Origin of the sequence: Mycolicibacterium alvei (genome assembly GCF_010727325.1) — a bacterium.
Lineage (GTDB): Bacteria > Actinomycetota > Actinomycetes > Mycobacteriales > Mycobacteriaceae > Mycobacterium > Mycobacterium alvei.
This window is the reverse complement of sequence record NZ_AP022565.1, coordinates 3,252,924-3,483,609: the sequence shown is the minus strand read 5'-3', so window position 1 is coordinate 3,483,609 and position 230,686 is coordinate 3,252,924. Positions and strand designations below refer to the sequence as shown.

Below are 230,686 nucleotides of genomic sequence, written 5' to 3'. Positions count from 1 at the left end.
CCAGCCGCGGGTGCGCATGGCGCGCTTGGGTTCCAGCGTCTTGCCGAACCTGCTGGCCACCGAGATGATGGCTGAACCGAGGGTGAGCGCGACGAGCACCACCGTGACCATGCCGATGGCCAGGGGGATACCCAGCGATTGGAAATAAGGCAGACGGGTGAAGTGCAGGCAGAACGTGGCGCCGGCGATGGTCAGGCCCGAACCCAGGATGACGTGGGCCGTCCCGCGAAACATGGTGTAGTAGGCCTGTTCTCGGTCTTCGCCGACACTTCGGGCCTCTTGATATCGACCTATCAGGAAGATCGCGTAGTCCGTCGAGGCGGCGATGGCCAGCATCACCAACAGGTTGGTGGCGAATGTCGAGAGCCCGATGATGTTGTAGTAGCCCAGGAAGGCGACCAGACCGCGGGCGGCCGACAGCGACAGCACCACCATCACCAGCGTGAGGAGCACCGTGATGATGGAGCGGTAGACCGTGAGCAACATGATGATGATGACCACGAAGGTCAGAGCGGTGATCATCTCGAGGCTGCGGTTACCGGCGATCTCCTGATCGGCGGCCATCGCGGCCGGGCCGGTCACGTAGGCCTTGACGCCGGGGGGTGCCGTGACGCTCTGGACGATGCGTTCGGCGGTTTCCACCGATTCGTTGGCCAGCGCCTCGCCCTGGTTACCGGCGGTGTAGACCTGCACATAGGCGGCCAAGCCGTCGGAGCTCTGGGCGCCCGACGCGGTCAGCGGGTCGCCCCAGAAGTCCTGGACGTGCTCGATGTGCTTTGTGTCGGCCTCGAGCTTGGCGACGATCTCGTCGTAGTACTTGTGCGCTTCGTCGCCCAGCGGCTTGTCGCCCTCGAGCACGACCATGACCGAGCTGTTGGACTTGAACTCCTGGAACACCTCGCCGACACGCTTCATCGCGATCATCGACGGCGCGTCGTCCGGTGTCATGGACACCGAGCGCATCTTCCCCACCTCTTCGAGCTGGGGAACGATCACGTTGAGGACGGCGATGATGGCGACCCAGCCGATGATGACCGGGATGGCCAGCCGCCGGATCCACTTGGCGATCCCGTCGTGCGTGGCGGGCTGGGCGTGCTGTGGACCGCCGGCCGGGATCGAGTCGGTGGGGGCGTCGTAATTGCTCATGCAGATTTCACCAAGCAGAAGGTCTGGGCGTTCACGCCGTTGGAGGTTCTCTCGTCCTTGAGCTCGTCATCGACGGTGATGCGGCAGCTGATCGTGTCGCCGTTGCCCTGCGCGACGATGTTGGGGAACACCGACGGCGCGGTGGACTCCAGGCGCAGCGACCACGGCAGGGTGACCCCGTCGATGCGCTGGGGCTGTGCGTCGAGATCGAGGTAGTTCACGTCTGCCGTCGCCCCGGGGACGCCGTAGATCTCGTAGACCACGACCTTGGGGTCGAAGGGTTTGGTGTCATCGACCTTCGCGCTGGTGATTCCGGTGCCGCCGCCGGCGCCGAAGAACGTGCGTACCCGCATGACTGTGAACCCGCCGACCAATACCACCACGGCGATGATCAACGGAATCCAGAACCGTCTCAACAGCTTCATATTCGCTGGTCGGCCTTTCGGAGGTCAGGTACGCAGTGACGTACTGGCTAGCTGCGAAGCTCCACTGCCAGGTGGTGAGCATGTCGGTATCGGCGGCGACGTCCCCGTCGGAATCGTCCCGGAACGGGCTGACCGAAATCTCCGAGATCAGCCGGCTGCCCGGTGCGCTCAGGACGGTGATGTCGCCGACGAGTCGACGCTGCTCATCCGATGGAATGAAGGGTAATACGCCTTCCACGCTCCACAGGGTGCTCCGGTCGGCGTGGAATCCCGCCCGGGACAGCGCGTCGGGCCAGTTGCCGCTGATGTCGGCGGGGACGCCGCGCACGGCGGTCGTGGGTGCGGTGTCGGCCATGGCGTCGGTTTTGACGTCGAGGATCGCCGGATGGTCGACGACGTACACGCGGGTTCCGGCCGGCCAGGGCAGTTGATAGGGACGGGGGTCCAGGTCGGAGGCCAGGAACACCACCTGCTCGAAGCCGGATTCGACAGCAGTGATCAGGAAGGTGTCGAGTGGATCGAGGAGGTCTGCCGGATGGGAGACGAACGAACGTGGCATCAACACTCCTCCCCCGCGGGATCCCTTGCCGGATGTAAAGTGAAACCTATACAGTCGGCTAACTTCAATCAAGTTAGTTTGGCTATTGACGCTGTGATCTAGACCGCGCTCGGTAACGCTCGGCGCGACGAAGGGACGGGTGTGGCGAAGGCTGTTGCTCCGCGTGGCTTTGCGCGCGAGCGGGTGCTGGAGGCGGCTCTGAGCCTGTTCGCCGAGCACGGCGTCAACGGCACATCGCTGCAGATGATCGCCGACCGCCTTGGAGTCAGTAAGGCGGCTGTCTACTACCAGTTCCATTCCAAGGACGAGATCGTGCTGGCGGTCATCCAGCCGGTCTTCGACGACATGGTGCGCCTGGTCCGCATCGCCGAGGCGATGTCCACGCCCGAGGCCCAGCAGGAGGCTGCCGTCAGCGGCATGGTCGAGATGGCCGTGCGGCACCGCCGGGTCACCGCGGTGTTCCACGGCGACCCCGTTATCGACGGTCTGGTGCAGGGTCGGGCCGAACTCCAGGACACGATCGAGCGGTTGACCGGGATCCTCCTGGGCCCCGAGCCCGGGGCCGCCGACCGGATCTGCATGTCGGTGCTCGCCGCGGGCATCTACGGCAGCGCCACCGACCCCGCCCTCAATGACGTCTCCGACGGGGAACTGCACCGGGTGCTGCTCGACTGCGCGCAGCGACTACTGCGTGCGCCCGCCACGCCCGTCGTCTCCGGCTGACCCGTACTCAACCCCGCAGCGCCGACGCGAAGATCGCGGGCAGCTTGCCCCAGCCGGGTGCTCCGGCGAAGTCCACCAACAGCCGTCCCGTCGTGGCCGCGGTGTGGTTGTTGACGAACCACGGCGGCTTCGGCGACAGCGACCACTCGCCGCCGAAGACCGAACGCGGCGCGGGCCGGAAGGGGCCGCGGACCACCGTGCGTTCCGGGCGGTCGAGCAGAAAAGCGTTGTGCACCACGCCGGTTCCGCTCTGGATGTCATTGCGCCTGTGCCCGGGGAAGGCCCCCCAGGTGGCCGTCGGCGTCAGGTAGCCGACAGCGGTCCAGGCGTTGATCGCGATGGTGCCGTAGCGCAACCGCTCGACGAGATGGTCGAACTTGTCACCGAGGCTCCCGAGGGTGCTCGGGTGAGCGATGATGTTGACCCCGAGGGTGCCGACGAACTCGTCGTTCGCGACGCGCACGGCCTCCTCGAGGAATCTTTCGGCCGAACTGTCGTCTGCTGTGTCGAGTTCGATCACGCCGAGGACCGGACCGAAATACTCGGTGTGCAACAACGCTTCGCGGTCGGCCGGATCGACCACCAGGACCCTGGCACCTCGCGAGCCCAGGTGCTGTGCATCCGGATACGACGTGTCCGCGCTCGCCACCCTGACATCGGAACCGGGGTAGTAGGCGGCCCGTTCGGGGGCGTCGTCGACGGCCTTGCGGATGGCGTCGATGAACTCCTCGCGCTGCGCCCATCGCTTGGGCAGGACCACCACCTGCGCGGCCACACAGTTGTAGCCGTTGTTGTGTAACCGTTGTGTGGCAACGTGATTGGCCTGGAACTCGATGTCGGCCCTACTCCAGTTGCCGGGCAGCACGATCGTCGGCGACACCCCGCCGAGTTCGGCGGTCATCTCCTTGTCGAGCACCGGCTCGTCGGCGGCCTTGCGCCGGGCACCCTCGTCGCCGGTGCCGAACACGATGGCGTCGTAGGTCAGGGCGCTACCGGTCATGTGTACATGGTCAACGAGCTTGTGCCGCACCAGGTATGTGCCGGTCTCGGCCCCGCCGGTCAGGATGCGTACCGCGCCGAGGGCGATGAACGGAGCCAGCACCTTGGTCAGCGCGGGTAGCAGTGGGTCGGTGATCGGGTTGAGCTTGAGGGCCACCACCCGGTTGTTGGCGTACAACTCGTAGATGGTGTCCAGTGGGGCGATCGAGAAGATGTTGCCCGCACCCAGAACCGCGCCGACACCGTTGGTGCGGGACGGGTCGCGTTGGGCCAGACCGGCCGACCGGATTGCCTCGGCCTTCTCGATTCCGGGTTGCAGCCACACCTCGGCGCTGAACCCGGACAGCAGCAGCTGGTCGAAGGTGTTGAGCGGCAGGGCTTTTACCGTCGTGCGGCCGCCGGGGGCGTAACCGAACCCGGCGCCGTCGAGCGGGCTGCGGCCCGTTTCGAGCTTGGCCAGGCTCTCCGACAGCGCGCCCAGCCCGGCCGCCAGTGAGTACGGGCCGGACATCCATTCCTCGCCGACCAGCGGCGAGGACGGGTCGAGTTGTTTGATCCCGACGGCGGCGTCCACCCATTCGGCGGCGTGACGCACCGTCAGTGCGCGCACTTCGTCGAGCAGCCCGCGCCGGGCCGCCAATGACAGCGAAGCCCAGGTCTTTTCACCTTCGACGAGTTCCGCGAGGGCCTCGTCGATCTGTGTTTCGGTCATGTCAGCTCACGCTCTTGTCGAATCGGACCAATTCGTGGCCAGCGTACTGCTCGAGCGGGGCTTGTTTGCCCGACTTCGTGCGAGCCTCGGCGTCACCAGCGGCAGATGTCGGGGCCCCAGCCCGAGTCGATGGCGCGGAAGGCGAGCAGATGCCCTTGCCACCACGGCAGTGGCGCCGCGAGCACGGGATCTTTGGTCGCGTCATCCACCACGCGCGGCGACCCGTCGCGCAGATAGGCGAGCCGGACGCCGCTGATACCGGCGTCCTGCCACAACATCACGCTGCGCCGCAGCTCGAGCCAGGGGATACGGACCGGGGGGTCTTCCGACATCCAGCGGACCTGTCGGCGAAGGTGTGTCAGGTCGGCCGATTGGGGTGGAAACTCCATTCCGACGATCGTGACGGTGTCGCGCTGATAGTCGGCGAGTTGGAGTGCGGTGACGCCGGGCAACAGATGATTGGAGGTGCCTTCCTCGGTATGCAGGTTGCTGAACATCGAATAGTTCGACACGGTCTTGAGCCCCACATACGGCGTCACCCCGTTGGCGAACGCCAGCAGCGGTGCGACGAGCAGCACCAGGGGGCGAAAGCTCCAGTTCGGGGCGCGGACCCCGGCCGCCTGTGCGGAGCGGTACGCCCGCAGCAGCGCGACCATGAACGGCACCACCGCGACGAACCAGGTGAGTACGAGCAGGGTGTGCCAGTGGAGGCCGACCGGGCTGCTCGGGGAGTCGGCCGAACTCGACAGCACACTGATCAGCACATGGGCCGCGAAGCCCGCGAGCGCGACTCGGCGCAGTGCGGTGCCCCGGGTTGCCAGGGCGGTGAACACCTCGGTCGGGACGAGCAGTACGTACACCGCGAACACAACCGTGGCGAAGTCGTAGAACGAGGCCATCGCCAGGATCGAGTGGAAGCCCACCCCGAGCAGCACGCCCCAGAAACGTAGCTTCGGCACCGCCAGCAATCCGAGAATGGCGGCCTCGATCACCACCGCGGCGATGCCGACGAACTCGCCGACGGCCTGGCTCGGTGTGACGCCGTCGACGCCGTTGAGCCAGATGAGCTGGCCGAACAGCTCGCCGCCACACGATGTCGCCGGGGTGAAGTAAGCGGTATTCAGCTTGTCGAAGACCGTGAACAGGTAGACCACGAGCAACACGAGGCCGATCGGGCTGCGCGCGGCATCCAGCCAGCGCTCGACAAAGTTGTCCGCCGCATCCGGCCGGCTTCGGGTGGCCCATGCCCACAACGCCGCGGTGCCGAGGCCGACGGCGATCAGCAGGCTCAGCACCAGGTGGTTTGCCGCCGCGGGCAGGTTCAGCGCGGCCACTCCTGCGCCGGCTGCGACGGCCAGACCGGCGGCGGCCACCGAGCCGGGAAATACCAGGGCAGGCAGGCCGGCCAGTAGTGCCGGCAGCACCGCAAGGGGCTGGCTGTCGGAGTAGTGAAACACCAACGCCATCGCGAACAGCGTTGCGAACCAACCGAGTTGCTGATGTGCGCCGGTGGGGTCGTCCGTCCGGACGTTGCTGCGCCACCGCATTGCGAACACCTTACTTGGCGGGCCTCTGTGAGGGTGGGCAGCCGGCGCCAAACGGGCCTGTTGTGGCGTAATCTGAGAAGTGATGGATGGGGGTGGGAAGGCCGAAATGCCTTGCCCGGTAACGGAAAGGATAAGAAATGAGTACGGTCCATTCATCAATCGATCTACATCCGGACATTCTGGCCCTGAGGGCGAGCTATGACCGTGTTGCAGAGTCGATGGCCGCGCAGGTCACCTTTGGCCTGACGTTGCTGACGGCGATGTACGTCGCGCTGTCACCGTGGATCGTCGGCTACGACGCCTTCAACAGGCTGACGGTCAACGATCTGATCGTCGGAGGGGCGATCGCGTTCCTGTCAATGTGTTTCAGCTTCGCGCTGGATCGCGCGCACGGTATGACCTGGACACTGCCGGTATTCGGAGTGTGGTTGATCATCTCGCCGTGGGTGTTTGTCAGCGGACCGAGCGCCGGCATGATCTGGTCGCACGTGATCAGTGGTGCGCTCGTGATGGTGCTCGGCTTCAACGCGATGTACTTCGGGATGCGGGTGCGCAATTCCGAAGCACGGCACGGCTGACCGGCAGACCGACCGGTAGGCGTACCTGGTAGACCAGCCGAACCCCGGCTGGAGGGGAATCTGCGCGCCCGGGCGACCCGGGCCTCGGCCGATGCGTCAATTTTCTCCCCGCCGGCGCGTTTGACGCCATATCCTGGTCAAATAGCAGGACTTCCGATGACGGCGATGGCGGGTACGAACTGCTGAGATGAAACTGGCGGGGCGGGAAGACGAACTGGCGACGATCCGTCGCTGCCTTGGTGGGTCGGGAACCCACCACGGTGTGGTGATCGTCGGCACTGCCGGCGTCGGCAAGACCCGGCTGGCCCGGGAGGCCCTCGGTCACGCCGCGTCATCCGGGTACCGGACCAGCTGGTTCGTCGGAACCGAATCCGCGCGGGCCATCCCACTCGGGGCCTTTACCGGATCGATCAGCCAGAGCATGTGCGACTCGTTGCCGGACGTCCGGCGTGTGATCGATTCCTTTGTCGCCCAACAACGCACGGGCAAGGTCGTCATCGGCATCGACGACGCCCACCTGCTCGACGGGCTGTCCGCGCACGTCGTACACCAACTGGCGCAGACCCAGGGAGTGCGACTCGTCGTCACCGCTCGTTCCGGGGGACCCGAACCCGATGCGGTGACCGCGCTGTGGAAGGACAGCCTGCTCGACCGGATCGACCTTGAGCCGCTGTCCGCCGCGGCGGCTGCCACCCTGATCGAATCGGCGGTCGAAGGCCCGGTGGACAGTCGCAGCACACGCCGGTTTTGGAAACTGACCGGAGGCAATGCGCTGTACCTGCTGCAACTGGTCAAGGATCAGATCGCGGCCGGGCGGATGCGCAAATCCGCCGGGGTGTGGATGTGGGACGGCGATGTCGCCGTCTCCCAGAGCATCACCGATATGGTCGGTCGGCGCCTCGGTGGACTCGAAGCCGGCATGGCGCTGGTGCTCGACACACTCTCGCAGTGCGAGCCGCTCAGCGTCGACGTCCTGGCTGACCTGGTGGAATCTGCCGACCTGGAGGCTGCCGAGCAGATGCATCTGGTCAGGGTCGACCGCGGCGGACGCGGCCTGGTGGCAACCCTCGCGCATCCGCTGTACGGCGAATTGCGAAGGGCCACCGCGGGTGAGATGCACCTGTCGAGGATCCGGGGGCGGCTCGCGCGGCGGTTGGAGTCGGAGGCCAACGGGGACATGCGGGCGACCGTGCGCCGGGCATTGCTGGTGCTGCACTCCGACCTGCCACCGGATCCGGAGCTGTATCTCACGGCGGCTCGGTGCGCCGCGGTCCTGCTCGATCCCGATGCCGCCGACCGATTCGCCGCTGCCGCAGCCGAATGCGGTGCGCCCGAGGCCGCGCCGCTGCGGGCCATGACACTGATCCTGCTGAGCCGAGGTGAGGAAGCTGAGGCCGTCCTGCGCGACATCAGCGCCGACGGCCGTCCCGACAGCCATCACTGGGCGACGGTTCGCGCGGCTAACCTGGCCTGGCTGCTCAGCCGGCCGCGCGATGCCGGCGAGATTTTGGAGAAGCTTTCCACCACCGACGAATCCGACGAGCAGAGGATGGAACGCCTGGCCATGGAGGCCTGTGTCGACGCGGTGGTCGGCCAGTGTGTGAGCGCGGAGGAAAAAGCCAGGACCGCTCTGGATTCGGACGGCCTCCCCGATCTGCACGCGATGATGGCCTCGATCGCACTGATGATGGCCTGTGGTGCGCTCGGACATATCGACGAGATCAACGACATCGCAGAGCAGGCCATCGAGCGGGCCACCTCGTCGTTCGAATCCTCGCCCATGCGGTTCTGGCTCGGGGCAGTTCACGGCCGTGCCTGCCGGTTGACCGGCCGTATCGACGACATCACGGCCATGGCGGCGCGGCTGGACGAGTCGGCGCGCGACATGCCCGGTCTGGTGTATGCCAACCTCGCTCACCTGCTCGGCCACGCCGAACTGGTTCGGGCCGATCTCGGTGCCGCCGTCAAACACTTGCACGAGGCGTATGCCGGTGCCGAAACGCACGAGATTACAACGGGTTTGAGGGTTGCGAGCTGCTTCTCCCTGGCCGAGGCGTACGCCAAACTCGGGCAGGCCGAAGCGGCATCCGAGGCGCTGGCCCGGGCCGAGCAGCGGGTGCCCGACGATTACGTGTTCATGAACACCGCGATGTCGGTGGCCACCGGGTGGACACTGGCCGCCGGTGGTGCGCTGAGCGATGCGATCGACGTGATGCGCACGGCGGGTCGCGACGCTGCGCAACGCGAACAGCCGACCCATGAACTGCTGTGCCTGCAGACGGCCGCGCAGTGGGGCGACACCTCGGGCGCGGCGCGCGCACGGGAGCTCGCCGAGAGTCTGAAACTGCCGCTGGCCGAGACGGTGGCCTGCCATATCGAGGCGCTGGCCGCCGATGACGGCGCCGGGCTACTCGCTGCGGCCGAGGAATACCGGGCGCTCGGCGACCGGGCCACCGCTACTGACGCCCTGGCGCAGGCCGCGGTCGCGTTCGGCCACCACGGTCAGGGCAAGCGCAGTGCCTATGCGGCCGCGTTGGCGCAGGAGAACGCCGACGAATGCGGCGGGCTGTGCACCCCGGCGCTGCGCAACCCGGCCGGACAACCGCTGACCGGACGACAGCGCGAGATCGTCGAACTCGTCGTCGCAGGGCTGAGCAACAAGCAGATCGCCGAGCGGCTGGTGATGTCGGTGCGCAGCGTGGAAGGGCATCTGTACCGGGCCTGCCAGCGGGTGGGCGCCAGCTCACGCGAGCAACTCGCCGCCATCATCCGGAGGGGTCCGAAGGGGTAGGTGGGTCGCCGCCACTCTAGTTGCAGACGGCGCCGACGGCGGCTGACTGAACCAGCTTGGTGTACTTGGCCAGCACGCCGGTCGTGTAGCGCGGCGGCAGCGGTTCGAAACCGGCCTTGCGGGCCTCGAACTCAGCCTCGTCGACGAGGACGTCCAACGTTCCGTCGGCCACGTTGAGGCGGATCCGGTCACCGTCGCGGACGAACGCGATGGGCCCGCCGTCGACAGCCTCCGGGGCGATGTGCCCGACGCACAGGCCTGTCGTCCCGCCGGAGAACCGGCCGTCGGTCATCAGCAGGACGTCCTTGCCCAGCCCGGCGCCCTTGATGGCGCCGGTGATGGCCAGCATCTCGCGCATGCCGGGGCCGCCCTTGGGACCCTCGTAGCGGATCACCACGACGTCGCCGTGGGTGATGGTGCCGTCCTCCAATGCGTCCAGGGCCGACCGCTCGCGCTCGAAAACCCTTGCGGTGCCCTCGAACACGTCTGACTCGAACCCTGCGGACTTCACCACGGCCCCCTCGGGAGCCAGTGATCCGTGCAGGATCGTGATGCCGCCGGTCGGGTGGATCGGGTTGTTCATCGCCCGCAGCACCTTGCCGTCCGGATCGGGCGGCGCGATGTGGGCCAGGTTCTCGGCCATGGTCTTACCGGTGACGGTCAAGCAGTCACCGTGCAGCAGGCCGGCATCCAGCAGTGCGCGCATGACGACGGGCACGCCGCCGATCTCGTCGACGTCCTTCATCACATGGCGGCCGAAGGGCTTCACGTCGGCCAGGTGCGGGACCTTGGCCCCGATGCGGGTGAAGTCGGCCAGCGTCAAATCGACCTCGGCCTCGCGGGCGATTGCCAGCAGGTGCAGCACCGCGTTGGTGGACCCGCCGAAGGCCATCACGACGGCGATCGCGTTCTCGAAGGCGTCCTTGGTGAGGATGTCGCGGGCGGTGATTCCGCGGCGCAGCATCTCGACGACGGCCTCGCCCGACTTGCGGGCGTACTCGCCGCGCCGCTTGTCGATGGCGACCGGCGACGCGCTGCCGGGCAGCGACATGCCCAGTGCCTCGGCAGCCGACGCCATGGTGTTGGCGGTGTACATGCCGCCGCACGCTCCCTCGCCCGGACAGATCGCACGCTCGATGATGTCGACGTCCGCACGTGACATCAGCCCGCGCGCGCACGCGCCGACCGCCTCGAAGGCGTCGATGATCGTGACTTCCTTCTCGGTGCCGTCGGTCAGCTTGGCAACACCCGGCATGATCGAGCCGTTGTAGAAGAACACGCTGGCCAGGTCCAGCCGCGCCGCAGCCATCAGCATGCCGGGGATCGACTTGTCGCAACCGGCCAGCAGCACACTGCCGTCCAGGCGCTCGGCCTGCATCACGGTCTCGACGCTGTCGGCGATCACCTCGCGGGAGACCAGCGAGAAGTGCATCCCCTCGTGGCCCATCGAGATGCCGTCGGACACCGAGATGGTGCCGAACTCCAGCGGGAACCCGCCGGCCTCGTGGACTCCGGCCTTGACGTCCTGCGCGAGTCGCTGCAGCGACATGTTGCACGGGGTGATCTCGTTCCATGACGACCCGACGCCGATCTGCGGTTTGACCCAGTCGTCGTCACCCATCCCTACCGCGCGCAGCATTCCCCGGGCCGCGGCCTTCTCCAGGCCGTCGGTGACGTCGCGGCTGCGGGGCTTGATGTCGGGCTCCGGCTTGGACATGGAGCCGCTTGCGCGAAGAGAAGTGTCAGGGGTCTCGGCAGACATGCCGGTAAGTATGCCCCTCGATTAGTTAGCCGCCCAAATTCTTTCTCAGAGATATGCATACCCCGGTGGGGTACCCGTATACTGGATCCATGGACGCGGCTGATCACTCGGGTGCACATGGCTACTCGGCGCAGAAGGACAACTACGCCAAGCGGCTGCGCCGGGTCGAAGGCCAGGTCCGGGGCATCGCCAAGATGATCGACGAGGACAAGTACTGCATCGACGTCCTCACCCAGATCAGCGCCGTCAACAGTGCGCTGCAGTCCGTGGCGCTCGGTCTGCTCGACGAGCACCTCGGACATTGCGTGACACAGGCCGTCTCCGAGGGTGGGGAGCAGGCCGAGGCCAAGCTGGCCGAGGCATCGGCGGCCATCGCCCGCCTGGTCCGCTCCTAGCCGCCCAGCGCCTGCTCGATCCGCTCGACCTTCGCGTTGAGCTGTCCGGTGTAGCCGGGCCGGATGTCAGCCTTCAACACCAGGCTGACCCGCGGGGATACCGCCGCCACGACCTCCACGGCCTGTTTCACCACGGCCATGACGTCGTCCCATTCGCCTTCGATGTTGGTGAACATGGCGTTGGTCTCGTTGGGCAGGCCCGAGGCCCGCACCACCCGTACGGCCTCGGCCACCGCGGCGCTGACACTTCCGGTTTCATCCCCGCCCGTCGGGCTGATGCTGAACGCGACAATCACAGCATCGATTGTGCGCCCGCGTTCGTCACACCGCGGCGGCACCGCTTCGGATCGGCAACCACGTACGGCCACGTAGGCGCGCTACCGTGGCAACCCAGCATGATCTTCAGCGTCACCGGCGAATCGCTCCCCGCCCACGCCAGCCCGTGGACGCCGCGCGTGGCCGCGCAGCTCGCCGTCCTCGCGGCGGCGGCGTTCATCTATGTCACCGCCGAGATGCTCCCGGTCGGTGCCCTGCCGGCGATCGCCACCGATCTTCAGGTCAGTGCGGGCCTGGTCGCCACGCTGATGGCCAGCTACGCCCTGGTCGCCGCGCTCACCACGGTCGCGCTGGTCGGGCTGACGGCACGCTGGCCCCGACGCCGGACCCTGGTCGCAACGCTGGTGTGTCTGACGATCTCGCAGGTGATCTCGGCACTGGCACCCAACTTCGCGGTGCTGGCCGGTGGGCGGGTGCTGTGCGCATTGGCCCACGGGCTGATGTGGTCGGTGATCGCCCCGATCGGTGCACGACTGGTCCCGGCCAGCCACGCCGGCCGCGCCACCGCAGCGGTCTATGTCGGTACCGGCCTGGCCCTGGTGGTGGGCAACCCGCTTGCCGCGGCAATGAGTGAAATGTGGGGCTGGCGTTCCGCGGTTGCGGTGATTGCCGTGACCGCGGCAGTGGTGGCCCTGGCCGCGTGGACGATGCTTCCGCCGCTCGCATCCGCGTCCGCCCTCACACCGACGCCGCGCAGGCACCGGCGCAATCGTCGGCTGCGCACCTTGTCGATACTCACGCTGATCGGTGTCACCGGGCATTTCATCGCCTTCACCTTCATCGTGGTGATCATCCGGGACGTGGTCGGGATACACGGCCCGCACCTGGCCTGGCTGCTGGCCGGTTTCGGGATCGCCGGCCTGGCCGGGATGGCGGCCATGGCCCGGCCCTTGGACCTGTGGCCGAAGGCCTCGGTACTGGGGTGTCTGGCCGTGCTGGCCGCCGCACTGCTGACCCTGTCGGTCCTCGCCCTCGAATCGTGGTCCGGGCCGGGTGCGGTGGTGCTCGGCGTGGCGGCGGTGGTGATCTGGGGCGCGGCGTCCACGGCGTTGCCGCCGATGCTGCAGGCCTCGGCGATGCGCACCTCCCCGGACGACCCCGACGGCGCTTCCGGGCGGTACGTCGCGGCGTTCCAGGTGGGCATCATGGGCGGTGCGCTGATCGGTGGTGGCCTCTACGACCACGGCGGTGCCGTCCCGACCGTGGGCGCCGCGGCCGCCCTGATCTTGGCCGCGATGGGGGGTGTCATGTTGTCGCGCGGCGTGTTCACAGTTTCCTGCGTGCCCTGCGAGAAGTAACGCAACCAAGCTCACAGTCGATAAACATCGCAGTTCAGCGCCGTGGGGTCGGCCGCTGCCGGGGGGTGGCGGCTTCTCGCGGCAGTAGCTGGTCATCGCGCTGTGAGACACTGGAGCAAGTTGTGCTGTCTGGAGGTTACCTATGCCGAAATCGGCAAAAAGTCGACTGATCACTGCTTTCATGGCCGCGGGACTCGCGGGTGCAATGGTGTTCAGCCCATCCGCCTACGCAGATCCCGAGGTGCCGCCGGCACCCGTCGACCCTGCGGCCCCGGCGCCCGTGCCGGACCCGTTCGCACCGCCCGCCGACGCCGCGGCGCCCGCGCCGATCATCAACTACGGCTCCCCGACGGTGCCGTTCGAGGGGACCGCGCCCGGGCAGAACTCCACACCGTTCACCGGTGAGGCACCGTTCCTGCCGCCGTCCTTCAACCCGGTCAACGGCTCCATGGTGGGCGTCGCCAAACCGATCTACATCAACTTCCAGCGGCCGATCGCCGACCGGCAGATGGCCCAGGATGCCATCCGGATCACCTCCAACCCGCCGGTGGCCGGCCGCTTCTACTGGGTCACCGACACCCAGCTGCGCTGGCGTCCCCAGGACTTCTGGCCGTCCAACACCGTGGTGAACATCGATGCGGCAGGCACCAAGTCCAGCTTCCGGGTTGGTGACTACCTGGTGGCCACCATCGATGACAAGAGCAAGAAGATGGAGGTCATGCGCAACGGGAAGTTGGAGAAGACCTTCCCGGTGTCGATGGGCAAGCCCGACGGCAAGCATGAGACCAAGAACGGCACGTACTACGTGCTGGAGAAGTTCGCCGACATCGTGATGGATTCGTCGACCTACGGTGTCCCGGTGGACTCCAAGGAGGGCTACAAGCTCAAGGTGAAGGATGCCGTCCGGATCGACAACAGCGGCATCTTCGTGCACAGCGCGCCGTGGTCGGTGGCCTCACAGGGCAACTCCAACGTGAGCCACGGGTGCATCAACCTGAGCCCGGAGAATGCCAAGTGGTTCTACGACAACTTCGGCAGCGGTGACCCGGTGGTGATCAAGAACACCGGTGGTGGCTGGTACAACACGCCTGACGGTGCATCCGACTGGCAGATGTTCTAACACCGAGGCATACGACAAAACCCCCGCGTCGCCGCGGGGGTTTTGTGGTATCCGGCTAGTTCCAGATGCGCACGCGCTGAGCCGGTTCCAGGTACAGCTCGTCGGAATCGGCCACCTCGAACGCCTCGTAGAACGAGTCGATGTTGCGGATGACGCCATTGCAACGGAACTCCGGGGGTGAGTGGGGATCGACCGCCAGACGCCGGATCGCCTCGGCGTCGCGGGATTTGGTCCGCCACACCTGAGCCCAGCCGAAGTAGACGCGCTGCACGCCGGTCAGCCCGTCGATCACCGGGGCCTCCTGGCCTTTCAGTGACAGCTGATAGGCCAGCAGGGCGATGGACAGCCCGCCGAGGTCCCCGATGTTCTCGCCGACCGTGAACGCTCCATTGACGTGGTGCGAGCCGTCCAGCCCGCGCGGGCTGAACTGTTCGTACTGATCAATCAAAGCCTTTGTGCGGAGCCCGAATTCGGCGCGATCGGCATCGGTCCACCAGTCGACAAGGTTGCCGTCGCCGTCGTACTTGGCGCCCTGGTCGTCGAAACCGTGACCGATCTCGTGCCCGATCACCGCGCCGATACCGCCGTAGTTGGCGGCGTCGTCGGCTTGGGCGTCGAAGAACGGTGGCTGCAGAATCGCTGCGGGAAAGACGATTTCGTTCATCCCCGGGTTGTAGTAGGCATTGACCGTCTGCGGTGTCATGAACCATTCATCGCGATCCACCGGGCCACCCAGCTTGGCCAGCTCGCGATCGGAGTTCACCACATGGCCACGGCGGTAGTTGCCGTACAGGTCGTCGCGCTCGACGACCAGCGCCGAATAGTCCCGCCAGCGGGCTGGATAGCCGATCTTGGGGGTGAACTTGTCCAGCTTCACCAGCGCCTTGGCCCTGGTCTCCGGGGTCATCCAGTCCAGCTCGTTGATGCTGACCCGGTACGCCTCGCGCAGATTGGCCACCAACTCGTCCATCCGGGCCTTGGCCTCGGGCGGGAAATACTGCGCCACGTAGAGCTTGCCCAGGGCATCGCCCATCAGGCCCTCGACCAGCGAGACGCCGCGCTTCCAGCGATCGCGATTCTGCTCGGTGCCGCTCAGGGTGCGGCCGTAGAAGTCGAAGTTCTCGGCCACGAGCTCGTCGGTCAGCAGGCCGGCGCGCGAATGGATGAGGCGCCAGCGGGTCCAGGCCTTCCAGTCGTCGAGATCTTCGCCGGCCCAGAGGGCGGCGAATGCCGTCACGTAATCGGGCTGACGCAGCACCAGCTCGGCCACCGCTTCCGGTGTGCTGCCGAGCGCCCCCAGCCAGCCGGTCCAGTCGAATCCGGGGGCATCGGCCGCCAGGTCGGCGAACGTGCGCAGGTTGTAGGTCAGGTCGGCGTCGCGCCGCTTGACCACATCCCAGTGCGCGGCGGCCAGCTTGGATTCCAGCGCCACGATCCGGGCCGCCGTCTCGGTCTGAGCGGCCGCGGTGTCCGCCCCGAAGACGATGGTGAACATCCGGGCGATGTGGCCCGGATAGGCCGCCAGGATCTCGGCGTGCTGTTCGTCGCGGTAGTAGGACTCGTCGGGCAGCCCGAGGCCGGACTGGCTCATGTGCAGCAGGTAGCGCGTCGAATCCTTGGAATCGGTGTCCACGTACACGCTGGCCCCACCGGACACCCCGGTACGTTCCAGGCCGCCCAGCACCGCGGCCAGCGCGTCACTGTCGGCAGCTGCGTCGATCAGGGCGAGCTCCTCGAGCAGCGGCGTCAGGCCACGCTCGGCGATGGTCTGCTCGTCCATGAAGCTGGCGTACAGATCACCGATGCGCTGCTCGTCGGTGTCTGCCGCAGCGCCGGACGCGGCGGCCGCGGTGATCAGATCGCGGATCTGTTCCTCGGCACGGTCGTGCAGCAGCCGGAATGCGCCGTCGGTGGCGCGGTCGGCTGGAATCTCGTAGTCGGTCAGCCAACTGCCGTTGACGTGGCCGAACAAATCGTCTTGCGGGCGGGCCTGCGGGTCGACATGGCTCAGATCGATACCCGACTTGATCGCTTCTACCGTCACCCCGACATTCTTCCAGAAGGCCGCGGGTGCGCCGGGAGGGTTTGGCTGGCGGTACCCTCACGGCCATGCCCGAGGCGCCGAGCAAGGACAGCAAGGACAGCAAGGACAGCAAGGACAGCAAGGACAGCAAGGACAGCACCGACGATCACTCCGGCGGTGCCCTCACCGGCTTCGGCTTCGCATCGGCGGTGGCGGGACTCATCGCGGTCGTAGCGGTGGTCCTGGCCGTCATGGTGTGGTCCGGCCACCGCAGCGAGTCCGACGAGCGCACGTACCAGACCAGGGTCCTGCGCACTGCGGCCGACTGGACCAGTGTCCTGATCAACATCAACAAGGACTCCGTCGAGGCCGGTATGCAGAAGCTGCGCGAGGGCACGGTCGGACAGCTCAATGCCGACTTCGACGCCGCCGTGCAGCCCTACCGAGACCTGGTACAGCGGCTGCAGGCCCGCACCACCGGGCAGATCGACTCGGTAGCCATCGAATCGCTGTACCACCCGCCGCCGGGCCCCGATGGCCGTCCGATGCCTGCGCCCAAGAAGGAGCTGACGGGGATGGTGTCGCGGACCGACACCGTGCTCGTGGTGGCGACCTCGGTCAGCGAGAACGCGGGCACGGACAAGCCTCAGACCGTGCGCTGGACCCTGCGTCTGGACGTCTCCGACGTCGACGGCACCCTGATGGTCTCGCGGTTGGAGCCGATCCGATGAGAAACCGGTTGCGTGTGCTGGCTTTCGACATCGCCGCCCCGCTGGCCGCCATCGCGGCGGTGCTCTACATCGGACTGGCGCTGTCCTGGCCGCTGTGGTGGGTCTCGCTGTGCTCGGTGCTGTGCCTGCTGATCGTGCAGGGCGTCATCGTCAACATCGCGCTGGCCCGTCGCGACGGCGTGACATTGGGCACCGACGACGATGCCCCCGGACTGCGGCTCGCTGTCGCCGGAGTGGCGGCCGCCGCCGTGGTGGCCGCGGTGGCAGTGGGTTACCTGCGCTGGACCGTGCCCGACCGCAGTTTCAACAACGACCGCGACGAGGTGGTGCGCATTGCCAGCAGCGTCTCGGAGGCCACCGCCACGTTCAGTCCGCAGAGCCCGACCAGCTCGATCGACCGCGCGACGGCCATGATGTCGCCGGGTCAGGCTCAGCAGTTCAAGAACGAATTTGCCAATGTGGCAAAGGAATTGGCAAGCAAGAACGTGTCCGCCACGGCGAGCACCATCTCGGCCGGTGTGGAGGCACTGGGTCCGCAGGTGGCCAGTGTGGCCGTGGTCCTGCGCGGAACTCAGAGTGCGCCGGGCAAACCCACCGACAATGCGGTCATGGCGCTACGGGTCGCCCTGAGCAAGAACGACGGGCGTTGGCTCGTCGACAATGTGACGCCGTTGCACTCGCGCTGATGCGGTAGCGACGATTCTGGACTACTTCGCCGAACGCTGCGCGGACAGCTTCGCGAAGCGTTCGGAGAGACGCTGCATACGCAGCAGGAGCGAGGCCGGCGGGCTGACGGTGCCTTCCAGGTAATCGGCGAAGGACTCGTTGGATACCCCGATGCGCGAGGCGAACTCGGGCGCCTGCAGCTCGGAGCGACGCAGCATGGCTTGGATCTGGTGGGCCACCTCGGCGCGTTCGGTGGCTTCCAGGTGCTCACGGGTGCGCACCAGCACTTCTGACAGCGCCTTGGATACCCCGTACGGCCGGGCGGTCTGCAGAACCTCTTCGACCTGTCGGGAGGTCCGGCCGTAGGGGTCACGCTTGATGGCGGCGACGATGCGCTGCCAGACCGTCATGTCGTCGGTCTCCAGGGCGGCACGGATCGCCGCGGTCGGCCAGTACTCGACCGGCCGCTCGTCGAAGGTGGGTTGACGCTGCGGCGGCGCGGCCTGGCCCTGACGCGGTTGTCGTGGCTGTGCCGGCTGCTTCGAGCGCTGGACCGGTGTGCGTGGTGTTTGCGTTGCCTGCCCCTGTGTGCGCTGTCCCTTGGTGTCCTGCTTGGGAGCACGTTGCTCCTGTGTCCGTTGTACCTGGTTGGGCGTGCTCGGGGAGCGTTGTGCCGAACTGCGCTGCCCGGTCGTGCGTGACGTCGTGTCGCGCGGTGCCGACGTGGGCTGAGCCGAGGCGGGCCGCGGCGCGTTGGTCCGCTGCGCAGTCGTTCGTTGGGCTGCGGTTCGTTGGGTCGATGAGCGCTGCCCGGAGGTGCGTTGAGCCGGCGGCGCCTGGGGGCGTCGAGCAGACGATTGAGCCGGCTGAATCTCGTCACGACGCGCAATCCGCGCATCCCTCGGTTCCCGGACGTCGGGGGCCAACGTCACTTCGCCTCCTCAAGCATTGCTACCGCAACTGACAGGCAGCGCTGCCTGACCTTCTCCCATTCGGCAGCTGCATCCGGGTCCGACATCGCGAACTCGCGCTCGTCGGACGGCTGCGGGTCGGCCAGCCGCCGCACCAGCTGCGTGGCCACCCATCTGCTCGTCGGGTTCTGCCCACAGTAATACCGGTCCATGCCCGACAACACCAGGGCTGCGGTCTCGGTTTCCATCGACTCGACAAGATCAGCAAACTCTTCAAAGTCTTTGGTGCTGTTGCGGCACATGACCAGATAACTCTTCATCCGCAGCGTTTCGGCGCCGGTCGGGATCTGCAGCCGATCACCGGTCGGCAGCTGCACATTGGTGGTCTCGACCGGGCCGAGCCGTTTCATCGGAGCCCGCTGGGCCTCGGCCTCGGCCTCAAGCGCGTCCACGGCTACCGAGAGCCTGCCCCGCCACATCGTTACCGGATGCACACCAGGGCAGCGTTTCGGCCCGCCCGGCCGCTGCGCCGCCAGCCATGCGGACGGTTTGCCGCAGCCGCTGAACGCCAGCGGATCGGTGACGATGATCGTCTGCGGGGCAAGATGTTTCATCCGGGCGGCGGTCCGCACCATCATGCGCAGGTCTGATCCGCTGGGACCCAGCGCCGAGATGCCGTCGGGGATGATCACCAGATCGGTGACCTCGACCTTGGGCAAAGGCTTCTCGAAGTCCACCTCGGGCAACAGCCGGTCCAACCAGTGCGGCAGCCACCAGTTCCATTCGTCGAACATGGCCATCAGGGCGGGCACGAGGATCAGCCGGACCACGGTCGCGTCGACCGCGATGGCCACCGCGCAGGCCACACCGAGCTGGGCCACCAGGGGCATGCCGGCAAAAGCGAACCCGATGAACACCGCGATCATGATCAACGCGGCGCTGGTGATGGTGCGCGCGCTGGTGCTGACGCCGTAGGCAACCGCGTCGCGGGTGTCGGCGGTCTGGAGGAACCGCTCCCGAATCCGGGTGAGCAAAAAGATCTCGTAGTCCATCGACAGGCCGAAGGTCATCGCCAGAACCAACGGCGGAACGGTGCTGTCGAGCGAGCTGATCTTCTCGAAGCCCAGATCCTCGAACCAGCCCCATTGGAAGACGACCACCAGGCTGCCGTAGGCCGCGGCCACCGACAGCACCGTCATCACCACGCCCTTGAGCGCCAGCAGTACCGACCGGATCGACACCAACAGCATCACGAAGGCAATCAGCGCGACGAACAGGAACACCAGCGGCTGGGTGCTGGAGACCCGATCGTCGAAATCCTTGATCAGGGCGGTCGGGCCGCCGACATCGATCCGTGCGTCCGCCCCCGCGGCCACGGGCAGGTGGTCCCGCATCCAGTCGATGGCCTCGCGGGCGGCCAGGTCTTCCGGGTCCACCGACAGCACGGCAGACAGCAGCGCGCTGCTGTTGTTGTCGGCGAACACGGGCGGCTGCACGTTCACCACATGGGGTGTTCTGGCCATCTCCTGGCGTACCGCGTCGATGGTGGCGGTGCCCTTGGGTCCGGATGCGGTGCCACCCGGGAACGTCACGAGCACCCGCACCGGGCCCAGCGCGCCGGGGCCCAATGCGTCGGCGGCGGCGTTGACGCCGCCGCGGATCTCGTGGGTGGGCTCGAACTGGCGCTGCATGCTGTTGCCCAGGACCATGCCGAACGCCGGGGCCGCCAGGATCAACAACAGGACTGCCGCGCTCGCGGCAGAGGCCCAGGGACGGCGCATGACCGCGCCGGTCCACCGGGTCCAGAACCGCGACTGACTCGCCTCGACGCGCCGTGACCAGTGCAGGTAGGACGAGCGTTTGGCGGCGGCGTTGCCGAACGTCGCCAGCACCGCCGGGGTCAATGTGATGGAGGTCAGTACCGCGACCGCGACGGCCAGGATCGCGCCGGTGGCCATAGACACCAGGACGGGGGTGTTGATGAGGTAGATGCCGGTGACCGAGGCGATCACCGTGAGTCCCGACAGCGTCACCGCCAGTCCGGAGGTGGCCATGGCGGCGTCGACCGCATCGGTCGGATCGCGGCCGGCCCGCAACTCCTCGCGGTACCGCATCAGGATGAACAGGGAATAGTCGATGGCCAGGGCGATACCGAACATCGACACCGTCGAGGTGGCGAACACGCTCATCTGCGTGTACATGGACAGCAGATAGACCAGGCCCATGGTCACCACGACCGTGCAGATGCCGAGCACCAGCGGCAGTGCCGCCGCGGCCAGCGAGCCGAACACCGCCAGCAGCACGATCAACACGATCGGCAGGTTCCACTTCTCGGCCGCGGCGACGTCGTGCTTGGTGGCCTGGGTGGCGGCCGCGCCGAGGGCACCCTGCCCGATGACATAGAACTTGACCTTGCCGTTCTCGCTCTCACCCGGGTTTTCGCCGTGTATCCCGACCTTCTGGCGCAGCTGTTTGGCCACGTCCACCGCGCCGGTGTTGTTGAAGTCCAGCTGCAAGGTGATGACGTACGGGCGGTCCGGCTGCGGGGCGCGCTGTTGCGGATTCGGCACGATCTTGACGCTGGGCACCTGGCCCGCGATCTTCTCCAACCACGCCACCGCAGAGTTCATGTCCTCGAACGAGGCGTCCGCGCGGGGAGCCGCGATCAGGGCAAGTGGGGACGCGCCCTGATCCGGGAAATTCTCCTCGAGTTGTCGCTGGACGTGGAGCGACTGTGAACCTTCGACGTCGAAACCGCCGCCGGTCAGATTGGACGACTGGTTGATCGCGAGGTAGATCGAGGGCACCAGAAGCAACAACCAAGTCGCGAAAACCGCCCAGCGGAATCTGCGCAGATAGCTGCTCAAGCGCATCATGAACTGCTGGATGCGAGGTCCCCGCTTTCTCCCCCAACATGGCTGGGCGTGTCCTGGCTTGTGTCAGCGAGAGCGTACCTCCACGGGTGTAGTGTGGCCCGCTCTCTTCCGGTTCTGAGATCGCCCCGAGACGTTCACAGCAATATCCACAGCTGCCATCCGTAGCGTTACGTGACCGCCGCCGCCGCGCTCGGCTAACGGATCGGCGCCGTCGCGCGACATAGCTGAGGACGACCCCGGCTGACGTGTGCGCAGGGGCCCACGCTGAAGGAGTTCTCCATGCAACCGACCAACGGTGGATTGCGCCGGCCGCTGGCCGCCGTCCTCGCGGCAATCGCGGCCGGCGGTGCGACGGTGGCCGTGCTCGCGGTCCCCTCCGCCACGGCGGCGACCGATCCGTGTGCGGCCAGCGAGGTCGCCCGCACCGCAGGCGGGGTGGCCACCAACATCGGCAACTACCTGGACACCCATCCGAAGACCAACCAGGCCCTGACCACGATCAGTCAGCAGCAGGGGGGCGCCACGTCGATCGCGGCCCTCAAGGCCTACTTCGACACCGACCCTCAGGCCGCCAAGGACATCCAGCAGCTGCAGCAGCCGCTGACCGTCCTCGGGACGCGTTGCAAGCTGCCCGTCACCATGCCGCAGCTGATGGGGCTGGTCCAGGCCACCCAGATCCCGGCGACGGGTCCGCTTCCGGGTCCCGCGACCGCCGCGGCGCGCTAGGTCCGCCGCCGTCGCGGCGTGGCGGTGCCACCGCTGAACTGCGGGTTCACCACCCAGCGCAGCGGTTTTACGCACAAGATAGGCAAGTAGTCACGGATTCTGCTTAGCTTTCTTCAACCGATGACCGATTGGGGTCACGGCCTTCCCGATCCGATGAAGGAGCTTGACCATGTTGCTCTCGGCCCGAAATGCGCGGCGCGTGGTAGCTGGCGTGGCCGGCGCCGGCGCGGTAGCCGGTGCGATGCTGCTCGGCGCCATCCCGTCGGCACTTGCCGACGACCCGGCGGCCAACCCCCCCAACTGCAGCGCAGCCGATCTGGCCGGCGTGGCTTCGGGCGTCTCTGCATCGACCTCGGCGTACCTGTTCACCCATCCCGATGTGAACTACTTCTTCACCAGCCTGGAAGGCCTGCCTCGTGAAGAGGTCAGGACCAAGGTGCACGACTACATGGAAGCGAACCCGCAGACCAAGGCCGAGCTCTCCGGTATCCGCCAGCCACTGGTAGACCTGAAGAACCGCTGCGGCGAAGCTCCGGCTCCCTCCATCCCGTAACCGATGCGGGTGGAAGCTACCCCCGCAGCGTCGAAGGACACGTGACACCCGAAAGCGTGAACCGCACGGTGCTGATGGTGGACGACGACCCGGATGTACGTACGTCGGTTGCCCGCGGATTGCGGCATTCGGGGTTCGACGTCCGGGTCGCTGCGTCCGGCAAGGAGGCACTGCGCCTGTTGTCGAATGAGTCTCACGACGCGCTCGTTCTCGACGTCCAGATGCCGGAACTCGACGGCGTCGCGGTGGTCACTGCTCTGCGGGCACTGGGCAACGAGATCCCGATCTGTGTGCTGTCGGCGCGTGACACGGTCAACGACCGCATCGCCGGGCTGGAAGCCGGCGCGGACGACTACCTGACGAAACCGTTCGACCTGGGTGAACTCGTGGCACGGCTCAACGCCTTGTTGCGCCGGGCCAGCCATGCCGATCGGCCGTCGGACATCATGACCGTCGGGGTGCTGACCATCGACACCGCCCGTCGGCTGGTGTTCGTCGCCGGTGACCGGGTCGACCTGACCAAGCGCGAGTTCGACCTGCTGGCCGTGCTGGCCGAGAACGCCGGTGTGGTGTTGTCGCGGCAACGGCTCCTCGAGCTGGTCTGGGGATACGACTTCGACGTGGACACCAACGTGGCTGACGTGTTCATCTCGTATCTGCGGCGCAAGCTCGAGTCACCCGACTTACCCAGGGTGATCCACACCGTGCGGGGAATCGGGTACGTCCTGCGGGAAGATGTGTGATGGATTCCGTGAGGAACAAACGCTAGGTGCGGGCTTTCGGCTTGATCCGTTCCGCGTCGTTGCGCACCAGGGTCGCGGTGGCTTCGGCGCTGGCGGCTGCGGCCGTGGTCGCGGCGTTCACCCTCCTGACCTCGGTGGTGTTGGCCAACAACGACTCTGCGCAGCTGGATCGCAGGCTCGATTCGATCGTCGATGCCAGCATCAACCCCGAGCATCTGCAGGATCCGACGCGCGGTGTGTTGACCACCGGGAGGTCGGGCGCCACCGGTCAAGTGGTGTTCCAGCGTGGCTTCCAGCTGCCCGCGCTCCCTCCGGGCACCGAGACCGTCGAGGTCAACGGGGTGGATTACCGCGTACGCACCGTCCAACTGCACCAGCAGGGCGGGGTATTGATGTCCATCGGTATCCGGACCGACGGTATCTTGTTGAGCCCCAATAGGATTCCTTTGTTCACCGCGATCGGTGTGGCGACGGTGCTGGTGGCGGGCGGTCTGGGGTGGCTGTTGGCTGGGCCGGCCATCCGGCCGCTGCGCAAGCTCACCGAGCACACCTCGAAACTGGACAGCGGTACCGACGCGATGCCGAAGGTGCGTGGCGTGCGGGAGGCCGAGGAGTTGTCGGAGGCAATGGCAGGGATGCTCACCCGCCTGGCTGCCGCGCAGCGTGCCACCACGAATTCCCTTCAGGCTGCGCAGGATTTCGCCGCCAATGCCGCACACGAACTGCGCACCCCGCTCACCGCGATGCGCGCCGACCTGGACACCCTGCGAATCCACAACCTGCCGGAATCCGAGCGGGACGAGGTGGTCGCCGACCTGTCCCGGGCGCAGCGCCGGGTGGAGGCGATCATCACCGCGTTGGGACAGCTCGCCTCGGGAGAACTCGCCCAGGACGAGGACCGCGAACTGATCGACGTCGCCGATCTGCTCGACCGGGTGGTCCGGGAGAACGCCCGGGTCCGTGAGAACGTCGGGATCGAGGTGCAGGTGGCCGACGATGTCGGTCCGGTACTGGGCTGGCCGGGTGGGTTGCGCATCGCGGTGGACAACCTGGTGCGCAACGCCATCGTCCACGGTGAGGCCACCCGGATCGTGGTGACTGCCCACCGCAGCGGCGAGTTTCTCGTCATCACCGTCGACGACAACGGGCGCGGACTACCGGCCGAGGAGCACCAGACCGTGCTGGGCCGGTTCCGTCGCGGCAGCACCGCGATGGCGGGCGGCACCGGGTTGGGCCTGGCCTTGGTGGCGCAGCAGGCCCAGCTGCACGGCGGTGAGATCACGTTGTCCGACGGGCCACTCGGCGGTGTGCGGGCCACCTTGACGGTCGCCGTGGCGGCCTCGTCGACCGAGGATGTGCCTCAGACAGATTGACGGCGCTGTACCGCTGCCAGCACAGCGCGCCAGCCCAACAGCAGCACCGCGGTCGACACCGTGGCGACCACGATGAAGGCGCCAGCCGCTCCCGCTGAGGTCAGTTTCCTCAGCACCATGCCGACCACCACGGTGCTGATCCACACCACGACCCCGGTGGGCGCCAACGACGTCGGTCGCTGCCAGCCGCGGGACAGCAGCCATCCCACCACCGTTCCGGTCAGGAACGGCCATGCGGTCTCGGCGATCCCGGCCACCGACAGCACCTCGGCGTGGCTGCGTCGCCCCATGGTGCTGAAGGCCACCACGCAGATCAGATCGGCCAGGAAGGCTGCACCGCTAGCCCGTCGCATATGTCATCACATCCAATACCAGTGGACTGACGTCGGTTTGGTCGCGCTCGGCGAAGCCCGGTTGCCGTGCGGCCGGCTTGCCGTCGAACAGCGTATCGGCGGCGGTCAGCGAGGTCAGCCGCGAATCGAGCCGGAACGATTTGAAGGTAAAGGGCAAGCCATTGGATGCCAACGGATCCGGGCCGTCCATCACGTGGAAGTGCAGATGCGGTGCATCGGAGTTGCCGGAGTTCCCCAGGGCGCCGATGACCTGTCCGGTGCTGAGTGTGTCGCCGGGCTTGACCTTGAGGCTGTTCGGTTGCAGATGCGCGTAGAAGGCGTAGTTGCCGTCACCGATGTCCTGCACGATGTGGTTACCGCCGAACTGCTGCAGGGTCAGGCCGTTGGGCGTGACACCGGGAACCTGCTCGTTCAGTCCGTCGAGCACCGCCACGACTGGTCCATCGGCCACCGCGTGGATCTCCGAGCCGAAATACGGGTAGCTCGTGACCTTGGCCCGATCGCCTGTGAGTATCCGGCCGTCGGTGCCGAGCTGCACGTAGTCGATCGCGAATCGTTCTGCTGCCCAGACCTTTCCGTTGATCGGGTTGAGCGCCATGCGGTGCGGTGTCATATCGCAGCAACTGTTGGCGTCGACCCAGTTGTCGCCGGTCAGGGGCGGGGAGATGGACACCGGTTTGCGGGTCTGGACCGATACCGGTGCCACGGACTGGGTCAGGGTCGGTGGGACGAGGGGCGGCATCGGCTTGGCCACGGTGATCCCGAGCTCGTGGGTGAGTTCGTCTGGCACCTGTGCCGGCTCGTCGGCGATCACGTCCAGCCACACGTAGGCGCTCTGTCCGGGGCCGATCACGTTGGTTCCGACGGCGGAATTACCCACGGCCCTGGTCCAGTATTTGAGGCTGTCGCCGGACAGGGTGAGCAACTTGCGGTCACCGGCCACGGTGCTCAGCGAGTTGAGGGTGACGACGGACGGTGAGGTGTTGGTGAGCATCAACTCGTATGCCAGGTGCGTACGGCCATCGGTGGCCGCCACCGGGACCGGTTCGGCCAGAACCGATCCCACCACCGGCGTGACGATCGGCGGCGGGGCGGTGGTGGTGGTCGTGGACTCCGATTGCGGGGTCTGCGCCGACGAACAGCCCGCCAAGATCAGGGCGAGCACTGCCATCGGATATCGGATTCGCATGGATGCTCCTAGTGCTCGGATTCGGGAGGGGCCTCGGCCCCGGGTTGAATTGCCGGCCCGCCGGTCCCGGGTTGAATTGCCGGCCCGCCGGCGTCGGGGTCGATGTCCTTCTCCGTGCGGAACATGAAGAAGAACACCACCCACCCGATCGCCGAGATGAAGATCCAGCTCACCAGCCGGTAGATGAGCATCGCCGAGATGGCCGAGGCCAGCGTCATTCCCGAGGAGACCAGCCCGGGCACCAACACCGCCTCCACCACCAGCAGACCGCCCGGCATCAGCGGGATCGACCCCACCGCCCTGGCCGCGGCGTAGGCGACCGTGACCCCGGCCAGCGAAGGATGGCCGCCTGCGGCATAGCAGGCGAAGGCCAGGCAGGCGACGTCGGCGACCCAGTTGAACATCGACCAGCTGAACGCCGCCCCCAGGTCTCGACGACCCAGACTCACCGACTCCAACTGCTGCAGGATCTCGCGCCACTTGGCCAGCCCGGTATCGGAGGGTTTGCCGCGCAACGAGTTCACCCACGACAGCACCCTGGCTCCGATGCCGTCGATCAATTCCGGTCTGGTGGCCACGGCCTGGGCCAACAGGATGATCGCCAGGAATGCGCCGATCGAGAAGATCAGCGACAGGGGGTTCTTGGTGGCGCCGAGCATGAGGGCACCGCCGAGGCCGAGCAATGCCAGGCCCACGATCTGCAGCACACCGGACATCACCAGCTGCCACGAGGCCACCAGCGGTGAGGCCCCCCAGATGCGTTGTTGTCGATACACGAACGTCGCCGAGAGCACCGGGCCACCTGGCATGGTCGTCGACAGAGCGTTGCCTGCGTAGAACGCGGCCTCCGAACGCCATTGCTTGACGCGCACGCCCGCCGAGCGCAGCAGTGTCCGTTGGATCTGGGCGAAGCTGTGCATCGAGGCCATCGCGGCGCCCACCGCCGCCAGGACCCACCATCCATCGGCGGTGAGCAGGCTGCGCCACGCTTTCGCGAGCTGATCCCAAACCAGCGTCAGCTCGACCGCGAGCACGGTGACGGCGAGTGCGATGACGACCCAACGCACCCACCAGTACTTGCCGCGCGCGGAGCCGGCTCGGTACGGGGCTGTGTCGGCCGGCGCGTCCTGTGACACGCCCTACAGGGTAACCGTGCAGGTCGTGTCAAGATCGCTGCTTGCTGGGCGCGCCGCATTAGGCTACCGAGATGGCTCTGGATCCTGTTGCTGATGAGGCCGTCACGCCGTTCGTCCGCAAGGTAGCCGCCTGGTCTTGGCGCCTGCTGGTCATCCTGGCGGCAGTCGTGGCCCTGCTATGGCTGATCAAACACCTCGAGGTGATCGTGGTGCCGATTGCACTGGCGACGATGGTCGCCGCCCTGCTGCTGCCGGCCGTCGACTTCATGGACCGCCGCGGCGCGCCGCGCGGAGCCGCTGTGGCCCTGGTATTGCTCGCCAGTTTCGCGGTGGTGGGCGGAATCCTGAGCTTCGTCATCTCCCAATTCATCGAGGGCGCACCGCAACTCGTCGAGCAGGTGACGCGAAGCATCGACGGGCTGCGCAACTGGCTGATCAGCGGCCCGCTGCAGCTGAGCAAGGAGCAGATCGACCAGGCCGGCAACACCGCGATCGAAGCTCTGCAGCGCAACCAGGAGAAGCTCACCACCGGGGCGTTGTCCACCGCGGGGACCCTCACCGAACTGCTCACCGGGGCGCTGTTGGTGTTGTTCACGCTGATCTTCCTGCTGCAGGGCGGGCGCAGCATCTTCGCGTTCGTCACCAAGGTGTTCCCGTCGCATGTGCGCGAACGGGTCCAGGACGCCGGGCGCGCCGGGTTCCACTCGTTGGGCGGCTACATGCGAGCGACGTTCCTCGTCGCGCTCGTCGATGCGCTCGGAATCGGTACCGGCCTGGCGATCATGGGCATCCCACTGGCGCTGCCGCTGGCCTCGCTGGTGTTCATGGGCGCCTTCATCCCACTGGTCGGTGCGGTGGTCGCCGGATTCCTGGCGGTGGTGGTGGCACTGCTGGCCAAGGGGTTCGTCTACGCGCTGATCACCCTCGGCCTGATCATCGCCGTGCAGCAGTTGGAAGGCCATGTGCTGCAACCGCTGGTGATGGGACGCGCGGTGTCGATCCACCCGCTGGCGGTCGTGCTCGCCATCGCAGGCGGTGGCGTGTTGGCAGGCATCGTCGGCGCCCTGCTCGCGGTGCCCACCGTGGCATTCATCAACAGCGCGACCCGCGTCCTGCTGGCGGAGGACCCGGACGCCGAGGAGGTCCGACAGCAGGACACGGAGGGCGTTCTCATCGAAGCCGCCTCCGACGACCTGCCGCCGGAGGCGGGACGTTAACCCGGGATCAGAGCCGGCCTTCGCGACGCAGCAGATCCTGCGCGCTCATACCGCCCCCGCGACGCGGAGGTTCGTCGTCGTTGGGGTTGAACTTCTGGGTCGACGGATCCTGATCGCGTTGGCGTGACGGTGGATTCGGGCCGGGGCCCGGTCCCGGACGCTGCGCGTTGAATGCCGTGGTCGGCGCACCCTCCGCACCGGCCGGTGGACGGTGCTGTTGTTGCGGCATCGCACGGGTCGCGTCGGCCGAGGGCCGCGGAGCCGGAGCCGGTGCCGGGGGCGGAGGCGGAGACGGAGGCGGATTGCCGTTGGCCGGGCCGCCGCGCAACGCACCGAGCCACGACTCGATCTCACGTTCTTCACGCGGTGGGGGCCCCGCGGGGGCTCCACCGGGACGCGCGGTCGTCCGCGCTGTGCGCTCCGTACCGGCGTTGGTGTTGCCGGTGGCGGTGTTGACCGTGTTGACCGCCGTGTTCACCGCGTTGCGCACGGCATTGCGCGCCATGGCGAACCGCGTGGTGGCCGGTTCCTGATCGGGCCGCTGCGGGGGCGTTTGCGGCGGGCGATCCGCGCGGTGCCCGCGGCCGAGGGGGCGTTGGCCCGTGGCATCAGCGGGCGCATGGGCTCGGGCCCGGGATGCGTCGGATCGTGTGGCCGAGGTGCGGGCAGGGCGCCGGCGCCGGCCAGCGCGCGGGGGTCCTCACCGGACTCCTGGGTCATCGGACGCTTACGCTCGTCGGGCAGCTCGGTCTCACCGAGGCCGAGCTTCTCCTGAATGCGCTTCATCCAGAGCGGAGCCCACCAGCAATCATCGCCGAGCAGCTTCATGATGGCGGGCACCAGGAACATCCGGATGACCGTGGCGTCCAGCAGCAGGGCGATGAGCAGGCCGAACGCCAGGTACTTCATCATCACCAGGTCAGAGAACGCGAACGCGCCCACCACCACGGCCAGCACCAGCGCGGCGCCGGTGATGAGCCGGCCGGTGGTCGCGGTGCCGATCCGGATGGATTCGGCGGTAGACATCCCGCGCGCGCGGGCCTCCACCATGCGGGACACCAGGAAGACCTCGTAGTCGGTGGACAGACCCCAGATCACCGCGATGATCAGACCGATCATCGGTGCCATCAGGGGTTGTGGGGTGTAGTTCAGCAGTCCGGCCCCGTGGCCGTCCTCAACGAACATCCACGTCAGGATGCCCATCGTCGAGCCGAGCGTAAGCGCGCTCATCAACGCCGCCTTGATCGGCAGCACGATCGAGCCGAATGCCAGGAACATCAGCACCGTGGTGGTGAGCACCAGGATCACCACCAGCAGCGGCAGATTGTCGAGGAGGCTCTGAATGCTGTCCTGCGCCAGCGCCGTGGTTCCACCCACGAAAAGTGAGGTGCCGTGTGGCGGGGACAGGTCGCGCAGTGCGTGGATCTTCGCGGGTGCGTCGGCACTGTTGACCAGACCGTTCTGGATGACCCGCACCGAAGGATCCTTGGTCCCGCCCTCCTGGACCGACCGTTCCTGCCACATCGTCGACGGGTCATTGGTGCCGATGAAGCCCGACACGGTCTGCGCCTTGGCGCGCAGGTCGTCAAGTTGCTGATCGGTCACCGGGTCGCCGCTGTCGTTGCGGATCACGAGTGTCAGCGGTTCGGTACGGAAGCTGGGGAACAGCTGGTCGAAATTCTGCTGGGCCATGCGCACGGAGTTGTCCGGCGGCAGGTATTTCTCGCTGTACCCGCCGAGTGCGAGCTGACCCAATGGGATGACCAGCAGCGTCATGACGATCAGGATGGGTGCGGCGAAGGCGATCGGCCGCTTCATCACCACATTGACCAGCCGGCCCCAGAAACCCTTCTCGACCTCTTCGCGGGTCATGGTCTTCTGGGTCTTCTCGGCGAACCAATCGATGATCTTGCGCGAGAACGGCCAGTTGGCCAGGAACGGGATCTTCAGCAGGGTGCGCACACCGAGCGCATCGACGTTCGGTCCGAGGATGCCCAGCACTGCCGGCAGCACCGTGATCGACAGGAATGCCGCGAGCAGGACCGACGCGATGATCGCGTAGGTGATCGATTTCAGGAATCCGAGCGGGATCAGCAACAGCGGTAGAGAGGAGGCGACGATGATCACTGCGGAGAAGGCCACGGTTCGGCCCGAGGTCATGACGGAGCGGCGAACTGCGGCATCGACCTCATACCCCTCGGCGAGCTCCTCCCGGAACCGGCTCACCATGAACAGGCCGTAGTCGATCGCGATACCGAAGCCCATCATCGTCACGACCGGTTGGGCGAAGAAGTGGACGGGCATGAACTCAGCCGTAAACCGCAGAATGCCCAGCGCGCCGCCGATCGTCAGACCGCCGATAATGGCGGGCAGGGCCGCTGCCACCGCGCCACCGAACACAAAGAACAACACCACGGCGACCAGCGGAACGATCGCGAGTTCGGCGCGTTTCTGGTCGGTGGCGATGGTGCCGGTGAGCTCGCTGGCGATCGGGTTGAGGCCGGCGAGTTGGATGTTGCCGTCGTTGATCGCCCGCATGGCGGGTTCCGCGGCCTGGTAGTTCTTCAGAATGGTGTCGTCGTCATCGCCCTTGAGCGGGATGCTGACGAAGGTGTTTCGCAGATCTTCGGTCTTCATCTGCTGGACGGTTTCCAGGTCGCTGTCCGGGGCGCGCAACCAGCCGACCCAGCTGACCACCTGATCCGGATAGTCCTTGACCAACTCGTCGAGTTCGCCGGAGACCTTCTTCTGCCAGGCCTTATCGGTGATCTTCTTGTCATCCGGCGGTGTCAGGATTGCCACGACATGGCTGGTTCGGTCTCGGCCGTAGACCTCGTCGCCCATCAACGAGGCCTTGACCGACTGGCTGCCCTCGTCGAAGAAACCACTCTGGGTGACGTGCTCTCCGAGACTGGCGCCGAAGACGCCGCCACCTAGGCACAGCGCCACCATGACACCGATGACGATGTACCTGAACTGGTACACCGTTCGACCCCACCAGGCGAACACTTAGGCTCCTAACGCTTTTGAAACTTTGTGGTGACCCGCGCGAACGAAGGTCTTCAGTTGTCACACACGCGAGGTCAGTAGCGCCGACAGCGGCCGGAACGGCTGCAGCCATGCGCCCTGCTCGGGCAGCGAGTCCAGGCCGATCCGTGGCAACGGTTCCCGGAACACACCGGGAATGTCCTCCAGATCGACAAACTCCAAGGTATCCGACGCTAACGCCCAGCTCGCATGTTCGCGAAATCCGAGCACCTGCACGGGAGTGCCCTCACGGGCTATTTCTTCCAGCGGTTGCCGGAATGCCTGTCCGTCGGCCGAGGCGACCAGGACCGCTGCCAGGCCTTCGCTGCGACGCAGGGCAATGTGATCGAGCATGTCGCTGTCGACATCGCTGTCGTCGTCGATCTTCGGCTTGGCGAAGACGGCGAAGCCCACGTTACGCAAAGCTTCCACCCACGGGCGCACCACATCGGCGCTACCTGGGGCGATGTTGGTGAATACGGTGGCCTCGGGCTCCAGTGAGAGGCCTGTGTCGTCTCCGGTGGACTCGCCCGATTCGGTGGCCAGCTCCGCGGTGTATCCCAACAGCCAACGGCCCAGCGCATCGAAGCGGGGACGGTGCGCGGCGGTCGGGCGACCACCCAGGATCGCGCCCAGTCCCATATCCAGATTCGGGGCATCCCACACGAGCAGCACCCGACGGGCAGACGTGCCCGAACCCGCACCGGATCGGGCGTCTACCTGCGCGGTCTCGTCCTGCATGTCTTCGGTCACACTCATGGCAGTTTCTCCCACACCAACTCGGTGACGTCGGGGCCGGCCAGGGCCTTGCGCTCGTACTTGGTGACCGGACGTTCGACCGAGACGGGTAGAGCGGCACCGGGCTCGACCCGGCGCAGCCGCGGCTCGGCGTCACCCACCTCAGCGATGTGCTCGGCATATCCGCCGTGGTCGGTGGCCGCATGCAGGATTCCGCCGGGACGCAACCGGTCGGCGATCAGTGCCACCGTGGCGGGCTGCAGCAGGCGGCGCTTGTGATGGCGGGCCTTGGGCCAGGGATCCGGGAAGTACACCCGCACGCCGGTCAGGGACTCCGGGGCGAACATGTACTCGAGGACGTCGACGCCGTCTCCCCGAACCATGCGGATATTGGTCACCGGCGATGAGGTCTGGGCGGAGCGGTCGATCGCGCTGAGCAGTTGGGCAAGGCCCTTGCGGTAGACCTCGACCGCGACCACGTCGAGCTCTGGTTCGGCCTGGGCCATCGCCAGGGTGGACGTGCCGGTGCCGGAGCCGATCTCCAGGATCAGCGGGGCTGAGCGGCCGAACCAGGCCGTGGTGTCGAGGTCGGTAACCGGTTGGGAGTCCTCATCGCGGGCCTGCATGCCGAGTTCGGGCCACAACCGGTCCCAGGTCTGTTGCTGGGCGGTCGACAGCGTCGACCGCCGGGTGCGGAAGCTGGTCACCCGTGGAAAACGGTGTGGTTGGGTGGGCGACACGCCAGCCGCCTCATCTGCCGACGCCGGCCCACCGACATCGGACCTAGACGGGTGCATCCGTCCATGGTCTCTTATCGGGGGCGGTGTGCCCGCATCGTGGTAGAGATTGATACCCAACAGTTGCCTCCAGCTGCCGGGCGTAAACATCTGTTCGCGAGTCAGTCCGGGCCGTGTCACGATTTTTCGTGAGGCACCGGGGTTACGCCCGTCATCACGCAGGGAAGGCCGCCAGATTTTCGCAGACGAGCTCACACGCCTTGCCGACCGCGACGGCGATGCGCGGTTGGCGGCGATCGGTGCGCGCGTTTCGGCTCCGCTCACCGTCGGTGTGCGCGGGCGTCGCGGCGTCGGCGTGAGCACGGTGCAAGCCGCGGTGGTGGGCTCCGGTCTGGGGCTCGCGGATGTCGGCGATGTGACGGTGGTCGTGATCGCCGAGGTGCTCAAACCCGAGGATCGGGCTGTGCTGGCCGAGCTGAGCCGGGCGGGTCGGCCGACGATCGTCGTCCTCAACAAAGCGGATCTGGCCGGGTCCGGGCCCGGAGGTCCGGTCGCCACCGCCCGCCGCCGGGCCGACTGCCTGCAGGAGTTGGCCGGGGTACCGGTGGTGCCGATGGTCGCTTTGTTGAGCCGGACGGTTCTCGGCGAGCATCTGGTCGAGGATCTCCGGTTGTTGGTCGCCGAGCCGGCCGATCTGACCTCGGCGGACGCGTTCGTGGCGGGTCCGCACCGGGTGCCGCGTGCCGTGCGCGCCGAGTTGCTGCAACGTCTCGACCGGTTCGGGATCGCCCATGCCACGTTGGCGTTGAGCCGGGGTACGGATCCCGGGAGCCTGCCCGGGCTGTTGCGAGCTCTCAGTGAGGTCGACCGGGTGGTGGCGGCCATCGACACCGCGGCCGCGTCGGTGCGGTATCGGCGGGTGCGGTGGGCGCTGGCTGAGCTGCGAGCGGTCGGCGGCCCGATGGTGGGTCGCTTTCTGGCCGCCGACGAGACGGTCGTCGCGGTGATGGCCGCGGCCGTCGATGTGGTGCAGGCGGCCGGGCTGAGGGTGGACCCCGGAGCTGACCGTGATGCCCATCTGCGTCGGGCCCGCTACTGGCGGCGCTACCGTGACGGTCCGGTGAGTACCTTGCACCGCAGTTGTGGCGACGACATCATGCGAGGGTCACTGAGACTGTTGGGCGCGGCGAGTAAGGGACGATGACCGAGGTGGATACGGCCAGGGATGAGGCCGTGGCGGATGCGGTGGCGGCGGCTGACGCCGTGGTGGCGGCGGTCGATCCGGGCCTGAACTCGCCGGGCGTGGAGGTTCGCAACGCGGTACTGGTGGCCGGCCCCTGGTTGGCCGGATCGACGAGTGTCATGGCGGCGTTGCGGGAGCTGATGCCACAGACCACGTTCGTCGAATCCACCGAACTGGTGGCCGGTGAGGCGCCGGCGGCCGTGGTGTTCGTGGTGTCGGCGGCTTCCCCGATCACCGAATCTGATTGCGCCCTGGTTGATTTGGCTTCGCGATACACCGACCTGGTGGTGGGTGTGGTGTCCAAGATCGATGCGTACCGCGACTGGCGCGAGGTGCGCGACGCCGACGCGGAGATTCTGCGTGGACGCGACGAACGTTACGAGCGCATGCCCTGGGTGGGGGTGTCGGCCGCGCCCGACCTGGGTGAGCCGCAGCTCGATGAACTCGTCGAACTGTTGACCGGTCAGTTGGCCGACCCTGACATTGCGCGTCGGAACAGGTTGCGCGCCTGGGAAACTCGACTGGAAGCGGTGATCGGCAGGTATGAGGCCGACGGGTCCGGTGCCGACCGTCAGGCGCGGGTGGATGTGTTGCGGGAGCGTCGCGCCGAGCTGGTCAGGGCCCGCAGGCTGACCCGCACCGAGCGCAGCATCGGGCTGCGCAGTCAAATGCAGCAGGCTCGGGTTCAGCTCGGCTATTTCGCCCGCAACCGGTGTAATTCGGTGCGCACCGAACTGCAGGAGGACGTCGCCGGTATCAGCCGTCGCCGGATTGCCACGTTCGAGGAGTACGCCCGTCAGCGCGCCGGTGAGGTCGTCGGCGAGGTCGACGAGGGCGTGACCGCACACCTGCGTGGCGTCGCGACAGAGCTCGACCTGCCCGTGCCTGCGCCGTCGGCGGCCGGGGCGGTGGTACCCGACCTGCTGTCTCCGCCGCTCAGATCCCGCACGCTCGAAACCCGGCTGATGCTGGTTCTGGGTACGGGCTTCGGGCTGGGTGTCGCGGTCGCGGTCAGTCGCCTGCTGGTCGGTGCGGCGCCACGCCTGGCCGTGGCCGGTCTCGTGGTCGGCGCGGTGGTGGGTCTGCTGCTGGCGGTATGGGTGGTCGGCACCCGTGCGCTGTTACACGACCGGGCGGTACTGGACCGCTGGGTCGGTGAGATCACCGCGACCCTGCGTTCGGCGGTGGAGGAACTCGTCGCGACGCGGGTGCTCGCCGCCGAAACGGCACTCACCACTGAACTGGCGGCCCGAGAGGAAACGGAGACCGCCGCCGCGACCGAGAAGACTGCCGCCATGGATGCCGAACTGCGCGAACACGCCATCGCCACCGCGCGGGCGGCCGCTCAACGGGACCGCCGGATTCCGCCGTTACAGCGGGCGCTGGACGCGGTCCGGGCGGATTTGTACGGCAACAGAGAAGCTACCGACGAGTAACATGCGGATAACGTCGATCTGAATCGTTCCTGTGAGTGATCGGACATACCACTGGTTCACAGCGGGTATGTCACCCGCGTTAACCTCTATCCAAGGGGTAGCCGTGACCGCGGCATGACGCGGCTTGGGTTACACAAACCTACGCAGGAGAATTTGATGACCTCAGCGACCATTCCGGGTCTCGACACCGCACCGACGAAACATCAGGGACTGCTGGCCTGGGTCCAGGAGGTCGCAGAGCTGACACAGCCTGACCGGGTGGTTTTCGCCGACGGGTCTGCCGAGGAGTATGACCGACTGGCCGCCCGCCTGGTCGAGGCCGGCACGTTCCAGAAGCTGAACGAGGAAAAGCAGCCGAACTCCTACCTGGCGCTCTCGGACCCCTCGGATGTCGCCCGAGTGGAATCGCGCACCTTCATCTGCTCCGAACGCGAGCTCGACGCCGGTCCCACCAACAATTGGATGGATCCCGCCAAGATGCGCGGGATCATGACCGATCTGTACCGCGGTTCCATGCGTGGCCGCACCATGTACGTGGTGCCGTTCTGCATGGGGCCGTTGGACGCCGAGGATCCCAAGCTCGGTGTGGAGATCACCGACTCCGAGTACGTCGTGGTCTCGATGCGCACCATGACCCGGATGGGCCAGGCCGCGCTCGACAAGATGGGTGACGACGGCTTCTTCGTCAAGGCACTGCACTCGATCGGCGCACCGCTTGAGCCCGGTCAGCAAGACGTGCCGTGGCCGTGCAACGACACGAAGTACATCACCCACTTCCCGGAGACCCGCGAGATCATGAGCTACGGCTCGGGCTACGGCGGTAACGCGCTGCTGGGCAAGAAGTGCTACTCGCTGCGGATCGCCTCGGCGATGGCCCACGACGAGGGCTGGCTCGCCGAGCACATGCTGATCGTCAAGCTGATCTCCCCGGAGAACAAGTCCTACTTCGTCGCCGCAGCGTTCCCGTCGGCCTGCGGCAAAACCAACCTGGCGATGCTGCAGCCCACCATTCCGGGCTGGCGCGCCGAGACCGTCGGTGACGACATCGCCTGGATGCGCTTCGGCAAGGACGGCCGCCTCTACGCCGTCAACCCCGAGTTCGGCTTCTTCGGCGTCGCGCCCGGCACCAACTGGGATTCCAACCCGAACGCGATGAAGACCATCGCCGCGGGCAACACCGTCTTCACCAACGTCGCCAAGACTGACGACAACGACGTGTGGTGGGAAGGCCTGGAGGGCGAGCCCGACCACCTGATCGACTGGAAGGGTCAGGACTGGAACCTGCGCGAGGCGGAAACCAAGGCGGCGCACCCGAACTCGCGCTACTGCACGCCGATCGCCCAGTGCCCGACGCTGGCGCCGGAGTGGAATGACCCGCAGGGAGTGCCGATCTCGGCGATCCTGTTCGGCGGTCGTCGCAAGACCACGGTGCCGCTGGTGACCCAGGCTCGCGACTGGCAGCACGGCGTCTTCATCGGCGCCACCCTCGGCTCCGAGCAGACTGCCGCCGCCGAGGGCAAGGTCGGCACCGTGCGCCGCGACCCGATGGCCATGCTGCCGTTCCTCGGCTACAACGTCGGCGACTACTTCCAGCACTGGATGAACATCGGCAAGAACGCCGACGAGTCCAAGCTGCCCGCGGTGTTCTTCGTCAACTGGTTCCGCCGCGGCGACGACGGCCGCTTCCTGTGGCCGGGCTTCGGCGAGAACAGCCGCGTGCTGAAGTGGGCCATCGAGCGCATCGAGCACAAGGCCGACGGCAAGAGCACCCCGATCGGCATCGTGCCGACGGCGGCCGACCTGGATCTGTCCGGGCTCGACGTGGACCCCGCCGACGTGGACGAGGCTCTCGCCGTCAACACCGAGGAGTGGAAGGCCGAACTCCCGCTGATCGAGGAGTGGTTCGAGTTCGTCGGGGAGAAGCTGCCCACCGGCATCAAGGACGAGTTCGACGCCCTCAAGCACCGCCTTTCCGAGGCCTAGCACCGCGAGCGTGCGTGTCTGCTGGTAGACGCGCCGCGCAACATCAGCATGACGCGCACCCTCGTGCCTCACGAGGGTGCGCGTTTGCGTGTGAAAGGCATTGCGCACCTCCTACGTAGCCCACGCATCCGTTTGAGTTCAGGTAGGCGATCGGGAAACCTGGAACCACCCGCGGTATCACGATGGAGACGTGACGTCAGTGCGCGCGCGGTCGATCTGTGCGAGCGCATAGTTCGCGATCTCAGTGGCGGACATGCTCGCGCCTGCCTGGGCGAGCCTGTCGTATGCGGCGTCGCCGAGGACCTCGCATAGGTGAGTGATCGCCGCGGCGATCTCCGGAAAGCTGGTGTACGCGAGGGCAGTTGTGGCGAATCCGCTGATTGTGGCTGCGGATTCGTGGTGGCCCAGTCGGTCGAGCAACGCGGCCAGCAGCCCGATCGCGTTGCGCATCAGCTCGACACTGCCGGAATCGAAGTAGTGTCGGATCATCTGGCTGATGTAGTCGAAGGCCTCGGTGAATTCCCCACGATCGGCGGCGAGTTTCGTCAGAAGCCCGGCGACGATGGACGTCTGCTGTCGGTCGCCGCTTTCCTCAGCGATAACCCAGGCCCGCCGAAGCGATTCATAGGCCGCTGTGGGATCGGACTCCCGGCGTGCCCAGCCATGTGCGAGGAATGCGGCACCGGCCAGGGCGGGATTGTCGGTATCGGCGGCGGCCGCAGGCAAATGTTCTGACGCCTCCATCGCGTCGGCGGTGGCCCCGGCGATGGCCAGCGACACTGCCATCACCGATCGGCTGCCGATATGGCGACCCGGATTGCGGGCGATCGTCGCCCGGCACCACTCGACGGCCCGCCCGGGCTGGCCGATGGTGCTGTAGCCGGCCGCGATCACACAGGCGAATTCGTCGGTGACGGCGGCGAATTGGCCATCTTCAATGGCTTCTCGGGCGGCCTCGGCATACGCGTCGAAGCTTCGCACCTGCCCCAGTGCTGAGCAGTTGGCGGCGCCGACGTAGAGCTGGGCCAGCCGGGGATGTTGTGCGGCCACCGCATCCGGGATGAGCTCCTCGAGCCACGCGATCGGCTCCCACTGCTCCACGAAGTACCCGAGGAATATGGCGGTTACCGCGATGGTTGCCGCCGTATCGAGGTCTCCACGATCGGCCGACCAGTGAAATGCCGTGCGCAGGTTGGCCAGTTCGCGGTTGAGCCACTGGTAGGCCTCATGTTGACGCGGGCTGTCCCACAGCGCAAGGACTTCGGTCTCCAGGCCGGCGAAGTAACGCGCATGTGCGGTGCGTATGGCTGCCGGATCGTCGGAGCCGACGAGTTGGTCCTCCGCGAACTGGCGGATCGTCTCCAGCATCGAGAATCGGGTCCGTGCTGATGTGCGGTCGGCCACCAGCAGTGATTTGCGGACCAGTGCGTCGAGCACATCCATGGTGGTCAGTTCATTGCCGGCGTCTGCCACCGCGGATGCAGCGGCCAGGCTGAACCCGCCACTGAACACCGAACACCTTGCCAATAAGACCTTTTCGTCCGGGCTCAGCAGTTCATAGGACCACCGCACAGCGTGACGCAGAGTCTGATGACGTTCCAATCCCCGTCGCGAACCGACCAGCAGTCGGAACCGGTCATCCAGCCGATCACGTATCTCGGTGGTGGTCATCGAGACCAGTCGGGAAGCCGCTAATTCGATCGCCAGCGGAATCCCGTCCAGGCGCCGGCAGATCTCCACGACTGCGGCGGACTCGGCCGGTGCGGTGAACGAGGCATGGGGTGACACCGCGTGTGCCCGATCGATGAACAATGCCGTGGCCGCGGAATCGTTACCGGCGCCGATATCCAACGATGGCACGGGCCAGAGATGTTCATTGTTGAGCCTTAGTCCTTCTCGGCTGGTCGCCAGGATTGCCACGGTTGACGAGTGGGTGAAGATCACCTCGATCAGATCGGCTGCGGCGTCGAGAACGTGTTCGCAGTTGTCGAGGATTAGGAGCCGGGCTCGGCCCTCCAAGGCCGCGGCCACGCTGTCCACGACACTGAGTCCGGGTTGCTGGGTGATCCCGAGTACGGCCGCTACGGCCTCGGGGACGGCTGCCGGGTCGCCGACCGGGGCGAGTTCGATCACAAACACGCCGTCCGGATAGGCGTCCGCACAGCGGGCCGCGACCTCTACCGCGAGTCGGGTCTTGCCCACCCCGCCGACCCCGGTCAACGTCACCAGCCGATGTGATTTCAGGGCGGTTTGCAGTTCAACCATTTCTGTCTCCCGCCCGATGAAGCTCGTATCGGGCGGGTGGAGATGTCCCGGAGTCGGGTCGACAGTCGTCAACTCCGGGAAGTCGCCTTGTAGGCCAGGAGCGCCGACCTGGAAGACGTCGACGGGTCTGGTGATATCGCGTAACCGCTTGGGTCCCAAAGCCTTCAGATCGACGCCGGTGAGCAGACCCGCCGTCGCCCCGTCGAGCAGGATCTGGCCGCCGTGTCCGGCGGCCATGACCCGGGCCGCCCGGTTGAGTGCGACGCCGAAATAGTCGCCGTCACGCAACTCGGCTTCACCGGTGGCGATGCCCATCCGCACCGGCAGTTCCAGCCGCCGTTGCGCGGCTATGGCTGCCTCCACAGCGGCTCGGGGTGAAGTGAACACCGCACACACTCCGTCGCCGGTGTGTTTGAAGACCTGCCCGCCGTGGGCTGCGATGGCTTCGCGCAGCGCCGTGTCATGCAGTGCGAGGGCGGTCCGCATGGCGTCAGCGTCGGATTCCCACCGTCGCGTGGAACCTTCGATGTCGGTGAACAGGAACGTGAGGACTTGCGACGCCATGTCTGGGCCGTCCTCAGCGCCGTTGGGTGAATCGCATCGGCGCTCCCCACGCTCGATCCGCTGGGTTCTGACATCGTAGGTCCGACGCAAGCGACCGGGGCCGTGATTAGCGGCGCGCGCACCGTCGGTGCTTCTGCAGTCAAGTACCTGATCACGCTGATTTCGGAGGGTGTAGCCCCGCCCTAGTTGACACCTGTCAAGTGGCGCCGGTTACAGTGCCCTCATGCAGATCCGCGAGCATGCCGAGGCCAACCCTGAAAAGCCGGCGATCATCCTCCACCCCTCGGGCACCGTCGTCACGTTCGGTGAGCTCGAAGCCCGCGCGAATCGCCTGGCCCATTACTTCCGCCGGCAAGGCCTGCATGAGGGCGACGTCGTCGCGATCCTCATGGAGAACAACGAGCACATCCACGCCGTGATGTGGGCCGCGCGCCGCAGCGGTCTCTACTACGTGCCGATCAACACCCATCTGACCGCCGCCGAGGCGGCCTACATCATCGACAACAGCGGGGCCAAGGCCATCGTCGGCTCCGCCGTGCTCAAGGACATCCTCAGCGGCCTGGACAAGGAGTTGCCGAACGGACTGCCGGGCACCCTGCTGATCTCCGATGGTGAGTTGGACGGCTGGCAGCGTTATCCGGAAGCTGTCGCGGATGAGCCGGCCACCCCGATCGACGACGAGCTGGACGGCGATCTGCTGCAGTACTCGTCGGGGACCACGGGGCGGCCCAAGGGCATCAAGCGGGACCTGCCGCATGTGCCGCCATCGGAAACCCCCGGCATGATGGCCCCGCTGGTGGGCTTCTGGATGCAGCCGGATTCGGTGTACCTGAGCCCCGCCCCGCTGTACCACACGGCACCGTCGGTGTGGTCGATGCAGATTCAGGCTGCCGGTATCACCACCGTGGTGCTGGAGAAGTTCGACGCCGAAGGCTGCCTGGACGCGATTCAGAAGCACAAGGTCACCCAGGGGCAGTTCGTCCCGGTGATGTTCACCCGGATGCTGAAACTCCCTGAGGATGTGCGTAACTCGTACGATCTGTCGAGTCTGCGGCGGGTCATGCATGCGGCCGCACCGTGTCCGGTCGAGATCAAGAAGCAGATGATGGACTGGTGGGGGCCGATCGTCGACGAGTACTACGCGTCCTCGGAGGCCATCGGTGCGACGGTGATCTTCGCCGAAGACTGGCTGACGCACCCGGGTTCGGTGGGCAAGCCGATGAACGGCGTCGTGCACATCCTCGACGAGGACGGCAAAGAACTTCCGCCGGGCGAGTCCGGTGAGATCTTCTTCGAGGGCGGCGCCGATTTCGAATATCTCAACGATGCCGAGAAGACCGCGTCCTCGCGGGACTCTCACGGCTGGAAGACGGTGGGAGACATCGGATATGTCGATGAAGACGGCTACCTCTACCTCACCGACCGGCGCCACCACATGATCATCTCGGGTGGGGTGAACATCTACCCGCAGGAAGCCGAGAACATGCTTGTCGTCCATCCGAAGGTGATGGACGCCGCGGTGTTCGGCATCCCCGACGACGAGATGGGCCAGAGCGTCAAGGGTGTGGTTCAGACCGTGGATCCGGCGGATGCCACACCGGAATTCGAGCGTGAGCTCCTGGATTGGCTGCGTCAGCGCCTCACGCATTACAAGTGCCCGCGGACCATCTCGTTCGAGGTTGACCTGCCCCGCACCGACACCGGCAAGCTGTACAAGCAGGAGCTGATAAACAAGTACTCGTGACCGTCCTGGAACTGCCCGCCGGAATCTGCGTCGGGGTCGACACCCCGACCGATGCCGCGACGTTCACGCTGACCGAACGTCCCGCTGATGACCGCCGGATGGTCACCGTGGACTCCATCGAGCAGGCCCTGGACGAGCTCACCGACCGGTGCCGGACGTGGCCGCAGGCGACCGCGGTGTGTGATGACGTGCTGCGCAGCGTTGATCGCAACGCTGCCGCGTTCGGTGGGGTGATCACCGAGTCCCTGGCGTATTCGACGTTGCAGTCCGGGCCGGAATTCGCCCGGTGGCTGGCCGAACGGGGACCGGCAACGGTGCCGCAGCTGCCCGAACCCGTACAGGCCTACCGGGACGGCAACACTCTGCACGTCCGGTTCAACCGGCCACAACGCCACAACGCGTTCTCCACCGATGCCCGCGCCGCTCTGCTGGAGGCCCTCGAGGTGGCGCGCCTTGACCGCTCGGTCGACGAGGTGGTGCTCGGCGGCAACGGCCGGTCATTCTGCAGCGGCGGCGATCTGGCCGAGTTCGGCTCGTTCGCCGACCCGGCCAGCGCCCACCTGGCCCGTACCCGGCACAGCCCTGCCCTGGTGCTCGATGAGATCACCGCAAGACTCGGCCGCCGTTGCCGCGCCGAGGTGCACGGCCAGGTGCTGGGCAGCGGCCTGGAGATGGCATCGTTCTGCGGCTGGGTCAGTTGTGATCCGGACGCCACGATCGGCCTGCCGGAGCTGGCCCTGGGGCTGATCCCCGGCGCGGGTGGCACCGTCAGCATCACCCGCCGCATCGGGCGGTGGCGCACGGCCTACCTCGTGCTCTCAGGGTGCACCATCGACGCGGCCACGGCGCTCGCGTGGGGCCTGGTCGATGAGGTGCGCCCGGTACCGGTAACTCTGCCGTGAGGGAGTGACTGGCATAGTGCGAGATGTGAAACAGGGTGGCCCATACTTCGACGACCTGGTGGTCGGCCAGATCTTCGACACCGCGCCGTCGATGACGCTGTCCGCCGGTGCGGCCGCGACACATCAGGCGATTCTCGGCGACCGACTGCGCCTGGCGCTCGACGCAGAACTCGCCGCCGCGGTGACGGGGGAGCCCGGGCCGCTGGCGCATCCGGCGCTGGTCTGCGATGTCGCGATCGGTCAGAGCACGTTGGTGACGCAACGGGTGAAGGCCAACCTGTTCTACCGCGGCCTGGCGTTCCACCGCTGCCCCGTGATCGGGGACACCCTGTATACGCGCACCGAAGTGGTTGGCCTGAAGCAGAATTCAACGAAACCGGGGCGGGCCGCCACCGGCCTGGCCGCCCTACGGATGACCACTGTCGACCAGTTGGACCGCAAGGTTCTCGACTTCTACCGCTGCGCGATGCTGCCGCTCTCCGGAGATGACGTGGACACCGGGCACGCCGACGATCTGTCGACGATTGGTGCCGATTCGGCGACACCGAACCCCACCGACGGCTGGGATGCCGACGCCTTCCGGACCCGGGTGCCCGGACCGCATTTCGACCCGACGGTGGCCGGAGCGGTGCTGCACAGTACCGCCGACGTGGTCAGCAGTGCTCCGGAACTGGCCCGGCTGAGTCTGAATATCGCTGCCACCCACCATGATTGGCGGTCCGGTGGTCAGCGCCTGGTGTACGGCGGGCATACCATCGGGCTGGCTCTGGCCCAGGTCAACCGGTTGTTGCCGAACCTGGTCACCATCCTGGGCTGGGAATCCTGTGACCACACCGGTCCGGTGCACGAAGGCGACACACTGTTCAGCGAGTTGCATGTGGAATCGGCCGATGCCGGCGTGCTGCAACTGCGCTCGCTGGTGTACGCCGCCGGCGGACCCGACAGCGACGACCGCCAGGTGCTGGACTGGCGGTTCAGCGCGTTGCAGTTCTGATGACACCGTTGGCGATCCCGAGGGTCCTGCTGAGGCAGGCCCAGGGGGTCGCCGACGAATTCACGGCGCACACCGCCGTCGCGGTCGACGCCACCGAGCTACTCACCGGGCGTGCCGCGCTGCTGGACATCGCGCCGCACGGACAGTCCTCGGCGGGCGGGGCGACGCTACTGCTGGCCACCCAGGACCGATGGTGCGCCCTCACGCTGTCACGGGCCGATGACATCGACATGATTCCCGCGCTGCTGCAGCAGGATCCGGCGGAAGGCGACGTATGGCCGGCGATCCGATCCTGGGCCGCCCAGCGCACCGCTGCCGAGGTCGCCGAACGGACCCGCCTCCTGGGACTGCCGGTGGCAGTGCTCGGAGAAACCGCACCCAAACCGCCCGAGGTGAAGCACCTCGCACCCCGGCAGGCGGGCCCGCTGGCCGGGATGTTGGTGGCCGACCTGTCGTCGATGTGGGCCGGGCCGCTGTGTGGACAGCTGCTGGCCCGGGCCGGTGCCACCGTGGTCAAGGTGGAGAGCCGCAACCGGCCGGATGGTACCCGCGCCGGATCGGCGGAGTTCTTCGCCTGGATGAACGGTGAAAAGCTCTGCTATGCCACCGATTTCGACCGGCCACACGACGTGGCTGCGCTGCTCGACGTTGCCGATGTGGTGATCGAGGCGTCGCGCCCGGCGGCTCTGGCCCGGCGCGGATTGGGTCCGGGCGCCGTCACGGTCCGGCCCGGCCGGATCTGGTTGCGAATCACCGGGCATGGAACAGACGGGGAGAAGGCCGATTGGGTGGCATTCGGTGACGACGCTGCCGTATCGGGTGGTCTTGTCGGATACCGCGAGGGCACACCGGTATTCGTGGGTGACGCCATCGCCGACCCCCTCACCGGGTTGCACGCCGCGGCCGCCGTGGCCGCATCGCGGGAACGCGGCGGCGGTGAGCTGATCGAGTTCTCGATGGCGGCCGTGGCGGCCGGCTATCCCCCCGGGGGCGGCGACGACGTAGAGGTGATCCCGGTGCGCCCCGCTGCTCGCCCGGCCGGCAGCGAGCTCGGAGCCGACAACGAGGCGGTGCGCCGGCTCGTGGCGGAACGGGCTGCTGCCCCATGCTGATTCGACGTGCAACGCTTCTCGACGACACCGTCGTAGACATCCGGCTCGGCGAGACTATCGAGCAGGTCGCCGCGTCGTTGCCGTCGCAGCCCGGGGAGCAGGTGATCGACGCCGGGTACGGCACCGTGATCCCCGGCCTCCACGATCATCACCTGCACGTGTACTCGGCTGCGGCCGAACAGGATTCGATTCGGATCGGGCCCGCTGAGGTTGCCGATCAGACTGGGCTGGCCGCGGCCTTGACGGGCGCGGCGGCCGGCGTCGACGGCTGGATCCGGGCGGTTGGTTACCACGAGGCGGTGGCCGGTCCGCTGGACCGGCGGCTGCTCGACCGGCTGATCCCCGGTGTCCCGGTGCGTGTGCAGCATCGCAGTGGGGTGTTGTGGACCGTGAACTCGGCAGGACTTGCCGCGCTCGGTCTGGCCGACCATCCCGACGGGATACTGCGCAGCGCGGACCCGACCTGGTCGGATGCGCTGCAGCGTCGGCCCGCGGAGGTGGCCGAGCTCAGTGCCCGGCTGGCCGGCTACGGGGTCACCGGCGTCACCGATGCCACCCCTGACCTGCAGCCCGGGGATCGGCCGGTCGGTCTCCTGCAGCGCGTGCACTGCCTGGCCCCCGGGAAACGAATCCTGCATGACGACGGACTCGATCTGGATGCGCTGACGGCATGGATCTCCGAGCAGCATCGGGACGGTGTACCGGTGGCGGTGCACTGCGTGACCTCGGCCCAACTCGTTGTCACCATCGCCGCGCTGCGGGAGGCGGGCAGCAGCCATCCGGCCGACCGGATCGAGCACGCCGCGATGGTGCCCACGGACTGCGTCGGCGACCTCGTCGCACTCGGGGTCACCGTGGTGACCCAGCCCAATTTCGTGGCGGAGCGAGGCGATCAATACCGCACGGATGTGCCTGCCGCCGAGCAGGATCAGCTCTGGCGGCTGGCGACGTTGCTGTCCGCGGGTGTGCCGGTGGCGTTGTCCACCGATGCGCCGTTCGGTGCCCCCGATCCGTGGGCCGCCATGCGTGCGGCGGTGCATCGCCGCACGCCGCGTGGTGCGGTGCTGAACCCGGTCGAACGGGTTTCGGGCGGTCGCGCGTTGACGTTGTTCCTGGGCGGCGCGACCGAACCGGCCCGGCCGCGGCGCGTCGCTCCCGGTGAACCCGGAGACCTGTGCCTGCTGGCGGCCTCCCCGCAGCGCGTGGTCGAGGAGCTCGACGCCGAACTGGTGGCCGCCACGATCGTCGGCGGAGTGGTGGTGTTCGAGCGGGGTTTCTAGAGTTCCGTGATCGCCAGGTGGGATTCGGGCAGAACCTGTCCGCCATCCACGACCAGCGATTGTCCGGTGATGTAGGCGGCCTCGTCGGTGGCGAAGAACAACGCCGCATTACCGATGTCGGCCACCGATCCGAGGCGACCCGCAGGCACTGCCGAGGCCATCTGGGCGAGGTAGTCCTGGCCCAGTTCGCCCAGGCCCTCGGTGATGATGTTGCCGGGCAGTACCGCGTTCACGGTGATGTTCTTGGACGCCAGTTCCAGTGCCGCGGTGCGCACGAACCCCAGCTGAGCTGCTTTGGACGCGCCGTAGTGCGACCAACCGGGGTAGCCGGTGATCGGGCCGGTGATCGAGGACGTGATGACGACGCGGCCGTGACCGCTCGCGGTCAGTGCTTCGAGGGCGGCCTGCACGATGTAGACGGTGCCCTTGAAATTCACCGCAAGAACCTGGTCGATGTCGTCGGGTGTGAGGTCCTCCAGACGGCCCGAGGGAAAAATGCCTGCGTTGGCGCAGACGATGTCCAGTCCGCCGTGCCGTTCGACGGCGGTATCGACGGCCCGCCGGGAATCTTCTGGGCTGGTGACGTCCGCGCGCAGGGCGCTGACCCGCCCGGGGGCGTCGGCGAGCGCCTCGACCGTCTCGTCGAGGTGGGTCTGGTGGCGGCCGGTGATCAGTACGTTCACACCGGCTTTGGCGAAGGTCTGGGCGATACCGCGGCCGATACCCCTGCTGCCGCCGGTGACGATGGCCGAGCGACCCTGAAGTGAAGCGAACATGGATGGGCAGTCCCCTGGGGCGTGGATCAGGCGAACGCAGCTCGTAGGCTCGCACATTGACTGGCCATGAAGGCTTGGGCCACAGGTGTTTTCGCTGCGATCTGGTCGAACCCGTGGAATGCCCCGTAGACCTGCTCGACCTGACATTCGACCCCCGCGGCCCGTAACCGCTCGGCGTACGCCATGTCCTCGTCGTGGAACAGGTCCAACGTCCCGACGCCGATCCAGGCGGGTGGCAACCCGGCCAGATCTTCGCGACGTCCGGGCACCGCGGTCGCCGGGTCGGCTCCGCCGAGGTAGGCCGACCAGCCGAATTTGTTGCTGCCCTGCGTCCACAGCCGGTGGCCGGGATTCTCCAACTCCGGGCCCACCGAGCGGTCATCGAGCATCGGGTACACGAGTATCTGTGCGGCGAGGGCAACCTCACCGCGGTCACGGGCGAGCAGCGCAAGGGCGGCAGCCAATCCGCCGCCTGCGCTGGCTCCGGCGATCGCGACCCGTGAGGCGTCGACCGCGGGAAGTCCCGCGAGCCATTTCAGCGCCTCGTAGCAGTCCTCCAACCCGGCCGGGTAGGGGTTCTGCGGCGCGAGGCGATACTTGACGGCCGCCACCGTGATGCCGAGTTCCCTGGCGAAGCGCCGGCACAGGGCGTCGTCCTGGGCCGGGCTGCCGAGGACGTAGCCGCCGCCGTGGATCCACAGCAGCGCCGGCGTCGGTTCGGTGACCCCGGTCGGCCGGATCAACCGCACGCTCACACCCGAGCTCAAGGTGAGCACCTCGACGTCGTCGGGCGTCTGCCGGTTCTGCAATCCCGTCAACCGCTGGAGCAACGGCAGGGAACGCCTGGTCACCAGTTGGCGGGGGATGAATCGGGCGATGCGTTCGAGGTCGGGGTGGAAGCTGGGCCGGCCGTCTGTGGTCGCAGTCACAGTGTCCGTTCTACCCGGTGATCTCGGCGGCATGTCAAGCAGGCCCTCCGTCGTCGTCGGCGAGCGTGCCGCGCATGAATACGCGCCATTTCCTACGCCGGGGTCGTGGGTCGCGTCGCGCCGCGACCCAGAGGTAGAAATCGGTGGGCCAGCGGCGCGCGGGTGTTACTTCAGCAGCGGGTCGCGGGGCAGGCCGAGGATGCGCTCGGCGATGGTGTTGCGAGTGATCTCGGAGGTCCCGCCGGCAATCGTCATGGCCCGGTTGCCCAGGTAGGCGCGGGTCAGTTTCGGCGTCTGGCCGGTCACCCCGGCCGAGCCGACCAGATCCATGCCCAACTCGGTCAGATGCTGGGAATGCTCGGCGACCAGCAGCTTGGTGACGTTGCCCTCGGGTCCGGGCTCGGTTCCGGCGATGGCCCGGCTGACCCGGCGCAGGTTCAGCAACCGCAGCGTGTGGCCCACGGCGATCACCTCGCCGGCGCGGCGCAGGTAGCGGGCCCCGTCGGGATCTGCGTCGATCAGCGCCACCAGTTCGTCGGCGTCGAATCCGGTCGGCGCCGCCGACCCGCCGCCGATCGAGATGCGCTCATTGCCCAAGGTGGCACGCGCCACCAGCCAGCCCTTGTTCACATCGCCGACGACATCGGCGTCGGGGACGAACACGTCGTCGAAGAACACCTCGTTGAAGTGTGCGTCGCCGGTCAGCCCGCGCAACGGATTCACCGTCACCCCGGGGGACTTCATGTCGATCGCCATCATGGTGACGCCGGCGTGTTTGGGTGCGTCGGGATCGGTGCGCACCGTGGCCAGGCCCCACTGGCAGTGCTGGGCCAGGCTGGTCCACACTTTCTGGCCCGTCACCCGCCAGCCGCCGTCGACCTTCTTGGCCGCGGTACGCACGGCGGCCGCGTCCGAGCCGGCGCCCGGCTCGGAGAACAGCTGGCACCACATGACCTGCCCGCGCAGCACCGGCTCCACCCAGCGCTCGCGCTGATCGTCGGTGCCGGCCTGGGCGATGGTCAGGGTCACCCACCCGGTGATCCCCATGTCCGCCCGCTCGACTGGGCCTGATTCCCCGGTCGCTCCGCTCCTGCCCGCCGAGCCGAATTCCTCCTCGATCACCAACTGCTCCAACACATTCGCGGCCCGGCCATACGGCTTGGGCCAGTGCGGCACCAGGTAGCCGGAATCCACCAGGTAGTCGCGGCGCTTGTCCTCGGGCAGCGCCTTCACCGCCGCTGCCGCGGCCTGCGCGTCCTGGCGGTACTGCTCGGCATCTTCGGGCAGCGTGAAGGACGCCCCGTGTGCCTGCCCGCCGCGCTGGCCGTCGACGACGTCGACCAGCGGATCGGCGCCGTCGCCGAGCACTGCGGCCAGGGTCCGGGCGCGGCGCAGGTACAGGTGGGCGTCGTGTTCCCAGGTGAAGGCGATGCCGCCGTGGAGTTGCACGTTGGTCTGTGCACAGAAGATCTGGGCCCGGATGGCGTGGGCGGCGGCCACCGCGGCGGCGAACCACGCGCCGTCGAGATCGTCGGCGCGGGCGGCGTCCCATACCGCTGCGGTGGTCTGTTCGGCGTCGACGAGCATGTTGGCGGCGTGGTGTTTGACGGCCTGGAAGGTGCCGATGGTGCGACCGAACTGTTCGCGCACCTTGGCGTACTCGACGGCCATGTCGAGTGCGGCCCAGGACACGCCGACCGCCTCTGCCGCGCCGAGGATGCGGAACACCGTGCGGGCCGCACGTGCGGCGCCGCGCAGGATGCGGCTCTCGTCGACCGCGACCGCGCGCAGATCCACTGCACCGATGCTGCGGGTGGTGTCCAGGGAATCCTGGGCGGTGACGGTGATTCCGTCGGCCGTGGCGTCCAGGATCACGACGTCGTCGCCGACGGCCAGTACGAATACGTGCGCGTCGGGCGCGCCCAGTACCGCGCGGGCCTGCCCGCCGAGGAGGCCGTCGGCGCCGATGCTCACCGAACCCGCCAGCCCGAGTGCCGCCACCGTCGTACCGTCGGCGAGGCCCGGAAGGAGTTCGGCCCTTACGGAATCCGGTGCGTAGCGGTCGATCACCGCCGAGGCGGAAACGGTCGGCAGGAAGGGTCCCGGGCTCAGTTCGCGCCCGGCGACCTCGGCCACCACCGCGAGTTCGGACAGGCCGAATCCCGATCCGCCGTACTCCTCGGAGATGGCGAGTCCGTTCCAGCCGAGTCCGGCACCGGCCGACCAGATCTCGTCGGGGTAGGTGCCGGCCTTTTCCAGGGTGGCGCGGGCGGCTGCGCGACTGTCGAGCCGGTTCAGCTGCCCCAGTGCAGACTCGGCGAGGTCCAGGTGCTCTTCGGTGATGGCCAGCGCAGACTTAGTCATGATTAGCGAAGCTAACGGGGGTGGCACGGATAAGTCGATGTGATGCAGGTCACAATTCGATGCCCGGTGGACAAGTCGGCGAAGTTGTCGCCTGAGCCGATATGCCGCGGGGTACGCTCGCGCAATGACGGCACGTCCGGATAACCGGTACCCCGCACCCACGCTCGCCGATCGGGCACGATGGTTGCTACATGCCAAGCCGGCCGACCATATGCTGGCGCTCAGCGTGGCATCGGCTTCGCTACCAGTGGTGGGCAAGCGCCTGGAACCGCTCGGCGCACTTGCTGCCATGAGCGTGTGGGGTTTCCGTCACCTGCCCGAGTTCGTCACGTCCTCGGCGAAGTCCTGGTTCGCCCCGGACGACAGCGAGCTCCGCCGGTCGGAGCGGGAGCAGACCAACGCCGTCGTCCAGGAAGCGCTGCGCGGCGTGGTCTCGCCCGCTGACCTGGCCATCGACTGGCCGGCCCCGGACAACATGCCGCCGTTGTGGCACACGTACGAATACCGCCGCAACGTGCACCGGACCTCGGTGCGCTACGGCGACGACCCGGCCCAGCTGCTCGATGTGTGGCGGCCCAAGCATCTGCCCACCGAGCCCGCACCGGTGCTGCTGTTCGTGCCGGGTGGCGCCTGGGTGCACGGCGGCCGGATTCTGCAGGGCTACGCGCTGTTGTCGCACTTGGCCCAGCAGGGCTGGGTGTGTCTGTCGATCGACTACCGGGTGGCCCCGCATCACCGCTGGCCGAGGCACCTCGACGACGTCAAAGCCGCGATCGCCTGGGCGCGGGCCAACGTCGACAAGTTCGGCGGCGACCGCAATTTCGTCGCCATCGCCGGCGGCTCGGCCGGCGGCCACCTGGCCGCACTGGCCGGCCTCACCCCGAACGACCCGGACATGCAGGGCGATCTGCCCGACGGGGCCGACACATCAGTCGATGCCGTGGTGGGCATCTACGGACGTTATGACTGGGAGGATCGCTCCACCGAGGAGCGGGTCCGATTCGTCGACTTCTTGGAGCGGATCGTGGTGGGTCGCAAGATCGACCGCCATCCCGAGGTCTTCAGGCAGGCTTCACCGATCGCGCAGATCCATCCCGATGCGCCGCCGTTCCTGATCATCCACGGCACCGGTGACAGTGTCATTCCGGTGGCGCAGGCCCGCAGCTTCGTCGACAAGCTCAAGGCCGTCTCACGGGCCGTGGTCAGCTACATTGAGCTGCCCGGCGCCGGGCATGCCTTCGACATGACGGACGGAGCCAGGACCGGAGCGATGGCCACCGCAATCGGCTTGTTCCTCAACCAAATTCACCGAAACCGGGCGATGGGCGAGGCCAAAGCAGTCATCTAGACGTTTCCACACCTGGGGAGGACACCGTGAAGCGGTTGAGTGGGTGGGACGCGTTCCTGCTTTATACAGAGACACCCAATGTGCACATGCACACGTTGAAGATTGCGGTCATCGCGCTCGACGACGTTGGGGACCGGACATTCGGGATCGACGAGTTCCGGGAGGTCATCCGCGGACGGCTGCACAAGCTCGACCCGTTCCGGTATCAGCTCGTCGACATCCCGTTCAAGTTCCACCACCCGATGTGGCGGGAGAACTGCGACGTCGACCTGGAGTACCACGTCCGGCCCTGGCGGGTGCGCGCCCCGGGTGGGCGCCGCGAACTCGACGAGGCCATTGGCGAGATCGGCAGTACCCCGCTGGACCGTGGCCGTCCGCTGTGGGAGATGTACTTCGTGGAAGGCCTGGCCAACGGTCGTATTGCGGTGGTCGGCAAGATTCACCACGCGCTGGCCGATGGGGTCGCCTCGGCGAATCTCCTGGCCCGGGGGATGGACCTGAGCGACAGTCCGGACCGTGACGACGAATCGTATGCCACCGATCCGGCGCCCACCAAGACCGAACTGGTGCGCTCGGCGTTCGCCGATCACATGCGCCAGCTCGGCCGGTTACCCGGGACCGTGCGTTACACCACCAAGGGTCTCGGACGGGTTCGGCGCAGCAGCCGCAAGCTGTCGCCGGAGTTGACCCGGCCGTTCACCCCGCCGCCCAGCTTCATGAACCACATCCTCGACGAGAAACGGCTGTTCGCCACGGCCACACTGGCATTGGCTGAAGTCAAGGAGACGAGTAAAAAGCTCGGGGTGACGATCAACGATCTGGTGCTGGCCATGTCGTCGGGAGCGCTGCGCGCGCTGTCACTCAAGTACGACGGCCATGCCGACCACCCGCTGCTGGCCTCGGTGCCGATGAGTTTCGACTTCTCGCCGGACCGCATCTCGGGTAACCGCTTCAGCGGTGTGTTGGTGGAGTTGCCGGTGGATGTCGCCGATACCGCCGAGCGGGTGCAGCGTGCCCACGATGCGGCGGTCCTGGCCAAGGAAAGCCATCAACTGATCGGCCCGGAACTGATCGCGCGCTGGGCCGCGTACATGCCGCCGGCGCCGGTCGAGGCGGCGTTCAAGTGGCTGTCCAATCAGGACGGTCAGAACAAGGTGCTCAACCTCAACATCTCGAACGTTCCCGGACCGCGGGAACGCGCCAAGGTCGGTGGTGCCACGGTCACCGAGATCTACTCGGTGGGACCGATCACCACGGGCAGCGGGCTGAACATCACGGTGTGGAGCTATGTCGACCAGCTCAACATCTCGGTGCTCTCCGACGATGCCACGGTGGATGATCCGCACGAGGTCACCGACGGCATGCTCGAGGAGTTCCGCGAAATCCGCAGGATTGCAGGGCTTTCGGACAGGTTGACCGTGGTCGAGTCTGCGATGCCGCAATAGTCCCCTTGCGCTCGCCGACCGAGGAGTACCATTTATACAAGAAGAACTTGGATAAACTCCTCCGGAGGTTACAGTGCGCGTTGAAGTCGATCTGGATCGATGTGAAGGCAATGCCATCTGCGTGAAGCTCGCCCCGCAGCTGTTCCAACTCGATGAGAACGACTATTCGGTGGTCCAACTGGATCCGGTGCCGCCCGAAATGGAAGAGCTTGCCGCCCAGGCGATCGAGGAATGCCCGCGGGCGGCTCTGCGACGCGCGTAGCCTCCCTTCGGTGGGAGACCGTTCATCCGACGCCGTGCCAGACGGAGACGTCGCTGATTTCATCGTCGTCGGGGCGGGTTCGGCCGGGTCGATCGTGGCGTCACGGTTGGCCGCGGCAGGTGCGGACGTAGCGTTGGTCGAGGCCGGCGGCACGGATCGTCGACCCGACGTTCGGATACCGGCTGGGATTGCCTCGCTGTACATGACCGCGAACTGGAAACACCAGTGCGCGCCGGACCCGAGCAAGGGCGACATCGTCGAGCACTTCCCCGGCGGGCGCATCATCGGCGGCAGCGGGTCGATCAACGCCATGGTCTACGTGCGGGGACGCGCCGCGGACTACGACGGGTGGGCCGAGGCCGGATGCGATGGCTGGTCGTTCGACCGGGTTCTGCCGCATTTCAAGGCAATCGAGAACTGGGTCGGTGGCTCCGACGAGTATCGCGGTGACGCCGGACCGATTCCGGTGTCGTGGTGCGGACACCGCCACGAGGTCGACGAGGCGTTCATCGCCGCCGCCACCGAGGCCGGACATGATCCCAACCCGGACCAGAACGGTCGGTCACAACTGGGCGTGTCCCGGACTCAGGTCAACCAGCGTCGGGGCCTGCGGGTCTCCTCGGCGCGTGGCTTTCTGCGGTCGTTACCACGAGATCGACGGCCGCGGCTGCTCGCCAGGACGACGGTGTCGAAGGTCCTCATCGAGAACGGTCGAGCCGTCGGCGTCGACTGCGGGGGCCGCAAACTGCTTGCCCGCCAAGAAGTTATCGTGAGCGCAGGTGCCATCGGCTCGCCGACTCTGCTGTTGCGCTCGGGAATCGGGCCGTCGGGCACCGCACTCGACCTTCCCGGCGTCGGCGAGAATTTCCAAGACCACCTGGTCGGTAGTCAATTCTGGGAATCGAAGGTGCCCACGGCAAATACGCTCGGCCCGGTCAGGGCGCTCAAGGGCATTCGGTCATTGCTGATGCACGGCGACGGCATCCTCACCATGTCGCCGTTCGAAGCTCAGATCTTCACCGAAGACTTCCAAATCGCGGTCAGCCCTATACATTACGAACTCAACGGGACCACCGGCCGGACGGCGATCGAACGGGTGGACGGGTTCACGGTCTACACCGTTCTCATGCATCCGCAGACCCGGGGCCGCGTCGGACTGCACAACGGGAAAGCCCGGATCGAATTCCAGCGTTTGGGTGACGGCGACGACGTCGACCGGCTCCGCACGGGGATGAGCCTCGCCCGCGACGTCGTCGAGGGAGCCTCGGCGATGAGAGGTGTCGCCGGCGCCTACCTGAACACCGGCGATCAGGATCATGCGTGGCTGGCCCGCCGGGAGAGCAGCATCGGTCACGCCGTGGGAACCTGCCGCATGGGTACCGATGACGGGTCGGTCGTGGACCCCGAATTGCGGGTACACGGCATCGACGGCCTCCGCGTCATCGACGCATCCGTCATGCCGACGTTGACTTCGGGCAACACCAACGCGCCCACGATGATGATCGCCCACCGCGCCGCCGATCTCGTGCTGCGCAGCTGAGCCTTGCGTTCCAGCCTGCGGGGAATGGAGCGGACTATGGTCCGGTTGATTTGAAGCGGCAACTTCGACCCTGCAGTCACGACAAGCTGCGGGGGACGATCAGCAGAAAGGTGGGTACATCATGATGCATCCCGACGTCACCGCGGCCATGACATCACCTGGCGGGGAGGCCGACATCATCAAGGGAGTGGTGCGCCGCAACACCGAGCAGGTTCAGGGTCAAGGCGATTTCGTGCTCTTCGAGGAACTGTTCGCCGACGATTTCGTGGACCACACGCCGCAACCGGGCACCACCGCGGACAAGGCCGGCGTGCTGGTGCTCTACAAGCGGTTGCGCGGTGCCTTCAGCGACTTTCATCCTGAGATTCACTGGCAGACCGCCGACGGTGACATCGTCACCACCTACAAGGTCTATCACGGCACCCACGACGGTGATTTTCTCGGAATCGCCCCTACCGGTAGGCGCATTCAGTTCGAGACAGTCGACGCGATGCGCGTGCGCGATGGCAAGATCACGGATCATTGGGGTGTCGCGAATCTGTATTCGGTCCTGCGACAGTTGGGCCAGCTACCGGCTTGATCAGGCTACTGGATCGGTTCGTCGCCGAGCACCGTGGTGCGCAGCATATGGCGCGGGGAGTTGGGCTCATAGGGCGCCGCGCGGTGCAGGACGCCCTGGTTGTCCCAGATGACGGTGTCGCCGACCGACCACCTGTGGCTGTACACCTTGTCGGCGGTGGTGGCGTGGGCGAGGAGTTCGGCGAGTAGGGCCCGACCTTCGTCGCGATCCATACCGACGACGTAGTCCGCCGAAGCGCCCAGTACCAACGACTTTCGTCCGTTGCGGTGCGTCCACACCAGCGGGTTCTCGTGGGTCGGCCGGGCCTTCCAACGGCTCAGCTGATCGGCGGTGGGATCCGGATAGACCCGTCGCTGTGAGGCTTCCAGGGAATGGATCACCTGCAACGCGCGGTAGCGCTCCTTCTCGGCCTCATCGAGCGAGTCGTAGGCCGCATAGGTGTTGGCGAACTCGGTCTCACCGCCCCGCGCGGCGACTTCCAGAGCGGACAGCACCGTTGCTTTTTGTGGGCATTCGTCGTGCACGGGAGTGCAGCCGTCGATATGCCAGTCGAAGGTGGCCTTGAGGTATTCGGCTGCCTTGTTCTTCGTCTTGTCCAAGGTGATCGGGTAGATGCCCGACACCGGGTGGTGGCCGTCGGCCGAGCGGTCGATCTCACCCAGGCGCTGCGAGAAAGCCACTTGGGCTTCGGGATTCAGGTGCAGGCCGTGGAACACCAGCACTCCGTTGTCCTCCAGGGCGTCCAGAACCGCGGCTCCCAGGTTGTCGTCGGCGCCCAGGCGTTCCGGGTCGACGCCGACAACCTCGGCGCCCACCGAGGCGGTCAGCTTGTTGATGGTCAACACACTCATCGGTGCGTCCTTTCGGTGTTCGGTGGTGGCTACGGCCGTGGTTCTCCGGTGCGGATCATGACGGCATCGGCTGAGTCGGAGGGGGCCGGTTGGTGCATGATCTCCACCGACATGGCCACAATGATCAGCGAATAGATCAGGTGCAGCAGGTTGAGCGCATCGTCGGGAATGTCGTCGAGCGGGAACTTGTCGCAGTACTCGATCGCCTCCTCGACGCGTGGGAAGAAGGCGTCGTAGAACTGGTGCATCTCCGGCATGGTGCTGGCCAGGCGACGATCCCACCGCTCGGTCTCCGTCGGCAGACACCAGAATTCGGCATACGGCTCCAACTCGGCGAAGGCGCTGGGCAGTCGGGTGGAGGTCATCGTCACGCTCCTGCCGGCGCGCGCTCGCGCTGATAGGCCTCGACCCAGTCGACTGCCATCTTGTGCAGATGCCGCACCAGGATCTCCTGATCGTTGAGCGGGTATTCGTCGATGACGTCGTACTCGAGCGCGGCCTGGGTGCCGCCGAGCATGCCGGCGTCCTGCAGGGCGAATTCCTTGAGCACGACGGCGGCCACCTCGTGTTCGATGCGTTCCCGGACGGTGCGGGCCGGATGGAAATACGTGAACGCCTCGTACCGGTGGGTGTTGTGCGAGGTCGGCCAGTAGCGGTAGAGCAGGTACCAGCCGCCGTAGATCAGGATCTCCAGGTTGGGGAAGATCTGGAAGTTGCTGATACCCCATGGCTCGATGTTGCCCGGGTTGAGTCCCGCCGGGAGCTCACCGATGTCGGGGGTCCGCCACGGACCCACCAGGCCGCTCTGGGTGGCCCGCTCGATCGGGTACATGTACTCCGGCGCCAACAGCCAGCGGCGGGTGCCCGCTGTCGAGACGAGTCGGTGCGGACCGTCGAGTTGAAAGTGTCCACAGGTGAAGCCGGCGTTGGGATCCCGTACCTCCGGCGGCACCTGCTGGGTGTGCAGCGACGGTACGTGGTAGTACTCCTGGAAGGCGTCGGCGAAGATCTTCCAGTTGCTGTTGTTGTGCGCGACCCAGTCGTAGCGCTCGGTGAGTTTGCCGAACGGGTAGTCGCCGAGTGCGGTGACCATGGGTCCGAGGAAGTCGCGCAGGCTTTGGCGCGGTTCGCGGTCGAAGTTGACGAACACGAAACCGGCCCACACGTCGCAGTGCACGGGGACCAGACCGTAGTCTGCGGTGTCCAGACCGGCGAAGCCGTCCGTATCGGGTAGCGATATCAGTTTTCCGTCGAGCCCGTAACACCACCCGCAGCGCCGGCATTCGAACTCATTTCCGGTGCTGCGCAATTCGGTCGCACGGAAGTCTGCCGGTACCAGTGTGTGTCCGCGTCTGCGGCACAGGTTGTGGAAGGCGCGGATACCGCCGTCGTGGTCTCTCACCAGGAGCAGCGACGCATCGGCGGCCTCGATCTGGCGGGTGATGTAACTGCCGGCGTCGGGCGTTTCCTCGACCCGGCTGATGTTGAGCCACGCCCGCTTGAAGATCGCCTCGCGCTCCAGGGTGTAGAAATCCGGAGAGATGGAATCCCGGAACGGGATCGGCCCGGTACCCAGATCGGGATGGTGCTCGGTCCAGGATCCCTCAGCCGGCTTGGGCCACTTGGTTGCCATGTGAACCTCCGTGTGACTAGTGGGTGTGGGGACGTCGGGCTCGAACTACATCACCGCGCCGCCGTTGACCCCAAGGGTCTGCCCGGTGATGAAACTGGCCTCCTCAGAGCACAGGAACCCCACGGCGGCAGCGATATCCGCTCCGGTACCGAGCCGGCCGAGGGGGATGTTGGCGGCGATCGTCTCATTGGGCGGCAGGTAGCCCGCGGCCTGTGACTGGTGCTGCATGGGGGTTTCGATACCCGATGGCGGAATGTTGTTGACGGTGATGCCGTGCGCGGCGTACTCGCGGGCCAGCGATTTCGTCAGGGTCAACAGGGCACCTTTCGACGCGGCATAGTGGGCCGCGAACGGGGTGCCGCGCTGGGCGCTCGACGAGGAGATCATCACGATGCGACCCCATCCGGCGTCGACCATGTCCGGCACGGCCACCTGGCAACAACGGAATGTCCCGCTCAGGTTCACCTCGAGCATCTGTGCCCAGGACTGCTCGGTGATCTCGGCGAATGATGCGTACCCGAACATCCCCGCGCTGGTCACCAAGATGCCGACCGGCCCGAGTTCACTACGGACCTTGCCGAAGGCCTCTTCCACCGCGGCACGATCGGTGATGTCGGCGCCGACCGCGAAGGCGGTGACGCCGGCTGACCGCAGGTCATCGGTGACACGTTGAGCGGCATCGGCATTCATGTCGAGCACGGCGACCTTGTGGCCTCGCCGCCCCAACTCGTGGCATGTCGCCTCACCCATGCCCGATGCCCCGCCGGTCACCACGGCCACTCTGTTCGTCACGTCAGTCACCTGTTCTCACTCGTAGACCACTCGCGCTGTGCGGCTGGTGGGCAGCGCCTGGCACGTCACCACCCAGCCTTCGGAAACTTCGTCGTCGTCGAGGGCATCGTTGTTGAGCATGCGTGCGCTGCCCTCGACCACATGAGCCATACATGTTCCGCACGAACCTGTTTCGCAGGAAAACGGAGCCTTCAGACCGGCCAGCCGCGCGGTCTGCAACAGGGTATTGCCGGCGCGGTAGGGCGCGGTGACGGTGCGGTGGCCGAGTTCGATCGTCACCTCTTCGGTGACCACGGGTTCGGCCGGGTCGGGAGGCGGGATCGCGGCGAAACTGAACCGCTCCAGGTGCACCTGCTGTTTGGGGATCCCGGCGTCGAGCAGAGCCCGTTCGACGGTGTCCATGAAAGGGGCGGGACCGCAGACGTAGTAGTCGGTGTGGGAGCGCGGGCCCCCGCCTTCAAGTTCGGTATCGCCGATGAAGTCGGCGATGTGTTGCGGCGAGACGACACCGTCGAGGTCGTCGAGATGATGGTGCACCTGAAGGCGCCCGCTGTGGGTGTCGATCATGTCGGCCAGCGCCGCCCGGAAGATCACGGAGTCCAGATTGCGGTTGGCGTAGAACAGCCGGGCCTTGCGGGTGGTGGCGGCCAGTGTCGAATGCACCAACGAAAACACCGGGGTGATACCGCTGCCGCCGGCGAACGTGACGACGTTGCGCTCGGTAGCGGTGAGGACGAAGCGCCCCTCGGGCGGTGCGACGCGCAGTGCGTCGCCGACGGTCGCGGTGTCGTTGATCCAGTTGGAGACCAGGCCGTCGCGATCACGCTTGACGGTGATCCGCAGATCGGGATCGACGGCCGGCGACGACGACATCGAATAGCACCGACAGTGTTCGGCCCCATCGATTCTTGCCCGAATGGTGATGAATTGACCTGCCGCATAACGGAACCGGTCCCTGCTCGGTTCGGGGATGCCGAGAACCAGTGAGACCGCGTCGGAGGTCTCCCGGATCACCTGCTTGATCCGCACCGGGGTGAACCCGTCGGCGTCGATCACGTCGGCGGATTCCATGCGGGGCGTCGTCGATGTCTCCATCGCGGGTAACAGTATCAAGTACTTGTCATTAATCTCAAGTGGTACATACTGGCCACGGTGTGGGGCATGTCGAACTCCGGTAGAGGTGCGCAGACCATACGTCTGCGCCGCCATTTCGCCTGGTCGCCGCAGCTCGATTACCCGTCGGTAAGTCTGAGGCTCTAGGCTGCGGGCTGACGCTCGCGGTGATTGCGCCGCTCTACCTGCCGCACCACCCCGAGGACACCTTGATGGCGATCGCCGATGTTCCCGCCTACCTGCATCTCAGTAGGGAGGACGTCGAAGAGATCGCCTACGAACTCGACGTGATCCGCCGGGACGTCGAGGAGTCGCTCGGGGCGGAGGACGCGGCCTACATCCGGCGGGTGATCCGCTTCCAGCGGGCGCTCGATGTAGCGGCGCGACTGATGATCGCCGGCAGTCGGTCGAAGGCCGGTTGGTTGGCGGGAACGTGCGCGCTGGCATACGCGAAGTCCATCGAGAACATGGAACTCGGCCACAACATCTCCCATGGTCAGTGGGATTGGATGAACGACCCCGAAATCCACTCCAACACCTGGGAGTGGGACATGGTCGGGCATTCCGCGCAGTGGCGGTACTCGCACAATTACCGGCACCACGTCTACAGCAATGTGCTCGGCATGGACGAGGACATCGGCTACCGCCTGCATCGGGTCACGACAGACCAGCCGTGGCGCTGGGTCCACCTGGCGACTCCGGTGCGAAACTTGGTGCTGGCGGCGATGTTCGAGTGGGGTATCGCCCTGCATGGCCTGCACTCCGAGCGTCTGCGGCACGAAACGCCAGACGGCCTCGCCGTGGAGAAGCGGAACTTTCGCGACAAGATCGTTCGGCAGCTCGCCAAGGATTATGTCTTCTTCCCGGCTCTGAGTCTGCGGCGGTGGCGACGGACGTTCGCGGCGAATTTCACCGCGAATACGATCCGGAACCTGTGGGTGTACGTGAACATCATTTGCGGGCACATCCCCGGCGGCACCGAGACGTTCGACCCGGCGGTGGTCAAGGACGAGACCAAGGGCGAGTGGTACCTCCGGCAAATGGTCGGGACCGCAAACTTTAACGCGAGCCCGCTGCTGGCGATCTCGGGCGGTCACCTGTGCTACCAGATCGAGCATCACCTGTTCCCCGACCTGCCGAGCAATCGCCTCCCGCAGGTCAGCGTTCGGGTACGGGAACTGTGCGACAAGTACGACCTGCCCTACAACACGGCATCGCTCCCGCGGCAGCTCTTCAGGACGCAACGGATCATCCACGGGTTGGGGTTTCCCGACTGGGTGTTGAGCATCGCCGGGCGACGCCACAAGTAGGCCTGGCTGCTCGCCCCATCGGGAGACGGAGATTTCATGGGTCGATGTGATCGGAGTGCGGCGTGTGGCCCGTACCTTGTTCGATCACCCGGCGGAGGAGTGCCTTCAACTGCTCCTGCTCCTCGTCACTGAGTACGCCGAACACCCGGTCATGGGCCGTGACGGCATCGGCGACGACGGCGGAGGCCACCGCCCGGCCTTCATCGGTGAGGAAGACCTGCAGAATGCGCCCGTGCTGGGGATCCTGTTTACGCTCGACCAGGCCCCGCTTCTCCAACGCGGTGAGTGCTAGTTGCACGCCCTGCGGGGTGATCAGCAGTCGGCGGGCCAACTCGGCGCCGGACAGGCCCGGCTGATTGGTCAACTGGCGCAGGACGCCGATCTGGGCGGTGGTGACCCCGTGCTCTTTGACCGACTCGTTGACCTCGGTGAGCGAGAAGTAGAACGCCTGCTTGAGCCACCACAAGGTGTTCTCGGTGAGGTCCATGTTTCTCGTCTCCTGCCGTGCCCGTCAGTTTCGACGCTAGCGCACCGCTTTCTTGTAGATGACTCCGTCCTTCATCACGAACCGGACATCGAGTGTCGTTGCGATGTCCACGCCGGGATCGCCCGCAACGGCGATGACGTCGGCCAGGTACCCCGGGGCCAGCTGCCCGAGGTCGTCGGCGGCGTCAACCAGCTGCGCGGCCACCACCGTCGCGGCCTGCAGAGCCTGCATCGGGGTCATGCCTCGGTCGACGAGCGCGCACAGTTCCCTGGCGTTCTCGCCGTGCGGGACAGCTGGGGCGTCGGTGCCGCAGGCGATGCGCACTCCGGCGGCAATGGCCTTGGGTAGCATGGCTTTTGCTCGCGGGAAGACTTCGAGTGCCTTCTTGCGCAGTTCGGGTGCGATGCGGTCGATCGCCATCGCATCGGTCAGATATGTGGTGGACACCAGGAATGTGCCGTGGTCGACCATCATTTGGATCGTCTCGTCGCTGGCCAGGAACCCGTGCTCGATACAATCGATGCCGGCGCGGATGCAGGCCTGGATCGCGGTGTCACCGACGGCATGCGCGGCGACCTTGACGCCCGCGCGGTGCGCCTCGTCGGCGATCGCGGCGAATTCGGCATCGGAGTACTGCTGGGCGCCCGGTGCGGTGCTGTGTGACATCACGCCACCGGAGGCCGACACCTTGATCAGCTTGGCTCCGTGGCGGATCTGGTAGCGCACGCACGCGATGACGTCGGGTACCCCGTTCGCGATGCCCTCGGCGACCGACAGCGGCATGATGCCGGGTGCCAACCGCTGGAACACCGTGGGATCGAGGTGGCCGCCGTAGGGGGTGACGGCGTGGCCGGCCGGATAGATGCGTGGCCCTTGATGCCAGCCCTGGTCGATCGCCCGCTGTAGCGCGACGTCGAGCAGGTAACCACCGGTCTTGACCATCAGGCCCAGGTTGCGGACGGTGGTGAACCCGGCGTCCAGTGTGGTGCGGGCGTTGACCGCGCCGCGCAGCGTGCGGTACGCAGGGTCGTCCTGCACGCCGTGCATCGGGGTTGGTAGGCCGCCGGGATTACCCGGACCGCCGATCAGCAGGTTGAGCTCCATGTCCATCAGCCCGGGCAACAGGGTGGCATCGCCCAGGTCGATGACGGTGGCCGAATCCGGCAACGGCCCTTCGGGGTTGACCGCGGTGATCCGGTTGCCCTCGACGACCACAACCGCCGGGGACCGGACCTGACCGCCGGTCACGTCTACCCAACGGGCGGCGCGAAGGACTGTCTTCGGGACTTCGGCCGCGGTGTCAGCCTGGGTCACGGAACCGGCTCGACGACGCAGTCCAACGATGTCGCACCGGAATCGGGCACCCGTGGCTGCTTCCAGCACTCCACCGGGAAGGACACCGTCACCATCGAATACAGCAGGTGCATCAGGTTGAGTACGTCCTCGGGCATATCGTCGAGACTGAACTTGTCGCAGAAGCTGATCGCTTCCTCCGCGCGGGGCGCGATCGCGTCGTAGAAGGCCTGCATCTCGGTCATCGTGCTGTCCAACCGCTTGCCGTAACGCTGTGGCTCACTGGACAGACACCAGTCCGAAAACTGTTCGAGGTCGGCGAATTCGGCCGGCAGTTTCGTACTCATCGGTTCACACCCCCGCGGTCTTGCTCTGGTAGTCGTCGATCCATGCCGCGGTCTCCTTGTGCAGGTGCCGAAGCAGGATCTCCTGATCGCAGAGCAGGAACTCGTCGACCACGCGGGTCTCGATCGAGCTCTGGGTCGCCTCCAGGGTGTTGGCGTCCTGCAGGCCGTACTCCTTGAACGAGACCGCAGCCAACTCCTGGGCCAACCGCTCCCGCGGTGTTCGCGGCTGCGGAAAGTACAGCGTGCATTCGAAGGTGTGCGTGTTGAAGGAGGTCGGCCAGTAGTGGTAGGTCAGATACCAGCCCTGGCCCCAGAACAACACGACGAAGTTGGGGAACAACTGGAAGGAGTCCAACCCCCACGGATCGCATTTGGCGGGGTTGAGGCCGGCCGGCATCTCGCCGAGGTCCGGTTTGTCCCATGGGCCGAAAAGCCCGCTCTGACAGATGTCTTCGATGGGCTTACGCATCTCGTCGGCCATTTCCCAGGCGCGCACCCCCGAGGTGCTGACCAGGCGGTGTGGACCTTCGATCCGGTAGTGCGGTGCTTCGAAGCCCGATTCGGCGGCAGCCTTCGAGTAGGCGGTGGGGGATTGGTTCGCGTGCAAGATGGGCGCGTGGTAGAACTCCTGGAAGGCATCCATGTAGAGCTTCCAATTCGCCTTCACCTCAGAGCGATAGGTGAACCGCGAGGTCATCTTGTCGAATGGGTAGCCCTCCAGATCGGTGATCATGGGGCCCAGGAATTCGCGCAGAGACTGCTCGGGTGCTTCAGCATTGCTGGCAAAGTTGACGAAGATGAACCCTTCCCACAGTTCGCAGTGGACGGGAACCAGGCCGTAGCGGCTCTTGTCCAGGTCGAAGAACTCAGCCTCCTGCTGGACGAAGCTGAGCTCACCGTCGAGGTCGTAACGCCAGGCGTGGTACTTGCAGGTGAACTGCCGGCACACCCCGCTGGTCTCCTCCAGGGGCATGTCGTCCCACACCAGCTTGTTGCCCCGGTGACGGCAGACGTTGTGGAAGGCCTTGACCTCGCCGGACTTGGTGCGCACCACGATGATCGAAGTGTTGGCGGCCTTCATCTCCCGGGTGAAATAGCTGCCTTTTCGTGAAAGCTGTTCGACCCGACCGACATTCAACCAGGCGCGTTTGAAGATCGCCTTGCGCTCCAGTTCGTAGATCTCCGGGCTGATCGAGTCTTCATACGACACCGGGCCGGTGCCGAGCTCTGGGTAGTGCTGAGTCCAGCTGCCTTCAGCCGGCTTGGGAAACCGAGCCATGCCCGCTCCTCTGAGATGTGATTCGACCGATGATGCCGACATGGGGCTGCAATGCCGGCCAGGGGCTTCAAGCTCGACGGTAGACGGCTGTTTCATCAATAACAAGTAGTTGATACTCTGAATTCGACTGAGGCGGGAGAGTCTGGATGGATCAGCATCTTGGGGAGTACCTCGGAATCGAGGCCGACTGGTCGCTTGACGGCGACCGTGCCGAAACCGTGGAGGTGATCTCTCCGCACACCGAGCAACCCATCGCTCGTGTGGCGGCGGCCGGGCCGGCCGAGGTGGACGCTGCCGTCGCGGCCGCTCGCGCCGCCATCGACCAGGGGCCGTGGCCACGGCTCGACCCGGCGGAACGCATCGCGGCGGTGCGACGCCTCGCCGAGATCTACGCCGGGCGACGCGGTGAGATGGCCCAACTCATCTCGGCCGAGATGGGTGCGCCGATCACTTTCGCCCACCGCGCGCAGGTCGGGCTTCCGACGATGATGATGTCCGCGTTCTGCGACCTCGCCGAGACCTACGCGTGGCACGAGACCCGCGCCGGTTTCTTCGGATCGGACGTACGTATCCAGAAACAACCGGTGGGCGTCGTCGCAGCCGTCGTGCCGTGGAACATGCCGCAGTTCCTGATCGTCACCAAGCTGGTGCCCGCGTTGCTGGCCGGTTGCGCGGTGGTGCTCAAGCCCGCACCTGAATCCCCGCTGGACGCACTGCTTTTAAGCGACATGCTCAAGGAGATCGGTCTGCCCGACGGCGTCGTCTCCGTCGTTCAGGGGGATGCCGGCGTCGGTGCCCACTTGGTGGGCCACGCGAGTGTCGACAAGGTCTCGTTCACCGGCTCGAGTGCCGCAGGCAGGGCCGTCGCAGCAGCGGCCGCGGCCAACCTGACCAAGGTGAGCCTCGAGCTCGGCGGCAAGTCGGCGGCCATCATTCTCGATGACGCCGACCCGGAAACCGTTGCGGCCGGAGTGCGGTCGGCCAGCCTGTCCAACAGCGGCCAGATCTGCAATGCACTGACCCGCATCGTCGTCCCGGCTTCGCGGGAGCACGAGTTCGTCGACGCCCTGGCCGCCCGGATGACCGCACTCGTCGTAGGCGATCCCGCCGACCCCGCCACCGAACTGGGACCACTCGTGTCCCGACGGCAGCAGCAGCGCGTACGCGACTACATCGAGCTCGGGCAGCGCGAGGGCGCCCGGCTGGCCTGTGGCGGCACCGAGTTGCCCGACGGCGTGGACGCCGGCTGGTATGTCCGGCCCACCCTGTTCGCCGGCGCTGACAACTCGATGCGTGTTGCCCGCGAGGAGATCTTCGGTCCCGTCCTCACCGTGATCGGGTACCGGGACGAGGACGAGGCGGTCGCGATTGCCAACGACTCCGACTACGGCCTGGCCGGCTCGGTGTGGACGGCCGATCCCGAGCGGGGAATCGGGATCGCCGAGCGTGTACAAACCGGCACTTTCGGGGTAAACCAGGGGTACACGATGGATCCGTTCGCACCGTTCGGCGGTATCAAGGACAGCGGCTACGGCCGGGAACTCGGCCGTGAAGGGCTCGACGGGTATCTCGAGACCAAGTCCATCGCCGTCGCGGCCAGCCGGTGATCGAGAGGGAATGACGATGACCACCACCACCTCGCCCAGGATTCCTGCGGCGGAGCGCATCGCGGTGCGGTGCGTCGATTCCGACGTGCATCCCGTGCCTCGCCGGGGCGATCTCGGCCAGTACATCCCCGAGCCGTGGCGGTCCAGATACTTCAACACCCACGATGTCGGCGATCTGATCTACTACGACGCCCCCGACTACGCGCACGCCTACGCAATGCGCACCGATTCCTTCCCGTCCGACGGCGAATTTGCCGGCAGCGACCCCGATCTCGCGTTCCGTCAGCTGATCATGGAGGCCGGCGCGGACATCGCGGTGCTGGAACCAGCGGCATATTCGGCCCACATTCCCGAGGCCAACCATGTGATGAACTGCGCGCTGAACGATTGGCAGGCCAATCACTGGCTCGACAGTCACAACAACTGGCACGAGCGCTGGCGCGGATCCATCTGCCTGGCGGTCGAAGCGCCGGAGTTGGGGGCGCAGGAGATCGAGCGGTGGGCCGGTCATCCCTACATGGCGCAGATCCTGATCAAGGCCGAGCCGCGCCCGTCCTGGGGTGACCCGAAGTATGACCCGATCTGGGCTGCGGCGACCAAGCACGACATCACCGTGAGCTGCCACCTGTCCCGCGGCGAGTACGACGAACTCCCGCTCCCGCCGGTCGGATTACCCAGCTACAACCACGACTTCATGGTCACGTACTCGCTGCTGGCGGCCAATCAGGTGATGAGCCTGATCTTCGACGGGGTTTTCGACCGGTTCCCGACGCTGCGGGTGGTGTTCGTCGAACATGCGTTCACCTGGATCCTGCCGCTGATGTGGCGGATGGATGCCATCTACGCGGCACGCAAGGGTTGGATGGATATCAAGCGCAAGCCATCCGAGTACGTCAAGGACCACATCAAGTTCACCACCCAGCCGCTGGACTACCCCGAGGACAAGACCGAGCTGTCGCGGGCCTTCGAGTGGATGGAATGTGACAAGATCCTGCTGTTCTCCAGCGACTACCCGCACTGGACGTTCGATGACCCCCGCTGGCTGGTCAAACACCTCCCCGAGCATGCGCGGGAGAACATCATGTTCCGCAACGGGATTCAGACCTACAAGCTGCCCGACACCGTTCCGGTGCTCGAAGGTCAGGTTCGGGTCTTCTGAGACTGCCTCAGGGCAGCTTGATGGCGGAAATGTACATGTCGACGATCGGCCGGTAGAGGTCGACGTCATCGAGTTCGCTGCCAAGGACCACGGCATCGCTGGTTGCGATGAGGACCTGGGCGAAGGTCTTCGGCGGAATACTCAGCGTCGCGCCCCAGCGTTCCATGCCGGTGGCGATGAACTTGCCCAGCGCCTCGACGACCTCGGCCCGCTTGGCTGACACCCGTTCCCGCGCATCGGGGTTGCGGCGCAGGTAGAGGGTGAATTCGTGGCCGAGTGCCGCGTGTTCCGCTCCGCGGTCACGGCTCAGCTGACGCCACCGCTTGGCGATCTCGTCGAGTTCGGCCGCCCCGATCTGTGTCGCAGAGGACATCACCTCGGCGAAGTTGTCGAAGTAGCGCCGCCAGTAGCGGTCACTCACGGCCAGGAACAGGTCTTCTTTGGTCGCGAAGTGCTTGTAGATGGCGCCCTTCGTGTAACCGGCGGCTCGCGCGATGTCGTCGAGTGTGGCTGGTGCAAAACCTTTCTCGGCGAACACCTCCTCGGCGGCATCGAGCAGCACCGAGCGTGTGTGCTCAAGTCTGCGTTCCCGGGTCCAGCGCTCCGCCATGGCAAAAAGTCTGCCACAGAATCTGAGTGACCTATTGGAATCTGAGATACCCATGAGTATATTTGCACCCGTTGGCCGGCCTCACGCCGCCGGCCGCTTCCACGATCGCCAAGGGGAAACCGATCATGAGTGATCTGTCCAAGAATCCCGTCGTCACCGAATCGGTCAGCGGGATCGCTGACCTCGGAAAGTCGGGTCCGTCGTCATCGAATGCGTTCAAGATCTGGGCGACCGTCGGCGGCTTGGTTCTCGCGCTGACGGTGTATCTGTTCATCCGCTGGGTCACCGGGCCCTATTTCGAGCCGGTGTCGGGTGGCCCGAGCGAGCCCCCCCTCTATATGAAGATCCCGTTGATCGCCAACGCTGTCGTGCTCTGGGTCGGCGCGCCAGTCGCCCTGTGGTTCTTCATCATTCGACCCTGGGTGCGGGAGAGGCGCATCACCCTCGACGGCATGCTGCTGGTGTCGATGGGCCTGATGATGTTCCAGGATCCGATGCTCAACTACTACAGCACCTGGTGTACGTACAACGCATGGCTGTGGAACCGGGGCTCCTGGGCGCCGCACATTCCGGGCTGGGTGGCGCACGAGGAACCGGGTCACACGGTGCCAGAGCCACTGCTGACCAACATTCCCGGCTACGCGTACGGCGTCTTGCTGCTCACCATCGTCGGATGCGTGCTCATGCGCAAGATCAAGAACCGGTGGCCCGGCATCAGTAACCTGCGACTGGTCCTGGTCACCTATGCGATCGCCATCGTCTTCGACTTCGTCATGGAAGCCCTGATCATGCTGCCGATCGGGTTCTACTCGTATCCCGGCGCCATTCAAGCTTTGTCCTTCAACGCCGGCACGTACTACCAGTGGCCGATCTACGAGGGCTTCATGTGGGGCGGTGTCATGACGGCGCTGTGTTGTCTGCGGTTTTTCACCGATGATCGCGGGCGCACCGTGGTCGAACGCGGAATCGACGGGCTCCGAGGCGGTTTCGTCAAACAGCAGTTCGTCCGGTTCCTGGCGATCTTCGGGGCTGTTAGCGCATGCTTCTTCCTCTTCTACAACGTTCCCGCGACCTGGCTCGGCATGCACGCTGATCCGTGGCCCGAGGATGTGCAGGAGCGCTCCTACTTCAACCCCGGCATCTGCGGCGAGGGCACCGACCGACCGTGCCCGAATCCTGATCTGCCGCTACCGACCAAGCACTCGGGATTTGTCAATCACGAAGGCGAACTGGTGCTGCCGGATGGGGTCAGTATCCCGCCTGTCGTGCCGATCCTTCAGGGCGAACGGCGGTGACGGTCGGTAAAGTCCGACCGATCACCGATTCGGATTCACCACCGCCGTTCTACCGTGCCGCGGGTCGGGAGGTCGAGACCTTCCGGGCGGCAGCCCGCCGCGGGGCACCGGTGCTGCTCAAAGGCCCCACCGGGTGCGGAAAGACGCGGTTCGTCGAGGCGATGGCGCACGAACTCGGTCGCGAGCTCATCACCGTCGCCGGCCACGAGGACATGACATCGGCGGATCTGGTGGGGCGCTTCCTGCTCAAGGGCGGCGAAACCGTCTGGGTGGACGGCCCGTTGACCAGGGCCGTGCGCGACGGCGCCATCTGCTACCTCGACGAGATCGTGGAGGCGCGTCAGGACACGACGGTGGTCATCCATCCGCTCGCCGACCACCGGCGTGAGTTGCCCATCGATCGTCTCGGCACCACCTTGTCCGCGGCGCCGGGATTTCAACTGGTGATCTCCTACAACCCTGGTTACCAGAGCATCTTGAAGAGCCTCAAAGACTCGACCCGGCAGCGCTTCGTCGCCATCAGCCTCGATTTCCCGGCCGCCGAGATCGAGACCGAGATCGTGGCCTGGGAGGCGGGAATCGACTCGTCCACTGCTGCTTCGCTGGTAGCCCTCGGAAACGCCATCCGGGACCTGGACGGCTCGGCATTGAGCGAGGTGGCCTCGACCCGCATGCTGATTCTCGCCGGCGGTCTGGTCGCCGAGGGACTCAGCTTGCGCGACGCCGTCCAGTCCGCCGTTGTGGAGGTGCTGTCCGACGATCCCGACGTGATCCGGGGTCTCGGAGAACTCGTCGACGCCGTCGTACCACCACGGTGACTACCGGTCACCCCGAGCCGCGCCATTTCCGGTTCCTGGCCGGTTTCCTCGCCGGGCGGCCCGTCGATGTCGCCGCGGCGGGCGCGGACGAGCCCGCCTACACCGACGGGCGGGTCGTCTTCGTTTCGGCGAACGCCGATCGGGACTGGCAGCGTCGCGAGGTGCTGGTCCAGAGCGCACTCCTCGGAGCGGGAAGCCTCGACGGTCGGTACGTCAAGCGGCTACGGGCGCGGCCCTCACTTGCGCGCCGCTATCTGGGGCTCGAAGGCCATCGGGTCTTGGCCGAGCTCGGCCCGCGGATCGCCCTGGCGGCATCGGTCGCCACCTCCGCGGCGGCACAGTCGTCCAGTTGCGAGGAATCGTTTCAGATCGCTCTGGGCAGAACCAAACTCGACGCACCGCCGGACTGGTTCGGGACGATCAAACCGTCCAAACTGATCCGCACCCGCGGCGAATCGGGTTCCCCGGCGACCGATGCCGATGTCCGGATGAACGTCGAGGACACCGGCCCGTCCGAAATGGACGAGGACGATGAAGACGACGGACCGGGAGAGAAGAGCTGGATCCTCAAACTTTTCGAGGCTCCCATCGGTGTGCAGGCGCCCGCGAAGTTCTTGCGCACGCTCTTCGGCAGCTCCCGCTCCTCCGGAAGCGAGGGCGCCGGCGGCGAGTTGGGCGTCGGCTCGATACGACGGACTTCGCGCGCCGGGGTGAACGCGCGGCCGGTGCCGACCCCGATCCGCTTCATCGGTGCCGACAGGCCTGGTGCGGCACTCACGGTCGGTGGCGCCCTGTATCCGGAATGGAACGTTTTCGGCGACCGGTATCGGGAGAACTGGTGCCGCGTAATCGATTATCCGATCACCGCCGCGGTCGACGTCTCAGCCGTTGGTGTGACGCCTGATCAGATGCTGCGACGCCGACTGGCACGAGTGGGCCTCGGGCCCAAAGTGTTGCGTGCCCGCGCCGACGGTGACGACGTGGACAACGAGGCCCTGATCGACCTGTTCGTCGATCTGCGCTCAGGTTATTCACCGCCCGAGCACGTGTATACCGAACGCCGCAAACTCGCCCGCAATCTCGGTGTGCTCATCCTCGTCGACGCGTCGGGTTCGGCAACCGACGCCGACGGCGAAGGCCTCGCCGTCCATGAGCACCAACGCCGCGCGGCTGCAACGCTTGCTGTGACGCTCGAGGAACTCGGTGATCGGGTGGCTGTCTACGGCTTTCGTTCACAGGGCCGCCGCGCGGTGCACCTGCTCGCCGTCAAGAGCTTCGAGCAACGCTTCGGTGCCGCCGAGCGGTCTCGGCTCGGCCAACTACAACCATTCGGCTACACCAGGCTCGGAGCCGGAATCCGCGGCGCGGGTGAGATCCTCAAAACCAAAGCGGGAACACCACACCGACTGCTGCTCGTACTCTCCGACGGGTACCCGTACGACGACGGCTACGAAGGGCGATATGCCCAGGCCGATGCCGCCAAGGCCCTCGAAGAACTGCGGGCCGACGGCGTGGCCTGCCTGTGCCTGTCCATCGGCGCACCCGCCGACCCTGACGCGCTCGATCGGGTCTTCGGGTCGGCCAGTCACGCCGGGGCCGCTACGTTGTCGGAGCTGAGCCCGCGGATGGATGAGTTGTTCTTGTCCGCACTGGCAGAGTTGGCCGCTCCGAAGCCACGGTGACATGCGTGAGGAGCTGATCAACAGCACGCGTTGTCGTCCAGTCCGGCTTTGCGTAACAACGCTTTGAGTTGGCGTTGTTCGGTGGGTGTCAGGCGGTCCAGTATCCGCTGATCGGCGATGTGGACGGCCTCCTCGGCGCGGGTGAGCAACGCTCGACCTGCCGCAGTGAGTTCGGCGGGCAGTGCTTTTCCCGCTGCCGCGGTATCGGGGCGGCGCACGGCTCCGGCGGCTTCCAGGCGGTGCAGCAGCTGGTTGGTGGCCTGCGCGCTCACGTTGGTGGAGCGGGCGAGTTCGGCGCTGGTGAGCCCGGGGTTCAGCGAGATGATCCGCAGACAGACGAATTCCGCCAGTCCGAGTCCGAGCGGAGCGAGAACCGCGGCCGCCTCTGGCCGCAGCGTTGCCGCCACCCGGTGCAGCAGATATCCCAGCGGCTCGCTGTCCGGGGTAGTCATAGCTGGCATCTTCACACGCGCCGCCCCCGCCGACCATCCGGATCGATCGTGCGGTTTCGCCCACAGCTCAACGAGTTCTCAGCCAGATCTCATTGAACTGGTCGCGATCTGGGCGTATCAAGGAACTTGATACTCCTACTCGGCCGCGTTCCGTCGGTCCGGATGAGATCTGGAAAAGGATGTGTGACATGGGTTTTGGAGGATTCGGTGGCGGCTGGGGTCCGGCGGGATTCGGCGGTGGCAGCTGCGGCCATGAAGGACAGGGTGGTTTCGGCCCGGGAGGGTTCGGCGGAGGCTTCGGCGGCCCCGGTTTCGGTAAGGGGTTCGGACCCGGTTTCGCGCTCAAGCGTGCCGTGATCGGGACAGCGGCGCTCCTGCTCGACGGGCCCGCCACGGCTGAACAGATCGTCGAGCGCACCACCGAAGCCACGGACGGTGCCTTCACCCCACCGCTGGACATCGTCGAGTTGGCCATCGCAGCGCTGGCAGGCCGCGGTGTGGTCACCGTCGCTGACGGCGTTGCCACGCTGACCGAATTCGGCACCCAGCTGCTGGCCTGGCGTGGTGTCACCACAGAGACCGCGCACGCGTTGTTGGGCAAGGTGGGTAAGTTCGCCGACGTCATCAAGATCCGCACCGGTCTGCACGAGGTCGCGGGTCTGGCCCGCACCATCGCGTTCACGGGCACCGACGAACAGAAGGCCAAGCTCGGTGAGGTGCGGACGAATCTGCTCGCGGCAATCAGTGAGGCGAAGAAGGCCCTGCACGGGGTGCTGGCCGAAAGCTGACATTTCCTGCGGGGAAAGCTAGCGCAGCACCGAGCCCGGACTGAGGATGCCGAGCGGGTCGAGGGCGTCTTTGATGCGACGGGTCAACGCCATCACATCGTCGCCGAGTTGTAGTGGCAGCCAATCCCTCTTGAGTCGGCCGACACCGTGTTCGCCGGTGATGGTGCCGCCCATGGCGATCGCCAGCTCCATGACCCGGGCGAATGCCACCCGGGCCCGCTCACTCATGTCCGGATCCTCGGCGTCGAACACCACCACCGGGTGGGTGTTCCCGTCGCCGGCATGAGCGACGACGCAGATCAGCACGTCGCAGTCATCGGCGATGCGTTTGATCCCGGCCACCAATGCCGGCAGGTCGGGTATCGGCACCGTCACGTCCTCGAGATAGAACGTGCCCAGCTGCATCAGGGCCAGGCCCACGAGTCGCCGGGCCGCGGTCAAGGCAGCCCCTTCCTCGGGGTCGTCAGTCGCGTAAACCTCGGTGGCCCCGGATTTTTCGCAGGCCTCGACGATGTGGGCGATCTCCTCGGCTGCCGCGCCCGGTGCATCCGACTGGATCAGCAGCAATGCCTGTGCCGAGCGGTCCAGGCCCATCCGGCGGTAGTCCTCGACCGCGTTGATGGTGGCGTGGTCCATCAGCTCCAACATGGCCGGCCGAACTTTGGCCGTGATCGCCACGACCGCGTCCGCCGCGTCCTCCACCGAGGCGAACACCGCAACCACCGTCGACGCCGGAGGCTGCGCCGGGATCAGCCGCAGCGTGAGTTCGGTGATGACCCCGAGGATGCCTTCAGAGCCGACGAACAGCTTCGTCAATGACAGGCCCGCAACGTCTTTCAAGCGCGGGCCACCCAGCCGGACGGCCGTGCCGTCGGCCAGCACCACCTGCATTCCGAGCACGTAATCGCTGGTGACCCCGTACTTCACACAGCACAGTCCGCCCGCATTGGTCGCCGCATTCCCACCGATCGAGGAGATCTCCACCGAGCCGGGATCCGGCGGATACCACAGGCCGTGCTCGGCGGCGGCCCGCTTCACCTCGGAGTTCAGCAGGCCGGGTTGCACCACGGCGGTGCGGTTCGCGGTGTCGATGCGGATCTGCCGCATCCGTTCGGTGCTGAGGATGATGCCGCCGTCGACGCCGTTGGCACCGCCGGCGAGTCCCGATCCTGCGCCCCTGGGCACCACGGCGACGCGGTGCGCACTCGCCCACCGCAGCACGGCCTGCACGTCCTCGGTGCCGGTGGCCCGCACCACGGCTCGCGGTACACCCGCCTCGGGATCGAGTGCGGCATCACGGCGATATCCCTCGATCACGGCGGGGTCGGTGATCACCGCGCCGTCGGGTAGGTCGGCGACGAGCGTGGCGATCTCAGCGTCCGGTGCGGACATCGTCAGGAGTTTACCGATCGGCAGCGGCGCTCGAGGTGAGCTTGGCCCGGGCGCGCGCCCAGGTCAGAAACTCCGCGACGGCATCGGCGGTGTAGTGGCCGCGGGGTGAGCCGAAGAAGTCGAACGCGTGCTGGGCATGCGGGATCTCGGCGTAGACGACCGGGGACTTGGAGACCTTCCGCAACGCCGCGACGAAATCGCGACCCTCGACCACCGGGATGAGTGAGTCGTTGGTCCCGTGCAGCACGAAGAACGGGGGTGCGTCGGGGTGCACCAGGGTGATCGGCGAGGCATCCCGGTACAGCTGGTCATTGGTGGCCAGTGGAGCCTTGACGATCAGCCGCTGCAGGATCTCCATGAATTCTTCGCGCCCGGGTCCGGTGGTGCTGAACCAGTCGTAGCGGCCGTAGACGGGTACCGCGGCGGCCACCGAGGTGTCGGCATCCTCGAAACCCGGTTGCCACTTGGGGTCGTTGGGTGTGAGCGCGGCGAGTGCGGTCAGATGCCCGCCCGCCGATCCACCGGTGATGCAGACCGCGTCCGGATCGCCGCCGTACTCGGCGATGTTGGCCTTCACCCAGGCCAGGGCCTGCTTCACATCGATGATGTGATTGGGCCACGGGTGCCGCGGGCTGATCCGGTAGCCGATCGACACACAGATCCAACCCTGCTCGGCCAGGTGGCTCATCAACGGATACGACTGCGGCCGGCGCATGCCGATCATCCAGGCGCCGCCCGGGATCTGTACCAGCACCGGCGCCTTGCCGTCCCGCGGCAGGTCCGGGCGCATCCAGATATCGGCGACGTTGGCCCGGTGCGGGCCGTAATGGATGGTCTTGCGGGCGTAGCGGCGTCGGCTCATCGACGTGGAATACACCTCGCCGCGACGTAGGGGTCGCAACGCCGCCGGGTACTCGTCGGCGAGAGCCTCGTGCACCGGATTCTCGAAATAGAGTCGCGACTGCACACCGCGCCGGTGCACCAGCACCAACAGTCCCCAGGAAATCGCCTTGAGCAGCAACGAAATTCGACCGCCCGCGGAGCGGTAGTCGCCCCGGATACCGCGACGTAGCGCATCGAGAGCCGACACGGTGATCACCAGGGGGGCGTTTTCCGAGGTCGGCCAGCCGAACGCGAACGACTGGACGGTGCTGTAACCCCTGCGCCCGAGGGGCTTCACTGCGTTGGCAGCGTTGAGCAACTCGGCGGCCGCTGCCAGCAGTCGTCGGCGGTCAGCCATTCACCATCTCCTGGAGTTGGCGGCGGTCGATCTTGCCGGTGCTGTTGCGCGGCAACTCGTCGAGCACGGTGATCTCCCGCGGCACTTTGTAATTGGCGAGGTTCTCCCGAACATACGCTTTGAGGTCATCGGCCGTGGCGGTGCCGGAGAGTCTCACGAACGCCGCGAGTCGTTGACCGTACTTCTCGTCGTCGACACCGATGACCGCAGCCTCGGCGACATCGGGATTGCCGGCCAGTACCTTCTCCACCTCGATCGGGTACACGTTCTCACCACCGGAGACGATCATCTCGTCGTCGCGGCCCACCACGAACAGGCGACCCGCCTCGTCGAGGTAACCGACATCGCCCGAGGACATGAAACCCTCGTGGAAGTCCTTGGTACTACCGGAGGTGTAACCGTCGAACTGGGTTGAGTTGCGCACGTAGATGGTTCCCACCTCCCCGGCAGGAACCTGCCGGAACTCACCGTCGAGAATACGAATCTCGGTGCCCTCGGCGGGTTTACCGGCGGTATCGGGTGCAGCACGCAGGTCGGCCGGGGTTGCGGTGGCGATCATGCCGGCCTCGGTGGCGTTGTAGTTGTTGTAGATGATGTCGCCGAACCGGTCCATGAAGGCGGTGACGACGTCGGGGCGCATCCGCGATCCTGACGCCGCGGCGAACCGCAACGAACGGCCGTCGTAGCGATTCAGCACGTTCGCGGGCAGGTCCATGATCCGGTCGAACATCACCGGCACCACGCACAGGCCCTTGGCCCGGTGCCGGTCGACGAGCTCGAGCGTGGCTTCGGGATCGAACTTGCGCCGGGTGACGATGGTGCAGGCCATCGACGCTGCAAACGCCAGCTGGGAGAAACCCCAGGCGTGGAACATCGGCGCCACGATCACGACCCGATCTTCGGTATGCCACGGGGTGCGATCCAGGATCGCCTTGAGTACCTCGGGTCCGCCCCCGGAATGCTTGGCGCCCTTGGGAGTTCCGGTGGTGCCCGAGGTCAGCAGGATGACCTTGCTCTTCTCGGTTGCCCGGCGGGGCTCCTGGCCGCGGTGCTGCTCGACGAGCTTGGCCACCGTGACGTCGTGGGCGTGGGTGTCGGTCCACGCCACGATCCGTGCGGCGCTCGGCCGGTCGGAGAGGGCCCGTTCGACGGTGTCGGTGAACTCTTCGTCGTAGATGACCGCGTCGACTCCTTCGCGGTCGACCACTTCGGCCATGGCCGGTGCGGCGAACGACGTGTTGAGCAGCAGCACATCGGCGCCGATCCGGTTGGCGGCGATCAGCGACAGCACGAAACCACGGTGATTGCGAGCCATGATGCCCAGCACCTTCGGCTCACCGCCCGGCAGCGCCTGCAGGCCGGCGGCCAGGGCGTCGGCCTGTTGGTCGACCTGCTGCCAGGTCAGCGTGCCGAGCTCGTCGACCAGGCCGGGCCGGTTCGGGCAACGCTGAGCTGAGGCCGCGAAACCCGAAGTGATGCTCATGTTTTCGCGGGCCATCGCCGAAGCGATGCGCACGTACTTGTCCGGGCGCATCGCCGTGATGATTCCGGCCCGGCGCATGGTGGCGACGAGGCCGACGGTGTCGGTGACCCGGTCCAGCGGTCCGGTCAGCAGATCCAGCGGATTCACCGGTGCTCAGCCGATCACCGGGAAGCGGCGCTCTTCGGCCAGCTTGTCGAGCGCGCGCTGCATGACCCGGCGGACGTGCGCGTCGACCTCGTCGATATCGGGGTCCTCGCCGAACTCGGCGACGATGTCGATCGGGTCCAGCGTCTTCATCACGATCTTGGTCGGCAACGGGACGTTCAGCGGCAGCACCGCCGAGAGGCCGAACGGGAAACCGAACGACAGCGGAACCACCTTGGTGTGCGCCAGCCGCGCGATCGGTCCGAGCGCCTTGGCGATCCCGGTGCCACGAGACAGGTAGAGCTGGGTCTCCTGGCCGCCGATGCCGACCATGGGCACGATCGGGACGCCGGCGTTGATGGCCGCCTTGATGTATCCGGTGCGCCCGGCGAAGTCGATCTTGTTCGCCGACAGCGTCGGCCGGTACACGTCGTAGTCCCCGCCGGGGAACACCACGACCACGCCCCCCGAGCGCAGTGCCTCGTCCGCGTTCTCATGGCTGGCCCGGATGAACCCGGTCTTCTTGAAGAACGCGGCGGTCGGGCCGACCATCAGCATGTCGTGGCTCAGCGTGTACACCGGGCGGGTGTAGCCGAACTTCTCGTAGAACCCCGTCGCGAACACCGGGACGTCGAGTGCGAACAGGCCGCCTGAGTGGTTCGACACCACCAGCGCCCCGCCGTTGGGGAAGCTGTCCAGCCCGCGGACCTCGGCCCGGTGGTAGCCCTTGATGAGCGGCCGCAGGAAGCCCATGACCTTCTCGGTCAGGCCCGGATCCCACTTGGTGATTTCGGACGGGTCGATGTCGGTCGCGGCCACAGGGTCCCCCTGATATGGATTGGAACGTGTTCTAGTTTTGCTAGTGTACCCAGGTCGTGGGCAAAAAACCCATTTGCTTGGCGGGTTGATTTCCCTACTGCCGGGTAGCTGCCGTCAATCCTCTCAAAACCGCCGGTCGTACGGCGCGGCTATGGCTCCAACGGATTCGTCACAGTCGAGTTGACCTGTACCCCGGTTGAGGCAGCATCATTGGCCGTCATGGGCCCATCGCCATCTGACGCATTCGATCTGCCCGGTTACCTCGGCCGGATCGGCTACCACGGTTCGACGCAACCGGACTCCGACACCTTGCGGGCGATCGTCGCCGCGCACGGCCGGTCCATCCCGTTCGAGAACCTCGACCCGCTGCTGGGCCTCCCGGTCGCCGATCTCGGTGCAGCGGCATTGACCGACAAGCTGATCACCCGGCGCCGCGGTGGCTACTGCTACGAGCACAACGGACTTCTCGGCTACGCCCTGGACGAGTTGGGGTACGGCGTCGACCGTCTGGCCGGGCGGGTGGTGTGGATGAAGGAACCCGACGCTCCGTTGCCCGCACTCACCCACCACGTGCTGGCCGTGACGGTTCCCGGGGAGCCCGGACGCTTCCTGGTCGACGTCGGCTTCGGCGGCCAGACGCTCCCGTCGCCGATCCGGCTGCAGACCGGTGCGGTGCAGCAGACCCGCCACGAGCCCTACCGGCTGCTCGAACTGCCGACCCGCGGTGAGCCGGAGTACGAGTTGGCCGCGCAGGTCCGCGGCCAGTGGCAGCCGCTGTACCGGTTCACCACGGTGCCGCAACCGCGTATCGACCTGGAAGTCGGAAGCTGGTATGTGTCAACGCATCCCGGTGGTGTCTTCGTGGTCGGGCTGTCCGCGGCGCTGATCACCGACGACGCGCGGATCAACTTGCGCGGCCGGAACCTGGCCATCCACCGCAGCGGTGAGACCGAACGCATCCGATTTGATACCGCCGCACAGGTTCTCGATGCACTCACCGAACGGTTCGGGGTGGACCTGTCCGACCTCGACGGTGTCGACGTCGAGGCCCGGGTGGCGCAGGTGCTGGACAGCTGACGCGGGCGGGGCGATCACAGCAGGAAATGTCATGTCCTGAGGCCGGGTGGCGGACGATACTCGGTGACCGTGGAGGTTCAACCGAACGGGCGTGACCGGCTACGGGAACTACTCGACGCCGTCGTCGACGACGACAACTCCGGTGTCGGCGACATGGCCCGCAGCAGTTACGCATCGGAGTTTCACTTCTCCCGGGAGGTGCGCAGGCTCACCGGGGAGCCACCCGCGGCGCTGCGCCGACGGGTCATGCTCGAGCGCGCGGCGTGGCGGTTGCAGCAGGGCACCGGGGTGGCTGAGGTGGCCGAGGCGGAGGGCTGGTCGTCGGCCGAGGTGTTCTCGCGGGCGTTTCGCCGCGTCTTCGGCGTGCCGCCCTCACGTGCCGGCGATGTCGGATTCCGGTTGACCGCTCCCAACGGGGTGCACTTCCATCCGCCACAGTCATTGTGGTGTGACGCCGACCCTGGAGAGTCATCCGGTCCCGATATCGCCCAGTTCATGCTCGTACACGATGTCGCCGACACCGAGTACCTGATCGGTGCCGCCGCTGCGCTCTCCGAACAGCAATGGGTACAAGAGGTTTCACCGGAGCAGGTGGTGCTGGACTGGGACGGTCCGGAACCCAGCGTCGCGACCGTGCTCGGGGCGATCGTGTGGACCAAAGAGGTTTGGCTGGCGACCATCGAGGGTCGGGATTTTCCGTCGCGGTCAACCACCAGCCAGACGACGGCCGGGCAACTCGCGGCGCACCAGCGTGTCATCGGGAAGCGCTGGACCACACTGATATCGGAGTACTCGGCAGCGGGACGGCTGGGCGACACCGTGATCGACGCACTGTGCGATCCGCCCGAATCCTTTCAGCTGTACGGGATTGTCGCGCATGTGCTGACCTACTCGGCACACCGGCGTGCCCTGGTGCGGACCATGTTGGCCCGCCATGGTCTCGACGTCGACCGGGGCGACCCACTCGAATGGATGAGGAGGGACTGACCGGTGAAGACCGTGTACTACACCGCATCGAGCCTGGACGGTTTCATCGTCGACACCGAGGACAGCCTGAACTGGCTGATCTCGCGCGACATCGACCAGCAGGGCCCGTTCGGCTACGACGATTTCATCAAAACCATTGGCGCCCTGGTGATGGGGTCGTCGACCTACGAGTGGATAGTGAAGAACCAGCCCGACGAGTGGGCGTACGAGCAACCGACGTGGGTGCTGACCCATCGTCCCGCGATCGTGTCCACCGAGCATCCGGTGCAGGTGTTTTCCGGTGAGGTAGCCGAACTGCACCCCCGGCTGGCGGCTGCCGCGGCAGGTAAGGACGTCTGGGTGGTCGGCGGCGGGGAGGTTGCCGCCCAATTCGTCACGGCCGGGCTGATCGACGAGATGATCGTCAGCTATGCACCCTGCTCCCTGGGGGCAGGGTCACCGGTGCTGCCGGTCCGGTCCGAGTGGACGCAGGCCGAATCCGCACGCAACGGCGACTTCGTCTGCGTCCGCTGGGTCAGGGCCGCTGACGTATCAGCGCGAGCAGACGCGTAGGTACCCCATTTCGCGTGATCTCGGGTACCGCAGCGTCTGCTCGCCGAGGAGAGGGTTCGAGCCGGATGAACTCACCCGAACGAAAGACGCCCCGAAACCGCAGTCCCAGGGCGCCTTCCGGCTTTCGGGGAGATCTACTCCGGGGTGTAGCCGAACGGCAGCAGCACGCTCTTGGACTCGCAGTAGCCCGAGATGCCCTCCGGTCCGCATTCGCGGCCGATACCGGAGTTCTTGTACCCGCCGAACGGGGCGCCCGGGTCGAAGGCGTACATGTTCACGCCGTACGTGCCGGTCCGGATCTGCGAGGCGATCTCGATCGCCTTGGGGTAGTCGGTGGTGTACACCGAACCGGCCAGGCCGTACACCGAGTCGTTGGCGATCCGCACCGCGTCGGCTTCGTCGTCGAACGGGATGACGACCAGCACGGGCCCGAAGATCTCCTCCTGGGCGATGGTCATCGAGTTGTCGACATCCGCGAACACCGTCGGCTGCACGAACCAGCCGCCGTCCAGGCCCTCGGGCCGGCCACCGCCGGTGACGATGCGGGCACCCTCCTCGACGCCCTTCTTGATGTAGCCCTCGACCCGCTCGCGCTGCTTCTCGCTGATCAGCGGACCCATCATGGACGCCGGATCGTCGGGCAGACCGCACTGCAGGGCGCCGGCGGCGGCGGCGACCTTCTCGACGACCTCGTCATACCGCGACCGCGGGGCCAGGATGCGGGTCTGGCCCACGCAGGCCTGGCCGGCGTTCATCAGGCCGGAGAAGATCAGCATCGGCAGGGTGGAGTCCAGGTCGGCATCCTCGAGGATGATCGCCGCGGACTTGCCGCCCAGCTCCAGCGTGCAGGGCTTGAGCTTCTCGGCGGCGATCTTGCCGATCTCCTTGCCGACCGCGCTGGAGCCGGTGAAGGTGAACTTGTCCAGCGCGGGGTTGTCGGTCAGCGCGCGACCGGTGTCCGGGCCGCCGGGGACGACCGACAGCACGCCTTCGGGCAGGCCGGCCTCGGCGAACATCTCGGCCATCAGGTTGGTGGTCAGCGGGGTCTCGGCGGCGGGCTTGAGCACGATGGTGCAGCCGGCCAGCAGGGCCGGACCCAGCTTGTTGGCGGCCAGGAAGAACGGCACGTTCCAGGCGACGACGGCACCGACGACACCGACCGGCTCCCGCAGCACCAGAGTCTGGCCGTAGAGACCGTCGCGGATGTCCTTCCACGCGAACTTGTCGGCGGCCGAGGCGTAGAAGTTCAGCGTCGACATCGCGGCGCCGTACTGCATCATGTCGACGATGGTGGGCGGCTGGCCGGTCTCCAGCGCCAGCAGCGCCTTGAAGTCGTCGGCGCGTGCCTCGATCAGCGCGGTCGCCTTGGCCACGACGGCCTCGCGCTCCTTCGGCGTCATCCGCGGCCACGGGCCCTCGTCGAAGGCCTTGCGGGCCGCGGCGCACGCGGCGTCGACGTCGGCCTTGGCGGCCAGCGGCACCTGCCCGACCTTCTCGCCGGTGGCGGGGGAGAAGACCTCGATGACGTCACTGGTCGACGGATCGGTCCACTGACCGCCGATGAACAGCTTGTCCCACGTGGTTTTCAATGCCGTGCTCTGTGTCATGAGCGTCACATTACCCAGATTTCCCGGAAAAACGAGAACCTGTTCCAGTGGATGGTCAGGACGGTCTCAGGACCAGCACCAGATTGCTCACCAGGAACTCCCGCAACCCTGGCACCGCAGTCATCCACCAGGCCCATCGTGGGTGGTAGCGAGGAAAAGCCGCGATCAGAGCGCCGGTGCCGGCCGCCCATTGCAGACCGTCGGCCGCCGACACCTCGAACAACGACGAGCCGTAGTCGTTCTTGGGTCGATGGCCGTGTTTGCGGGTGTAGCGCTCGGCGGCCCTGGCGCCGCCCAGATAGTGCGTCAACCCCATCTCGTGGCCGCCGAACGGGCCGAGCCAGACCGTGTACGACAACACCACCAAACCACCCGGCTTCGTGACCCGCAGCATCTCGTTGCCGAGCCGCCACGGGTGCGGCACATGCTCGGCGACGTTGGAGGACAGGCAGATGTCGACGCTGTCGTCGGCGAACGGCAGCGCCATCCCCGACGCCCGGACGAACGTGCCTTCTGTGGCGTCCGCTGCAGGTCCGGCGTGCATTTCGCGAGGATCGGGTTCCACCCCGATGTAGTGCATACCCGCGGCGTCGAACGCCGACGCGAAATAGCCGGGCCCGCCACCCACGTCGAGCACCGTGCGACCGGCAGGGGATTCACCCGTGGCCCCGGTCCACAGGTCGGTGGTCATGGCGACGGTATCGGTGGCCAGCGCGCCGTAGAAACGGGCCGGTTCGGTCTGCTCGAACCGGAACTGCGCCAGCAGACGCACTGACCGGTTCAAGCTTGCCCGGCGGGCGAAGCGCGCCGAGATGTTGCTGGGCTGCACCAACCCAACTTACTGACCGGTACCCTCAACTCGATGTCTGCCCGTCCCGCCCCCCGCCTCCGGAGCGTCCTGCTCTTGTGCTGGCGCGACACCGGGCATCCCCAGGGCGGCGGTAGCGAGGCGTATCTGCAGCGGATCGGCGCGTGCCTGGCCGACGACGGAGTCGACGTCACGCTGCGTACCGCGCGCTACCCCGGGGCGGCCCGGCGCGAGGTGGTCGACGGCGTGCAGATCAACCGGGCCGGCGGACCCTACAGCGTGTACATCTGGGCCGGGCTGGCCATGGTGGCTTCCCGCGTCGGTCTCGGACCGTTGCGCAAGGTCCGGCCCGATGTGGTCGTCGACACCCAGAACGGCCTGCCGTTCCTGGCCCGCCTCGCATTCGGCCGCCGGGTCGCGGTGCTCGTGCACCACTGTCATCGGGAACTGTGGCCGGTGGCCGGCCCGATGAAGGGCCGGATCGGCTGGTTCGTCGAGTCGAAACTCTCCCCGCGACTGCACCGTCGCAACCAATACGTCACGGTGTCTCTGCCCTCGGCGCGCGATCTGAACGAGCTCGGGGTCGACCCCGGCCGGATTGCGGTGGTACGCAACGGACTTGACGAGGCTCCCGGTCCCACCCTTGAGCTGCCGCGGTCGACCAGCCCGCGCCTGGTGGTGCTGTCCCGGCTGGTGCCGCACAAGCAGATCGAAGATGCCCTGGAAGCCGTCGCGGCGCTGCGCACCAAGATGCCCGGGCTGCACCTGGACATCCTCGGCGGCGGCTGGTGGCGGCAGCGGTTGGTCGAGCACGCCGAGCTGCTGGGCATCACCGATTCGGTGACATTCCACGGGCACGTCGACGAACAGACCAAACATCGCGTGCTGCAGCAGAGTTGGGTACATGTGCTGCCGTCGAGGAAAGAGGGCTGGGGGCTTGCGGTCACCGAGGCGGCCCAGCACGGGGTGCCGACCGTCGGCTACCACGCCTCCGGTGGGCTCACCGACTCGATCGTCGACGGGGTCACCGGGCTACTCGTGGAGGACCGTGACGCCCTGGTCGCCGGGCTGGATCAGCTGTTGAGCGACCCGGTGCTGCGCGTGCAGTTGGGCAGCAAGGCCCAGGCCCGCAGTGACGAGTTCTCCTGGACACTCAGCGCCGACGCGATGCGGGTGGTGCTGGAATCGGTGCACGAGGGCAGCTACGTCAGCGGACTGGTATAGCCAATGGCCGCGTAGGTTGACTTTGAAACCACGCACACCGCTACCCGCACAAATGCAGCGTCAGTTCAAAGTCAACGCGGAGCTCTGCACGCGCGGCCTCGCCAGGAACTGACCGCCGTCCCGATCGCCGCGCCGACCACAGCCAGCAGCCAGACCAGATGGGCAGCGATCAACAGGTTTCGGTGCGGTGAGGCCGGGTGGTCGCCGCCCATCCGGTACACGGCGATATCGCCATCCCGGTATGCCACCGGGAGATCCAGTTTTGCCGGCGCACCGTTGGTTTCGACTACCAACCAGCCGACACCGGCGTCGGCCATAGTCTGCCGGTCTGCGCCCGAACGCAGCAGATCCTGCACCGCATGGGCCCGCGTTCCCTCGCCGGGCACTACTTGACCACCGATCACCAGATCTCCGGTCGACAGCACCTCGGCGCGCAGCCACCTGGGCAGCGGGTCGAGTACCGGCGCGGCACCGGCCCAGTAGAACGACCGCATGCTGTCCGGTGGAAGTACTGCCACCGGACGGGGATCCGCATTGATCGCCTCGGCCGTGATGCTCCATCCCTGCGGGTACTGCACCGCACGCATCTGATTGCCGACACCCCAGGCAAGGTCCGGCAAGACCGCGATCAGTGCTGCACAGCCCACCGCGGCCGAAGCCGCCAACGGCACCCGCGCCCGGCGCAGCGTGACCGGCGCGGCGGCAGCGGCCAGGACGTAGCCCGGCACGGCCAGCGCCACCCACTTCTGCCCGTCGCGCACCACGCCGAGGCCGGGCACGGCCCGGATCGCCGCGTCGACGAACGCCAGTCCGGGGCCGGTGGCCATCGCGGCCGGGATCAGCACCGCCGCGGCGGCCAGGATCAGCAGCGGTCGCGCGGTCCGTTTGTGCACCGCCACAGGAAGCCCGAGTGCGACGATTCCGAGTAACACCGCGGTGGCCACCAGTGCGAAAAGCGTTGTGCGTGAACCGGGTACCGCTTCACCGTTCCAGATGCCACCCAGACCGGCCAGGCTGCCCAGGGTGGACAACCCCGGCTCGGCGCGCGCGGCGAACGCATGAACCCCGGCCGCCGATGACGGAGCCGACACCGTGCCACCGACAGCTGCGGCCACCAGCCACGGCATCGCAGCCAGAACCGCGGATCCCAACGCGAGGGCGGCGACCCGCAGACGTCTCCAACCGGTGCCCGGGGCCGCAACACAGACGAGGGCGACCGTCGCGGCCAGCATCAGGCCCGTCGGCGTCAACCCGGCCAGCGCGGTCCAGAACGCCAGGCCCCACAACGCTGCGACACCCGAACCGCTGCGTAGGCGCAGCACGCACACCGCCACCCAGGGCAGGCAGCCGTAACCGACCAGCAGGCTCCAGTGCCCCTGCAGCAACCGTTCGGCCACGTAGGGATTCCAGACGGCCAGCGTCGCCGCGATGAACTGGCCCGGCAGGCCAGATCCCAGCACGGTCGCGGCCAGTCGTGCGGCCCCCCACCCGGCCAGCCACAGGCCCGCCACGAGCAGGACCTTGACCAACATGCCGCCGTCCAGCACGGTCGAGGTCAGGGCGATGAAGAAATCCTGCGGCAGGGCGCGGGGCGCGGCTTCGGTCAACCCCAGCGCCGCATCGGTCAGGTACGAGCGCGGGGTGGAGACGGCGTCCCGCAAAAGCAGGTAACCGGGCCCCAGCAGGGGCCCGGTTACCAATAACGACAGTGCCAGCGCGTAGGCCGGCAGCAGGGCAGAGCGCAGGCTCAGATCAGCGGTCCGGTGGCAGATCGGACGGCCGTTGGGCGGGGAGCTTCTCGGTCTTGGCCTCCGCGCCGGGCACCTGGAAGCCCTGGGTGTCGAAGAAGCCGTGATCGGCGGTGTCGAGCCCGGGATCGATCAGCGTGGATTCCGCACGGATCGCGAACGACCCCACCACAGCGCCGCCGACCAGCGCCAACAGGCCCAGTGCGGTGAACGTGATCGGCAGGATGCGGGTCCACAGCGACACCCGGTCCCGCTCATCCTGAGCGGCTGCGACCTGGGATTCCACGGTCTCCTCGTTGTAGGTGACCTTGTAGTCGACGTAGGTCACCTCGGGCTTGAGCGCGTCACGGGCGTAGTACTGGTAGCCGTGATTCTGGGCCTTGACGATGGTGCCCGACACCGGGTCGACCCAGAAGGTGCGCTGCGCGGCGTAGAAGCGGTCCATCGTGATCCGCTCATCGGGTTCGCCGGGCACACCCCACATCTCGGGGCTCGCGGTGACCGTGCTGTCGGCGTCGTCCTCGTAGAGCGACGAGTACTTGACCGGATCGGCCAGCTTGCCGTTGGAGTCGTAGCCCACGTTCTGGATGAACCGGTAGGCGGTCAGCCCGTTGACGTCTTCTTCACCGTCGTAGTTCGCGTCGAACGCCTTCTGCGCGATCGGGTCGAAGAACGGGTAGGTCTTCTTCTCGGTGTCGAACGGGAACCGGTAGGTCAGGCCGTCGTGCGGCAGCGCGACGTTGGTCGGCGGCTTCTCATCCTCGATGGCCCGCGGCTTCTGCAGGGCGCCGCCCGGGTTGTTGTCGCTGGACACTGCCAGTGCGGTGCTGCGGTTCATGGTGACGGTATCCACCATCGCCAACAGCAGGCCGGAGTCCTTCTGCTGGTCCGTGCGCCGCAAGGTGCTGCCCACCTGCAGCGTCACCACTTCGGCGTTCGACGGTGACTCCACACTGACCTGTTGCTGCAATGCCACCGGGACGTTGCGGTCCACCGAGAACTTCTCGGCGACCAGCGATTTCGGATCGAAAGCGGTCGCGGTCCCATCGCTGACCAGGCTGGTGTCCAGATTGAGCGGGATCTTGGCGATCTTGCCCTTGGTATACGTGGTCAGCAACAGTGCGGCGATCAGCAGGGCTGCACCCAGCCCCATCAGTCCGCATGCCGCGATACGCAGCGCCACTGCGCGGTTCAAGCCGTGCCTCCTTCAGTGTGGGCCAACTCGTCGTGAGGCAAACCCGTTCGACCCTAACAGCACTATCTAAGGCCATTGCTTACTCCGGTGACATCCCCCGGGGGGCGTTAACCCGCAGTTTGGCGGGGTTGCCGCCGGGCGGCACACTGGTCGCCGTGGCCACCGGAGCACCGAACCCGGAAACCGGAGCGGAATCTCAGGTCGGCGGGACACGTAGCTTCCTGCCGGCTGTCGAAGGTATGCGCGCCTGCGCTGCCATGGGTGTGGTGCTCACCCACGTCGCGTTCCAGACCGGACACACCACCGGGGTGGGCGGCCGGTTCTTCGGCCGGTTCGACCTCGCGGTCGCGGTGTTCTTCGCGTTGTCGGGGTTCCTGCTGTGGCGCGGCCATGCCGCCGCTGCCCGAGGTCTGCGACCCCGGCCGCGCACCGGTCACTACCTGCGTTCCCGCGTCGTGCGCATCATGCCCGGCTATGTGGTGGCCGTCGTGGTGATCATTCTGCTGCTCCCGGAGGCCAAGGCCGATCTGACGGTGTGGCTGGCCAACCTGACCTTGGTGCAGATCTACGTGCCGCTGACGCTGATCGCGGGGCTCACCCAGATGTGGAGCCTGTCGGTGGAGGTGAGTTTCTATCTGGCGCTGCCGGTGCTGGCCCTGCTGGCGCGGCGGCTGCCGGTGCGGGCCCGCATCGGGGTGATCATCGCGCTGGCGGCGCTGAGCCTGTTGTGGGTGCGCATCCCGTTCTCCGGTACCACCGGGCTCAACCCGTGGAACTGGCCGCCGGCGTTCTTCTCCTGGTTCGCCGCGGGGATGGTGCTGGCTGAACTCACCGTGAGTCCGTTCGGCTGGGTGCACCGGTTGGCCCGGCGCCGGGTGTTGATGGCGGTCATCGCCGCGGTGGCGTTCGGGATCGCGGCCTCGCCGCTGGCCGGCCTGGAAGGTCTGCGGCCCGGTTCGGTCGGCCAGGTGACGCTGAAGACCGCGATGGGCGCGATCGTCGCGGGCGCGCTGCTGGCCCCGCTGGTCCTCGATCGTCCCGGCACCGCCCACCGAATACTGGGCAACCGGGTGATGGTCACGCTGGGCCGCTGGTCCTACGGGTTGTTCGTGTGGCACCTGGCGGCGTTGGCCATGGTGTTCCCGATGATCGGGGAGTTCCTGTTCAACGGGCAGATGCTGGTGGTGTTGGTACTGACGCTGGTGTTCGGCTTCGCCCTGGCCGCGGTGAGCTACGCGCTGGTCGAGTCCCCGTGTCGGGAGGCGTTGCGCCGTTGGGAGTACCGGAACGAGAGTCCGGTGCCGCCGCTGGACAGTTCGATCACCGACGAGCCCGAGCCCGCGCCGGCCGCGCGCTGACGCTCAGTACCCACCCTGACGGTCGAAGATCCGGCGGGGATTGTCGACCAGCATCGTGGTGATCTGTTCCTCGGTGACGCCGCGCTCCCGCAGCGCGGGGAGTACGTCGTTGTGGATGTGCAGGTAACCGGTGCCGGGCAGGATCGCCGTCACCGCGTCGGGCAGCGCGTCGAAATAGCACCAGGCATCGTGCGAGAGCACCATCTTCTCGGCGTTGCCGCGTTCGCACAGTGTCGCGACGGTGGCGACACGATCCTCGAAGGGGAGGAACATGTCGGCGCCGAACCGGTCCATGCCGATGTAGGAGCCGTTGGCGATCAACTCCTCGAGGTAGCCGATGTCGGTGGTGTCACCGCAGTGGCCGATCACCACCCGGGACAGGTCGACGCCCTCCTCTGCGAAGATGCGCTGCTGCTCCAGGCCACGGCGGGTGGCGGCATGGGTATGGGTGGAGATCGGTACCCCGGTCTGGCGGTGCGCCTGGGCCACGGCCCGCAGGACCCGCTCGACCCCGGGGGTGACGCCGGGTTCGTCGGTGGCGCACTTGAGGATTGCGGCCTTGATGCCCGTTCCGGCCACCCCCTCCTCGATGTCGCGGACGAAGAGTTCGGTCATCGGCTCGGGTCCGGCCATCGCGGTGCCGGGGCCGCGGAACCAGAACGTCATCGGGATGTCCGTGTAGGTGTACAGACCGGTCGCGACGACGATATTGATCTCGGTCGCAGCGGCGATCCGCGCGATGCGGGGCAGGTAGCGGCCGAGTCCGATCACGGTGAGGTCGACGATGGAGTCCACCCCGTGGGCCTTGAGGTTGTTCAGTCGGGTGATCGCGTCGGCCTCACGGTCCGCTTCGCTGCCCCAGTCGTCCGGATAGTTCTGCGTGACCTCGCTCGTCATGAGGAAGACGTGCTCGTGCATGAGCGTCGTCCCGAGTTCAGCGGTATCGATCGCGCCACGCGCGGTGTTCACAGTCGGCACGCCCCGATGCTAGGCGGATCAGTCGGTTGTGTGTGGCGGTTACGTCCAGTCCCGGGCAGTACCGTTGCGGTGCCACGGATTTCGATGCCGGCCCTCCTGGTGACCGCCACCAAGGTGTAGCGCGAGGTTTGGCTTTTTACCCCGCGGCGGCCTCGACCAGGGCCTGCACCTCCGGGGTGGCCGGGTCGAGGGCGTCGTCGAAGTCGTGGTGCTTCTGCACATACCGGGCGACGAATGAGCAGACCGGGACGATGCGCTTGCCGGACTCCCGGGTGTCGGTGAGCGCCTCGGCTACCAATTCGCCGGCCAGGCCGCGGCCGCCGAACTCCTCGTCGATCTCGGTGTGATGGAAGATGCGCTGGTCGCCGGAGTTGATATACGCCGCAATGCCGGCGTGCACACCGTCGACGGTGATCTCGTAATGGTGCGCTTCGGGAATGTTGCGGACTTCAGCCATGTCCTCACTATGCCCCAGCGGCACTGGCACGATGATGAGGATGGCCGTCACCGCAACGTCGACGTGGGCACCGTTGGCGTCGCCGATCTACCGGGCGCTGTGGGTTGCGCAGTTCGTCTCAAACCTCGGTACCTGGATGCAGACGGTGGGGGCGCAGTGGATGCTGGTCGGGGATCCGCGCGCCCCGGTGCTGGTTCCGTTGGTGCAGACCGCCACGACTTTGCCGGTCATGTTGCTGGCTCTGCCGTCGGGCGTACTCGCTGATCTGGTCGACCGGCGCAGGCTGCTGCTGGCCACCCAGGGTGCGATGGCGGCCGGCGTGGCTGCGCTGGCGACGCTGACCGGTGCCGGTCTGGCCACGCCGACGGTATTGCTGACCCTGCTGTTCCTGATCGGCTGTGGACAGGCGCTGACCGCCCCGGCCTGGCAGGCTATCCAACCTGATCTTGTTCCACGCGAACAGATTCCGGCTGCTGCCGCATTGGGCAGCATGAGCGTGAACGGCGCCAGGGCGATCGGCCCGGCGATCGCCGGAGCACTGGTTTCCCTGTCCGGTCCGACGCTGGTGTTCGCGCTCAATGCGGTCTCGTTCGCCGGCATCGTCGTGGTGCTGCTGCTGTGGCGCCGCCCCGCGACCGAGCAGCTGCTGCCCGCCGAGCGACCGTTGGCCGCGCTGAGCGCCGGAGGCCGCTTCATCCGCAGTTCGCCGATCGTCCGGCGGATCCTGTTACGGACGGTGTTGTTCATCGCGCCGGGCAGCGCGCTGTGGGGTCTGCTGCCGGTCGTCGCCCAGCGTCAGCTGGGGTTGTCGTCAACCGGGTACGGGCTGCTGTTGGGTGCACTGGGGGTGGGGGCGGTGCTCGGTGCCCTCGTCCTGGGCCGGCTCCAGTTCGCGTTCGGTATGAACGCCCTGCTGATCGTCGCGGCATTCGGATTCGCCGGGGCCACTGTGGTTCTGGCGCTGGTCGACAACTTCGGCGTGGTGCTGGCGGCGCTGGTGGTGGGTGGTACCTCCTGGCTGTTGGCGCTGTCCACGCTCAACGCCTCGATGCAGTTGAGCCTGCCCGCCTGGGTGCGGGCTCGCGGGTTGTCGGTGTACCAGCTGACCTTCATGGGTGGGCAGGCGATCGGTTCGCTCGTGTGGGGCCTGGCCGCGGGCGCGGCGAGCACCGTCACGGCACTGCTCGTCAGCGCCGGGCTGTTGGGGCTGTGCGCGGTCTCGGCCTGGTGGTGGCCGTTGCACGCGCGCACCGGCGATCTCGACCTGACGCCGTCCGCGCACTGGCCCGAACCGGCGCTGGTGTTCGAGCCGGCACCGCCCGATGGTCCCGTGCTGGTGTTGATCTCCTACCGGGTGCCACCCGAACACGAGGCCGAATTCTTCGCTGCCATGGCTGTGCTCGGTCGGTCTCGGCAGCGCACCGGGGCCACGCAGTGGCAGTTGTTCCGAAGTGTCGAGCGTGACGCGGTTTTCGTCGAGGCGTTCGTGGTGGGGTCCTGGGACGAGCATGTGCGACAGCACCGCACCCGCCTCACCGGTAATGACCTGCTCATCGAGCAGTCGGTGAAACGGTGGGTCGAGAGCGACCCGGTTTCGCACCATCTGATCGCCGTGAAAACTCCTTGACTGTGAGCGTCATCACAGTAATATGACCAGTGGTCATCCAATCTGGAGGCGCAGATGCCAACGGTCACCTGGGCACGTGTGGATCCCGCTCGTCGGGCCGCGGTGATCGCGGCCGCCGAGGCGGAGTTCGGGGCGCACGGATACTCCCGCGGCAGCCTCAATGTGATCGCGCGTAAGGCCGGCGTCGCGAAAGGTAGCTTGTTCCAATACTTTGCGGACAAGCGCGACCTGTATGCCTTCATCGCCGATGTGGCCAGCCAACGGGTGCGGTCGTATATGGAAGGCCGGATCCGCGAGCTCGATCCCAGCCGCCCGTTCTTCGATTTCCTCCCGGTCCTGCTCGACGACTGGGTGGCCTACTTCGCCGATCACCCCAGGGAACGGGCGCTGCACGCCGCGGCCAGTTTCGAGGTCGACGTCGACGCCCGGGTCAGTGTGCGCACCGTGGTCCACCGCCACTACCTCGAGGTGCTCCGGCCCCTGGTGCGCGATGCGCAGGCCCGCGGAGACCTGAGACCCGACTCCGACGTCGATGCGTTGCTGTCCCTGTTGCTGATGATCTTCCCGCACCTGGCGCTCGCGCCGTATGTGCGCGGCATGGACCCGGTCCTGGGTCTGGACGAGCCCAGCCCTGAGCAGCCGGCACTCGCAGTACGCAGACTCGTCGGAGTATTGAAGGCCGCATTCGCGGTACCCAATTTCCCGGCGTCCACCGAAACAGCCCATCACATCTGAGGAGGCCAATTTCCATGACCAGGACACATTTCGGTTCGCTTGCGGCGGGCGGTCTCAATTGGGACAGCTTGCCGCTGAAGCTCTTTGCCGGGGGTAATGCGAAGTTCTGGAATCCGGCCGACATCGACTTCTCCCGGGATCGGGAGGACTGGGAGTCGTTGACCGACCGGGAACGTGAGTACGCCACCCGGCTGTGTGCGCAGTTCATCGCCGGCGAGGAGGCCGTCACCAACGACATCCAGCCGTTCATGAGCGCGATGGCCGCCGAGGGCCGCCTCGGTGACGAGATGTATCTGACGCAGTTCGCATTCGAGGAGGCCAAGCACACCCAGGTGTTCCGGATGTGGCTGGACGCGGTCGGTGTCACCGAGGATCTGCACGGCTATTTCGACGATCTGCCGGCCTACCGCCAGATCTTCTACGAGGAGCTACCGGAGTCGTTGGAGAAGCTGCTCGTCGACCCCTCGCCGGCCGCGCAGGTGCGTGCGTCGGTGGTGTACAACCACGTGGTCGAGGGCATGCTGGCGCTTACCGGGTACTTCGCCTGGCACCGCATCTGTGTGGGGCGGGGCATTCTTCCGGGCATGCAGGAGCTGGTCCGTCGAATCGGTGACGACGAGCGCAGGCACATGGCGTGGGGCACCTTCACCTGCCGCAGGCACGTCGCCGCAGATGACGCCAACTGGGCGGTGTTCGAAACCCGGATGAACGAGCTCATCCCGCTGGCACTACGCCTCACCGAGGAGGGGTTTGCCCTGTACACGCCCGACATCCCGTTCGGTCTTCAGGTGGACGAGTTCATGCAGTACTCGGCAGACAAGGGGATGCGCCGATTCGGCACGATCAGCAGTGCCCGCGGCCGTCCGCTGGCCGAGATCGATCTCGACTACTCGCCGCTGCAGTTGGAGGACACGTTCGCCGACGAGGATGCGCGGGCGTTGGTCACGGCCGGTTGACCGTGGAGGCCGCTACGACGGTGACCGACAGCAACGCGAGCAACTGCACCCACGGCGAGTGCCCGACATAACCGTCGACCGAGCGCCAGGGGTACTGACTCAGCGTTGCGCCGGCCAACGTGAGCCCGCCCGCGGCCACCGCCACGGTCAGCCGTTCCTGCCAACCGTGGCGGTCACGCAGTAGGTAGCGCACGCCCAACGTGGCCCCGGCGACCAGCAGTCCCGGCAGACCGGCGATCGCGGTCCCCGTCGCGAGTACCGCGGCGGCGATCAGGTTGGGGGAGGGTTGCCATGGCCGCACCGGATCGAGATCCGGGCTGCGGCGCCGGGCCGGCCACAGCGCCAGCAGAGCCAGTATCGGCAGCAGCGAGAGCCCGCCGATCAAACCGAACCGGTAGGGACGGTTCGACGGGAAGGACAGCGTCACCGGCCCGTCCTTGCCGGCCGGGATCACCCAGCCCTGCTGCCAACCGTTGGCCTTCACCGCTGTCAGGGCGGCGCCATCGGCAGTTCGTGCGATCCATCCCGGGCTCACGCTTTCGGGCACCACGAGGACGCGTGCCTTGTCTGACGGCGGCACGTCCACCTGCCTGAGGTCCGGTGACCACACCGGGGCGTCGACGGAAGTTGTTGTGGCCGTGCGTAGTTGGGAGGCCGTCGGCGTGTTGAGCACGACACCGTCGACGACGAACGCGGCACCGGGGCTGACCAGGAGTTCCTGTTGGCCGGCAGGCAGGGTGATCGGACCGGTCCGGCAGGTCCGGGCCGGAATCGGGTCGCCGTCGAGCAGTGCCCCCACGGTGGTGCGCACCGAGGTCTGGATGAACTGCCCGGCCACGCCGATGATGGGACCCTGCCCGCACGGAAGTGACACTGCCCGTTTGCGATTGGCGGAGGAGTCGGCGGCCGCGACGGGCTTGCCGTGGACGTCGAGGACGGTCAGTTCGGCCAGTCCGGGCGGCTTGAGTTGGTCGAAGCCCAGCGAGGTGCGGTCGATGATGTCGTTCCAGTCCAGCAGCGAAACGGTGATGGTATCGGTGACCCGCGGTTTGAGCTGTGCGGTCTGGGCTCCGCCGTTGTCGGGGAGTTCGTGCATCTGTGGACCGTCGCCCAGGTCGATCGCGACCAGCGTCGGGTGCGCGGGCGGTTGGCTGGCGCCGGGATCGATGCGCAGCGCGCCGACTTCGGCCGGTGCGGGCAGTTTCAGCGTCAGCGTGGGCGGCGCCTTGAACTGGACAACGCGTTGCGGCGCGGTCCACGAGGTGCGCGGGTCACCGTCGGTGGCGGCATAGGACGACCCGAGTACGTCGATCGGGTCGGCGTCACCGGAGGCGCGGGTGGTCCCGGGTTGGGCGACCAGATCGGCGAGTTTGGGCCCCTGACGGGACCGGATCCACACCGTCGGCTCGACATCGGTGGCCCTCGGCACCGTCAGCGTGCGGCTCAGGTTGACCTGCTCCTCGGAGGCCAGTGCCAGCGCTGCCGCGCACCGGATCCCGACCGGACTGTCGGCGCACCCGGGCCTGCCCAGTAGTTCGGTTCCCAGATCCCATTGCGCGACAGTCGAATCCGCTGGCGGCGCCGGTACCTCTACGGTGTGCCGCAGGTTGATGGGATGGGCGAATCCCGATGCGTCGTACTGGGTCACGGACAGATCGGTGATGCCGAACTGCACACCGGCCGAACCGTCGTTGGTGGCGGCCGCGGTGACCCGCACCCACGGGGTCTCGCCGACCGGCAGCGGGATGGTCAACTGCTGACCTGCGGTGTCGAAGCGCAGGCTGCTGGTACCGGTCGCGGTGGCCACCTCGATGCGCCGCACCTGGGCACCGACCGCCGTCGCACTGGGCGTGATGGTCAGCGTGGCGTTGGTGACCGGGTGATCGAAATCGACCTGCAGCCACTGGCCGACTGCGGCCTGCAGGGCGTTGGACACCCATGACGTCGAACCGTCGCCGTCGATCGCCGCGGCGGGCCCGGTGGCCGGTGCGACATTGGGCAGGGCGGTGGAGTCCGCCGCCGAACTCGATACCGATACCCGTCCGCCATCCCATTTGCCGTAGACCGGCGTGGCCCCGCCCGCCGGGTAGTCCGGGACACGGTTGTGGGTGTGGCGGGCGTCGTCGGGGGTGCGGATTGCCGAGGCGTGGTCGTCGACTCGGCCGTAGTCGATCTCGCGGGCGGTCGGGGTGTCGGTAACGATCACCCCGGCGGATCCGTCCGGTTGCACGGGCAGGCCGGCGCGCTCGGCGTCGGTGGTCAGCAACATCGGGCCCAGCGGGGGCAGGCCGGCGAGGCGGCGGCGTTCGTCGAGTCGCAGCAGCGCCTCGGGTGCGCCGGCCACCCGGGTCATCGCGTCGGTGTCGACCAGATACGGTGCGGCCGGGTTGGTCCCGCCGGTATCCACCCGGTAGATCTCGACGGAAGGGTAGTGCGGACGCAGGCCGCTGTCGGCGACGAAGCCTTCCAATGTCCCCGGCCCCGCCTCGTCACCGAACTCGGCCACCTTGGACAGTCCGGGGGACCCCTCTATCGCGCGGTGTACCAGCACGGGACGGGCTGACCGGGACACGTCGGGGTCCAGGTCGTTGCGCAGGACGACATACGAAATACCTTGCCGGGCAAGGGTATCGGCCAGCCCTGCGGAAGGGCGGCCGGCGGCGAACAACCGCTGCACCGAATCCAGCGCACGGATCGTCTCCGGCGGCGTCAGCGGGATCGAATCCCGCACGCCCCACGGGCTCGATCCCAGTACCTGCAACGGCTCGTCGTGACTGTTGCCCCAGGTCTGGGTGGCGAACGGGGCACCGGGCGCGACCAGGACCCGGCCCCGGTCGGTGTTGTGTTCGTCGAGCCAGTCCGCGGTGTCGTGCCAGTACTGCGGGATCGCGGTGAATGTTCCGGCGGGGGCGATCCGGCCGGTCCAGGCCAGCGACGTACCGGCGGCCAGCGCGGCGAGCACCACGATCGCCACCGCGACGCGCTTGTCGTATTCGGGCCGGGCGAAGGCCCGCAACCACACCGGCCGGGGCACGCTGCCCGGCAGTGAGATCCGACCCAACAGATGAGCCAGACCCAGCGCCAGCGGAAGTCGCAGCACCGGATCGAGCTTGGCCAGGTTGCGCAGCGGCGTGCCCGTTCCGTCCAGGAAATCCTGGACGGCCGTCGCCACCGGGGAGCCCAGCCCCCCGGAATAGCCCAGGCCGAGCAGCACCACACCGATCAACAGCATGGTGATCAGGCGGCCCCGCGCCGGCATCGAACGCAGCGCCAGCCCGGCCAATCCGGCCGCCGCCACCAAGGTGGTCGCCAGCACCGCGACGGTGCTTGTCACCAGTGATGCCGCCGCGGTGGCGGAGGAGGCGACGAACGGGGTCCAGGTGTGGGTGCCGCGCAGCATCTCGGTCAGCGACATCCACTGTGTGGTGACGCCCGAGGATTCGATGAAGTCCAGAAAAGGCGGGCTGATCCGACCCAGCATCACCAGGGCCACGACCCACCAGGCGATGGCCAGTGCCGTGCAGCCGAACCACCACGCGGTGAATCGCCACCACAGCTTGTTCGGCCGGTGGCAGGCCCACCAGATGATCGCGGCCAGGCAACCGGTCAGTGTCGCGACCGCGTTGACCGCGCCCATCAACGCCACAGCGCCCGCGGACCGGGCAGCCATCAGCCGCAGGTTCCGGTCGCCTTGACAGGATGTCGCCGCCGGCGCGGCTCCGCGAAACGCCAGGATGACCGGCAACAGCACCCACGGTGCCAGCATGATCGGCAGCGTCTCGGACGAGATCGCACCGAGGGTGGTCAGTACACGCGGCGACAGGGTGAACGCGAGCGCACCGAGGACACGCGAACTGGTGCTGCCGATGCCCCGCCCGTCGTTCAAGGCCTCGGCGACCCGTATGAAACCCCAGAAGCCCACGGTCAGCAGCAGGGCCCACCACAGCCGCTGGGTGACCCAGCCGGGGATCCCCAGCAGATCGCCGGCCAGGAAGAACGCGCCGTGGGGAAACAGGTAGCCGTAGGCCTGGTTCTGTGCCTGCCCGAACGGTAGGTCGCTGTTCCACAGATTGAAGGCGCGAGCCAGAAACCTCAGCGGATTGGCGGTGAGGTCCAGTTTGGTATCGGGTGATATCTCTCCGGGCGACTGGGCGAAAGTCAGGAGCAGTGTCGCGACGGCGACGACCCACAGCCAGCGCCGCGCCAGTGGCGGGTCAGCTTCCCGCCGCGTGAGCGGCACATCCAAGCTAGGACCGGTCGCCGTACTCGACCCTGTTGAGCACCGATGACGCCGGGTCGCCCGCCTGCAGCGGAGGCTTCGTGTCCTGCTGCACCATCAGCGTCACACCGAAAACGGCGGCCGCCCCCAACAACAGTCCGACGACAATGCTGGCCGCGGAGGGGATGACGAACCGGTTCACCCGGCCAACCTAGCATGGCGACCCCACCGATCCGTGCGTGGTGGACGTGGGCCGACACGCACAAAATCGATTACCGCCTGCCTAACGGCTAAGGTCGGGCCCCATGGCTTCTCCGCGTCTCGTCGCAACTTTCGCAGCGTTGTCCGGACTGTTGCTGGCGTGCTCGCCGAGCACGCCGTCGGCGGCACCCGAATCTTCCTCCCCGGACACGAAGCCGATGTCGACCGCTGGGCCGCTCCCGGCGGCGCCGGTATGTGACCTGGCGGCCCTGTCGTCCCGGGACAAGCTCGCCCAACTGCTGACCGTCGGGGTCCAGGATGCGGCCGATGCACGTGCCGTGGTGGGCAGCCAGCACGTCGGCGGCATCATGATCGGCAGCTGGACCGACCTGTCGATGCTCAACGACGGATCGCTGCCCGACATCTCCGCCGCCGGTCCCCTGCCACTGTCGGTCAGCGTGGACGAGGAAGGCGGCCGGGTGTCGCGGTTGTCCTCGTTGATCGGCGAGCAGCCGTCGGCCCGCGTGCTCGCCCAGACCAAATCCGTCGACGAGGTGTACGGCATCGCGCGGGACCGCGGTCAGAAGATGCGCGGCCTCGGCATCACCGTCGACTTCGCACCTGTCGTCGACGTCACCTCGGATGCCGACGACACCGTCATCGGTGACCGGTCCTTCGGCGACAATCCGGCCACGGTCACCGAGTACGCCGGCGCCTACGCCCGCGGGCTGCGCGACGCCGGGGTGCTGCCGGTGCTCAAGCACTTCCCGGGTCACGGTCACGGTTCGGGTGACTCGCACACCGGCTCGGTGACCACCCCGCCGATCGCCGATCTGCAGAGCAACGACTTGGTGCCGTACCGGACCCTGACCACCGAGGGCCCGGTCGCGGTCATGGTCGGACACCTGGAGGTACCGGGCCTGACCGGTAGCGACCCGGCCAGCCTCAGCCCCGCCGCCTATCAACTGCTGCGGTCGGGCGGTTACGGCGGCCCGGGCTTCAACGGCGTGGTCTACACCGACGATCTGTCCAGCATGGCGGCGATCAACCAGCGTTACGGGGTGGCCAGCGCGGTGCTGCGGGCGCTGCAGGCCGGGGCCGACAACGCGTTGTGGATCACCACCGACGAGGTGCCCGCGGTGCTCGACGGCCTGGAGAAGGCGCTGGCCGACGGTCAGCTGAACCAGGCTGCGGTGGACGCCGCGGTGCAACGCAATGTGGACGCCAAGGGCGGGGTGCGCTGCTAGGAGTGCACTGAGCTGCTGCCCTGACCGTCCACCCGACGCTTATCCTGGTCGGATGGCAGGTGGAACCAAGCGGCTGCCGCGGGCCGTCCGCGAACAGCAGATGCTCGACGCTGCAGTGCAGATTTTCTCGGTCAACGGCTATCACGAGACGTCGATGGACGCGATCGCCGCGGAGGCCGAGATCTCCAAGCCGATGCTGTACCTCTATTACGGCTCCAAGGAGGAGTTGTTCGGCGCCTGCCTGAACCGCGAGCTGACCCGGTTCGTGGACGTGGTGCGCGGAGAGATCGACTTCACCCAGAGCCCCAAGGAGCTGCTGCGCAGCGCTGTGCTGGCGTTCCTGACCTACATCGACGCCAACCGGGCGTCCTGGATGGTGCTGTACACCCAGGCCACCAGTTCGCAGGCGTTCGCCCACACCGTCCGCGAGGGCCGCGATCGCATCATCGACCTGGTGGCCCGGTTGCTCAGTACCGGTACGCGTAATCCCCAGCCCGACAGCGACTTCGAGATGATGGCGGTGGCGCTGGTGGGCGCCGGTGAGGCGATTGCCGGCCGGGTGAGCACCGGGGACGCCGACGTCGACGAGGCCGCCGAGTTGATGATCAACCTGTTCTGGCGCGGCCTGAAGGGCACCCCGTCGGACGCGGGAACGCAGTCGGTTTCGGCCGGTTAGACCCCCTGAAATTGGCGCCTCGGCAACCCCGTGAGCGGCACTAAGCTACCGGTATGGGTTCTGAGCTCAAAGTTGTTCCGGCCGAGTTGCGCTCGGCCGCTGCCACCGAGACCGCTGTGGGCGTCGCGATCGCCGGGCTCGGAATCCGACAACCGCTGAGCGCTGCGGCAGCGGCTATGCCGGGCCTGCAGAGTGGCGCTGCCTGCGCAGAGATCTCCCCGGTGGTCGACAGTGCAGCCCGGATGGTCGGTGCCGAGGTCAGCGCACATGCCGACAAACTGGGCACTGCCGCCGGCGCCTACGAACGCGTCGACGGGGAGTATGCGGACCGGCTGAACTCGGCGCAGCCAGGTTGACATGCCGGTCTCCATCTCTCAGGTAGAGGCCTCCAACCCCGAGATACTCGTTCTGAGCGGCGCCGACATCGGCACCCGCGCCGCAAGGCTGGCCACCCAGATGGACCAGCAGCGGGCCGCGATCGAGCAGCTGCGCGCCGGTTGGACGGGTACCTCGTCCGATGCCGCCATCGCAAGCGCCACAGCGTCATTGGAGCGTATGCAGCGTCTCCACGCCAGTCTGACCAAATTGCAGACCGTCCTGTCGGGCGGCGGTGGCGAGCTCGTGCAACAGCGCAGCCGGATCTTGAGCTTCGTCGGGCAGCTGGAAGGCCGGGGATGGCAGGTTGCCGACGACGGAACGGTGTCGGTCCGTCCCGGTAGCGTCCTAGACTTCTATTCCAAGCTGAGTCCGGTGAACCGGATGCTGCTGCGGGCGATGGCCGCGAAGGCATCGGCGGAACTCAAGTCGATGCTGGCACAGTTCGAAACCACCGACAACAAGGTTGGACAACAGGTCCGCGATGCCGTGGCGCCACTCAATGCGCCGGATCCCAAGCAATCGCCGGACCCAAACAGCCCGAAAGCACTGGTCGATCGGTTGGCCGGGATGACGCCCGACCAACGGTCCGAGTTTCTCGCCGGGCTGAGCCCGGAGACCCTGCATGAGATGGTGCTCGCCGACCCGCAGGTGATGGGCAACACCGACGGTGTGCCCTTCGAGACCAGGATCGAAGCCAATGACATCAACATCCGCAACGCCCTGGCCGAGGAGAAGGCCAAGGAGCATCCCGACGAGGCCCGGGTCAAACAACTTGAGGCGATGCTGACCCCGATCAAGGACCCCAACGGCAGCGGTGCGATGGTGCCGCGCAAGTTCGTCGGGTTCTCGACCGAGGGAAACGGACGGATGATCGAGATGATCGGCGAGATCAAGCCCGGCATCAAGGGTGTCGGCGTGGTCGTGCCCGGCACGAACACCAACTTGAATGGCAGCGCCTCGAATCACGCCTCGGCTGTGGAATTGGCAAAGCAATCGGGCTCGCCGGTATTCCTGTACATGGGTGACGACTTCCCCCAGGGGCTGGACAACGCGGCGGACCCGAAGTACGCGGCGTCCATGGCTCCCAAGCTGGTGTCATTCGGACACGAGATCGACCGTGCGGTGGGCGCGGGCGCGCCGGGTACGCCGGTGACCTACATCGGCCATTCCTATGGCGGCGCAGTCGTCGGTACGGCCGAGCAGATGGGTTTGCGCGCGGACCGGGTCTTGCACGCGTCGTCGGCCGGCACCGGAATCCTGACCGAGGGGTACACCAACCCGAACCCGAATGTGCAACGCTATTCGATGACAGCGCCCGGAGACCCGATCGCGCTGGTGCAGTCGTTGCCCCGCGATGTCTCCCTGTCGAGTATCCCGGGTGTCGATTCGATACCGGGCATTCCGCACAACGTCGACGGGCGCATCGGCAATCCGCTGGGTGGCCTGCCGTCGGCTACCGATCCGGACAGAATTCCCGGTGTCACCCGTCTCGACACCGGCTACTACAGCCCGGAAGGCGCCCACCCGAACCAGATCATCGTCGGAACCGACGCCCATGGAAAGTATTGGGACGATTATGATTCCGACGCGTTTCACAACATGGCCGCGGTGATTAGCGGGGGCGAGGCCACGGGGTACGTCGAGCGCGGGATCCAGACCAATTACGTAGACATCGATGTCGGTGACGACGGGAACTTCGGGGCCGAGGCCGCCGACCAGGGGCGCGCGGCCGGCGGATCGAAGATCCCGGAACTCCCTTGGGACGACGACGGATCCTACGATAGACGGCAACATCCATGGGATAATCCGGTCGTGACGGACAATCCTGGCCGCGGACCAAAGGTCCAGGTCAAATGAGAGCTATCGCAACATTGTTCGTGACGATGCTGCTGGTGTCCACGACTTCATGCGAATTCTCCCAGAAGGACCAGCGCACTACCGAAGGTGAGGCGACGATGCAACCCACCTCCTTGACTGTTACCGAGGCTGCTCGGGTGACAGCCGGATATGTGTCGACCATCCTCGACAAGCCGGTCGATCCCGATCCTGCGTATGCGCGAAAAATCGGGTGTCGCACCGACGATGCACTGATGTCGGTCGGCCCGCCCTGGAAGGTGCAGGTTTCCGAGTGGCTGGTCGATCCCGCGCCGGAGTTGGTCGAGGCGGCCCTGACTCGCGCCTCCGCCTTGCGCGATCAGGGATTCGAACTGATCCCATGGACCCGGCCGGATCCGGAACCCGCAGACAACAAGTCCTATCGCGACAGTCGCGGCTACGTGGTGTCGGTCAAGGCCAAAACCACTGCGGGGGGTGTTTACGGACTCGACGTACACGCAACCTCGCCGTGTGCCGACGAGGACTAGATCGCCACACCCTCCACGGCACTGAACGGTGATGCCGTCGGCACCACACGAGTGAGCCGGAACCCGTTCTGCTCGTAGAGCTTTCGGTACTCGGCTGCGCTACGCTCGCGTGCCGCGACCCCGACCAACATCTCCATGTCGACCCACCTGCCGAGAAACTCCCGGTCGTGGTCCGGGAGCACGGCCTCGATCAGCAGCAGGGTGTCGCCCGGCCTGGCTGCCGCCCGCACATTACGCAGGATCGCCGCCGCCTTGTCGTCGGGCCAGTCGTGAATGATGTTCTTCATCACGTAGGCGTCGACGCCGGCCGGAACACAGTCGAAGAACGATCCGGGTACCACCTGCACCCGGTCGGCCACCCCGTACCGGCCCAGCATTTCCGGTGCCCCCTGCACGACCTGAGGCAGGTCATAGAGCACTCCGCGGGCTGCCGGGGTGGCCTGAAGGATGGCCGCCAGAAGACGGCCGTGTCCGCCACCGACATCGGCGATGGTCCCGAACCGGGTGAAGTCGTAGGCCGCCACCACCGGGGCGATCGCCAGCTCGGAGATGCTGGTCATGGCGTCGTTGAAGAGGGCCCCGAGTTCGGGTTCGGAGCCGAGGTACTCGAACGCCTCTTTGCCGCGCAGCTTGGGGATGACGGCCTCACCGGTGCGGACCGCGTCGGCGAGGTGGCTCCAGTGCTCGCGATGCTGCGGCGAGCCGACCAGTTTCGCCATCCCGGCGATCGAAACCGCGGCGTCTGTGCGCAACGTCGCGCCCAGCGGGTTCAGCGCGTACCGCCCGTCGCGGGTGCGGCGGAAGACGCCTTCGCCGACCAGGGCCCGCATCAGCCGGTTCAGGGTGTCCGGGTTGGCCTCGACCCGGCGCGCCAACTCGTCGGTGCGCAGTGGGCCGCCGGCGAGCGCGTCGGCGACCCCGAGCTGGGTGGCGGCGGCGATGCCCTGGGCGACCCAGGCGCCCAGGATCAGCTCCAGCATGGCCGCGGGCGGCGGGACCGCGCGTTGATGCAGGCGACGCAGGTGATGGCGGACACGCTCGACCGCGCGGACCAGTCCGGCGGGCGGCACCTTGGCGGGAGTCACCGGACGACTTTAGGGCAGGTCGGCCGCGATGTCTGTACCGATGGCCGACCTGGTGGCGACAGCAAACCGAACTGGCGTCGGGACCGGCCCCGCCCGACGCCTAAAGTGGTGCCGATGTCCACTGCGAATCGAAGGGCCGGCCGTGCCTGACGCCGCCGGCGGTGGCTCGTCGCTGGACCAGCTCCACCAGCTCAACCGCGAGGTGGCCGAATCACGGTCGGCCCGGCTGCTCGTGACCAACAACCTGGCCACCTATCTCACGCTGATGGAACGCCACCTGGACCGGGGCGCCAAGCTCACCGAGACTGAGCTGGTGGTCCGGCTGGAACGCGACCTGGCCGATCTGGGCTCCGAGACTGAGCAGTCGGGCCTGGCCCTGATCAAATACTGGGCCAGCCAGGGCTGGCTGCACCGGATTACCGAGCCGTCCGGCGACACCGAACGCAACGTCTGCTACCTGACCTACGAGGCGCGGGCCGTACTGGATTTCGCCCGCCGCATGCGCCGCGAGGACACCGTCGCGACCGGCGGGTCGATCACCGGTATCGCGGCCGGGCTGCGCCGGGTGGCCGGCCAGGTCAGCAACGATCCGGAGCGTATCCGCGCCGACATCGAAGCCGAGATCGCCAGGCTGCATGACGAACTCGATGCCCTCGAGCAGGGGCAGCGGCCCGAACCCGACCTCGTCGACGTCGAGGACGACGCCCGGGCCATCGCCCTGCAGATGGAGCAGATCGTCTCCGACATCGGGCAGTACGGCGCCATGCTGAACCGCATTACCACTCGATTGTTGGATGCGTCCGCAGACACCGATCTCGGTTACCGGGAACGTCAACGCCAACTGTTCGACGATTACGAGTCACTGTTCGCCTCCCGGGAGAGTGCCTCCTACACCGCCTTCACCCGGATGATCCAGGACCCCGAGCAGCGGGCCGCCCTGGTGGCCGACATCGAGGCGGTGACCCGTGAGTTGCCGCACCTGGACCCGGGCCTGCGTGAGGTGATGACCGGGTTCTTCAGCCTGGTGTCGGCGCAGACGGCCGAGGTCGGGCGGACCCGTCAGCGCTGCGCCCGCCGGATCAAGCGTTTTGTCGCGTCCGGCACGCTGGAACACAGTCGCGGCGTCACCCGGCAGCTCAACGAGGCACTGGCAGGCGCGCACGAACTCCTCAGCGTGTCCCTGGCCGACAGTCGCATCGGCATCGAGGTTCCGCTGGCCCGCACCGATCTCAATTCGATTGGCGCCGTTGCCTTCAAGATTCGTGACGCGATCCCGCCGTCACAGGCCGAGTCCGCCGAGGGCGAGGTGAACCTGTCGGCATTCTCGGCTTTGGCGTCCCAGGTCGACGCCGCTGAGTTGGCCGAGTTGATCAACGGCGCGGTGGCGGCCGGACCGGTATCGCTGCCCGACGCGATCGGCATGCTGGACTCGGCGTATCTCGGGCATGTGATCGTGCTGTGGTCCTGGGCGCTCAAGCAGCAACCCACCGAACACGCTGAATCCGTACGGGTGCGCTTCCGGTCCCTGGAAGGTGCCGACCGCGAAATCGAGATCCCCCGACTGGTTTTCACCGAGCCGATCCCTACTGCCAGTGAGAGCATGCTATGACCGAGACCCCTGATCCCACGTTTGACACCGGGGTCGACTTCGATGCCCTGCCGAGCATCGACGCCGTCGAACGGACCACCGACCAGCGTCGCGCGCCGCGCTTCGACGGTGACGTCAGCGAGTTGCCCGACCGGGCCTGCTGGGCGTTGCAGCACCTGCTGTCGCGTCGGTACATCAGCAAGGACAACCACTCCGAGCTGTGGGCGTGGGTCACCCGGTACCGCACCGAAATCACCGTGCGGCTCTCGGAACTCGATCTGCGGCTGTGCATCTCGGACGATCACGACATCGCCTACGTCGAGACGGCCGACTACGAATCGCAGTGGCGGCGCCGGTTGCTACGTCGCGAGACCCTCAACACCTACGACTCGATCCTGGCACTGCACCTGGCCAAGCTCATGCGCGCTGCGTCCCGCGACGAGAACGTCCTGATCAGCCGGGACGAGATCCACGAGCTGTTCGCCGGGGTGAACAACGACACCGACCGCGACACCGCCTCGTTCGACAAGCGGATCGACAACGCGGTCGAGCGGCTCACCGATATCGAGATGCTCTCGCGCAACCGGGAGGACGAGGACAGCTTCACCATCAGCCCGGTGGTCAACGCGATCATGACGGCCTCGATGATCACCGAGCTGCAGCAGCAGTTCGAGCAGCTCAAGCGGGCCGCCAACGGTGTCGGCGCCGACGATTCCGACGACGTGGCAGTATCCGAACGGCACGAGGACGAAGTGGACGCGCATGGCTGAACCGACCAACCAGTTCTCGCTCTCGCGCCTGCAGGTCATCAACTGGGGTGTGTTCGACGGGTATCACTCGATCCCGTTCAGTCAGCACGGCACGCTGATCACCGGATCCTCGGGTAGCGGCAAATCCTCACTGCTGGATGCGATCTCGCTGGCCTTTCTGCCGTCGCACCGGCGTAACTTCAACGCCTCGGGCGATACCACCGCCGCGGGCGCGGGCACCGGAAAGCGCACCGTCGACAAGTACGTCCGCGGCGCCTGGGGTGAGCGCCGGGAGGGCGCCAACCGGCAGATCATGTATCTGCGCGGGACGGGCCCGGCCTGGTCGGCGGTATCGGTCACCTATAGCGACCGCACCGGGCGCTCGGTCACCGGGCTGGTACTCAAATGGCTTGCCGCCGAGAAGACGTCGGATCCGGGCAGCCGGTACTACCTGATCGACGCCGACCGCGACATCTTCGGCCTGTGCAACCGGTGGGCGGCCAACGGTTATGACGCCGCGGTGTTCCGCGACGACGGCTGGACCGGTGGTCGCAGTGAGAGCCAGTACCTGGCGCAGCTGTACGCCAGCATCGGCATCCGTGCCTCCGAAGCCGCGCAGCAGCTTCTCGGCAAGGCGAAATCGCTGAAAAGCGTGGGTGGTCTTGAGCAGTTCGTCCGCGAGTTCATGCTCGACGAGCCGGCCAGCCTCAGCGGCGTGGAGGAGGCACTGGAGCAGATCAACCCGCTGGTCGAGGCCCGCGGGCTACTGGATGTGGCCCGGCGCAAGCGCAACACGTTGGGCAACATCGCTGCGGTGCAGGCGCGTTACGCCGAAGAGGAAGCCAAGTTCGGCGTGATCGACACGGTCGACAACGCGTTGATCCGCGACTACGTCGATCACCTGCGGTTGGCCCAGGCCGGCCCGGAGATCGACAATCTCGACGACCAGATCACTCAGCTCGGTGCCCAGCGTGACGAGTTCGGTTCACAGCAGCGCCAGCTCAAGAACGAACACAATTCGCTCATGGCGCAGATCAATACGGTCACGGTGGATCTGGTGCCGCTGCAGCAGCGTCTCACCGAGGCGGAGCGGATCAGCGAGGAGGTGTCGCGCCGGCGCAGCGGTTACGAGGACAAGGTGACCGCGCTGGGGTTGACCCCGCCGGACGACGGCGAGGAATTCTGGTCGCTGCGTGAGACTTTGATGGTCGAGGCCGACCGGCTGCATCGGGAGCTGTTCACCGGGAACCAGCCCTACGTCGAGGCGTCGGCCAAGGAGGTGCGGGCCCGCGAGGCGCGCGAGAGCGTGGAGTCCGAGCTGGAGCGGGTGCAGCGGCTGGGCTCCCCGCTGCCGCGGACCGAATACGAGATGCGGGCCCGGATCGCCCGGGCGCTCGAGATCTCCGAGCGTGACCTGGTCTATGTCGCCGAGTTGATGGAACTCAAGCCCGATGAGTCGCGGTGGCGACTGGCCGTCGAAAAGGTGTTGCGCGGGGCCGGATTGCGCTTGCTGGTTCCCGATGCCTACATGGAGCGCGCGCTGCGCTTCGTCAACGAGAACGACATGCGTGGCCGGATCCAGCTGCAGCACGTCCAGCACGGCGCACAGTTGCGCACCCCGCCACCGCATACGCTTGCCACCAAACTCCAGCTGGCCGACCCAACTCACGACAGTGCGGTGGAGGCCCTCAATGTGATTGCCGCGGTGGGCGATTACGTATGTGTCGACGGGCCGGAGGAGTTCACCGAACAGTCCCGCGCCGTCACCGATCAAGGCCTGCGCAAGGACAGCGGCCGGCTGTCGATCAAGGATGACCGGTCGCGGCTGCGCCCGTCGGACTACATCTTCCTCGGCGGTACCGCAGCCAAAGTTGAAGCCCTGCAGGATGACCTGGCTGCCGCGCAGGACGTCTACCAGGTGGCGCGCAACTCCCGTGAGCGCCTCGACGAGCACCGCGGTCAGCTGCAGTCCCGGGAGCGTGCCTGCCGGGCGTTGTGTGACCAGTTCATGCAGTGGAGCGATATCGACTCCGACTCGGTCGACGAGATGCTCGAACGGTTGCAAGACGAACACGAACTGCTGGTCTCGGACAACCCCGACGCCGAACGGCTGCAACAGCGGGCTGACGAATGCTGGGAGCGCGTCGAGAAGGTGATCCAGCAGATCGGCTCGCTCAACGAACGCGAAACCACGCTGGACCGGAGGCGGACCGCGCTGCTGGAGTTGAGCGAGGTCCTGACCGAACGGCTCGGGGCCGGCGAGCTGCCGCAGCACACTCGCGACACGATCGACACCTATGCCGCCGACATCGCGCTGACCCTCGAGTTGCTCGAATCCGAGCCGTACCGAAGCGAACTGAGCCGCGTCATCAGTCGCGAGCGGGACCGGCTGCGGGCGGACCGCAACCGGTCGCACGACGAGCTGGCCGGCATCATGGCCGCATACGACAGCTCATTCCCCGACGCCATCCCGAACGACAGCGATGTGTTCGACGAGCGGGTGCACGACTACGTGGCGTTGTGCCGTCGCATCGACGAGCGGGAGCTGCCCGATGCGTATGAGCGCATGCAACGGCTGATCACCGAGCAGGCGCCGGGCGCAATCCTGAACCTGCACATGATCGCCGACAACGAAGCGCGGCGGATCACCGAGCAGATCGCCCGCGTCAACACCGGCCTGGGTGCGGTGGAGTTCAACCGCGGCACCCGGCTGACCCTGCATGCCGGTACCCGGCATCTGGCGGCGGTCGACGAACTCAACGAGAAGGCCCAGCGCATCTCCTCGCGGGTGTCGCTGGTGAGTTTCGGCGACGAGACCGCGATGTTCGAGCAGTACACCGACATCCTGCAGTTGCGAAAGTTGTTGGCGGGCAACACGCCGGAGGATCGGCAGTGGACTCGTGACGCCCTGGATGTGCGTAACCGGTTCGTGCTGTACTGCGAGGAGCGCGATGCCGAGACCGGCGAGGTCATCCGGACCTACAGCAATTCCGGCGACAACTCCGGTGGTGAGCAGGAGAAGCTCATGGCGTTCTGCCTGGCCGGAGCGCTGAGCTTCAACCTGGCCAGCCCGGACAGCAACGACACCCGGCCGTTGTTCGCCCAGCTGATGCTCGACGAGGCGTTCTCCAAGTCGGATCCGCAGTTCGCCCAGCAGGCACTGTCGGCGTTCCGTAAGTTCGGTTTCCAGTTGGTGATCGTGTCGACCGTGCAGAACAGCACGACGATCCAGCCCTACATCGACAACGTGGTGATGGTGTCCAAGTCCGACGCGTCGGCGCCCAATGCCCGGCCCGTCGCGTCGGTCACCTCGGCGTCGATCTCCGAATTCGCCGATCTGCGAAAGACTTCAGGGGACGCGGTACCGAGCGCCTGACCTTGCGTCGAGCGTGCGTCCCAAGCGGCTCGTCCCCTCGTCGGAACCCCGGACAGCGCCATGCCTTTCCTGGCTGGGTGTCGACCAGTTCTTCGGCCCGGAGGCGGATCGGCGTGCTCAGGACAATCACCGGCATTAGCAACCGAGGGAGGCCGACGTGATTTTGACGACGGCTGAACCACCGTCGGTTGCCCACGGTCGCGTGGAGCTACGCGGTCAGTGCCGGGACACCTATGACCACTCGAAGGATCCGTTCGATCGCGGCGACGTCACGGCCGAGTTGGAATCGCAATAGCCTCTGGCTACTTCGACGACTGCTCAGAGTGGGCTGACCGTCGCGGTCAGGTGCGGGTAGCCCTTCGACAGGTTGCGCAGCGTCAGCTCCCAGCCGTCGGTGTCGCGTTCGACGTAGAGTCCGGCCTTGGCGGGCAGCACCACGGGTTTGGCGAACCGCACCGAGTACTTCACCGCATCGGGGAGCTGCCCCTCGATGTTGGCCAGAACCGCTGCCGCACTGAACATCCCGTGGGCGATGACGGTGGGGAAGCCGAACAGCTTGGCCGCCAACCCGTTGGTGTGGATCGGGTTGTGGTCCCCGCCGATCGACGCGTAGTTCCGGATCTGCCCGGGTGTGATGTTCAGGACCGCGTTGGGCGGCGGCAGCTTCGGCTGCTTCTGCGGCTCCGGCTTGGGCTCACCGGACAGGCTGGTCTTCTGCTGGTGCAGGAACGTCGTCACCTGGTGCCAGGCCGTGTCATTGCCGACCTTGAGTTCGGTGACGATGTCGACCAGCAGGCCCTTGCGGTGCTCCCGCAGGTTCTCCGCGTGCACAGCGGCGCTGACGGCATCGGTGACCCTGATCGGCCGGTACTGGGTGATGTGATTCTCGGTGTGCACCGAACCCATGGCGGCGAACGGGAAATCGAATCCGGTGACCAGTGACATCACCGTCGGGAAGGTCAGTGCGAACGGGTAGGTCAGCGGCAGGGTGTCGCTGAACCGCAGCCCGGTTACCTGCGCATAGGCGGCAACGTTGGCCGGGTCGATAGGCAGGTTGTCGACCTTGAGGGTGCGGGTCGGCAGGGTGTCGTCGCGCGGGATGAACGGCAGGGCGCCGACGACAGCGCGGAGCATGTTGTTCACTTCTAGGCTCCCAGCATGGCCTGGCCGCAGACCCGGATGGTGTTGCCGGTGACCGCATTCGACGCGGGGCTGGCGAAGTAGGCGATCAGCTCGGCCACGTCCACCGGCTTGCCGCCCTGGAACAGCGAGTTCAGCCGGCGGCCGACCTCACGGGTGGCCAGCGGGATGGCGTCGGTCATCTTGGTCTCGATGAAGCCGGGAGCGACGGCGTTGATGGTGATGCCCTTCTCCGCCAACACCGGGGCCAATGCTTCGGTGAGCCCGATCATCCCGGCCTTGGTGGCGGCGTAGTTGGTCTGCCCGCGGTTACCGGCGATGCCGGCCATCGAGGATAGGCCGATCACCCGGCCGCCCTCGCTGAGGGTGCCACTGGCCACCAGGCCCTCGGTGAGACGCTGCGGGGCAAGTAGATTCACCGCGATCACCGAATCCCAGCGGCTCTCGTCCATGTTGGCCAGCAGCTTGTCGCGGGTGATGCCGGCGTTGTTGACCAGCACGTCGACCTTGCCGCCGTGTTGCGCGGTGACATGGGCGACGATGGCGTCGATTGCATCTTCTGAGGTGACGTCCAACGTCAGGGCGCTGCCGCCGACCTTCTCGGCGACCTTGCCCAGGTCCTCGGCGGCCTGGGGAACGTCCACCGCGACCACGGTCGCGCCGTCCCGCGCGAACACCTCGGCGATCGTCGCGCCGATGCCGCGGGCCGCGCCGGTGACCACGGCGACCTTGCCGGCCAGCGGCTTGTCCCAGTCGGCCGGCGGGGTCGAGTCGGCGGCGCCCACCCGGTACACCTGCCCGTCGACGTAGGCCGACTTGGCCGAGAGGATGAACCGGAGGGTGGACTCCAGGCCAGTGGCGCCGGGCTTGGCGTCGGCGGCCAGGTACACCAGCGATGCGGTGGCGCCGCGCTGCAGCTCCTTGCCCAGCGAGCGGGTGAAGCCCTCCAGGGCGCGCTGCGCGATCTGGGCGTGGACACTGCCGGCCTGATCCGGGGTGGTGCCGATGACGGCCACCCGGGCGCACGAGGCGAGGTTGCGCAGCACCGGGGTGAAGAACTGGTAGAGCTCCTTGAGTCCGGCAGCGTCGGCGATGCCGGTGGCGTCGAGCACCACGCCGCCGAACGAATCGGCCCAGCGGCCGCCGATGTTGTTGGAGACCACGTCGTAGTCGTCGGCCAGGGCGGCGCGCAGCGGCTCGACGACGCGGCCCTCCCCGCCGATCAGCAGGGAGCCGGCCAGGGGCGGCTGCCCGGGGCGGTAGCGGCGCAGGGTCTCGGGCTGCGGCACGCCCAGCTGTTTGGCCAGGAACGATCCCGGCCCGGAGTTGACCACTTGGGAGAACAGGTCGGAAGCCACTTCAGCTGCCTTTCGCTTCGCAGTACTGCGTTGTCCATACCGAACTTACTCCAGAGTAAGAACAGTGGGTAATATGGCCCCGGACAACCCGACAGTGGAGGGCAAACAGATGGCCAACAACACGACCCGGCGACGCGTTGCCGTTTTGGGTGGCAACAGGATTCCGTTCGCACGGTCCGACGGCGCCTACGCCAACGCCTCCAATCAGGATATGTTCACCGCCGCGCTGGACGGGCTGATCGAGCGCTTCGACCTGGCCGGAGAGCGGCTCGGTGCGGTGATCGGCGGTGCGGTACTCAAGCACAGCCGTGACTTCAACCTCATGCGTGAATGCGTGCTGGGCAGCGCGTTATCGCCCTACACACCGGCCTTTGACCTGCAGCAGGCCTGCGGCACCGGGCTGCAGTCCGCGATCGTCGCCGCCAACGCCATCGCACTGGGGCAGTACGAGTCCGCGGCCACCGGTGGCGTGGACACCGCATCGGACGCCCCGATCGCGTTCGGCAACGACCTGCGGCAGGTCCTGCTGGGCCTGCGCCGGGCGAAGTCCAACCTGGACCGGCTCAAGCTGGTCGGCAAGCTGCCGGCCGCCCTCGGCGTAGAGATCCCGGTCAACAGCGAGCCGCGCACCGGTATGTCGATGGGCGAACACGCCGCGGTGACCGCCAAGTTGATGGGCGTCAAGCGCGTCGACCAGGACGAGTTGGCCGCCGCCAGCCACCGCAACATGGCCGCCGCCTACGACAGCGGGTTCTTCGACGACCTGGTCACCCCGTTCCTCGGGCTGTACCGCGACAACAATCTGCGGGCAGATTCCACGCCGGAGAAGCTGGCCAAGCTCAAGCCGGTGTTCGGAGTCAAGGCCGGCGACGCGACCATGACCGCGGGCAACTCGACGCCGCTGACCGACGGTGCCTCGGTGGCGCTGCTGGCCAGTGAGGACTGGGCCCAGGCCCATGGACACGAACCGCTGGCCTACTTCGTCGACGGCGAAACCGCGGCCGTCGACTACGTCAACGGGCCCGACGGCCTGCTGATGGCGCCGACGTACGCGGTACCGCGACTGCTGGCCCGCAACGGATTGACCCTGCAGGACTTCGATTTCTACGAGATCCACGAGGCGTTCGCCTCGGTGGTGCTGGCCACGCTGGCGGCCTGGGACTCCGACGAGTACTGCAAGGAGCGGCTGGGTTTGAAAACGGCGCTCGGCAGCATCGACCGGGCCAAGCTCAACGTCAACGGTTCCTCGCTCGCGGCGGGTCACCCGTTCGCGGCTACCGGCGGCCGGATCGTGGCGCAGCTGGCCAAGCAGTTGGCAGAGAAAAAGAAGCAGACCGGGCAGCCGGTACGCGGACTGATCTCCGTCTGTGCGGCTGGGGGGCAGGGCGTCACGGCCATTTTGGAGGCGTAGCTTGCGGAGCCCGAAGGCATGACCGCCGCGGCGGTCACATTCGAAAAGTTTGTTTGGGGGACGTGTAACGGTCGTGGCGTAGAGGTCGATAGAGGGGGTAGCTCCGTGTTGCCGTCTGACCCCCCGACCCGACGGCAACACGGAGCAACCTAGCTCCGAATCCGGGCAAAAATCGACCGTACTTCCTCTGGCTTGAGGGGTGCCCGAGGCGTACGATCGAGCCTACGACGGGTTCGGGAGTGACTGATCCAAAGAGTCGGTACAGGGGTGAAAGACCGGCTGCGTGAGACGAATTGCAACGCCCCCAAGTGTCCTCCCGAACCCGCCCCTTTTGTCTTTTGAGGCGCCTAGCCTGGTGCCATGCAGATCAGCCTCATCGCCTCACTCAGTGACACCGTTGGCCGCTCCCCGGTTGACGCCACGGTAGAGAATCTCGCTCAATTGCACGACGAGGGATTCCGGCGGGTCTGGATGACGCAGATGCCCTACGAACCAGACCTCCTGACCGTCCTCGCGGTCGCGTTCCGTGAGGTCGACGGGATCGAGGTGGGCACAGGTGTCATCCCGATCCAGAATCAGCACCCGATGTTGCTGGCACAGCGTGCACTCACGCTCAGCCTGATCAGCGGCGGCCGGTTCCTGCTGGGCCTCGGCATGACGCATGCCGCGGTGACCGAGGGGATGTGGGGCATTCCGTGGGACAAGCCCGTGCGACGCCTGCGGGAGTACCTCGATGGGCTGCAACCACTGTTGGCCGGCGAACCCGCTGATGCGCCGGGTGAGACGGTGACCACGCGCGGTGCCCTGCAGATCGCGGGGGCGTCGGCACCCGATGTGTACATCGCCGCGTTGGGGCCCCAACTGCTCAAACTGGCCGGCCGTCGCACCGCGGGCACCGTGACCTGGATGACCGGGCCGAAGACGCTGGCCGAGCATGTTGCGCCGACCCTGCGTGAAGGCGCCGACGGTCGGCCGGTCCGCGTCGTCGCCGCGCTTCCGGTGAGCGTCACCGACGATGTCGACGGGGCCCGTGCCCAGGCCGCCGAACAGTTCGCAATGTACGGGTATCTGCCGTCCTATCGGGCCATGCTCGATAGGGAGGGGTACGCCGGACCCGCAGATGCTGCCATCATCGGCGATGAAAGCACTGTGGCAGAACGGATTCGGGCACTCGGCACGGTGGGTGTGGACGAATACGTCGGGGTGGTGTTCGACGCATCGCCCGAAACCCGTTCCCGCACCAGGGCGCTGCTGCGCTCGCTCGACAACTGAGCGCCTGCTCGCGGGTTAAGGTGCGCCCTCCGGTTCGGGCTGTGGCTCGTTCTTGAGCAGTTCGCGAACCGACGTGCGCGATCCGTAGGGGCGCAACATACCGCTGGCCGGCCGGGGCCGCACGATCTTCGGCCACCAGAACCACCGGCCGAGGAGTGTCGCGATCGACGGCGTCATGAACGACCGCACGATCAAAGTGTCGAAGAGCAGACCGAGGCCGATCGTGGTGCCGATCTGACCGAGCACGATGAGGTCGCTGAAGATGAACGAGGACATGGTGGCTGCGAACACCAGGCCGGCCGCGGTCACCACCTTGCCGGTGCCGGCCATGGCGCGGATGACGCCGGTTTTGAGCCCGGCCCCGATCTCCTCCTGGAAGCGGGATATCAACAGCAGGTTGTAGTCGGCACCCACGGCCAGCAGCAGGATGATGGCCAGTGCCAGTACGATCCAGTACAGCTGGATGCCGAAGATGTACTGCCACACCAGGACTGACAAACCGAACGATGCCCCCAACGACAGCACCACGGTACCGACGATGACCAGCGCCGCGACCAGGCTGCGGGTGATGAACATCATGATGAGCAGGATGAGCGAGATCGCCGCCAACGCGGCGATGATCAGATCGTATTTGGCGCCGTCCTGAATGTCCTTGTATGCAGAAGCTGTTCCGGCCACATAGATCTTGGCGTCCGACAGCGGAGTGGCTTTGATGGAATCGAATGCGGCGTCCTTGATTCCGTCGATATGTGAGATGCCTTCTGGCGTAGCGGGAGTTCCCTCATGCGTGATGATCATCCGGGCGGCCTTGCCGTCAGGTGAGAGGAACAGTTTCAGGCCGCGTTTGAAGTCGGGATTGTCGAAGGCCTCGGGTGGAAGGTAGAACGAGTCGTCGTTCTTGGCGGAGTCGAAGGCCTGTCCCATCGCGGTCGCATTCTGCAGGGCTTCTTCGGACTGCGCATTGGTCCCGGACGTGGTCGCGTAGTTCGACAGCGTCAGGTCACGGTTTCGCTCCTGGATGGCGATCTGCGGCGGCAGCAGCGCCAGGAGTTGCGGTTGCAGCGCATCAAGTTTGTCCAGGCTCGCCGTGATCTCGCCGAACTGGTCGCTGAGTTTGTCGATTCCGTCGAGCGCGTCGAATACCGACCGCAGCGCCGCGCACATCGGAATGTCGAAACAGTGTGGTTCCCAGTAGAAGTAGTTGCGCAGCGGCCGGAACTGGTCGTCGAAGTTTGCGATCTTGTCACGCAGATCGTTCACGATCGTGACGGTGTCGTGGAACGCCTGCGTCTGCTCATGGGTGGCGTCGGCGCTGGCCTGTTGCAGTGTGACCTGCCGCTTGAGGATGTTGATCGTGTTGGACAGCTCGTTGGCCTGTTTGAGCAGATCGGCCGCGCGGTCCTGCTGATAGCCCAGATTCATGATCTGGCTGGCGCTTTGCGCGCTGATCTGGAAGGGAATGGAGCTGTGCTTGATCGGTGTGCCCAGCGGGCGGGTGATCGACTGGACCAGCGCGATGCCGCGGGTGTGCAGAACGGCTTTGGCAATGCGTTCGAGCACCAGCATGTCCGCGGGGTTGCGCATGTCATGATCGGTTTCGACCATCAACAGCTCGGGGTTCAGCCTGGCCTCCGAGAAGTGGCGGGTGGCAGCGATATAGCCGATGTTGGCCGGCGCCGATTCCGGGAGGTAGGGGCGGCCGTCATAGCTGGTCTTGTATCCCGGCAGGGCGAGTAGGCCGATGAGCGCGATCAGGCATGACACGACCAGGATGGGGCCGGGCCAACGCACGATCGCGGTACCGATGCGTCGCCAGCCGCGGGTCTGGTGTTTGCGTTTCGGTTCCAACAGTCCGAACCGGCTGAAGATGGTCAGCACGGCGGGGCCCAGGGTGAGCGCCGCCGCCAACGTCACGAGCACACCGATGGCGGCGGGGATGCCCAAGGTCTGGAAGTACGGCAGGCGGGTGAAGTACAGGCAGGCCACGGCTCCGGCAATGGTCAGCCCCGAGCCGACGATGACGTGCACCGTCCCACGAAACATGTCGTAATACGCGGTCTCGCGGTCCATCCCGCGGGTCCGGGCCTCGTGGTAGCGGCCGATGACGAAAATGCCGTAGTCCGTGCCCGCGGCGATCGCCAACAGCGTCAGCAGATTCGTCGAATAGGTGGAAAGTCCGATGACTCCGTAATGAGCCAGTGCGGCCACGACACCGCGCGCGGCCGCCAGTTCGATGGCGACCGTGACGAGCATGATGAGCATCGTGACGACGGACCGGTAGACCACGAGCAGCATCACCGCGATGACCAAAAAGGTTATGCCGGTGACCTTGTGGGTACCCTCGCTACCGACCTCGAAGTTGTCGGTGATGAGCGGTGCGGCGCCGGTGACGTAGGCCTTGACCCCGGGCGGTGGCGGGACGCTCGCGACGATGTTGCGGATGGCGTCGACTGATTGGTTGGACAACGCTTCGCCCTGGTTGCCCGCGAGGTACACCTGTACCAGTGCGGCCTTGCCGTCCTTGCTCTGCGACCCGCCCGCCGTGAGCGGGTCTCCCCAGAAGTCCTGAATGTGCTCGACGTGCTTGGTGTCCTCGGCCAGCCGTTTCACCAGGGTGTCGTAGAAGCGGTGGGCTTCGTCGCCGAGAGGCTGATCGCCTTCGAGCACAATCATGGCTGCGCTGTCGGAGTCGAACTCGTCGAAGACCTGGCCGATGTGTCGCATTGCCATGGTTGACGGCGCGTCGGGCGCGTTCAGACCCACCGAACGTGCGGCGCCGACGACTTCCAGTTGGGGCACAAAGATATTCGTCAGGGTGGCGACGGCCACCCACACCAGCATGATCGGTACGGCGAGTAGACGAATGGTGCGCGCCGTCCTCGAACCGGTATGTGCCCCGGCGCCGGCGTCGTGCTGCTCGCTCATGCCGACTTGTCCAAGCACGCGATGTAGCCGTTCACGTTGTCGGTGGACCTTTCGTCCTTGACCACACCGTTGACCGTGATGCGGCAGCCGATGTAGTCACCGTCGCCCTGTGCGCGAAGGTCGGCGAACATCGTGGGGTCATCGGTGACCAGCGTCTGCGACCACGGCAGCGCGACGTCCTCGGCCCGTTGGGGTTGGGCGTCGATGTCCAGGTAGTTGACCGTGGCGATCGAACCCGGTGGACCGAACACCTCGAACAGCACCCGCTTCGGGTTGTATCCGGTGTTCTCCAGGGTGTCGGCACTGGGGCGTGACACCTCGTTGTCGGAACCGAATATGCCGTGCAGTCGACTGACGGTGAAGGCGACTACCGCCACCACCAGTACAGCCACGATCACCGTCCAGCGCCGCCTGACCAGTCTGGTTACCGAGATCCCCTGCATCTCAGAGCCTTTCGAGAACAAGCGCACAACTCGCCTTGAAGCGAGAATCTTCGACCGTTCCAAGCACCTGAACGGTACGGTACGGTACAGTCCAATCGGGGGCAAGAGTTGAGACCGGTTGATTTGACTTCCTCCTACCGAAAGGTGTCTGCGGTGTCTTCCGCTTCGACGCAGAACGCCTCGGTTCAAGGCTCGCCGTGGTCCGAGCGTGAGGCCGAGTTGTTGGCGGTGACCCTGCGGCTGTTGCAGCAGCAGGGATACGACCGGCTGACGGTGGAAGCCGTGGCCACCGCGGCGAAGTCGAGCAAGTCCACGATTTACCGCCGCTGGCCGTCGAAGACGGAATTGGTGCTGGCGGCGTTCATCGAGGGCACCCGCGTACAGCTGGTTCCACCCCGCACGGGCGCGTTACGCACCGACCTTCTGAGTATCGGCGCCGCGGTGTGTGCACAGGCACGCGAGCACGCCAGCACGATGAGCGCGATCATGAGCGAGATTGCGCACAGCCCGGAATTGAGTGCGGCCATGCAGAATCAATTCGTACTGGACCGTAAGAAACTCATGACGGATGTTCTGGCCGAGGCAGTGGATCGTGGCGAGATCGACGCCGCCGCGATCCACGATGAACTCTGGGATGTGATGCCGGGATATCTGGTGTTTCGCTCCCTGATACCGGGCCGCCCGCCGACCGAGGAGACGGTTCAGGCCCTGGTCGACGATGTCTTGATACCCAGCCTGACCCGCTTCTGAACTCAGTCACTCCGTCCATCCGACCACGCCGCCGGGTACCAGTGGCACACCGATGCCGGCCGCCGCGGTGACCCCGGCCTGCCGCGCGTGTGCGCTCAGGATGTCCAGCTTGAACGATGTTCCCACCAAGAACATGTAGAACACGAGGCCGAGCTGGCCGACGACGTAGATCAGGGTGAGGTTCGGATGAGTGATGGTTTCGGCCCCGACGGTCAACGTGGTGGGAAACAGCCAGTGTTGCGCTGCGGGCCATCCGTCCCGTTCTCGGCTCCGAATCACCACTGAAGACCTTGCACACCGGGACAATGGAAGGACTGCGCCGTGTGGAAAGAGTTGCGGGCGACTGCCCGGCAGTTTTTGGGAATGATTGCCTCTACGCTGGGTATTCGGATGAGTGTCGAGGAGCCGCCGTACAGCGCGCAAGCGTTGGCCCGCGGCGTGGAGCTTCGCCGGTACGGGCCGCGCGTCGTGGCCCAGACAGTGGTGGTTGCGGACGAGGAAGAAGCCCGCAGTGCCGGCTTCCGGCGTGTGGCGGCCTATATCTTCGGCGCCAATCATCGGTCCGGCCTGATCGCGATGACCGCGCCGGTAAGCCGGCAGGCGATCAGCCGGCGTGGTCAAAAGATCGCGATGACCGCGCCGGTTGCGCAGCAGATGATCGAGAATGACGGATGGGTGATCCGCTTCTACATGCCCGCGGGGTCAACGTTGAGCTCCCTGCCGACGCCCGACGATCCTCGCGTTGCACTGGTTACGGTGTCCCCTGAAACGGTTGCGGTACTACGCTTCAGCGGTGATCGCGGCCCGGGTAGCGTGGCTGTGCGTACCCGGCATCTGCGCGAGGTACTGCGTGACTACGGATTCGTTGAAGCCGGAGAACCCGCCGCGTGGTTTTACGATCCGCCGTGGACGCTGCCGTGTCGGCGCCGCAACGAGATCGCTGTTGCCGTCGAAAGTTGACAGGAACCCCTACGTGGGGGTTATGACTCGTCATCTCCCGCTGCCAGACTGCGGTTCATCGATCCGTTCTGGGCGGCGACGCCGATGTTGTTGATCATGCCCGTGAAGATGATGCCGTGGAACGGCAGCAGCGAGTACCAATAGAGTCGTCCAGCAAGACCTTTCGGAAAAAAGATGGCACGCTGGTGCAGTCGCGTGGCGTGCTTACCGCGAGGTTCGAGTCGCCATTCGAGCCAGGCATTGCCGGGCGTGCGCATCTCGGCACGCAACCTCAACAAGTGCGGCCGCTGGATGCGTTCGACACGCCAGAAGTCCAGGGCATCGCCGGTGTGCAAGGCGTGAGGGTTGCGGCGACCGCGAGACAGGCCCACGCCCCCGGCAAGTCGATCCAGCCATCCGCGAATGGTCCAGGCCAGCGGAAACGAGTACCAACCGTTTTCACCACCGACCCCCTCGACAACCTCCCACACGTGCTCGATCGTTGCGTTGCAGTCGAGGCTGCGCTCGTCTGTGTAGATCACTTCGCCGGCCCAGCTGGGATCAGAGGGCAGCGGGTCGGCGGGTGCACCGGTCGGAGACGCGTTGGCCCACGTGGTTTCGACTTCACCGGTCTCGATGCGATGGAGTGCGAGTGCAACGGCGTCCCGATATGGGGTTGCCCCTGCCGGTGGCGGTGCGATGATCGAATCGATGTCGTGCTCAGCGGCAACGGCATCGGTGCTCAGGGATTCGATCAGGGCGCGCCCGATTTTCGGGGGCACCGGGGTGACCAGCCCGATCCACAGTCCGGCGAGTTTCGGTGTGAGAACGGGGAGTACGAGAATCCGTCGTCGAGCCAGGCCGGCGACGTCGGCATAGATTTGCATCATTTCGCCGTACTGCAACACATCTGGGCCACCGATGTCGTAGGCGCGGCTGTGCGGAAGTTCCGCGGTGGCGGCTTCCAACAGGTAGTACATGACATCGCGTACAGCAATGGGCTGTACGCGGTTGTTAACCCAACGCGGCGTTGTCATGACAGGCAGCCTGTTGGCCAGATGCCGGATCATCTCGAAAGACGCCGACCCGGAACCGATGACCACGCCTGCCTGCAGGACCAGGGTGGGGATGCCTGAGTTCAGCAGTATCTCCCCGACCTGGCCGCGCGAGCGCAAATGCATCGACAGTCGATCCGATTCCGAATGCAAGCCGCCGAGATAGACGATGCGTCGCACTCCGGCGCGTTGGGCGGCACTGACGAGGTTCTCGGCGCTGCGCCTCTCGGATTCGATGAACTCTCCGCCCGCGTTCATCGAGTGCACGAGATAGTAGACGACGTCGATGTCGCGGCAGGCGTCGGCGAGCGTGTCCGGCTCGGTGAGATCGCCGCGAACGACTTCCACATCCGATGCCCAGGGCACGTCGCTGATCTTGTCGGGGTTGCGGGCCATTGCCCGCACCCGGTGGCCGGCCTGTCTCAACCGTGGAACCAGGCGGCCGCCGATGTATCCGGTCGCGCCGGTAACCAGAACACGCAAAGCGGTAGCGGGGAGCGGCGGATTTGTCACGGGTTCTCCTCGCAAGATGCCAGAGCCCGAAGCCGGCCGACGGAGGACGACCGATGGGTGGATTACTCGTCGTGACCGGGATGCCCATATGACAAACGAGGTAAACCCGTTGGCTGTCAGGACACCTCAACGCAATCCACGGGCTGCCGGGTATCTGGTGCGATCAGGACACTATCTGCGCATATTGAGTCCGTTGAGCGCCCAGATCGTCAGATAGGCCAACCCGAAGAACGCCGCGACCGCTATCGCCACGCCCGTCGACTGGACGTAGGACAGCGGTGAGCGCATCCAGTCGAATGTCGCGGCGACCACTGCGTCCGGCTGGGTTACCAGGTCCCAGGAGTTCCATCGCTGGAACCTGCCGATGACCACGCCGACGGCACAGCCCGCAACCGACAGGACGACGGCCAGCCAGCCCCAGAACGAGCCGAATTCGTCGTCCAGGCGCTGATGCACCAGCAGCAGCGACACCACACCCAGCAGGATGCCGGTCCAGGCGGCGAACCCGTATTGCAGCACGTGGCGCCACAGCTCGTAGCCTTCGCCGAGGTGGACCAGGTCGGTCACCAGATAGGGCGCATTCGGCAGGAACGCCAACCAGGCGAGCCCCAGCGGCAGTAGCCACAGCCTGCGCTCGACCAGATCGAACGCGATCGCGAAGACCATCGGGATCCACGCCAGCACCAGATTCCACACCAGGAACTTGGTCGGGTAGGACATCGGGGCGGCCGGATCGGTGATCCCAAGGGCCAGGGTGAGCGCGGTGGTCGCCATCAGGGAGACGACCAGCAGGATGCCGCGGGCTTCGATCATGCGACCAGTTTGCCTGTCTCCCAAATGCAATGAGGCCCCGGGCGAACCCGGGGCCTCATTGTCGGCAGCTTCTTAGAACGCAGCCTCGTCGAGCTCCATCACCTCGTTGTCGATGGTCTCGATGACCTGACGGGTGCTGGTCAGCAGCGGCAGCATGTTCTTGGCGAAGAACGATGCCGCGGCGATCTTGCCCTCGAGGTAGGTGCGATCCTCCCCGGTGGCGCCGGCGTCGAGCTTCTCGATGGCCACCGCGGCCTGGCGGGCCAGCAGCCAGCCCAGCAGCAGGTCGCCGACCGACATCAGGAAGCGGACCGAACCGAGGCCCACCTTGTAGATGCTGGCGGCATCCTCCTGCGCGGCCATCAGGTAACCGGTGAGGGTGGCGGCCATGCCCTGCACGTCCTCCAGGGCGGTCGCCAGGAGGGCACGCTCGGTCTTCAGCCGGCCGTTGCCGGTCTCGTTCTTGATGAACTGCTCGATCTCACCGGCCACGAACGCCAGCGCCTGACCCTTGTCGCGGACGATCTTGCGGAAGAAGAAGTCCTGCGCCTGGATGGCGGTGGTGCCCTCGTACAGCGAGTCGATCTTCGAGTCGCGGACGTACTGCTCGAGCGGGTAGTCCTGCAGGAAGCCGGAGCCACCGAAGGTCTGCAGCGACTCCTGGCCCAGCAGGACGAAGGCCCGTTCGGAGCCGCAGCCCTTGACGATCGGCAGCAGCAGGTCGTTGACCTTGTGGGCCAGCTCAGGCTCCACCCCGTGGACGGCCTTGGCAACGTCCTCGTCCTGGAAGGTCGCGGTGTAGAGGTAGACGGCGCGCATGCCCTCGGCGTAGGCCTTCTGGGTCATCAGGGACCGGCGCACGTCGGGGTGATGGGTGATGGTGACGCGCGGGGCGGCCTTGTCCATCATCTGGGTCAGGTCGGCACCCTGAACGCGCTCCTTGGCGTACTCGAGGGCGTTCAGGTAACCGGTCGACAGGGTTGCGATGGCCTTGGTGCCCACCATCATTCGGGCCTGCTCGATGACGTCGAACATCTGCGCGATGCCGTTGTGCACCTCGCCGACCAGCCAGCCCTTGGCGGGAACACCGTGCTGACCGAAGGTCAGCTCACACGTGGTGGAGACCTTCAGGCCCATCTTGTGCTCGACGTTGGTGACGAAGGCGCCGTTGCGCTCGCCCAGCTCACCGGTCTCGAAGTCGAAGAGGAACTTGGGTACGAAGAACAGCGACAGACCCTTGGTGCCCGGGCCGGCGCCCTCGGGGCGGGCCAGCACCAGGTGCATGATGTTCTCGAACAGATCGTCGGAGTCGGCGGAGGTGATGAACCGCTTCACGCCGTCGATGTGCCAGGAGCCATCCTCCTGCTGGACGGCCTTGGTGCGGCCGGCGCCCACGTCGGAACCAGCGTCGGGCTCGGTGAGCACCATGGTGGCGCCCCAGCCGCGCTCGGCGCCAAGCACTGCCCACTTCTTCTGCTCTTCAGTGGCGTTGTTGTAGAAGATCTCGCACATGCCCGCGCCCATCGCGTACATGTAGGCCGCGGGGTTCGCGCCGAGCACGTGCTCGATCAGCGCCCACTGCAGGGCACGCGGCACCGGCATACCGCCGAGTTCCTCGGAGAGGCCGACCTTGTCCCAGCCACCCTCGAGGAGGGCGCGCATCGACTTCTTGAACGACTCCGGCAGCGTGACGCTATGGGTCTTGGGATCGAAGACGGGAGGGTTGCGGTCGCCGTCGGCGAACGATTCGGCGATGGGTCCCTCGGCCAGTCGGGCGATCTCCGCGAGCATCTCGCGAGCCGAATCCTGATCGAGATCCGCAAACTTGCCGGTGCCGAACACCTTGTCGATGCCGAACACGTCGAACAGGTTAAAGACCTGGTCACGGACATTGCTCTTGTAGTGGCTCACTTTTCCTCCTTGTGGAATGCCACCTGAGGTTGGGTACTTTGGATAAGTTACCCACCAGTAACTGCGGCCAACTATACCGTTCGGTAACTTCAACGCAAAGAGCGTTCGAGCAATTTCTGGGACCTAACCAACCCAGTGGTTGATCGAAGGTTGTACCTCATTGCGCAAATGCCTTTGACCTGCAGTTACATTCTAATGTGACGATCCTCACGAATATCGCCATTAGGGTGATCGGATGCGTCGAGTCGCGGTGTGGGGCACGGGAAACATGGGTGCAACGGCGATCCGGTCGGCCACGGCCTTCCCGGGTCTGGAGCTGGCTGCGGTCATCACGTCATCTGAGGACAAGGCTGGTCGGGACGCGGCGTCGTTTGCCAAGCTCGACAGCCCTACCGGCGTCACTGCGACCACCGACGTCGACGCGGCACTGGCCCAGTGCGATGCGGTGGCCTACATGTCTTCTGGCGACATCCGGCCCGAGGAAGCCCTTGCCGAGATCGAGCAATGCCTCCGCGCCGGGAAACAGGTGGTGACCCCGTCGCTGTACTCGCTGTACGACCCGGCGTCGGCCCCCGGTGAGTGGGTCGAGCGGCTCACCGACGCCGCGGTGGCCGGCAACTCCGCACTTCTGGTCAGCGGTGTCGACCCGGGCTGGGGCAATGACGCTCTGGCGGTGATCGCAGCCGGCCTGTGTACCCGGATCCGGACCATCCGGTGCCAGGAGATCTTCGACTACTCCACCTATAACCAGCCACATTCGGTGCGGGTGCTGTGTGGTTTCGGTGGATCGATGGACGAGACGCCGATGATGTTGCTGCCCTCGATCCCGACCATGGTGTGGGGCGGTAACGTCCGGCTCATCGGCCGCGGCCTCGGACTGGAGATCGACGACATCACCGAGACGGTCGAACGGCTGCCGCTGGACGTGGCCGTCGACAACGTCATGGGCCGGTTCGAGGCCGGCACCCAGGGCGCGTTCCGGCTTCAGGTCATCGGCTGGGCCAACGGCGTCGAGCGGGTCGTCATCGAACACATCACCCGTATCGACCCGGCCTGTGCGCCCGACTGGCCACAGCCCGACGAGGGTGTCGGCGACCATCGGGTGATCGTCGACGGCGATCCGCAGCTGAGCATCGTGGTGCGCGCGGACGTGCCGGGTGGCACCCGGGCCGACGGCGGCAACACCACCGCGGCCAACCGCCTGCTCGGTGCGATCGACTGGCTGGCCACCCAGAAGCCCGGCATCTACGACGGTCTCGACGTGCCGCTGCATCCACCGCTGCCTACCGAGGTCGAAGCCACCCGCTGGATCTAGCTTCCCTTTCTGCTCGTGAAGGCTCAGGCTTGGGACAATGCCTCGGCGGGTTCCGGTTCGGGGGCCTCTGTTGACTCCGTTGACTCCGCGTCGGGCAGCTGACCCACCAGGTACTCGGCCAGCCCGCCGATGGTCGGGTAGTCGAAGACCGCGGTCGCGTTGAGCGTGAACTTGCCGCCGAACTGCGTGTGCAACCGGTTGCGGAGTTCGATCGCCATCAGCGAGTCCGTGCCGAGATCCAGGAAGCGGCTGGTCGCGGCCGGCGGAGAGGCGAGCCGCAGGAAGTTCTGCACCTCCTTCTGCAGGAACTCGGTCACGAACCCGGCCCGCTGCGGTACCGGGATCTCGAGCAGCTGCTTGAGAACCTCACTGTCACCGATGACCTCGCCGACGGCACTCGGCAACACCAGATCGAGGATCGGCGGCCGCTGACTGCCCAGTACCTTCGCGGCCCGCTGCCAGTTGGCCTTGATGACGGCCGCCTGACCGGTGCCGTTGGCGACGACCTCGGCCAGCGCACTCAGTGCCCCCGAGGGATCGAGCGGAATCAGGCCCTGCGCACCGATGTTGGCGGTGGCCGCCGCCGAGGAGGCCATGCCGCCCTGACCCCACGGGCCGAAGTTGATGCCGGTGGCCGGCAGGCCCTGCGCCCGGCGCTGCGCGATCAGGCCGTCGAGCAACGCATTGGCCGTCGCGTAGTTGGACTGCCCGGGTGAACCGAACAAGCTGGACACCGAGGAAGACACGATGAAGAAGTCCAGTTCGTCGTCCCTGGTCAGCCGGTCCAGGTGGCCTGCACCGAAAGCCTTGGGCGCCAACGTGGTCTGGAATCGCTCGATGCTCTGCTGGCCCAGCAGCGCATCGTCGAGCACGCCCGCCAGATGCACCACACCGGCCAGCGGCGAGACCTCCGCACGGATCCGCTCCAGGAGGTTCGCCACCTCGGACTCCTCGCCGACATCGGCGGTGAAGACGTGGATACGGGTCTTGTAACGCTCGGTGATCTCCTCGATCAGCTTCTGCGCGTCCGCATCGGGTGCGCGGCGGCTGGTCAGCACGATGTCGCCGGCACCGAGCTGGGCCAGGTACGACGCCGTGTGCAGGCCGATCGCACCGAGTCCACCGGTGATCAGGTAGCTCCGATCAGCCTTGGGCTGCAGTGGATTCGGGACCTGCACCACGATCTTGCCGATGTGCCGGGCCTGCTGCATGCGGCGGAACGCCGACCTCGCCTCGGTCAGCGGGTAGATCTCCGCGGGTAGTGGCTTCCACTGACCGTTCGCAAGTCCCTCCGACACCTCGGTGAGCAAGTCGCGAATGCGATCGGGCTCGGTGAACATCACCGTGTCCAATGCGACGATCTCGTAGGCGATGTCGGCTCGGGCCTCGGCCATCTTCTCCGGTGACCAGATGTCGCGCTTGGCAATCTCGGCGAAGCGGCCGTTCTGGGCAGTGGCCTTCAGCGTCGCCTCGATGAAGCCCTCGCTCGTGAGGCTGTTGAGCACCACGTCCACGCCGGCGCCGTCCGTGTCCGCCAGGATCTGATCGGCGAAATCCGTTGTCCGCGAGTCATAGACGTACTTCACGCCCAGCTTGCGCAGGGTTGTGCGCTTGAAGGTGCTGGCCGTGGCGAACACCTCGGCCCCGCATTGCTGGGCCATCTGGACGGCCGCCAGCCCGACACCACCGCTGGCGGCGTGAATGAGCACCTTGTCGCCCGGCTTCAGTTGCGCCCAGTCGAACGACAGTCGGACCGTGAGCGCCGCGGCGGGAATGGTCGCGGCTTCCACCGCGCTGATCCCGTCCGGGATCGGCGCCAGGAACTGGGCGGGCACGTTGAACCGGCTGGCGAACGCACCCTGCATGGAGCCGTAGACGCGCTGCCCGACCTCGAGTCCGGTGACGTCGGCGCCCAATTGGGTGACCACACCGGCGAAGTCACCGCCGATCGGCCCGGGATCACCCGGGTAGAGACCCAGGACGTTGAGCACGTCACGGAAGTTGAGGCCCGCGGCTTCCACCCGGACCTGCACGTAGCCCTCGTCCGGCGGCGGTACCTCGGTCTCGGTGATCCGGAGGTTGTCGATGGCACCGCGTTCGGTGGGTGCGAGGACGTAATCGCTCCCGCGTGGGACGGTGAGGTGTCCACTGCGCGCCCACGGTAGCAACCGCGACGCCAGCAGTTTCCCTTGCCGCACTGCGAGTTCCGGCTCCTCGATCGGTGCGGCGAGCAGAGTAGCCAGGGCCGCAACGGCCTCCGGTGATCCGTCGCCGTCGACGAGCTTGGCGCGCAGCGCCGGTTCCTCGTTGATCGTGGTGCGCCCGAATCCCCACAGGGCCGCCTGCACCAGATCCACCGGCTCACCCGATTCGGTGGCCACGGCGCGTTCGGTGACGATCCATAAGCCACCGGGCAGCTTCATCTCGCCGCCTTGCACGGTGTGCACTGCACCGAGCAGGTTGGCGATCTCGGTGTCGAGTCGCGCCTGGCTGTCGGCGCCGGTCTCCGCTGTGCCCGGCGCGCCGGCCCGCCAGACGACGCCGGAGAACGGCAGGCCGCGTTCCTTGGCCTCGGCCAGCACCTCGCCCAGTTGTTGACCGGTGTTGCGATCGAAGGGGATGCAGCCCGGCACCTTGGCGGCAAGTTCGTCGAACCCGGCGATCAACCAGGTGCCGCTGGGGGTTTCGGCCGCACCGTCGGAGGGCGGTACCGGTACCTCATGCCAGCCGAGCGTGTACAGCAGCCGGGTGGCATCGCCGCCGAGGCCACGCAGCAATGCCTCGCGGGGTGCGCGCTTGACCGTGAACTCGCGAATGCCGCCCAGGTGACGGCCATCACGATCGATGTAGTCGAGGTCGAACACCTGGGTCTCGCTGTCGAGGGGGCTCTGGTGCCACTTCGCGCGGCAGTAGAACCGCCGAGGCATCTTCTCCTTCAACGTCACCTGCCCGTACCGCAGCGGCAGGAACAGATCGTTGACTCCCTGTTCGGCCGCGAGCAGCGCCGGGAACGCCGGGAAGGCGACGCCCGTGCACAGGTCCATCAGGACCGGGTGCATCGGCTCGGTTCCCAAGTGGTCGGCGAGTTCCTCGCCGACCAGGATGTCGCCGATCGCCTCGCCCTCACCGAGCCACAGCGACTTCAGGGAGCCGGACCAGTTTGGGCCCCAAGCCAACTCCAGGTCGGCGAAGGTCTCGAACAGCTCCTGCGGACGCATCCGGTTCAACCGCTCGATCGTTTCGTCGATCGGATCGTCCTCGGTGGTGGGCTCTTCGGTGTCGTCGCCCAGGCCGGCCACCACGGTGCCTTCGGCATTCAACGACCAGTCGGCGTCGCGTTCCCCGTAGGGGCGGCTGTGCACCTGGAACTTCCACCCGCCGCCACCGTCCAGTGGATGCAGGGTCAGCTGCACCTCGCGAGAAGTCTTCTCGGGCAGAATGATCGGCTCGTAGAAGAAGACGTCTCGGGCGTGGGCCGGGGTGCCGACCGCGGCCAGCGCCATCGCGGCATACGTCGCACCAGGGACGACGACCGTGCCGTAGATGACGTGATCGGACAGCCACGGCTGGGATCGGACGGACAACCTGCTGGTGTAGACCGAGTCGCCCGATGCGAGATCTTTTGCACTTCCGAGGATTCCGGACGAAGCAGCCGAACCGATGTTTCCATCCGCGGCGATGCCGGCCGACTTGGGCCAGAAGCGGCGGTGCTGGAACGGATATGTCGGCAACTCGACTTTGTGGCCAGGCCGGTGTTGTACCGCCGCGAAGTCGGGTCGGAGGCCGCCGACATAGGCTGCGGCCAGGGCGTCGGCGACCTGTCGCCGGTCGCCGAAGCCCTTACGCAGCGAGACGATTGCGCGTGGTGCGGCCAGGTGCTCCGGCCATACCTGTACCGCCGCACTGGTCAGTACCGGTTGCGGACCGATCTCCATCAGTACCGTGCAGCCCAGCGCCGCGACCGTACGCACACTTTCGGAGAACTGCACGGGCTGACGCGAATGCCGGCGCCAGTATTGGGCGTCGAGCGGGGTCTGAGTCGTCAGGATGGCCCCGGTGCGGTTGCAGACCAGGGGGAGCGTCGGCGCGGCGAACTGCACCTGCGCGGCGTACGCCTCGAATTCATCGAGCACCGGATCCAGCAGTTCCGAGTGGAATGCGTGGCTGGTCTGCAGCCAGGTGCAGCGGATCCCGTCGTCGCCGAATCGGGTGACGATCTCCTCGAGATCGTCGCCCGGCCCCGAGAGCACGGTGTTGGGTCCGTTGTAGGCGCCGACCGACACCCGCGGGAATTTTCCTGCGATCTCCTCGACGTGCTTGGGGTCGGCGAAGACGGCCACCATGCGTCCGCCTTCGGGCAGGCTGCCGAACAGTCGTCCGCGCTCGGCCATCAGCCGTGCGCCGTCCTCCAGGCTGAATACCCCGGCGACGCAGGCCGCGGCGTACTGGCCGACGCTGTGGCCCAGCACCACGTCGGGTTCGATGCCCCATGACTGCCACAGCCGCGCCAGGCCCATCTCGACGGCGAAGAGCGCCGGCTGCGCATACGACGTGTCCCGCAGGCTTTCTGCAGCACCGTTACCGGTGGCGAACATCACGTCGAGCAGCGGGCGCGGCAGCATGCCCTTGACCGCTTCGGCGCACTGCGTCACGGTCTCGGCGAAAACCGGTTCCGTATCGAACAATTCACGCGCCATCCCCGGGTACTGGCTTCCCTGCCCGGTGAACAACCACGCGGTGGTCGGCTGGTTGGTGTGCTCACCACGCACCACCCCTGGTCGGGTCCGGTTCTCGGCGAGGTCGGCCAACCCCTGGCGGGCCTCCTCGATCGAGTCCACGACCAGCGCGGCCCGATGCTCGAAGTGTGACCGTCCGGTTCCGGCGGTCAGACAGACGTCGGTGAGGTCGGCGTCCGGGTGGCCAGTCAGCCACGTTTCGTAACGTTGGGCCAGCGCGCCGAGTGCCTCCGGTGACCGCGCGGACAGCGCCAGCACAGTGACCTGCTCGTCGGGACCAGCCGATTCGGTCACGACCTGGTCGGCGGGTTGCTCCTCGGCATCGGCCGGTCGTGCGGGGGCTTCCTCGATCAGCACGTGCGCGTTGGTGCCGGTGAATCCGAACGAGCTCACACCGGCGCGGCGCGGCCGGCCGTTGGTCTGCCAGGGAGTCGACTTGTCCACGACCTGCACCGGCAGGGAGTCCCACGGGATGTGTGGTGACGGATTCTCGAAGTGCAGGCTCTGCGGCAGGGTTTCATGCTGCAGCGACAACACAACCTTGATCAGACCCGCTGCACCCGAGGCTGATTCGGTGTGACCGATGTTGGTCTTGACCGAACCCATCAGCAACGGTCGGTCGGCGTCGCGCGAGACACCGTAGGCGGCGGCCGCTGCCTGGACTTCGATCGGATCGCCGAGTGGGGTGCCGGTCCCGTGTGCTTCGAGGTAGTCGACGTCCCCGCCGGTCCACCCTGCGCGGGCCAGTGCCATTGCGATGAGCCGTTGCTGCGCACCACCATTGGGTACGGTCAAGCCGCTCGATGCGCCGTCCTGGTTCACCGCGCTGCTGGGAATGACCGCGCAGATCCGGTCGCCGTCGCGCTCTGCGTCGCTCAGCCGCTTGAGCACGAGAACACCGCAGCCCTCACTGCGTACGTAGCCGTCTGCGGAGGCGTCGAAGGTCTTGCACCGCCCGACGGGGGAGAGCATGCGTGCACGCGATGCGGCGACGACGGTCACCGGGGAGAGCAGGACGTTCACGCCGCCGGCCAATGCCAGGTCGCAGTCGCCGGAGTGCAATGCCTGGCAGGCCTGATGGATCGCCACCAGCGCCGAGCTGCACGCGGTATCGACGGCCATTGCCGGGCCTTCGAATCCGAGTGCGAAAGCAACCCGGCCGGAGATGGCGTTGAGGGCATTGCCGGTGATGAAGTACGGCTCGATTTTATCGATCGACTCTGATGACAGCAGGTGCGCGTACTCGTTGGCGGCCACCCCGGCGAACACGCCGGTCCGGCTGCCACGCAACGCGGCAGGCGAGTACCCGGCCCGTTCGAGCCCCTCCCAGACTGTTTCGAGCATGAGGCGTTGCTGGGGCTCGATCCAGACGGCCTCACGCGGGGAGATGCCGAAGAACTCGGGGTCGAATCCGTCGATGCCGTCGAGGAACCCGCCGAAGCGCGTATAGGTCTTGCCGGCAACCTCGGGATCCGGGTCGTAGAACTCGTCGATGTCGAATCGGTCTTCGGGTACTTCCCGGATGGCGTCGACGCCACCGGACAGCAAGTCCCAGAAGGCTTCCGGGTTGGGTGCGCCGGGGAAGCGGCACGACACACTGATGATCGCGATGGGCTCGTCGGTGCGCGTTGTCACGGCTGCCGGTTGTGGCGCAGGTTTGGCCTGCTCATTGAGCCCGAGCACGTCGCCGAGCAGATACTCGGCGACATCGGAGATCCGGGGGTGATCCATCACCAGCGTGATGGGGATCTCCGCGCCCACTCCCTGCTCGATGCGGCGACGCAACTCGACGGCCATCAGCGAATCCATGCCGAGGTCGAAGAACCCGGCGTCCTCGCGGATCTCCGAGGAGTCCACCCGCGTCACCTCTGCCACCGCATCGCGCAGATAATCGGTCAGGAGCTTCTTACGTTGTTGCACAGGAGCATTGGTCAGGCGCTCGACCAGCTGCGTCTTGCCGGATGCGGTGGTGGGCGCGGCGTTCGAAACCTCTGCTGGTACCTCACGTTCCAGCTCCGCAAGGAATCCGCGCCGGCCGGCCTGCTGGTACAGCGGCAGGAAGCGGGCCCAGTCGATCCGGGCGACGACTCCTTGGGGCGCACCCTGCGCCGAGGCTGCCGCTACGACGTCGGCCAGTCCGGCCAGCGCATCGGCGGGTGGCAGGGTCCGGACGCCACGCTGATCCAGCCGCGCACGAGACTCTGCATCGGCCATACCCGCGGCCCATGGACCGAAGTTGACGCTGGTCCCCGGGATGTTCTGCTCGCGCAGTCGCCAGGCCAGGCCGTCGAGGAAGGCGTTCGCCGCACCGTAGGCAGTCTGTCCGTATCCACCCCAGACCGAGGCGATCGACGAGGTGGTGATGAAGAAGTCGAGATTCGCCTCTGCCGCGTCTTCACTCAAATGCCAAGCACCCCAAACCTTGCCGGCGAAGACACGATCTACCTCGGCGTCGTCCAGGTTGCCCAACGGGGTGGTGCCGAGTTCACCCGCGGCGTGCACGATGCCCGCCAGCAGCGGCATCTCGGCCGCCACGGTCTTGAGCAGGCGCGCGACGTCGTGCGCATCGGCCACGTCGGCAGTCACGACCCGGATCTCGCACCCGTGCTGGTCAGCGAGTTCGGTGATGCGTTGCGCGGCGGCTTCGCCGGGTGAGTGACGGCTGGTCAGCACCAGGTGCCTGGCGCCGTGGGCGGCCAGGTATCCGGCGATCTCCAGGCCGATCGAACCCAGTCCGCCGGTCACCAGATAGGTTGCATCGCTGCGCAGTTCAAGAGGAGTGCCGCTCGGCAGGTCCTCGCGACGGACCAGCCGTGGGACATAGACGGCCTGATCGCGCACCGCGATCTGGTCTTCCCGCCGGGCCGCATCGGTCGACATCGTGATCCGGTTGAGCAGCGCGGTCCATTCGTCGGCACTGCCGTCGGACAGGTCGGCCAGCCCGCCCCAGAGCTGCGGGAGTTCGAGTGCCGCTGCGCGACCGAATCCCCACAGGGCGGTCTGTTCAGGCGCCACGGTGTCCGCATCGGCGACGTGCTGTGCGCCGCGGGTGACCAACCAGATCGGTGCCCTCAACTCGGCCTCGGCCGCAGTGCGGAACAGACGTCGCGTTCCAGCCAGGATGTGGTGTTGCATCCGCAGCAGTGACCGCATCGAGGACATGGTCTTGGCTTCGGGTTGCCCGTCCAGCGCTGCCACGTGAAGGATGCGAAGAGCCGAACCGTCGGCAGCCGCAGTGTGCAGCGACTCGGCGAGTTGATCGGTGTCTGCGTCAGACGTCGGCAGCCCGAGGAATCGATACTGCTCCCCGCGCGCGTTCAGCGCGTCGACCAGCGGCTGGACCGCCGGGGAATCCTCACCGATGAGCAGCCAGGTGGACGACTCGCCGCCGACCGTGCCAGACAGCGGAGTCACCGCTTTCTCCCAGCGGAACTCGTAGCGGTCGTCGGCGATGGACTGGGTCGACCGCTGGCGGTTGTGTTGCGCCGCAAGCTTGGTCAGCACGTCCAGGGTCTGACCGTCGCCGTCGGCGCCGTCGAGCAGGGCCGCGAGCTCCTCGAGGCGGCCGTCTTCGAGAAGGCGAACGGCCTGAGTGCGCGGACCCGTGACGTGCTGCTGTTGGTTGGGCTGTTCCCGATTGTCCCGATACCAGTACTGGCGATGCTCGAACGGGTAGGTGGGCAGATCGAGTTTCCGCGCCTGCGACTGGCGGAACGCGCCGAACTGGGGCAGGTGGCCCAGGACGTATGCGTCGGCGAGGGCCTCGGTGATCTGCCGTTGGTCGGTGGTGTTGGGGCGCAGCGACGCGATCACCCGCGGTGCGCCGGCCGGGTCGGGCCAGGCTCCCAGCGCGGTGGCCGTGAGCACCGGTCGCGGCCCGATCTCCACCAGCAGCTTGCAGTTCATATCGGCTAGGGTGCGCACACTCTTGGCGAACTCCACCGGTTGACGGGCGTGGCGGCGCCAATATGCGCCGTCGAGCTTCACGCTGCGGCCCAGCGCCGCGCCGGTGCGGTTGTCGATCAGAATCCGTTGCGGTGCTTTGAAAGTGAAACTGTTTGCATACAATTCGAATTCATCGAGGATCGGATCCAGCAGCGCGGAGTGGAAGGCGTGGCTGGTTTCGAGCCAGTCGCACCGGACACCGTCAGCGGTCAGCCTGGCGACCGCCCTCTCCAGGTCCTCCGCGGGACCCGACAGCACCGTATTGGCACCGTTGTAGGCGGCAACCGACAGTGTGGGGAACTCGTCGGTGAGGCTCTCCACCCGCTCGGAGGCGGTGAACACCGCGACCATGCGGCCACCTGCCGGCAGACTGCCGAACAGGCGACCCCGCTCGGCCATCAGAAGCGCACCGTCCTCCAGGCTGAACACGCCCGCGACGCAGGCCGCCGCGTACTGACCGACGCTGTGGCCCAGCACCACGTCGGGTTCGAATCCCCACGATTGCCAGAGCTGTGCCAGCCCCATCTCCACCGCGAACAGGGCGGGCTGTGCATACGAGGTTTTGCGCAACGTCTCTTCAGCACCTGGTCCGTCCAGATCGAAGATCACGTCCAGCAGCGGCTTGTCGAGCTTGTCGGCGACGGCCGCCGCGCAGCGATTCAGCGTTTCGGCAAACACCGGCTCGGCGTCGAACAGCTCCCGGGCCATGCCCGCGTACTGGCTGCCCTGGCCGGTGAACAGCCACGCCGTCTTGGGCCTGTCGTGGGATTCGCCGCGGATCAGTCCCGGTGCCGGGCGGTCGTCGGCGAGCGCGCCGAGCAGTTCGATGGCGGATTCCCTCGAATCGACCACCAGCGCGGCGCGGTGCTCAAGGTGGGCACGGCTGACTCCCGCGGTGTAGCACACGTCGGCCAGGGTGGCGTCGGGGTGAGCGCTCATCCAATCCCGATACTGTTCGGCCACCTGCACCAATGCGGACGATGTGTGTGCCGAGAGGGGGAGGATGCCGAACCGTGCCGGCCGGGGCTGCTCCACCGGACGCGCTTCCGCCGGTTCGGGCGCTTCCTCCAGGATGACGTGGGCATTCGTCCCGGCGAAACCGAACGAGCTGACACCCGCGATGCGCGGCGTGCCGTTGCGCTCCCAGGGGGTGGCCTCCTTGACCACCTCGACCGCGAGCCGGTCCCACGGAATGTGTGGCGACGGGTTCTGGAAGTGCAGGTGTTGAGGCAGCAACTCGTTCTCGAGGGACAGGACGACCTTGATGACGCCCGCGATGCCGGCGGCCGCCTCCAGATGCCCGATGTTCGTCTTCGCCGAGCCCATCAACAGCGGCCGCCCGGGTTCGCGTCCGGGGCCGAATGCCGCCCCCGCGGCCTGGGCCTCGATCGGGTCGCCCAGCGACGTCCCGGTGCCGTGTGCTTCCAGGTAGTCGACCTCGTTGGGTTCGAGACCGGCGCGCTTGAGCGCATCACCGATGACGCGCTGCTGAGCGACGCCGTTGGGCACGGTCAATCCGCCCGACGCGCCGTCCTGGTTGATCGCACTGCCGCGGATCACGGCCCGGATGTGGTCTCCGTCGCGGAGGGCGTCTTCGAGGCGCTTGATGACGATGACGCCGCAGCCTTCGCCGCGCACATAGCCATCTGCGGCCGCATCGAACGTCTTGCACCGGCCGTCCGGCGCCAGCATGTGCGCACTGGAGAAAGTGATCATGGTGGCGGGTGTGAGCAGGACGTTCGCCCCGCCGGCCAGCGCGAGGTCGCACTCGTTTAAGCGAAGTGCTTGGCACGCTTGATGGATCGCCACCAGCGATGAGCTGCACGCCGTGTCGACCGCGATCGAGGGGCCCTGCAGGCCCAACCGATAGCTGATCCGGCCTGCGGCCGCGGCATTCGACGTCCCGATGGCCATGTAGGCCTCGATCTCGGGATAGGTCAGCTCGTCAGAGGCCATTCCGAGGTAGTCGTGGGTGGCCAGACCTACGAACACGCCAGTGTTGGTGTCAGCCAGTGCCGTTGGCGCGGTACCCGAGTGTTCCACCGCCTGCCAGGCTGTTTCCAGCAGCAGCCGATGCTGTGGGTCCATCAGTCTGACCTCGCGTGTCGACATGCCGAAGAACGGCGCGTCGAATCCGGTTACGTCATCGACGAAACCCGCGCGGCGGGTCACCACCTTGCCTGGTACACCGGGCTCCGGATCGAAGAATTCCTCGATGTCCCAGCGGTCTTCGGGTACGTCCGAGATCCCTTCACGTCCCGTCCGCAGCAGGTCCCAGAAACGATCAGCGTCCGGTGCCCCCGGAAAACGTGCAGCGTAGCCAACGATGGCAAAACGTGCGGATGGTTCGTTCGGACGTGCAACGGATTTCATCCCGTTGTCCTCCTCGCATCGGCGTGCAGAAAATACACCTCCGCGCATCCCCCCGAAAGCGCCTGAAGATCAACCCGACCCACTATTGCATGTGAACCTGTGGCGCGCGCGACTCCCCTTGCCCTGTCAAGGTTCCCCGCGTTGCCCTGTCCTTCCTCTGTCAAATTTCCCTCAGCAAGCTCCCTGGGTCATCTGGCCGGATCGACAGGTATGTTGTTGCCCTGGGGGGTCCCGCCGGCCCGGAAGCGGCCGTGCGCAGAGCACTACTGGGAGGGCCTGGGTTTTGCGGATCGGTAAGATAACTGTTGGCGCACTTGATGAATGGGCGCTGAGTCCTGGCTCGGTGACCTCTTGGCACCCGACGGCCGCGGCTCAGGAAACGGCGAAAAGCGCGCCGGTGAGCTCGGTGCCGGTTAGCTACATGCAGAGCCAACATCTGCGTAATTACAGCCGGCGTAAAGCGGCGGGACTGAACTTCTCGCGACAGATCATCGCTAGCTGTGAGGTTGCTGGGCAATGTGATATCTCGGCCATGGATCACGCCGTGAATACCTACCTGCGCAGGCACGACACATTCCGGAGCTGGTTCGAAGAAGGTGATGACGGCCAATTCGTCAGGCATGCAATGGAAAACCCGGCCGATATTGAATTCGTACCGGTCGACCAGGGCAGTCTGACCGTTGAAGAAATTCACGCTCACGTCGTGTCGATACCAAATCCCCTTGAATGGGGCTGCTTTACGTTCGGCATCATCCAGAACGAAGACCATTTTACTTTTTTCGCTGCCATGGACCACGTCCACGGGGATGCGACATTGATCGGCACCACAATGATGGAAGCCAACGGAATGTATTCCGCGATGAGTGGCAGTGGACAGGCCCTCACACTTCCTGATGCCGGCAGCTTCGACGATTTCTGCATCCGCGAACGCGAGTACACATCGACGTTGACCTTGGAATCGCCGGGAGTGCGCGCCTGGATCGACTTCGCCGAGAACAACCGAGACGGTTTCCCGGAATTTCCTCTGCCACTGGGGAATCCGAATAAGTCGGCCAGCAGTGCCTGGTCCTCTGAGGTCCTGATGGATCCGGCGCAGACGGAACGTTTCGACGGTGCATGCGCGGCGGCCGGTGCCCGTTTCGTCGGTGGGTTGTTTGCATGTCTGGGCCTGGTGGAGCACGAATTCACCGGTGCACTCACGTATTATGGCCTCACGCCGAGGGATTCGCGCACGGCAGGTGACAATTTCATGACCCAGGGTTGGTTCACCGGACTGATACCGATCACCGTTCCGGTGGCGGCAGCATCCTTCAACGATGCGGCATGGGCAGCGCAGGCGTCCTTTGATTCGGGCCTGGACATGGCGAGAGTTCCGTATTACCGCGTGTTGGAGTTGGCGCCATGGTTGAACTGGCCGCAGCCCAACTTTCCGGTATCGAACTTTCTGCACGGTGGAGCGGCGCCCCTCAACGCCATCCTCGCGGCGGGCGACATGGGGTTGGCGAACAACATCGGCATGTATCCGGACAACCGCTTCTCGTACCAATTGACGATTTACATCTTCCGGTACGGGGAGGGCACGGTCATGGCGATCATGCATCCCGACAACCCGGTCGCCAAGAAGTCGGTCACCCGCTACCTGGGGGCGATGAAATCGGTGTCATCACGAGTTGCTGACAGCGGTCATTGGGGCCGGGTCGCGTAGCCGTGAGCAAACAATGATCGGATACATTCCGCTTTGCTCCGGCTGCGAGGTAGGGGCGAGGGCAGCATGCGACGGTTAGCCGATTTCGTGGTGCGGTGGCCCTGGGCCGTCATCGGGATCTGGGCGGCGCTGCTCGTCGCCCTGCCGTTGGCCTGCCCATCGTTGAGCGACATGGCCCAGAAGCATCCGCTCGCCATCCTGCCCAGTGATGCACCGTCGAGTGTCACCGCCCAGCAGATGACCGAGGCGTTCCATGAATCGGGCAACAACAACCTGTTGTTGGTCGCGCTGATCGACGAGAACGGGTTGGGCTCCTCGGACGAGACGACCTACCGCAAGCTGGTGGACGCGCTGCGCGATGACGTGGCAGATGTCGAGAGCGTGCAGGATTTCGTCGGCACACCCCAGCTTCGGCAGTTCCTGACCAGCAAGGACAAGACCACCTGGGTGTTGCCGGTGGGCCTGGTGGGTGAGCTGGGCACACCGCGGGCGATGGACTCGTTCAACCGGGTTTCCGAGGTCGTCAAACTCAGCACGGCCGGCAGCCCGTTGGCAATCCACCTCACCGGTCCCGCGGCCACCGCCGCCGACCTCACCGTCGCGGGAGAGAACGATCGGCTCCCGATCGAGATCGCGATCGCGGTATTGGTCCTGGCGGTGCTATTGCTGGTCTACCGAAACCCGGTCACCATGCTGCTGCCATTGGTGACGATCGGATCGTCCCTGCTCATCGCTCAGTCGCTGGTGGCAGGCTTCTCCGCGCTGACGGGTACCGGCGTGTCGAATCAGTCCGTCGTATTTCTGAGCGCGATCATGGCGGGCGCCGGCACGGACTACGCGGTGTTTCTGATCAGCCGCTATCACGATTATTTGCGGCTGAACAATGACTTCGACCAGGCCGTGCGGGCGGCGATGATGTCGATCGGAAAGGTGATCTCCGCCTCGGCGGCGACCGTGGGTCTCACCTTTCTGCTGCTGAGCTTCACGAAAATGGGCGTGTTCAGAACGGTCGGGGTGTCAGCGGCGATCGGTATCGGCGTGGCGTATCTGGCCGGACTGACGTTGCTGCCGGCCATCCTGGTCCTGGCAGGGCCCCGCGGTTGGGTCAAGCCGCGGCGCGAGCTGACCGCCCGGTTCTGGCGGCGTTCGGGAATTCGCATCGTTCGCCGGCCGGTTCCTCACCTCGTTGCCAGCATCCTGGTGTTGGCTCTGCTGGCCGGTGCCGCGATCTTTGCCCAATACAACTATGACGATCGCAAGGTGGTGGCGGCGTCGGCGCCGAGTTCGATCGGGTACGCCGCGGTGGAACGCCATTTCCCCATCGCCCAGTCGATTCCCGAATACATCCTCGTCCAGTCGCCGCACGACCTGCGCACGCCGCGGGGAATGGCGGACCTGGAGCAGATGGCTTCGCGCGTCGCGCAGCTGCCCGACGTCGGTCTGGTCAGTGGTATCTCCCGTCCCCTGGGCGAGGTGCCCCCGGAATTTCGGGCCACCTTCCAGGCCGGCATCGTCGGTACCCGGCTGGCCGACGGTTCCCAGCAGATCGATCAGCGCTCGGGCGACCTCAACCGGCTGGCGGCCGGGGCCAACACGCTGGCCGGCAGCCTCGCCGATGTGCGCACCCAGATCAACCAGATCGCACCCAGCCTGCAGGGTCTGGTGGACACGTTCTCCTCGGTGCGCACCGAATACGGAGGCGACAAGCTGGTGAGGGATGTCGGAACCGCGGCCAAGCTCGTGCAGAGCATCAATGCGCTCTCCAACGCCATGGGGTACAACCTGTCGGCCGTCAAGAACATGTTCGCCTGGATCGATCCGGTACTGGCCGCGCTGCAGAACAACGCCGTCTGCGATGCCAACCCCTCCTGCGCCGAGACCCGCATCCAGTTTCAGCGGTTGGTCGACGCAAACCAGGACGGCAGCCTCGACCAGATCAACGATCTCGCTCACCAGCTGAACGGCGCAGGTGACGACAAGCAATCCCTCAACGCCACGGTCACCAAGCTGAACGCCGCGCTGGCCAGCGTCAACAAGGCGGTCAAGGCCATGGGGCTGAACAAGCCCGGCGGTCCGCAGTCGGGTTTGAAGGATCTGCAGCACGGCGCCAACCGCCTGGCCGGCGGGAGCCAGGAAGTCGCAGGCGGTGTGGAGGAACTCGTCAAGCAGATCAAGGTGATCTCTGCCGGGCTGAACCAGGCCTCGTCGTTTCTGCTGACGATGCGCAACGACGCCGCGGATCCGGCACAGGCGGGGTTCAACATTCCGCCTGAGGTGTTGAACATGCCGGAGTTCAAGAAGGCCTCGGCGGCGTACGTCTCACCCGACGGCCGGTCGGTGCGGTATCTGGTTCAGACCAAGCTCAACCCGTTCAGCTCCGAGGCGATGGATCAGGTCAATCAGATCCAGGACGTCGCCCGGGGCGCCCAGCCGAACACCACGCTGGCCGATGCGTCGATATCGATGGGCGGTTTCCCGGCCGCACTGCGGGATACCCGTGACTACTACCAGCAGGACATCCGGTTCATCATGACCGCGACCCTGATCGTGGTTCTGCTGATCCTGATGTTGCTGTTGCGTTCGGTCGTCGCACCGCTGTACCTCGTCGGGTCGGTGCTGATCTCGTACTTCGCCGCACTGGGTATCAGTGTCCTGGTGTTCCAGACCCTTCTCGGCCAGCAGTTGCATTGGAGCGTGCCTCCGCTGGCCTTCGTGGTGCTGATCGCGGTGGGTGCCGACTACAACATGCTCCTGGTGTCGCGAATGCGGGACGAGTCTCCGCACAGCACGCGGTTCGGCGTGATCCGCACCCTGAGTTCGACCGGAGGCGTGATCACCGCAGCGGGTCTGATCTTCGCCGCCTCGGTGGCCGGTCTGATGTTCTCGTCCATCGGCATCGTGGTGCAGGGCGGCTTCGTGATCGGTGTGGGCATCTTGCTGGACACCTTCGTGGTGCGCACCATCACGGTGCCCGCCATCGCTGCGCTCATCGGCAAGGCCAACTGGTGGCCGTCACGTATAGGCGATCAGAAATCGCGACACACACCGGCAACGAGCACGTGACCACGGCGGGAAGCGCGCACACGTGATCTATGGAAAACTCGAAACGAAGCAGAGCGGGCAGGTGCAGAGATGAAGAAGCTCCTTGCAGGGCTGACGGTGCTGGTAACTGCCGGTGTCACAGGCTGTTTCGGTGTCGGGTCGGCAGCCGCCGATGATACACAGCCTCGCGGACCCTCGAGCGGCGCGACGCCACCTCCGGTGCCGGCGGACCCCGGAACGGCGTACGCGCTGGGGGGTGCCCACGTCCTCGGGATTCCCTATGACGAGTACATCCGGATGACGGGCGAGCAGTGGTTCCCCGGCATGAAGCGGATGAAGGTCGACTACCCGGCAGGTCAAGTTCAGGGTCACACCCTGGAACGTTTCTTCCCCGGCATCGGTGCTTTCGGAGAGCAGATCTATCCCGGTATCGGTCTGGACGGGCCCAGCATCGGTGAGTCTGTCGACGAGGGCGAAGGTAACCTCGATGCCGCCATCCGCAATGGCGGCAAGGGAACCGCGATGGGGCTGTCTGAGGGAGCGCTCGTGCTCAACGCCGTGAAGTCGCGACTGGCCAACGATCCGACGGCCCCGCCGCCGGATCAACTGACATTCGCGACGTTCGGCGACCCGATCGCCAGACATCCGTTCGGGGCGAGCTTCTTGACCCAGAACTTTCCCGTCGGCAGCGTCGTACCGTTCATGGATTACCGCATGCCGGCTCCCGTGGAAAGCCAGTACCACACCGACCAGTTCGTCTCGGCCTACGACAGCATCGCCGACTGGCCGGACCGGCCCGACAACTGGATGAGCGTCATCAACGCGATCGCCGGTTTGGCCACCGGTCACACCGCGATTGCCTTCACCAATCCGAGTAATGTTCCGCCGCAGAACATCCGGACGACGGTCAACTCCAAGGGCGCGACGACGACGACGTATCTGGTTCCGGAGGAGCATCTGCCCCTGGTGTTGCCGTTCAAGTACCTCGGATACGACCAGCACACGCTCAACGAGCTGGATCGTGTGCTGCTGCCGATGGTGGATGCGGGCTATTCGCGCAACGACGATCCGGCGACCGCTCCGGTCACGGTGGACCCGGTGCACGGCTTCGATCCGGCAGAGGTCACGGCGCCGGCCAACGAGGCGACATTCGGCGGCGGCACCGATCCGATGTCGGAGCTGGCCAACGCCGCGCTGTCTGTGCTGAACCCGCAGGGCGCGGGCTGACGGCGCCTTCTGAGCTGATGGATTTCGACGAGTTACGGACGTGACGTGATGCCTACTCCCCAGTCCTCGATTCTCTCGATGCTGCACGGACGTGCCAGCATGCGCCCCGACGACGTGGCCTTCACGTTCACCGATTACACCTCCGATCCGGAGGGCGTAGACGAGACCCTGACGTGGTCGCAGTTGTCACGCCGGACGATGAACGCGGCACGCGAGATCAGCCTTCACGGTTCGGTCGGTGACCGTGCGGTGATCCTGGCTCCGCAGGGCCTCGAGTACATCGTGGCGTTCCTCGGTTCCATGCAGGCCGGATTCGTGGCGGTACCCCTCCCCACGCCTCATCGCGGCTCGAGTCATGACCGCGTGAGTGCGGTCTTCATGGATACGAAGCCTTCGGTTGTTCTGACAACGTCCGCGGTGGCCGAGGATGTCGGCGATTACGTGGATCAGTCACGGATGAACACTGCGCCGAAGCTCGTTGCAGTCGATTCGTTGAACCTGGACGTCGAGGTCGGAGCCGACGGGTTCGACGGTGGCACAACGGAGTTCCCCGCCACGGCATATCTGCAGTACAGCTCGGGTTCTACCCGGCTGCCGACTGGCGTGATGATCTCGCATCGCAACCTGCAGGTGAATTTCGAGCAGTTGATGCGCGGCTTGTTCGCGGATGCGAACGCCAAGACCTCGACCGGTATGACCATCGTTTCGTGGCTGCCCTTCTACCACGACATGGGGTTGGTGCTGGGTGTCTGCGCGCCCATACTAGGCGGCTTCTCCGCGGCCCTGACGAGCCCGCTGGCTTTCTTGGAAAAGCCGGCCAGATGGGTCCGAGCACTCGCTGAGAATCCGAACGCCTTTTCTGCGGCGCCCAACTTCGCCTTCGACCTGGCCGCCCGCAAGACAAAAGACGCGGACCTCGCCGGGCTCGACCTCGGCGGGGTACTGGGCATCGTCAACGGCGCCGAGCGCGTCGAACCGGCCACCCTGGAACGTTTTACAGATCGGTTCGCCCACTTCAACTTTCGCGATCATATGCTGCGACCGTCATACGGACTGGCCGAGGCCACCGTGTTCGTGTCCACCGGCACGTGGAGTGAGGCGTCGGAGCCGGCTCACTTCGACGTCGATGAACTGTCCGCGGGCCGGGTCCGGCGGTGTGCGGCCGGAGCCGGCTCTGCGCTGGTCAACTACAAGCTGCCGCAGTCACCGGTCGTGCGCATCGTCGACGCCGATACGCACACGGAATGCCCGCAGGACGTGGTCGGCGAGATCTGGGTCCACGGCGACAATGTCGCGGCCGGGTACTGGAGCAGGCCACCGGAGGAGCAGCAGCGCTTCGGTGCCACGCTCGCCGACCCGACGGCCGGCACGCCTGGCGGACCGTGGTTGAAAACCGGTGATCTGGGCTTCGTCTCAGAGGGTGAGCTGTTCGTCGTCGGGCGCATCAAGGATCTGCTGATCATCCGCGGGCGCAATCATTATCCCGAGGACATCGAGGCCACGGTCCAGCAGATCACCGGCGGCCGGGTCGCGGCCATCTCGGTTCCGGTGAACAGTACCGAGAAGCTGGTCACCGTCATCGAGCTCAAGAAGCGAGGCGAGTCCGCGGTCGAGGCGGGGCACTGGCTGACCACGATCAAGAGCGATGTCACCTCGGCGATATCGAATGAGCACGGTTTGAACGTCGGGGATCTCGTCCTGGTGCTTCCCGGGTCGATCCCCACGACCACCAGCGGCAAGATCCGCCGCGCGGCCTGCGCGGAACAGTATCGACAGGACGAATTCGCTCGGTTGGACGCCTGAGCGCTGACCTACTACAACCCGACGAACCCCACGACGACGAGCACGCAGCCGACGGTGGCCACCACCGCGGCGACTTTGCGGTGACGTTGTGTCTGCAGCCAGTCGTGCAAGCCCGCCAGGGTGGCGCGGGTGCGTTCCGGGGCGACCAGGTAGGAGATCAGCGGAATTTCCACGAGTCCGAACGCCACCACGTTGAACAGCAGTAGGGCGCCCACCTGGGTGGCCGCCGCGGCGCCGGAGGCGACGATGAGCGCGAGCGCGGCGAGATAGTCGACCGACGGTAGTGCGATGCCCAGACCCGCGACGCTCGCCGTCCACAGTGAGTGGCCGCCCAGCAATTGCCGGATACGGGCCATGAGCGGTCCGGGTTCCCGGTCGGGTCTGGGCCCCAGCATGCTCGCCGGCCTCCCCGTTGCCAGGACAGCCGCAGCCACCAGTGCCAGTGCGCCGACCGCGAGCTGTACTCGGGGAAGCGTGAAATGGGCCGAACCCAGGGCGGGCCGCAGGATGAACAGCACGACCGTGCCGACCGCGGTGCCCATCGCGAAACCGCCGATGAGGAATGCCAACAGTTGTAGCAGTGGTCGCGGCCGGTTGAGCATCACGATTGTCATACCGATGCGGAAGGGCTCCAGGCTGACGGCGGCGGCCATCACCAGAAGCGGAATCCACATGATGGGAGCCAACGTACCGCCCGGGGTCCGACCGGTGTTCGGCACGCATCTCGGCGGTGTAGGAGCAGGCGGGTGAGGGGTGAGCGGGCGCTGTGTGAAGATGGAGGTGTTATGAGTGCAACAGAACTGAGCCCGACCTCATTGCGTGAGGCGTTCGGCCATTTCCCGTCCGGTGTCATCGCGATTGCTGCCGAGGTAGAGGGCGCTCTGGTCGGCTTGGCTGCCAGCACCTTCGTGCCGGTGTCGCTGGACCCGCCGCTGGTGTCGTTCTGCGTGCAGAACTCTTCGACCACCTGGCCCAAGCTCAAGGATCTCCCGTCGCTGGGGATCAGCGTGCTGGGCGAAGCCCATGACGACGCGGCCCGCACCCTGGCCGCCAAGACCGGCGACCGGTTCGCCGGGCTGGAGACCGAGTCGCGCGAATCCGGCGCGGTGTTCATCCACGGAACCAGCGTGTGGCTGGAGAGCGCCATCGAGCAGTTGGTGGAGGCCGGCGATCACACCATCGTGGTGCTGCGGGTCAGCGATATCACGGTCAACGCCGACGTGGCGCCGATCGTGTTCCACCGCAGCACGTTCCGCCGCTTGGGCGGCTAGTCCACGGCTAACCCCGCCGGTTACGGGCGTTCGGACAGTTCCTCGCGATAGCGTGCGATGCGCTGTTCGATCTCGCCGGCGTCGGACGTTCGGCCCTCCTTGCGGGCCAATTCGGCGCGCAAGGACAGCTCCCGGATTGCGGTCCGAATATCGTTGATGCTCTGGGTATGTCCCATGCTCATCGAGCCGCCTTTCGATGTTGATTGGCTGCTTACGACGAGCCTACGCGGTCGGCCGCGTTTCCGGCCCGGCTTGGCATTCCTCGGAAGGCTTTGCGCGGTCAGGGCTACGTTGGAGGTATCACCAGCTTCCACCGATAGGGGTTTCCATGGCCTCGAACACATCGTCGGACAGTTTCTCGGCCCGTGACCGGCTGGCAGTCGACGACACCAGCTACCAGATCTACCGGCTCGACCGTATCGACGGCTCGGCGCGGTTGCCCTACAGCCTGAAGGTGCTGCTGGAGAACCTCGTTCGCAATGAGGACGGGCGGTTGGTGACGGCCGAGCAGGTCAGCGCACTGGCCGCGTGGGACCCGGCTGCCGGGTACGGCCGGGAGATCGCCTACACACCTGCGCGGGTGTTGATGCAGGACTTCACCGGGGTGCCGTGTGTGGTCGATCTGGTGGCGATGCGCGACGCGATAGCCGAACTGGGCGGGGACACCCTGCGGATCAACCCGCTGTGCCCGACCGAGCTGGTGATCGACCACTCGGTGATTGCCGACGTCTTCGGGCGCGCCGACGCCTTCAAGGTCAACGCCGAGCTGGAGTTCGAGCGCAATGCCGAGCGCTACCAGTTGCTGCGCTGGGGACAGCAGGCGTTCGACGATTTCAGCGTGGTCCCGCCCGACACCGGGATCTGCCACCAGGTCAACCTGGAATACCTGTCCCGGGTGGTGTTCACCAGAGAGGGCGGAGAAGGTGCTGAGTTTCCCGTGGCCTACCCGGACACGCTGGTGGGCACCGACTCGCACACTCCGATGGTCAACGGCCTGGGCGTGCTGGGCTGGGGCGTGGGTGGCATCGAGGCCGAGGCGGCCATGCTCGGCCAACCGATGAGCATGCTCATCCCACAGGTGCTCGGCCTGAAGCTGACCGGCGAGCTGCAACCGGGAACCACCGCCACCGACCTGGTGCTGACGGTGGCCGAACTGCTGCGGCAAACCGGTGTGGTGGGCAAGTTCGTCGAGTTCTACGGACCCGGGGTGGCCAACGTGCCCCTGGCCAACCGGGCCACCATCGGCAATATGAGCCCCGAATACGGGGCCACCTGCGCGATTTTCCCGATCGACGCCATCACCCTGGACTATCTGCGGCTGACCGGCCGCAGTGAACACCGGATCAAGCTGGTCGAGGCCTATGCCAAGGAGCAGGGCCTGTGGCACGACCCCGGCCACGAGCCGGAATTCTCGCGCACCCTCGAACTGGACCTCGGCAGTGTGGAACCGTCGATCGCGGGCCCGAAGCGGCCGCAGGACCGCATCCCGCTGCGAGCGGCACCGCACGCGGTCAGCGCGCTGCTCAAGGGCGCCGAGACCACCGCGCAGGCGCTGTCGCCGCTGGACGAGGCCTCCGCGGGGTCGTTCCCGGCTAGCGACCCGATCGCCTTCGGCCAAAGCCGAGCCGAGGGTAAACCACGAATACCGTGTGGCTGCGGCAAGATCCACGACTGGCCTTCTACGCCGGTGTCGGTCGAACTCGCCGACGGCACTGCCACCGAGCTGGACAACGGACATGTGGTGATCGCGGCGATCACGTCCTGCACGAATACGTCGAACCCGTCGGTGATGGTGGGGGCCGCGCTGCTGGCCAAGAAGGCGGTGGAGAAGGGCCTGAGCCGCAAACCGTGGGTCAAGACATCGCTGGCCCCGGGTTCCCGGGTGGTCACCGACTATTACGAAAAGTCGGGATTGACACCATATTTGGATAAGTTGGGGTTCAACCTGGTGGGATACGGGTGTACCACCTGCATCGGCAACTCCGGGCCGTTGATCCCCGAGGTAAGCACGGCGGTGACCGACAACGACCTGACGGTGTGCGCGGTCTTGTCGGGCAACCGCAACTTCGAGGGCCGGATACACCCCGAGACCAAGATGAACTTTCTGGCCTCACCTCCATTGGTGGTGGCCTACGCGCTGGCCGGCAGCCTGCACGTCGACCTGCTGAACGAGCCGTTGGGCACCGGCAGTGACGGTCAGCCGGTCTATCTGCGCGACATCTGGCCCACCGATGCCGAGATCGACGACGTGGTGAACAAACACCTGAAAGCGGAGATGTTCGCCAAGAGCTATTCCGACGTGTATGCCGGCGATGAGCGTTGGCTCTCGCTCCCGGTTCCCGAAGGCGATACCTTCCAATGGGATTCCGAGTCGACGTACGTGCGCCAACCCCCGTACTTCGACGGCATGACCCGCGAGCCGGAACCGCTCACCGACATCACCGGCGCCCGGGTGCTGGCCAAGCTGGGCGACTCGGTCACCACCGACCACATCAGCCCGGCCGGCTCCATCAGACCCGACTCGCCAGCCGGAAAGTACCTGTCCGCCAAGGGGGTTGCCCGCAAGGACTTCAACTCCTACGGGTCTCGGCGCGGCAACCACGAAGTGATGATCCGGGGTACCTTCGCGAATATTCGGCTGCGCAACCAATTGGCCCCGGATACCGAGGGCGGGTGGACCGTCGACTTCACCGCGGCCCCCCAAGACGGGAAAGCGCCGATCACCTCGATCTACGACGCATCGGTGAACTACGCCAAGACACACACTCCGTTGGTGATCCTCACCGGCAAGGAGTACGGCTCAGGTTCCTCGCGTGACTGGGCCGCCAAGGGCACGCTGTTGCTCGGGGTGCGGGCAGTGATCGCGGTGTCCTATGAGCGCATCCACCGTTCCAACCTGATCGGGATGGGTGTGCTGCCGCTGCAGTTCCCCGACGGGCAGAACGCGGACTCGCTGGGGCTGACCGGCCAGGAGACCTTCGACATCGTGGGCGTGGACGCGCTGGCCGACTCGATCCCCGACACCGTGCACGTGCGGGCCGGCGGCGTGGAATTCGATGCGGTGCTGCGGATCGACACCCCGGCCGAGGCGGACTACTACCGCCACGGCGGCATCATGCAATACGTGCTGCGCAAACTGCTCAATTGAGCACTACTTCGACACCGGAAGGAGCTCCGATGACTGATGCCATCTACCACCCCACTACTCCCGAGATCGCGGCTCGCCGAAAGGAACTCGCCCCGCACACCCATGAGGCGTTCGAGGCATTCAGCCGTGCGGTGTTCGCCGAGGGAGCGCTGCCGGAGAAGACCAAACAGCTGATCGCGGTTGCCGTCGCCCACACCACCCAGTGTCCCTACTGCATCCAGGGTCATGCCAGGCTTGCGCGCCGCAAGGGCGCCAGTGACGAGGAGATCATGGAAGCCGTCTGGGTGGCCGCCGAGATGCGCGCCGGCGGCGCATACGCGCACTCGACGATTGCGCTGGGCGAGCTTGCAAAGTAGAGGAGCATTGGGCATGACCAAGAAAAAGGTTCAGGTGCGCCGCGTCTACGACGATCCCGATGCCGATGACGGCAATCGCGTGCTGGTAGACCGGATCTGGCCGCGTGGCATGACCAAGGAGAAGGCTCACCTCGACGAGTGGTGTAAAACCGTGGCGCCCTCGACCGAGTTGCGCAAGTGGTACAACCACGACCCGGACCGGTTCGATGAATTCGCGCGGCGCTACCGCGAGGAGTTGACCGAACCGGAACGGGCCGAGGCGTTTGCGCATCTTCGGGTGCTGGCGAAGGAGCCGAAGAATCTGACTCTGCTCACCGCCAGTAAGGCTGTCCACATCAGCGAGGCCACCGTGCTCGCCGAACTATTGGGCTGAGTGCAGCCGGCTAATGCCCGTGCCCGCTGGGCCAGCGCCTACCGCCTGAACAGCTTGTTGCCCAACCACACAATCGGGTCGTACCGATGCCCGGCGACACGCTCCTTCATCGGGATGATGGCGTTGTCGGTGATGGTGATGTGCTCGGGACATACCTCGGTGCAGCACTTGGTGATGTTGCACAGCCCCAGGCCGGCCTCGTCCTGGGCCAGATCACGGCGATCCTCGGTGTCGAGGGGATGCATCTCCAACTCGGCCAACCGGATGAAGAACCGCGGGCCGGAGAACGCCGGTTTGTTCTCCTCGTGGTCACGCATCACGTGGCAGACGTTCTGGCACAGGAAGCACTCGATGCACTTGCGGAATTCCTGGCTGCGCTCGACGTCCTCCTGCTGCATCCGGTACTCGCCGGGCTTCAGATCCTTGGGCGGCGTGAATGACGGGATCTGACGTGCTTTTTCATAGTTGAAGGACACGTCGGTCACCAGGTCGCGCATCACCGGGAATGTCCGCATGGGCGTGATGGTGACGGTTTCGTCCGGGTCGAAGGTCGACATCCGGGTCATGCACAGCAGCCGAGGGCGGCCGTTGATCTCTGCTGAGCAGGATCCGCACTTGCCGGCTTTGCAGTTCCACCGCACCGCCAGATCGCCGGCCTGGGTGGCCTGCAGTCGGTGGATGATGTCGAGTACCACCTCGCCGTCGTTCACCTCGACGGTGTAGTCCTGCAGTCCGCCTCCGGTATCGTCGCCTCGCCAGACCCGCAGTTTCGCGTTGTAGGCACTCATGCTCAGCCCTTCCGATCGGGGTGCTCGGCCAATTCCTGCTCGGTGTAATACTTTTCGAGTTCGGAGAGCTCGAACGTGGCCAGCAGGTCCTCCCGCATGGGTAGCTGCTGCTCCGGCGTCACGGTCACGTCCGGCACCACCTGATCCTCGCCGACGGTTCGGCACACCAGCAGGGTGTGGCGCCAGTCCGCGTCCATGTCCGGGTAGTCGTCGCGGGTGTGCCCGCCCCGGCTCTCGGTCCGGGCCAGGGCGGCCTTGGCGACGCACTCGCTGACCAGCAGCATGTTGCGCATGTCGATGGCCAGGTGCCAGCCCGGGTTGAAGACGCGACCGCCCTCGACGCTGACATTGTGCACGCGGGTCCGCAGCTCGGCGAGCTTGGCCAGTGCTTCCTCGATCTCTTCGGACTTGCGGATGATGCCGACCAGGTCGTTCATGCACTGCTGCAGCTCGGCGTGCAACGTGTACGGATTCTCCGGATTGGCGTGAGATTCGAACGGAGACAACGCCAGTTCGGTGGCCTCGACCAGGGCGGCCTCCGATACCGTGGGTCGCTCGGACAGCGCCTGCACGTAGTCGGCCGCGCCGAGACCGGCCCGACGGCCGAACACCAGCAGGTCGGACAGCGAGTTGCCGCCCAGCCGGTTCGAGCCGTGCATGCCCCCCGAGCATTCGCCTGCCGCGAACAATCCGGGAGTGTCCGCGCCACCGGTGTCGGGATCGACCTCGATGCCGCCCATCACGTAGTGACAGGTGGGGCCGACTTCCATCTCGTCCTTGGTGATGTCGACCTCGGCCAGCTCCATGAACTGGTGATACATCGACGGCAACCGACGCTTGATCTCTTCGGTGGTCATGCGCGAGGCGATGTCGAGGTAGACCCCGCCGTGTGGTGAGCCGCGGCCGGCCTTGACCTCGGCGTTGATGGCGCGGGCCACCTCGTCGCGGGGGAGCAGGTCAGGCGTGCGCCGCGCGGAGTCGTTGTCCTTGAGCCACTGGTCGGCTTCTTCCTCGGTCTCGGCGTACTGGCCTTTGAACACCGCGGGGATGTAGTCGAACATGAACCGCTTGCCCTCGGAGTTCTTGAGCACTCCGCCGTCACCGCGGACACCCTCGGTCACGAGGATGCCCTTGACCGACAGCGGCCAGACCATTCCGGTCGGGTGGAACTGGATGAACTCCATGTTGATCAAGCTGGATCCGGCGCGCAGTGCCAGCGCGTGGCCGTCGCCGGTGTACTCCCAGGAATTGGACGACACCTTGAACGACTTGCCGATACCGCCGGTGGCCAGCACGATCGCGGGGGCCTCGAACAGCACGAAGTTGCCGGTCTCGCGGTAGTAGCCGAACGCGCCGGCAATACGGTCGCCATCTTTGATCAGGTCGGTGATCGAGCACTCGTGGAAGACCTTGATCCGGGCCTCGTAGTCACCGAGTTCCTTCTTGTCTTCCTGCTGGAGCGACACGATCTTCTGCTGCAGCGTGCGGATGATCTCCAGGCCGGTGCGGTCACCGACGTGGGCCAGTCGCGGGTAGGTGTGTCCGCCGAAGTTGCGCTGGCTGATCCGGCCGTCCTTGGTCCGGTCGAACAGCGCGCCGTAGGTCTCCAGCTCCCACACCCGGTCGGGGGCTTCCTGCGCGTGCAGTTCGGCCATCCGCCAGTTGTTGAGGAACTTGCCGCCGCGCATGGTGTCACCGAAGTGCACCTGCCAGGAGTCCTTGGTGTTGACGTTGCGCATCGCCGCGGCGCAACCGCCCTCGGCCATCACGGTGTGGGCCTTGCCGAACAACGACTTGGTCACCACCGCCACCCGCAGGCCGCGTTCGCGTGCCTCGATCACGGCGCGTAGTCCGGCCCCGCCGGCACCGATCACGACTACGTCGTAAGTGTGCCGTTCTAGTTCACCCATGGAAATACCCCACTCGCCCTTTCACGTGTATGTGCTTGTCGGCCTGTGAATTCAGCCGGCCGGCTAGCCGATGAACCTGAGATCGGAGATGGTGCCGCTGGCCACCAACATGATGTAGAAGTCGGTGAGCATCAGGGTGCCCAGCGTGATCCAGGCGAACTGCATGTGGCGGGTGTTGAGCTTGCTCACCTGTGTCCATATCCAGTACCGGACAGGGTGTTTGGAGAAATGCTTGAGGCGGCCGCCGGTGACGTGCCGGCACGAGTGGCAGGACACCGTGTAGATCCACAACAGGATGACGTTGCCGACCAGGACGATGTTGCCCAGCCCGAATCCGAAGCCGGAGGGCGAATGGAACGCGACGATCGCGTCGTAGGTGTTGAGCAGTGAGATGAGCACCGCGACGTAGAAGAAGTACCGGTGCATGTTCTGCATGATCAGTGGAAGGCGGGTCTCCCCGGTGTATTTCGCGTGTGGCTCGGCCACCGCGCAGGCGGTCGGTGACTGCCACACCGACCGGTAGTACGCCTTGCGGTAGTAGTAGCACGTCAGCCGGAACGCCAACAGGAACGGCAGTGAGATGAACGCCATGGGGATGAACCAGGGCAGCTCGCCCACCCACTGGCCGAGGTGGCTGGATCCGGGCGCACACGCCGTGCTGACGCACGGCGAGTAGAAGGGCGTCAGGTAGTGGTAGTCCTCTACCCAGTACGCGCTGCCCCAGAACGCCCGGATCGTCGCATAGATGACGAACGCCGCGAGCCCCAGATTGGTGAGTAGCGGTGCCTGCCACCACCGGTCGGTCCGTAGGGTGCGTTGGGGGATCTGCGCTCGTGTGGACGAGAAGACCCCCGTCGCACGACGGTCAGCGGTGGGTGCGCTCACGGTTCCCTTTCTGAGGTTCAGTTGTTTTCTCGGGCGTCAGACGCCCGTGGGCTCAGCGATATCCGCCGAGGCCCTCGTCGGCGACGTCCTGCCAGAACTCGCTCGCGTATTGGGTGTCGGGGATGCCGATCTTCTCGCGGGTCTGTTCTTGGCGTGTGACGCCGTGACGCATCTCCAACTCTTCGGCGTCGATGTCCAACCGTTGGATGTCGTTGAGGATCCGTTCGGCGTCGTTGACCACGCGGCGCATGGCGGGGGAATCCCCGTACTTCGACGCCAACGAGGTGACGCAGCGACGCATGTCGCCGATCAGGGTGTGCAGTTCAGAGAACTCGGTAGTGGTGGACAAGTGACCTCCTCGGGCTGAAGGTGTCAGGGCTCACAGTACGACACCCAATGCTAGCCACATCACGATCGGGACGTGATGCACATCACGTCGAGCCGGTTGGTCTCTGCACGTCGGAGGATGAATTCCGGGGCTGGGTCGTACTGTGGTTTTCGCTGGCTTCGCGACCGGCGAACGGATCATCGGAGTACCTGGAGGGCCTAATGAGTGAGACGACGCTGCAGGAGCGGGCTGCTGCGCTGCTGGCGATGCACCAGCCCGGCAACCCCGTCGTGTTGCCTACGATCTGGGACGCGTGGTCGGCCCGGCTGGCCGTCGCCGAGGGGTTCTCCGCGCTCACGGTGGGCAGTCACCCGCTGGCGGATTCCATCGGCAAGGCCGATGGCGAGGTGATGTCGTTCGACGACCTGCTGACCCGGGTGCGCCAGATCATCGACGCGGTCGACGTGCCCGTTTCGGTCGATATCGAGTCCGGCTACGGTGAGCGGCCGGAGCGGCTGATCGAGGGGTTGCTCGACGTCGGCGCGGTCGGATTCAACCTCGAGGACACCGTGCACAAGGAGGGCAAGCGGCTGCGCAGCCCGGCCGAGCATGCCGAGTTGGTGAGACAACTGCGCGCGGCGGCCGACGCCGCGGGCGTGCATGTGGTGATCAACGCGCGCACCGACCTCTTCTTGCGCAAGGACGGAGACGTGGCGGATCGGGTGGACCGCGCGATCGCCCGGCTGACCGAGGCGGCCGCGGCGGGTGCCGATTCACTGTTCCCGGCCGGCCTGAGTGATCCGGAAGGCTTGGCGCGCTTCGTTTCCGAGGTGCCGTTGCCGGTCAGCGTGACCGTTCCGGCCGATAGCGCCGACCTCGCCACGTTGGCCGAACTGGGCGTGGGACGCATCACCTTCGGGCCGTTCCTGCAGGCTGCGCTGAGCGTGCGGGCCAAGGAGATCCTGCGGCGCTGGCGGTAACCACGCCGATCAGCCGCGTCAGTCCGGCGTTTTACGCGAACTGCCGGTTCTCGGCGGGTGATCTGTGCCAATAATGGCGCACTGACATGTCGAGTAGGTGGGATGCGGCGATGAGCAGGCGCACAAGAAGCGCGGTGACACTGGTAGCGGCTGGCGGGGTGGTGCTGGGCGGGATCGGCGCGGCACCGGCCGGGGCGACGACGATGGTGCCCTTGTCGAATTCCATCCGGGGGTGCGATTTCACGAAGGCGTTGTTTCTCGGTGGTATGGGCTCGGGTACCGGCTCTGGCCGGGCCAGCATCGGCGCCGACGGCTCTCACGTAGGCGCCGAGGTGTCCTTGCAATCGGCCAGGCCCGACGCCGACTACCGGGTCAGGCTGATCCAGCTGCCACGGCCGTCGGTGGCGACGTGCGATGTCGGAGATCCGGGTGTGGCGGGCGCGGTGCTGCACACCGACGCCGGCGGGACGGCGACCGTCACGGTCGCCGGACCGCTGAGTTCGGATGCCACGCAGGCCTGGGTGGTGGTCGAGGGTCCTCCGGCGCCGGGACGCATTCGCGGTGACGTCTACACCTCGGACTACCCGGTGACACTCTGACCCCACTGAATACCAACGGATTTCGACGCATCACCGGAGGCGGACGCGGACAGCCAGCGCCGCGCACCCGATGACTGCGGCGCCTCCGAGCACCGTCGACCAGGTCAGCCGTTCGTGCAGTAGCAGGGCGGCCCAGCCGAGGGTGAGTACCGGTTGGACCAATTGCACCTGGCTCACCTGGGTCATCGGCCCGATGGCCAGGCCGCGGTACCAGGCGAAGAAGCCCAGATACATGCTGACGGCCGCGAGGTAGCCGAACGCCGCCCACTGTGCCGGCGTCGCATCCGGCGGTTGCTGCACGACGGCCAGTGCGGCCAGGCCCAGCATCACCGGCGCCGCGATCACCAGGGCCCAGGACACGGTCTGCCAGGCGCCCAGTTCCCTGGCCAGTAACCCGCCTTCGGCGTACCCGACGGCCGCAGCGAGGACCGCCCCGAACAGCAGCAGGTCCGGCCAACTCAGGTGGCCGAGTCCGGCGCCGTGCACCATGGCGAACACCATGGCTGCCACGGACCCGGCGGCGGCCAATGCCCAGAACGCGGCCGGCGGGCGCTCGTGTCCGCGCAGCACCGCGCAGACCGCGGTGGCGGCCGGAAGCAGGGCGACCACGATGGCGCCGTGGCTGGCCGGGACGACCGTGAGCGCATAGGAAGTCAGTAGCGGGAACCCCGCGACGACGCCGGCCGCCACCACGGCCAACCGTGCCCACTGCTGGCCCCGGGGCAGTGCCTGCCGGGTCAGGGACAGGGCGGCGCCCGCGATGGCCGCGGCGACGACAGCGCGTCCGGCACCGATGAACAGCGGCGACAGTCCGCCGATGGCAATCTTGGTGAACACGATGGTGAACGAGAAGGCCGTCACGCCCAGCAATCCCCACCACAACCCTGAGTGGGATAGCGCAGACGAACTCTTTTGAGTAGCGCTACTCTGTATTAACATGGATAACGATAGCACTGAGCGGATCGTGTCCGGCCTGCAAAAGTGGATCGCCACGGCGCCGCCGGGTGCGCAGCTACCGTCCAACCGCGCTCTGGTGGCGGAATATGCAGCCAGCCCGGTGACGGTGGCCAAGGCCATGCGCACGCTGCGCAGCCTGGGTCTGGTGGAGAGCCGTCCGGGTGTCGGGACGTTCGTGCGGGCAGTGCGCAGCGCGCGCCTACCCGACTATGGCTGGCAGACCGCGGCGCTGCGGTCCCCCCAGGCGCGGATCCCGGCGTGGTCGACGCCGCTGCGCGGTGTCGCACCTGATGTGATCGCGTTGCACTCGGGTTATCCCGTCCGCGAACTGCTTCCTCAGCGGCTGGTCCGCACCGCAGTCGCGCGGGCTGCCCGGGGGGACGCCGCGCTGAGCCCGGCGCCCGCACCCGGCCGTCCCGACCTGCAGGCCTGGTTCGCCCAGGAACTGGCCGAGGCGTTCGGCGCAGGCGTGACGGCGCCGACGGCACGTGAGGTGATCGTGCTGCCGGGGAGTCAGAGCGGTCTGAGCTCCGTCTTTCGGGCCCTGGTCGGGTTCGGGCAGCCGATGTTGATCGAATCGCCCAGCTACTGGGGGGCCATTCTGGCGGCGGCCCAGTGCGGTGTGCGGTTGGTGCCGGTGCCGAGCGGGCCGAGCGGGCCTGAGCCCCAAGAACTTTCGCGCGCGTTCGCCGAAAGTGGGGCCCGGGTGTTCTACGCCCAACCGAATTTTGCCAATCCGACTGGTGCCCAATGGAATCCAGAACTGGCCGGCCAGGTGCTCGAGGTGGTGCGCAGTCACGGCGCCTTCCTGATCGAGGATGACTGGGCGCATGACTTCGGCATCGACTCGGCGTCCCGGCCGGTGGCGGCATCGGACGACGCGGGCCACGTCATCTATCTGAGGTCGCTGACCAAGAGTGTGTCGCCGTCGATCCGGGTCGCCGCGATGGTGGCCAGAGGTCCTGCGCGCGACCGGATTCTTGCCGATCGCGGAGCGGAGTCGATGTATGTCAGTGGGTTGTTGCAGACCGCTGCGCTCGATGTGGTGACCCAGCCTGCCTGGCGAACTCACCTACGCGACCTGCGTCAGCAGTTGCGGGCCCGGCGTGACCTGCTGATCGCCGCGCTGGCCGAGCATGCACCCGGCGCCCAGTTGGAGCAGGTGCCCCGCGGCGGTCTGCACCTGTGGCTGCGACTGCCCGATGCGATCGACCTGCAGCGCCTGGTGCGTGAGTGTGAGGCGGAGTCGGTGCTGGTCGCGGCGGGCAATGAATGGTTTCCCGCCGAGCCGTCGGGGCCGTACCTGCGACTCAACTACTCCGGGCCCGATCCGCAGCGCTTCGACGAGGCTGCCCGGGTCATCGGCCGGGCGCTGGCGCAGCAGTCGGGCTGACCGGCGCACCGCGCCGCAATCTCACATGCGCGCCGCGCGGGCCGTGAGCACACCGTGACGGGCGATTCACACAGGGCGACATTTCGGCAACTTCAGGTTCCTAACCTCGCCGTATGTCGTCAACACAGAACGTCGTGGTCATCGGACACGGCATGGTGGGACACCGCTTCGTCGAGGCATTGCGGTCCCGTGACGCCGAGGGCACCTGGCGGGTGACCATCTTGTCCGAGGAAGTCGAGGCCGCCTATGACCGGGTCGGTCTGACCGGTTACACCGAGCACTGGGACCGGGGTCGGCTGGCCCTGCCCGGTAACGACTATGCCGGTGATGACCGGGTCGACCTGCGGTTGGGCTGTGCTGTCGCCGAGATCGACCGGCAGGCCCGCACGGTGCGCACCGCGACCGGCGAGACCTTCGACTACGACGCACTGGTGTTGGCCACCGGTTCGTACGCGTTCGTGCCGCCGGTGCCCGGCCACGACCTGCCGCACTGCCACGTCTATCGCACGCTGGACGATCTGGATGCCATCCGGGCCGGAGCTCTGGCCGCGCTTGACTCGAAGACACCGGTCGGTGCGGTGATCGGTGGCGGTCTGCTCGGGCTGGAAGCCGCGAATGCCTTGCGCGCGTTCGGGTTGGAGACCCACGTGTTGGAGATGTCGCCGCATCTGATGGCGGCTCAGATGGACCCGGCCGGCGGTGCATTGTTGAACCGGATGATCCGGGGCCTGGGCATCAAGGTGCACACCGGAGTCAGCACCGAGAGCATCCAACCGGTGCAGCGGCACAAGCCGCTGAAGAAATCCCAGAACGACGACTCGGTGCGGGTGTCGCTCAACGACGGCAGCAGCGTCGTTGCCAGCGTGGTCGTGTTCGCGGCCGGGGTGCGTCCGCGCGACGAGCTGGCTCGTCAAGCGGGACTCGACATCGCGCAGCGCGGCGGTGTGATCACTGACTTGTCGTGTGTCACCAGCGATCCCAGCATCTATGCGATCGGCGAGGTGGCCGCGATCGAGGGCCGGTGTTACGGCTTGGTGGGCCCCGGCTACACCAGTGCCGAGGTGGTCGCCGACCGCCTGCTCGGCGGTGCCGCCGAGTTCCCCGAGCCCGATATGTCCACCAAGCTCAAGCTGCTCGGCGTGGACGTGGCCAGCTTCGGTGATGCCCAGGGGCGGACGCCCAACTGCCTGGACGTCGTGGTCAATGATCCGGTAAAGAACACCTACGCCAAGCTGGTCCTCTCCGATGACGCCAAGACGCTGCTCGGCGGCATCCTGGTCGGTGACGCGTCGGCCTACGGGGTGCTGCGTCCGATGGTCGCCAGCGAGCTGCCCGGCGATCCGCTGTCGTTGATCGCACCGGCCGCTGAAGGTGCGGCTGGGGCCTCTGCTCTCGGTGTGGGTGCCCTGCCCGACATCGCGCAGATCTGCTCCTGCAACAACGTGACCAAAGGCGACCTCAAGGAAGCCATCTGCGGTGGCTGCGACGATGTGCCCAGCCTGAAGAAGTGCACGTTGGCCGGAACCTCGTGCGGCTCTTGCGTGCCGCTGCTCAAGCAACTGCTGGAGGCTGAGGGCGTCGAGCAGTCCAGGTCGTTGTGCGAGCACTTCAGCCAGTCGCGGGCCGAACTCTTCGAGATCGTCAGTGCCACCGAGATCCGGACCTTCTCCGGTCTGATCGAGCAGTTCGGTACCGGAAAGGGTTGCGACATCTGCAAACCCACCGTCGCATCGATCCTGGCGTCCACCAGCTCCGACCACGTGCTGTCCGGTGAACAGGCCTCGCTGCAGGACTCCAACGACCATTTCCTGGCCAACATCCAGAAGAACGGCAGCTACTCGGTGGTGCCGCGGTCGCCCGGCGGTGAGATCACCCCTGAGCAGCTGATCCTGATCGGTGAGATCGCAAGGGATTTCGATCTCTACACCAAGATCACCGGCGGACAGCGCATCGACATGTTCGGTGCGCGCGTCGACCAGCTGCCCGAGATCTGGCGGCGACTGGTCGAGGGCGGCATGGAATCCGGGCAGGCGTACGGCAAATCGCTGCGCACCGTGAAGAGTTGTGTGGGCAGCACCTGGTGCCGTTACGGGCAACAGGATTCGGTGAACATGGCCGTCGAGATCGAGAAGCGTTACCGGGGCCTGCGCGCTCCGCACAAGATCAAGATGGCCGTCTCGGGGTGCGCACGCGAATGCGCGGAGGCGCAGAGCAAGGATGTCGGCATCATCGCCACCGAACAGGGCTGGAATCTCTACGTGTGCGGCAACGGCGGCATGTCGCCACGCCACGCCCAGTTGCTCGCCGGTGATCTCGATGACGAGACGCTGATCCGCTACATCGACCGCTTCCTGATGTTTTACATCCGAACCGCTGACCGCCTGCAAAGGACGGCCCCCTGGTTGGAAGCTCTTGATGGCGGGCTCGACCACCTCCGCGAGGTGGTGTGCGACGACTCTCTCGGCCTGGCGGCCGAGTTCGAGTCGGCCATGGAGCGCCACGTCGCCGGCTACGCCTGCGAGTGGAAGGGCGTGCTGGAGGACCCGGAGAAGCTGTCGCGCTTCGTCTCGTTCGTCAATGCGCCTGACGTGGACGATCCGACGATCACGTTCACCGAGCGGGCCGGCCGGAAGGTGCCGGGCGCTACGGACTTCGCGCCCGCGAGGAGCGCAACAGAACTGGGTATGCCGGCGATCATCCAGGAGGCGAAATGACACTGCTAGACGACGGCACGGACGTGTACAACCCCCCGTTCTCGGGATGGACGACAGCCTGTCGCTATGACTTTCTGATGCCCTGCCGGGGCGTCGCGGTGCTGCTGCCCGACGGTTCGCAGGCGGCGCTGTTCCGTCTCGATGACGGCTCGTTGCACGCGGTGGGCAATGTCGACCCGTTCTCCGGTGCGGCGGTGCTGTCCCGGGGGATCGTGGGTGATCGTGGTGGGCGTGCGACGGTGCAGTCGCCGATCAAGAAGCAGGCCTTCGCACTCGATGACGGTCATTGCCTTGACGACACCGCCGTGGCGATACCGGTGTACCGGACCAGGGTCACGCCCGGCGGGTTCGTTCAGCTCGCGGCTTGATCGGCCGCCCGGCTCCAGTGGGCGTCACGCCCCTGGAGCCTGCGGCGTTCCACGGCGCCGCGTCGTTCGAGCACCGTCAGGTTGCGGTACACCGACTCGATGACGATCGGTGCACGGAAATGCTCATGCATGTCGTCGCGTAGCTGTGCGGTCGTCATCGGCCGGGATGTGCGCTCCAGAGCGTTCAGCAGGTGTTCACGCAGACGTTCGGCCGGGACCCGGTTACCGGGCCGCACGGCCGAATACGCCGCCGTGGCAGGCAGCGCCCACCGTCGTTGTCACCTGCACTTTTACCTGAACCCCCGCCGAATCGCCCGATGCTCGCGACAACGATAGCTGAGTTTTCGACCCGGATCTGACACGGCGAGTCGCCGGCAAACGATGGGAAAGTTTGTTCCCGCGTCAACTAGCTGTACAGGTGTGGTTCAGGTTGAGGATTTGCCAGAATTGCGGCGTCGGTGGAATTGGCCGAACGTATGACGAACCTCTCGCTGGCTAACTAGAATTGTTCGCTGGGATGTGTTTAGACTCCCGCGGAGGGAAGCGTCATCGGAGGGCTGACAAGGGATGTTCGGGCGTTGGGTCTTGAGTCTGGTGGGGGCGGCAGCGATGCTGGGCGCACTTGGGGCAACGTTGGTGCCCCTGGATTTGACTGCCGTGGATCGTGCCGGTGAACCCATTCCGTGCGGTAACGGAGTGGCCCCGGATTACCGCGTTGCCGCCCAGCAGGACCGGCTGAACCTGGATCAACACACGCTCGCCGGCCCGGGATGCATGGCCAGCGATTACGTCGAGCAATGTTCTGCGTTGGTCGATACGCGACGATCGGCGACCTTCTCGGTCGCCGGTACGGGCGGAGCGCTCATGTTGGCGGGTTGGGTCGGGCCGCTCGTGGTGCGGTCGATCCGGCTACGCCGCGGCCGGCAGGCTCAGCACCCCGGCGCGGCGGAAGCGGTTCGCAATCAACCGGACCATGCCGGGGTGGGTGCCCAGTGGCTCGCTCACGAGGTCGGCGCCGGATTCACGCAGCCGGTCCTGGAACAGCCCGTCGGCGAGCAGGTAGGAAGCCACAGCTATGCGGCGATGGCCGCGGCTGCGCTGCGCGGCGACAGCTTCGGCAACGCTGGGCGCACCGGTCGCGGCAAAGGCCAGTTCCACGCGATCGCCGGTCATCGCTGACAGCAGCGCGGCGGCGCGCCGGAGGTCCGATTGGGCATTTCTGTCCGAGGTGCCGGCTGCCGCGAGGATGACTGAATCGCCTGGCCGCCAACCTGATTCGATCAGACGATCGGCGAGAACCCGGACCGTTCCCGGGCAGGGGCCGAGCGGTTTGGTGACGGTGACGGCGGGGTGCTCACTGGCCGCCACCTCGGCGGGCACGTCGACCCGGACGTGATACCCGGCGGCCAGGAAGGCGGGCACCACCACCGCCGGGCAGTTTGTCGGCAGGGACGCCAGAACCTCGCTGGGCGTCGGCCCCACGACGTCGACGAACGAGACGTGCACCGGCCGACCCAGCAGGTCGGCCACCCGCGCGGCGAGATCGCCGATCGTCGCCACACCGCCCGCCTTGCGGGTTCCGTGGGCTACCAGGACCAGGCTCATTGTGCGCGGACCATCTCGGTGTCGTCGACGGTCAGCCGGTAACCCCGCTTGACGACCGTCGACACGATGTTTTTGTCTCCCAAGGCAGTACGAAGCCTCAGTACCGCTGTCTCCACGGCGTGGGTGTCGGTGCCGGTGCCCGGTAGCGCGCTGAGCAGATCGAATCGCGACACCACCGCGCCGGGTCGGTGTGCCAGGGCCCGGATGGTCGCCATCGAGGCCGGGGACAGTGACTTGACGATGCCGTCGACCAGAACGCAGGTGCCCCGGATCTCGAGCGTGTGCCCGGCGACCCGGACGGTCCGTGCCTGCAGCAGTGGCAGCTCATCGGTGATGTGACGGGCCAAGGCGCCCAACCGCATTCGTTCCGGTGCTGAGGTCGGGACCCCGAGCCGGACCAGCGGCCGTGCGGTGACCGGTCCGACGCACATGGCGTGGACGTCGGTACGCAACGCTGACAGCACCCGGTCGGCGATATCCATCTCGGTGGCCCGCATCAGGACCGAAGCCACCGCCATGGCGGAGGTGAAACTCACCGCGTCGAAACGCCGTTCGGCGATCCCGGTGACCATCTGGTCGAATTCGCCGTCCCGCGGCGCGGGATGCCAGCGATAGACCCGGATCGGCACCACTTCGGCACCCGCATTCCGGAGCTCGTCGAGGAACTCGGGGAACGGGTCCCATTCGTCGGTGGCCCCGTGCAGCTGCACGGCGATCCGTTGCCCCGCCACACCCTGCTCGATGAGGTAGCGCAACACCTCCCGGGAGGATTCCGATTCCGGTGACCACTCCTCGGGCAGGCCTGCGGCCCGCAACGCCCCGGTGGCTTTCGGGCCGCGGGAGACGATGCGGGCCTTACCCAGCGCGTCGGTGAGTTCGGTGGCCAAGCCCCACCCGTCTGCCGCAGCGAACCAGCCGCGGAAGCCGATCCCGGTGGTCGCCACCACGACGTCCGGCGGCGCGTCGATCAGCGACGCGGTATGGGCGCGCAACTCGTCGTCGTCGGGCAGCGGAACCATCGTGATGGCGGCCGCACTGGTCACCGTCGCGCCACGCCTCGTCAGCAGCGCGCCCAGCTCGTCGGCACGTCGGGCGGAGGTCACCGCCACACGAAAACCCGTGAGCGGTGCCCAGTCGGGCTCGGTCATGGGACCAGTGAATGCACTCCGTGTTTCCAAGTGATTACCCGGCCATTGCCGAGGCATGTCGGTCTTCCGGGGCCGTTGTGACGCCCGTCGCAGCAGGCCGGCGGACGTAACGGAACCAGGTGCACGCCGAAGCCAAGACGTAGAAGGCCAGGAAGATCCAGAACGCTGTTGTCGCCGATCCACTGGAGAGATAGGACTGGCGAAGCGCCAGGTTGATACCCACACCGCCCAGGGCGCCGATCGCTCCGGCGAATCCGATCAGCGCACCCGACATCGACTGAGACCACCGCTGCCGCTCATCCTCGCTGACCGGCAGGGAGTAGCTGCGGGCCTCGAAGATCGACGGGATCATCTTGTAGACCGAGCCGTTGCCCAGTCCGCTGAGCAGGAACAGGGCCACGAAGCCGATGACGTAGCCGATCATCGTCAGGCTGTTTGCCGCACCGGCGGTGTGATCGTCGAACATGCTGATCGCGACCAGCATTCCGGCCGCCAGGATCATGCCGCCGAACACTGCCAGGGTCACCCGGCCACCGCCGACGCGGTCGGCCAACTTGCCGCCGTACACCCGGGACAGTGAGCCGAGCAGCGGGCCGATGAAGGCGATCTGCGCGGCATGCAGGGATGCCTGCGCCGGAGTCTGGCCACCGGCGGTGAAGTTGATCTGCAAGACCTGGCCGAAGGCGAACGCGAAACCGATGAATGATCCGAAGGTGCCGATGTAGAGCAGCGAGATCACCCAGGTATCACGCTCTGCCAGAATGGCTTTCATCGCACCGAGGTCGATCTTGTGCTGCTCGAGGTTGTCCATATAGAGCGCCGCACCGATGCCGGCCACGGCCAGCGCCACCAGGTAGACGGCGCATACCCAGTACGGTGCCCGGTTGCCCGCGGTGGCGATCACCAGCAGACCGACCAACTGGATCATCGGTACACCGATGTTGCCGCCGCCGGCGTTCAGGCCCAGTGCCCAGCCCTTGAGTCGTTGCGGGTAGAAGGCGTTGATGTTGGTCATAGAGGACGCGAAGTTGCCGCCGCCGAAGCCGGCCAGGGCCGCGCAGAGCAGGTAGGGCCACAGCGGCAAGCCGGGGTTGGCCAGCAGCACCATGGTTCCCACCGTGGGGATCAGCAGGACGAACGCGGAGAACGCGGTCCAGTTGCGGCCACCGAACGTGGCGGTGGCCAGCGTGTAGGGGATACGTAGGCATCCGCCTACCAGGGTGGCGGTGGCTCCCAACAGGAACTTGTCCCCAGCGGTGAAGCCGTACACGGCCTCGGGCATGAACAGGACCATGACCGACCAGATCGACCAGATGGAGAAGCCGACGTGCTCGGCGAACACCGACCAGATCAGATTCCGGCGTGCGATGTACTTGTTTCCAGATTCCCAGGCCAACGTGTCTTCGGGATCCCAGTTGGTGACGCGCTTCGACTTCCGCAGAGTGGGCATGGCGCACACGCTAGGAAACGTTTATTGCCCGGATGCGCCGTGCGGTGACCCGGCCGTGAAATTCCGCTCACCTGCGCTGCGGCACTGGTGTGAGCGTGTGCTTTCCGGTGGTTACCAGACGTCCCCGTCGCGCCAGTCGCAGGTGATCTCGGCTGTGGTGTCGAGTTCCAGGCCGGCCGGCAGATCGACCGGCAGCACGAACAGCGACCGGTCGTCCTCGGGGGTGCGCGTGACGCCGGCAGGTCGCAGCACCGAAGTGTGGCCCTGCCAGGGCACCCAGCCGCGGGAGAGGTACATGTCCCGCGCGATTTCCGATGAGCTGAGCGCGCCGAGTTGGTAGGCGCCGCGCAGGACCTGCTCGACGGCGTCCATGACGGCGGTGGCCAGGCCCTGGCCACGCCAATCTTCGCGTACCGCCACGGCTTCCACGTAGCCGCAGCGCAGTGCGGTGTCGCGGTAGATCAGGCGGCGCTGAACCACGGCGGCATGGGCGATGAGGGCGCCGTGATGGCAGATAAACGCGTGCATTCCGCCGAGCGAGTGCTCCCAGTCGGCATCCGTAAAGGCACCCTCGAAGGCCTCGATGACCATGCGTCGGGCGCCCTCGCGGGTCTCGTGGTCGAGATCGGAGGTGTGAACCAGACGCGCGGTGTGCAGGATCCCGCCTCGGACAGACGGCGAGCTGACATCCTGGAAAGACACACCCATGTTCTACCAGCGACGCGCGCCGGTGTCTCTACGTTGCGCGCCGTCCAGCGTGAAGACTGAGCTCCCCGGGCGCCGTTTTCCACACCTGGGTCGTCGATCGCCGGGATCGCAACCCTGACGTAGAAAATGACGACGGGAACGGACCAGGCGTTAGCCTTCGAACGGCCGGCGAGGGTGCGCCCAGTGCAACCGGACGGTCTGCCCGGGGCGAACCTGGCCCAGCTTGTCGATGTCCTCGTCGGTCACCACACCGATCACCGGATAGCCGCCGGTCACCGGGTGGTCGGGTCCGAGGATCACCGGAAAACCGTTGGGTGGTACCTGGATTGCCCCGCGGGTGGCGCCCTCGCTGGGCAGCTGGCGGTCCGGCCAGCGGTAGTCGAGCGGCATGCCGACCAGGCGCATTCCCACCCGGTCGCTGCGGGTGGTCACCAGCCAGTTGGTCCGGACCAGGACGTCGGGGTCGACGAACCAGTCGTCGCGGGGGCCGGGCACCACGTTCAGTTCCAGCACGTCGCCGCTGATCGAAGCGACCGGGGCCTGGTCGGTCTCGGGCAGGTCGGCCGTGTGCTCACCGACCGGCAGGATGTCACCGGCTTGCAGCGGCGCCGGGCCGATCGCCGACATCACGTCATAGCTCCGTGACCCCAGGACCGGTTCGACGGCGATGCCGCCGCGGACGGCCAGGTAACTGCGCAGTCCCGATTGTGGAGCGCCCAGCGAGATCACCTCACCGTCACGAACATGGTGAATACTATTGGTGCCGAACGGAATACCGTTGACTGCCGGGTCCGTGTCGGCGCCGGTGACGGCGATGGAGATGTCCCCGCCGACCACCCGGGCCGAGAACCCGCCGAACATCACCTCGATGGTGGCGTGTTCGCCGGGGTTGGCGACCAGCCGGTTGGCCAATGTGTGGGACCGCCGATCGGCCGCCCCTGAGCGGGTGACGCCGAGATGGGCCATGCCGGGGCGGCCGAGATCCTCGACCAGAGCGAGAGGTCCCGTGCGCAGCACTTCCAATGTCGTCATGATGTCCTCCTCGCCGACTAGCCGATGGCCCGGAACTGCACCCACGCACCCGGGGCGAGCAGTGCGGGTCGGTCCCGATGTACGTCGAACATCACCGCGTCGGTATGTCCGATCAACTGCCAGCCGCCGGGCGACTGCCGTGGGTAGATGCCGCTGAACTCGCCGGCCAGTGCCACCGCCCCGGGCGGGACGCTGGTGCGGGGCTCGGCTCGGCGCGGCACGTGTAGTCGTGCGTCACCGCCGACGAGGTAGGCGAATCCGGGGGCGAACCCCATGAACCCGACCTGCCACGGGCTGCCGGTATGTGCCTTGACCACCTGTTCCGGGGTCAGTCCGGTCAGCGTCGCGACGTCGTGCAGGTCAGCGCCGTCGTAGACCACGTCGATGGTCACGTCGGCCTCGCCGACCCGGCGGACCGCGGCTGACCCTGGTTGCAGTCGCAACTTGCCCAGGCGTTGCCGCGTGGGTGCCTGGTAGCGGGGATCGGCCAGCTTGATCAAGATCGTGCGTGACGCCGGCACGATATCGACCACGCCGAGCAGTTGGGCCGCCGTGAGAGTGGCGGTCCACGCCAAAACATCGGCAGTGCTGTCGAACTCGAGCAGCAGAGCCTGATCGCCATAGTCGCGAGCGGTACCGGGGTTCAAGCTGGGTCCCGTCGCGTCCATCACCTCTGATGTCACACTCATGACCTGAAGCTACCCGCGAGTAGCTAAGAAAGCGCCCGCTCTATGAACCTTGCCAGAGGTGCCTTATCGAAGCCTCACACGGCGGCCTGATACGTGGGCTCGCGGCGCTTGATGGCGGCGATCACGCGGTAGGTGATCGGCAGCATGATCACCTCGACCGCGGTCTTGTAGATCCAGCCCAGCGCGGTGTAGGTGACGAAGTCGCCGAAGGTGCTGATGCCGATCGCACTGGCCGCGATACCGCAGAAAACCAGGGTGTCACCGAGCTGGCCCGCGAAGGTGGATCCGACCAGGCGGGCCCACAGGTGCTTCTCCTTGGTGCGTTCCTTGATGGCGACCACGACCCAGGCGTTGATGGTCTGCCCGACGATGAACCCGGCCAGGCCTGCCACGATCAGCTGGGTGTAGGCGTGAACGATGTTCTCGAAGTGCTCCTGGTTGGTGTAGAAGTCCGCCGCGGGAAGATAGATGGTGACCCAGAATGCCAGTGCGGCAAGGGCATTCATCGAAAACCCGAGGAAGATGGCGCGGCGGGCGGCCCTGAACCCGTACACCTCGGAGAGCACGTCGCCGATCACGTAGGTGAGCGGGAAGACGATGAACCCGCCGTCGGTGATGATCGACCAGTCACCGATGATCGGTCCGAAGGCGACGCCCTTGGTGGCGGTGACGTTGGAGACGATCACCAGGGCCGTGAAGACCGCGACGAGCACCGGATAGTAGGCCGAGCCGACGATGGCGGTGCCGCGGTGTTCGGACTGTTCCTGGGTGCCTGTCACCCGGTCATCTTGTCAGGTCAGTGCCTGGTTGAGCAGGGGTGGCAATTGGTCGGCAACCACCGGGTAGGACAGCGGTGACGCGAATGCGATGGCTCCGGACAGGTCCTTCGGCGTGAAAACGTGCCGATTGCGGGCGGTGGCGCGCAGCTCGGCGATCCCCGGATCGGCCAGCAAGGCGTCGCGCTCCGCATCGCTCTCGGTGGTCCAGATCAGCACGTCGGCGGCGTCGAGTACCGAGGCGAAGTCCGGTCGCGGGATCAACTCGGGTGTCGGGGGCACGACGAAGCCCATCTGGGTGAGAAATTCGGTACGCCATCCCGTTTGTGCCTGCACACTGTCGCGGAACAGGGTGCCACCCAGCAGCAGGGCCTTCTTACCGGTGAATCCCGGGTTGTTGGTGGCCACGGTCTTGAACTTGTCGTCCACCCCGGCGACTAGACCCGTCATGGCGTCGTTCTGGAACAGTGCCTGGCCGATCAGGGTGGCCTGGTCACGCCATGGTTCGAAGAACGCCTCTCCTCCGGTCTGGGCGATCGTCGGGGCGATCTCGGAGAGTTTGGCGTAGGTGTCGGCGTCGAGTCCGGCGTTGGTGGCCACGATCAGGTCCGGGTTGAGCGCTTTGATCTTGTCGACCTGGATCCCGTCGGTCAGGCTGAGCACGGCGGGTTGGGCGCCCTTGAGTCTGGCTTGCGCCCAGGGCCACACCGCGAACGGTTCACCGCCGAACCACTCCGTCGTCGCCACCGGCACGACGCCGAGGGCCAGCAGATCGTCCTGTTCGGTGAATCCCGCGCTGACCACACGCTGCGGTGGACCCGGGATGTCGGTGTCTCCGAAAAGATGGCGGACGGTCACCGAACCGTCTCTCGCTACTTCGCCGGGTTTTTGCGTGCTACATGCGGCGACCAGGGCCATTCCAGCGGTGACCGTGAGAAAGCCTCGCCGGGACCAGGTTGTCGGCACTTAGCCAGGGTAACCGTTTGGCTACCGATGGTGAAGGTGCCGGTGATCCCAGCGTGCCGGTTTCGGCATGCGCCGGCAGCATCGGAGGGTTATTGTCGATCGCGCCCTATTGGGTGGTTCCGGGTTCTATTCCCGGCCCAACGGGGACCGATGAAGGAGTGACCATGCGGAGCATGTGGCGTCCAGTCTTGCTCGGTCTGACCGGTTTGACCATCCCGATCGCCATCTTCGTTGCACCGCCCGCCGCCGCCGATTGTGTCGATGCCGGTGGTTCCACGGTGTGTGCACAGGGCACCGTCCGCGGTGGGGGACCGGAAGCGCCGAAGGCCGGGCCGTACTACCCGTATTACTGCACCGACGCCTGGTCCTGCGGTGACTGGGGCCTGGACATCAATATCGACCCCGGCCCGCCTGACAACGGCGGCGGTGGTGGTGGCGGCGGTTGGCGCCCTAACCGTCCGGGACGCCCGTGAGCCTCAGCTCAGTTATCCGAGTCGACTTAGGAGCCACGATGTTCACCCGAGTGATCGCCGCCGGCGCAATCAGCTTGTCGCTCTTGGCTGTTGGTGCACCTGTCGCTGCAGCAGACGAGCCGAACTGCACCTCTGCCGACCTGGCCGGCGTGATGGCCGGGGTCCGCGCGGCCACCTCCGCGTATCTGTTCACCCATCCCGACGTCAACGCGTTCTTCACCAGCCTCAAGGGCCAGTCGAACGACGAGATGGCCGAAAGCGTGCGGGTTTACCTTCAGGACAAGCCGCAGATCCGTGCCGAACTGACCGGAATCCGGCAACCGGCGATTGATTTCCGCAACCGCTGCGGATAACCGCCGGGCCGGCTGGTCCGGGAATGCCGACTGGCCACTTAATGCCCGCGAACGTTGGGATATCTGTGCAATAAGTGGCCACTGGCCGGGATCAGGCCGCGCTAAGGCTTGAGTTGAACCTTCAGGTCCGCTCCGGTGCGGGAGAACGCCCTGGCGTAGCCTTCGGCGGCCTCGTCCAGCGACATCGTGGTGGTAAAGATGCCGTCGACGTCGAGGCGGCCGGCCTGAAGCAGCGGGATCAGTTCCGGCCAGGTCTGTTGCACCGGCGCGGTGGTGAAGCGGATGGTCAGGCTGCGCAGCAGACATCCCAGCGCGGGCATCGGGTAGGGCTGTAGATCGTGCACGCCGACGATGGAGACCGTGCCGCCGGCGCGGGCCGCGTCGATGGCGTCGTTGATCGATGCGTCCATGCCCACCGCGTCGATGACGGAGTCCACACCGAGGCCGCCGGTGGCTTCCCGGATGGCCTGTGCCGAGGGCGGCGCGAAGGTAATCGCCCCCGAGGCTTCGGCGCGTTCGCGCCTGGCCTCCACCGGGTCGACGGCGAAAACCTTTGCCGCGCCGAGGGTGATCGCGCTGCGCAGGGCACACATGCCGACCGCGCCCAGGCCGATCACCGCGACGGAACCGCCAATCGGAATATCGGCGCGCTTGGCGGCCGCCCAGCCGGTGGCGAGGTTGTCGGTCAGCAACAGGGCCTGTTCGGTACTGATGCCCTCCGGCATCTTCAGTAGCTGGAAGTTGGCCGCCGGTACCGCGAGAAGCTCGGCCTGGGCGCCGCCGAGGAATCCGGTGCCGAAGATCTGGGGGCCCTGCACGCAGCGGATCGGGTCGTGGGTCGCGCAGCCGCTGCAATGCCCGCAGCCGGCCACCGAGGACACCAGCACCCGGTCGCCGACGGCGAATCCGGTGACCTCCGGGCCGATTTCGACGATCGTGCCGACCGCTTCGTGTCCGACGGACACCGGATCGGCGATGGGGTAGTGGCCCTCGAGGAAGTGCAGGTCCGATCCGCAGATCGAGGCGGACTCGACCTTGACGATGGCTCCGTCGAGGCCGGGCAGGACCGGGTCCGGCCGGGTTTCGACGCTGACCTTTCCGGAACTGTCGACGACGACTGCGCGCATGCTCACGCCTCCTGCACTGTGAAGTCTGACCAGATGGGTTCGTTGATGGCGGAACGGTATTCGCTCAGCCGCCACGGGCTGACGGTGTGGATCTCACCGTCGGCGTTCTTGAAGTACGAGTGTTTGACCGAGGGCTGCGCCCACACGGTTTGGCGGATCGCTTCCTGCGAGCGGCGGTGCCATTCCTTGGTCGGTTCGGGCAGCGGTTCCATGGTCCGCAGGCCCTCGGTGATCAGGTGCTCCAGGCACTGGTTGATATAGCGCATCTGCAACTCGGAGTTGAGGATGAGGCTGCCGCCGTGGGCCAGGTGCGTGCCGGGGCCGTAGGTCATGAAGAAGTTGGGGAAGCCCGGCACCGTGATGCCGCGGTATGCGTATGGACGCTGCCCCCAGACCTCGTGCAGGTCGATGCCGTCGCGTCCGGTGATGGTCATCGGGAACAGCACGTCGGTGGCACGGAAACCGGTGGCGTACACGATGATGTCGACGTCGTAGGTCTGTCCGTCGGTCGTGACGATCCCGGTCGGGGTGATGCGTTCGATCGGGGTGCGGATCAGATCCACGTTGTCGCGTTTGAGAGTGCCCAGCCAGCTGCCGTTGTCCTGCAGCGTGCGCTTGCCGGTGGCCGGGTAGTCGGGCAGCGCCTTGGCCAGCAGTTCGGGGTCGTCGCCGACCTGGGTGGTGATCCAGTCGGTGAACATGATGCGGGCGATGGCGTTGATCTCGCTGACCGCGTAGCTCTGTTCAGGGTGCGCCTGGTCCTCATAATCGGGATCCACCCGGGCGGCGTCCAGACCCTTGTCGGCTCCGGGCCACAGCAGCAGGAAGCGGTACCAGCGGCCGTAGTACGGCAGGTGTTCCATCGCCCAGCGCACCCCGTCGGCGACGGGTTCGTGGTACATCGGGTTGGGGAACATCCACTGCGCGGTGCGCTGGAAGACCGTGAGGTGTTCGACCTTGTCGGCGATGGCCGGGGCGATCTGGAACCCGCTCGCGCCGGCGCCGATCAGTGCGACCCGCTTGCCGGTGACGTTCACATCGTGGTCCCACGCCGCGGAGTGAAATGCCGGTCCCGCAAAGGTTTCCGCGCCGGGGAAGTCGGGGATCTGGGGCCGGTTGAGTTGGCCGACGGCGGTGATGACGGCGTTGGCCCGCAGTGTCTCGGTGCCGGTTGCCGAGCGCACCGTGACGTTCCACATTGCGCCGTCCCACGCGGCCGAGACCACCTCGGTGTTCCACCGGATGTTCGGTTCGAGGTCATGACGGTCGACCACGTCGCGGAAGTACTGGCGCAGTTCGTGCTGTTCGGCGAAGAAGTGGTCCCAGTGGTTGCTGGGTTCGAAGCTGTAACAGTAGAAGTGGTTGGCCACGTCGACACGGGCGCCGGGATAGCTGTTCTCCCACCAGGTTCCGCCCGGTCCGGCGTTCTTCTCCACGATGGTGAAGTCGATGCCGGCCTGCTTGAGGCGCACCCCGGCCAGTACACCCGATTCCCCGCAGCCGATCACGACGACGCTGAAGTCTTGGGTGTCTTGCAGCGCGGCGGGCCGGCGCGGATCGACGCCCTCAAGGTCGAGTTCTTCGAGAACCAGCGGCAGGTTGTCCTCGTCGACCGGTTCGCAGGCTGTCCAGTCCAGCATCTCCCGGACCAGTTCGGCGGGCAGCGGTTCGGGGACCGGGCAACCGCGGTCGCGGTAGTCGGCGATGATCGGCAGGGCCACCGCACGGGCGCGGGCCTTGTCCTCTTCGCTCATGAAGCCCTGGACCTCGTTGAGGAACAGGCCGGCCTGTTTGAACTCGCGGATGTAGCGCGGGTCGCCGGTGATGTGCACGAGCGAGAGCAGCAGCGTCGGGACGCTGACCTGCTCTAACGCCGCCGCGATGTCGGAATCGGGCGTGGTGAACGGCTGGCCGACGTGGAAGCTTCGGGTCACGCGGCGTTACGCTACTGCGCGTAGCGTTATGTGGCAAGGGGTGGTGCGGCTCGCTCGCCCGGATCTCGCGCAGCTGGGCGATGAGCTGCCGGCCGTTGACAACCGCGCGCTCGCTGGCGTGGGCGAACCGCTCGACGATGGGCGCGAGATCGCCTTCTCGGTAGGCGGTGAGAGCGGCAAAGTAGCCGTCGGTATCGGACAGCAACCCGGGGCGGTCTTGCCTCCGAGTTCAGCATCGAATCGCGTGATGGCGACGCTGGCGTTCTCGGCGGCGGCCTACACATCCGAGGGCAGATCCAGGTGTAGATCGGCGGTCGCTGGTGGGATCGCGGCCCGGTATGGCCCTCCCCTTCGAGGCGTCCGGGAGTAGCTGCTGTCCAGCCCGGGAGTCCAGTGCAGCGTCTCGTGGCCGAGCGGGGAAAGTGGCGCCATGAGTTCACTATGGCGACAGATAATCGTATGAGTGTCGCCATATCCCGATGATGGCGACTCCGCGGTGCTGGAATTCGTCGTCGATCTCGACGGGATACACATCGAAGGCGTCGACATCATCTGTTGGAACGACGACCACCAGATCACGTCCTTCAAGGTCATGGTCCGACCGCTGCAAGGTCTACAGAAGGTCATGGCAGGCATGGGTGAGGTGTTCGTGCGGATGGGGGTCATCGCCCCGCCGCCGGGAAGCGAAGGGTAGCGCGCGAGCTTCGGCGATCAGTGCGTCCGGTTCGTGGACGGCCTCTGCGTGCCGGATCGTCGTGAAGTCCACACCGCGCGACGTCGCGGCGGTCTACCTTCGTGGGATGGACTTCGATGAGTACCGGGCACACGACGCCACGTCCTTGGCGAAACTGGTTGCCGAAAAGCAGGTTTCGGCGGCTGAGCTGCTCGCCGCAGCGAGGGAGCGGGCGGCGGCGGTCAACCCGAAGATCAACGCCATCGTGCGCGACGTTCCGGCTGCGCCGTCGGACGATCTGACCGGCCCGTTCGCCGGGGTGCCGTTCCTGATCAAGGATCTCGCGCAGGACTATGCGGGTTTGCCCACCTCGGCCGGTTCACGTGCGCTGATGTCGCTCAACGCCGCCGAGCACGCCACGGTCGTTCAGCGCTGGATCGACGCGGGCCTGGTCATCTTCGGGAAGACCAACACGCCGGAGTTCGGCGCGAAGGGCATCACCGAGCCGGAGGCGTGGGGGCCGGCCCGCAACCCCTGGGACCTGACCCGGACACCGGGTGGCAGCTCGGGAGGATCCGCGGCGGCCGTTGCCGCGGGCATCGTGCCCTGCGCCGGGGCCAACGACGGCGGCGGGTCGATCCGCATTCCAGCCGCCAGTTGTGGACTCGTCGGGCTGAAACCGGGTCGCGGGTTGACGCCGTCGGGTCCGGTGACCGGAGAGTCCATGCATGGCGCGGCGGTCCAGGGTGTCGTCTCGCGGACGGTGCGTGACACGGCGGGAATGCTGGATGTCCTCAGCGGCGGCGAACCCTGGGGGCCGTATGTGCCGGGTCTGCCCGAGGAGCCGTTCGCGTCCTGTGTGGGGGCGGATCCCGGGAAACTGCGGATCGGGCTGCGGGTGCCGACGGCGATCAACCCGACACCGCACCCGGAGGCGTTCGCCGCTGTCGAGGCAACGGCGAACGCGCTGACCGAGCTCGGCCACCACGTCGAGGAATTACCCCACGCGCCCTTCGACGACGCCGCGCTGGCCCGCGACTTCCTACTGACCTGGTTCGTCTACTGCGCATGGGAGGTCGCCGAGGCCAAGCGGATGACCGGCGCGGGCGACGACGCTTTCGAACGGGACACGCTCATCATGGCAGCGCTCGGTCGCGCCACGAGCAGCGTCGACTATCTGGACGCGGTGGAGCGGCGCCACGAACACACGCGGCGGCTGACCACCTTCTTCGAGTCGTACGACCTGCTGCTGACACCCAGCCTGGCAACCCTGCCGCCGCGGATCGGCGAATTCGATCTGCCGGTGGTGCTGCAGCATGCCGCCGATGCGCTGATCAAGACCCGGACCGCGAGCATGTTGCGCTACACCAAAATCGTCGACGACATGGTGGACAAGAATCTCGGCTGGGTGCCCTACACGCAACTCGCGAATATCACTGGCCGCCCGGCGATTTCGTTGCCTGTGCACTGGACTGCGGAAGGTCTGCCTCTCGGTGTCCAGTTCGTCGCACCGCTTGCCGGTGAGGCGCTGCTCCTCAAGCTGGCGGCTCAGCTCGAGCAGGCGATGCCCTGGGCCGGTCGCCTCGCACCGATCTGAATTGCGACCTTACGGATGGAGGTTCCACTGGCCGACATCTTGGGCCAGGGCATCGTTGACGTCGACTTCGAGCCCGCCGACGAGTGGGCCGGGATTCGAGGCAGTACTCACGATGCGTTGGTAGAGCACTGCGGCAGGGTGGATCTGACCGCCAGACCAGGACCGGGTCTGCCACGCCCACGCGCGGCCAGGTGTGCCCGACCTCCCGACGACGCCGTCGGCAATCGCCCACTCGCACGGTCTGATTCCCGCGTAGATGCCGGTGCGCTGCACGCCGATCACCGAGTTGATTCCGCGAAACCACGGCAGCGCCACGTTGTTCCAGGTATTGCGGTCGATGTCGTCGTCGACGCTGAAGAAAACCGGTGCACTCCGGCCACCGCCTGCCGCGGTATGGAGCTGCCACGCGGTGCGGGCGTCGGCGATGCCACCGGCGTACCCGCGGGTGAAGTCCGACGGCGCGGTCCCGCCCGGCTTGCCGTACTGGTAGTTGCTGACGATGACCAAGCCGGCGGCGGTCAGCGACCTGGCGTAGGGCAGGGTGATCGGTTTGGCGCCCATGGACGAGCCCGGACGCGATGTCGAGACGTAGTTGATCACCCCGGAGTGACCGGCGGCCCGGATATCCTGCGCTGGAATCTGACGCATGGCGAAGTCGATCAGCGTGGGGGCGGCGGCCGCCGCCGTGGGCGGGTCGACACCAGCCGCTACCGCGCCCAGGCCTGCCACCGCCGACGCGGCGGCAGCGTAGCGCAGCAGGTCACGCCGGGTAACCGGGCCTGCTCGGCGCAGGCCGCTGGGCCCAGGCGAGTCCTGCATGTCGCGATGTTAACAAAGTGACTGCTGTTAACAATGTTGCCTCGCGGGCCGTGCTTCATTCGTGATCTTGACGAGCACGCTCACTCTGAGGGGGTTGGCGTCACATCGCTGCCCGAGCCCTTGACCGAGGCCTTCGCCCGATTCTCGGCCCGCACGGCTCTCCGTCCGCGGACGAACCCGGTCGGCGAGATCGCCGCTGACAGCAGGGCGTCCTCGCCCTTGACGAACGGGTGGAACCCGACGCCGGCGCCGCCACGGCCCTTAACCGGAATGTCGGCGACTTCGGTGACCTTCCAGCTCTTTTCGGACGTGGAGAAGATGGCCTCGCCGTTCTCGCAACTGATCGGCAGCGCGGCGATCACCTCGTCACCGGAGTCGTCGGCGACCAGCTTCACCCCGGCCACACCATTGCCGGCCGCACCCTGAGGATTCACCGCAGCGGGGTCGATGCGCAGGATCTTGCCGCGTCGCGTCACCAGCGCCAGGTGATAGCCGGGTGTCATCACGCCGGAGCGCAACAGCCCGGTGATATCCGGCGCCACCGGGATATCGCGGATCTTGAACGGCAAGCCGTTCCCGTTGGTGAACTTGACCCGACCGTCGGTCCACACCGCCCAACCCAGACCCGAGGTGAGTAGGTCGCCGTGGCTGTCGGAGAACACACCGCGATCGTCAAGGCGCCAGGAGGCATTGACCTTTCGCTCCCGGGGGCCATCTTCGTCGGCACCCGAGGTGGTCGGGGTGGCCTCGGAGTCCAGCACGGTGCGGCGGTCGAACTCGGGACCCTTGAACAGTTTCGCGGTCTCCACCAGTTCCTTGTCGATCACCTTTCGGCGCGCATCGGGGTTGGAGACCAGCTCGGTCAGTTCGGCGAACTCTGCGTCCAGTCTGTCGGCTTCGGCCTGCAGCTCGATCACATCGAGCTTGGTCAACCGGCGAAGCTGCAGTGCCAGAACATAATTGGCCTGCTCTTCGTCGATCTCGAACCGTTTCTGCAGACCGTGGCGGGCGTCGTCGACGGTGTCGGAACCGCGAATGACGGCGACGGCAGCATCGATGTCCAGGTGGATCTTCATCAGGCCCGACACCAGGTGGCGGCGCGCGGTGACCTTTTCCAGTCGGTACTCGCTGCGGTGCAGCACCACCGAGTCACGCAGGTGCAGGAATGCGGAGATCAGTTCCCGCACCGACCACCAGCGCGGCACCCGGTCCTCGTCGAGGGCGACCAGGCTGGCGGCGAACGTCGACTCCAGCGGGGTCAGCGCCAGCAGTTGGTCTCGGATGGTCTCGGCGCTGTGCCCGCGTTTGGCGGTGACGACGATGCGCAACCCGTTGCGACGGTCGGTCAGGTCCGACATGTCGGCCACTCCGGACAGCTCACCGGACTCGACCAGCGCCCGGATCCTGTCCTGCACAGTGTTACTGGCGACACCGGGTGGTAGCTCGGTGACGATGCAGTTCTTGCCCTCGACCGATACCGTGCCACGCACCGTGAATTGGCCCCGGCCGGTGGTGATGTACTCGCGGAGACCGTTGGTGCCGACGACGGTGGCCCCGCAGCCCCAGTCGGGGCCGGGGATGAGCTTCATCAACGTGTCGTCGGTCGTGTTGGGTCTGGCCAGCAGAGCCCGGCAGGCGGCCATCACCTCACGCGGATTGTGCGCGGGCACCTTGGTGGCCCACCCTTCGGCGATGCCCATGGCACCGTTGCAGAGCAGCACCGGCCACTGGGCCGGCAGCATCGTCGGCTCGGTCCACTCGCCGTCGAATGTCTGCACCATGGGTACGGCGTGATCGTCGAGTTCCGCGGTCAGCGCGGCACCGGGAGCCGACAGCCGCATCTCGGTGTAGCGGTCTGCGGCGGGAATGTCGCCCTGGATCCGCGGGAACGCACCTTGTCCGTCAATGACTTTCACGCGCTGGAACTCGGCGGCCATCAGCGCCGCGGCCCCGTACATCGACGCTCCACCGTGCGGGTGCAGGTTCCCGGTGACCGCCGAGCAGATCTTCGAGGACTTCTGCGGCTTGTTGCCGGGCAGTAGTTTCGAGTCGTGCATCTGGTAGAGCAGACGGCGCTGACCCGGCTTGAGCCCGTCGAACGCTGAGGGGATGGCGCGGTCGCTGACGCTGTAGAGCGCGAACGTCAACTGGTAGTGATTCCAGTAGTCATCGGCGCTCTGGTCGAGCACCAGGTCGGGGTTCTGCTCAGGGAGGTCCAGGGTGGCAGTCACAGTGTTTTCCTACGTCCTAGGTCAGGTCGAGCGCTGCGGTGTCGACGCGGGCGGCGACTTCGGCCATCCAGGTGCGACGCCCCTCCGGGGGGCCGCCGAACAAAGTGTGGTGCAGCTTGGCTTCGCCGTCATCGAGGTGCACCCGAATCACGGTGCGCCGCTGCGGATCCAGCACGGTATTCCAGAAATCGTCGGCATCCATCTCGCCGAGACCCTTGTTGCGCTGCACCTCCACCTTGCGTTTGGAGGTGGCCTTCAACTGCGCCACGGCGGTGTCACGCTCGGACTCGTCCTGGCAGTAGATCCGCTCCTGACCGTCCTTGACCACGAACAGCGGCGGCAGCGTCACGTAGACCATGCCGGCCTCGACCAGCGGCCGGTAGAAGTCCAGGAACATCGAGATCAGGCTGGAGTTGATGTTGCCGCCGTCGGGGTCGGCGTCGGAGGCGAACAGGATCCGGTCGTAGCGGCACAGTTCCGGATCGCAGTGGTCGCGTACGCCGCAGCCCAGGATGCGTTCGATCGAGTCGAACTCGTCTTTGGCGCGCGCCTTGCTCAGGGCGAACCCATAGACGTTGGGCGGCTTACCTTTCAGCGGGAAGGCTGCCTGGAACGTGGCGTCGCGCGCCGCTTTGATCGTGCCCAGCGCGGAATCGCCCTCGCACAGGAACAATTCGGCGCCCGAACCGCGGCCGGTCTCCCGGCTGGGCAGCAGCTTCGGCGGCAGCGACAGGTTCGTCCCCAGCCCCTTGGCTTTCGACGCCGCGCGGGACCGGGCCTTCGCGCCTTCGGCGCTGCGGCGCGCCCGGGCGGATTCCAGCGCCAGCTTGGTCCACAGCGACACCGCGTCGTTGTTGGCGGGGTTGGCCGCCCAGATGGTGACGCTGCGCGCCACGTCCGGGGCCATCGCCACGTTCAGTGACCGCGACGAGACGGAGGTCTTGGCCTGGGAGTCCCATCCCACGTCCGGCGCGCGGGTGTCCACCGCCAGCGCGGTCACGGCCTGGAAATCCTGGGGTTCCGGACCGTCCTCGCCTTTGGCCAGACCGAGGTCGCGGATGCGGGACGCGCGGTCGGCCAGGGCCTCGGACAGTCCCTTCATCGCAGCCGTGAGGTGCGAGCCGCCGTTCGGGGTGCGCACGGTGTTGCAGAACGCGGCCACGGTGGCCGGTTCGGCCGGGCCCGCGGTCAGCGACCAGCGGAACGGGGTCGGGCCGCGGCCGGTGGTGTACTCACCGCGGCCCTCCACGACGGCACGGACACCGGGCAAGGGATTGCCTGCAGTGGTGCACATCAGATCGAGCAGGGTGTCGGTGCCCCACGGGCCCTTGAACGGCTCGGTCAGGACCGCTGGAATCTCCGTGCCGGGCCAACCCTCGTCGACGACGATCAGGTGCACACCGGGCGACATCCGCGACGCGGCGTGCGCACGCAGCAGTACCTCGCCGACGTCGACGGTCGAATCGGGTACGACGGCCGGGTCGAACAGGATGCGCACCGTGGTGCCGTGGGCGTCGGGCTTGCGATTGCCGACGCCACGCAGTTTCTGCGTGTCCGAGCGGGTGAACTCCGCGTTCGGGTCGAAGTCCTTACCTTCGAAGGTGCCGGGGTAGCCGCCGCCGAAACTCTGCAGGTAGGTCTTGCCGGCTCGACGCACGGTCACATCGGTGCGTGCGGAGATGAAGACCGCGGCGGCGGCCCCGATGCCGTTGAGGCCGGCGCCGGTGCTGGTGGCATCGGTGTGGGCGGAGAACTTGCCACCGGCCCGGGCGGTGCCCAGGGTCTTGACGATGCCGTTCTTGCCCGTGGTCGGGTCGGAGTCGACGGGCAGGCCGCGGCCGTCGTCGGCGACGCTGACCGAGCCGTCGGCATGCAGAGTGATGGTGACGGTGGACCCGCCGTGGCTGGGATCGGCGACCTCTTCGATCGCGTTGTCGACCAGCTCGCGCAACGCCGTGTTGAGCACGTCGAGGCCCAGGTTCACCGCCGGCCGCAGGCGGGTGTGCTGGACATCGTCGAGCTCGGTGATGTCTGCGGCGTTGTAACTCACTACTGGTCCTTTCCCACCAGGGCCGATGCCGGAGCGATCGGTTCTTACCGCGCGCTGTTGGCGGGCGGCGTAATCATTCTCCCCTGGGAGGCAGACAGCCCCCGACAGCCACGGCCGAGAGAACGGGCGCCGAATCGAGACCCGATGCCTCGGGGATTGTGCCGGGCTGATCCGCGCGCTGACAAAAGTCATCCGGAATTGAGACGACTTTAATTGATGACACTCGCCGTCCTGGATCGGCGCTAGGTGATTGACCAGAACTCCAGCAGAGTCCGGATGGTCGCCACCAGCGGGAGGGGTTGATCCAACATCGGGTGGTGGCCGGCCTGGGCGAGTTCGACGAACGGGCCGCGAAGTTGCAGGATCGACCGGATCTGGGCGGCCATAGGCGGTGGAACCACCCCGTCTTCGCATCGCAAATACCCTATCCGGCAAGGGATTAAGGCGAATGTGTTCTCCAGCAGCTCTTCGTTGGTAGACGTTTCGTCCAGTAGGTGGCCGCCGAAGATATCGGGGTCGAACTTCCACACCCACCCGTTGTCCGTCTTGCGCACGGATTCCACGGCGATGTGGTGGCCGATGTAGGGCAGCGTCACTTCCTGCTTCGGTACTGCACGGAATCGGGCGACGATCTCGTCTTCGGTGGGGTATCCGGCGGCGTCGCGGCGGCGGTTGCGCAACGGGACCTCCTCCGGTGCCCGATCGCGCAGTGGTGAATCGATGACCAGGATGCTGTCGATCTGCGCGCCATAGAGGGTGGCAGCCTCCGCGGCTACCCAGCCACCCATGCTGTGGCCGACGATCGTGGGCCGCGCCGAGGACCCGGAGGCTTCCGATGCGGCGAGGACTTCCTGCGCCCAGATCGACAGGGCGTATTCGGTGCGGGTGCCGCTGTCGCCGTGCCCGCTCAGGTCGGGTGCGACGACGCGATGGGTGCGGGCGAAGAACGGAGCGATGTGGTCCCACCAGCCGGAGTGGGCGCCGCCGCCATGGACGAACACCAGTGGCGGATTGTCCGGGTTGCCCCAGGTCCGCACATGGATGGCACATCCGTCGACGTCGATGGTCGAGTGCTCGGGCGTCTGTTCCAGAGCGGAGGTGAACCACGCCGGCGCGTTCGCCGACGGATGCGGGGGTGAAGACTGCTCACGGCGAAACATGCGACTCACCTGGTAATTCTGTCTCATCCCCGGTGTTCGATCGAGGGGTGCCCCTTGTGAATCGCGGCACGTCGCGGCCTCGGCGACAGATGCTCAGGACAGCGCGAGGCTCGTGCCGAGCCCGATCATCATCACCGCGATCAGCCCGTCGAGGAGGCGCCAGGTCGTCGGGTTGGCGAACAGTCCGGCCAGTCGGCGGGCGCCCAGGCCCAGCCCGGTGAACCACACCGCGCTCGCGGCCACCGCACCGACGCCGAACAACCACCGCTGCTCATGGTGCTCGTTGGCCAGCGAGCCGAGCAGCACCACCGTGTCCAGGTACACGTGGGGGTTCAGCCAGGTCAACGCCAGGCAGGTGACCAGCACCTCGGCCAGGCGGGCCGGGGTGCGTTCGGACGGATTGAGGGTCGAGGGCCGGACCGCGCGACGCGCGGCAAGCACGCCATAGCCGATCAGGAAGGCCGCCCCGCCGAACTTCGCCACCGTCATGGCGCTGGGGTGCGCGGTGATCAGGGCGCCGACTCCGGCGATCCCGGCAGCGATCAGGATCAGGTCGGAGACCGTGCACAACGCGATGACGGCGACGATGTGCTCGCCACGGATGCCCTGCCGCAGCACGAACGCATTCTGCGCGCCGATCGCGGCGATCAACGCCATCGTGGTGAGGAATCCGATGAGCACGGGTGAAGCCATGCGTTCGACCCTATGGACGTGTAGTGGTCAAGTACAGCTAATGATTCTTCAGATGCATTAGCTGCGCTTAGGAGTCTCGGGCTGACCACCGGCGAGATCGGTGGTTGGTGTGCTGCCGCCGCCCGCGGCCTCGGCTGAACGTGGCAAACGTCGGCAATTGCCGGAATCAAGTTGCCGCCCACAGGGCTGAGGGAAGATCAGTCGTTTCCGATTCTGCGCTAGCAATTCCATTTTGGACTCTCAGGTCCGATCTTGCACCGCGGTGGCGTTCGGATCCCCGCCGGTGGAGTTGGGGTCTGCGAACCGCTCGGGCGAGCTGCCCTACGTGAAGTTGCCGAAGGGACGGGCTGCGCCTGTCACGTCCTCATCGGGCACGCGCCGGCTGCCACCGCGGGGATTCCTCAGGCAATCGTGCGCGGTTGTGTTTCTCAATCGCCGACCAGTGCCGCAGCGCTGCGCGTCCGCGCCGCGCGTTGCCGCCGGTAGCGAGCCAGGACCGGTGGTTCTCGTCTTTAAGCACTTTCCACAGCGCGGTGATCCGTCGGCGATCGCTGCCGATCATGCGGGCGCGGTCGGCGACCGGGTCGGTTGCCGCGCAGGCCAACACCGCGGCGTCGTCGAGGTGGCGGCCCCGGTCGCGTGAGTCCTCAATGTAGGCCGCGCCTTTAAGTACCAGCGCTCCGAGGACATCGGGCACGCTCAGTGTCACCACGGCCTCGCCGGTGTCCACCTCGAAGTTCACCGCCTTGCGCAGCGCCGAGGTGCCTCCGGGGACAGCGAACACGTTCCGCCGCAGCGCTTTCTGATGACACTTCGGGGGCAAGTGGTCAGCCACCATGGCGTCGACTGTTTCGGTGCCGTCCGGCCCGCGGACAAACCGGTGCACAGGTCCGTCGCCTACGGGATCGTGCAGTGTGTATCCGAGGCGTTCTAGCGCGTCGCGGACGCCACCGAAAGTAGTTGCGCCGGTTTCGATGTGCAGGATCATGTCCACGTCCCGGGTCGGGCGGGTGAGTGCCAGCCCGGCGTACGCAGCATGCAGTTGGACCATCAGTCCTCCGGCCAGTGTCCACTGCGTGTGCGGGATGGCCTGGACGATCTCGACGAGCTGGGGCCACGGGGATGGCCAGCCTCCCCGCGGTGCACTGATCTTCCACGCTGGGCGCTCGCCGCCTGGTGGCGCGCTCACCAGACTGCGCCGCTGCGGTTGGAGGTGTGGCTGTTGCCGGTCCGGAACGCCGTCAGCAGGTCGTCCAGCACGCGCTCGCCCGCCGCAGCCTCCCGTGTGTCCAGTGACTCCGACAGGTCCACGGCCACAGCGGCGATGAGGGGGCGGTCGACGGCATATCCGGCGTCGTCGGGAACGACACGCACGACGATGTCCCCTTCGATGTCGTCGAACAGGCCCAGATTGGTGACCATGTCGTCGAAGTGACGCGCTGCGACGTAGCCGTCGGATCCGCGGTCTACCGGGGACAGGTCGAACAGTGCAGCGATCTTCGGTTCACACAGCGCGCTCACTCCGGTGGGGACTAGGCCGTTATCTCGCCCCCAGCCCTGCATCTGGCGCACGTGGGCGCGGCCGCGTGCCAGCCATGCCACTTCGGTTGCACGCGCTCCGCGCAGGCGGTGACGTAGCCGAGACGCCGCGGCCGGGTCCATCCACGGGGCAAGTTGGCCGGACAGCATGGCGAGTGCGGCCCATGCTGTGGCTGCTGCCCACGGCCGGCCGTTGTGACGCACACGTGCTGCCAGTTGGTGTACCGACACTGAGTCGAGTAGCAACGTACGTCCGACAACGCGGCTGATGGTCAGCACGCCGTTGTTCGCGAGTCGGCGCACCTGGCGTTCGGAGACGTCCAGCTGTACTGCTGCGTCTACCACGGTCATCTCCGCCATACACATATGGTCCCCCAACGGACCTATTTAGGCAATAAGGGCAGTTCGAAAGGTATGTACGCTCTAGAGAGGAGAGTGGGTGAAACGCGTGATGCAGAGTCACACCGCACCGCCTCGCGACCGGTATGCCGTCATGTCGTTGTGGTCGGAGAAACCTGTAGCGATGAAACGATGCGTCCCTGATGTGGAGATCGGAGGTGAAGGTTTTTCGGGTAAGGCCCCTGGGGTGGCGAGCCGCAGGTCAGGGGAGTGTTATTGCCTGCCAGTTCTGGATACGACAGCTGCTGGACGGCACGAGCATGGAGATTCCCGGCCGGCTGCAGCGCCGTGGTCGCGGTAGCTCACACGATCACTAAGAGTTGTAGATATTGCGGCACTCCGGAGCTGGTCCTTCCCCGCGTCGGTAGAGTTTCGGATGGGCAGAATTGGCTGGCGCAAAGCACTCATGGTTCACATTCGTATATGGGACACACGCGACCCAGACTCCGATGTTGTTCGATGTCCAGGAGTAGTCGACATACGCTGTCGTCTGATTCGAGCCCGGGCATCCGCTAGGTTGGGCACCCGCTTGCGGTGCGGCGGCCATTAGGCTGACTGACATCAGGATTATGCAGGGAACGCTGAGCAGTGCCTTTTTGATCGTCGGCAGATGTCTGACCAGTATCTTCCCGGAGTGGGCGTCCAAGACTAATCCCGTCGCCATTTTCTTCTTCATCTCGCGCTCCCTATTCGTGTCGGTTATTGGCCTGGGGTCATCCTGCGGATTTCCGTCCACCCCAACGGCATTGCTGTGCGGTCCCGGCCCCGCCGTATCCGCGGCATGAGGACGAAGGTTCTTGGTGCATACTTAATTCCACTCCCTCCCGACGATCCTGCTCGTAAGAGTTAGCTGTGGTGTACAGCACGGTAACTGAAGCTGCGACTCCTCCGTAGCAAATTCGCGCACACGAACAGGTTTGGAACCATGTATGAACTGTGCAAATAGTTTTGTCCGGCAGGCAGTATGTTCCTTTTCTTTCAGGTGCCAACGCGCGCGCCGTTGGGCTGGTGTCGATCGCAATGAGTTTGCGCATTCGAGGAATGTCGCATTTCGGTTCTACCGTCTTTTCTGCCCCGGCGAAGGCTGACGGTTCGAGTCCGTCCAGGGGTACGGCACACGATGCGGCGTTGCCGGGCCAGGGCGAGAAGACCCTGCCTCGATCGCGGTGAACCTTCGGTGCCCGTTGGGCGTATACCCCGGGTACCAGCCCAACATGCACAGGTAGGTGGCTCATGGTTCGGAGATCGGTCGTTCACTCGTCACGGGTCACTCGGCGCAGCGTCGTCCTCGGTATCGCGGCCGTCGGCGGATTCCTGGCCGTCGACATTCGACGATCTCACGCTGGCTGAAGCAGTGGATAGGCTCAATGTTGCTGTGGGTACCGTGAAGTCACGCAGTTACTACGCAGTGCGCGCACTGCGGGCGGTGTTCGACGAGATGGGGCTGCTGTGATCGACGACCCTCATGTTCTGCTGGGCGCCTACATTCTCGGCGGTCTCGACGCCGACGAACGCGGACGCTTCGAGGCGCACCTCAAAGACTGTGCGCAGTGCCGCGCCCAGGCAGCCGATTTCGCGGCGCTGCCGTCGCTCCTGAGCAAGGCCGACCCGGCCGATCTGGAAGTCGAGCCCACCCAGGGTGGCGAGTCGTGCGAAAGCTCAACATCGTCGACGCCAACAACACCGTGCTGGCCAGCGTGGAGCGCTGAACAGCACGCCTCAGCGACGTCGGCGTCGATACCCGACTATCGCCAGATCAGATTTGCGGGTACGTCGGGTACTCGATTCCCGACAGGTACTGCACGGTCCGCACCACCTGGGACGAGTAGCCGAATTCGTTGTCGTACCAGACGTAGAGGATCACGTTGTCCTCGTCGACGATCGTCGCGTTCGCATCGATGATGCTCGCCGCGCGGGAGCCGATGAAGTCGCTCGACACGGCGTCGGTCGCCGCGGTGTAGTCGAGGTTGCGGCTCAACGGTCCCGACAGGGACGCCTGGCGCAGGTACTCCAGGGTCTCTTCTTTGGTGGTCGGGCGGTGCAGCTGCAGGTTCAGGATCGCCATCGACACGTCGGGGGTGGGAACGCGGATCGAGCTGCCGCTGATCTTGGCTTTCAGGTCCGGCATCGCCTTGGAGACCGCGGAGGCCGCACCGGTCTCGGTGAGCACCAGGTTGAACGGCGCGGACCGGCCGCGACGATCGGCCTTGTGGTAGTTGTCCAGCAGATTCTGGTCGTTGGTGAACGAGTGCACGGTCTCCACGTGGCAGCGTGAGATGCCGTACTCGTCGTCCATCGCCTTGAGTGGCGGCACGATCGCGTTGGTCGTGCACGACGCACACGAGAAGATCTGCTGATCGAGATCGAGCGTGAGGTGGTTGACCCCGTGCACGATGTTCGGTACATCACCCTTGCCCGGTGCGGTCAGCAGGACCTTCGCGATCCCGGGGCGCAGGTGATTGGACAGGCCGTCGCGGTCACGCCACTTGCCGGTGTTGTCGATCAGGATCGCGTTGTCGATGCCGTACTCGGTGTAATCGACGTTCGCCGGGTCGTCGCTATGGATGAACTTGATGACGTTGCCGTTGGCGATCAGGCTGTTGGTTTCGTTGTCGACCTTGATCGTGCCGTTGAACTGGCCGTGAACCGAGTCGCGACGCAGCAGTGACGCCCGCTTGGCCAGGTCGCCCTCCCCGTTGCTGCGGATCACCACAGCGCGCAGGTTCAGGCCGTTCCCGGAGCCGGCCTTCTCGATGAGCAGACGCGCGACGAGTCGGCCGATGCGGCCGAACCCGTAGAGCACCACGTCCCGCGGGCCCTGCGGCTCGCTCTTGTTCTCCCCGGTCACGTCGCTGAGCACCTGGGCGGTGAACTCGGGCACGGACAGTCCGGCATCGCTGGCGCGGTAGGCCATGATCAGCAGACCGAGGTCGATCTTCGACGGGCCCAGGTCCAGGTCGGCCAGCGCCTGCAGGAAGGGGAAGGTCTCTTCGACCGACAGCTCGTCACCGCCGACCTGCCGCGCGAATCGGTGGGTTCGCAGGATGCTGATGACGGATTTGTTCACCAGCGACCGGCTGTGCAGCAGGACTGTCACGCCCTTCGCCCGGTACAGGGCGCCGATGAGCGGAATCATCGCCTCGGCGAGTGCTTCCTGAGCGTTCCAGTGGGCGAGTTCTGGCGAGTTCAAATCAATCGTCCTGTGGGTCGTGTGGGCTGGCCCCTCGGATGAGTAGCACTTCGTATCCTAGCGATTGTCCGATCTCACAATGCGGCATGGTGCGCAGGTGAGGCCGGCAGTGGCCCAGGCCACAGGGGTAAACGGCGGATGTGGACTACAAACTAGACATCTCGTTCGGTGGAAGACGACTTTCGGGGAGAGCCATGTTAGAGCCGCGCACAGCTGATGTCGTCGTGGTCGGATACGGAGCGGCCGGCGTGTGCGCAGCTCTGGAGGCGCGGGCCAGGGGCGCCGACGTCCTGGCCATCGACCGATTCAACGGCGGCGGCGCGACGCAGGTGTCCGGTGGGATCATCTACGCCGGCGGTGGCACCTGGGTTCAGCGCCAGGCCGGAGTCGAGGACGACCCCGATGCGATGTACGCCTACCTGCAGGCCGAGGTCGGCGACGCCGTACGTCCCGAGACGCTGCGGCGCTTCGTCGACACCAGCCCGGCGATGATCGACTGGCTCAGCGAACACGGTGTGCCGTTCGAGGGGTCGGTGTGTCCGTACAAGACGTCCTACCCGAACAACAAGTACTACCTCTACTACTCGGGCAGCGAGAACTCCGGGCGCTTCCGTGCGATCACTCCGCCGGCGCAGCGTGGTCACCGGGCCAAAGGGTCGGGGACTTCGGGCAAGAAGATCTATCGGCCCCTCGCTGAATCGGCGGCTCGGCTCGGCGTGCATACGCAGTTCCAGACCCGTGCGGTCGCGCTGTTGACCGATCCCAGCGGCCGGGTGGTCGGCGTGCGGACGAGCACGCTTGCCCATGCGCCGGCATGGGTTCGGCGCCGCTATCACGCGTACGCCGAGCTGGCGGTCAAACCGGGCATCTACTACCCGCCACTGCGGGCCGCGATGGAAAAGCGGTTGAACCGCTTGGAAAGTCGGTACGCCCAATCGGTTGACATCCATGCGCGCAAGGCGGTCATTCTCAGCGCGGGCGGGTACATCGCCAATCGAGAGCTGATCGACCAGCACGCACCGGCATACCGCGAAGGACTTCAGCTGGGCACCACCGGAGACGACGGCAGCGGAATCGCTCTGGCCGCCGAGGTCGGCGGTGCGGTCGATCGCCTCGACAACGTATCGGCGTGGCGCTTCATCACCCCGCCCAGCGCATTCCTGGGTGCCCTCGTGGTCGACGAACACGGACAACGATTCATCGACGAGACCCGCTACGGCGCCGCGGTTGGCCACGCCATGGTTGCCGACCACGGCGGCCGCGGTTGGATCCTGGCCGATCACCGACTGCTCAAGCAGGCCCGAGCCCAGCTTCCCGAGCAGGCCATCTGGTTCCAACGCCTGCAGATGGAAGCCATGTTGCGCACCGACCGGGTCGTGGCCGACACGCTGGAAGAGGTTGCGGTCAAGGCCGGCGTGGACCCGGCAGGGTTGCTGGCCACCGTCGCGGCCCACAACGACGCCGCCTCGGCCGGGCTACCGGATCCGATGGGCAAGCCTGCCGAGTTCGTCAATTCTGTCGAGCAGGGACCGTTCTCATTGATCTCGATTTCGATCAAACCCAGCCTGCTCAACCCGTGCCCGATGTTCACCCTCGGTGGGCTGATCGTCGATGAACTCACCGGTGCGGTGACAACGCCTGCGGGCGAGTCGATTCCGGGTCTCTATGCGGCCGGACGCACGGCCATCGGACTGTGCGCCAACTCCTACGTCAGTGGCCTGTCGATCGCCGACTGTGTCTTCTCCGGCCGTCGCGCCGCAGAGCATGCCGTCGCGATGCAACCCGTGCCGTCACCGTAGCGCGCTGCCGCCGAGCCACGTGTCCCACGGCACACCCCAGTCGCCGTTCTGCCAGATCGGCAGTGGCTCGCCACCGGTGTTGTGCACTTCGAATACGTCTCCGGGTTGGGAGAATTCGTAGAACCAACGCCCGTTGTCGGCGTTGACATTCAGGCATCCGTGCGACGTGTTGGTCTTGCCCTGCGCCCAGATCGTGCTGTCGAGTTGGTGGACGTAGATCCCGCTGTTGGTGAGCCGTACCGCATTGTCGACGGTCAGCTTGTAGCCCAGGCGTGAGTTGACGGGCAACCCGTAGGTGGAGGAATCCATGACCACGGTGTTGGCCTTGTCCATCACCGTATAGACGCCGGGCTGCGTCCAGAACGAAATGGTCTTGCCGGCAACGGTTTCTGATCCACCCATGCCCATGGAGGTCGGGATCGTGCGGACCAACTCGTCATTGCGGTAAACGCGGATCTGCTTGGTGGCGTCGTCGGCGATGGATACGTGCGACTCTCCGATCCGGAAGGAAACCCGACGGCCTCCCTGATCGGCGGATGCAACGACGTCTGTGCCGGGACGGTGGTAGCTTTGCGGCCGCCAGTGGGCGTGCCGGTTGTCCATCCAGTACCAGGAACCATCAACGGCTGGAACGGTTTTGACTGACAGGCGACGTTCCGCGGCGGCGCGGTCGCCGACCGGTTCGTCGAAGTTGGCCACGATCACGGTGCCGACGCCGTAGGTTCCTCCGTCGACCAACCCGGCACCCGACGTCGCGGTGAAGCTGACCTGCGTCTGCTCGCCGGCGGCGAGGTTGGTGACCATCGACACCGGCTGGGTCAGCCAGATGGCCGCGCCGATGATGGCGATCAAGCCCAGCGACAAGATCGGTACCGGTCGCCTCCGCGGTGAATCCGCCAACACTCCGGCGCCTCCCATCTGCCGGCCGCGTACGGGCGGCGCGGTGTGCTAAAACAGAATACGTAGCTACGACGTAGCTACGTAGGTGAGGCTAGCATGGAGGTACGCGGTGAGTGGACGACGCGAAAGTGTCAAGAAGGACCTGATTTTCATCGGAGGCCTGATTGTCGTCGGCGCCGTTCTGATCGCCTACCTGCTGATACGTCCCGACACCGAGGCGGCCTCGGCCGCGCCCGCGACAGGGCCGTCGGCGACGGCGCAGGCACCCGGCGCAGCCGCCGGAGGCGCCGGCGGGAGTCATCCTCAGGTGGAGCGCCGCAGACCCGGTGACCCGCTGGCTTTGGGGGATCCCGACGCGCCCGTGGCGCTGGTGGTGTTCTCCGACTACCGGTGCCCGTTCTGCGCCAAGTTCAGCCGGGACACCGAACCCGAACTCGTCAAGCGCTACGTCGACGCCGACCAACTCCGCATCGAGTGGCGCGACTATGCGATCTTCGGCCCGCGGTCGATGGCAGCAGCACGTGCCGGACGCGCAGCAGCCGGGCAGGGCAAGTTCTGGGAGTTCAACCGAGCCGTCTACGCGGCCGCACCGGAGCGGTCGAAGGCGGACCTGACCGATGAGGATCTGATCGGTTTCGCCCGGCAGGCCGGTGTCCCCGACATCGACAGATTTACCGCCGAAATGCGGGGAGACACCTTCGACGCCGCCATCAATGCCGATCTGGCGCAGGGCGCCGGGATCGGCGTGCCCAGCACTCCGGCGTTTCTGCTCAACGACGTGCCCATGCTCGGCGCGCAGCCCACGGAAGATTTCGTGCGCGCCATCGACGGGACGCTGGCCGGTCGATGAACGGCATCGGTCTGCTCGGCGCCTTCCTCGGCGGGTTGGCTTCGCTGCTCAGCCCGTGCTCGGCCCTGCTCCTGCCGTCGTTTTTCGCCTACGCCTTTGACCGGACCCGCCTGTTGGTCCGGCGCACACTGGCGTTCTGGGTGGGTCTCTGTGTCGTGCTGGTGCCGTTGGGTGCTGGTGTCGGGGCGCTGGGTAGCGTCGTCACGCGCTATCGCAGTGAAGTCACGATGGTCGGTGGCCTGGTATTGATCGGGTTCGGCTTGATGACGTTGTTGGGCAAGGGGTTCGGTCTGTCCGCTATGCAACGGATGACGGCCCGGATCGACATCTCCGGCACCGTCTCGGTGCTCGCATTGGGTGCTGTGTACGGACTGGCCGGCTTCTGTGCAGGTCCGCTGTTGGGCGCGGTCCTGACCATGTCGGCGATGGGTGCCGACCCGGCCTACGGAGCGCTACTGATGGCGGTCTACGCCCTCGGCATGGCGGCGCCGTTGTTTTTGATCGCCTGGCTGTGGGACCGCTTCAACCTGTCTGAACGCACCTGGTTGCGGGGGCGCCCGGTGCGGCTGGGGCCGCTGGAGACCCACACCACCTCGTTGCTCACCGGGGTGGTCTTCATCGCTCTCGGTGGGCTGTTCCTGTTCACCGACGGCACGGCGGATCTCGGCGGCCCGCTGTCCGTCGATGCGCAGTACGACCTGCAAGTGTGGCTGGGGCGACTGGCGTCGGGCGTGAGTGATCCTTGGCTGATTCTGGGCGTCGTGGTCGCACTCCTCGTGTGGAGGTCAATTCGGTTGTGGCGGAGAAGCTACTATCGCGCTACATAGGTTTGACGTGCGAGACAACGAAACGGTGACGGCGCACCCACGCGGGCGGTAACGGATATGGGCATAAAAGGATTTGGCGATCTCGAAGCTGTGGTGATGGAAGTGCTCTGGTCACGTGCGGAGCCCTCGACGGTGCGCAGCGTGCACGACGAGCTCGTCACCAAGCGTCAGATCGCCTACACCACGGTCATGTCGACCATGGACAATCTGTTCCGAAAAGGCTGGCTGGAGCGGGAGAAGGTCGGGCTGGCGTACAGCTATCGGCCGGTGATGACCCGTGAGGAACACTCTGCGCAGTTGATGCGCACGGTGTTCGAATCCGGCGGCAACAGTGAGCTGATCCTCAACTTCTTCCTGGAGCAGATCGTCGACGACGACTCCAAGGAGCTTCGACAGGCCCTCAAGCGGTTCACCGAGGAGCAGCCGCGATGAACGCGGTCACGTTTCTCCTCGGCTACGCGATGGCTTTGAGCTGGCTGGCGCCGGTACTGTTCACCGGCCCGATCTCGGCTCGCATTCATCCCAGACTGTCGGTGGCAGGCTGGTTGGTGGTCGTCGCAACCGCGTCCTTCGCCTGGGTCGCGGCGCTGGTGATCCTGATTGCGGGTGCCGCCCACAGCCTGATCGTTCGCAGCGCACCGGCGTTCTGCGTCGAAACACTGGGGATCGCCAGCGCGGTGACGTTGCCGCCCACCGTGGCGACGGTCTTGGTCGTCGCCCTGCTCGCAGCCACTGCCGCAGTGGCGACCAACACCACGCGCCGGGTGATCGTCGCATTGTGTCGGACGCGCCGCGCCAATCGCCGGCACACAGAGGCGGTACGGATCATCGGCAGGCCCACCGGTCACGACGGCGTCGTCGCCATCACGGCTGAACAACCGACCGCCTACTGCGTGTCCGGCGGCCGGCGCAGCGCCATTGTCGTCACGACGGCTGCTCTGGAGCTGTTGAAGCCACCCGCGCTCGCCGCGGTTCTGGCCCACGAGCGGGCGCACCTGCGGGGCCGCCACCATCACGTCATCGCCATGCTCAACACCCTCGCCGCGGCACTGCCGGGATTACCCCTGATGCGGGCGGCGGCGCAGTCGGTACCGGCGTTGCTGGAGATGTGCGCCGACGACGCGGCCACACGCAGGCACGGTCGTGAGCCGCTGTTGGCGAGCCTCGTCGCGTTGAGTACCCGACACCGCCTGCCCGATGGTGTGCTGGCTGCCGCCGGGACGGCAGTGATAGACCGGGTTACCCGGCTCATGCATCCGCAACAGGAGAGCTGGTGGCGCCCGCAACCTGTCGCGATGTCGCTCATCGTCGTCGCGATTGCGGTGGCACCGGCCTTCGCGCTGACCTTGTGCACGCTGTAGCCGTAACCGCCGGGCGGCTCAGATTCTGGCGTCCACCGCGTCGGGCACTGCCGCAAGCAGTTTCGCGTCAGCAGTGAGCAGGGTGAGCCGTTCCACGGTGGCCTGAGCGACCAGAATCGCGTCGAAGGGATCCTTGTGCGGCAGCGCCGTGACGTCCGAGGCCAGAGCGTGGCGACGCGTGATGGGCAAATCCTGTACGCCGGATCGTCCGATCGCGTCGTCGAAGTCCCCGGGCAGAGTGAGTTTGCCGATCGCCGCCTTGATGGCGAGCTCCCAGGTGCCGGCCGCGGAGGCGAACACCGCGGCGCTTTCGGTGATGCGTTCGCGTGCGGCGGTTCCCAGTCGTGGGTTGTCTTCGAGTAGCCAGAGCAGGACATGGGTATCCAGCAGCAGCCCGCTCATTCGATTCCGAACAGGGCGTTGAGATTGCCGTCGGTATCGTCGAAATGTGCGGTGTCGTAACCGATTCGACCCGTCAGCCCGCCGAACACGATGTCAACGCGGGTGTGAGGAACGAGGTCGGCAATGGGCCTGCCTGCCCTCGCGATCGTGATCGTCTCACCGCTTTCGACCCGGGCGAGCAGTTGCGACAGGCGGGTCTTCGCATCGTGGATATTGACGGTGGACATGGGGTCAGGCTACTAGACTTAGTCTAGTCGGACTAGGGGTGCCGATCAGTGGGCAAGCTGAGCCAGCCAATCGGAGTTGCCGTCGACGGAGTTGCCGTCGATGGCAACCAGCGGCACCCCGGGCTCGGGGAAGCCGCGCAGCAGCGGAAGGTTGTTCGTCCCGATGGCGTGGCCGTCGAAGGGGATCGGGAGTCCCAGCTTGATCATGTCCTGAGCCGACGGCGGCGCGCCGGCGCGATCGGCCAACCCGGCGAGCTGATCGTTGCTCAGATCTGTCGCGCCTTGTTCTTCCGGCTGTTGATCGGCGGCGAAGATCTGCTCGATGAACCGCCAGGTGATGTCGCTCGACCGTGAGTGATCGGCGACGATGAAAGCGGCATAGATCGCGCGGCTGTCGTAAGTGCCGCTGGCCGAGTACTTTTCGAGGAAATTGACCAACCGCAGGTTGACGTGGAGTTTGCCATCCTCGATGCGCCGGCCGATCTCGGCGCCTTGCTCTTGCACCATCTTCCCGCTGTACGGGCACAGAGGATCCAGGTAAAGGTCGATCTGACCGGGTGCGGCCGGGTCACCGATGGAGAGAACATCCCCGGCTGTTGCCGCCTCGGCCGCGTATGCGCGACCGACACCGGGACCCCACACCAGCGCCACCGCGAGCAGGCCGACCATCAGGATCAGGTGGAGCGCGCAGTAGGGCGGCCGGTTCACAGCGTCGGTGCGCGTTGGTTGCAGGCTCATGGTCTCCATTCTCTCGGAGGGCTATCGGTGCACTGCGTCGCCGCCGTTTTTTGCACCGTGGCTGCTCGTCCGCCGGGCTACGACCCCGGAGTGGAAACCGGTGCGAGTCGCTTGCTGGGGATGTAAACCCGGCCCTACCTGCAGAATTAAACTAGTTCTCTAGTTACTTAGAGGAAAAGTGGCACGACCAGACACTTTCTTGTTACTGTCCGGTAATGCGTAACGCCGGGGGGATGGTCGTCGTCCTCATGTTGATGATCGGGTCGCTCGTCGCATCGACCACAGTGGCCTTTGCCGACACCGGCGACGAACCGCAGTACCAGGAGTTCTACCTCCCGCCGGACCCGTTGCCGCCCGGTGCGCCCGGCGATGTGATCCGCACCGAACCGAGCCGGCTGGTACTCGAGCCGTCCGGCCAGCTGGGCGCCATCATGGCGACCGGAACGCGGATCATGTACCGCAGCACCGATTCTCGTGGGAATCCGATCGCCGTCACCGGCACCTACTTCGAGCCGTACAACGACTGGCCCGGCAAGGGGCCGCGTCCGCTGATCGTCTACGCGCCGGGTACGCAGGGCCAGGGCAACCAGTGCGCACCGTCGCGCCAGTTCAACCAGGGCATCCACTACTCGGGTGGTTGGGACATCATGGTCAACTACGAGGAAGCGTTCGTCGCAACCTTGGTGGCCCGCGGCTTTGCCATCGTGATGACCGACTACCAAGGCCTCGGCACCGATTCGATGCACACCTACGTCAACCGCCTTGCCGAGGGTCAGGCCGTTCTCGACGCCGGCCGGGCAGCCATGAAACTGCCCGACACCTCGCTGGATCCCCATGGGCCCGTGGCGTTCTGGGGATACTCGCAGGGTGGTGGGGCGACGGCGTCGGCGGCGGAGCTGGCCTCGGCCTACGCACCTGAGCTGAACATCGTCGGCACCTACGCCGGTGCGCCTCCTGCCGACCTCAAGGAACTGCTGCCCTATGCCGACGGCAGCGCGCTCGTGGGCGTCGTCGGCTACGCACTCAACGGCGTCATCGCCGCCTACCCGGAAGCGGCCGATGCAATCCGGTCCAAGCTCACCCAGCGTGGCAAGGACATGCTCGAATCGGTGTCGCGCCAGTGCGTGGGGCAGACGATCGTCGACTTCGCGTTCCGTCATCTGCAGCCCTACTTCAACGAGGACATCAGAAAGCTCGTCCAGCAAGAACCGTTCAGCAGCCTGTTCGATCTGCAGAAGCTCGGCCGGTATAAGCCGAACGCACCTGTTCTGATCAACAGCAACCGCTACGACCCGCTGGTGCCGTGGACGGCAGCCAACCAGCTGGGCCGGGACTGGTGCGCGCAGGGCGCCGACGTCGAATTCCGCACCAACGAGCAACCGCCGTTCCTGAACAAGCTGGTGATCAACCATGCGCTCCCCATGCTCGTGGACGGGGAACCGGCCATGCAGTGGATCGCCGCCCGCTTCAACGGTGAACCCACCACACCCAACTGCGGGCAGTTCTGACCGTCGGGCGATATCGGGGGCCTTCGAACGCCCGCTCGATACACTGCGGGCATCGCTGAACGTAGGAAGTACAACGCCGCGCAGCGTCGCCGCGAACTGGCTGACGCTGCCATCGAACTGCTCGGTCAGGACGGTGCGCGCGGCGTGAGTCACCCCAAGGTCGACAAGAGGGCCGAGGTTCCCGACGGCACGACGTCGTTCTATTTCCGGACCCGAGATGCGCTGATGCACGCGATTGCGGTGCGCCTCAACGAACTCGACCTCGCCGACCTCTCCTTGCTCACGGAGCTGGCCGATACCGATCGGACAGAGTTCGCCGGCACACTCGGGTTTGCCACCCTCATCATGTATTCGGCCACCGAGCCCTGGCTCACCCGCACCAAGGCCCGCTACGAGTTGGCACTTCAGGCCGGCCGCGACGATGAGCTGGCCGCCACGCTCAGTGCGTCCGTCGAGGGGTTCTACGGGCTCGCGCGCGCCGTCGTGACGGAATGGCATGACACGGAAGAGAATCCGATGGTGCCCGAGGTCATCGACGAACAGGCGAAAGCACTCTTCTCGTTCGTCAACGGGGTGATGATGACGTTTGTCATCGGACAACCGCTGGTGGATACCGCCGATCAGCTCGACCGGCTGATTCGAGGGGTCCTGGCGGGCTGGCCGGTCGAGGGAACTGGCTGAATGCCGTCGTCGAACAACGGCGACGACACCAGCATGATGCTCACGTGGTCGACGAATGCGTCGCGGTCGGAGCCGAGGTTGCCTTCGGTCCATTCGATGAACAACGAGATGATGGCGCCGAAAACGGTGGCGTACTGCATCTTGAGCCGCGCCGTCGCAGCGGTGTCGGCCTCGTCGTTCGGGGCCTGGACCCCACTCATCGCACCGACGGTGTCGCGGACAAAATGACGCAGGCTCAGGTCGGCGATCGGCTCTACCAAGAGGATCCGACAGATGCGGGGATCGTCTCTGACGAGTTGTGCCGCCGCCGCCACGCCGGCCCGCGTACGTGACGTCAGATCGGCTGTTGAATCACCTGCGGCTGCGATGACCTGACGCGCGTGCTCGAACGTGCTGCGGTAGACCTCGCGGAGCAATTCGTCGGTGTCGGTGAAACTTTCGTAGAAGAACTTCTGGCTGAGCTCCGCCTCACGACAGACGGCACGCATTGTCATGGCGGTCACCCCGCGGGTGCCGACCAGATCGACACCTGCCCGGATCAGTCGGGCGCGGCGCTCCGCGGACCGTGCGTCGGCGGCCTGACCGCGGTACGGCCTTGACATTCCGTGAGCATAACGAGCACGATCCAATTCTGGAAGCAGCCGCTTCCGGATTGGGGAAGGATGCCCGTGGCCGCACCCAGTGCAGGTGAACCTCGCGCCGAAGTCACGGCCTGGAACGCATTCGTCGACGGATTACACACGGCCGGTGAACAACTCGCGGTCGATACCGCGGAACTACCGGAAACCGAACGCGCCGACGGGTTCCGCGCGCTGCTGCGGGCAGTGTCGAACCAGCTGGGCCGTCTGGAAGTTGATCGGGACAAACCTGAGTTCGTCGCGTTCAACGGCTGGCGTCAGAAATTCCTGATGGACAACCCCGACTTCCAGTACTGGGTCGCCGATGTCCGCCCCGGCGGCCGATACCGGATCCGTGGTAACCGCGGCGACGCGTCGTACGTTTCGATCACCGTCTACGCCGGTGCCGGCGGTACCGTGGCCCAGGCGAACTCCCGGATCGACAGTGACGGGATCACGTTCGACGCCGACGGCGATTACCAGGTGACCGTCGGCGGGGACCGTCAGGCGAGCGATTGGCTGGAACTGCCCGACCGTGCCACGGTGATCTGGGTACGGCACTTTCACGATGACACGCAGACCGATCGGATCGGATGGTGTGCCATCGAGGCGATCCAGCCGTCCCCGGTCCCGTCCCCGGCACCGATCGATCCGGCACGATTCGGCAGGCAACTGGCCAAGGTGTCGACCGCGATCACCCACCTGCCTCAGATCTGGACTGCTGCCGCAGCGGCCGATCGCGAGTCACCGAACCAGATGCGCCATTGGACCGAGATGGCAGGCGGAGCGGTCTACACCGAACCGGCCATCCACTATCTGCGCGGCGGCTGGCAGTTGGGCCCCGACGAAGCGTTGCTCATCGAAGGTGATCTGGTGGCGTGCCGGTACTGGAACATCCTGGCGTACAGCAGGTTTCTGAACTCACTCGACTACCGCCACCGGCGGGTGTCCTACACCGGTGTCACCGCGAAGCTCGACGACGGACGCTACCGATTCGTGGTCGCGGCCACCGATCCGGGTCCGGCCGCCGGAGACTGGATCGACAGCGAGGGCCGCGCCTTCGGCATCGTCGTCATGCGGTTCCTGCAACCCGACCAGCAGCCCCCACTGCCCGCGACCCGCGTTGTCCGCCTCACTGACCTGGCTGAGCACTCGTGACCCGGTGGGTCGCGCCCGCTCGCACCCCCGAGGCGCTCAAGGCCTATGCGGCGGCCGAGCAGGACCGGACCTCCCGTCCTGACCGCTACCAACTCGGTGCCGAGGCCATCGACATCGTCATCGGCCGCGGCACCCGCGGCGCGGGTGCCGGCATTCTGGGTGACCCCGACGAGTGGCGTCCGGGTTTGGCGCAGTACCTGGCGTCAGCTGAGGCGGACGGTCGGCTCAACGCACTCGGCGCATTGACCGCCCAGCGAACGGCGGCCGGGCGGCTGGCGGCCCGGGCCGCGATGACGCGGTATCTGCAGGAACACCCCGAGACCGGGAACCGGTCGGTGCTGCCGCCGATCATCATCACCGGGGGCTGGCGCACCGGGACGACCTTCCTGTTTCGGCTCCTCGACCGCGATCCCCGATTGCGGGCGCCGCTGCCTGCCGAACTCGGCGCACCGTGGCGGCTACCAGGTGACCTCGACAGCGAGGAACGCGACCGTCGCCTCGAGGCGGCCGCCGCGGGTCAGTACCTGCTGCACGTGCTCAACCCGACGATGGCGGCCGTGCATGACTCCGGGCCGCACCTGCCCGAGGAGTGCGTACTCGGGATGGGCACCACCCTGCGCAACTGGGGCTTCGCCGCCACCACCCGCCTGGACAGCTACGCCACCTGGCTCGCCGGTCAGGATTTCGCGCCCGAATATGCACAGCACCGCCGGATGCTGCAGATCCTCGACGCCGAGGACGGCCGCCGCTGGGTCGTCAAAGCCCCGGCGCACACCGCCGAGCTCAGCCATGTCATCGCGACGTATCCGGGCGCCTGCATCGTGCAGTTGCACCGCGACATCGTGGAAACCGTCACCTCCGGCGCGAGCCTGTTCGCGACCTACCGGTCCACCTACAGTGACCACGTCGACGGGGTGGACGTGGGCAGGTTTCAAACCGAACAGACCGAGCTGTGGCTGCGGCGTGCCCTCGACGCCCGGGCTACGGCGTCGACCGTGACCTGGCTCGACGTCCAGTACCGCGACCTGGTGGCCGACCCGGAGGCGACGGTGCAGCGCATCTATGCCGCAGCGCAGATGGAATCGCCGGACATCGCCGGAATGCTCGCCGAGCATCACCGCGCCCAGCCGCGTGACGGCAAAGGAAAGCACCGCTACGAGCCCGCCGAGTTCGGTATCGACCCCGCCGAGTTACGCGAACGCATGCGGTTCTGCACCGAGTGACTGGCGCTTCTGGCGTCGCGCCACTACTTTCCCTGAGGTGATGTCCTCAGCTGCCAGCGCAGTCGCGCGGTCGATCGCTCCCCTTCTGACAGTCGCCTCGGTGGTCGCCGCGGGCCTCGCCACCGCTCCCGCGCCGACGGTGCGTCTGGCCAGCGACGGGAACCCGCTCGAGGGCCATTCGTTCTACGTCAACCCCTCGTCGAAGGCCATGCGCGCCGCGAAAGGCGACCCGAGCCCCGAGCTGCAGGCGATCGCCAACACGCCCACCGCCTACTGGATGGACCACATCTCCAGCCCCGCAGTGGACGCCAAGTACATCGCCACGGCACAGGCCGCCGGCACCATGCCGATCCTGGCGCTGTACGGCATCCCGCACCGCGACTGCGGGAGCTACGCCGCGGGTGGGTTCGGGTCGGCAGGTGCCTACAAGGGCTGGATCGACGGAGTCGCCGCCGCCATCGGCGGTGGGCCGGCCGCGGTCATCCTCGAACCCGACGCACTCGCGATGGCCGATTGCCTGTCGGGTGATCAGCGCGAGGAGCGCTACAACCTGATGAGCTACGCCGTCGACACACTGACCCGCAATCCGGGCACCGCGGTCTACGTCGATGCGGGGCACTCCCGATGGACGGCGGCCGACGAGATGGCCAACCGGCTCAACCGGGTCGGCGTCGCCAAGGCACGCGGCTTCAGCCTCAACACCGCCAACTTCTTCACCACCGAAGAGGAAATCGGTTACGGCGATGCGATTTCGGGCATGACGGGTGGCAAGCCCTACGTCATCGACACCTCGCGCAACGGTGCCGGACCGGCCGAGGGCGAGATGTACTGGTGCAACCCGAGTGACCGGGCACTCGGCGCGGCGCCGACCACGGCGACCGGAAACGGAAACGTCGACGCCTTCCTGTGGGTCAAGCGTCCCGGTGAGTCCGACGGCGCGTGTGGCACCGGCGAGGCGTCCGCGGGAACCTTCGTCAACCAGTACGCCATCGACCTGGTCCGCAAGGCGCACGGGTAGCCGACCGGCCACCTACGTCAGCGGAAGGAACCGGCCCCGCCGTCGACGAGGAGTGTCTGTCCGGTGAGGTAGGCGGAATCGTCGCCGATCAGGAAGGCCACGACGGCACCGATGTCGTGGGTGGGGTCGCCGATTCGCTTGAGTGAGGTGCTCCTGACAACCGCCTCATACTGCTTGGGCGCCATGTCGCGCAACACTTTCAAGCCGTCCGTCTCGGCGAGCGGGCAGACCACGTTGACGCGTATCCCGTCGACGCCCCATTCCAGTGCGGCGACTTTGGACATACCGCGAATCGCCTCCTTGGCGCTCGCATACGCGCCGAAAGAGTGTGTGCCGACCGTGCCCGCGGCCGAGCCGAGATTGACGATGGATCCACCGCCACCCTTGACCATGACCGGGTGGATCGCCTGCATGAGCCGGAACGTGGCCCGTGGCCCGGTGTCGTGGACCCGCTCGTACTCCGGTGCGGGGATGTCGACGAACGGTATGGGTCCGGCGCTGGCGACGGCGTTGTTGACCAACGCGTTCACCGTGCCGAACGCGTCGAGTGCGGCGTCGACGATGCGCTGGGCACTGTCAGCATCACGTAGGTCCGCCACCACGGATGCGACATCGAATCCGGCATCGGTGAATTCGGCTGTGGTGTTTGCCAATACGCCATCGAGGATGTCGGTCACCAGTACGCGGGCCCCGCGGGACAGCAATGCGGTGGCGATACCTTTGCCTACTCCGCGGGCGGCTCCGGTGACGATTGCGACGTGTCCGTCCAGTGAGTGCGGATGACTGTAGGTGGACATGCAGCTGCCTTTCGGATTGGGCCAGGTTTGGCACGCTAACTCATATGATCGAGCGCTGACGAGGAAGTCGAGGAACCATGCTGACTGATCTACGTTTCTGCCATCTGGTTGTCGGCGTGACCGACATGGATCGGGCCCTGGACTTCTACCGGGGCCTGCTGGGCATGGATGTGGTGTTCGACCAATTGATTTCCGGTGAGCCGTTCGACGCGGCCGTGCACTCGTCCCGCCAGCACGAGGGCCGTGTTGTCGGGGGAGTGGTGGGCGGAGTCACGCTCGAACTGGTCAGCTTCGGTACGTCGACCCCGCCCGGATCGGGGAAACGCGGCATCGTGGGCAACCAGAACATCGCGTTGTCGGTCACCGATCTCGACGCCACCTACCGCGCCGTGATCGATGCGGGCTTCCAGCCCGCCCAGGAGCCGTTCCCCATCGACCGGGTTCGGATGTTCTTCGTCAACGATCCCGACGGCACCGCGGTGGAGTTCGTCGAGTTTCCCGGAGGCGCCCGCAGTAGCTATGAGATGCATCGGGGTGCAGATATCAGTGCAGAGAGGTAGCTGTCTCTCGCAGCGTGGCCGGAAGCGGCGTGCGGGTCACCGCCGCGCACCCTGCCAGACGGTGTCGAAGGGTGCGTTGCCGCTAATCCGATCCACAATTCCCGCGGTGGTGAACTCTTTGGCCAGGCGCACCGCCTCCGGGACGCCGGTCCCCGTGGCCAGCGCCGCGGTGATGGCCGCTGCCAGCGTGCATCCCGCGCCGGCGACTCGGGCCTGTCCGACCTTCGGCGCACGCAGGATCTCGGCGTCCTTGCCGTCGAAGAGGACGTCGACTGCGTCGTCACCGGGAAACTCGACACCGCCCTTCACCAGGACGTAGGCGGGTCCGAGAGCGGCAATGCGTCGGGCGGCTTCGACGAGATCGTCGACCGAGGAGATGTCGTCCATCCCGGCGAGGGCGCGGGCCTCGAACAGGTTCGGCGTGGTGACGGTGGCCAGCGGCAGGATCTGGCGGCGCAGCGCAGTGTCGGTGTCTAGGGCAGCACCTGGCTCCTGCCCTTTGCAGATCAGGACGGGGTCAACGACGATGTGCCGCCAGGGTTGGCGGGCGAGAGCCTCTGCGACCACGTCGATGGTTGCGGGCGTGCCGAGCATGCCGATCTTGACGACATCGAGGTCGTAGGCCGACGTCGCCGCCTCGATCTGATCGGCGATGACTTGAGGGTCGACGGGGACGAACCGGTGGCCCCAGTTCGCTTTGGGGTCGAACGACACGATGCAGGTCACCGTGCCCACGCCGTAGGTGCCGAACTCTTGAAAAGTGCGCAGGTCAGCTTGCAGGCCGGCGCCGCCGGTGGCTTCTGATCCGGCAATGACGTACGAGAGGTCGACCACGACTATGAGACTACCGACAGCAGGTGTTCTGTCGGGCAAATGTCAGAAGCAGCTGAATGTGCGGCTGGGCCAAGGAAAGCGGCGAACCAAACATATTGCGGCATTGTGCGTGAAGCGATCTAGTGTCTGAATAGTTCAGGGACACGGGCATATTCAGAGAATATGCGCTGGCGTAAATGTGGATGACGGTTGCAATCCCCAGTGCGATACTGCCTTTGCTGTTAGCGTCGGGCCCATGAAGTTCGTGCAGAGTGCAGTCACGGTCTTTGCAGCGATAGCGGTCTGCAGCGCGGCCGCTTGCAGTAGCGAGACGACTGACAAAGCCCCGACCACCAGCACCGTCCCGGCCGAGTCGACTTCCGGTCACCATGGCCCGGTCAAGTCTCCGGAAACTGCACCGGCACCGTCCGGGCCTGGCCAAACCACTGCGCCGATGATGCCCAACCCGAACGGTGACGGGTCGATGGTGCCGTGTGAGGGCACGATCTGTACCAATCCGAACCATGGGGCTGGTGACAACCCGGATGAGAACGGCGGGGCAGTGATGCCCAACCCCAATGGTGATGGTTCAGATGTGCCGTGTGAGGGCACCATTTGTACCAATCCGAACCATGGGGCCGGCGACGACGGGTAGGTCGTGCGCGCCGACACATGCGGGCCGGCTATGACGCGGTTTACGAAAGCGTTCACGCCGCGGTGCGCGACGAGGACTTCGCCCTGCTCCCGCAGTGCGGTCAGGGCGTCCGCCACGGCCCAGCACGACCATATGATCATCGGCCGCAACGAAATCGCGGTTCAGCACATGATCAAGGTGTTCGCCCAGGAGTTGGGCGTCGCGTTGGCCTAGCTTTGCGCGCCGCTTTCTACCGCAGGGTCGCGATCACTCCGCGCGAGTAGCCCCGGGGTAGGAAACGGCGCGTCCACGGCGCTATCACCTCTTCAGCGGTCGCCGCGCCTGCAGGGTGATGCCGGGCACCGTGTTCGCCAGGTCGGGGCGCTGCCTACCGAAGGTCCGGATTGTCCGATAGAACGACCACAACTGGTGCGGGCTGGGAACTTTCGGTACCCAGGCCAGTTCCCAGTGGATTCCGTTGATCGGGTCATCGAAGAACAGCGCGTAGTAACCCGGCGCGTACTGGGGGTAGTCCTTGGGCTCGTCGGTGACCGGGATACCCCGCGCGATCAGGAAGTCCCGATGAAAGCGGTCCACTTCCTCCCGGTTTCGGGCCCACAGCGCGATGTGGTTGATCCCGACGGCCTGGTCGGTATGGGTGAGCTTGTCGCCGGTGCGTGCTGGCTGAATGCCGATGTAGCTGTGCGGGTTGATGAATCGCGTCATGTAGTAGATCGACTGGTACTCCATGTTCAGCGAGGAGAAACTGCTGTACCCCAGCCAGCCGAACAAAGCGTCATAGAACTCGATCGATTCGTCGTAGTTCAATACCGCGAACTCGACATGACTCACTCCGCGCCAGCGCATCGCGCCCCCTAGCAGTCGACTACTACCGAATGTAGTACTGCGCGGGCATGGTTGTGAAGACTATGGCGCGCCGACTTCTACCGCAGGGTCGCGATCACTGCGGCGGCGCAGCCCTGCAGTAGAAAGCGCGCAGAAGCGGGCTCTATACGTCAGGCCGACATCCGGCAGAGAAAGTCATGCCCGCCGGCGTAGACGATCCCGGACGGGTACGGCGCGGATGCGGCCCGGGCGATGGTCGTCGCCAACTCGCGATCTGACGTCACCTCGCCCGACACCACGGTGAAATCGATTCCCCGCCGGTCGAATTCGGAACGCATAGCATAGAGTGCGGTCTCCCCGGCGCGCTTGCTCGCGGCGGTGGCCGCGTATCCCTTCGGCACGGCCTTGTTGGGGAAGAAGTGGGCCTGATGGCTGGTGACGAACACGATCTGACCACCCACCGGCATCAGCGGCAGTGCCAACGTGGCCAGCCGGCGCTGCGCATCGCGGTTCAGCCGCATCGCGTAGCCCGGATCGATTCCCAGCTCCAGCCCCGTCGATGCATTGAGCACCAGGACGTCGAGCCGGCCGAACTCGCGGCCCACCCGCTCGATCATGGCGGCGGCAGCGGCCTCGTCGGAGATGTCGGCACCCAGCGTGGAGGCACGACCGCCCGCGCGGCGGATGGCGTCGACGACCGTGTTGGCGCGCTTGGCTTTCTCGCGGTAGTTGACGACGACGTGGGTGTTCGGACCGGCGAGCTGCTGTGCGACGTCGGCGCCGATACCCCGCGATGCGCCGGTGACAAGAGCGATCCGGGTGGCTGCTGCAGGCTGCATGTCGGGGTCCTCTCCCTCGCTGCGAGGCGGCCGGTCCGAATTCTGACCTGCGATAACACGGTGTGGCCGTGCCCACAACCGCCCCTGAAGCACCCACCGTACACGAACTCTAAGAAAAATAAGGCTGTTCTAAGGTCACGATAAGGGCAATGTCGTGTCCCGACTGTGTTGCTGAGCCGTGAGGCTTAACCTGGTCCGGTGACTGGCCAACGGGTGCCCGGCGGCGTCGTGCACAAGCTGCCGGCCGACCTGCGCGACGCCCTCATCGGAAACGCCACCGCACTGGATGCGTGGCGAGACATCACGCCGCTCGCGCGCAACGAGTTCATCTGCTGGGTCGAGGACGCCAAGCAGCAGGTGACGCGCGAGCGACGGATCCGCCGCACGCAGGAGGAGCTAGAGGAAGGGCAGCGGCGACCATGCTGCTGGCCCGGGTGCAAGCACCGCGAACGCACCGGCAGGTAACCGCTGCGGCCTACCGGATCGAAAGGCCGGTGATCGCCCGGGAGATCACCAGGCGCTGGATCTCGCTGGTGCCCTCGAAGATCGTGAAGATCTTCGCGTCGCGGTGCATCCGCTCGACCGGGTAGTCGCGGGTGTAGCCGTTGCCGCCGAGGATTTGGATGGCCTCATCGGTCACGTAGACCGCGGTCTCACTGGCCACCAGCTTGGCCATGGAACCCTCGGCGTTGTCGAAGGCCTGGTTGTTGCGGGCCATCCACCCGGCCCGCCACACCAGCAACCGGGCGGCGTCGATACGGCTCTTCATGTCCGCGAGCTTGAATGCGACGGCCTGGAACTCGCCGATCTTGCGGCCGAATTGCTCACGCTGGCAGGCATAGTCGAGGGCGTACTCGTAGGCTGCGCGGGCCACGCCGACCGCCATCGCGCCGACGGTGGGCCGGGTGCGCTCGAAGGTCTTCATCGCCGCCTGGCCGCCGGCCGAGGCGCCGGACTTCACCCGGGCGATGCGGTCCTCGAACTTCTCCCGACCGCCCAGGATCAGATCCTCGGGCAGGCGGACGTTGTCGAGCACCACCTCGGCGGTGTGCGAGGCGCGGATGCCGTGCTTCTTGAACTTCTGGCCCTGGGTGAAGCCGTGGGTGTCCGGCGGGATGATGAACGTGGCCTGTCCGCGGGAGCCGAGTTCGGGGTAGACCGAGGCGACGACGATGTGGACGTTGGCGATACCGCCGTTGGTGGCCCAGGTCTTGGTGCCGTTGAGCACCCACTCGCAGGTTGCCTCGTCGAAGCGGGCACGGGTGCGGATGGCGCCGACGTCGGATCCGGCGTCGGGCTCGGAGGAACAGAACGCACCCAGGTGGGGCGCGTCGGCGGTGCCGAACATCTCGGGAAGCCATCGGCCCAGCTGTTCGGGAGTTCCGTTGCCCGCCAACGCCGCTGCGGCCAGCCCGGTACCCAGGATCGACAGGGCGATGCCGGCGTCGCCCCAGAACAGTTCCTCGAACACGGTCAGCATGCCGAGTCCGCTGGACTCGGCAGCTTGCTGGGCGAACAGTTCAGGGGAATACAGCCCGACCTTGGCGGCCTCCTGGATGACGGGCCACGGGGTCTCCTCGCGCTCATCCCACTCCGCGGCTGCCGGACGCACCACCTCGGCGGCGAACTGGTGCACCCAGTCGCGGACCTCGATCACGTCGTCGCTCAGTTGCATGGAGAATGTCACAGTTTGCTCCTGAAATATGTTGGCGGTCAGTTGTTTTGCGAGCGGTGTTGTTCGATCACGCTGACGGTCTGGGTGACCCAGGCCTCGAAGAAGCGGTCGTTGTCGACATTGCCAGGCGAGCGCTTCGTCAGCGCCTGCAGCGTCGCGGCGTAGGACAGTGCGGAGATTGCGACGGCTGCGGTGGCCTCGGGGTCGGGAATCTGGAAGCGGCCGCTGCGATTGGAGGCAGCCAGTTCATCGGCGAATCGTTGATAGGCGTTGTCGGTGATGACCTGCCACGTCTTCTCGTCGAGCTCACCGAGTTCATCGGGTTCCCGCAGCATGACCCGCAGCAGTTCCTCGCTCTGGGTCAGGTTGGCCCAGATCAGTTGCCCGGCACTGCGCACCGCCTCTTCGACGGTCCTCGGGTGGCCGGCGTCGTACTGCTCACGCGCGGTCACGATCGCGTCGATGCGGTGCGCGACCGCGGCCTCGAGTAGCTCCCGCTTGGAGCCGAAGTGCTTGTAGAGCGCCCCCGACCCCGGTGCCAGACCGGCGGCCTGCTGGATGTGAGCCACCGACGTCGCGGCGTACCCCTTGGCGGCGAACAGCTGCAGCGCCGTGGCCAGGAGCCGGTCACGTCCGGATGACATGGTGAGAGAGTACTCACTCACCTCATTGTCGGACAAATGGCCCCGTGGAGACCGCTGGAAAGTTACGTTGACCTGGATTGATCGGTGTGACGGGGAGGCGTGACAATGGCGGAGCTGAGTCGAAACGACAAGATCCTGTGCGGCGTCTACGCCGTGATCGCCGTGGTGGCACTGGTCGGCACCTGGTGGAACAACATCCGCTACGTCACCACGGAAAGCACGAGCCTGATCGACTTCTTCCAGAGTGGCTACACCAACTACGCGTCGTCCTCACTCACCAACGACCTGCTGCTGTTCGGGCTGGCGGCGTTCGTGTTCATGGTGGTCGAGGCGCGGCGGATCGGCATCCCGAAGGTGTGGATCTACATCGTGCTCAGTGCGCTCGTCGCCGTGAGCGTGGCATTCCCGCTGTTTCTGATCCGGCGGCAACTGGTGCTGGCGCAGCGGCGAGGCGGCGCGGCCGCCGACAATCTCGGGTAAGTACGGGTAGACATCCTCCAGGCCAGTTCGTAGCCTGTCCGAGGGATAGACCGCCGGGCCAAGATCGGTCCTTGCAAGCGAAGGATCGTGACAATCCGAATGACCGGGCTGCGCCAATTGCTTCGGCGCACGGCGTGCGGTGCGGTGGCCGCGGTCCTGGTGCTGACGTCGATGGGTGACGTGAAGGCAGACCCTGCGGCTGACGGGCTGGCCAAGCTCAACGAATTGTCCCGTCAGGCGATTGAGAGTCGCGAAGCCGTCACCGCTGCCCAACGCGATGCCGATGCCCGGCAGGCCGAAGAGGCAGCGGCCGCAGACCGTCATCGTGGCGACCTGGAGGCCCTCGACCTCGCGAACACCCAGCTTCAGCCCTTTCAGGCGGCAGTCGACCGGGTGGCGGCGATGACTTATATGAATGGAGGAGGCGCCGGTCAGGTGGCCTCTGTGCTGACCGCAGACTCCCCGCAGCAGCTGATCGATCAGCTGACAGTGCAGCGGGCGGTCGTCGACGGCGCAGCCGACAAGATGGAGGCCTATCGGTCAGCACGTGCGCGCGCGGTCGAAGCCGCCGGCGCATCAGAGAAATCGGCGGCGGATGCCCGCGCCGCGGCCGAGCAGGCGTCCGCGGTGCGCGCAGACCTGATGGCCAAGTGGGGTGAACTGATGCGTCAGATCGCCGACGCGGAGGCGCAGTACGGGGCATTGACACCGCAACAGCAGGCGGTGGTGGACAACGCGGCGGCGGTGATGCCCGCCGATCCGTCCCTCGCCGCTCCGGGTGCGGACATCCCGGAGGCGTTGCCCGTCGGGGTCGCCTCCGAGGCCGGACTGCAGCCCAACACCATCGTGGCTGCCCGGGCCGTCAGCGCTCAGTTTCCCCAGATCGCCCACATCGGTGGGGTCCGGCCGGACTCGAAGCCATGGCATCCCAGCGGTCTGGCGATCGACATCATGATTCCCAATCCCGACAGTCCCGAGGGCATCGCGCTCGGAAACGAGATTCTTTCGTTCGCGATGAGCAATGCCGCCCGATTCGGATTACAGGACGTGATCTGGCGTGGCACCTACTACACGCCGTCCGGTCCGCAATCGTCCGGTTATGGCCACTACGACCACGTGCACGTCACGACGACCCGTCGCTGAGTACAGAGCCACCTTGCCCGGTTCAGATGACCAGGTAGCCGAGACGCTGTGCAGCCCCGGCGATCCGAAGTGCAAGTCCGGGATGGGATAGCGGAAGTGAGAGTGCCGGCCGTGTCGGCATCGCCGAGGCGGCGGGCAGGAACAGGGCAATGCAGGGTTCGCCGGCGAACCGACTGTTGTAGCGCAGCCCATCCAGGTCGGGGAAGGCTTCAGTGATCCGCCGGGCCCACCGTTGCGTGATCGAGTGTGGTGCAGTCGATATCGCGAACGTTCCTCCAGCCCGGGTCGGCCACGAGGCGGTGCTGTCCGTGGCCAGGTCGAGCAGTCGCATGTCGCGGGTGAACCGTAACCCGGTCAGATAAGGGGCACCCCGCCAGCGATCGATGGTGCGGCCGACCTGGAACGCTTCTGCCAATGCCGGCGTCGGCCCCGAAGCCCCGTACCAGACACCGGTCCCGGGCTGATTCCGGGCAGGCGGGGTATGGGGGTCGAACCGCAAGTGCGGACCGTGCGCGCGAAACCCGTTCCAGGGCAGCACGTGACTCCCGGTCGTGCGGTGTACGCGCCACCACAACTCATCCGTCGTGACAGTTCGGTACTCGTCATCTCGGATGCCGAGGTCACGCAGCTTCGCTGCCGTCGGCGGCCCAGGAAGACGAGCAGTCACGCGGTGTACCAGTCGGTGTCGGCGGCAGCGGTTGCCGCCTGGGCGACGTCACCACCAGCGCGTAACCACTCCACCGGAGTCAGCGGTCGGTCATGAAACAGCGCCGGTTGCGGGGTGCGTAGGAAGCCAGCCACAGCGACAGGATGGAGATCGGTGGGCAGAGCCTTGAACACCTGATCGAGGCCCCGGATCTGCCGGGTCGGCCCACCGTGGTCGTCGGTCTCGAACTGCAGCACTGGAAAGAGCCAGGTCTGCCCGTCCGGAATGGCCCATAGTTCGCTTGCAAGCCGCTTCTGCCGCACTCGGGAGGAGCTGATCCCCAGTCCGGTGGCGACCTCGTCGGCCGTGAATGCGGTGACAGCGAGATGCGCCACGTGGCCCGCGATCTCCGTGCCGGTCGTCAGCACCGCGGAGAGGTCCTCGGTGAAATCGGCATGATCGAGCAGTTGCGCTTCCTCGTCGTTGAGCGACGCAGTCCACGGTCGCAGCGCGGGGAGGCTTCTCAATGCGGCGACAAAGTCAGAGGTCGTGATATCGAAACGGTCCTGAAGTAGCTGTTCCAGCTCGGTGTTTGCCCCCATGGGACGATCCCCCTAACGGAAGTTAACGTCATTCTATCTTCGTTAATGGATGGCGTCGAGGTGCGTCAGCTCCCGTACAAGTGCAAGGCCCGGCCGGTCAGGGTGGCGACTTCACCACTCAACCCCGCAATGGGAGGGGCGCCGCGCTGATGGATCACGTTCCCGAGCACGACGACATAGGTGTCTGACCCCCGGTCCATCCACAGCGTCACCCCCGTGAAACCGGTGTGGCCGAAGCTGCCGACCGGAAACACCAGGCCCCTGGGCCGGGACTGGTCGGTATCGATGTCCCAGCCGAAGCCGCGGAGGTCTTGTCCGGCGATGGCGGGATAGTTCGGTGCGAGCAGGGGATGCGTTGTGTTGGGGGATGTTTCGATGGCGGCTCGGGTCGCGTTGTTGGCGGCCTCGACCTGTGCCGGGCTGTGCCCGGGCTGCTGCGGAGTTGTCATCAACGCCAGGGTCGACTGCTTCAGTGGAAACGCACTCGGGCGGCCGGCGAGACGGTCGAGGAGCCCCTGCGCGAACCGGCCGACATCGTTCACGGTCGAGAACACCCCGGCACTGCCGGCGACACCGCCCATCCGGCGGGCCGTCGGATCGTGCACGGTACCGCGCAGCGGGTGACCGAAGTCCGGATTGAGGCCCGGGGTGTCCTCGTCGAGCGCGGTGGGTGCGATGCGCGCCAGGAGATCGATGTTCCACGTGCCCGGCGGACAGTCGGCAACGTCGGGTGCGTTCGGATCGAAGGCCACCACATTTCCCCGGATCTGGTGTGGGCCACATGCTTTGGTCACCGGCAGGTAGCGGGTATCGCTCATCCCGAGCGGTGTGAACACGTGCTGCTGAATGTAGCTGTCCTCCGCTTCGCCGGTGAGCTTCTCGAGCAGCGCACCGAGGAGGATGAAGCCGATGTCGGAGTAGTGAAAGCGTTCTCCGGGCTCGAACACGACCCACGCCCCGAGCGCCCGGTGGATGCCTTCGGCCTTGTCGGGCCTGTCCAGTCCCCACGGCCCGTCCAGGCTCAGGTCGCCGGCGATCCCCGAGGTGTGGGTGAGCAACATGCGCACCGTCACCCGCGCACGGCGCGGGTCGTTGGCGGGGTTGAACTCGGGCAGGTAGGTCTGCACGGGTTCGTCGATCTGGACCAGGCCCTGTTCATAGAGCTGCAGGATGGCGACCGCCGTCGTGAGGCTTTTCGACAGCGAGGCCAGGTCGAAGATCGTGTCCTCGGTCATCGGTTCGGCAGGCGCGGGCGCCCCGTCCAGTCCCGGTTCGCCGTCGAGCTTGCGCACACCGAAGGCCTGGCGGAACACGATATTGCCGGCGTGCCCGACCTGGACCACCGCACCGGGCAGGCGAGGTGCTGCGATCGCGTCGTTGACGAGCTGGACGACCGAGGTGAAATCACCTGTCGGAACGACGGCGGCAGGAGTGGAAGTCGGGACGGCAGCTGACGGCGCCGTCGTCGTCGACGTGGAGCTTGCGACCGGTGGGGTGGCCGGCGGCCCGCACGATGTGACCGCGACGATCGTGAACATGACGGTTCCGATGGCGCAGAGCCGGCAACGACGCGTCTGTGACATGGTCACCGGATCGACGGTAGCCGACCGTGGCGACGGTGATGCGACGATAGAGCCATGACTGCAACGCTTGTCGCGAAGAATGTGGCCGGCGGATTCGCCCATCGCACCCTGTTCGAGGGGGTCGATCTGACCGTGGCACCCGGTGATGTCATCGGGGTCGTCGGCGTCAACGGCGCTGGCAAGAGCACATTGCTGCGGATCCTGGCGGGCGATCTCGTGCCGCTCGACGGCATGGTCAGCGTGGCGCCGGCCGACGCGTTCGTCGGATGGCTGCCGCAGGAACACGAGCGCGTACCGGGGGAGTCTGTCGCGGCCTACATCGCGCGTCGTACCGGATGCACCGAGGCCACGCAGGCGATGGATGCCGCGGCCGCGGCACTGGCAGACCCGAGTCCGGGGGAGGAGGATCCGGCGGCCGCCTACTCTGCTGCGCTGGATCACTGGCTCGCCACCGGCGCGGCCGATCTCGACGAACGGCTGCCGGCAGTGTTGGCCGATCTCGGACTCGACACCGATGCGGTGCGACCGGACTCGACGCCGATGACCGCGTTGTCAGGTGGGCAGGCGGCGCGGGTGGGGTTGGCGGCACTGCTGTTGTCGCGGTTCGACATCGTGCTCCTCGATGAACCGACCAACGATCTGGACCTCGACGGGCTCGCCCGGCTGGAGCAGTTCGTCAGGGAGCTTCGCGGAGGTGTGGTGCTGGTGAGCCACGATCGGGAGTTCCTCGCCCGCAGCGTGACTCGCGTGCTCGAGCTGGATCTGGCGCAGAACACCACCACCGTTTTCGGCGGTGGGTACGAAAGCTATCTGGAGGAGCGCGAGGTCGGTCGCCGGCACCGGCGCGAACAGTACGAGGAGTTCGCCGAGAAGAAGGCCGACCTGGTCGCCCGCGCCCGTACCCAGCGCGAGTGGTCGAGCCAGGGCACCCGCAACGCCATGCGCAAGTCGCCGGACAACGACAAGATCCGCCGGCGTGCCGCCACCGAGTCCAGCGAGAAGCAGGCGCAGAAGGTGCGTCAGATGGAGAGCCGGATCGCCCGCCTCGATGAGGTCGAGGAACCCCGGAAGGAATGGACCCTGCAGTTCACCATCGGTGCCGCACCACGGTCGAGTGCGGTCGTCGCGACCCTCGACAATGCCGTTGTGCGGCAGGGTGATTTCGTGCTCGGCCCGGTGTCGTTACAGGTTGATGCCGGCGAGCGGATCGGTATCACCGGCGCCAACGGGGCCGGAAAGTCGACATTGCTGCGGTTACTGCTGGGGCGCCGGCAGCCCGACGAGGGGCGCGCGAGCCTGGGCGCGAGTGTCGCGATCGGCGAGATCGACCAGGCCCGTGCCGAATTCACCGGCACCGCGCGACTCGTCGACCGGTTCGAGCAGCACCTGCCGGACTGGTCGACGGCCGATGTGCGAACCCTGCTGGCGAAGTTCGGGCTGCGGGCCGATCACGTGGAACGCCCGGTTGACGAACTGTCACCGGGGGAGAGAACCCGCGCCGGACTGGCGTTGTTGCAGGCCTGCGGTACCAATGTGCTGGTTCTCGACGAGCCGACGAACCATCTGGACCTGCCTGCCATCGAGCAACTTGAGCAGGCGCTTGAGGCGTATGACGGTGCGTTGTTACTGGTGACGCATGACCGCCGCATGCTGCAGAACGTGCGGCTGGACCGACGGTGGCTGGTCGAGGACGGGCGCGTCGCCGAGTTGTAGCGTCGGCGTCCGCACCTAGAACGGACTGCTGTTGGACTGGTATCTGGCGGATTCCGGGCGAGGGCCGAACCGGCGGGCGTAGTCCTCGTGCTTCTTCAGGTCCTTCTTGTACTGGATCTCGTCCACCAGGTTGGGATCGAGCCCGTGCTGGGCCAGCCGGTGCCGGCGCCAGATCTTGTTGAGCGCGAGCGCCATCAAGATGGCCCAGATGTAGATCGGCACGGTCATCTCGATGTGCACGTACAACGAGGCGGGCAGCAGCCAGAGCGGCCCCAGCACGAACAGCGGCGGGATCGCCATCCGGATCAGATGCCGGCGCACGGCGCCATGGTCGGCCAGGTCATGGGCCACCCAATCGCGCATGGAATCGGGCAGTCGCATGCCGTAGCAGTAGGCGATGTACTGGAAGAAGTTGGGGCGGTCTTTGGTTTTCTGGCCGGCCATGAGGGCTCCTGGTGTCAATCGGTGAGTGAATTGGCCGCTAGCGCAGCTGAGTTGATTCGGGTGAGTACCCGGTGCAGTTCGTCGAGTTCGGCGAGGCCGACACCCAGGCGTTCCACCACCGCGGGAGGGATGGCCAGGGCCCGCTCACGCAGGGCGATCCCGGCGTCGGTGAGCTCGACATCGGTCGCGCGTTCATCGCCGGCCCGACGGCTGCGGGTCAGCAGGCCGAGTGCTTCCAGCCGCTTGAGCATGGGCGAGAGGGTCGCCGAATCGAGTTGCAGGGCGGAGGCGATCTCCTTGACCGACAACGGGGGAATGCCGCCCGAGGTGGAGCGCCGGTGATCCCACAACGCCAGCATCACCAGGTACTGGGGATGGGTCAGGCCCAGCGGCTCGAGCAACGGCCGGTACACGGCGAGCACGGCGCGGTTGCTGACGGCCAGCGCGAAACAGACCTGTCGTTCGAGAGCCAGGGGATCGGCGCCGAGCCCACCGGAGGATGCAGCAGGCGCATCGGAGACCGCGGTCATGCCTAGAAAGTACCCTAACAGTTAGGGCGCTAACAATGTCTCGATGATCACACGCTCAGTGCGCGCGTTTGGCCAGCCGCTCGGCATTGTCGATCAGGATGCTTCGGCCCTGCACCCGGATCCAGCCGCGTTGCGCGAAGTCCGACAGCGCCTTGTTGACCGTCTCTCGAGATGAGCCCACGAGTTGGGCGATCTCTTCCTGGGTCAGCTCGTGGTCGACGCGCAGTGCATTGCCGTCGCGGCTGCCGAACCGTTGGGCCAGGTACAGCAATTGCTTGGCCACCCGGCCCGGCACGTCGGTGAAGATCAGGTCGGACAGGTTGTCGTTGGTGCGGCGCAACCGACGGGCCAGCACCCGCAGCAGTTGCTCGGCGATCTCGGGCCGATCGGCGATCCAGCTCCGCAGCACACTGCGGCTCATCACGACCGCCTTCACCTCGGTCAGCGTGGTCACCGACGAGGTCCGCGGACCCGGGTCGAAGATGGCGAGCTCGCCGAACATGTCCGACGGGCCCATCAGCGTGATCAGGCTGTCGCGCCCGTCCATTGATTTCCGGCCGATCTTCACTTTGCCCGCGGTGATGATGTACAGCGTCTCGCCGGGCTCTCCCTCGCTGAACACGACCTCCCCGCGACGGAAGGTCACCGGCTCCAATTGCCGGACCAGCGCTGCCACGGCGTCTGGCGACACACCCTGGAAGATGCCGGCGCGGGCCAGCACTTCATTCATATTTCCCCCTTGATGGATGTGCCGAACCTCGCTGCCCGGAACGTTTGTGCAGGTAGCAGCCGAAAGAGAGGCCGCGGTTTTACTTTACAAGGGCGGTAGGCCGGTCGGGGTGCCGGGTTTACACCGGGACCTTACTTCGTAATGGTGTCCACCGTTGAGGTCAGATTGCCGAGCAACAGATTCGTTGGGCCTCGGCCACGGAGTCGGCAAGCGGGCGGCGCGTGTTGATGAGGTGGGCATCAGACCAATCGGCGGCGGTCGCCAGACCTTCTGCGATCTGTGGGGTGGCATCTGAGTTGGTGACCTGGCGCTGGACAATGCGCTGCTTGGCTTCGTCGAGAGGCACGGTGCACGCCAATTCCACTGTCGGACAGGCCAGTTCCGATGCGATGTCGCGCGCTCGCCGCCGAAGGTCCGGGCTGCGCCAGGTGCCGTCGAGGATCACCGACTGCCCCATGGCCAATGTTTCCCGGGCCCGCTCAAGCACGGCGTCATAGACGGTAGCCACGTTGTCGTTGCTGTACAGGCCCTCGTTCAAGGTCCCGGCTGCGCCGTCGAGAACGCCGCGCGCCTGCAACTCGCGGCGCACATCGTCAGTGGATACGACCCGCGCCGAGACTTGCTCGGCGAGCGCGTGCGCGAGGGTGGTCTTTCCCGTTCCGGGACCACCGCCGACGATGACCAGCCGCACGGTGCCTCGGCGGAGATGATCGAGGGCGATGTCGAGATGACGCCGTGCATCGTCGGCGGCGCTCGATGTGCCCTGATGAACCCGGATGCAGTCCACCTTGGCACGGACCACGGCACGGTAGGCGATATAGAAGTCCACCAACGCGGTCGGTGGGGTGTCCCCGGAGGCTCGCTGATACTCGGCGATGAAGTAATCCGCCAGGTCTCGGCGGCCGAGGAACTCCAGGTCCATCGCCAGGAAGGCGGCGTCGTCGCTGCAGTCGACATGGCGCAGGTCGTCGTCGAACTCGAGACAGTCGAGGATGGCCGGACCGTCCGGCATGCAGAACATGTCTCCGGTCAGCAAGTCGCCGTGGCCGTCGACGATGCGCCGGTGGGCGATGCGGTCGCCGAACAGTGCGGCACGACCTTTGATGAACTGTTCGACCAGTCGATCGACTTCGGCCAGCGAATCCGCGGGAACCACGGTTCCCGCGTACCGCTGCAACTCGGTGAGATTGTCACGCCAACGGCCGGCGATCGCAGGCACCGCCGCTGCGCGGTCGATGTCCTCCGACCGTTCGGCACCGGCGTGAAACTCAGCGATCGCTTCGGCGATCGCCGACAGATGCTCGACCACGGGTTCGCCACTGACGACGATCGAGGTCAGTCGGCGTGAATCGGGGTATCTGCGCATCACGATCACCGGCTCGGGCTGACCGCCCTGCGGACCGGAGAAATGGGCGACCCCGAGGTAACTGTCGGGAGCCAGTCGCTGGTTCAACTCAACCTCACGAGCGCACACCTGTTCACGTCGCTCGACCGAGCTGAAATCGAGAAAGTCTGTGACGACGGGTTTCTTGACTTTGTAGGCCCTGTCTCCCACCAGCGCGACGATCCCGGTGTGTGTTTCGTGGATTTCCGCCGCGGCCCCGCCTGCCGCGGACTCAGCGGTCTGCGACGTGGTCGGCCTAGCTGATGTGCCCATAGCTCCTGACTCTATTACTGCGGAGAGACCAGCCCGGTGTCGTACGCGTGGATGATCGCGGCGGCGCGGTCACGCAGGTCGAGCTTGATGAAGATGTGGCCGATGTGGCTCTTGACGGTGAGCCCGGAGATGCTGAGTTCATCGGCGATCTCGGCGTTGGAATGCCCCTTGGCGATCAGTGCCAGCACGTCGAGTTCTCGAGCCGTGAGATCGCCGACGGCGGCGGTGCGACGCGGTTCAGCGGACTTGCGGTACGTGGTGAGCACCCGTGAGGTCACCGCCGGGTCGAGATAGCTGTCGCCCTGTGCCACCGCTCGTACCGCTCGGATCAGTTCCTCGGCGGACGAGTCCTTGAGTACGAATCCGCTGGCCCCGGCGCGCAGCGCGCCCGAGAGCAACTCGTCGTCGTTGAAGGTGGTCAACGCCAGTACCGGAGGTCCGTCGACGGCGGTCACCTGCCGGGTGGCCTCGATCCCGTCAACGCGTTTCATCCGCAGATCCATCACCACCACGTCCGGGCGGTACCGGCCGATGGCATCGGGCACCTCATCGCCATCGGCGCATTCGGCGATGATCGTGAAACCGTCCTTGCGCCGCAGAATGCGCCGCAGCCCGGAGCGCACCAGTTCCTGGTCATCGACCAGGAGAACCGCGACCTCGCCCACGGGATCGGTCATGACACCACAGGGCACCAGTGGGGCGCCCGGTCTGTGTCGTCCAACGGAATGTTCGTGCGCACCGACCATCCGTCGTCGGCGGGTCCGACGCTGATGATTCCGCCGAGCAGTTCGACGCGTTGGCGCATTCCGCGCGTACCGCGGCCCTCCACATCGCGGCGGTTCTTGACGGCAACGGTGGGGACCGGGAGTCGGTTGGTAACCGTCAACGTGGCCGAGGTTCGGGAAATCCTCAGTAGCACCGTCGATTCCGCATCAGGTGCGTGCTTGGCGATATTGGCCAGTGACTCCTGGGCGATGCGGTACAACGCCAAGCCCACCGCGGCGGAGACCACATCGGTGCGGCCGGTGGCATCGAAATTCACGTCGAGCCCGGCACGCACGAAATCGTCGATCAGGAAACAGATGTCGTCGACCCCGGGTTCGGGTGCCATGCCCATCGGGGCGCCGTCGAGAAGTCCGACCGTGCGTCGGATGTCGGCCATGGCCTGGCGGCCCAGGCGTTCGGCCTGCTCCAATGCCTCGACCGCATCGTCGACGTCGCGGTCCTGCTGTAACCCGCGGCGCGCCCCGGTCACGTGCAGCAGGGTCACGCTCAGCGAATGCGCGATGACGTCGTGGACCTCGCGGGCGATACGTCGCCGCTCATCGGCCGCGGCGTGACGGGCCTGCGCGGCTTGTGACTCCTGTTGCTCGCGCATGAGCTGCTGCTGGGTGTGCACGAGATAGCCCACCAGCCAACCCATGCCGAGGATTCCCAGATACAGCGGTAGCGCATCGAGACGGTGCTGGGCCGCAGCGGTCAGCAGCAGGGTGGCCGCGGTCAGCGACGCGAGGAACCCGGCCCACATCCCGGACAGTGAGGCGACCTCGCCGACCATCAGCACCGCGATCAGCGGAGCGAAGTCATTGGCGACCGGTGTCGCCGTCGCGAACAGCAGGATCGCGGTCGAGGTGGTCCAGGTTGCCCAGACGATCGGAGCCTTGAAATCGACACCGGACAGGTAGAACAACGCGAACGGAGCGACACAGACGACGACTGCGAGCAGGCCTGCCGGATGGTCGGCCATGGGGCGCTGCAACATCGCCACCACACCGGCACCCATCACGGTGGTGTCGAACGCCAACACGATGGCCCAGTTGTAGCCGACCGGGAGGGCATATCCCCGCCGGCGTGCGTGGGCACGTAAGGCGCATGCGATGCTCCCGAGCATGCGCTGATCGTAGAAGGTGAACGTGCTGCTGCGCCTCCTACTACAGTCGGATTTTCCGGGGGCGGACTCTCTGGTGCCGGATTTCAGCACTCAGAGTCGCCACATCTCGCGCGCCATCGCTGCGTCCTCGACGAAGCCTTCACGCCGCGGTGGATAGTAGGGCTGCTTCAGGTCGGGCCGGGGAACGGCGGCCAGTGCCGCGGCCACTGCGGCCACCGCGCGCCGCCAGAGACCGGGAGTGACGACGGTGTCTGGCGCCGTCCATCCACGGGCCAGGTCGGTCACTGAATTCGCGATCGAGATAGCTGGGGAACGCTGTGCTCGTGTCATGCTTCGACGCTATGAAGAACGCAGGTCAGCCCGCATCGCGCCGGCGTCGGATCTTGACCTACGACCGTAGTAGGAGATCTGCACCGACCACAGGACGATGGCGCCACAAGTGGTTAGGCTCCTGTCGTGGTCTCGAGCTCGACCCGTAGGCGTGGTCCCCGGCGTGATGTCGACACCCGAGCACTGATCGTCGATACCGCCGAGCGGATGTTCGCCGAAGCCTCGATCGGTGCGGTGGCTTCGCGGGCAGTGGCGCGCGAAGCGGGCGTGGCCAGTCGCGCGGTGGCCTACCATTTCCCGGCCAAGCGGGACCTGGTGTCGGAGGTGGTGCGGCGGCGGGCGCCGATGGTGTTCCAGGCGGCTGTCCAGGAGCTGGTGCGGGTGGCCGAGTCGGGCAACGAGATCGGGGTCTGCGACGTCGTCGAGGCTCTCGTCTCGCCCTATGTCAAGCTGCTCGACGAGGATCCGGTTGGTGGATTGCGCTGGCTGAAGGTGATGAATCAGCTTGCCCTGGAAGAAGGCCAGATCTGGCTCGATCAGTTGGCGGGCACACCGAGTCTGCCCGAGTTGTTCTTCGCCGCGGCGGGGCGCGCGGTGCCCGACATCCAGACCAGAGAAGGCCAGCAGCGCAGCACAATTGCGATTCTCGGGATGATCGGCGCGCTGGCCAGCTCTGACTTGGCGCTCTACGGTCGGCCTTTGGGGCCCGGCGGCTTGGACCGCGGATGGGTCCATCAGTTGGTTCGCTTCACCGGCAGCGGTTTGTGCGGCAAAGAGGGTCTGCCCGATTAGGATCGTTGCGTGCGGATCGACGGCCAGCAGCTTGCTGCCTTCGCCGCGGTGGTCGAGCTGGGGAGCTTCGACGCGGCGGCGCAGCGTCTGCATGTGACGCCGTCGGCGGTCAGTCAGCGGATCAAGGCCCTGGAGCAGCGTGTCGGCCAGGTTCTTGTGGTTCGCGAAAAGCCCTGCAAGGCAACGCCTGCCGGTGTTCCCCTGCTCAGGCTGGCCGCACAGACGGCGTTGCTTGAGTCCGAGACGCTGGCGGAAATAGGCGGCGGCGCCGGGCACCGCACCAGGATCGCGTTGGCGGTCAACGCCGATTCGATGGCGACCTGGTTCACCGGCGTGTTCGCCCGGGCGGCCGAGTTCCTGTTCGATATCAGGATCGAAGATCAGGACCTCTCCGCGCGCCTGCTGCGTGAGGGCGTGGTGATGGGCGCGGTCACCACCGAGCGGAACCCGGTACCGGGTTGTCGGGTGTATCCCCTGGGTGCGATGCGCTACGTGCCGGTGGCCGCCGCCGAGTATGTGCGGCGTTACCTGCCGGACGGGTTTACCCGCGATGCGGCGAAGGTGGCACCCTCGTTGTCCTGGAATCGTGACGATGCGTTACAGGATCAGTTGATGCGCAAGGTGTTCCGCAAAGATGTCCTCAGGCCGATCCACTACATCCCGACCGCTGAGGGTTTCGGCGCCGCGGTGCGGGCCGGGTTGGGCTGGGGGATGTACCCCGAGGAACTGGTGGACGACGACTTCGTCCGGATCACCGGGCAGTACCTGGACGTGCCGTTGTACTGGCAGTGCTGGAAGCTCGACAGCCCCATGGTCGACGCCGTCACGGCGGCGGTTCGCGATGCGGCGGCGAGCCTGCGCGGGCGCGCCGGATGAGATTTGGCACGACCTGAGTGAGAGGTGGCGATGAGTAGGACACATCGATACGAGGTCGAGGTGACCTGGACCGGCAATACCGGATCGGGGACCAGTGGTTACCGCGATTACGCGCGCGAGCATGACGTGACCGGCGTAGATACGCCGGGCAAGCCGACGCTGCTGGGGAGCGCCGATCCTGCCTTCCGCGGGGATTCGCAGCGCTGGAACCCCGAGGAACTGCTGGTGGTCAGCCTGTCCCAGTGCCACATGCTGTGGTATTTGGCGCTGTGTGCCCGTGAAGGCATCATCGTGACTGCCTACACCGATCGGCCAGCAGGCACAATGAGTGAAAATGCCGAGGGCAGCGGCGTTTTCACTGACGTCACACTCCGGCCGCAGGTGACCATCACCGACGGGGAGCGGGTCGGTGAGGCCACCGACCTACATCACGAAGCCCACCGGATGTGCTTCATCGCCAACTCGGTCAACTTCCCGGTGGCGGCCGAGCCCACCATCAACGCAGGCCCGGCCTAGCCACGGCTGTTTACTCCGCCGGCACCACGCCACGCGGCAGGATCAGCGGGAGATCGTTGTAGGTGACGATGCCGGGTGAGGCATTGACCACCGCGGGGATCGCGTTGATCGGGGGAGTGGCGGTCATGATGTGCCCCAGCACCATGAACTCCTCCAGGGTGGTGGCCTCGAAGTCCGGCGGCGGCAGGAAGCCGACTTTCATCGTCACGGTCGGACGGCCGGCCACCTCGATCACCCAGCCGTCCTGGTCGATCTGCCAATCCGGTTGCAACGTCTGGCCTTTGCGCCACCGCAGGGTGAGCTCGACGCGGGTCTTGTCGCCGATGATCCCCTTCCAGCTGACGAACACCCCGGCCACGCCTCCCGCCGGGATCGTCCACGAACCGAGGTCGAGATCCTCTGTGGTCTGGGCGTATTCAGCGTCGCAGCGGACCTCGTCGAACTCGATCCCGAGTGCGTCGCCGATCATCCGTACCGCTTCACCGAAGACCCCGGTGCCGTGGGCCGTCATGGCTTGTAGGTCTGGATGATCGATGGGCTGGCCTAATCCGACCGGCTTCTCGGTTTCTGGTGAGTCGTAGAAGGTGGTGTCGGCAGCCTCGTTGACGGTGATCTTGTCCACTCGGTCGCAGATGCCGGCGGCCACGACCGCCAACTGGTTCACGTAGCCCGGACTGATGCCCGACCCGAACATCGTCGACCCGCCCTTGCGGCAGGCCTCGGCGATGCGCTCGCGGCCCTCGCCCTGATTGTGGCCGGTGATGAACGACGCGGTCGCCACGACGTTGACACCGGCGGAGAGGATCTCGACGAGTTCGTCGACGTCGATCCACATCGGGTTGTAAACGACGACGTCCGGTTTCAGGGCCAGCAGCGCCTGGACGTCATTGGTGGCAGCGACCCCGAGGGGTTCGATGCCGACGAGCTCGCCGACATCCTTGCCGGCCTTGTCCGGTGACCATGCGTAGCAGCCCACCAGTTCCAGGGTCGGGTTGCGGGCGATGGCCGCCACCGAACTTTTTCCGACGTTTCCCGTCGTCCACTGGACAACCCGGTATGGAGAATTCTGTGACATGGCAACGGCTCGCTTCCTCGGTTTCGGGCAGTTTTCCACGACCGTGAGAAAAAGGGAAGAGTGGTCCTGGATCGGTCGCGCGAGCATCTAGAATTTGATCCGTGACCACCGGAAACGCACCTCGCCGGGGGCGGGGCCGGCCGCCGCGCATCGATCAGCAACAGATCGTCGCGGCGGCGCGCGCCATTGCTCCGGGTGCGCTGACGATGCAGGCGGTGGCGGATGCGCTCGGGGTGGACCGCACCACGCTGCATTACTACGTCGGCGACCGTGACGGTCTGCTTGCGCTGGTAGTGGCCGATTTGTTCGAGACCGAGCTGCGTTCGATCACGTTGCCCGAGGGCACCAGCTGGCAGGAGATCCTGCGTGCCTACGGCAACGCCATCCGCCACGGCGTGCTCAAGCTCGGCGTGACGGCCACGAGTTTCCAGTTGCGCGGGACGAGCGGGGCCGCCAGCCTTGCACTGGCCGAGCAGGTGCTGCGCGCCCTGGTCGATGGTGGATTCGGTACTGACGACGCCGGGCGGGTGCTCACCCTGGTGTCCGGGCTCGCGATGTCCGCCGCGCATGACGTCCTGGGATCGGTGGAGTCCCGGTTGCATCACCAGACACCCGAGGTGGTGCGGGCCCTCAAAGACCTGCCCTCCACTGACTTCCCGCTGCTCAGTGGCGTGGTGACCGACCGTGGCGTAGACGCGACCGCGGCCCAGGACTTCGACTTCAACCTCGACATCGTGATCGCCGGCTTGGAGCGGTTCCTGGCCAAATAAGTGCCGAATCGTCGCCTGGGTCCCGCGCTAGTACAGTACTCAGCATCTCCTCAGGCGGAACTGGAGTTCCGTCTGGGTAAATGGTCGAGTGCACGGGGGAGGCGCAACGGTGTTCCGATTGCTCAAGAAGGTGTGGATACCGCTGCTGCTGGTCGTTGTTGTCGCCTTGGGTGCGTACGTGATTCTCCGTATTCGCGAGCCCGCAGACGCAGGCCCGAATCTGGCGGAGGGCTCCGGAATTACCGCAAACTTCAACCCGAAGCACATCACCTACGAGATCACCGGGGCGGGTGGGACGGCGAACCTCAACTACCTCGATGAGAACGGTCAACCCAATCTCATCGAAAATACCCCGCTGCCTTGGTCATTCACGATCGTGACGACGCTGCCTTCGATGTCGGCCAACATCATTGCCCAGGGGGAGCGCAACGTCAGTGACCTTCGCTGCAGGGTGACAGTTGACGGCGTGGTGCGCGACGAGCGAGCGAGCACCGACACAATCAAACCGTTCATCTACTGCTTGGTGAAATCCGTATGAGCAACGCGCACACGAAGTCTCATCCTCCGTTCCTCGGCCGGATGGTGCGGATGTTCTCGATACCGATCCTGCTGTTCTGGGTGCTCGTCGCCGTCGTCCTGGGCGCGTTTTTCCCGTCACTGGGCGAGGTCGCGGCGACCCGGTCGGTGCCGATCAGCCCGATCAACGCGCCGTCCTATCAGGCGATGCTGAATATCGGCAAGGTATTCGAGCAGTACGATTCGGACTCGACGGCGATGGTCGTGCTGGAGGGCGAGGACAATCTCGGCGCCGAAGCGCACAAGTTCTATGACCAGATCGTCGCCAAGCTGAACGCCGATCACGAGCACGTGCAGAACGTTCAGGACTTCTGGAGCGACCCGTTGACGGCGGCGGGCTCACAGAGTGTGGACGGCAAGTCGGCCTACGTGCAGATCTTCCTCAACGGCTCGCAGGGCACCAGCGCCAGCCACGAATCGGTCGCCGCGGTACGTGACATCGTTGCCTCGGTTACCGCGCCGCCGGGCATCAAGGCCCATGTTGCGGGCAACACGGTCCTCAACGCCGACACCAGTGTGGCGGGGCATCAAAGTATGGCGACGATGGAGTTGGTATCTGTCGCCATCATCATCCTGATGCTGCTGTCCATCTACCGCTCCGTGGTGACGATGCTGGTGTCGATGCTGGTGATCGGTCTGGGACTGTTTGCCGCAATGGGTGTTACGGCCATATTCGGCAACCTGAACATCATCGGTTTGACCCCGTACGCGGTGAGCATGGTGACCATGTTGTCGCTGGCCGCGGTAACGGATTACGTGATCTTCCTACTGGGCCGATATCACGAGGAGCGAGCCAAGGGACTGGATCGCGACGACGCGTTCTATGTCGCCTACAGCGGCGTCTCCCACGTCATCCTCGGCTCCGGGCTGACCATCGTCGGCGCCTTGATGTGCCTCAGCATGACGACGCTGCCCTACTTCCAGACCATGGGGCCGCCCTGCGCGATAGCGATTCTGGTGGTCATCGCCGCGTCACTGACGTTGGCGCCGGCGGTTCTCACCGTGGCATCGAAGTTCGGACTGCTCGACCCCCGGCAGAATCTGTCGACCCGGAACTGGCGCAAGGTCGGAACCGCCACGGTTCGCTGGCCCATTCCGATCATCCTGCTGACCGGCATGGTCGCTGTCGTGGGATTCGTCAGTCTGCTGACCTATGTGCCGCAGTACAACGACCAGAAGTTCACCCCCGCGGACATGCCCGCCAACCTGGCCATGGCCGTCGCGGACCGGCATTTCTCCCAGGCCCGGATGAACCCCGAACTGCTGATGCTTGAGACCGATCATGACCTGCGTACCCCGGCGGACATGCTGGTGATCGAAAAGGTCGCCAAGAGTGTGTTCCGCATGCGGGGCATCGATCGGGTGCAGACCATCACCCGCCCACTGGGCGCACCGATCGAGCACAGTTCTATCCCATTCCTGCTCGGCGCGCAGAACGCCGGCACACTGCAGGCCGCTAAGTTCAACAACGACAACTCGGCTCAGATGCTCGAGCAGGCCGACGAACTGAGCAGGACCGTCGCCAACATGGAACGCATGTACGCCATCACCAAGGAGATGACCGAAACCACCCACAGCATGGTCGGCAATACCCACGACATGTTGGAAGTCACCCAGGAAATGCGCGACAACCTGGCCAATTTCGATGATTTCTTCCGGCCGATACGGAACTACCTGTACTGGGAGCCGCACTGCGCCAACATCCCGGTCTGCACCTCAATGCGGTCGATCTTCGACACCTTGGACGGCATCGACGCCCTCACTGACAAGATGCAGCTGCTTACCACCGACATGGACCGCTTAGATGAGCTGATGCCGCAGATGTTGCCGGTGCTGCAACAGACCATCGACTCGATGAAGACGATGCGCGACTTCATGATCGCGACCCACAGCACCATGGCCGGAACCCAGGCCCAGCAACAGGAACTGGCCAAGGGCGCCACCGAGATCGGTCTGTATTTCGATCAGGCCAAGAACGATGACTTCTTCTACCTGCCGCCGGATGTGTTCGACAATCCCGACTTCCAGCGCGGGATCAAGATGTTCATGTCGCCGGATCACAAGTCGGTCCGGATGATCATCACCCACCAGGGCGACCCCGCTTCGGTGGAGGGCATCGAACATGTCCGGGATCTCAAAGATGTCGTTGCCGACGCCCTCAAGGGCACCCCGCTGGCCACCGCGAAGGTCTCGCTCGCCGGTACCGCGTCGCTGTACGCCGATATGCAGGACGGCGTCGTCACTGACCTGATGATCGCACTCATCGCGTCGCTGATCCTGATCTTCTCGATCATGCTGATCATCACCCGCAGCGTGGTGGCGGCGTTGGTGATCGTCGGCACCGTGGCCGCATCGCTGGGTATCGCGGGCGGTTTGTCGGTGCTGCTCTGGCAGGACATTTTGGGCCTGGGCGTGCAGTGGATCGTGCTCCCGTTGTCGATGGTGATCCTGCTGGCAGTGGGTTCGGACTACAACCTGCTACTGGTCTCGCGCCTCAAAGAAGAAATACATGCCGGGCTCAACACGGGCATCATCCGAGGCGTGGGGGCCACCGGACGCGTCGTCACGGCGGCAGGCTTGGTGTTCGCCTTCACCATGATGGCGATGTTGGTCAGCGACCTGCGGGTGGTCGGCCAGCTGGGCATGACCATCGGTATCGGCCTGATCATCGACACGTTGATGGTGCGCGCGTTCATGACGCCGTCGATCGCCGCGGCGCTGGGCCGCTGGTTCTGGTGGCCGCTCAACACCTTTGAGATCACCCGGCAGGGCCGGCTCGATCGCGAAGCGCAGGCCCGGAAGTCGGCCGGCGACACCGACGACAGCACCGCACCGATACCGACAACCACGGGGTGACGGTCGTGAGTGGCCCGGATGACAAACCTGACGCAGAGCCGAAACTGCGTCAGCGCACGGTGGGCCGACTCGACCGATCGCGTGATCCGGCCATCCTCAACGCGGCATTGGCTGCGTTGGCCGAAAACGGTTACGTCGATACCAATATGAACGACATCGCCGCGCGGGCCGGTGTTGGTAAGGCGGCCATCTACCGTCGCTGGTCGTCGAAGGCCGCGTTGATCACCGATGCGCTCGTGTACTGGCGGCCCGACCTGATGGAGGACGACGCACCCGACACCGGCTGTCTGGAAGGCGATTTCGACGAGATCGTGCGGCGCGCCGCACGAAGTGACAACGACCTCTTCTCGTACGACCTGGTGCTGAGGGTGGCGGTCGAGGCCACTCACGACCCACACCTCGGCTCGGCGCTCGAAGATCTGATGCTGCTCAAGGGCCGGCGGGTGGTGACGACGATCCTTGAGCAAGCCGTCGCCCGCGGCGAGGTGGCCGCCGACCGGGACTGGTCGTTGGTGGCCGATGTGCTCACCGGCATGGGCCTGATGCGGGTGGTCAACGGTCAGCGTGTCGACTCGAAATATGTCCGCGATGTCATCGACACCCTGATCCTGCCGGCCGTTCGAGGCCGATGACGTGGATGTCCCGGTGCCCCGGCGCCGGGCCGCCGGGGCCATCGGGTGTAGCTTTGTAGGTAGTCGCGGTGATCAACCATCGCTTGCTATCCAAACCAATGCGGTAGTCCCGCACCTGTCAAGGACACTCTTATGGAATCGTCCGAACTGTTTTCACACCCCGAGCAGCAAGAACCCGTATCGGCGGTCGAGGGCACGAATCCCACGTCGTCGGACATGGTCTTCTCGGACCCGCCCAGGTCGCAGGCCCGCGTAGACGCGCCGTCGTGAACGGCCTCAGCGGCACGCGACGGCTGGCCAGTCCGGTCCGACTCACCCTCGCGGGTCAGTTGGGCACTGACATTGACGGAGCGTGGTGGCCGCATACCGCGTCGGTGGCGAGCGAACTGCCGGAACTCGTCGGAGTTCTGCATCGATCGCTGGGGGAAGTTGTTGATATCCGCGTCAATTGGTCGGCCGCTGAGGGCCAGTTGAATCTCGACTCGATCGTGACCGGCACTCGCCTGCCGGCAGGCGTGAAGCTCAGTCGGCCGCGTCTGATGTTGGTGGCGGGCCGTGACCAGTGCGTGAAACTCCTTGTCGTCCCCTGCAGGACGTCCGTTACCCTCGGCGGGCTGGTGATGCGTTGTGCCGCAGGGATGCCCGTGGAGGAGTCGGTGCGGAACACGCCGGTGTTCGACACCGCAGATCGTGTGCTGTCCGTTGCACGGGTCGAATCTGCGCGATGGTCGGTGCAACTAGCGGCGCAGGCGCCGGTGTGACATGAAAATGGGCTGGTACGGAATCATCCGTACCAGCCCATGATCAAGTCTTGGGGCGATTAGATCGCAGTGACTCCCACCGCCTGGGGGCCCTTGGCGCCCTGGGTGATCTCGAACTCGACGCGCTGGTTCTCCTCGAGCGACCGGAAACCGCCGCCGCTGATCTCGGAGTAGTGGACGAACACGTCCGGGGCGCCGCCGTCAGGAGCGATGAAGCCGAAGCCCTTCTCGCCGTTGAACCATTTCACAGTTCCCTGTGTCATATTTTTGCTTCTCTCATTGTAAATCTGGACGTACCAAAAACGTCCTGGCCAAGTATGACACGTGGATGGGTGCGGCGCCTAAAAGTATTTGCCTTTGCCGCGATCAGTTTGCTACCAGGCAACCCGCATTCCTTTCGGTGGAACGGTGACGACCGGAGGTGGCGGTCAGGCAGGGGCTTCGTGCGTGTCTTTCGTGTCTTTCTTGCCGAACGGCAGCACATGCATGATTGCCACGACCACAGTGCCGACCACCAGACCGATCACCGCCGATGCGGAGGTGTTGGTCAGCCAGGCCAGCGCTCCGCCGAAGGTATGGCCCGCCGCGTGGCGCACCGCTTCCTCGGCATGGTGGACCAGGCCGTAGAGCGTGTGCCAGCCCAGGGTGTCGGTCCCCGCCAGCAGGATGTGTCCGCCGACCCAGAGCATCGCGACCGTGCCGATCACCGACAGCGCCGACAGCAGCTTGGGCATCCCGGTGACCAGGCCCCGACCGATCTTCTGGGCCACCTGTGACGACCGTTGGGCCAGCACCAGACCCATATCGTCCATCTTCACGATGCCGGCCACCACGCCGTACACCACCGCGGTGATCACCACCGCGACGATCGCCAGGATGATCAACCGCGGGAGGAAACTCTGGTTGGCCACCTCGTTGAGCGCGATCACCATGATCTCGGCGGACAGAATAAAATCGGTGCGGATCGCACCGGTCACCATGTACTTCTCGGCGTCGCCGCCGACGGCAGTGGTGGGTTGTCCGCCAGTGTCGTGCCCGCTGTGGCCGAGGAAACGGCCCCAGACCTTCTCGGCGCCCTCGAAACAGAGGTACGTCGCACCCAGCATCAGAATCGGTGTCAGCAGCCACGGCGCGAACTGGCTGAGCAGCAACGCCGCAGGCAGGATGAACACGAGCTTGTTGCGCAGCGACCCGATCGCGATGCTCTTGACGACCGGAAGTTCACGGTCGGCGGTGAGGCCGTGCACGTACTGCGGCGTCACCGCGGTGTCGTCGATCACGACGCCGGCGGCCTTGGCTGTCGCTTTGCCGGTGGCCGCACCGATGTCGTCGATCGACGCCGCCGCCAACCGGGCCAGCGCGGCAATGTCGTCGAGCAGACCGAATAGGCCGGCGCTCACGGGTGCTGTCTCTTTTCGCCCATGACCGAAAAGGCTACCGACCGCTACATGCCGATGAGCGACTCGATCCAGCCTCGGGAAAAATACAGGATGAAGCCGGCAGCCACGACCCACAGCAGCGGGCTGACCTCGCGCGCTTTACCGGCCGCGGACCGCAGCACCGCCCAGGCCACGAAGCCGACGCCGATGCCGTTGGCGATCGAATAGCTGAACGCCATGGTGGCCACCGTGAGTACGACGGGCAGGGCCACCGAGAACTCCGAGAGGTCGATGTGGCGCAGCTGCGACACCATCATCGCGCCGACGATGACCAGCGCTGCGGCCGCGACCTCGGTGGGCACGATCGAGGCCAGCGGGGCGACGAACATGGCCGCCAGGAACAGTGCACCGGTGATGAGGTTGGCGAGCCCGGTGCGGGAGCCTTCCTCGATGCCGGCGCCCGATTCGATGAACACGGTATTCGAGGATGCCGACGTGGATCCGCCGACCACGGCACCGGCGCCTTCGACGATCAGAGCCGATTTCAGCCGCGGGAAAGTGCCCTGGGCGTCGGACAGCCCGGCCTCCCGCGACAGCCCGGTCATGGTTCCCATCGCGTCGAAGAAGTTGGCGAACACCAAGGTGAATACCAACATGATGGCCGCGAGCGCGCCGATTCGGCTGAAGCTGCCCAGGCTGACCTCGCCGACCAGGGACAGATCGGGCATGGCGAAGGGCGAGCCGGACAGCGCCGGTACCGACAGGCCCCAACCGCCGGGTTTGTCCTGCGCCGACCCGAGATGCCAGATCGCTTCGATGATCATCGCGACCACGGTGCCGGCGACCAATCCGATCAGGATGCCGCCGCGGACTTTTCGCGCCACCAGGACGCCCGTGACCAACAGCGTGAACACGAAGATGACCGTGGGCACGGTGTTGATCGAGCCGACCCCGCCGGTGCCGAGCCCCACCGGGGGCGACGGCAGCCCGGTCGAGCCGACGAATCCGGCGTCGACCACACCGATGAACAGAATGAACAGCCCGATGCCCGCGGTGATCGCCAGCTTGAGTTCCATCGGGACCGCATCGAACACCAGGCGGCGGAATCCGCTCGCGGCCAGCGCCACGATGACCAGTCCGTCGATGACCACCAGGCCCATGGCCTCGGGCCAGGTGACCGTACCCACCACCGTGGTGGCCAGAAACGAGTTGATGCCCAGACCCGCGGCGAAGGCGAACGGCAACCGCGCGATGATCCCGAACAGGATCGTCATCACCCCGGCGGCC

Annotated in this window: 197 protein-coding genes and 4 pseudogenes (2 of these 201 only partly in view); 96 read left to right on the top strand and 105 right to left on the bottom strand. The window is 66.2% G+C overall.

Going from position 1 to position 230,686, the window contains the following annotated elements; genetic code table 11:
- The 3 genes in view from G6N44_RS16600 to G6N44_RS29550 are tightly spaced (each overlapping or abutting the next) and all read right to left on the bottom strand, a layout consistent with a single transcriptional unit that may run on beyond the window.
- Positions 1 to 1,146, bottom strand: partial view of an MMPL/RND family transporter gene (locus G6N44_RS16600; protein WP_163665773.1) — the 5' portion only. 1,761 nt of this gene lie to the left of the window's left edge; 1,146 of the gene's 2,907 nt are visible here — the first part of the coding sequence; the start codon lies at positions 1,144 to 1,146; its stop codon lies off the left edge, out of view.
- Positions 1,143 to 1,526, bottom strand: a complete 384-nt coding sequence (locus G6N44_RS16595) for an MmpS family transport accessory protein (RefSeq protein ID WP_235682754.1) — start codon at positions 1,524 to 1,526, stop codon at positions 1,143 to 1,145. Before G6N44_RS16595 ends, G6N44_RS16600 begins: the two co-directional genes overlap by 4 nt.
- A complete protein-coding gene (locus G6N44_RS29550) occupies positions 1,435 to 2,130 on the bottom strand; it encodes a class I SAM-dependent methyltransferase (protein ID WP_163665771.1) in 696 nt (231 codons plus the stop codon). Before G6N44_RS29550 ends, G6N44_RS16595 begins: the two co-directional genes overlap by 92 nt.
- A 141-nt stretch (positions 2,131 to 2,271) precedes the next feature.
- Between G6N44_RS29550 and G6N44_RS16585 the strand changes: the two genes are divergently transcribed.
- The gene (locus G6N44_RS16585; RefSeq protein WP_163665770.1) at positions 2,272 to 2,853 is read left to right on the top strand and encodes a TetR/AcrR family transcriptional regulator; all 582 of its coding nucleotides are present in this window, start codon (positions 2,272 to 2,274) and stop codon (positions 2,851 to 2,853) included.
- A gap of 7 nt (positions 2,854 to 2,860) precedes the next feature.
- Here G6N44_RS16585 and G6N44_RS16580 read toward each other — a convergent pair whose 3' ends face one another.
- Both G6N44_RS16580 and G6N44_RS16575 read right to left on the bottom strand, forming a co-directional pair.
- Complete coding sequence (locus G6N44_RS16580) at positions 2,861 to 4,564, bottom strand: aldehyde dehydrogenase family protein (RefSeq protein WP_163665769.1); 1,704 nt, start codon at positions 4,562 to 4,564, stop codon at positions 2,861 to 2,863.
- 92 nt (positions 4,565 to 4,656) lie between these two features.
- Positions 4,657 to 6,111: a hypothetical protein gene (locus tag G6N44_RS16575; RefSeq protein WP_163665767.1), complete on the bottom strand. Its 1,455-nt coding sequence runs from the start codon at positions 6,109 to 6,111 to the stop codon at positions 4,657 to 4,659.
- Between the two features lie 137 nt (positions 6,112 to 6,248).
- On the opposite strand from G6N44_RS16575, the gene G6N44_RS16570 reads away from it, so the two are divergent.
- On the top strand, positions 6,249 to 6,689 hold the full coding sequence (locus G6N44_RS16570; RefSeq protein ID WP_163665765.1) for an SPW repeat protein: 441 nt from the start codon (positions 6,249 to 6,251) through the stop codon (positions 6,687 to 6,689).
- Between the two features lie 187 nt (positions 6,690 to 6,876).
- Positions 6,877 to 9,480 (top strand): LuxR C-terminal-related transcriptional regulator, encoded by a 2,604-nt coding sequence (locus G6N44_RS16565; RefSeq protein WP_163665763.1) that lies wholly within the window; start codon positions 6,877 to 6,879, stop codon positions 9,478 to 9,480.
- A gap of 16 nt (positions 9,481 to 9,496) precedes the next feature.
- On the opposite strand, the gene ilvD is transcribed toward G6N44_RS16565, so the two are convergent.
- The gene (gene ilvD / locus G6N44_RS16560; RefSeq protein WP_163665761.1) at positions 9,497 to 11,197 is read right to left on the bottom strand and encodes a dihydroxy-acid dehydratase; all 1,701 of its coding nucleotides are present in this window, start codon (positions 11,195 to 11,197) and stop codon (positions 9,497 to 9,499) included.
- 134 nt (positions 11,198 to 11,331) lie between these two features.
- Here ilvD and ricR point away from each other — a divergent pair, with 134 nt between their 5' ends.
- Entirely contained in the window at positions 11,332 to 11,637 is a 306-nt protein-coding gene (gene ricR / locus G6N44_RS16555; protein ID WP_163665759.1) for a copper-sensing transcriptional repressor RicR, read from the top strand.
- Here ricR and G6N44_RS16550 read toward each other — a convergent pair.
- On the bottom strand, positions 11,634 to 11,933 hold the full coding sequence (locus G6N44_RS16550) for an MTH1187 family thiamine-binding protein (protein WP_163665757.1): 300 nt from the start codon (positions 11,931 to 11,933) through the stop codon (positions 11,634 to 11,636). The genes ricR and G6N44_RS16550 overlap by 4 nt on opposite strands.
- A gap of 99 nt (positions 11,934 to 12,032) precedes the next feature.
- Here G6N44_RS16550 and G6N44_RS16545 point away from each other — a divergent pair, with 99 nt between their 5' ends.
- Together G6N44_RS16545 and G6N44_RS16540 are read left to right on the top strand one after the other, a co-directional pair.
- Positions 12,033 to 13,271 (top strand): MFS transporter, encoded by a 1,239-nt coding sequence (locus tag G6N44_RS16545; RefSeq protein WP_163665755.1) that lies wholly within the window; start codon positions 12,033 to 12,035, stop codon positions 13,269 to 13,271.
- 142 nt (positions 13,272 to 13,413) lie between these two features.
- Positions 13,414 to 14,391 carry a L,D-transpeptidase gene (locus tag G6N44_RS16540; RefSeq protein ID WP_163665753.1) on the top strand — a complete coding sequence of 326 codons (978 nt, stop codon included), beginning with the start codon at positions 13,414 to 13,416 and terminating at the stop codon, positions 14,389 to 14,391.
- 55 nt (positions 14,392 to 14,446) lie between these two features.
- Here the strand turns inward: G6N44_RS16540 and G6N44_RS16535 are convergent, their stop codons facing one another.
- Positions 14,447 to 16,435: a M13 family metallopeptidase gene (locus G6N44_RS16535; protein ID WP_163665751.1), complete on the bottom strand. Its 1,989-nt coding sequence runs from the start codon at positions 16,433 to 16,435 to the stop codon at positions 14,447 to 14,449.
- A gap of 65 nt (positions 16,436 to 16,500) precedes the next feature.
- Between G6N44_RS16535 and G6N44_RS16530 the strand changes: the two genes are divergently transcribed.
- Together G6N44_RS16530 and G6N44_RS16525 are read left to right on the top strand one after the other, a co-directional pair.
- Positions 16,501 to 17,145 (top strand): hypothetical protein, encoded by a 645-nt coding sequence (locus tag G6N44_RS16530; RefSeq protein ID WP_163665749.1) that lies wholly within the window; start codon positions 16,501 to 16,503, stop codon positions 17,143 to 17,145.
- On the top strand, positions 17,142 to 17,831 hold the full coding sequence (locus G6N44_RS16525; protein WP_163665747.1) for a hypothetical protein: 690 nt from the start codon (positions 17,142 to 17,144) through the stop codon (positions 17,829 to 17,831). The genes G6N44_RS16530 and G6N44_RS16525 overlap by 4 nt, the downstream gene beginning before the upstream one ends.
- A gap of 21 nt (positions 17,832 to 17,852) precedes the next feature.
- Here the strand turns inward: G6N44_RS16525 and G6N44_RS16520 are convergent.
- Together G6N44_RS16520 and G6N44_RS16515 are read right to left on the bottom strand one after the other, a co-directional pair.
- Positions 17,853 to 18,305 (bottom strand): annotated as a pseudogene (locus G6N44_RS16520) (hypothetical protein); the annotation flags it as partial.
- 434 nt (positions 18,306 to 18,739) lie between these two features.
- Positions 18,740 to 21,598, bottom strand: coding sequence for an MMPL family transporter (locus G6N44_RS16515; protein WP_163665745.1), 2,859 nt, complete (start codon positions 21,596 to 21,598; stop codon positions 18,740 to 18,742).
- Between the two features lie 279 nt (positions 21,599 to 21,877).
- Here G6N44_RS16515 and G6N44_RS16510 point away from each other — a divergent pair, with 279 nt between their 5' ends.
- The 4 genes from G6N44_RS16510 to G6N44_RS16495 all read left to right on the top strand — a co-directional run bounded on the left by G6N44_RS16510 (position 21,878) and on the right by G6N44_RS16495 (position 24,993).
- Positions 21,878 to 22,324, top strand: a complete 447-nt coding sequence (locus G6N44_RS16510; protein ID WP_163665743.1) for a hemophore — start codon at positions 21,878 to 21,880, stop codon at positions 22,322 to 22,324.
- A 169-nt stretch (positions 22,325 to 22,493) separates the two neighbouring features.
- Positions 22,494 to 22,877, top strand: coding sequence for a heme-binding protein (locus G6N44_RS16505; RefSeq protein WP_163665741.1), 384 nt, complete (start codon positions 22,494 to 22,496; stop codon positions 22,875 to 22,877).
- A gap of 74 nt (positions 22,878 to 22,951) precedes the next feature.
- Complete coding sequence (locus G6N44_RS16500; protein ID WP_163670055.1) at positions 22,952 to 23,620, top strand: response regulator transcription factor; 669 nt, start codon at positions 22,952 to 22,954, stop codon at positions 23,618 to 23,620.
- Between the two features lie 26 nt (positions 23,621 to 23,646).
- On the top strand, positions 23,647 to 24,993 hold the full coding sequence (locus G6N44_RS16495) for a sensor histidine kinase (RefSeq protein WP_163665739.1): 1,347 nt from the start codon (positions 23,647 to 23,649) through the stop codon (positions 24,991 to 24,993).
- On the opposite strand, the gene G6N44_RS16490 is transcribed toward G6N44_RS16495, so the two are convergent.
- From G6N44_RS16490 to G6N44_RS16480, 3 genes are read right to left on the bottom strand one after another with little or no spacing between them, the layout of a single operon-like run.
- A complete protein-coding gene (locus G6N44_RS16490; RefSeq protein WP_163665737.1) occupies positions 24,981 to 25,346 on the bottom strand; it encodes a DUF3054 domain-containing protein in 366 nt (121 codons plus the stop codon). The genes G6N44_RS16495 and G6N44_RS16490 overlap by 13 nt on opposite strands.
- Positions 25,333 to 26,535, bottom strand: a complete 1,203-nt coding sequence (locus tag G6N44_RS16485; RefSeq protein ID WP_163665735.1) for a M23 family metallopeptidase — start codon at positions 26,533 to 26,535, stop codon at positions 25,333 to 25,335. The genes G6N44_RS16490 and G6N44_RS16485 overlap by 14 nt, the downstream gene beginning before the upstream one ends.
- Positions 26,536 to 26,543: 8 nt before the next feature.
- Positions 26,544 to 27,671 (bottom strand): lysylphosphatidylglycerol synthase transmembrane domain-containing protein, encoded by a 1,128-nt coding sequence (locus G6N44_RS16480; RefSeq protein ID WP_163665733.1) that lies wholly within the window; start codon positions 27,669 to 27,671, stop codon positions 26,544 to 26,546.
- A 71-nt stretch (positions 27,672 to 27,742) separates the two neighbouring features.
- Here G6N44_RS16480 and G6N44_RS16475 point away from each other — a divergent pair, with 71 nt between their 5' ends.
- Positions 27,743 to 28,888, top strand: a complete 1,146-nt coding sequence (locus G6N44_RS16475) for an AI-2E family transporter (RefSeq protein ID WP_163665732.1) — start codon at positions 27,743 to 27,745, stop codon at positions 28,886 to 28,888.
- Between the two features lie 7 nt (positions 28,889 to 28,895).
- Here the strand turns inward: G6N44_RS16475 and G6N44_RS16470 are convergent.
- The 3 genes and pseudogenes from G6N44_RS16470 to trmB form a co-directional block, all read right to left on the bottom strand.
- Positions 28,896 to 31,897, bottom strand: a pseudogene (locus G6N44_RS16470) (MMPL family transporter).
- A 60-nt stretch (positions 31,898 to 31,957) separates the two neighbouring features.
- Positions 31,958 to 32,674, bottom strand: coding sequence for an NYN domain-containing protein (locus tag G6N44_RS16465; RefSeq protein ID WP_163665730.1), 717 nt, complete (start codon positions 32,672 to 32,674; stop codon positions 31,958 to 31,960).
- Entirely contained in the window at positions 32,671 to 33,468 is a 798-nt protein-coding gene (gene trmB, locus G6N44_RS16460; RefSeq protein WP_163670050.1) for a tRNA (guanosine(46)-N7)-methyltransferase TrmB, read from the bottom strand. The genes G6N44_RS16465 and trmB overlap by 4 nt, the downstream gene beginning before the upstream one ends.
- Before the next feature lie 208 nt (positions 33,469 to 33,676).
- On the opposite strand from trmB, the gene G6N44_RS16455 reads away from it, so the two are divergent.
- From G6N44_RS16455 to G6N44_RS16445, 3 genes are all read left to right on the top strand, one after another.
- Positions 33,677 to 34,594: a hypothetical protein gene (locus G6N44_RS16455; protein ID WP_163665728.1), complete on the top strand. Its 918-nt coding sequence runs from the start codon at positions 33,677 to 33,679 to the stop codon at positions 34,592 to 34,594.
- A complete protein-coding gene (locus G6N44_RS16450; protein WP_179964394.1) occupies positions 34,591 to 36,069 on the top strand; it encodes a hypothetical protein in 1,479 nt (492 codons plus the stop codon). Before G6N44_RS16455 ends, G6N44_RS16450 begins: the two co-directional genes overlap by 4 nt.
- 156 nt (positions 36,070 to 36,225) lie before the next feature.
- A complete protein-coding gene (locus G6N44_RS16445) occupies positions 36,226 to 38,052 on the top strand; it encodes a phosphoenolpyruvate carboxykinase (GTP) (RefSeq protein WP_163665726.1) in 1,827 nt (608 codons plus the stop codon).
- Positions 38,053 to 38,229: 177 nt separating this feature from the next.
- On the opposite strand, the gene G6N44_RS16440 is transcribed toward G6N44_RS16445, so the two are convergent.
- Entirely contained in the window at positions 38,230 to 40,881 is a 2,652-nt protein-coding gene (locus G6N44_RS16440) for an ATP-binding protein (protein ID WP_163665724.1), read from the bottom strand.
- 223 nt (positions 40,882 to 41,104) lie between these two features.
- On the opposite strand from G6N44_RS16440, the gene fadD4 reads away from it, so the two are divergent.
- From fadD4 to G6N44_RS16415, 5 genes are all read left to right on the top strand, one after another.
- On the top strand, positions 41,105 to 42,625 hold the full coding sequence (gene fadD4 / locus G6N44_RS16435) for a fatty-acid--CoA ligase FadD4 (protein ID WP_163665722.1): 1,521 nt from the start codon (positions 41,105 to 41,107) through the stop codon (positions 42,623 to 42,625).
- A 5-nt stretch (positions 42,626 to 42,630) separates the two neighbouring features.
- The gene (locus tag G6N44_RS16430) at positions 42,631 to 43,527 is read left to right on the top strand and encodes an enoyl-CoA hydratase/isomerase family protein (protein ID WP_163670048.1); all 897 of its coding nucleotides are present in this window, start codon (positions 42,631 to 42,633) and stop codon (positions 43,525 to 43,527) included.
- Between the two features lie 91 nt (positions 43,528 to 43,618).
- Positions 43,619 to 44,521 carry a hotdog family protein gene (locus tag G6N44_RS16425; RefSeq protein WP_235683100.1) on the top strand — a complete coding sequence of 301 codons (903 nt, stop codon included), beginning with the start codon at positions 43,619 to 43,621 and terminating at the stop codon, positions 44,519 to 44,521.
- Complete coding sequence (locus G6N44_RS16420) at positions 44,521 to 45,633, top strand: CoA transferase (RefSeq protein WP_163665720.1); 1,113 nt, start codon at positions 44,521 to 44,523, stop codon at positions 45,631 to 45,633. The genes G6N44_RS16425 and G6N44_RS16420 overlap by 1 nt, the downstream gene beginning before the upstream one ends.
- Positions 45,627 to 46,913 (top strand): amidohydrolase family protein, encoded by a 1,287-nt coding sequence (locus tag G6N44_RS16415; protein ID WP_163665718.1) that lies wholly within the window; start codon positions 45,627 to 45,629, stop codon positions 46,911 to 46,913. Before G6N44_RS16420 ends, G6N44_RS16415 begins: the two co-directional genes overlap by 7 nt.
- On the opposite strand, the gene fabG is transcribed toward G6N44_RS16415, so the two are convergent.
- The 3 genes from fabG to G6N44_RS16400 form a co-directional block, all read right to left on the bottom strand.
- Positions 46,910 to 47,689 (bottom strand): 3-oxoacyl-ACP reductase FabG, encoded by a 780-nt coding sequence (gene fabG / locus G6N44_RS16410; RefSeq protein ID WP_163665716.1) that lies wholly within the window; start codon positions 47,687 to 47,689, stop codon positions 46,910 to 46,912. The two genes, G6N44_RS16415 and fabG, sit on opposite strands and share 4 nt — an antisense overlap.
- Positions 47,690 to 47,715: 26 nt before the next feature.
- Positions 47,716 to 48,618, bottom strand: coding sequence for an alpha/beta hydrolase (locus G6N44_RS16405; RefSeq protein ID WP_163665714.1), 903 nt, complete (start codon positions 48,616 to 48,618; stop codon positions 47,716 to 47,718).
- Positions 48,619 to 48,783: 165 nt separating this feature from the next.
- Positions 48,784 to 50,982 carry an acyl-CoA dehydrogenase family protein gene (locus tag G6N44_RS16400; RefSeq protein WP_163665712.1) on the bottom strand — a complete coding sequence of 733 codons (2,199 nt, stop codon included), beginning with the start codon at positions 50,980 to 50,982 and terminating at the stop codon, positions 48,784 to 48,786.
- Between the two features lie 124 nt (positions 50,983 to 51,106).
- Between G6N44_RS16400 and G6N44_RS16395 the strand changes: the two genes are divergently transcribed.
- The 5 genes from G6N44_RS16395 to G6N44_RS16375 all read left to right on the top strand — a co-directional run bounded on the left by G6N44_RS16395 (position 51,107) and on the right by G6N44_RS16375 (position 56,157).
- Positions 51,107 to 52,330 (top strand): alpha/beta hydrolase, encoded by a 1,224-nt coding sequence (locus G6N44_RS16395; protein ID WP_163665710.1) that lies wholly within the window; start codon positions 51,107 to 51,109, stop codon positions 52,328 to 52,330.
- A 26-nt stretch (positions 52,331 to 52,356) separates the two neighbouring features.
- Positions 52,357 to 53,775, top strand: a complete 1,419-nt coding sequence (locus tag G6N44_RS16390; RefSeq protein WP_163665708.1) for a WS/DGAT/MGAT family O-acyltransferase — start codon at positions 52,357 to 52,359, stop codon at positions 53,773 to 53,775.
- A gap of 73 nt (positions 53,776 to 53,848) precedes the next feature.
- Positions 53,849 to 54,037 (top strand): ferredoxin, encoded by a 189-nt coding sequence (locus G6N44_RS16385; RefSeq protein ID WP_163665707.1) that lies wholly within the window; start codon positions 53,849 to 53,851, stop codon positions 54,035 to 54,037.
- Positions 54,038 to 54,047: 10 nt separating this feature from the next.
- Positions 54,048 to 55,577 (top strand): GMC family oxidoreductase, encoded by a 1,530-nt coding sequence (locus G6N44_RS16380; protein WP_170309372.1) that lies wholly within the window; start codon positions 54,048 to 54,050, stop codon positions 55,575 to 55,577.
- 121 nt (positions 55,578 to 55,698) lie between these two features.
- Positions 55,699 to 56,157 carry an ester cyclase gene (locus G6N44_RS16375; protein WP_197907464.1) on the top strand — a complete coding sequence of 153 codons (459 nt, stop codon included), beginning with the start codon at positions 55,699 to 55,701 and terminating at the stop codon, positions 56,155 to 56,157.
- A gap of 5 nt (positions 56,158 to 56,162) precedes the next feature.
- Here G6N44_RS16375 and G6N44_RS16370 read toward each other — a convergent pair whose 3' ends face one another.
- From G6N44_RS16370 to G6N44_RS16350, 5 genes are read right to left on the bottom strand one after another with little or no spacing between them, the layout of a single operon-like run.
- Positions 56,163 to 57,008 (bottom strand): TauD/TfdA dioxygenase family protein, encoded by an 846-nt coding sequence (locus tag G6N44_RS16370; protein WP_163665705.1) that lies wholly within the window; start codon positions 57,006 to 57,008, stop codon positions 56,163 to 56,165.
- A gap of 29 nt (positions 57,009 to 57,037) precedes the next feature.
- Positions 57,038 to 57,373: a hypothetical protein gene (locus tag G6N44_RS16365; RefSeq protein ID WP_163665704.1), complete on the bottom strand. Its 336-nt coding sequence runs from the start codon at positions 57,371 to 57,373 to the stop codon at positions 57,038 to 57,040.
- 2 nt (positions 57,374 to 57,375) lie between these two features.
- The gene (locus G6N44_RS16360) at positions 57,376 to 58,641 is read right to left on the bottom strand and encodes an aromatic ring-hydroxylating oxygenase subunit alpha (RefSeq protein WP_163665703.1); all 1,266 of its coding nucleotides are present in this window, start codon (positions 58,639 to 58,641) and stop codon (positions 57,376 to 57,378) included.
- 45 nt (positions 58,642 to 58,686) lie between these two features.
- Positions 58,687 to 59,391: an SDR family NAD(P)-dependent oxidoreductase gene (locus G6N44_RS16355; RefSeq protein ID WP_163670042.1), complete on the bottom strand. Its 705-nt coding sequence runs from the start codon at positions 59,389 to 59,391 to the stop codon at positions 58,687 to 58,689.
- A 57-nt stretch (positions 59,392 to 59,448) separates the two neighbouring features.
- Positions 59,449 to 60,528, bottom strand: coding sequence for a ferredoxin--NADP reductase (locus G6N44_RS16350; protein WP_163665702.1), 1,080 nt, complete (start codon positions 60,526 to 60,528; stop codon positions 59,449 to 59,451).
- A gap of 230 nt (positions 60,529 to 60,758) precedes the next feature.
- On the opposite strand from G6N44_RS16350, the gene G6N44_RS16345 reads away from it, so the two are divergent.
- A complete protein-coding gene (locus tag G6N44_RS16345; RefSeq protein WP_163670040.1) occupies positions 60,759 to 61,856 on the top strand; it encodes a fatty acid desaturase family protein in 1,098 nt (365 codons plus the stop codon).
- A 34-nt stretch (positions 61,857 to 61,890) separates the two neighbouring features.
- Here the strand turns inward: G6N44_RS16345 and G6N44_RS16340 are convergent, their stop codons facing one another.
- From G6N44_RS16340 to G6N44_RS16325, 4 genes are read right to left on the bottom strand one after another with little or no spacing between them, the layout of a single operon-like run.
- The gene (locus G6N44_RS16340) at positions 61,891 to 62,343 is read right to left on the bottom strand and encodes a MarR family winged helix-turn-helix transcriptional regulator (protein ID WP_163665701.1); all 453 of its coding nucleotides are present in this window, start codon (positions 62,341 to 62,343) and stop codon (positions 61,891 to 61,893) included.
- A gap of 36 nt (positions 62,344 to 62,379) precedes the next feature.
- The gene (locus tag G6N44_RS16335; protein WP_163665699.1) at positions 62,380 to 63,657 is read right to left on the bottom strand and encodes a metal-dependent hydrolase family protein; all 1,278 of its coding nucleotides are present in this window, start codon (positions 63,655 to 63,657) and stop codon (positions 62,380 to 62,382) included.
- On the bottom strand, positions 63,654 to 63,983 hold the full coding sequence (locus tag G6N44_RS16330; protein ID WP_163665697.1) for a hypothetical protein: 330 nt from the start codon (positions 63,981 to 63,983) through the stop codon (positions 63,654 to 63,656). The genes G6N44_RS16335 and G6N44_RS16330 overlap by 4 nt, the downstream gene beginning before the upstream one ends.
- Before the next feature lie 4 nt (positions 63,984 to 63,987).
- A complete protein-coding gene (locus G6N44_RS16325) occupies positions 63,988 to 65,262 on the bottom strand; it encodes an aromatic ring-hydroxylating oxygenase subunit alpha (protein ID WP_163665695.1) in 1,275 nt (424 codons plus the stop codon).
- A gap of 146 nt (positions 65,263 to 65,408) precedes the next feature.
- Here G6N44_RS16325 and G6N44_RS16320 point away from each other — a divergent pair, with 146 nt between their 5' ends.
- Positions 65,409 to 66,869, top strand: a complete 1,461-nt coding sequence (locus G6N44_RS16320) for an aldehyde dehydrogenase (protein ID WP_235682752.1) — start codon at positions 65,409 to 65,411, stop codon at positions 66,867 to 66,869.
- A 16-nt stretch (positions 66,870 to 66,885) separates the two neighbouring features.
- Positions 66,886 to 68,028, top strand: a complete 1,143-nt coding sequence (locus G6N44_RS16315) for an amidohydrolase family protein (protein WP_163665693.1) — start codon at positions 66,886 to 66,888, stop codon at positions 68,026 to 68,028.
- 7 nt (positions 68,029 to 68,035) lie between these two features.
- Here the strand turns inward: G6N44_RS16315 and G6N44_RS16310 are convergent, their stop codons facing one another.
- Positions 68,036 to 68,638 (bottom strand): TetR/AcrR family transcriptional regulator, encoded by a 603-nt coding sequence (locus tag G6N44_RS16310; protein ID WP_163665691.1) that lies wholly within the window; start codon positions 68,636 to 68,638, stop codon positions 68,036 to 68,038.
- A 125-nt stretch (positions 68,639 to 68,763) separates the two neighbouring features.
- On the opposite strand from G6N44_RS16310, the gene G6N44_RS16305 reads away from it, so the two are divergent.
- From G6N44_RS16305 to G6N44_RS16295, 3 genes are read left to right on the top strand one after another with little or no spacing between them, the layout of a single operon-like run.
- Entirely contained in the window at positions 68,764 to 69,933 is a 1,170-nt protein-coding gene (locus tag G6N44_RS16305; protein WP_163665689.1) for a spirocyclase AveC family protein, read from the top strand.
- The gene (locus G6N44_RS16300) at positions 69,930 to 70,751 is read left to right on the top strand and encodes a CbbQ/NirQ/NorQ/GpvN family protein (RefSeq protein ID WP_163665687.1); all 822 of its coding nucleotides are present in this window, start codon (positions 69,930 to 69,932) and stop codon (positions 70,749 to 70,751) included. The genes G6N44_RS16305 and G6N44_RS16300 overlap by 4 nt, the downstream gene beginning before the upstream one ends.
- Positions 70,748 to 72,433 (top strand): nitric oxide reductase activation protein NorD, encoded by a 1,686-nt coding sequence (locus G6N44_RS16295; protein ID WP_163665685.1) that lies wholly within the window; start codon positions 70,748 to 70,750, stop codon positions 72,431 to 72,433. The genes G6N44_RS16300 and G6N44_RS16295 overlap by 4 nt, the downstream gene beginning before the upstream one ends.
- Positions 72,434 to 72,450: 17 nt before the next feature.
- Here G6N44_RS16295 and G6N44_RS16290 read toward each other — a convergent pair whose 3' ends face one another.
- Positions 72,451 to 72,885 (bottom strand): MarR family winged helix-turn-helix transcriptional regulator, encoded by a 435-nt coding sequence (locus G6N44_RS16290; RefSeq protein ID WP_163665683.1) that lies wholly within the window; start codon positions 72,883 to 72,885, stop codon positions 72,451 to 72,453.
- A gap of 188 nt (positions 72,886 to 73,073) precedes the next feature.
- Between G6N44_RS16290 and G6N44_RS16285 the strand changes: the two genes are divergently transcribed.
- Entirely contained in the window at positions 73,074 to 73,673 is a 600-nt protein-coding gene (locus G6N44_RS16285) for a hypothetical protein (RefSeq protein ID WP_163665681.1), read from the top strand.
- Positions 73,674 to 73,691: 18 nt separating this feature from the next.
- Here the strand turns inward: G6N44_RS16285 and G6N44_RS16280 are convergent, their stop codons facing one another.
- The 4 genes from G6N44_RS16280 to G6N44_RS16265 all read right to left on the bottom strand — a co-directional run bounded on the left by G6N44_RS16280 (position 73,692) and on the right by G6N44_RS16265 (position 78,751).
- Positions 73,692 to 75,065, bottom strand: a complete 1,374-nt coding sequence (locus tag G6N44_RS16280; RefSeq protein ID WP_163665679.1) for an FAD-binding oxidoreductase — start codon at positions 75,063 to 75,065, stop codon at positions 73,692 to 73,694.
- A 10-nt stretch (positions 75,066 to 75,075) separates the two neighbouring features.
- The gene (locus G6N44_RS16275) at positions 75,076 to 76,305 is read right to left on the bottom strand and encodes an alpha/beta hydrolase (RefSeq protein ID WP_163665677.1); all 1,230 of its coding nucleotides are present in this window, start codon (positions 76,303 to 76,305) and stop codon (positions 75,076 to 75,078) included.
- Positions 76,298 to 77,866, bottom strand: a complete 1,569-nt coding sequence (gene fadD12 / locus G6N44_RS16270; RefSeq protein ID WP_235683099.1) for an acyl-CoA ligase FadD12 — start codon at positions 77,864 to 77,866, stop codon at positions 76,298 to 76,300. The genes G6N44_RS16275 and fadD12 overlap by 8 nt, the downstream gene beginning before the upstream one ends.
- A 75-nt stretch (positions 77,867 to 77,941) precedes the next feature.
- Positions 77,942 to 78,751: a 1-acyl-sn-glycerol-3-phosphate acyltransferase gene (locus G6N44_RS16265; RefSeq protein WP_163665673.1), complete on the bottom strand. Its 810-nt coding sequence runs from the start codon at positions 78,749 to 78,751 to the stop codon at positions 77,942 to 77,944.
- Positions 78,752 to 78,970: 219 nt separating this feature from the next.
- On the opposite strand from G6N44_RS16265, the gene G6N44_RS16260 reads away from it, so the two are divergent.
- The 3 genes from G6N44_RS16260 (at position 78,971) to G6N44_RS16250 (ending at position 81,367) form a co-directional block, all read left to right on the top strand.
- Positions 78,971 to 79,828, top strand: coding sequence for an arylamine N-acetyltransferase family protein (locus G6N44_RS16260; protein ID WP_163665670.1), 858 nt, complete (start codon positions 78,971 to 78,973; stop codon positions 79,826 to 79,828).
- Between the two features lie 63 nt (positions 79,829 to 79,891).
- Positions 79,892 to 80,815, top strand: a complete 924-nt coding sequence (locus tag G6N44_RS16255; protein WP_163665668.1) for a helix-turn-helix domain-containing protein — start codon at positions 79,892 to 79,894, stop codon at positions 80,813 to 80,815.
- Between the two features lie 3 nt (positions 80,816 to 80,818).
- A complete protein-coding gene (locus G6N44_RS16250) occupies positions 80,819 to 81,367 on the top strand; it encodes a dihydrofolate reductase family protein (protein ID WP_163665666.1) in 549 nt (182 codons plus the stop codon).
- A 134-nt stretch (positions 81,368 to 81,501) separates the two neighbouring features.
- On the opposite strand, the gene G6N44_RS16245 is transcribed toward G6N44_RS16250, so the two are convergent.
- Positions 81,502 to 82,974, bottom strand: a complete 1,473-nt coding sequence (locus G6N44_RS16245) for an aldehyde dehydrogenase (RefSeq protein ID WP_163665664.1) — start codon at positions 82,972 to 82,974, stop codon at positions 81,502 to 81,504.
- A 55-nt stretch (positions 82,975 to 83,029) separates the two neighbouring features.
- Complete coding sequence (locus tag G6N44_RS16240) at positions 83,030 to 83,788, bottom strand: class I SAM-dependent methyltransferase (RefSeq protein ID WP_372508207.1); 759 nt, start codon at positions 83,786 to 83,788, stop codon at positions 83,030 to 83,032.
- Between the two features lie 48 nt (positions 83,789 to 83,836).
- Between G6N44_RS16240 and G6N44_RS16235 the strand changes: the two genes are divergently transcribed.
- On the top strand, positions 83,837 to 85,006 hold the full coding sequence (locus G6N44_RS16235) for a glycosyltransferase family 4 protein (RefSeq protein WP_163665661.1): 1,170 nt from the start codon (positions 83,837 to 83,839) through the stop codon (positions 85,004 to 85,006).
- Positions 85,007 to 85,077: 71 nt separating this feature from the next.
- Here the strand turns inward: G6N44_RS16235 and G6N44_RS16230 are convergent, their stop codons facing one another.
- Together G6N44_RS16230 and G6N44_RS16225 are read right to left on the bottom strand one after the other, a co-directional pair.
- A complete protein-coding gene (locus tag G6N44_RS16230) occupies positions 85,078 to 86,739 on the bottom strand; it encodes an MmpA family trehalose lipid delivery protein (RefSeq protein WP_235683098.1) in 1,662 nt (553 codons plus the stop codon).
- Positions 86,740 to 86,758: 19 nt separating this feature from the next.
- The gene (locus G6N44_RS16225; protein WP_163665659.1) at positions 86,759 to 87,949 is read right to left on the bottom strand and encodes a cell envelope lipid trafficking protein PgfA; all 1,191 of its coding nucleotides are present in this window, start codon (positions 87,947 to 87,949) and stop codon (positions 86,759 to 86,761) included.
- A gap of 239 nt (positions 87,950 to 88,188) precedes the next feature.
- Here G6N44_RS16225 and G6N44_RS16220 point away from each other — a divergent pair, with 239 nt between their 5' ends.
- Complete coding sequence (locus tag G6N44_RS16220; protein ID WP_179964584.1) at positions 88,189 to 89,307, top strand: acyltransferase family protein; 1,119 nt, start codon at positions 88,189 to 88,191, stop codon at positions 89,305 to 89,307.
- Positions 89,308 to 89,310: 3 nt separating this feature from the next.
- Here G6N44_RS16220 and G6N44_RS16215 read toward each other — a convergent pair whose 3' ends face one another.
- Both G6N44_RS16215 and G6N44_RS16210 read right to left on the bottom strand, forming a co-directional pair.
- Entirely contained in the window at positions 89,311 to 90,285 is a 975-nt protein-coding gene (locus tag G6N44_RS16215; RefSeq protein ID WP_163665657.1) for a phosphotriesterase family protein, read from the bottom strand.
- A gap of 136 nt (positions 90,286 to 90,421) precedes the next feature.
- Positions 90,422 to 90,742 (bottom strand): GNAT family N-acetyltransferase, encoded by a 321-nt coding sequence (locus tag G6N44_RS16210; RefSeq protein WP_163665655.1) that lies wholly within the window; start codon positions 90,740 to 90,742, stop codon positions 90,422 to 90,424.
- A 34-nt stretch (positions 90,743 to 90,776) separates the two neighbouring features.
- On the opposite strand from G6N44_RS16210, the gene G6N44_RS16205 reads away from it, so the two are divergent.
- The 3 genes from G6N44_RS16205 to G6N44_RS16195 are packed head-to-tail and all read left to right on the top strand — an operon-like array spanning position 90,777 to position 94,060.
- On the top strand, positions 90,777 to 92,369 hold the full coding sequence (locus G6N44_RS16205) for an MFS transporter (RefSeq protein ID WP_163670033.1): 1,593 nt from the start codon (positions 90,777 to 90,779) through the stop codon (positions 92,367 to 92,369).
- A gap of 54 nt (positions 92,370 to 92,423) precedes the next feature.
- Positions 92,424 to 93,104, top strand: coding sequence for a TetR/AcrR family transcriptional regulator (locus G6N44_RS16200; RefSeq protein WP_163665654.1), 681 nt, complete (start codon positions 92,424 to 92,426; stop codon positions 93,102 to 93,104).
- 14 nt (positions 93,105 to 93,118) lie between these two features.
- Positions 93,119 to 94,060 (top strand): R2-like ligand-binding oxidase, encoded by a 942-nt coding sequence (locus G6N44_RS16195; RefSeq protein ID WP_163665652.1) that lies wholly within the window; start codon positions 93,119 to 93,121, stop codon positions 94,058 to 94,060.
- Here the strand turns inward: G6N44_RS16195 and G6N44_RS16190 are convergent.
- Positions 94,047 to 98,267, bottom strand: a complete 4,221-nt coding sequence (locus tag G6N44_RS16190; protein WP_179964583.1) for an alpha-(1->3)-arabinofuranosyltransferase — start codon at positions 98,265 to 98,267, stop codon at positions 94,047 to 94,049. The genes G6N44_RS16195 and G6N44_RS16190 overlap by 14 nt on opposite strands.
- Before the next feature lie 40 nt (positions 98,268 to 98,307).
- A complete protein-coding gene (locus G6N44_RS16185) occupies positions 98,308 to 98,481 on the bottom strand; it encodes a DUF2613 domain-containing protein (protein WP_003881739.1) in 174 nt (57 codons plus the stop codon).
- 103 nt (positions 98,482 to 98,584) lie between these two features.
- On the opposite strand from G6N44_RS16185, the gene G6N44_RS16180 reads away from it, so the two are divergent.
- Genes G6N44_RS16180 through G6N44_RS16160 form a run of 5 tightly spaced genes read left to right on the top strand, consistent with a single transcriptional unit; the run spans position 98,585 to position 103,144 of the window.
- Positions 98,585 to 99,727 (top strand): glycoside hydrolase family 3 N-terminal domain-containing protein, encoded by a 1,143-nt coding sequence (locus G6N44_RS16180; RefSeq protein WP_163665650.1) that lies wholly within the window; start codon positions 98,585 to 98,587, stop codon positions 99,725 to 99,727.
- 52 nt (positions 99,728 to 99,779) lie between these two features.
- Entirely contained in the window at positions 99,780 to 100,403 is a 624-nt protein-coding gene (locus tag G6N44_RS16175) for a TetR/AcrR family transcriptional regulator (RefSeq protein WP_163665648.1), read from the top strand.
- A 53-nt stretch (positions 100,404 to 100,456) separates the two neighbouring features.
- A complete protein-coding gene (locus G6N44_RS16170) occupies positions 100,457 to 100,759 on the top strand; it encodes a type VII secretion target (protein ID WP_163665646.1) in 303 nt (100 codons plus the stop codon).
- Between the two features lies 1 nt (position 100,760).
- Complete coding sequence (locus G6N44_RS16165) at positions 100,761 to 102,638, top strand: alpha/beta hydrolase (protein WP_163665644.1); 1,878 nt, start codon at positions 100,761 to 100,763, stop codon at positions 102,636 to 102,638.
- Entirely contained in the window at positions 102,635 to 103,144 is a 510-nt protein-coding gene (locus tag G6N44_RS16160; protein ID WP_163665642.1) for a hypothetical protein, read from the top strand. Before G6N44_RS16165 ends, G6N44_RS16160 begins: the two co-directional genes overlap by 4 nt.
- Here the strand turns inward: G6N44_RS16160 and G6N44_RS16155 are convergent.
- Positions 103,141 to 104,229, bottom strand: a complete 1,089-nt coding sequence (locus G6N44_RS16155) for a methyltransferase (protein WP_163665640.1) — start codon at positions 104,227 to 104,229, stop codon at positions 103,141 to 103,143. The genes G6N44_RS16160 and G6N44_RS16155 overlap by 4 nt on opposite strands.
- 142 nt (positions 104,230 to 104,371) lie before the next feature.
- Here G6N44_RS16155 and G6N44_RS16150 point away from each other — a divergent pair, with 142 nt between their 5' ends.
- From G6N44_RS16150 to G6N44_RS16140, 3 genes are read left to right on the top strand one after another with little or no spacing between them, the layout of a single operon-like run.
- Positions 104,372 to 105,838, top strand: coding sequence for a DUF3375 domain-containing protein (locus tag G6N44_RS16150; protein ID WP_163665638.1), 1,467 nt, complete (start codon positions 104,372 to 104,374; stop codon positions 105,836 to 105,838).
- On the top strand, positions 105,835 to 106,587 hold the full coding sequence (locus tag G6N44_RS16145) for a DUF4194 domain-containing protein (protein ID WP_163665636.1): 753 nt from the start codon (positions 105,835 to 105,837) through the stop codon (positions 106,585 to 106,587). Before G6N44_RS16150 ends, G6N44_RS16145 begins: the two co-directional genes overlap by 4 nt.
- Complete coding sequence (locus G6N44_RS16140) at positions 106,580 to 109,942, top strand: ATP-binding protein (RefSeq protein WP_163665633.1); 3,363 nt, start codon at positions 106,580 to 106,582, stop codon at positions 109,940 to 109,942. Before G6N44_RS16145 ends, G6N44_RS16140 begins: the two co-directional genes overlap by 8 nt.
- 318 nt (positions 109,943 to 110,260) lie before the next feature.
- Here G6N44_RS16140 and G6N44_RS16135 read toward each other — a convergent pair whose 3' ends face one another.
- Both G6N44_RS16135 and G6N44_RS16130 read right to left on the bottom strand, forming a co-directional pair.
- Entirely contained in the window at positions 110,261 to 111,076 is an 816-nt protein-coding gene (locus G6N44_RS16135) for a MaoC/PaaZ C-terminal domain-containing protein (protein WP_163665631.1), read from the bottom strand.
- Positions 111,077 to 111,087: 11 nt separating this feature from the next.
- Positions 111,088 to 112,440 (bottom strand): 3-oxoacyl-ACP reductase, encoded by a 1,353-nt coding sequence (locus G6N44_RS16130; protein ID WP_163665629.1) that lies wholly within the window; start codon positions 112,438 to 112,440, stop codon positions 111,088 to 111,090.
- A 73-nt stretch (positions 112,441 to 112,513) separates the two neighbouring features.
- On the opposite strand from G6N44_RS16130, the gene G6N44_RS16125 reads away from it, so the two are divergent.
- Positions 112,514 to 113,851, top strand: coding sequence for an acetyl-CoA C-acetyltransferase (locus G6N44_RS16125; protein WP_372508208.1), 1,338 nt, complete (start codon positions 112,514 to 112,516; stop codon positions 113,849 to 113,851).
- A 360-nt stretch (positions 113,852 to 114,211) separates the two neighbouring features.
- Entirely contained in the window at positions 114,212 to 115,123 is a 912-nt protein-coding gene (locus G6N44_RS16120; RefSeq protein WP_163665627.1) for a TIGR03564 family F420-dependent LLM class oxidoreductase, read from the top strand.
- Positions 115,124 to 115,138: 15 nt separating this feature from the next.
- On the opposite strand, the gene G6N44_RS16115 is transcribed toward G6N44_RS16120, so the two are convergent.
- Both G6N44_RS16115 and G6N44_RS16110 read right to left on the bottom strand, forming a co-directional pair.
- A complete protein-coding gene (locus G6N44_RS16115; RefSeq protein WP_163665625.1) occupies positions 115,139 to 118,048 on the bottom strand; it encodes an MMPL/RND family transporter in 2,910 nt (969 codons plus the stop codon).
- Positions 118,045 to 118,491, bottom strand: coding sequence for an MmpS family transport accessory protein (locus G6N44_RS16110; protein ID WP_163665623.1), 447 nt, complete (start codon positions 118,489 to 118,491; stop codon positions 118,045 to 118,047). Before G6N44_RS16110 ends, G6N44_RS16115 begins: the two co-directional genes overlap by 4 nt.
- Before the next feature lie 153 nt (positions 118,492 to 118,644).
- Between G6N44_RS16110 and G6N44_RS16105 the strand changes: the two genes are divergently transcribed.
- Complete coding sequence (locus G6N44_RS16105) at positions 118,645 to 119,241, top strand: TetR/AcrR family transcriptional regulator (protein ID WP_163665621.1); 597 nt, start codon at positions 118,645 to 118,647, stop codon at positions 119,239 to 119,241.
- Positions 119,242 to 119,247: 6 nt separating this feature from the next.
- Here the strand turns inward: G6N44_RS16105 and G6N44_RS16100 are convergent, their stop codons facing one another.
- Positions 119,248 to 119,520: a hypothetical protein gene (locus tag G6N44_RS16100; protein WP_235682750.1), complete on the bottom strand. Its 273-nt coding sequence runs from the start codon at positions 119,518 to 119,520 to the stop codon at positions 119,248 to 119,250.
- Between the two features lie 84 nt (positions 119,521 to 119,604).
- Here G6N44_RS16100 and G6N44_RS16095 point away from each other — a divergent pair, with 84 nt between their 5' ends.
- Positions 119,605 to 120,201 carry an SOUL family heme-binding protein gene (locus G6N44_RS16095; RefSeq protein ID WP_163670027.1) on the top strand — a complete coding sequence of 199 codons (597 nt, stop codon included), beginning with the start codon at positions 119,605 to 119,607 and terminating at the stop codon, positions 120,199 to 120,201.
- 20 nt (positions 120,202 to 120,221) lie between these two features.
- Here G6N44_RS16095 and G6N44_RS16090 read toward each other — a convergent pair whose 3' ends face one another.
- The 3 genes from G6N44_RS16090 to G6N44_RS16080 form a co-directional block, all read right to left on the bottom strand.
- Positions 120,222 to 121,748 carry an SDR family oxidoreductase gene (locus G6N44_RS16090; RefSeq protein ID WP_163665618.1) on the bottom strand — a complete coding sequence of 509 codons (1,527 nt, stop codon included), beginning with the start codon at positions 121,746 to 121,748 and terminating at the stop codon, positions 120,222 to 120,224.
- Between the two features lie 171 nt (positions 121,749 to 121,919).
- On the bottom strand, positions 121,920 to 122,561 hold the full coding sequence (locus G6N44_RS16085) for a DUF1361 domain-containing protein (RefSeq protein WP_163665616.1): 642 nt from the start codon (positions 122,559 to 122,561) through the stop codon (positions 121,920 to 121,922).
- Between the two features lie 72 nt (positions 122,562 to 122,633).
- Positions 122,634 to 124,472, bottom strand: a complete 1,839-nt coding sequence (locus G6N44_RS16080) for an acyl-CoA dehydrogenase (RefSeq protein ID WP_163665614.1) — start codon at positions 124,470 to 124,472, stop codon at positions 122,634 to 122,636.
- Positions 124,473 to 124,707: 235 nt separating this feature from the next.
- Between G6N44_RS16080 and G6N44_RS16075 the strand changes: the two genes are divergently transcribed.
- On the top strand, positions 124,708 to 125,787 hold the full coding sequence (locus tag G6N44_RS16075) for an NAD(P)H-dependent amine dehydrogenase family protein (RefSeq protein WP_163665612.1): 1,080 nt from the start codon (positions 124,708 to 124,710) through the stop codon (positions 125,785 to 125,787).
- A 23-nt stretch (positions 125,788 to 125,810) separates the two neighbouring features.
- Here the strand turns inward: G6N44_RS16075 and G6N44_RS16070 are convergent, their stop codons facing one another.
- The gene (locus G6N44_RS16070; protein ID WP_163665611.1) at positions 125,811 to 136,841 is read right to left on the bottom strand and encodes a type I polyketide synthase; all 11,031 of its coding nucleotides are present in this window, start codon (positions 136,839 to 136,841) and stop codon (positions 125,811 to 125,813) included.
- 283 nt (positions 136,842 to 137,124) lie between these two features.
- Here G6N44_RS16070 and G6N44_RS16065 point away from each other — a divergent pair, with 283 nt between their 5' ends.
- The 4 genes from G6N44_RS16065 to G6N44_RS16050 all read left to right on the top strand — a co-directional run bounded on the left by G6N44_RS16065 (position 137,125) and on the right by G6N44_RS16050 (position 144,618).
- A complete protein-coding gene (locus G6N44_RS16065) occupies positions 137,125 to 138,546 on the top strand; it encodes a condensation domain-containing protein (RefSeq protein ID WP_163665609.1) in 1,422 nt (473 codons plus the stop codon).
- A 66-nt stretch (positions 138,547 to 138,612) separates the two neighbouring features.
- Entirely contained in the window at positions 138,613 to 141,609 is a 2,997-nt protein-coding gene (locus G6N44_RS16060) for an MMPL/RND family transporter (RefSeq protein ID WP_163665607.1), read from the top strand.
- A 69-nt stretch (positions 141,610 to 141,678) separates the two neighbouring features.
- On the top strand, positions 141,679 to 142,815 hold the full coding sequence (pe, locus tag G6N44_RS16055; protein ID WP_163665605.1) for an acyltransferase PE: 1,137 nt from the start codon (positions 141,679 to 141,681) through the stop codon (positions 142,813 to 142,815).
- Between the two features lie 48 nt (positions 142,816 to 142,863).
- Complete coding sequence (locus tag G6N44_RS16050; RefSeq protein ID WP_163665602.1) at positions 142,864 to 144,618, top strand: AMP-binding protein; 1,755 nt, start codon at positions 142,864 to 142,866, stop codon at positions 144,616 to 144,618.
- A gap of 11 nt (positions 144,619 to 144,629) precedes the next feature.
- Here G6N44_RS16050 and G6N44_RS16045 read toward each other — a convergent pair whose 3' ends face one another.
- Positions 144,630 to 145,292, bottom strand: a complete 663-nt coding sequence (locus tag G6N44_RS16045) for a GAP family protein (RefSeq protein ID WP_163665600.1) — start codon at positions 145,290 to 145,292, stop codon at positions 144,630 to 144,632.
- A gap of 111 nt (positions 145,293 to 145,403) precedes the next feature.
- Between G6N44_RS16045 and G6N44_RS16040 the strand changes: the two genes are divergently transcribed.
- Positions 145,404 to 145,889 carry a flavin reductase family protein gene (locus G6N44_RS16040; protein WP_163665598.1) on the top strand — a complete coding sequence of 162 codons (486 nt, stop codon included), beginning with the start codon at positions 145,404 to 145,406 and terminating at the stop codon, positions 145,887 to 145,889.
- A gap of 20 nt (positions 145,890 to 145,909) precedes the next feature.
- On the opposite strand, the gene G6N44_RS29080 is transcribed toward G6N44_RS16040, so the two are convergent.
- On the bottom strand, positions 145,910 to 146,071 hold the full coding sequence (locus G6N44_RS29080; protein WP_170309402.1) for a hypothetical protein: 162 nt from the start codon (positions 146,069 to 146,071) through the stop codon (positions 145,910 to 145,912).
- Between the two features lie 146 nt (positions 146,072 to 146,217).
- Between G6N44_RS29080 and G6N44_RS16035 the strand changes: the two genes are divergently transcribed.
- Genes G6N44_RS16035 through G6N44_RS16025 form a run of 3 tightly spaced genes read left to right on the top strand, consistent with a single transcriptional unit; the run spans position 146,218 to position 149,766 of the window.
- Positions 146,218 to 149,037 (top strand): aconitate hydratase, encoded by a 2,820-nt coding sequence (locus G6N44_RS16035; protein WP_163665596.1) that lies wholly within the window; start codon positions 146,218 to 146,220, stop codon positions 149,035 to 149,037.
- A gap of 29 nt (positions 149,038 to 149,066) precedes the next feature.
- Positions 149,067 to 149,393, top strand: coding sequence for a carboxymuconolactone decarboxylase family protein (locus tag G6N44_RS16030; protein WP_163665594.1), 327 nt, complete (start codon positions 149,067 to 149,069; stop codon positions 149,391 to 149,393).
- 13 nt (positions 149,394 to 149,406) lie between these two features.
- Positions 149,407 to 149,766: a DUF488 domain-containing protein gene (locus G6N44_RS16025; protein ID WP_163665592.1), complete on the top strand. Its 360-nt coding sequence runs from the start codon at positions 149,407 to 149,409 to the stop codon at positions 149,764 to 149,766.
- A 38-nt stretch (positions 149,767 to 149,804) separates the two neighbouring features.
- On the opposite strand, the gene G6N44_RS16020 is transcribed toward G6N44_RS16025, so the two are convergent.
- The 4 genes from G6N44_RS16020 to G6N44_RS16005 form a co-directional block, all read right to left on the bottom strand.
- Positions 149,805 to 150,554, bottom strand: a complete 750-nt coding sequence (locus G6N44_RS16020; protein ID WP_163665589.1) for a succinate dehydrogenase/fumarate reductase iron-sulfur subunit — start codon at positions 150,552 to 150,554, stop codon at positions 149,805 to 149,807.
- 2 nt (positions 150,555 to 150,556) lie between these two features.
- Entirely contained in the window at positions 150,557 to 152,464 is a 1,908-nt protein-coding gene (locus G6N44_RS16015) for a fumarate reductase/succinate dehydrogenase flavoprotein subunit (RefSeq protein ID WP_163665587.1), read from the bottom strand.
- 63 nt (positions 152,465 to 152,527) lie between these two features.
- On the bottom strand, positions 152,528 to 153,349 hold the full coding sequence (locus tag G6N44_RS16010; RefSeq protein WP_163665586.1) for a succinate dehydrogenase subunit SdhC: 822 nt from the start codon (positions 153,347 to 153,349) through the stop codon (positions 152,528 to 152,530).
- Positions 153,350 to 153,401: 52 nt separating this feature from the next.
- Positions 153,402 to 153,698: an Rv0250c family protein gene (locus G6N44_RS16005; RefSeq protein WP_163665584.1), complete on the bottom strand. Its 297-nt coding sequence runs from the start codon at positions 153,696 to 153,698 to the stop codon at positions 153,402 to 153,404.
- A 200-nt stretch (positions 153,699 to 153,898) separates the two neighbouring features.
- On the opposite strand from G6N44_RS16005, the gene G6N44_RS16000 reads away from it, so the two are divergent.
- Both G6N44_RS16000 and G6N44_RS15995 read left to right on the top strand, forming a co-directional pair.
- Positions 153,899 to 154,657: an isocitrate lyase/PEP mutase family protein gene (locus G6N44_RS16000; protein WP_163665582.1), complete on the top strand. Its 759-nt coding sequence runs from the start codon at positions 153,899 to 153,901 to the stop codon at positions 154,655 to 154,657.
- Between the two features lie 110 nt (positions 154,658 to 154,767).
- Positions 154,768 to 155,256, top strand: coding sequence for a hypothetical protein (locus G6N44_RS15995; protein ID WP_163665580.1), 489 nt, complete (start codon positions 154,768 to 154,770; stop codon positions 155,254 to 155,256).
- Positions 155,257 to 155,286: 30 nt separating this feature from the next.
- Here the strand turns inward: G6N44_RS15995 and G6N44_RS15990 are convergent, their stop codons facing one another.
- Entirely contained in the window at positions 155,287 to 156,195 is a 909-nt protein-coding gene (locus G6N44_RS15990) for a DMT family transporter (RefSeq protein ID WP_163665578.1), read from the bottom strand.
- Between G6N44_RS15990 and G6N44_RS15985 the strand changes: the two genes are divergently transcribed.
- The 3 genes from G6N44_RS15985 to nirD all read left to right on the top strand — a co-directional run bounded on the left by G6N44_RS15985 (position 156,194) and on the right by nirD (position 160,688).
- Positions 156,194 to 157,606, top strand: coding sequence for an aminotransferase-like domain-containing protein (locus G6N44_RS15985; RefSeq protein WP_163665575.1), 1,413 nt, complete (start codon positions 156,194 to 156,196; stop codon positions 157,604 to 157,606). The genes G6N44_RS15990 and G6N44_RS15985 overlap by 2 nt on opposite strands.
- Positions 157,607 to 157,719: 113 nt before the next feature.
- Entirely contained in the window at positions 157,720 to 160,320 is a 2,601-nt protein-coding gene (gene nirB, locus G6N44_RS15980; RefSeq protein WP_235682749.1) for a nitrite reductase large subunit NirB, read from the top strand.
- Complete coding sequence (nirD, locus tag G6N44_RS15975) at positions 160,317 to 160,688, top strand: nitrite reductase small subunit NirD (RefSeq protein ID WP_163665573.1); 372 nt, start codon at positions 160,317 to 160,319, stop codon at positions 160,686 to 160,688. The genes nirB and nirD overlap by 4 nt, the downstream gene beginning before the upstream one ends.
- Here nirD and G6N44_RS15970 read toward each other — a convergent pair.
- From G6N44_RS15970 to G6N44_RS15930, 9 genes are all read right to left on the bottom strand, one after another.
- Complete coding sequence (locus G6N44_RS15970) at positions 160,673 to 160,924, bottom strand: transcriptional repressor (protein ID WP_163665571.1); 252 nt, start codon at positions 160,922 to 160,924, stop codon at positions 160,673 to 160,675. The genes nirD and G6N44_RS15970 overlap by 16 nt on opposite strands.
- A gap of 673 nt (positions 160,925 to 161,597) precedes the next feature.
- Positions 161,598 to 162,293: a sirohydrochlorin chelatase gene (locus G6N44_RS15965; RefSeq protein ID WP_163665569.1), complete on the bottom strand. Its 696-nt coding sequence runs from the start codon at positions 162,291 to 162,293 to the stop codon at positions 161,598 to 161,600.
- Positions 162,290 to 163,441 (bottom strand): uroporphyrinogen-III synthase, encoded by a 1,152-nt coding sequence (locus G6N44_RS15960; protein ID WP_163665567.1) that lies wholly within the window; start codon positions 163,439 to 163,441, stop codon positions 162,290 to 162,292. Before G6N44_RS15960 ends, G6N44_RS15965 begins: the two co-directional genes overlap by 4 nt.
- A gap of 34 nt (positions 163,442 to 163,475) precedes the next feature.
- Positions 163,476 to 164,882, bottom strand: coding sequence for a nitrate/nitrite transporter (locus G6N44_RS15955; protein WP_170309453.1), 1,407 nt, complete (start codon positions 164,880 to 164,882; stop codon positions 163,476 to 163,478).
- Positions 164,883 to 165,002: 120 nt separating this feature from the next.
- The gene (gene aac(2')-Ib / locus G6N44_RS15950) at positions 165,003 to 165,593 is read right to left on the bottom strand and encodes an aminoglycoside N-acetyltransferase AAC(2')-Ib (RefSeq protein ID WP_163665564.1); all 591 of its coding nucleotides are present in this window, start codon (positions 165,591 to 165,593) and stop codon (positions 165,003 to 165,005) included.
- 156 nt (positions 165,594 to 165,749) lie between these two features.
- A complete protein-coding gene (locus tag G6N44_RS15945; RefSeq protein ID WP_276039609.1) occupies positions 165,750 to 166,631 on the bottom strand; it encodes a 5-oxoprolinase/urea amidolyase family protein in 882 nt (293 codons plus the stop codon).
- Positions 166,632 to 166,648: 17 nt separating this feature from the next.
- Positions 166,649 to 167,320 (bottom strand): 5-oxoprolinase subunit B family protein, encoded by a 672-nt coding sequence (locus G6N44_RS15940; RefSeq protein ID WP_179964392.1) that lies wholly within the window; start codon positions 167,318 to 167,320, stop codon positions 166,649 to 166,651.
- Positions 167,321 to 167,394: 74 nt separating this feature from the next.
- The gene (locus tag G6N44_RS15935) at positions 167,395 to 168,099 is read right to left on the bottom strand and encodes a queuosine precursor transporter (RefSeq protein ID WP_163665561.1); all 705 of its coding nucleotides are present in this window, start codon (positions 168,097 to 168,099) and stop codon (positions 167,395 to 167,397) included.
- A 12-nt stretch (positions 168,100 to 168,111) separates the two neighbouring features.
- Positions 168,112 to 169,014 carry an ABC transporter substrate-binding protein gene (locus G6N44_RS15930; protein ID WP_276039652.1) on the bottom strand — a complete coding sequence of 301 codons (903 nt, stop codon included), beginning with the start codon at positions 169,012 to 169,014 and terminating at the stop codon, positions 168,112 to 168,114.
- Positions 169,015 to 169,235: 221 nt separating this feature from the next.
- Between G6N44_RS15930 and G6N44_RS15925 the strand changes: the two genes are divergently transcribed.
- Both G6N44_RS15925 and G6N44_RS15920 read left to right on the top strand, forming a co-directional pair.
- A complete protein-coding gene (locus G6N44_RS15925) occupies positions 169,236 to 169,535 on the top strand; it encodes a hypothetical protein (protein WP_163665550.1) in 300 nt (99 codons plus the stop codon).
- A 38-nt stretch (positions 169,536 to 169,573) separates the two neighbouring features.
- Entirely contained in the window at positions 169,574 to 169,888 is a 315-nt protein-coding gene (locus G6N44_RS15920) for a heme-binding protein (protein ID WP_163665549.1), read from the top strand.
- A 101-nt stretch (positions 169,889 to 169,989) separates the two neighbouring features.
- Here G6N44_RS15920 and G6N44_RS15915 read toward each other — a convergent pair whose 3' ends face one another.
- The 3 genes from G6N44_RS15915 to G6N44_RS15905 form a co-directional block, all read right to left on the bottom strand.
- Positions 169,990 to 171,015 carry an alcohol dehydrogenase catalytic domain-containing protein gene (locus tag G6N44_RS15915; RefSeq protein WP_163670022.1) on the bottom strand — a complete coding sequence of 342 codons (1,026 nt, stop codon included), beginning with the start codon at positions 171,013 to 171,015 and terminating at the stop codon, positions 169,990 to 169,992.
- Between the two features lie 2 nt (positions 171,016 to 171,017).
- Complete coding sequence (locus tag G6N44_RS15910; RefSeq protein ID WP_163665548.1) at positions 171,018 to 172,949, bottom strand: flavin-containing monooxygenase; 1,932 nt, start codon at positions 172,947 to 172,949, stop codon at positions 171,018 to 171,020.
- 276 nt (positions 172,950 to 173,225) lie between these two features.
- Positions 173,226 to 173,381 carry a hypothetical protein gene (locus tag G6N44_RS15905; protein WP_163665547.1) on the bottom strand — a complete coding sequence of 52 codons (156 nt, stop codon included), beginning with the start codon at positions 173,379 to 173,381 and terminating at the stop codon, positions 173,226 to 173,228.
- A 31-nt stretch (positions 173,382 to 173,412) separates the two neighbouring features.
- Between G6N44_RS15905 and G6N44_RS15900 the strand changes: the two genes are divergently transcribed.
- Together G6N44_RS15900 and G6N44_RS15895 are read left to right on the top strand one after the other, a co-directional pair.
- Positions 173,413 to 173,643, top strand: coding sequence for a hypothetical protein (locus tag G6N44_RS15900; protein WP_163665545.1), 231 nt, complete (start codon positions 173,413 to 173,415; stop codon positions 173,641 to 173,643).
- Positions 173,644 to 173,749: 106 nt separating this feature from the next.
- Positions 173,750 to 175,219, top strand: coding sequence for an amidase (locus tag G6N44_RS15895; RefSeq protein WP_163665544.1), 1,470 nt, complete (start codon positions 173,750 to 173,752; stop codon positions 175,217 to 175,219).
- A 9-nt stretch (positions 175,220 to 175,228) separates the two neighbouring features.
- Here the strand turns inward: G6N44_RS15895 and G6N44_RS15890 are convergent, their stop codons facing one another.
- From G6N44_RS15890 to G6N44_RS15860, 7 genes are all read right to left on the bottom strand, one after another.
- Positions 175,229 to 176,038: a DUF1906 domain-containing protein gene (locus tag G6N44_RS15890; RefSeq protein ID WP_163665542.1), complete on the bottom strand. Its 810-nt coding sequence runs from the start codon at positions 176,036 to 176,038 to the stop codon at positions 175,229 to 175,231.
- A gap of 80 nt (positions 176,039 to 176,118) precedes the next feature.
- A complete protein-coding gene (locus G6N44_RS15885) occupies positions 176,119 to 178,269 on the bottom strand; it encodes a DNA gyrase subunit A (RefSeq protein WP_163665540.1) in 2,151 nt (716 codons plus the stop codon).
- Positions 178,270 to 178,285: 16 nt separating this feature from the next.
- Complete coding sequence (locus G6N44_RS15880) at positions 178,286 to 180,319, bottom strand: toprim domain-containing protein (protein WP_163665539.1); 2,034 nt, start codon at positions 180,317 to 180,319, stop codon at positions 178,286 to 178,288.
- A 242-nt stretch (positions 180,320 to 180,561) separates the two neighbouring features.
- On the bottom strand, positions 180,562 to 181,479 hold the full coding sequence (locus G6N44_RS15875) for an alpha/beta fold hydrolase (protein ID WP_235683096.1): 918 nt from the start codon (positions 181,477 to 181,479) through the stop codon (positions 180,562 to 180,564).
- 93 nt (positions 181,480 to 181,572) lie between these two features.
- Positions 181,573 to 182,172 carry an L-lysine exporter gene (lysE, locus tag G6N44_RS15870; protein ID WP_163665534.1) on the bottom strand — a complete coding sequence of 200 codons (600 nt, stop codon included), beginning with the start codon at positions 182,170 to 182,172 and terminating at the stop codon, positions 181,573 to 181,575.
- A gap of 364 nt (positions 182,173 to 182,536) precedes the next feature.
- Positions 182,537 to 183,361 (bottom strand): hypothetical protein, encoded by an 825-nt coding sequence (locus G6N44_RS15865; RefSeq protein WP_235682748.1) that lies wholly within the window; start codon positions 183,359 to 183,361, stop codon positions 182,537 to 182,539.
- Positions 183,358 to 184,071 (bottom strand): DNA-binding protein, encoded by a 714-nt coding sequence (locus G6N44_RS15860; protein WP_235682747.1) that lies wholly within the window; start codon positions 184,069 to 184,071, stop codon positions 183,358 to 183,360. The genes G6N44_RS15865 and G6N44_RS15860 overlap by 4 nt, the downstream gene beginning before the upstream one ends.
- A gap of 1,488 nt (positions 184,072 to 185,559) precedes the next feature.
- Between G6N44_RS15860 and G6N44_RS29890 the strand changes: the two are divergent.
- Positions 185,560 to 185,628 (top strand): annotated as a pseudogene (locus tag G6N44_RS29890) (hypothetical protein); the annotation flags it as partial.
- Between the two features lie 238 nt (positions 185,629 to 185,866).
- On the opposite strand, the gene G6N44_RS15850 reads toward G6N44_RS29890, so the two are convergent.
- On the bottom strand, positions 185,867 to 187,246 hold the full coding sequence (locus tag G6N44_RS15850; RefSeq protein WP_407666178.1) for a glyceraldehyde-3-phosphate dehydrogenase: 1,380 nt from the start codon (positions 187,244 to 187,246) through the stop codon (positions 185,867 to 185,869).
- Between the two features lie 248 nt (positions 187,247 to 187,494).
- Here G6N44_RS15850 and G6N44_RS15845 point away from each other — a divergent pair, with 248 nt between their 5' ends.
- Positions 187,495 to 189,099 (top strand): FAD-binding protein, encoded by a 1,605-nt coding sequence (locus G6N44_RS15845; RefSeq protein ID WP_163665528.1) that lies wholly within the window; start codon positions 187,495 to 187,497, stop codon positions 189,097 to 189,099.
- On the opposite strand, the gene G6N44_RS15840 is transcribed toward G6N44_RS15845, so the two are convergent.
- The gene (locus tag G6N44_RS15840) at positions 189,091 to 190,017 is read right to left on the bottom strand and encodes a L,D-transpeptidase (RefSeq protein WP_235682746.1); all 927 of its coding nucleotides are present in this window, start codon (positions 190,015 to 190,017) and stop codon (positions 189,091 to 189,093) included. The genes G6N44_RS15845 and G6N44_RS15840 overlap by 9 nt on opposite strands.
- A gap of 91 nt (positions 190,018 to 190,108) precedes the next feature.
- Between G6N44_RS15840 and G6N44_RS15835 the strand changes: the two genes are divergently transcribed.
- From G6N44_RS15835 to G6N44_RS15820, 4 genes are read left to right on the top strand one after another with little or no spacing between them, the layout of a single operon-like run.
- A complete protein-coding gene (locus tag G6N44_RS15835) occupies positions 190,109 to 190,849 on the top strand; it encodes a DsbA family protein (RefSeq protein ID WP_163665526.1) in 741 nt (246 codons plus the stop codon).
- Positions 190,846 to 191,676 carry a cytochrome c biogenesis CcdA family protein gene (locus G6N44_RS15830; protein WP_163665524.1) on the top strand — a complete coding sequence of 277 codons (831 nt, stop codon included), beginning with the start codon at positions 190,846 to 190,848 and terminating at the stop codon, positions 191,674 to 191,676. The genes G6N44_RS15835 and G6N44_RS15830 overlap by 4 nt, the downstream gene beginning before the upstream one ends.
- A 57-nt stretch (positions 191,677 to 191,733) precedes the next feature.
- A complete protein-coding gene (locus G6N44_RS15825; protein WP_163665522.1) occupies positions 191,734 to 192,108 on the top strand; it encodes a BlaI/MecI/CopY family transcriptional regulator in 375 nt (124 codons plus the stop codon).
- Positions 192,105 to 193,037, top strand: coding sequence for a M56 family metallopeptidase (locus G6N44_RS15820; protein ID WP_163665520.1), 933 nt, complete (start codon positions 192,105 to 192,107; stop codon positions 193,035 to 193,037). Before G6N44_RS15825 ends, G6N44_RS15820 begins: the two co-directional genes overlap by 4 nt.
- An 18-nt stretch (positions 193,038 to 193,055) precedes the next feature.
- On the opposite strand, the gene G6N44_RS15815 is transcribed toward G6N44_RS15820, so the two are convergent.
- From G6N44_RS15815 to G6N44_RS15805, 3 genes are read right to left on the bottom strand one after another with little or no spacing between them, the layout of a single operon-like run.
- Positions 193,056 to 193,439 carry a type II toxin-antitoxin system VapC family toxin gene (locus G6N44_RS15815; RefSeq protein ID WP_163665518.1) on the bottom strand — a complete coding sequence of 128 codons (384 nt, stop codon included), beginning with the start codon at positions 193,437 to 193,439 and terminating at the stop codon, positions 193,056 to 193,058.
- A complete protein-coding gene (locus G6N44_RS15810) occupies positions 193,436 to 193,666 on the bottom strand; it encodes a type II toxin-antitoxin system Phd/YefM family antitoxin (protein WP_163665516.1) in 231 nt (76 codons plus the stop codon). The genes G6N44_RS15815 and G6N44_RS15810 overlap by 4 nt, the downstream gene beginning before the upstream one ends.
- Before the next feature lie 45 nt (positions 193,667 to 193,711).
- Positions 193,712 to 194,335, bottom strand: a complete 624-nt coding sequence (locus G6N44_RS15805; protein WP_235683095.1) for a DsbA family protein — start codon at positions 194,333 to 194,335, stop codon at positions 193,712 to 193,714.
- A gap of 317 nt (positions 194,336 to 194,652) precedes the next feature.
- On the opposite strand from G6N44_RS15805, the gene G6N44_RS15800 reads away from it, so the two are divergent.
- Together G6N44_RS15800 and G6N44_RS15795 are read left to right on the top strand one after the other, a co-directional pair.
- Positions 194,653 to 195,912, top strand: a complete 1,260-nt coding sequence (locus tag G6N44_RS15800) for a lipase family protein (RefSeq protein WP_372508209.1) — start codon at positions 194,653 to 194,655, stop codon at positions 195,910 to 195,912.
- 117 nt (positions 195,913 to 196,029) lie between these two features.
- Entirely contained in the window at positions 196,030 to 196,593 is a 564-nt protein-coding gene (locus tag G6N44_RS15795) for a TetR/AcrR family transcriptional regulator (protein ID WP_163670016.1), read from the top strand.
- On the opposite strand, the gene G6N44_RS15790 is transcribed toward G6N44_RS15795, so the two are convergent.
- Entirely contained in the window at positions 196,533 to 197,195 is a 663-nt protein-coding gene (locus G6N44_RS15790) for a TetR/AcrR family transcriptional regulator (protein ID WP_163665510.1), read from the bottom strand. The two genes, G6N44_RS15795 and G6N44_RS15790, sit on opposite strands and share 61 nt — an antisense overlap.
- A 66-nt stretch (positions 197,196 to 197,261) precedes the next feature.
- Between G6N44_RS15790 and G6N44_RS15785 the strand changes: the two genes are divergently transcribed.
- The 3 genes from G6N44_RS15785 to G6N44_RS15775 are packed head-to-tail and all read left to right on the top strand — an operon-like array spanning position 197,262 to position 200,609.
- A complete protein-coding gene (locus tag G6N44_RS15785; protein WP_235682745.1) occupies positions 197,262 to 198,368 on the top strand; it encodes a DUF1214 domain-containing protein in 1,107 nt (368 codons plus the stop codon).
- A complete protein-coding gene (locus tag G6N44_RS15780; RefSeq protein WP_163665506.1) occupies positions 198,365 to 199,591 on the top strand; it encodes a sulfotransferase family protein in 1,227 nt (408 codons plus the stop codon). Before G6N44_RS15785 ends, G6N44_RS15780 begins: the two co-directional genes overlap by 4 nt.
- 40 nt (positions 199,592 to 199,631) lie before the next feature.
- Positions 199,632 to 200,609, top strand: coding sequence for a glycoside hydrolase family 6 protein (locus G6N44_RS15775; protein ID WP_163665504.1), 978 nt, complete (start codon positions 199,632 to 199,634; stop codon positions 200,607 to 200,609).
- 17 nt (positions 200,610 to 200,626) lie between these two features.
- Here G6N44_RS15775 and G6N44_RS15770 read toward each other — a convergent pair whose 3' ends face one another.
- Positions 200,627 to 201,406 (bottom strand): SDR family NAD(P)-dependent oxidoreductase, encoded by a 780-nt coding sequence (locus tag G6N44_RS15770; protein WP_163665502.1) that lies wholly within the window; start codon positions 201,404 to 201,406, stop codon positions 200,627 to 200,629.
- A gap of 77 nt (positions 201,407 to 201,483) precedes the next feature.
- Between G6N44_RS15770 and G6N44_RS15765 the strand changes: the two genes are divergently transcribed.
- Positions 201,484 to 201,966, top strand: a complete 483-nt coding sequence (locus tag G6N44_RS15765) for a VOC family protein (RefSeq protein ID WP_163665500.1) — start codon at positions 201,484 to 201,486, stop codon at positions 201,964 to 201,966.
- A gap of 36 nt (positions 201,967 to 202,002) precedes the next feature.
- Here G6N44_RS15765 and thiD read toward each other — a convergent pair whose 3' ends face one another.
- Positions 202,003 to 202,800 (bottom strand): bifunctional hydroxymethylpyrimidine kinase/phosphomethylpyrimidine kinase, encoded by a 798-nt coding sequence (gene thiD, locus G6N44_RS15760; protein ID WP_163665498.1) that lies wholly within the window; start codon positions 202,798 to 202,800, stop codon positions 202,003 to 202,005.
- Positions 202,801 to 203,445: 645 nt separating this feature from the next.
- Between thiD and G6N44_RS15750 the strand changes: the two are divergent.
- Positions 203,446 to 203,647 (top strand): annotated as a pseudogene (locus G6N44_RS15750) ((2Fe-2S)-binding protein); the annotation flags it as partial.
- An 84-nt stretch (positions 203,648 to 203,731) separates the two neighbouring features.
- Here the strand turns inward: G6N44_RS15750 and G6N44_RS15745 are convergent.
- Both G6N44_RS15745 and G6N44_RS15740 read right to left on the bottom strand, forming a co-directional pair.
- Complete coding sequence (locus G6N44_RS15745; RefSeq protein ID WP_163665496.1) at positions 203,732 to 204,280, bottom strand: VOC family protein; 549 nt, start codon at positions 204,278 to 204,280, stop codon at positions 203,732 to 203,734.
- Between the two features lie 149 nt (positions 204,281 to 204,429).
- A complete protein-coding gene (locus G6N44_RS15740) occupies positions 204,430 to 205,098 on the bottom strand; it encodes an SDR family oxidoreductase (protein ID WP_163665494.1) in 669 nt (222 codons plus the stop codon).
- A 198-nt stretch (positions 205,099 to 205,296) separates the two neighbouring features.
- Between G6N44_RS15740 and G6N44_RS15735 the strand changes: the two genes are divergently transcribed.
- A complete protein-coding gene (locus G6N44_RS15735) occupies positions 205,297 to 205,563 on the top strand; it encodes a YdeI/OmpD-associated family protein (protein WP_163665492.1) in 267 nt (88 codons plus the stop codon).
- Between the two features lie 10 nt (positions 205,564 to 205,573).
- Here G6N44_RS15735 and G6N44_RS15730 read toward each other — a convergent pair whose 3' ends face one another.
- On the bottom strand, positions 205,574 to 206,785 hold the full coding sequence (locus tag G6N44_RS15730) for an acyl-CoA dehydrogenase family protein (RefSeq protein ID WP_163665490.1): 1,212 nt from the start codon (positions 206,783 to 206,785) through the stop codon (positions 205,574 to 205,576).
- 26 nt (positions 206,786 to 206,811) lie between these two features.
- A complete protein-coding gene (locus G6N44_RS15725; protein WP_163665488.1) occupies positions 206,812 to 207,417 on the bottom strand; it encodes a TetR/AcrR family transcriptional regulator in 606 nt (201 codons plus the stop codon).
- A gap of 105 nt (positions 207,418 to 207,522) precedes the next feature.
- Between G6N44_RS15725 and G6N44_RS15720 the strand changes: the two genes are divergently transcribed.
- Positions 207,523 to 207,897, top strand: coding sequence for a DUF2834 domain-containing protein (locus G6N44_RS15720; RefSeq protein WP_179964391.1), 375 nt, complete (start codon positions 207,523 to 207,525; stop codon positions 207,895 to 207,897).
- A gap of 99 nt (positions 207,898 to 207,996) precedes the next feature.
- Positions 207,997 to 209,040 carry a coiled-coil domain-containing protein gene (locus G6N44_RS15715; RefSeq protein ID WP_163670011.1) on the top strand — a complete coding sequence of 348 codons (1,044 nt, stop codon included), beginning with the start codon at positions 207,997 to 207,999 and terminating at the stop codon, positions 209,038 to 209,040.
- A 22-nt stretch (positions 209,041 to 209,062) separates the two neighbouring features.
- On the opposite strand, the gene G6N44_RS15710 is transcribed toward G6N44_RS15715, so the two are convergent.
- The 3 genes from G6N44_RS15710 to G6N44_RS15700 all read right to left on the bottom strand — a co-directional run bounded on the left by G6N44_RS15710 (position 209,063) and on the right by G6N44_RS15700 (position 211,871).
- Positions 209,063 to 209,707, bottom strand: a complete 645-nt coding sequence (locus G6N44_RS15710) for an RES family NAD+ phosphorylase (protein ID WP_163665487.1) — start codon at positions 209,705 to 209,707, stop codon at positions 209,063 to 209,065.
- Positions 209,704 to 210,288: a hypothetical protein gene (locus tag G6N44_RS15705; protein ID WP_163665485.1), complete on the bottom strand. Its 585-nt coding sequence runs from the start codon at positions 210,286 to 210,288 to the stop codon at positions 209,704 to 209,706. The genes G6N44_RS15710 and G6N44_RS15705 overlap by 4 nt, the downstream gene beginning before the upstream one ends.
- 65 nt (positions 210,289 to 210,353) lie before the next feature.
- A complete protein-coding gene (locus G6N44_RS15700; protein ID WP_235683093.1) occupies positions 210,354 to 211,871 on the bottom strand; it encodes a serine hydrolase domain-containing protein in 1,518 nt (505 codons plus the stop codon).
- Between the two features lie 54 nt (positions 211,872 to 211,925).
- Here G6N44_RS15700 and abc-f point away from each other — a divergent pair, with 54 nt between their 5' ends.
- The gene (abc-f, locus tag G6N44_RS15695) at positions 211,926 to 213,584 is read left to right on the top strand and encodes a ribosomal protection-like ABC-F family protein (RefSeq protein ID WP_163665483.1); all 1,659 of its coding nucleotides are present in this window, start codon (positions 211,926 to 211,928) and stop codon (positions 213,582 to 213,584) included.
- Between the two features lie 15 nt (positions 213,585 to 213,599).
- Here the strand turns inward: abc-f and G6N44_RS15690 are convergent, their stop codons facing one another.
- The 7 genes from G6N44_RS15690 to G6N44_RS15660 all read right to left on the bottom strand — a co-directional run bounded on the left by G6N44_RS15690 (position 213,600) and on the right by G6N44_RS15660 (position 219,166).
- Positions 213,600 to 214,028, bottom strand: a complete 429-nt coding sequence (locus tag G6N44_RS15690; protein ID WP_163665481.1) for a DUF5313 domain-containing protein — start codon at positions 214,026 to 214,028, stop codon at positions 213,600 to 213,602.
- Between the two features lie 14 nt (positions 214,029 to 214,042).
- Entirely contained in the window at positions 214,043 to 214,558 is a 516-nt protein-coding gene (locus G6N44_RS15685) for a MarR family winged helix-turn-helix transcriptional regulator (protein WP_163665479.1), read from the bottom strand.
- Between the two features lie 55 nt (positions 214,559 to 214,613).
- On the bottom strand, positions 214,614 to 215,288 hold the full coding sequence (gene crp, locus G6N44_RS15680; RefSeq protein ID WP_163665477.1) for a cAMP-activated global transcriptional regulator CRP: 675 nt from the start codon (positions 215,286 to 215,288) through the stop codon (positions 214,614 to 214,616).
- Between the two features lie 160 nt (positions 215,289 to 215,448).
- On the bottom strand, positions 215,449 to 216,945 hold the full coding sequence (locus tag G6N44_RS15675) for a bifunctional aminoglycoside phosphotransferase/ATP-binding protein (RefSeq protein ID WP_163665475.1): 1,497 nt from the start codon (positions 216,943 to 216,945) through the stop codon (positions 215,449 to 215,451).
- A 14-nt stretch (positions 216,946 to 216,959) separates the two neighbouring features.
- The gene (locus G6N44_RS15670; RefSeq protein ID WP_163665473.1) at positions 216,960 to 217,622 is read right to left on the bottom strand and encodes a response regulator transcription factor; all 663 of its coding nucleotides are present in this window, start codon (positions 217,620 to 217,622) and stop codon (positions 216,960 to 216,962) included.
- Positions 217,619 to 218,836 (bottom strand): sensor histidine kinase, encoded by a 1,218-nt coding sequence (locus G6N44_RS15665; protein WP_163665471.1) that lies wholly within the window; start codon positions 218,834 to 218,836, stop codon positions 217,619 to 217,621. The genes G6N44_RS15670 and G6N44_RS15665 overlap by 4 nt, the downstream gene beginning before the upstream one ends.
- 90 nt (positions 218,837 to 218,926) lie before the next feature.
- Entirely contained in the window at positions 218,927 to 219,166 is a 240-nt protein-coding gene (locus G6N44_RS15660) for a hypothetical protein (protein WP_163665469.1), read from the bottom strand.
- 126 nt (positions 219,167 to 219,292) lie between these two features.
- On the opposite strand from G6N44_RS15660, the gene G6N44_RS15655 reads away from it, so the two are divergent.
- From G6N44_RS15655 to G6N44_RS15645, 3 genes are read left to right on the top strand one after another with little or no spacing between them, the layout of a single operon-like run.
- Positions 219,293 to 219,958, top strand: a complete 666-nt coding sequence (locus G6N44_RS15655; RefSeq protein ID WP_163665467.1) for a TetR/AcrR family transcriptional regulator — start codon at positions 219,293 to 219,295, stop codon at positions 219,956 to 219,958.
- 9 nt (positions 219,959 to 219,967) lie between these two features.
- On the top strand, positions 219,968 to 220,834 hold the full coding sequence (locus tag G6N44_RS15650) for a LysR family transcriptional regulator ArgP (RefSeq protein ID WP_163665465.1): 867 nt from the start codon (positions 219,968 to 219,970) through the stop codon (positions 220,832 to 220,834).
- Positions 220,835 to 220,864: 30 nt separating this feature from the next.
- Positions 220,865 to 221,350 (top strand): OsmC family protein, encoded by a 486-nt coding sequence (locus G6N44_RS15645; RefSeq protein ID WP_163665463.1) that lies wholly within the window; start codon positions 220,865 to 220,867, stop codon positions 221,348 to 221,350.
- Positions 221,351 to 221,360: 10 nt separating this feature from the next.
- Here the strand turns inward: G6N44_RS15645 and G6N44_RS15640 are convergent, their stop codons facing one another.
- Positions 221,361 to 222,425, bottom strand: coding sequence for an NAD(P)H-dependent amine dehydrogenase family protein (locus G6N44_RS15640; RefSeq protein ID WP_163665461.1), 1,065 nt, complete (start codon positions 222,423 to 222,425; stop codon positions 221,361 to 221,363).
- Positions 222,426 to 222,526: 101 nt separating this feature from the next.
- Here G6N44_RS15640 and G6N44_RS15635 point away from each other — a divergent pair, with 101 nt between their 5' ends.
- The 5 genes from G6N44_RS15635 (at position 222,527) to G6N44_RS15615 (ending at position 228,020) form a co-directional block, all read left to right on the top strand.
- The gene (locus G6N44_RS15635) at positions 222,527 to 223,195 is read left to right on the top strand and encodes a TetR/AcrR family transcriptional regulator C-terminal domain-containing protein (protein ID WP_163665459.1); all 669 of its coding nucleotides are present in this window, start codon (positions 222,527 to 222,529) and stop codon (positions 223,193 to 223,195) included.
- A gap of 109 nt (positions 223,196 to 223,304) precedes the next feature.
- Positions 223,305 to 223,733 (top strand): MmpS family transport accessory protein, encoded by a 429-nt coding sequence (locus G6N44_RS15630; protein ID WP_163665457.1) that lies wholly within the window; start codon positions 223,305 to 223,307, stop codon positions 223,731 to 223,733.
- Positions 223,730 to 226,627, top strand: coding sequence for an MMPL/RND family transporter (locus tag G6N44_RS15625; RefSeq protein WP_163665455.1), 2,898 nt, complete (start codon positions 223,730 to 223,732; stop codon positions 226,625 to 226,627). The genes G6N44_RS15630 and G6N44_RS15625 overlap by 4 nt, the downstream gene beginning before the upstream one ends.
- 5 nt (positions 226,628 to 226,632) lie before the next feature.
- Positions 226,633 to 227,259: a TetR/AcrR family transcriptional regulator gene (locus G6N44_RS15620; RefSeq protein WP_235682744.1), complete on the top strand. Its 627-nt coding sequence runs from the start codon at positions 226,633 to 226,635 to the stop codon at positions 227,257 to 227,259.
- Positions 227,260 to 227,525: 266 nt separating this feature from the next.
- Positions 227,526 to 228,020, top strand: a complete 495-nt coding sequence (locus G6N44_RS15615) for a DUF5994 family protein (RefSeq protein ID WP_163665451.1) — start codon at positions 227,526 to 227,528, stop codon at positions 228,018 to 228,020.
- Between the two features lie 59 nt (positions 228,021 to 228,079).
- Here G6N44_RS15615 and G6N44_RS15610 read toward each other — a convergent pair whose 3' ends face one another.
- The 3 genes from G6N44_RS15610 to G6N44_RS15600 form a co-directional block, all read right to left on the bottom strand.
- On the bottom strand, positions 228,080 to 228,283 hold the full coding sequence (locus G6N44_RS15610) for a cold-shock protein (RefSeq protein WP_055110820.1): 204 nt from the start codon (positions 228,281 to 228,283) through the stop codon (positions 228,080 to 228,082).
- Between the two features lie 165 nt (positions 228,284 to 228,448).
- Complete coding sequence (locus G6N44_RS15605) at positions 228,449 to 229,420, bottom strand: DUF808 domain-containing protein (RefSeq protein WP_163665449.1); 972 nt, start codon at positions 229,418 to 229,420, stop codon at positions 228,449 to 228,451.
- Between the two features lie 44 nt (positions 229,421 to 229,464).
- Positions 229,465 to 230,686 carry the 3' portion of an NCS2 family permease gene (locus G6N44_RS15600; protein ID WP_163665447.1) on the bottom strand. The gene runs 191 nt beyond the window's last position, so only the last 1,222 of its 1,413 coding nucleotides appear in the window; its start codon lies beyond the right edge, outside the window; its stop codon occupies positions 229,465 to 229,467.

Bases quoted from the DNA above. Each gene is read 5' to 3' on its own strand.
- G6N44_RS16205 (WP_163670033.1), top strand. From the start codon at position 90,777: ATGAGGATGGCCGTCACCGCAACGTCGACGTGGGCACCGTTGGCGTCG.
- G6N44_RS16140 (WP_163665633.1), top strand. From the start codon at position 106,580: ATGGCTGAACCGACCAACCAGTTCTCGCTCTCGCGCCTGCAGGTCATC.
- G6N44_RS15905 (WP_163665547.1), bottom strand. From the start codon at position 173,381: ATGGCGCCACTTTCCCCGCTCGGCCACGAGACGCTGCACTGGACTCCC.
- G6N44_RS16275 (WP_163665677.1), bottom strand. From the start codon at position 76,305: ATGGCTGACCGCCGACGACTGCTGGCAGCGGCCGCCGAGTTGCTCAAC.
- G6N44_RS16540 (WP_163665753.1), top strand. From the start codon at position 13,414: ATGCCGAAATCGGCAAAAAGTCGACTGATCACTGCTTTCATGGCCGCG.
- G6N44_RS15845 (WP_163665528.1), top strand. From the start codon at position 187,495: ATGTTAGAGCCGCGCACAGCTGATGTCGTCGTGGTCGGATACGGAGCG.
- G6N44_RS16030 (WP_163665594.1), top strand. From the start codon at position 149,067: ATGACTGATGCCATCTACCACCCCACTACTCCCGAGATCGCGGCTCGC.
- G6N44_RS15965 (WP_163665569.1), bottom strand. From the start codon at position 162,293: ATGAGCCTGGTCCTGGTAGCCCACGGAACCCGCAAGGCGGGCGGTGTG.
- G6N44_RS16260 (WP_163665670.1), top strand. From the start codon at position 78,971: ATGGGCCCATCGCCATCTGACGCATTCGATCTGCCCGGTTACCTCGGC.
- G6N44_RS15625 (WP_163665455.1), top strand. From the start codon at position 223,730: ATGAGCAACGCGCACACGAAGTCTCATCCTCCGTTCCTCGGCCGGATG.
- G6N44_RS16060 (WP_163665607.1), top strand. From the start codon at position 138,613: ATGCGACGGTTAGCCGATTTCGTGGTGCGGTGGCCCTGGGCCGTCATC.
- G6N44_RS16115 (WP_163665625.1), bottom strand. From the start codon at position 118,048: ATGAGCGAGCAGCACGACGCCGGCGCCGGGGCACATACCGGTTCGAGG.
- G6N44_RS15745 (WP_163665496.1), bottom strand. From the start codon at position 204,280: ATGCGCTGGCGCGGAGTGAGTCATGTCGAGTTCGCGGTATTGAACTAC.
- G6N44_RS15830 (WP_163665524.1), top strand. From the start codon at position 190,846: ATGAACGGCATCGGTCTGCTCGGCGCCTTCCTCGGCGGGTTGGCTTCG.
- G6N44_RS16515 (WP_163665745.1), bottom strand. From the start codon at position 21,598: ATGATGCGCTTGAGCAGCTATCTGCGCAGATTCCGCTGGGCGGTTTTC.
- G6N44_RS15675 (WP_163665475.1), bottom strand. From the start codon at position 216,945: ATGGGCACATCAGCTAGGCCGACCACGTCGCAGACCGCTGAGTCCGCG.
- G6N44_RS16485 (WP_163665735.1), bottom strand. From the start codon at position 26,535: ATGCGAATCCGATATCCGATGGCAGTGCTCGCCCTGATCTTGGCGGGC.
- nirB (WP_235682749.1), top strand. From the start codon at position 157,720: ATGTCGTCAACACAGAACGTCGTGGTCATCGGACACGGCATGGTGGGA.
- G6N44_RS16195 (WP_163665652.1), top strand. From the start codon at position 93,119: ATGACCAGGACACATTTCGGTTCGCTTGCGGCGGGCGGTCTCAATTGG.
- G6N44_RS15790 (WP_163665510.1), bottom strand. From the start codon at position 197,195: ATGTCAAGGCCGTACCGCGGTCAGGCCGCCGACGCACGGTCCGCGGAG.
- G6N44_RS16120 (WP_163665627.1), top strand. From the start codon at position 114,212: ATGCAGATCAGCCTCATCGCCTCACTCAGTGACACCGTTGGCCGCTCC.
- G6N44_RS16045 (WP_163665600.1), bottom strand. From the start codon at position 145,292: ATGTGGATTCCGCTTCTGGTGATGGCCGCCGCCGTCAGCCTGGAGCCC.
- G6N44_RS16475 (WP_163665732.1), top strand. From the start codon at position 27,743: ATGGCTCTGGATCCTGTTGCTGATGAGGCCGTCACGCCGTTCGTCCGC.
- G6N44_RS16445 (WP_163665726.1), top strand. From the start codon at position 36,226: ATGACCTCAGCGACCATTCCGGGTCTCGACACCGCACCGACGAAACAT.
- G6N44_RS16580 (WP_163665769.1), bottom strand. From the start codon at position 4,564: ATGACCGAAACACAGATCGACGAGGCCCTCGCGGAACTCGTCGAAGGT.
- G6N44_RS15670 (WP_163665473.1), bottom strand. From the start codon at position 217,622: ATGACCGATCCCGTGGGCGAGGTCGCGGTTCTCCTGGTCGATGACCAG.
- G6N44_RS16160 (WP_163665642.1), top strand. From the start codon at position 102,635: ATGAGAGCTATCGCAACATTGTTCGTGACGATGCTGCTGGTGTCCACG.
- G6N44_RS16325 (WP_163665695.1), bottom strand. From the start codon at position 65,262: ATGGCTCGGTTTCCCAAGCCGGCTGAAGGCAGCTGGACTCAGCACTAC.
- ilvD (WP_163665761.1), bottom strand. From the start codon at position 11,197: ATGTCCAAGCCGGAGCCCGACATCAAGCCCCGCAGCCGCGACGTCACC.
- lysE (WP_163665534.1), bottom strand. From the start codon at position 182,172: ATGGCTTCACCCGTGCTCATCGGATTCCTCACCACGATGGCGTTGATC.
- G6N44_RS16450 (WP_179964394.1), top strand. From the start codon at position 34,591: ATGACCGAGGTGGATACGGCCAGGGATGAGGCCGTGGCGGATGCGGTG.
- G6N44_RS15985 (WP_163665575.1), top strand. From the start codon at position 156,194: ATGGATAACGATAGCACTGAGCGGATCGTGTCCGGCCTGCAAAAGTGG.
- G6N44_RS16165 (WP_163665644.1), top strand. From the start codon at position 100,761: ATGCCGGTCTCCATCTCTCAGGTAGAGGCCTCCAACCCCGAGATACTC.
- G6N44_RS16210 (WP_163665655.1), bottom strand. From the start codon at position 90,742: ATGGCTGAAGTCCGCAACATTCCCGAAGCGCACCATTACGAGATCACC.
- G6N44_RS16000 (WP_163665582.1), top strand. From the start codon at position 153,899: ATGAGTGAGACGACGCTGCAGGAGCGGGCTGCTGCGCTGCTGGCGATG.
- G6N44_RS15915 (WP_163670022.1), bottom strand. From the start codon at position 171,015: ATGCGCGCAGTCGTCGTCGACAGTTCCGGAAAGGTCAGCGTCGAAACC.
- G6N44_RS15665 (WP_163665471.1), bottom strand. From the start codon at position 218,836: ATGCTCGGGAGCATCGCATGCGCCTTACGTGCCCACGCACGCCGGCGG.
- G6N44_RS15820 (WP_163665520.1), top strand. From the start codon at position 192,105: ATGAACGCGGTCACGTTTCTCCTCGGCTACGCGATGGCTTTGAGCTGG.
- G6N44_RS16400 (WP_163665712.1), bottom strand. From the start codon at position 50,982: ATGACTAAGTCTGCGCTGGCCATCACCGAAGAGCACCTGGACCTCGCC.
- G6N44_RS15945 (WP_276039609.1), bottom strand. From the start codon at position 166,631: ATGACGACATTGGAAGTGCTGCGCACGGGACCTCTCGCTCTGGTCGAG.
- G6N44_RS16575 (WP_163665767.1), bottom strand. From the start codon at position 6,111: ATGCGGTGGCGCAGCAACGTCCGGACGGACGACCCCACCGGCGCACAT.
- G6N44_RS16020 (WP_163665589.1), bottom strand. From the start codon at position 150,554: ATGAGTGCCTACAACGCGAAACTGCGGGTCTGGCGAGGCGACGATACC.
- G6N44_RS29550 (WP_163665771.1), bottom strand. From the start codon at position 2,130: ATGCCACGTTCGTTCGTCTCCCATCCGGCAGACCTCCTCGATCCACTC.
- G6N44_RS16135 (WP_163665631.1), bottom strand. From the start codon at position 111,076: ATGCTCCGCGCTGTCGTCGGCGCCCTGCCGTTCATCCCGCGCGACGAC.
- G6N44_RS15660 (WP_163665469.1), bottom strand. From the start codon at position 219,166: ATGACACGAGCACAGCGTTCCCCAGCTATCTCGATCGCGAATTCAGTG.
- G6N44_RS16360 (WP_163665703.1), bottom strand. From the start codon at position 58,641: ATGGCAACCAAGTGGCCCAAGCCGGCTGAGGGATCCTGGACCGAGCAC.
- fabG (WP_163665716.1), bottom strand. From the start codon at position 47,689: ATGTTCGCTTCACTTCAGGGTCGCTCGGCCATCGTCACCGGCGGCAGC.
- G6N44_RS15850 (WP_407666178.1), bottom strand. From the start codon at position 187,246: ATGATTCCGCTCATCGGCGCCCTGTACCGGGCGAAGGGCGTGACAGTC.
- G6N44_RS16415 (WP_163665718.1), top strand. From the start codon at position 45,627: ATGCTGATTCGACGTGCAACGCTTCTCGACGACACCGTCGTAGACATC.
- G6N44_RS16365 (WP_163665704.1), bottom strand. From the start codon at position 57,373: ATGACCTCCACCCGACTGCCCAGCGCCTTCGCCGAGTTGGAGCCGTAT.
- G6N44_RS16070 (WP_163665611.1), bottom strand. From the start codon at position 136,841: ATGAAATCCGTTGCACGTCCGAACGAACCATCCGCACGTTTTGCCATC.
- G6N44_RS15860 (WP_235682747.1), bottom strand. From the start codon at position 184,071: ATGGCGGAGATGACCGTGGTAGACGCAGCAGTACAGCTGGACGTCTCC.
- crp (WP_163665477.1), bottom strand. From the start codon at position 215,288: ATGAATGAAGTGCTGGCCCGCGCCGGCATCTTCCAGGGTGTGTCGCCA.
- G6N44_RS15940 (WP_179964392.1), bottom strand. From the start codon at position 167,320: ATGAGTGTGACATCAGAGGTGATGGACGCGACGGGACCCAGCTTGAAC.
- G6N44_RS16340 (WP_163665701.1), bottom strand. From the start codon at position 62,343: ATGGACCTCACCGAGAACACCTTGTGGTGGCTCAAGCAGGCGTTCTAC.
- G6N44_RS16175 (WP_163665648.1), top strand. From the start codon at position 99,780: ATGGCAGGTGGAACCAAGCGGCTGCCGCGGGCCGTCCGCGAACAGCAG.
- G6N44_RS15890 (WP_163665542.1), bottom strand. From the start codon at position 176,038: ATGCAGGACTCGCCTGGGCCCAGCGGCCTGCGCCGAGCAGGCCCGGTT.
- G6N44_RS16180 (WP_163665650.1), top strand. From the start codon at position 98,585: ATGGCTTCTCCGCGTCTCGTCGCAACTTTCGCAGCGTTGTCCGGACTG.
- G6N44_RS15810 (WP_163665516.1), bottom strand. From the start codon at position 193,666: ATGTCCACCGTCAATATCCACGATGCGAAGACCCGCCTGTCGCAACTG.
- G6N44_RS16125 (WP_372508208.1), top strand. From the start codon at position 112,514: ATGGCCCCGGACAACCCGACAGTGGAGGGCAAACAGATGGCCAACAAC.
- G6N44_RS15895 (WP_163665544.1), top strand. From the start codon at position 173,750: ATGGACTTCGATGAGTACCGGGCACACGACGCCACGTCCTTGGCGAAA.
- G6N44_RS16315 (WP_163665693.1), top strand. From the start codon at position 66,886: ATGACCACCACCACCTCGCCCAGGATTCCTGCGGCGGAGCGCATCGCG.
- G6N44_RS16235 (WP_163665661.1), top strand. From the start codon at position 83,837: ATGTCTGCCCGTCCCGCCCCCCGCCTCCGGAGCGTCCTGCTCTTGTGC.
- G6N44_RS16465 (WP_163665730.1), bottom strand. From the start codon at position 32,674: ATGAGTGTGACCGAAGACATGCAGGACGAGACCGCGCAGGTAGACGCC.
- G6N44_RS16110 (WP_163665623.1), bottom strand. From the start codon at position 118,491: ATGCAGGGGATCTCGGTAACCAGACTGGTCAGGCGGCGCTGGACGGTG.
- G6N44_RS16310 (WP_163665691.1), bottom strand. From the start codon at position 68,638: ATGGCGGAGCGCTGGACCCGGGAACGCAGACTTGAGCACACACGCTCG.
- G6N44_RS16440 (WP_163665724.1), bottom strand. From the start codon at position 40,881: ATGGCGTCGCAAGTCCTCACGTTCCTGTTCACCGACATCGAAGGTTCC.
- G6N44_RS16305 (WP_163665689.1), top strand. From the start codon at position 68,764: ATGAGTGATCTGTCCAAGAATCCCGTCGTCACCGAATCGGTCAGCGGG.
- G6N44_RS16570 (WP_163665765.1), top strand. From the start codon at position 6,249: ATGAGTACGGTCCATTCATCAATCGATCTACATCCGGACATTCTGGCC.
- G6N44_RS15840 (WP_235682746.1), bottom strand. From the start codon at position 190,017: ATGGGAGGCGCCGGAGTGTTGGCGGATTCACCGCGGAGGCGACCGGTA.
- G6N44_RS29080 (WP_170309402.1), bottom strand. From the start codon at position 146,071: ATGAGCATGGGACATACCCAGAGCATCAACGATATTCGGACCGCAATC.
- G6N44_RS16490 (WP_163665737.1), bottom strand. From the start codon at position 25,346: ATGCGACGGGCTAGCGGTGCAGCCTTCCTGGCCGATCTGATCTGCGTG.
- G6N44_RS15805 (WP_235683095.1), bottom strand. From the start codon at position 194,335: ATGGTCGGCCTGCTCGCGGTGGCGCTGGTGTGGGGTCCCGGTGTCGGT.
- G6N44_RS16420 (WP_163665720.1), top strand. From the start codon at position 44,521: ATGACACCGTTGGCGATCCCGAGGGTCCTGCTGAGGCAGGCCCAGGGG.
- G6N44_RS15815 (WP_163665518.1), bottom strand. From the start codon at position 193,439: ATGAGCGGGCTGCTGCTGGATACCCATGTCCTGCTCTGGCTACTCGAA.
- G6N44_RS16085 (WP_163665616.1), bottom strand. From the start codon at position 122,561: ATGATCGAAGCCCGCGGCATCCTGCTGGTCGTCTCCCTGATGGCGACC.
- G6N44_RS16345 (WP_163670040.1), top strand. From the start codon at position 60,759: ATGGCGATCGCCGATGTTCCCGCCTACCTGCATCTCAGTAGGGAGGAC.
- G6N44_RS15775 (WP_163665504.1), top strand. From the start codon at position 199,632: ATGTCCTCAGCTGCCAGCGCAGTCGCGCGGTCGATCGCTCCCCTTCTG.
- G6N44_RS16525 (WP_163665747.1), top strand. From the start codon at position 17,142: ATGAGAAACCGGTTGCGTGTGCTGGCTTTCGACATCGCCGCCCCGCTG.
- G6N44_RS16425 (WP_235683100.1), top strand. From the start codon at position 43,619: ATGACGCTGTCCGCCGGTGCGGCCGCGACACATCAGGCGATTCTCGGC.
- G6N44_RS16510 (WP_163665743.1), top strand. From the start codon at position 21,878: ATGCAACCGACCAACGGTGGATTGCGCCGGCCGCTGGCCGCCGTCCTC.
- G6N44_RS15825 (WP_163665522.1), top strand. From the start codon at position 191,734: ATGGGCATAAAAGGATTTGGCGATCTCGAAGCTGTGGTGATGGAAGTG.
- G6N44_RS16530 (WP_163665749.1), top strand. From the start codon at position 16,501: ATGCCCGAGGCGCCGAGCAAGGACAGCAAGGACAGCAAGGACAGCAAG.
- G6N44_RS16015 (WP_163665587.1), bottom strand. From the start codon at position 152,464: ATGGGTGAACTAGAACGGCACACTTACGACGTAGTCGTGATCGGTGCC.
- nirD (WP_163665573.1), top strand. From the start codon at position 160,317: ATGACACTGCTAGACGACGGCACGGACGTGTACAACCCCCCGTTCTCG.
- G6N44_RS16290 (WP_163665683.1), bottom strand. From the start codon at position 72,885: ATGACTACCCCGGACAGCGAGCCGCTGGGATATCTGCTGCACCGGGTG.
- G6N44_RS15640 (WP_163665461.1), bottom strand. From the start codon at position 222,425: ATGTCACAGAATTCTCCATACCGGGTTGTCCAGTGGACGACGGGAAAC.
- G6N44_RS16355 (WP_163670042.1), bottom strand. From the start codon at position 59,391: ATGGGTGAGGCGACATGCCACGAGTTGGGGCGGCGAGGCCACAAGGTC.
- fadD12 (WP_235683099.1), bottom strand. From the start codon at position 77,866: ATGCGCCGGGCCGGAATCATCACGGCGATGCGCCCGGACAAGTACGTG.
- G6N44_RS15705 (WP_163665485.1), bottom strand. From the start codon at position 210,288: ATGGGGGCAAACACCGAGCTGGAACAGCTACTTCAGGACCGTTTCGAT.
- G6N44_RS16035 (WP_163665596.1), top strand. From the start codon at position 146,218: ATGGCCTCGAACACATCGTCGGACAGTTTCTCGGCCCGTGACCGGCTG.
- G6N44_RS16040 (WP_163665598.1), top strand. From the start codon at position 145,404: ATGAGTGCAACAGAACTGAGCCCGACCTCATTGCGTGAGGCGTTCGGC.
- G6N44_RS16545 (WP_163665755.1), top strand. From the start codon at position 12,033: ATGATCTTCAGCGTCACCGGCGAATCGCTCCCCGCCCACGCCAGCCCG.
- G6N44_RS16505 (WP_163665741.1), top strand. From the start codon at position 22,494: ATGTTGCTCTCGGCCCGAAATGCGCGGCGCGTGGTAGCTGGCGTGGCC.
- G6N44_RS16220 (WP_179964584.1), top strand. From the start codon at position 88,189: ATGCGCGCCTGCGCTGCCATGGGTGTGGTGCTCACCCACGTCGCGTTC.
- G6N44_RS16370 (WP_163665705.1), bottom strand. From the start codon at position 57,008: ATGAGTGTGTTGACCATCAACAAGCTGACCGCCTCGGTGGGCGCCGAG.
- G6N44_RS15725 (WP_163665488.1), bottom strand. From the start codon at position 207,417: ATGTCATCCGGACGTGACCGGCTCCTGGCCACGGCGCTGCAGCTGTTC.
- G6N44_RS15930 (WP_276039652.1), bottom strand. From the start codon at position 169,014: ATGGCCCTGGTCGCCGCATGTAGCACGCAAAAACCCGGCGAAGTAGCG.
- fadD4 (WP_163665722.1), top strand. From the start codon at position 41,105: ATGCAGATCCGCGAGCATGCCGAGGCCAACCCTGAAAAGCCGGCGATC.
- G6N44_RS15765 (WP_163665500.1), top strand. From the start codon at position 201,484: ATGCTGACTGATCTACGTTTCTGCCATCTGGTTGTCGGCGTGACCGAC.
- G6N44_RS16350 (WP_163665702.1), bottom strand. From the start codon at position 60,528: ATGGAGACATCGACGACGCCCCGCATGGAATCCGCCGACGTGATCGAC.
- ricR (WP_163665759.1), top strand. From the start codon at position 11,332: ATGGACGCGGCTGATCACTCGGGTGCACATGGCTACTCGGCGCAGAAG.
- G6N44_RS16285 (WP_163665681.1), top strand. From the start codon at position 73,074: ATGGGTTTTGGAGGATTCGGTGGCGGCTGGGGTCCGGCGGGATTCGGC.
- G6N44_RS15720 (WP_179964391.1), top strand. From the start codon at position 207,523: ATGGCGGAGCTGAGTCGAAACGACAAGATCCTGTGCGGCGTCTACGCC.
- abc-f (WP_163665483.1), top strand. From the start codon at position 211,926: ATGACTGCAACGCTTGTCGCGAAGAATGTGGCCGGCGGATTCGCCCAT.
- G6N44_RS15610 (WP_055110820.1), bottom strand. From the start codon at position 228,283: ATGACACAGGGAACTGTGAAATGGTTCAACGGCGAGAAGGGCTTCGGC.
- G6N44_RS15800 (WP_372508209.1), top strand. From the start codon at position 194,653: ATGTTGATGATCGGGTCGCTCGTCGCATCGACCACAGTGGCCTTTGCC.
- G6N44_RS15995 (WP_163665580.1), top strand. From the start codon at position 154,768: ATGAGCAGGCGCACAAGAAGCGCGGTGACACTGGTAGCGGCTGGCGGG.
- G6N44_RS15715 (WP_163670011.1), top strand. From the start codon at position 207,997: ATGACCGGGCTGCGCCAATTGCTTCGGCGCACGGCGTGCGGTGCGGTG.
- G6N44_RS15770 (WP_163665502.1), bottom strand. From the start codon at position 201,406: ATGTCCACCTACAGTCATCCGCACTCACTGGACGGACACGTCGCAATC.
- G6N44_RS15920 (WP_163665549.1), top strand. From the start codon at position 169,574: ATGTTCACCCGAGTGATCGCCGCCGGCGCAATCAGCTTGTCGCTCTTG.
- G6N44_RS15740 (WP_163665494.1), bottom strand. From the start codon at position 205,098: ATGCAGCCTGCAGCAGCCACCCGGATCGCTCTTGTCACCGGCGCATCG.
- G6N44_RS16095 (WP_163670027.1), top strand. From the start codon at position 119,605: ATGATTGCCTCTACGCTGGGTATTCGGATGAGTGTCGAGGAGCCGCCG.
- G6N44_RS15645 (WP_163665463.1), top strand. From the start codon at position 220,865: ATGAGTAGGACACATCGATACGAGGTCGAGGTGACCTGGACCGGCAAT.
- G6N44_RS15690 (WP_163665481.1), bottom strand. From the start codon at position 214,028: ATGGCCGGCCAGAAAACCAAAGACCGCCCCAACTTCTTCCAGTACATC.
- G6N44_RS16280 (WP_163665679.1), bottom strand. From the start codon at position 75,065: ATGTCCGCACCGGACGCTGAGATCGCCACGCTCGTCGCCGACCTACCC.
- G6N44_RS15990 (WP_163665578.1), bottom strand. From the start codon at position 156,195: ATGTTAATACAGAGTAGCGCTACTCAAAAGAGTTCGTCTGCGCTATCC.
- G6N44_RS16375 (WP_197907464.1), top strand. From the start codon at position 55,699: ATGATGCATCCCGACGTCACCGCGGCCATGACATCACCTGGCGGGGAG.
- G6N44_RS15685 (WP_163665479.1), bottom strand. From the start codon at position 214,558: ATGACCGCGGTCTCCGATGCGCCTGCTGCATCCTCCGGTGGGCTCGGC.
- G6N44_RS16500 (WP_163670055.1), top strand. From the start codon at position 22,952: ATGGTGGACGACGACCCGGATGTACGTACGTCGGTTGCCCGCGGATTG.
- G6N44_RS16200 (WP_163665654.1), top strand. From the start codon at position 92,424: ATGCCAACGGTCACCTGGGCACGTGTGGATCCCGCTCGTCGGGCCGCG.
- G6N44_RS15700 (WP_235683093.1), bottom strand. From the start codon at position 211,871: ATGTCACAGACGCGTCGTTGCCGGCTCTGCGCCATCGGAACCGTCATG.
- G6N44_RS16170 (WP_163665646.1), top strand. From the start codon at position 100,457: ATGGGTTCTGAGCTCAAAGTTGTTCCGGCCGAGTTGCGCTCGGCCGCT.
- G6N44_RS16075 (WP_163665612.1), top strand. From the start codon at position 124,708: ATGCGTCGAGTCGCGGTGTGGGGCACGGGAAACATGGGTGCAACGGCG.
- G6N44_RS16330 (WP_163665697.1), bottom strand. From the start codon at position 63,983: ATGAGTACGAAACTGCCGGCCGAATTCGCCGACCTCGAACAGTTTTCG.
- G6N44_RS15875 (WP_235683096.1), bottom strand. From the start codon at position 181,479: ATGTTTCGCCGTGAGCAGTCTTCACCCCCGCATCCGTCGGCGAACGCG.
- G6N44_RS16565 (WP_163665763.1), top strand. From the start codon at position 6,877: ATGAAACTGGCGGGGCGGGAAGACGAACTGGCGACGATCCGTCGCTGC.
- G6N44_RS16395 (WP_163665710.1), top strand. From the start codon at position 51,107: ATGACGGCACGTCCGGATAACCGGTACCCCGCACCCACGCTCGCCGAT.
- G6N44_RS16025 (WP_163665592.1), top strand. From the start codon at position 149,407: ATGACCAAGAAAAAGGTTCAGGTGCGCCGCGTCTACGACGATCCCGAT.
- G6N44_RS16245 (WP_163665664.1), bottom strand. From the start codon at position 82,974: ATGACACAGAGCACGGCATTGAAAACCACGTGGGACAAGCTGTTCATC.
- G6N44_RS16050 (WP_163665602.1), top strand. From the start codon at position 142,864: ATGCCTACTCCCCAGTCCTCGATTCTCTCGATGCTGCACGGACGTGCC.
- G6N44_RS16320 (WP_235682752.1), top strand. From the start codon at position 65,409: ATGGATCAGCATCTTGGGGAGTACCTCGGAATCGAGGCCGACTGGTCG.
- pe (WP_163665605.1), top strand. From the start codon at position 141,679: ATGAAGAAGCTCCTTGCAGGGCTGACGGTGCTGGTAACTGCCGGTGTC.
- G6N44_RS15925 (WP_163665550.1), top strand. From the start codon at position 169,236: ATGTGGCGTCCAGTCTTGCTCGGTCTGACCGGTTTGACCATCCCGATC.
- G6N44_RS15960 (WP_163665567.1), bottom strand. From the start codon at position 163,441: ATGACCGAGCCCGACTGGGCACCGCTCACGGGTTTTCGTGTGGCGGTG.
- G6N44_RS16145 (WP_163665636.1), top strand. From the start codon at position 105,835: ATGACCGAGACCCCTGATCCCACGTTTGACACCGGGGTCGACTTCGAT.